Source organism: Cellvibrio sp. ATLC23 (assembly GCF_057196725.1).
Genome location: NZ_JBXUOS010000004.1, coordinates 57,672 through 288,357 on the forward strand (window position 1 = coordinate 57,672; position 230,686 = coordinate 288,357).

The following is a 230,686-nucleotide window of genomic DNA, read 5'->3' on the forward strand; positions in this document are numbered from 1 at the left end:
GCACAACCAGCATTTGCAAATTTGGAAGCGGATAGCGCAAATAATTTGTTTAAGATTAATTGGGATGCTGTTCCTGCCTATAAATATGAGCTGCAATATTCAGGATCGGAACCGACAAATACATCTGCCAGTCAATCAAGCGTCGCACCGACTCAACTTACCGCTGGTGGCACTCAGGGGTGGGGGCAATTCTTTATTCAGTCTATTACCGCCACAGGCGGAACATTAAAATTGAATAATGCTGATGGTGTAGCAGGTGCCATCGGTGTTGCAGGCCGTGGAACAACAGCGGCAATTGATGATGAAATTCAAAATGGAGAAGCTCTCACGTTAACGCTTGATGCTCCAGTAAGTGATGCCAGTTTTGGTTTCGCTAAGCTTGACTATAATGTTTCGGCAGGTCATCAGGTAGGGGTGTGGATTGCATTTTTAAACGGCGTTGAGGTTGGACGAAGTGAATTCCAACCAACGGATGCAACACGTACAGGTATAGTTCAAGTAAAAAACAGGAGTGGCAATTTTATCGCATTTGATCAGATTCGTTTTGAGGCAATTAAACCTGGTTCTGATTATGTGGTTACATCATTTTCTGCGTTACGTGGTGCAGTTAATGCTGGCTCATTGGAGGCCCATTGGTATGCCGGTCCCACGTTGTATTCGGGGGCATCGACATCAATAGCCAAAGCAAGTGTTACTGATTTTGATATTTACCGGTGGCGGGTGCGTGCGTGTAATAGTGGCAATGCTTGTTCTGCTTGGACCGAGACGACAGCGAGGTCCTTTGGCTCGTCTAATACTATCAGTCCCCCAATTCCGATCTTAACTGTTATCGATGCTGATCAAGATTGCTTCTACATCATTAATTTTAATGCACCGTTAGATGTTCCTGCTAACTACATCTACGAGCTGTATGAAAGAAAATTACCCTCTACTGCATGGCAGCAAATTGTTGCTCGCAGCCGTTCGAGGGGAAATATTCCACCATTCACACTCTATTCAGACGGTGACACGTTAAACAACCGACATTTACAGGGTGGAGCATACGAGTTCCGCGCGCGCGTTTGTGAAGATGGGACTGAGAAATGCGGTGCTTATTCGACTATTTTGCCGGTCAACACCAGTACCTCATGCAGTAGTGTTGCTATGCCGATTGTTAAATTTGAGCCGTTAATTACTACAGCTGTAGTAGGCCAAGATAACGTATTGAGTGTAAGCGCAACAACACCACAAGGAACTATTACTCAAGTAAGTTTTTATGCTGGTGGGGAATTAATAGGTATAGATAGTAGCTATCCTTTTTCGATTAATTGGAGGCCAACAACCGAAGGCTCTACGCATATTGAAGCGATTGCCGAGACCAGTGTGGGTGGAACGGCTAGTACGCATTATAAATTTGTCACTATCGTTGCCACTTCCACAGTCAATATAACTGGAATGACTGCGAGTTATTCCGCAAGTCCTCACGGCTTAAAAATCTCATGGTCTCAGGTGACTAACGCTACTCGTTACGAAGTCGTACGTAGTGTTGACGGTGGTGCTACGTGGGATAACCGTTATTCCGATTCGGCTACTCATTTCGTTGATACCGAGATAGAAAATCATCCAGGCGCCATTTATTACAGAGTTCGTGCCTGCAGCAGTGCATGCTCAGCATGGTCAACATCCCCAGCCGTTCAATAAGGAGTCAGAATAATGAAATGGAACAGCCTAAAGAAAAAAAATTTCCTTGCTTTGAGTGTGGTCGCCCTTGTTTCAGTTGCTGATGTGTATGCACAAAATAATGAAAGCGATATTGCTCTCAAATCTAGCAATATCAATCAAAACTCTAGCGAAAACACTTCTGATTCAAGCGATATCACTCTCAATTTATCAGATAGCTATGACTTTAAAACCATAAACGGGGTAGCTGGAAGACTACAGGCTCACGATAACGATCTTATGGGAGATCTGATCGATAAAAAAACCGGTAGTATGACCCTTGAGCACATAGATATCTCCTTGTCTGGAAACTCCGGTTTAGAAGTAGCCCTTCGCCGTAAATTTAATCAAGGTTCTAATTCTCTTTACCAGCAAGCTTTTGGTAACTGGGTGCTTGATTTGCCAAAGGCTTATGAAAGTTTTGGTGTTAGCGATCGAACAGTGTTACCTGAGTTCAACGGTGGATGTGAGCAAAAAAGTGTTCAGCATCGCGGCGATACGGTCATTGAAGGCGCTTACTTTGCTATTAATGATCATTCTAGCGGTACTGTCCTGCATATCCCGGGAAAAGGTGTAAGTGAAGGGCAAACAGGTCTATCAGATCCTAAGACAGATTGGATTCGTGGCGCACAGGAGCTAGATTACGCTGGTCGCTGTGCAGCGGTATCTATTGCGCCCGATGGAACCAAATATAAATTTGGTCGCCAAGTGTTTCGTTATGCGCCCCCAATGTCGTTACCATATCGATTCAGCTATTCTAGTGGCGGGGTAGCAGGAGGCTCGGGCTGGCATTGGGCTAGCATGGAAAAGAAATATTCCGTCTTGCTCGTCACAGAAGTAGTGGATGTGCACGGTAACTGGGTGCGCTATGAATATACCGACGATAGTCTGCGCCCAGAGCTCAGAAAGATATACAGCAATGATGGTCGAGAAATTGCTCTGCAGTACAGTAATGACCCTGTTATTGGGGCGCGAAACTCACGAGCAGTAACTCATATTACCGCCAATAATCGAACGTGGAATTACGAGTATTCATCTTCTACTAATGCAGTATTGAGCAAGGTTACGTTGCCGGATGGTCGATACTGGGATCTTAAGATTGGAGAGCAGGGTATGAAAGCCCTCTCATTGGAGCCCTATCTTCATTGGAATTGTGTGCCTAGTGATTATTCATTTTCAATAAAACACCCGGATGGTGCTGTAGGAACCTTTACTTTGCGTGAGACGCGGCACTTGAAGAGTGCACGATCCCGTTTGACAGTTGACGGCACAGATCTAACGCCAATGAATATTGGCGAGCCGACGGTCACAGATTTTAATATCTGCATAAGTGGGTATCAAACAAATGCTCAAGAGCCTCGTGAAGGTATGCCTTTTTACCGACTCATGTCGTTGGTAGAGAAAAAAATTTCTGGGCCAAACATCCAAGATGCAATTTGGAAATTTGAATACCGTGGTTACGCCGATGGCGGTGAGAATGACGATTGGAATAATATTGATCAAACTTGGTCAAAAGTAACTGAACCAGATGGCACTTCTCGTACCTATACTTATCAGGCGATTGGGCTTGATCATGGATTATTGAAAAGTACGGATGTAGTTGCACCAGATGGAGCAACAGAAACATTTACCTATGATTATGACCTCAGCCAAAAAGCTGTAATTTGTAACAACGGTGGGTTTGAAGAGGAGATATCTGGAATATGCCTCCTGTACACTAAACGCCCGACAATAAAAACCACTCACATACGAAATGGTGTTGCATATACAACGGAGCAAGAATTCCTAAAAGCAAATGACGGAACTTTTTTTGATTATGGACGCCCTAACAAAATCACTAAATACAGCACACTCCAATCTGAGCAGCGAATTACTGACGTTGAATACTGGCACAACCCAGCGGCCAATATTATCGGCCTACCCAAGCGTGCATTAAAAAATGGTAAAGAGTTTGTTTACTACGAATACAACGACAAAGGCCAACCGGAGTATGTCAATAAGTTCGGTAAGCTTTGGAATTCCTATACCTATCATGATGATGGGGCAGATGGTAAAGATAACGGCAACCTGCATACCGTTACCGATCCTTTGCTTCATAGCGCGACTTTAACTGACTATTACCGCGGGCAACCACGGCATATTACGCGTCGTGACGGCACCACTCTTGAGCGCACCGTCGATGATAACGGTTGGGTGACCAGTGAAACCAATGCACGCGGTTTCACCACAACCTATGGTTATACCCCCGCTGGTTGGATGAACCGCATAACACCACCAAGCCCGTGGGAAGCGACCAATATCACTTACCATAATCTCGGCACAGAAAACTTTTATCGCAGCATCCGCAGTGGCACCAAAGAAATTGTGGAGTGGTATGACAGCATGTTGCGCTTGACGAGAGAAGGGCAACAGGCGCTCTCGGGTGGAGGGCTATCTACCTATACCACCACTGGGTATGACGCTATGGGCCGGCAGACATTTGTCTCGCTGCCGTCTTATTCACTTAACCCCACCGAAGGAACCACCACCACTTACGATGGCCTTGGTCGCGTAACGGGTACATCGCAAAACTTTGGCAAGATGGCCAAGACTTTCATTGAGTATTTGCCGAGCAATAAAGTACTTTCTCGCGATCCGCTAAATAATGAAACTATCACTGAACGCTCTGGTTACGGTTCACCGGACGATGGTCAGGCGATATTCATCGATCAGCCCGAAGATGTGAATACCGCGATGAGCTATGACATTTACGGCAATATCTTAACCGCACGCCAGTTCGGTAATAGTAGTGCTATTAATGCCGATAGCACCCAAACCTGGAAGTACAACGACCGCCTCCAACCTTGTATACAGCATGTGCCGGAAACAGGCTACAAAGTATTTAAGTACGATGCGGCGGATCAGGTAAAACAATATGCTGAAGGGCTTACCACCATCAATATGAATGAGTGCCCTGACTTTGATACGCAAGCCGTTCCATCGAGCGGCCGCATCACTATGGCTTACGACGAGCTAGGTCGCACTAAATCGGTCGATTACCCTGATGCAACGCCAGATGTTTATATTGATTACGATGCTAACGGCAATGTAACGCGCAACCTTCGTGGCACTACCGTATGGAATTATGTTTACGATAATCTCGACCATTTAATGCAGGAAACATTAAGTGTAGATACCCGCACTTATGCATTGGGTTATCAATACAACACTATGGGTAATCTGCAGCGCCGTACCTTGCCTTCAGGTCGCGTGATTGATTTTAACTACAACGGTTTAGGGCAGATGACCCAAGTAGCGAGCAACAACAAAATCTACGCGAGTGATTTTACGTACCATGTAAATGGCCTGATTGCCAATATGCGCTACGGTAATGGCCATGCATTCGCCCAAACATTAAATGCGAACCAACAACCAAAGCATTTAACTTCGCAATTTGGACTAGTGAAAGCATTGGATTTGGATTACGACTACGACGTACGTGGCCAAGTTACTAGCATCATCGATGGTACCTTTATTAATGGTAGCCGTAATCGCAGCATGACTTATGATGATCTCGGTCGCTTAAAAACAGCAAACGGGGCTTGGGGCACAGGTTCCTTCACCTATGATTCGTTGGGTAATTTACACACCAAACGGTTGGGGAGTCGTTTAGTTACGGTTAACTATGACACGACGAGTAACCGCGCAACCCAGAGCACCGATACCGCCGGTACACTTCGCACAATAGATTATGACACCCGTGGAAACGTCACCCAATTAGGCGCCCTAAACTTCGTTTACGACAAAGCCAATCAACCCACCACAGTTACCGGCAGCTCCGGTGGCACTTACACCTACGACGGAAATTTCAAGCGGGTAAAAGTGAATGTGGATGGCAAAGTCATTTATAACGTCTTCGACGCAGCTGGCTCTTTAGTGCATGTGGATGAAGTGGTAGGCGGTACCGCCGATGTTCAGGTATGTTTTACAGATTGCGCAAAAGTGGCGGTCTTAGGGCCACAAACTACCGACTATATTAACGCGGGCAACGTATCCGTACGTTTGGAAAATAATCAGCCCACCTATATGCACAATGACCTGCTCGGTTCACCGGTAGCCGCTACCGATGCCTTTGGTATGGTCATCTGGCAAGAGCATTACACGCCCTATGGCGAGAAGTGGCAGCGCGCTGCCGCTAATGATGACCAGGGTAGTTTTACGGGACATATTGCGGATAGTGCGACTGGCTTAACCTATATGCAGGCTAGATATTATGATCCGGTGATAGGAAGGTTTTTGTCGAATGATCCGGTGGGGTTTGCACCGAGTAGACCGGAGTATTTTAATCGGTATGCTTATGTGGGAAATGATCCGGTGAATTATGTAGACCCTGCTGGCACCAACAGAATGAGGCCACCACTGCCCGGTGAAATCAGAAGGGATAATAAATTTGCTGAAATTGTTGGGGAAAAAATAGCAAAAGCTTTACCTGATGGGGCGACAAAGGATTTTGTTCAGCGAGGTGTAGATGGTTTAAAGGCTATCAACAAGACCGCTGATAGAGCTGCAGCACAGACGAATAGTCTAAAAATTTCAGATCAGAAGCAAAACGCGCATGTGGCTGGCACAAAAGAAAATGCTCGAAGAAATGAGAGTGGAACGCCAACATCAACATTCGATGATAGAAAAACAGCGGACCGATTGACCACTGATACGGTCGCGACAGGCACAGCAACTACTGATGCTAACGGTACTACAACGTATAGAAAAGATTATGGTGAACGAGTTGGAACAGGTCCGAACGGTGGAGACCAGACTCAAGTCAAAGTTCATCAGGACAGTAAAGGGGTTTGTCATGGGCATCCGTGCGGGCCCGAATCTTAGGAGGTTAAATGTCTGATTTTGATGAGCAGTTGTGTCACAAGTTACCGTTGAATCGAAAAGCTTTGTGCTCAGAAATAGAGAACGGTTGTAACCCAAAATTGCTACGGTATTTAGTAGCAAGATTTTGGGTTAATGAGGAAACTGATTCAAACGATGATTTGGGTTTTGTCTTTGCGTTAACACCAACAGATCTACCTTTAGGAAAGGCAGATTATTTTTATAAATTATACATATCATGCGTACTTCCATACGCAACGATGAGGTACTACACATTAGATTCAGCGGGAAACAGTATATGTTCCTCTACAGCAGTTAAGCTTTCTTTCTGGGAGCAATCGGCGCAGTTAAAAAAATTAAGAGACGTGCTGTTCGACTTGGGTTTCGAGCTTCTCTCGGATGAGCAGTTATCAGCAGATGTTTCAGTGAAAATATTGAGCAAGCTAGGTCTGGCAAACGGCAACTACTTTAATATGTTATTTTCGCAGTATTCATAGAGCAAAAATATAGCAACATGAAATAGAAATCGAGTTCAAAGTAATAATCAAAATTTATTTGATCTCTTAATTTATTGTATTGGATCTTGTATTGGATCAAGGGGTCGGATCAAGGGGTCAGACTCCTTGATTCACTTGATTCTAAAGTAATAGAGTAAAAAATATTTTGAAGATCAATTTCAAGGAGATGTATATGGCAAGGTTGCCGAGGTTATATGTGCCGGGGTGTTCGCATCACCTTATTCAGAGAGGAAATAACCGTGATGCGTGTTTTTTTGATGAGAAAGATTACGCCTTTTATTTACAACAATTGAAAATTTCTGCAGAGCAATCTGGCGTCGCGATTCATGCTTTTGTATTGATGACCAACCATGTGCATCTGCTGGTACCACCTTCTACTGCGAATGCATGTGCAAAAATGATGCAGTCGCTAGGTAGGAAATACGTCCAGTACATCAACTTAACGTATCGCCGAACCGGAACCCTTTGGGAGGGGCGTTATAAATCCACGTTGGTTGATAGCGACTCCTACTTTCTAACCGTCAGCCGTTACATCGAACTTAATCCAGTGCGCGCCAAAATGGTTGAAAGCCCAAGCGAATATGTTTGGTCGAGTTTCAGAGCAAACGCGATGGGTAAGGATATTGGTTTGTTAACGCCTCATTCCATTTACTTGGCGTTAGGAGAAACGACGGCGCAAAGAATAATTCGATACCGTAAATTATTTGCCGATGTTATTCCAGCGGATGCGCTTGATCAAATAAGGGCACGTACGAGTAAATCTTGGGTATTAGGCAGCTCCAAATTTAAAGCAGAAATAGAGTCTGCCGCTAATCGAGTCTTTCGGGCGAGGTGGTGATCGGAAATCGAAGCGCGCAATGGATCAAGGAGTCTGCCCCTTGATCCATTGATCTTCACATTAGAGTTTTGCATCATCCAAGGTTTTGTCGAGATTTTTCAACAAGTCATCAAGTGCACGCTGATAAGCCAGTGCCCAGTTTGCATCGCTGGCAACTTGGCCTTTATTCAATCCGTATCCCTTCACATTAAATGTTTGGCTGCCGTTAGTATCAACATAGTTGATTTTACAGGCGAGTTCAGCTTCAAAGCTCACGGCAAACATGCCTGGCGAGAACCAAGCCCAGAACTTTTCAATATCTACTTTTAATTTGATGGGGGCATTTGGATTGTCAGAAACAGTATAGCCGCGGCTTTCAAACCCTTCTTTAAGTGCTGCTTTCATTTCTGTTTGAACTGTTTCTGGTTTCGGCAGGGCAACGTCACCCATCGCTTTACCATAACCGTTGCGTTGACGGCCAATAAGTGTTGCTAGAGTATCTTTAGGAGTTTTTGCAAGATCACCTGCGACCGATGGGGTTGCAGGGCTGGCAGGTTTTGCTTCAAAGACACGATTGTCATTAATAACAGCGATGTAGACCTGACCTGATGCGGTTTTATCATTAGTATATTTTGATGCTGAAATATCAACGTTACGCGTTCCAGTTACACAACCTGTCAGTAATGCAGATGCCAACAAAGCCCCAAATGCAAAATGTAATTTCATAAACTATCCTATTTTAATTGTAGATTTTTTAAGTACATGCTTTTTGTCCATCATGTTGCATTGATGAGTTTCACTTTATCAATGCAGACGCTAAATTATAGGAAGATTGTTGCAATGGAAAGAGGAATTAACGTATCGCTGCAGTTTAGGTTTTAGAGTAAGAGCGCCAAGCAGATCAAAAATCACTTGCCGTCTATTAAGGTATGAATAAACTTCCATTCATCTTTCATCACCGGCTGCGTCGATAATCGGCTTTGTTTCACCAATACCATATTTTCCAATTCAGGTTTGGCTTTAATTTCAGCTAGCGGAATTAAACGTGGGAATACTTTGGTAAGTTGAATATCCACCGAAACCCAGCGGGAATTTTCCAGTGTGGATTTCGGGTCGTAATAATCGCTTTCGGGATTAAATTGGGTAGGGTCGGGGTAGGCGGTTTTTACCACTGTGGCGGTGCCGACTATACCAACATTTTTGCAGCTGCTGTGATAAATCAATACTTCGTCATTTAATGCAACTTGATCGCGCAAAAAATTACGGGCTTGGTAATTGCGGATGCCGTCCCAGCGGCCGGTTTTATTTGGCTCAGCCGCGAGATGATCGATGCCGTAAATGTGCGGTTCCGCTTTGAATAGCCAGTAATTTTTTGCCATCACTCATGCCTTAATGAATTGCGGTTTCTTACGCTTACAGCCAGGCACTCAATCGTTGTGCCGTTTCTTCGCTGATTAATTCCAAACTAATTTTGCGTTTATCTACGTCGACATCTTTAACTAAGACAAACACTTTTTCATCGAGTTTGTAGGTGTTGCCTTCAATGGTGAGACTCAAGCGGCGCGAATCAAATTGCGCTTTGATGTCACTCTCTTTCGGCGCAAGCAGGGCGTAGCCTTCCAGACCCCAATCATCCATTTTTACCCCAATACCAAATGAATTAACCAAACCGATGCTGGCAGGGTGAACGCTACCTATATGCTGTTTGGCGTATTGGCAACCGAGCCAGGATTCTGCATAGCGGCACGCTTGGCGACCGTTGTTCAATTGGTTTTGCAATTGCTCGGCAAATTGTTTTTTGTCGCCCACATCTTCTGCGGGCAAACCGCGCAAAATTCGTTTAATGGCGAGATGATTAAACAAATCGTTATAGCGACGAATCGGTGAGGTCACCATCGCGTAGGCTTTGAAACCTAAACCAAAATGCGGGATAGGATCGAAGGTGAGTGAGCCAGCTTGCAACATGCGCTGTAAGAGCGACTGCAAACTGGCGTTGACGGGATTGCCGCTAGGGTTGTTACGCAGTTCGCTAAACAGCCGTTGAAAATTTTCCAGCTGAGTTAAATCGCCGATAGTTAAATCTGGGCGATCCTCTTGAATTAATGCTACTGCATCATTGACGCGCTCTGGGCGGAAACCAACATGGCTGGAAAAAATACCGTAACTTGGGTGTTGTAAAAATAATTCACCCGCGCAGAGGTTAGTGACCAACATGGCTTCTTCAATCATGCGATGGGCAATATTGCGCTCGCGTTTTTCAATGTGATCAATTTTGCGTTGGTCGTTGAGAATAAATGAATAGTCTGGGCGCTCTTCCATCACCAATGCATGGGTTTGGCGATGCTGCGCGCGCGCTTGGGCGAAGTCTTTTAATTCGACCAGCATGTCGTGGATGTGAGCCGGTGCAGTCAAGGGCGAATCACCGGTGCTCATCAGCGCATCAAATACACCTTGATAGCTCAGTTTGAAATGCGAGCGAATTTGCGCTTCGACAAACTCAAATGCGCTGATAGTGCCATCGCGCAAGATTTGCATTTTGCACACTAATGCCGGACGCTTTTGTTCTGGCACTAGTGAATAGGTGTCGTGGGACAAATCTACCGGCAACATAGTGACCGTTTGGCCGAGTAAATAAATGGTGCTCGCCCGTGCGCGTGCTGACTGTTCGAGCGGGCTATCAAAACTGATATGTTTGCTTGGGTCGGCAATGGCGGTGATTAATTCCCAGCCCTTGTCATTGGGTGCGATATAAATGGCATCATCCATATCGCGGGTATTTTCAGAGTCGATGGTTACAAAGGGCAGGTGGGTTAGATCCAGCTCGCCATTGTCGAAGGTGAGTGGCGACCAATTAATCCCACCCGCTTGATTTTGCGCTGCGGGTTGCCATTCAAAGGGGATTTGAAACTTGGCAATGCTGTAGCGGCTTTCAACACCTGGCTCATCTAATGTGCCAATGCGGTTGAGAATATGAATTTGGGTTTTGCCTTCACTATTGAACGGATGACGCGACACTTCGCAGTGAATTAAATCGCCGACTTTGTAGCCTTTGCGCTCTTGCGGTGGGATAAATAACCAGCGATTGAAATTGTTTACATCCGGTTCCACAAAATCGGTGGTGCCTTTATTGACATAGCGGCCGACAAATTCTTTTAAACCGGGTTGAATCAATTTGATCAGCTTTGCTTCAAACTGGCCTTTACTGTTAGTGGTGATTTCCGCTTCGACACGATCGTCAGGCAATACACGCATCATTTGGTCGGGGTCGATAAACGCTTCGCGGCCATCGTCGAGAATGAGAAAACCAAAGCGTTTTGTGGTGGCGCGCACCAGACCTTGTGCGACATCTTTGGTTACCGCGATAGCGGACTTTAATTGAGCGAGCTGCTGCAGGGCATCTTTATTGAGCATGTAATACAACTTTTAGGTAAGGATTATGGGGCGATTATAGCCGGATTTATCCTGCTATTGCGCAAATAAGGGGCGGCTACTTTTTTTCACGGAATAGGCTTTACTGATTGATGAACAGGGTGTTTTTGACTGCGACTAGCGTCGGCAGGTTACAATCACCAACTGCTTAGCGTTTGTTTTTATTGGGATTCTTAATAAGGGTTATTTTTTGGACACAGTCACTATTAACCATATTTTGCTTGTAGGGGCGTTGCTGGTCGCGGCGAGCATCTTGCTGAGCTCTATTTCGACCCGTGTCGGTGTGCCTATTCTGGTTATTTTCCTTGCAGTGGGCATGGTCGCCGGTGTCGATGGCCCCGGTGGCATTGTATTTAACGATTACTCAACCGCGTATTTGGTAAGTAACTTGGCACTGGCCATTATTTTGCTCGATGGTGGTATGCGCACCCGCGTGGCGACCTTTAGGGTGGCGCTTTGGCCTGCACTATCACTGGCAACCCTAGGGGTGATGATTACGGCAGGGCTTACCGGAATTGCCGCGGCTTGGCTGTTTAATTTATCGCTACTGGAAGGATTGTTAATCGGCGCCATTGTCGGTTCTACCGATGCCGCCGTGGTGTTTAATCTACTCAATGGCAAAGGGTTGAATGACCGTGTGGGCTCAACTCTAGAGATTGAGTCGGGCAGCAATGACCCCATGGCGATGTTTTTGACTGTCACCTTGATTGCCATGTTGGTGGCAGGTGAAACCAGTTTTGGTTGGGGAGTGCTCGGTAGTTTTGTTCAGCAATTCGGCATAGGTATTGCGCTGGGGCTCGGCGGCGGTTGGTTACTGTTACAACTGATTAATCATCTGTCGATTGCCGGTGGTTTGTATCCACTGCTGGCGGTCAGCGGCGGAATTATGCTCTACGCACTGTCCAGCGCAATTGGCGGCAGCGGTATTCTGACGGTCTATGTATGCGGGTTATTAATCGGCAATCGCCCGATCCGCAACCGTCACGGCATTTTGCATATGTTTGACGGCCTTGCCTGGTTAAGTCAGATAGGTATGTTCTTGGTGCTCGGATTATTACTGACTCCCAGTGAGCTGTTACCGATTGCGGTGCCAGCACTATTGCTATCGCTATGGATGATTTTGTTTGCGCGTCCTCTGTCTGTTTTTATCGGTTTATTGCCCTTTCCCAGTTTTAACTGGAAGGAGCGCACGTTTATTTCCTGGGTGGGGTTGCGAGGCGCCGTGCCGGTCATTCTCGCTGTATTTCCCTTGATGGCAGGGCTAGATAATGCACAATTATTTTTTAATGTCGCCTTCTTTATAGTATTGGTTTCGCTGCTGGTGCAGGGTACTACTTTAAGTTGGGCCGCCAAAAAAGCCAGGGTGGTGGTGCCTGCGGTGCCTTCGCCCTTTTCCCGTGCCGGCCTTGAAATTCATGTCACCAGTCAGTGGGAACTGTTTATTTATAAATTGGGGGCGGAAAAGTGGTGCATAGGTGCAGCGCTGCGTGAATTGCATATGCCGGAAAATACCCGTATTGCCGCTTTATTTCGGAATAAAGAATTGTTTCACCCATCGGGCAGCACCCGCCTTATGGCAGGCGATATTCTCTGTGTGATCGGGCACGAGCAGGATTTGCCTTCGCTCGGAAAATTATTTAGTGAAGCGCCCAAGCGCACCCTCGATTTAAGTTTCTTTGGCGATTTTATTATTCAAGGCGATGCAGAGCTGCGCGATTTGGCAATGCTCTACGCGCTAGACATGAAAGGTTACGAAGAGCATAAAACCCTTGGCGAGCTAATTACGCAAATGGTAGGTGGCAAGCCGGTGGTAGGCGACCAAAGCGAATGGAGCGGAATGCTCTGGACAATTGCTGAGGTAGAAGGCAACCGCGTGCGCAAAATTGGGGTGAAACCATCCACTAAAAAGAGCACACCTACCAGTGAGACCTGAGTCTTATGATTAATCTATCGCAGCCGTCTTTATGGCGAACACAAGCGTTTATCAACGGCGTATGGTGCGATGCTCGCGCGCAAAAAACCTTTGCGATAAAAAATCCCGCAACCGGTGAAATTATTGCGCAGGTTGCTGATGTGGGTGTGGCTGAAACGCGCGAAGCAATTACTGCGGCCGCACAAGCACAGCTTGACTGGGCACAAAAAACAGCCGCTGAGCGCAGTCAACTTTTGCGTAGCTGGTTTAATTTGGTGATGCAGCACCAAGAGGATCTTGCGCGAATTCTTACGCTTGAGCAGGGCAAACCGCTGGCGGAAGCGCGCGGCGAGATTGCCTATGGTGCAAGTTACATCGAGTGGTTTGCCGAGGAAGCCAAGCGCATTTACGGTGATGTGATTGCTCCGCCCAGTGCGGATCAGCGCATTTTGGTGATCAAACAACCCGTTGGTGTGGTTGCAGCGATAACACCTTGGAATTTCCCCTGTGCCATGCTCGCGCGCAAAATTGCGCCTGCGTTAGCAGCAGGTTGCACTATTGTGGCTAAACCCGCTGCTGAAACCCCTTTGTCCGCATTGGCTTTGGCGTTTCTCGCCCAACAAGCGGGAATTCCGGCTGGTGTGATTAATGTTGTTACTGGAACGGATTCCACCGCAATTGGCACTGAGTTAACCGAAAATGCGTTGGTGCGTAAGTTATCGTTTACGGGTTCAACTGCGGTAGGCAAACAATTAATTCAACAATGTGCAGACGATGTAAAACGTATCACCTTGGAATTGGGCGGCAACGCGCCGTTTATTGTATTTGACGATGCAGATTTGGATGCGGCTGTAGCGGGTGCCATGGCCTCAAAATTTCGCAATGCGGGGCAGACCTGTGTCTGCGCTAATCGTTTTTATATTCATCGCTCGGTTTATACTTTGTTCAGCGAAAAGCTTACCTTGGCCATGCAGTCTCTGTCGGTGGGAAATGGAGCTGAGGCAAACACAACGATCGGCCCACTTATTTCCGCAAAAGCTATCAAAAAGGTTCAAACACTGGTCGATGATGCAATCGCACAGGGCGCGCGTATCGCTTATCAAACAGCGCTTGAAGCAACTACACAGCAAGGATATTTTTATCGACCTACCTTATTACTGGATGTCGCTGCCGATTCAGCATTAACTCAGCAGGAAATCTTTGGCCCGGTCGCTGCATTAATTCCATTTGATAGCGATGATGAAGCTGTTCAGCTGGCGAATAATACCGAAGTTGGTTTGGCTGCCTATTGTTATACCCGCGATGCCAAGCGGATAAAAAATCTCTCGGAAAAGTTAGAAACAGGCATGGTGGGGATTAATACCGGCCTTATCTCTAATGCGATGGCACCGTTTGGCGGTATTAAACAATCGGGTTGGGGCAGGGAAGGTTCGCTTTATGGTATTGATGATTATGTGAACATAAAATATTTATGTGAGCGTTTTTAAATCGCCCCTTGTTGTTACTTCAGTGCCCATCAAATCCATTCTTACTGTTTACCGCTTCAAAGTCTACCTTTAGCAAATTTCTAAATCGTTACTAGACTGGTTGTATCAGTTTATACATCTGATATGCCTAGAAAAAATTAACTATGAGGTTTGCCATGTTTGGCTGGTATCAAAGTTTGAGTCTGCGCTGGAAGCTTATGCTCCCACTGCTTCTGTTGGTGGCCTTGGTGTTGTATATGGGCTTGCATGCTATAGGCACAAGTAAAGTGCTGGGTGGCAATGCCGCCATTATTGCCAAGGTGAATTTACCCGAAATCCAACTACTTATTCAGGCGGATAGGGATTTGTATCAATCCATGCTTGCGGAGCGTGCGCTGCTGCAACTCGATAGCGCTACACATCAGGATTTGTTTACTGAGCAAAGTGATAACGCCAAGCAAGCGCAGGACCGTGTTTATCAATCGCTCGACCTTTCTAAAACTTCCACGCCAGCCGAACGTGAAGAATTTACCCGACGCTATAACGTCTGGAAAGCCCAGTCTACCGAAGTCATAAACGCAATACGTTTGTCTGATGACGCGAGTCGCGCAAAGGCTCAGCAACAATCTTATGGTAGCGCTGCGGAAGCGTTTATATCGATGAGCTACAAGAGAAGCGCTTGGTAGAGGTGGATCAGTTCACTGTTGAGATTGATAAAAATCAAGAGAGCAGCTCAGCGCAATTACTTGCTTTGGTGGTAATTGGCACTTTAGTGAGCTTATTGGCAGCTTGGTTTTTACCTATGTTGGTTGCCAATCAAGTGCATGAAATCAGTAACAGAATTCAAAACATCGCCGAAGGTGATGGTGATCTCACGGTTCGTTTGCCAGTGAATTCCAATGATGAGTTGGGCGAGCTCGCGTCTCACGTCAATCATTTTATCGAAAAGTTGCAGCGCATTATTGGCGGCGTTTTAGTTAACGCGGCAGAAGTGTCCAAGGCGGCAGAATCTTTGTTGGTTGTGTCGAAAAATAGCCAGCGTGCAGCTGACGATCAATGTCATGCGATAACCATGGTGGTTACTGCGGTGAACGAGTTGACTATGGCGATTCAAGAAGTAGCCCGCAATACCAGCGACACTGCGCAAAATACCAAAGAAGCCACTTTGATTACCGATCGGGGGCAGGAGCGGATATACCTTGCAGTGGAAGGAGTGCAAAAGCTCGCTGTGCGTATCAGTGAAACGGCTGAATTTATGTCGCGTTTGGAGAGCGAAGCAAAAAATGTAACCTCGGTCATTGATGTTATTCGCAGTGTTGCTGAACAAACAAATTTATTGGCGCTAAATGCTGCAATTGAAGCTGCACGTGCTGGGGAGCAGGGTCGTGGATTTGCAGTGGTTGCTGATGAAGTGAGGACTCTAGCCAGTCGTACCCAGCAATCCACAACAGATATTCATGGAATGTTGAGTCAGTTGCAGCAGGGGGTACAGCATGCAGTAGATGCGATGGGGAGCAGTGCCACTATGACATCTGAGGCGGTGACTTCGGCGGCGGAAGCCGGTCATTCCTTAACGGGGATTGGCTCCGCAGTTAAACAAATATCTGATATGACCGTGCAAATCGCCACCGCTGCTGAGGAGCAAAGTTCAGTCACATCGGAAATTGATAAAAATTTAGTCCAGATTAATTCACTTGCAATGAACACAGCAGAAGGCGCTTCGAAAACAGCCGTTGAAAGCCAGCGTTTAAGTGAGTTGTCAACTCAACTGCGGCAGTTGTTAATGCAATTTAAGGTGTGATAGGTAACCTAAAAAACCGGATAAAACATCCGGTTTTTTTTGTGTCTAAATCAAGGCTAACTGAATTAAAGGGGAAGTTGCGTTGTGAATTTCACTTGTTTTAAGGCAAAGGCTGAGTTGATCGAACCAATATTTGGCAAGTGAATCAACGTTTCTTTCATTAGTCGTTCGTAGTGCTCAACACTTTCTACTACAACTCGCAATACATAATCTTTTTCGCCGCTGGTTGAGTAGCATTCAACCACCTCAGGAATTGCCTGTACCATCCCTTCAAACGCTTCGAGTGAGCTGGCGTCATGATTTTTTATGGTGATGTAAGCGTGAACTGTCACCCCTAAGTTAAGTAGTTTAGGGTCAAGTAAGGTGACTTTGCCGCGAATTACCCCTTCCACTTCTAATCGTTTAAGTCTACGCCAGCAAGGCGTATGCGAAAGGCCGATCATATTGCCCAAATCTGCCATAGAGTAATCGGCATTTTCCTGGAGAGCACGCAAGATCTTGCGATCATATTCATCGAGTTCGACTGACTTGGCCATAAGGGTAGTAATCCTGAATAGCTTGATTGATATTCAGGCATTCTAGGATGAAAATATTAATATGACAATAAATTGAGGATGTATTTAACAGTAATCACCCATTTGGTTGGGGTATATATTAAAAAAAGTCATCTCATGGGGCTTTTATAGGAAGAAGCTCAACCGGCATATTGTGATTGAGGTCATGGGCGTGTATCGTAACGCCTCTTTTGTTGGGCATTTTGTGCCGTGTTCGAGGACAAGGGTTTAACTACTTGACCCGATAAAAATAATGCTGAGGAGCAATCCGAGATGAGAGTGATATTGTTGGGCGCGCCCGGCGCAGGTAAGGGTACTCAGGCGCAACTGATCATGGAGAAGTTTGGTATTCCGCAGATCTCCACTGGCGATATGTTACGTGCTGCGGTAAAAGCGGGAACTTCTTTGGGCTTGCAAGCAAAAGATATTATGGCTGCAGGTGGTTTGGTGCCGGATGATCTGATCATTTCTCTGGTAAAAGAGCGCATCGCCTCCAGTGATTGCACGAATGGTTTTTTGTTTGACGGTTTTCCGCGCACTATTCCGCAGGCGCAAGCAATGTTAGATGCTGGTGTCGACATTGATCATGTAATTGAAATTCATGTGCCGGACGAAGAAATTGTGGCTCGCTTGAGCGGTCGCCGTGTTCACGAAGCTTCTGGACGTGTGTATCACGTGATTCACAATGCGCCAAAGGTTGCCGGCCATGATGACCTGACCGGTGAGCCATTAATCCAGCGTCCTGACGATACCGAAGAAACTGTTCGTAAGCGCTTAGGCGTATATCATGACCAGACTGAGCCTCTGGTTGGTTTTTATCAGACGCTGGCGGCTTCGGGCAATACCAAGGTACCTGTATATACCCGTATTAGCGGCATTGGCAGTGTTGATTCCATCCGCCAGCAATTGCTGACTGTTTTGGGTTAAGCTGTTTTGGTTAAGCAAACACTCCAGCAAAAATAGGCTCTACGGAGCCTATTTTTTTGCCCGGTGATTTTCATCCACCCACTCAATTTTTTTAGTTTTATGAGCCTGATTTTCGCCCTCGATTCCTCAACTGATGCCTGTTCAGTTGCACTCAATGCAGATGGCAAGTTGGATGCCCGTTTCGAACTGGCCGCAAAGAGCCATACCCAGCGGTTACTGCCCATGGTGGATGAGCTGTTACAACACAACAAACTCATATTATCTAGCCTTGATGCAATAGCCTTTGGGCGTGGCCCGGGTTCCTTTACTGGTTTGCGTATCTGCATGGGAATAGTGCAGGGCTTGGCATTTGGTGCACAGCTACCTGTAATTCCGGTATCAACTCTTGAAGCTATGGCGCTGGGTTATTATCGCGCTAATCCTGAAGCGAATTTGCCGGTACTGGTAGCCTTGGATGCGCGTATGGATGAAGTCTACTGGGGCTTATATATCCGTTCAGGTGACTTGGTGTCCGCACTCAGTGATGAGTTCGTGATGCAACCCGAGTTCCTCTCCGAGCAAGACGTTATTCAGTCGTTAGCCGGGAAATTCATTGCTGTTGGCCCAGGCTGGCATTACCCTGCCATGCAGCAGTTGGCTGCTTCTACCATAGTGGTCGATGCCCAGCCGCGGGCGGAAGACATGGCCTTGATCGCTGCGCAAATCTGGTCCTCCGGTGGCGCAGTCAACGTGCTTGACGCTGAACCTGTTTATTTGCGCGATACTATCTCTTGGCAGAAGCGCCAGCGCATTCGTAACCCCAACTAGATCTTGTGAGTTTATTATGTCCGCCTCTTGCTCCATGGTTGATTTCAACGCCGGTTTACTCGATTTTTTACGTGCGTCACCAACGCCATTTCATGCGACTCAGAATATCGCGGCACAATTATTAGCTGCTGGTTTTATTCCTTTGCAAGAAGGCGAGTTGTGGCAGCTTGAGCCAGGCAATCGCTATCTGGTTACCCGTAATGATTCATCGATCATCGCGTTTGTGTACGGCAAAATGCCGCTGTTGGAAACGGGTATTCGGATGCTGGGCGCCCACACTGATAGCCCTTGCCTCAAAGTGAAACCGCGCGCTGAGCTTAATCGCCGTGGATATTTTCAGTTAGGGGTAGAGGTTTATGGCGGTGTTTTACTGGCGCCTTGGTATGACCGGGATTTATCAATGGCGGGGCGGGTTAGCTATCGCGATCAGCATGATCAAGTGGTTAGCGCGCTAGTGGATTTTGAAACACCGGTCGCTGTGGTGCCGAGCCTTGCCATACATTTGGATCGCGATGCTAATAAGGCGCGCTCTATCAACGCGCAAAAAGATATAGCGCCATTGCTTCTACAGTTACCTGCTGAAGATGCAGTAATGCCGGATTTTCGTGAACTGCTGCAAGCTGAGCTTTTGCGCAAGCAGCCGCAGCTGGCGGTTAAACAAGTGCTTGACTATGAAATCAGCCTTTACGATACCCAGCCACCGGCGATGATTGGTTTGGGGCAAGACTTCATCGCCAGTGCACGATTAGATAATTTATTGAGCTGTTTCATTGGCTTACAAGCATTACTTGAAGCAGATGATCAAGTAACAAGTCTGTTGATTTGCACCGATCACGAAGAAGTTGGCAGCGCCTCATGTTGTGGTGCCAAAGGTCCTATGCTGCAACAGTTTCTTGAGCGGCTGCTGCCAGATGTTGAGTCGCGCGTGCGCGTGATTGATCGCTCTATGATGATCTCGGCTGACAATGCCCACGGCATACATCCTAACTTTATGGATAGGCACGATGAAAACCATGGTCCGCTGCTGAATCGCGGTCCGGTTATCAAAGTAAATGCCAATCAACGTTATGCCACAACCAGTGAAACCAGTGCTTTCTTTCGTTTGTTGTGCGAAAAAGCAGATGTTCCTGTGCAAACGTTTGTGGCGCGTACCGATATGGGCTGTGGTAGCACGATCGGCCCGGTAGTCGCTTCAGAGGTAGGCGTTAAAACTATTGACGTAGGCGCGCCTACATTTGGCATGCATTCTATCCGCGAACTGGCTGGCGCCAGCGACGGCTGGTATCTCTACAAAGCAGTGGTAGAGTTTTTTACCTATGCAAAACCTCCAATCGCATTGGTCGCTAGAACCTAAAAATCGGTTGAAGCAACTCGAGCAAGCATTTTTGGCTAAGCGGTAATATTCGGCTGACGAAAGTGTATTTGCTCGCAGTTAGCTTGTGACTTAGTGCTAATACTGACGACAAGGTCGCCCCTCGATGGCGCAGGCTGTTTATACTCTCCCTCTATTTCTCTAATAAAAATCCTTTTATTATTTTTCCGATAGTCGAATTAAATCATTGTGATTAGCAATAATTACCCTGATGAGAGTGTAGTGGAGTTAAAAATGGCGATTAGCCTTGATGTATTAGCGTCTTTCGCGCCTTTTAATACCCTTAATCATGAGTATTTGGTGCAAGTGGCCGAAAAGGCCTCACTGCGGGAGATTGCCAAAGGCGCTATTATTTTCAAGCGCGGGCGTCCTTTTCCCGAGAAGGTGTATCTTGTCAGCGGCACAGTTGATCTTATTGATTCCGGGTTTCAGGTAAATACCATTAATCCCGCCAGCGAATCGCGCCGTTCGCCACTCAATATTACCCAGCCTACGCAAGTATCTGCCGTCGCCAAGTCCGACGTAACCCTGTTGTCAGTTGATAGTGATTTTCTCGATCTGGTGCTTGCCTGGAGTGAGTCCAGCGACGAAGAAGCCGACACCTCTGGGGTGAGCCTGCACGATGATAGCGATTGGATGTCTTCACTGTTGCAATCCCCTCTATTTAGTCGTTTGCCTCCGGCAAATATTCGTCAGTTGTTTATTCGCTTTAAAGCGCAAAAAGTACAGGCTGATGAGGTGGTCATCAAACAGGGGGAGCGTGGCGATTTCTTTTATGTACTGGAATCTGGCAGTGCCATGGTGATGGATCCGGCCGGTAAGATTTTGGCGGCGCTGCGTCCCGGGCATTATTTTGGTGAGGAGGCGCTAGTAGGCGATACCACGCGCAATGCCACGGTGAAAATGATCACCCCCGGTAAAGTGATGCGGCTCGACAAAGAAGATTTTCGCGAGCTGCTGCAAGAGCCTGTACTTAAATTTGTCAGTGCAGAGGACTTAAAGGCGCGCGGGGCGGATTTGCCGCCCTACCAAATTCTCGACGTGCGTTTACCGCTTGAGCGTCGCTCCCAGGCAGTACCTAATAGCCGTAATATTCCGCTCAACCAACTGCGTAATAACCTTAAAAAGCTCGATGATGCAGTCACCTATGTCATTACTGACGACTCTGGTCGCCGCTGCGATGTGGCCTCCCATCTCTTGACCCAAGCCGGATTTGATAGCTGCATTCTGCGTGATTCCGCCCAATATTATTCTGGTTTATAGTTTTTACTCGTCAATTTAGTCGCTCGAACTCATCTGCTTAATCAGCAAGCTGCATTTTTTTGCGGCTTGCCTGTATCATGGCCGCCTGATTTTTAGGGCAACCAAAAGCGATAGGCCACTATGAGCAAACAACGTGTTTTAACTGGTATCACCACCACAGGTACTCCGCATCTTGGCAATTACGTGGGCGCTATTCGCCCGGCAATTCAGGCGAGCCAACGCGAAAATGTGCAATCTTTTTATTTTTTAGCCGATTTTCATGCGCTGATTAAATGTCAGGATCCAGATCTAGTACACCAATCCACGCGGGAAATTGCCGCCACCTGGTTAGCTTTGGGGTTGGATACGGACAACGCAATTTTCTATCGTCAATCCGATGTGCCAGAAATTCCAGAATTGTGCTGGACGCTCACTTGCATGGCAGCGAAGGGCTTGATGAACCGTGCGCACGCCTACAAAGCTTCAGTTGATGCCAACCTTGAAGCGGGCGACGACCCGGATTTTGGCATTACTATGGGGCTTTATTCCTACCCGATTTTAATGGCCGCCGATATTTTAATGTTTAACGCCAACAAGGTGCCGGTAGGGCGCGACCAGATTCAACATATTGAAATGGCGCGCGACATAGCGGCGCGTTTTAACCATCACTATGGTGAGCACTTTGTATTGCCGGAAGCGCAGGTGGATGACAATGTAAATGCCGTACTGCAAGGCTTGGATGGTCGCAAGATGAGCAAAAGTTACGGCAATACCATTCCGTTATTTTTGCCGGAAAAACAACTGAAGAAATCAATCAACAAAATCCTCACCAATTTGCTGGAACCAGGTCAGGCAAAAGACCCAGATACTTCTCCGGTGTTCCAAATTTGGCAAGCATTTGCAACACCTGAACAATCAACGCAGATGCGTCAACAATTTGCTGATGGGATTGCCTGGGGCGAAGCCAAGCGTCAGTTGTTTGAATTGATTAATGGTCAGTTGAGTGAGGCACGTGATAAATACGAAGCCCTACTAGCAAACCCTGTGCATATTGAAGAAGTGCTGCAGCAGGGCGCCGCAAAAGCACGTGCCTACAGCCAGCCAATGCTGGAAAAGGTGCGCGAAGCGGTGGGTATCCGCAAAATAAAATAACGTTATGGGTGAATGGTACCCCCCCCCCACAGCTTTGATTGCTATGAATAACCACTTAACAAACTGTCTTGTAGCACGTTGTTAAGTGGTTATCAGTATGTCGTCGCTGTTGACTATGCAATTACGGCCAGACTTTTTAGCGAAATAAAGTGCTCTATCGGCGCGGTCAAATAAGTCGTCAATGTGTTCTTTTTCGTGACTGTGACGCGTCGCGATGCCGATGCTTACTGTTGTACCTATAGCATTTCCGTTGTGGTTAATTTGTGTTTCTGAAATTTGTTGGCGAATTCGTTCAGCAATAATTTTGGCCCCGTCGGAGTCTGTCTTGCCAAGCACGACCACAAATTCTTCACCGCCATAGCGAAAGGTAATGTCAGAGCCACGGCAAGCCGATTGAATTTCTTTGGCAATCTCACACAACACCAAATCACCGCGGTGATGGCCATATTCATCGTTAATTTTTTTGAAGAAATCTACATCAATCATCAACAGCGACAGTTCGTGCTGGTGGCGCTCAGCTAGCTGCAATTCACGGCGTAATGCGGTGTCTAATGCAGTGCGATTTCCTAGTAACGTTAACGGATCGAGCAGGGCGAGGCGCATCGCTGTTTGGTAGCGAACTGCATTGCGCAGTGGATAAACCAGTGAGCCTAGTAAAAACTCCAATGTCATCAGTTCGGTTTCAGCAAAACGTTTGCTGCGACTAAAAATAATTTCACCTAAATAGCCTTCATCGGTGGTTAGGCGATAGTCGCAGTGGTGCAAGCATTCGCGACCGATCTTCAGCTCGTTACTGGCAGTTTTAAGCAATATGCCGGAGACGCTAATCAGGGTTTGGATGTGTTTGTAAAACAGGTTTAACACTTCGCTGGGATCCAAGCTCATTTGTAGCGCTTGGGCAAGGCGAGCCCGTGTTGCAAGCTCTTGCTCTGGGGTTAGTGGGACGAGTGGGATTGTGTTTGCACCATTTGTATTATGGGCATTGGTCACCATGGTCATGTCCCGCATAATCTTTACCTGTCACATTGAAAAGTTAGTCGTCGCCATTTGCCGCTTTTGCGCATTAAGGCGTCTGTGATGGGTATTTAGCGAAATTCATGCCACTTGATTTAATGCGTTAAATATCGTTGTTAATCAATTGGATAGATGATTCTGTTGAGGCAGGTTGGAGGTTTTTTCGCCAGAAAAGCAGCATTATCTTTCTGTTCTGGCGGAAGGATTTTGCCGCCAGTCAAAAGATTGTCGGTAAGTTTTTCTTTCGCATTGTATTAGTAGCTGGGATGAAAAAGAGAGAAGTAATCTTTAAGAGAGAGGAGCTAGCCTTTAATTTGGGGCAACAAAATATTCAGACTTAGGCCGCCTTCTGCACGGTTTTCAGCCCAAATTCGTCCTTGGTGTAAAGAGACGCTGCGCTGTGCAATTGCCAAGCCCAAACCGTAACCGCCACTTTCTCTGGCGCGGGCTTGGTCGGTGCGAAAGAAGGGTTGAAAAATATCTTCAACGGCATCTTCTGGCACACCAGGCCCCTGATCCTTTATGTCAATGCGATAGTGTTCACCATCCCCTGTGTCATTCAGCACAATACAAATTTCTGAATTTTCCGGAGTATAGAGCAAAGCGTTGCGCAGAGTGTTTTCAAAAACACCTACCAACATGTTGCCATGGGTGGCAACCAGTGCCTCTTCTAGTGAGCATTTAAGGCGAATATTGATATTTTTTTCATAGGCATCAGCTTGGTAATTAACGATCAGCGTTTGCATTAAGCTGACAAGATCCAACACGTCATCCAACACCCAGCTGTCTTGACCTTGCACGGGCAGGGTGAGGATATCGGTAATGATATCGTTCAGATAATCTGCCGCCTGTTTGATGCGATCTAATTCATGGTCAACCACCCCATTGCTGCGTTGCCTTGCCAGTGCGAGTGCGATTTGTAACCGTGCAAGTGGTGTGCGCAATTCATGCGAGACATCTTTAATCAGCCGTTTTTGTTCTTGCATCGCTTTTTCGAGGCGTTCAGTCATGTGGTCAAAGTCGCGTCCGAGCGCAGCGATTTCATCGTTGCGGCCGCGAAATTGTTCGCTGATACGGACACTCAGGTCGCCACGCGCAATTTGATGCGTGGCTTTTTGCAAGGTGTTGATGCTGCGAGTGAAATGCCGGGCGAGAAAAAAACATGCAGAGCCACTAACGAGAATGGAGACCAGTAGCAGTGGCCAAATATTATCGAGAAATAATTCCCAAATAATGTCGCGATCTTGTCCCGCGTCGGGTCCGGCAGAAATCGTAATTAATTTCACGCTATTGCCGTCGTTCAGGGTGATATAGCGACCAAACAGTTTGCGATTGCGATCTTGCACCTTATCAAACGGATGCTTGAAGGTAAGGCGCGGCGCGAGAAACATAACACCTGGGGGCAGTGGCCGATCGAGCAGGTCGCGATTTTCTTTGTCCACTACATAAACAAAACGAGTGGACCAAGCTGGCATCGCGCGCAGATCTTCAATCAATTGCCGGGTGTTGCGGTTGACTGCATTTCCTACCATTTGGAATAGCAGGCGTTTGGCGGGGTCATCGTCATTAGCGCCACTGCTGCGCTGTAGATTGCGATCCGGTGTCATGTCGAACCAGTGCACGACAAGATTAGTGCCGATAATGATGGCTACTGTAATCAACCAAAATGTAAAAAAGATCTTTAAATAAAGGCGGGTCATTAATTTATAGAATCATCATCGTTCATGGTCAGCATATAACCTGCGCCGCGCACGTTGATAATCAAATCCTTAGAAGAGCCTGCAGCGGTAATTTTTTTGCGAATATTGCTTACATGTACGTCAATACTGCGATCGTAAGGTGTGAGTTTGCGGTTGAGTGCTTGTTCGGTCATATCGTCTTTGCTGATTACCTGCCCAGCGCGGCGCACAAGAATTTCCAACACGCTGAATTCGGTTCCGGTAAGCGGCACTTCATTATTGTCCCAGGTTGTTGTGCGCGTGCCCAAGTGTAGCGATAACTTACCCGAGGTCAAACGTTCGATGCTAGTTGGCGTCACTTCTTTTTGCGTGGCGCGACGCAAAATTGCGCGAATACGTGCAACCAATTCGCGTGGGTCGCAGGGCTTGGATAAATAATCGTCAGCGCCAATTTCCAAGCCGATTACGCGATCTACCGTATCACCTTTTGCGGTGAGCATAATGACCGGGGTTTGGCTGTGCTGACGCAAGTTCTTTAGTACATCAAAACCGTTGCGAATCGGTAGCATCACGTCCAACACTATCACGGAATACGGATGCTTGAGCGCAAGCTCCAGCGCGGTTTGGCCATCGTAAGCCGTATCAATCGCAAAACCTTCAGTTTGCAGATATTCGCTCAGTAATTGACTGAGTTCTTTGTCGTCATCGATGAGAAGAACTTTAAGCATAGCGGTTTACAGTCCCGGTGGTGGAAGGCGCTGAGTGTGCACCAGCCCTAGATGAGAGTCATGATTCTTTGGTTTTCATTAACTAATCTTAACATTATAGCGACCATAATGATTTCACTGGCTCGATTGCAGAGTCTGCACCAAATCAATTTATGAGAGTTCACAACCCAGAGGAAAATGATATGAAATCAGCCAAATTAGTTGCAGCGAGTATTGTATTGCTCAGTGCCGCCAGTATAGCGATGCCGAGCATGGCGGGCGATATGGGCAAAAAATGTGATGACAAGCATCACGCTGAAGGTTGGGGTGAGCAAGGGCGGATGGGTGGGCCAGATGCTCGCCATTTAGGCAAGGCGTTAAACTTAACTGATGCACAAAAAGAAACCCTCAAAGCGCAGCGTGAAGCAGATAGACCGGCTCGCGATGCATTACATACTAAACTTAAGGCTGCACGTGAAGCACTCGCCGCAGCAGTTGATGCAGGTGCGAACGATGCAGAATTGAATGCACTGAGCGAAACTGTAGGTAAATTGCACGCTGAACAAGCATTGGCTGGTGCTAAAGCGCAAAAAGCCTTCGTCGCGGTGCTGACCGCAGAGCAAAAGCAGGCTCTAGCTGAACTAAAGGCCAAGCGTATGGAGCGTAAAATGGAGCGCAAAGAAAAACGCGAATCGGCAAAAAGCTAGTTTTAATCAATATTATTCAGTTACAACCCCGGCTTGCCGGGGTTGTTTGTTTTGGGGCAGGGAAATGCGTGCTTGCTTGCGCGCGCTAATCTTGGGAAAATCCGCGCCGTTTTCTTTATCCCATTTTCCGTATTCGAGGTTATCGTGGCTCAGATTGGTCTGTTTTTTGGCAGTGACGAAGGTAATACCGAGCGCGTTGCCTATCGTATTCAACAGCGTTTCGGGGTGGATGTCGTTGATGTGCGCGACATAGCCGATGTAACCCAGTTGGACTTTGCCAACTACGACAAGATCATTCTCGGTATTCCTACATGGGACTTCGGCCAAATCCAATCAGATTGGGAAGAGTTTTGGGATGATATAGCTGCAGTCGACTTTTCTGGCAAACAAGTTGCGCTCTTTGGGTTGGGCGATCAATTTGGTTATGGTGATTATTTTCTCGATGCGATGGGTATGCTGCACGATGTGATTATTCAGACTGGCCCGGAAATTGTTGGCCATTGGCCTACCGAAGGTTACGAGTTTGAAGCGTCAAAGGCAGAGATCCCCGGTGCGGGAATGTTTGTCGGTTTGGCACTGGATGAAGATCAACAAGAAAATTTAACTGCAGAGCGTCTGAATCGTTGGTGCACACAAGTTCACGTCGAATTTGGTTTGGACACTCCACTGGAATTGCTAACGGATTAAAACATAGCACTGTTAAAAAAATAGGCGTACTCGCGCCTATTTTTTAAGCTTTGCCGCTGCGGTATGGTTTTAAGCCTCTGCAACAAATACCGCACGAATCGGAGCTGGGTGCCCCTCCGCTGTTAATGAAGAGTCTTCAGGGTGTAAAAATTCTGGCAGCGAATGAAAGCGCATCCATTCCGTTGCACGCTGCTCTTCGGTGGTAGTCGGGCATACGTCCACCACACGCGGATTGTTAAAGCCCATTTTGCGCAACCAGGACAACATAGTGTCGCAGCTGGGCAAAAACCACACATTATTCATCTTGCCGTAGCGATCTTCAGGCACTAATACATCACCCAACTTTCCTTCAATCACCAAGGTTTCCAATACCAGTTGGCCACCGGGGCGCAGGGTATTTTTTAATTCCAGCAAGTGATCCATCGGCGAGCGGCGGTGATAGAAAACCCCCATGGAAAATACTGTATCAAACGCCTGCAGTTTTTCGGGTACATCTTCAATGCCGACTGGCAATACATCGACTGGATAAGCAGCGCCGGCAAAATGTTTAATCATGTGGAACTGCACAATAAAACGCGGTGATGGATCAATACCAATCACGCGTTTTGCGCCAGCGCCCAGCATGCGCCAACAGTGATAACCATTGCCGCAGCCGACATCGAGAATTAACCGGTCTTTTAGTGGGGCGAGATGCGGCAATACACGATCCCATTTCCAATCTGAACGCCATTCAGTATCGATATGAATATCGTGAACGAAGTAGGGGCCTTTGCGCCAGGGAATCAACTCTTGCAATACAGAGCGAATTTCCGCGCGGGTGGTTTCATCACAATCGCTAGGTTGGCCAATGCGCACTGCGTCGGTTAAGGCGACCTGCGATGTTGCAACCTCGGGCAATTTCGCGAGCGATGCTTTCCAGCCTGCCAAATCACCGTAACGTTTTTCACAGAGCCCTGCGGCGATTTGTGCGGGCAGTTGCTCTGCCCATTTGGCGAGTGGTGAATCTTTTAATGCATCCAGTAAATGATCGTAATTGATATTTGTCACGGTATTGTGTTGCTCTATTTAATCGCAATCAGCGAAGCAAAATTAAAACATTGAAACCATACATCAACACTGCTGAAGCCAGCTTGGCGTAACCGCTGGCGGTGGGCATCGAGTGTTTCAGGAATTAAATAATTTTCAATGGCAGCGCGCTTTTGTGCAATTTCCAAATCACTGTAACCATTGGCGCGTTTAAAGTTGTGATGCAACTCCGTCATTAGGTGTTGATGTTGCTCATCATCAAATGCTACTTTTTCCGAGATGATCAATACACCACCAGAATTTAATCCCTTGCCAATATTGCGCAACATATCAAGCCGCTCTTCAATGGGGATAAATTGCAGCGTGAAATTCAGTACCGCCATGGAGGCATTGTGTAATACAACATCTTGGATTTGCGCTTCCATCAGTTCAACGGGAACTTCGCCGCTGTCCGCTGCAATCACCTGTTGGCAGCGGGCGATCATGGCTGCGGAATTATCCACACCAATAATTTTGCAATTGGCCGCCTGAATACGGTGGCGCATGGCCAGTGTCGCTGCACCAAGCGAGCAGCCCAAGTCATAACACTGACTATTGGCGTGCACATAGCGCTCGGCAAGGTTGCCAATCATATTGATGATAGTGGCGTACCCCGGTACCGAGCGTTTAATCATATCGGGAAAAACATCGACTACACGCTGATCAAATGCGAAGCGGCTAACCTCTGCCAGCGGATTGGCATAAATGGTATCAGGATTTATTTCGTGCATAGGCGTGACTGGTTAATGGCGCAATAGTAGGGAGAAGGTAAGTGCGCGCATTGTAACCGTCATTGAATGTGACAACAAATTTAGAAATTCATAAAACTGTCATATTTCCGCAGGAATATTCAGTCCATTCACTTCATGTTGTTATTAAGTTGCCATCTTATGTCTTTGCAGAGTCAGGTATTTAGTCAAATTACACTGCAAAAGGAATTGCGCCGCTTGATTGAGTTCAAGCTACTAACCCCGGTTTTTCAACCCATAGTCGCGGTGGAGAATCCGCGCATTATTGGTTATGAGGCGCTGATACGCGGCCCCGAAGACAGTCCATTACATAAACCCGATGCGCTTTTTTCTGTTGCGCGGGAGTCGCGTTTGTTAGCTGCACTGGAGTTTGCGTGTAGAGAAGTGTCGTGTGAACGTTTTGCTGAATTGGCATTACCCGGCAAACTCTTTCTCAATATGAGTCCCATCAGTTTTACCGACAGCCAGTACCGCGATGGCGTAACACGGGAAATTTTACAGCGCGTTGGTTTAAGTGCTGAGCGCTTGGTGTTCGAGTTGACTGAGAGTCAACCCCTGGATGAACTGGATTTGCTGCGCGCTGCCTCTGATCATTTTCGCCGTCAGGGGTTTGCGGTTGCATTGGATGATCTGGGGGCAGGTTATGCAGGTTTGCGTGTTTGGAGTGAACTCTGCCCGGACTATGTAAAAATTGATCGCCATTTTATTTCTGGTATCGATAAAGACCCGGTTAAGCGCGAGTTTGTGCGTGCGATGTTGGATATAGCGCATCGCATGGGGCATAAGGCCATCGCTGAAGGTATAGAGACAGCGGCGGAATTCGACACGCTAGTCACCATGGGTGTTGAGTATGCGCAAGGCTATTTTATCGCACACCCGCAGGCTCTGCCGATTGTTGAGCTGCCTGCTGTGATTGCCGGATATGTCGGTAATTCAATGCGTCGCTATCAAGATCACTTTACTCGCACAGTCCGGGAAATTGTGATGGACTCGGAACAGGTGACATCGTCAACCCTTGCGGAAACAGTGGTGAAAATGTTTCGTGCCGACGTGCGCTTAAGCTGTGTTCCAGTTATCGATGGCGATACTCCATTAGGGATGGTCAGCCGTGCAGAAATTTTAAATATTTTTTCGCACCGCTTTGCCCATGAGTTATATGCCCAAAAATCAATTCGGGATTTTATTAGTCCTTTATCAATTATTGTCGATGTCAACACTGATTTAAAAATTGTGGGTCAACTGATTAGTGAAGATCCACAGCAAAATCTGAGTGTCGATTTTATTGTCGTAGATAACAATCGCTATATGGGGGTTGGTAAAGTGCGCGACCTATTGCGCGCCATTACTGAAGAAAAACTCCGCATTGCCCGTCATAGTAATCCACTTACCCAACTGCCAGGCAACGTACCTTTGTATGAGTGGGTCGATCATTTGTTGCTGCATAAAAAAGAATTTGTTGTCGCCTACTGCGACATTAATCACTTCAAGCCATTTAATGATGCATTTGGTTATAGTGCGGGTGACGAAGCCATAGTGCGGCTAAGTCAAATTATTTGTGCGTGTATTGATAAAACCAAAGATTTTGTCGGCCATGTAGGTGGTGATGATTTTATTCTTGTGCTGAGTTGTGATGATTGGCAGTTGCGCTGTGAGCGAATATTAAATCGTTTTTCCGAGATGAGTCTTCAACTGCTGCCGCAGGAATTAACAGAGTATTGGAGTGTTGATCGACAAGGGCAGCGCCAAAAATACGGCGCTTTAACCTTGGCAATTGGTTGCGTTTCACCTGATCTGGAATTTTGTATCACACATCATCAGGTGTCGCAGTTGCTGGCCGAAGCAAAACACAGTGCCAAAATGCAAGGGGGCAACCAACTTTTCTATTCGCGTCGGCGTAAGCCACAGATGACAAGTGTGGATTAAATTAGAAGCAGTGAGTGAGCTGGGAAATTACGTAGCAACCTGAAAAACCTGAGCTATTCTTAGTCTAATTTCTGGGTGGAGGTGGACTAATGGCTGATCTTGGTTACTACAAGATGCATGCGCTGATCATTGATGATTTTGAGAATTTTCGCGGCACACTCTACAAAATGCTCATGGATTTAGGGATCGGGAATGTTGACTCTACCGCCACTGGTGAAGATGCGCTACGCCTTTGCAAGGCCCGTTGTTACGACATTATTTTGTGCGATAACAATTTAGGCAAAGGTAAAAGCGGCCAACAGGTATTGGAACAACTGCGTTCTACCGATAACCCCTGTGCCGACAGTCTGTTTATTCTTGTCTCCGCTGAAAGTAGTAAAGGCAGCATTATGGCTGCATACGACTATGAGCCTGATGCCTACCTCGCCAAGCCTATTGCGCCCAAGGCATTGGATCAACGTCTCGGTCGTTTGATTGAGCAGCGTCTGGAGCTAAAAGCAATTCATGCGGCACAGAAATCGGGCGACGACCAGCTCGCAATTAACCTTTGTAAAGAATTGATTGCCTCAGGTAGTCGCTACGCCAATGCTTGTCAAAAACTGCTTGGCCAGTTACATCTCAACGAAAATGACTTGGTGGCGGCTGAAGCTGTCTATCGCGCAGTGCTCGACAATCGTGAGCTGGAATGGGCGCAATTGGGAATGGTAAAAACTAAACTGGCGCAAAACGATTTTCTGGGTGCGCAACAATGGCTGGAAAATATATTGCAGGCAAATCCACTCTGCATGAAAGCTTATGATTTACAGGCTGAGCTATGTAAGTTGCAGAACGATTCCGATGGGTTACAGAGTGTATTGCAAAAAGCCACCGATATTTCCCCTCTTTCTATTTTGCGTCAGCAAGCATTGGGCGATGTGGCTCAGCAGAATAATGATTTGGTAATCGCTGCGAATGCACTTAAGCGCGCAGTTAAGTTGGGAGAAAATTCCTGTTTTGATAAACCGTTAATTCACTCTCTTTTTGCACAAACCACAATCGATTTATATTCAATTGATAAAGAACTCGCAAAACCATTCGTTCGTGAAGCGATTGTGTGTGTTAATAATCTGGAAGAAAACTTCGGTAAAAGTAATCTGCGAAAAGTAGAATCTTTATTGCTTGAAAGCCAATTACAAGTGTGTGCTGGTGATCAGCGTCGCGCGCAGGATGCCCTGGCAAGTGCCCAGTCATCACTGGGTGATAACGAAGATGAAAATGCTTTATCGGTGCAAATTGAATTGGTGCGAACACTGCGGTTGATAGGGAAGGCTGATGAGGCGCAGCAACTTTTGGAAGATTTGTTGCATCGTTATGCGGGTAAAGAGGAACATTTACAGCGTCTGGATGTACTGCTGGATGAGCCGCGCAGTGAAAAGAATAAGCTTATGGTAGCTGAAATCAATAAAAAAGGTATTACTTTTTATAATGCAAAAGATTTCACCGCAGCTGCAGATGCATTTAAAACCGCACTACAAAAATTACCGAATCATATCGGCTTGCGATTGAATTATGTGCAGGCAATGATTGATAAACTGAGAACCCATTTTGATGCTGGAACTAGTGAAAAAGTCCAGCAAACCTTTACCAAAACCAATGCCATTATTTCCCAGCAGCATCCGCAATTTCAACGTTATCGTCAGTTAAATGACATGTATAACACTCTGGTTAGAGCCAATGAAAAAGATAAGCGAGGTTGATCTTGAATACATCATCTAAGCAAAAAAACGGCAGTGACGAATATGGACAAACATCCATTGATTTTTCATTCGTCCTGGCTTCTAGTGTGCACGATATGAAAAACTCGTTGGGGATGTTATTGAATACCTTATCCGCTATGGTTGCTAATTCGCCACCTAAAGATGCAGAGCAAGCACAATTTTTCTCGGTATTGGAGTATGAAGCTGCGCGCATTAATGGTGAGCTGGTACAGCTTTTGTCCCTTTACCGCATGGATGAAAACACCATGTCAGTAGTGATTGATGAGCATCATGTTAGCGATATTATCGACGAACAAATCGCCCGCAATGACACGCTGTTAAAATCACGAAATATTAATGTACAGATAAATTGTGACAGCAATTTAGTGTGGTATTTCGATAGTGAATTGATTGGCGGAGTGCTGAATAATTTAATTGTGAACTGCGCGCGTTACAGTCGTAATCAGTTGCTGATAACGGTAATTGAGGAGGAAAATTTTTTATGCATTTCTATTGCTGATGATGGACAGGGTTATCCTGACAATATGCTGGTGGGGGTCTTACCGCAAGCCCCTGTGTCGTTTAGTTCCGGCAATACGCGCTTGGGTTTGTTATTTACACGCAAGGTCTTGGAGTTACATAGATCCAAAAAAGAGCAAGGTTATATGACTATTGCAAATAATGGTCCTTTAGGTGGAGGCGTATTAAAACTTTTCTTACCCTAAGGGCATCGCCTGATTGAGGTGTTGAAATCACAGAACGGCTATTGCATTATCACAACCCGTTTCGGTTTTTGCTTTCAGGTTATATTTTATGCTTAAAATCCGCTTTAAAGATAATAAATACAACGCGGTATGGCTGGTGGAACCTAAAATCACCATAGGCCGCTCAGCGACTAATGCACTGGTTATCGATGACCCGCTGGCCAGTGATGTGCATATGGAAGTACTGGTTGATAACGAACATCTCACTTTACGGAATCTTATTCCTACCCAGCCGATTATGGTTAACGGGCAAACGGTTACCGGAGCCTGTGAGCTTAAACCAGACGATCAAATTCAACTGGGGCAAGTGGAGTTGGTGGTGATCGATCCTAAGCGAGAAGCCCGGGTAATTGCCGAAGAATCAGCCAATGTCACCCAATTGCGTGCGCCCAAAGCGACAGGGTGGTCATTAAAAGCAAATCACACTGCTCTGGCTAACCGTGTTTTTCCACTCAAAGAATTAAATGTCATAGGTCGTGCCAGTGAGTGTGACATTAGTTTGGCAGCGGCACATTTGTCGCGACGTCATGCGCAATTGCAAATTATCGACGGTATGCTGTTCGTTAAAGACTTGGACTCTGCTAATGGCACTTTTTTAAATGGCAAAAGAGTGGCTGAGGCCCGTGTTAAACGGGGAGATGAATTGCGTTTTGATGCATTGACCTTTGGGGTAATGGGGCCGTCTGACGACATGGCAAAAACAACGGTGCGACCAGTGCCTATAAAAGCCGAGATTGTTGAGCCCAAGCCTAAACCCAGCCCGCGCGAAAGTGCCCGCGAGAAAGCCATTGCGCCAACCAGAGCTTCATCGAGTCGCGCCGCTGCTGGTGTGCAGCCCCAATCTGCACCCCAGGAAAATGCCAAAGGGAAATATGGGCTTATTTTTCTTGGTGTGCTCGCTGTTGTGGTTATAACTACCCTGATTTTAACGCGCAAATAAGTATTGAAGCTTTACAGGAACTGGTCGATAACCTGTGATGCGACAACCAGCTATTGCTGCACACAGGTGAATTTATGAACATTTCCTCGCTTAATCATCCTTCTGTTAATAGTTCAGCGGTTGGTTCTGGTCAGCTACCTCAATTAAATAGCGCCAATTCTGCTACTCAAGGCAATTCGCACAAAACACCCGAAGTCAGCCGTACAGAAGCATCTGATTTACAAGATAAACGGCAAACTGCGCTGCAAATCGTCAATCGCACATTGACTATGGCCTATGAGAAAATTGCGTCACGTGGTCAGGCTGCCAGTGCGGAATATAAAGCCTTTGAACCGCTGACAGCGGAAAAGGTGGCTAATAATATTTTGGGTTTTATTGAGCGTCGCTTACAGTTAGATGTGGCCGATGGCGCAAGCCAAGAAGAGTTGAAAGCCCGTTTAGATGCTGGTTTAGCAGGATTCAAAAAAGGTTTTGCTGAGGCGAGTGAAAAACTGGAAGCATTAAGTTTACTTTCCCCGGAGATAAAATCTGATATTGGCAAGACTTATGAGTTAGTACTCGAGGGAGTGGATGAGCTGCGCTCCAAGTTTATCCAGTCAACAGAAGTAGAGGCAAAACAGCCGAAATCCAATTCAGCTGCAGATGTGTTGAAAACGGCGGACGCTAAAAAATCATCTGCCAAGTTGGACGTACCGGCGTTTTTACCGGCGACCAGTAGTTACCTTGGCTATGGCAATTATGAATATGGTCGTGCACGCGAATTCAGCTTTGAGTTAACCACCAAAGAAGGTGATAAGGTCACTATTAAAGCGACCTCCAGTGAAGGTTTGGCCGTTGAAGCTGGGCGCGCTGGGCGAGGCAATAATTCAGTGGGCGCGCTCAATGCCAGTTACAGCTCCAGCCAATCTTTTTCACTCTCAATTGAAGGCGAGTTGAGCGAAGAAGAACTTGGGGCTATTAATGATTTGTTAGGGCGTGTAAACGGTCTGGCCCGCGAATTTTTTGACGGTGATCTGGATGTGGCATTCGAGCAAGCCATGAATATGGGCTATGACGCTGCGCAAATCGCCAGTTTCTCACTGAATTTAGCGCAGGCCGAAATTCAGCAGGTAACACAAGCCTATCAAACTTTTGAACCGGGTGATGCTGAAAGCGGCATCAACAAGCCCCAATTGTTAGCCGATCAATTATTACCGTTGGGGAACTTCATTAAGGACCTGCTTGCAAGCTTGGATCGAGCGTCAGAATTCGGTGAGCCACGGTTACTCTTATCCAACATGGCTGAAAAAGTGACCGGCGAGACAGAGGTCGATCAGCAGCAAGGCCAGCGTTTCCGCGATTTTATGGAGCAAATTATGGCATTGGACTTGGGTTAATTTTTTCGTGAAACGCCCGCTGTTGAGCTGATACACTGCGGTTTTGTCTGATGCGGTGTGTTTATGCAATCGATTTATCTTTATTCGACTCCTGGATGCCATTTGTGCGAGCTTGCCCGAGAGGTAATCTCGCCACTGCTGAGCCACCACTCCCTGTATCTGGAAGAGATTGATATCGCAGAATCCGATGAGCTGATCGAAAAGTATGGCGTTAGAATTCCCGTCTTAAAATCTCCCCTTCATATTGACGAATTAGGGTGGCCTTTTGACTCGGCGCAAGCTGATAGTTTTCTGAGGCGAATAAACCTCTGATCTATTACTGATTATTTTTTGTTGGGTGCCAAGCCAAGACTGTTCATTGTCTCCGCAACCCAGTGCAGTGAATCCACATAGATTTCTGCGATGAGGTTTGGGGTTAAACCCAGTGCTGCTAATTGCGGCCAATCTATATCTTGCCAGTGCCCTTGCTCGTGCGCTTGCACAATCTGCAATACCATCCCCTCTGGGCCTGCATGAGTGAGCATTGCATTATTCAGTGATTCGCTGAGCGAAAGGCTTCGCAATAACTCTTCCAGAGGAGAGTCGAGAAAGGCATCCAGTGTTGATAGCAAACCAACTGTAAAATAAGCATCTGGACTGTTGCGCTGATTCATTTTGGTGGCAATCATTTCGCACATGCGCGCTCGTGTTAATGCCGCCACGCTCAACTCATGGGGTTTACCACTCAAGTTGGAAAGTGCTAACAAATTAACCCAATTTCTCAGTTTATTTAAACCGAGTAGCATAATTGCTTGGCGTAATGATTCAATATTTCGCGATAGTCCAAACGCTGCGGAGTTAACCAGGCGCAATAATTTAAAACTTAAAAGTGTGTCGCGCGCAATCATGCGTTCAATTTTTTCGATGGGAGCATCTTGATCGTGCAGGGCAGCTAACAACTGTAATACAGACTGTTTATTTTCTGAAATTTTTCTTCCAGTAATAACTCGGGGTTTGGCAAGAAAATATCCTTGAAATAAATCAAAGCCTAAAGCTTTGCATTGTTCGAACATCTCATAAGTTTCAACTTTTTCGGCAATTAAAATAACGTTGAAGGGCTTGAGGTAATCAATATGGTAGCGAAGTTTTTCTGGCGATAAGCTCAATACATCAAGTTTGATAATGTCTGCATAGGCTATTAGGTTTTTGCTGTTTTCATCTAATTCAAAATCATCTAATGCAATGGTGTAACCCTGTTCGCGCAATTGCTTCAGCGAATGCAGCATGGCTGCATCCACTTGTTGGCCTTCCAGTACTTCGATGACTAATTTTTGGCGATTAAATGGAGGGGGTGAGTCAAGTAGCGTGCGTGTAAAGTTTACAAAGGCTTTATGACTGCCCACTACCTGTTCAATCGATAGCTCGGTAAATGCGTTAAGCAAAACTTGCGAACTGGCGGCATCGCCATCGGTCGATGCAATAAATTTTAAGTCGCTATTGCGACAAAGAAGTTCGTAGGCCACAACTTGCATATTGCCATCAAATATAGGCTGCCGGGCGAGAAGAGGGATGGCTTCGGTCATAGAGTAAACGGATTGATTGTTGTTGTGTTTCGAAAGATCCGATTCCTAAGATCTGCGCAGTCGTTAGAAGTGTAGCTTGCAACAGCCAGCTTACAACCAGAGTTTCAATAATCGACACTCAACTAGGCGAAATTTTAGCCCATAGTCGATTTTTGCCTATACTGATACTACTTTAGTACTGGTTTTCCTGGCGAGGCCGCAAAAAAACGAATGGTAGCAGTATGTCCAAATTATTAGATTCTATTGATCAGCGCACCCGCTTGGTGGGGGAAAATCGTCTCGAATTACTTATGTTTCGTTTAGGTGGGCGGCAGCTATTTGCAATCAATGTATTTAAAGTGCAAGAGGTTGTTAAGGTTCCGGTCTTGCGCCACGTACCGCATAGCCATCCTCATGTTCGCGGTGTGGCGCATTTGCGCGGTCAAACCGTACCTGTTATTGATCTGCGTGCTGCTATTGGTATGAGTGAATTAAAACAGCTGGAGGACGCCAACCTCATCGTTGCTGAATATAATCGTTCTGTTCAGGCATTTTTAATTGGGGCCGTCGATCGCATTGTGAATCTTAACTGGGAGCTTATTTTACCTCCACCCAAAGGAGCGGGGCGGAGCCATTTCCTTACGGCTATTACCAAGCTCGATGACCAGTTGGTGGAAATTCTGGATGTTGAACGTGTGCTTGCTGATATTATTCCGTACAACACAAGTGTTTCACATGATGTTCTGGACTCTGATCTGGTAGCAGAGGCGAAAAAACGCAAACTAAAAGTGTTGCTCGCCGAAGATTCGCCTACTGCAGTGAAGCAAGTAAAAGAAACTTTGGCCAATATTGGTATTGAGGTCCTGTCGGTACAGGATGGTCTGCAAGCATTAACCATGTTGCAACAGTGGGTGGCTGCCGGGCATAAGGTCACCGATGAAATTCTGATGCTCGTAACGGATGCAGAAATGCCCGAGATGGATGGTTATCGTTTGACAGCTGAGGTTCGCAAAAACCCCGCGTTGGCTGATTTATATGTGGTATTGCATACGTCACTTAGCGGTAGTTTTAATAAAGCGATGGTAGAGAAGGTGGGTTGCAATGATTTCTTATCCAAGTTCCAGCCCGACGAATTAGCAGAAGTTGTGCAAAAGCGCTTACGTGAATACTTGAAAAAATAATTTCATGACTCAACAATAAAAAACCACGCGTGAAGATTCATGCGCGGTTTTTTATTAATTGTGAATTGCTTGATTACAATTGACGATTCATTTCTGCTGGCGTTACAAAATTAGTTTCTTGCCCTAAACGATATGCGTAAATGACCGAAAAAGAGAGCACATTTTGTACATAGCCTCGGGTTTCTTTGTAGGGAATTGTTTCGATCCATACATCATAGGGAAGCTGCGTACCTTTATCTTTATTTAACCATTTTTTTACTCGGGTCGGGCCAGCATTGTAAGCCGCCGCCGCCAGTATGCGATTGCCCTCAAATACACCAAGTAAATGGTTTAAATAGCGGCTCCCCAGCGCAATGTTTTTCTCGGGTGTTATTAAATCTTGAAGGGTGAAACTCAGGCCATTTTTTTGCGCTGTCTGTTTGGCGGTCGCTGGCATTAATTGCATTAACCCTAGCGCCCCGGCAGTTGATTTTGCATCATGTACAAATGCACTTTCCTGGCGAGTGACGGCAAAAATAAACAGCGGATTTACTGAGGTTTGTTGCGCTGCTTTGGTTACATGTTCTTTGTAGGCTATAGGAAAGCGAACTTCAAGATCATCCCAATATTGCGCCTCTGCCATCACTTGAATGCCGTTGCGATACCAGCCCAACTTTTCAGCCAAGCGCCCCGCGATGATCATTTGCTCCAATGGCATGCGGCGAGTAGTGTGAAAAAATTCCCGGTTGGCCGCCCCCAATTCCCCGCGAGCAAAAAATTCGCGCGCGCGTAAAATGCCTTGTGCATTTTCTACCGCGGCAATTTGCTCGTTGGTAAATGACATGGGGCGATCTAGCAAATGGTAATTTACTTTGGTTTTATCGGCGGCTAAAAAACCATAAAAACTTCGAGCAGGTGCCACACTGTTATAAATACTTGTAGGTGTCTCGCCATTTATTTCTTTGATGGATAATTCCTCCATCGTGCGTGCTTGCCAATAGCGCCAGCGTTCACTGGCACGTGCATCTTCAGGCAAGCGGGCAAGCCATTCATTAACTCGCTCCCAATCTTGCTTGCGCAAAGACTCGCGCAGCAGCCATTCAAGTAAATCAACGCGCGTTAAGTTAGGTGTTGAGGCAACCAATTTTTCAGCGTCAACTTCATGATTCTGATAGAGCAAGCGCAGAGCAATATGGTATTTGATTTCAACTCTATTGGTATCATCAAATAGTTGCTGCGCATCATAACCGTGCCAAAGTGCGAGGGCTTCTTTGGCATTGATTCGTGCTAATTTTTCCAAACCATGCAAAATAACCGTTTTCATTTTTGGGGATTGTTTGGAGAATTTTGCTGTTTGTTTTAATAAGCGTGGATTGGCATCTACTTGCTGCAGCAAGGCCGCCAGAGGGTGATCGGCAGCAGGCAGTAGGTTGCTCAAATAGCTTGCCATACCTTTATTGCCCGCTTTTAAAGCTTTTAAATGGCGTTCCCAAATCAAATCGGGTGTCATGAGTCCCGCTTTTTTCCATTGATCAAACACGGGATCGCAAGCTTTGGATTGTGTTTTGTCAATGTTCCAGAGTGGCGCAACGTCGTTGAGTGCGCTTTTATCTCCTGTCGCCAAGCGTGCGCGCAAATTCAAACAGGCCAATTCTGGGTCAGTGAGACGTTTATCATAAAAATGCAAATAATCAGCCCAACGCTCGCGCTGAGCCAGCGTCCGTAACCACCGGTGAGTTAAGCGCTCGGATAAAAATGAATCGGGGTAATTCGCAAAAAAAGCCTGCACATCTTGTTTGGGCAAGCTAAATAAACGATTGGTTAATTCTTGATATTCAAGATAAGGCAGCAGAGGGTAGTTTTTGAGCTGTTTTAATAAACGATGGTATTCAGGCATGTTTTTGGCGTTGAGGGCCTTTTGTGCCTGAACGTATTGTTGTCGCTCTATTTGACGAGCATCCGTCTTGGTCGATGCTGTTTTTGTTGTGGGTGGCGTTGTCGCAGCCTGCGCGTAAGTCAGGGTTATGCTACCAACGAATACGCTGGCACTCAGGGCTGCTGGCCAAAGTATTTTTGAAAACCTCATGGATACCTCAATTGTTATCAAACCCAAGCGGGTTGGTTATGCCTTTCTGGTGGGATATGATGCGGCACTTCTTAATGCGGTACTTGCGCGGCAGTGCAAGATGAGTGCTGGGGCCGCATTAATTTTGTTGCCTCTACTAAAGACTTTAGCAGACGGCCAAGCATTCACTTGAGAATATCAGCCCGCTGGTGCTTGTGCCAGTATCATTTTCGTTGAAACACTACCTGAATTATTCCCTCTATGTCTTTGATTAAAATTGAAAAAGCCGGACTCAGTTACGGCCTGCAAGTACTCTTGGATGGGGTTGACCTGACCATTGAACGCGGTCAGCGCCTCTGTTTGATTGGGCGTAATGGTACCGGCAAGTCAAGCTTGTTAAAGGTGCTAGATGGTGAGGTCGATCTGGATAAAGGCGAAGTTATTCGTCAAACCGGAATTCGCATTGCCCGTTTAGAGCAGGATCTTCCAGAGGCTGATGATCGTCTCGTATTTGATGCTGTCGCAGCAGGCGCAAAGGGAGTAGGGGAGCTGCTTGCTGAGTACCGAGTTTTATCTCATGCACAGCACATAGATGATAACCAATTGGCGCGCATGGCCGACTTGCAACACCAGATTGAAGCCAATGATGGCTGGGCATTGCAGCAGAAGGTGGATGAAATCATTTCCCGTCTGGATTTGCCCGCTGAGCGTTACATGCGCGAGCTTTCGGGGGGCTGGCGTCGCCGTGTTGCGCTTGCACGCGCACTGGTGATTGAACCTGATGTGTTGTTGCTCGATGAGCCAACTAACCATTTGGATATTGCTGCGATTGAGTGGTTGGAAAAACAATTGCTGAGTTACAACGGCGCGTTGGTGTTTATCACCCATGACCGTTCATTATTGCAGGCCTTGGCGACCCATATTGCTGAGTTGGATCGCGGCCATTTGCGTTGTTGGGAAGGCGACTACGCCAGCTTTTTGGTGTATCGCGAGCAGGCGCTTGCGGAAGAGGCCCGCCACAACGAGTTATTTGATAAGCGTCTCGCACAAGAAGAGGTGTGGATTCGCCAGGGTATCAAAGCGCGCCGTACCCGTAATGAGGGGCGCGTGCGTGCATTAAAAGCCTTACGTGAAACCCGCTCACAGCGGCGCGAGGTTGTCGGTAAGGCCAACTTTTCCTTGGCTGCAGGTGGCGACTCAGGCAAGTTGGTCGCCGATTTGGTCGACGTGAGCTACTCATTTGGCGAGAAAAAAATCGTCAACCAGTTTTCTACCCGCATTATGCGCGGCGATAGAATTGGTTTAGTCGGCGCTAATGGAGCAGGTAAAAGCACGCTGCTGAAATTAATTCTCGGCGAATTGCAGCCGCAATCTGGCAGCGTGAAACTGGGCACTAATCTGGAAGTGGCTTATTTTGATCAGCTGCGCGACCAATTAGATCTTGATAAAAATGCCGTTGATAACATCGCTGGTGGGCGCGAATTTATTGAAGTTGATGGAAAATCAAAACATATTTTTTCTTATCTTAGCGATTTTTTATTTAGCGGCGAGCGAGCGCGCACACCACTACGCGCCTTGTCAGGTGGCGAGCGCAATCGTGTACTACTTGCCAAATTATTCAGTAAGTCGGCAAATTTATTGGTATTGGATGAGCCGACGAATGATCTGGATGTCGAAACGCTTGAGTTGCTGGAGGATATTCTCACCGAATATACCGGCACGCTTTTATTGGTAAGCCATGACCGGGCATTTTTGAATAATATTGTGTCCAGTGTTATTGCATTTGAAGGGCGCGGCAATGTGCTTGAGTATGTGGGTGGTTACGACGATTGGCTGCGTCAAGGTGGCAAATGGACCCAAGCTGATGAGCTGCCAGAGGTGAGTGTCAGCAATCCTATCGAGGAGCCGAAAAAAGCCACCCACCCAGAAACAGAAAGTGCTAAAGCGCCGACCAAACTTAAAAAATTGAGCTACAAATTCCAAAAAGAATTTGATGAGTTGCCACAGAAAATTGAATTGCTGGAAAAACAGTTAAATGCACTACAGCTAGTGACCAGCGCCAGTGATTTTTATAATCAAGCGCCTGCCACAGTAGAGCAGAAGCTGCAGGAGCTTGCCAGAGTGCAGCAACAGCTCGATGATTCGTTTGAGCGTTGGGCTGAATTGGAAGATATGCAGCAAGAGTAAATGTCAAAAAATAAGACCGGTGAGGCGTTACGCTTCACCGGTTTGTTTTTTTACCAATACCGCTAACACATCGCAGGTAGCGCCGTGTAAAACACTATTGGGGGTCGAGCCGAGTAGTAATGCAAAACCCTTGCGACCATGGCTGCCAACCACGATTAAATCTGCAGATTCTTGCTCGGCCAGATAATGCAATTCAGCCGCTGGTTGCCCCACAAGTACATGTTGCTGCATGATCGGGTAACTGGTTGATTTGGCAAGTTGTGCCAGATCAGCTTCTGCTTTCTGCACTTGTTGCTCTTGCACGCCACTCAAATCTACCGGCATATCACCACCATATGCAAACGCAAGAGGCTCCAGTACATGCGCCAAGGTGAGTTTGGCATTGCAAGCTTGTGCAATAGCGGCTGCACGTTGGATAACCGGCGGGCAATCTTCAGATAGATCCAAGCCGACAATAATATGGGTGTAGTTAATAATTTCTGTCATGATTCTTATCCTCGGCATTGTTGTTGGTGCTTACTAAAGAATAGTTGCTCTCGCATAAAGTTTTAAGGATTTACATGAATATCTGGTTTTTTATTATTTTGATCGTGACGATTGCACTGGTGATGGGCCCTATCTCCATGCTCAGACCAAGCCCCGCGCAAAAAAGAAAGGAACAACTGCGTACATATGCTACTGCGCAGGGAGTGCGTTTTAGTTTGCGCCGATTGCCGGCCTTAAAAACTGATGTTGATCAGCCTGTAACCATGCCTGTTTACTATTTGTCGCCACCACCTAAAACACGGGAGCTACCAGAATGGATACTGATGCGCACCGGCTATGCACACGAAGGCAACTTTAGTTCCGAGTGGGATTGGCAAACTAATGTGCGCCCAAGTGATGCCACTTGCGAGCTGCTTAAGGGTTGTCTGCCACAATTGCCTGAATCGGTCCGGGCCGTTAGTGGTGGCAATATGGGTATTTGCGTTTTTTGGCAAGAAAAAGAAAGCGTGGAAATTCTGGATGTGTTAATCAGCGTGTTGACCCGGCTTTACCAAACTGAATATCTGTCAGCCGATCTACACGCTTAGGCGACTGGCGCCATTTCGCGTAGAGCGCTGCTAAGCCCTACGCGCTCACCGTCTATCATTTCACTTAACTCTTTAATCATTTGTAGGCGGCGAGGGTCTTGATGCATCGACTCCATCAATAGATGTTGGGCCTTGCGATAAAAAGCAAGGCGGTCACTTATGGCGACAGACTTATCCCCCTGACCGATGTATGACATCACCGATACCATTAAATAAGCCCAGCGCAGCTCTGTTTGATAGGCGCCTAATTCGACTTCATTAATAGTGCCTTGAGCAGCAAGCTGTACGATAAGATTCATTGCCTCATTGATGTGCAGCTGCGTTTTAGCAATTTGTGCATCACTGTCCCTTTGATAGCTAATTCCTTGGCGATTTTTTGGATTGAGCAACTCTTCCGAATAATGTTCACTTTTCAGTATCGCTGCCTCTAGGTGCTCTCGGTTATTATCTTCCAGCGCCAGCATTTGATGCTGCAGCGTAATGATCATGTCATTGATATGCTTGGTAATGACCCTGTTTGGTAGTGTTTGCTCCAAACAGTTCACAACATCAGTTAACTCTTCTACTTGAATACGCAAACGGCGTTGCTCCAAGCGGCGCTGACGTTGGCGCTGCTGTATGCGATGAAGTACGCTCACGGCAAAAAGTGTCATCAGCATCAAAAAAACAAGAATCACAATCAAGGTCATGCGGAAATCTACTAGGGCAAGGTAGTTGGGTTTCAGGTTTTTATGGGTTTCTTGTCCTTAAGTGTGCGGCAAATAACAAAATCATATATAACAATAAGATATGTTCGACCTTTAAAGTAAATAAACATCCTGTTTGAGGCAGAGTTTTGCGTATCTGTTCAGGCTCGACTATAAGACATGCTGGAAATTATAGCTTGACCCCTCGGGATTCAAGACTTATATATGCGCACCTTCACTGCTAGTTTAACCCGTCTTCGGGGCAATGAAGTAATTGTTTGGCGCATTTGCCGGCCCTTTTCACTGCCTTCTTTTTATAGAGATATTTCTAACTGCCATGGGTAAATCCTTAGTTATCGTTGAGTCGCCTGCCAAGGCAAAAACTATCAATAAATATCTGGGTGACGATTTTATCGTTAAGTCCAGTATTGGCCATATTCGCGATTTACCAACCAGTGGTGGAGCTAAGCCAGTTGATGCCAAAGAGCGAGCTAAACAAGCGGCTGCAACACGCAAAATGTCACCTGAAGACAAAGCAATTTATCAAGCCAACAAGAGTAAAAGTCAGCTTATTAACCGCATGGGCATTGATCCGGAAAACGGTTGGGCAGCCCAATACGAAATTCTTCCAGGTAAAGAAAAAGTTGTGGATGAGCTGAAGAAGCTTGCCGAGAAGGCCGATATGGTCTATCTCGCAACCGACTTGGATAGAGAGGGGGAAGCAATTGCTTGGCACTTACGCGAGGCAATTGGTGGCGATGAATCCCGCTATCGCCGCGTTGTGTTTAATGAAATCACTAAAACGGCGATTCAAAATGCATTTAAAACGCCGGGGCCAATCGATCAGAATCGTGTTGATGCTCAGCAAGCGCGTCGCTTTTTGGATCGCGTTGTGGGTTACATGGTGTCGCCATTATTGTGGGAAAAGGTCGCTCGGGGGCTGTCAGCGGGGCGCGTACAGTCTGTAGCTGTACGTCTGGTGGTTGAACGAGAGCGCGAAATTCGCGCCTTCATCCCGGAAGAGTACTGGACTCTTTTTGCTGATCTGCAGGCGGATAAAAGCCAAGTTGCCAGCTTTGAAGTGAAAAAGCAGGGTGATGAGGCTTTTAAGCCAATCAATGAAGCTCAGACGATGGCGGCGGTTAATGCATTGCAAGGTGCAGCTTATAAGGTAATTAATCGCGAAGATAAGCCCACACAATCTAAACCTTCAGCCCCTTTTATTACCTCGACCTTACAGCAAGCCGCGAGCACTCGTTTAGGTTTTGGGGTTAAGAAAACCATGATGATGGCTCAGCGCTTATATGAGGCGGGTTACATTACCTACATGCGTACGGACTCGACGAACTTGAGCAAAGAGGCTGTCGAAGCTTGTCGTGAACATATTTTAGAAAACTTCGGCAAACGCTACCTGCCTGAGTCGCCCATCCTTTATTCCAGTAAGGACGGTGCGCAGGAAGCGCATGAGGCGATTCGCCCCTCAAATGTTGATGCATTACCTAATCAATTAAGTGGTATGGAGCGTGATGCGGAGCGTCTTTATGGTCTGATCTGGCAACAATTTGTTGCCTGCCAAATGACGCCGGCAGAATACACTAGCACCAGTGTGGTGGTGGCGGCTGGCGATTATGAGCTGCGTACTCGCGGCCGTGTAATCCGTTTTGATGGTTATACCAAGGTCAGTCCGCAGGTCGCCAAAAAAGACGAAGATGTGGTGCTGCCAGATATGAAAGTTGGCCAAGTGTTGCCGCTGGTGAAACTTAATCCGCAGCAACATTTCACCAAGCCTTCAGCACGTTACACCGAAGCCAGTTTGGTAAAGGAGCTCGAAAAGCGTGCTATTGGTCGCCCATCGACTTATGCATCGATTATTTCTACCATCCAAGAGCGCGGTTATGTGCGCCAGGAAAATCGTCGGTTTTATGCCGAAAAAATGGGCGATATAGTGACTGAACGCCTGGTTGAAAGCTTTGATGACCTTATGAGTTATGGCTTTACCGCCAATATGGAAGAGTCATTGGATGTGGTTGCTCAGGGTGGAAAAAACTGGCGTTCATTGCTTGATGAGTTTTACGCTGGGTTTAGTAAAAAGCTGACCTTGGCGTCGAGCAGCGCTAAAGGCATGCGAGCGAATGATCCCACCGATACGGATATCGCCTGCAGTCTGTGTGGTCGCCACATGCAAATCCGTACCGGCAGTACAGGTGTCTTTTTAGGTTGCTCAGGTTATGGGTTGCCACCAAAAGAGCGCTGCAAAAACACTATGAATCTGGTTTCTGGTGATGAGGCTATCGAGGCTGATGCGGATGAAGAAGCGGAATCGCGCCAGCTGCGCGCCAAGCATCGCTGCAAGCTTTGCAACTCCGCGATGGACTCCTATCTGGTGGATGAAAGTCGCAAGTTACATATTTGCGGTAATAATCCTGATTGCCCCGGTTACGAGGTGGAGCAGGGCACCTATCGCCTTAAAGGTTACGAAGGCCCAACTATTGAGTGCGATAAGTGCGGCAGCGAAATGCAGCTTAAAACAGGTCGTTTTGGCAAGTATTTTGGCTGCACTAATAGTGAATGTAAAAACACGCGTAAGCTACTGAAGAGCGGTGAGGCTGCCCCACCAAAGGTTGACCCAATCGTAATGCCAGAGTTGCGCTGTGAAAAAGTGGATGATCACTATGTGTTGCGAGATGGTGCTGCCGGCTTGTTCCTTGCCGCAAGCCAGTTCCCTAAAAATCGTGAAACTCGTGCGCCATTGGTGGAGGAGTTGTTGCCCCATAAGGATCAAATAGATCCGAAGTATCACTTTTTGTTGTCTGCACCGGTAAAGGATCCTGAAGGCAACAAGGCTATTATTCGCTTTAGTCGTAAAACCAAAGAGCAGTATGTTCAAACCGAAGTAAACGGTAAGGCTACGGGCTGGAAGGCGTTTTACGATGGCGGAAAATGGAAAGTGCAAAAATAAGTTCTGCAGTAGTCATCTTTGCTGATGGCTACTGCCCCTACCTTGTTCTGAAACCTGTCGCGCATTATGTCAATTAGTCACCTCTCACTTGTAAATCAAAAGTTGGCGTTTGCTGGGGCCACCATCGGCCTATTAAACAACTCTCTTGGTGAGCCAAAAGGCATGCGCAAACTTGAATCGCAGGCCTTGGCCGATGCGGTTGTGTTCCATCTGATAGTGGCGCTGCATTTTTATCTGCGCGAGCTTGCCGAGCATCATCAAATAAAAAAGCCATCCGTTATTCGCTCCATTCAGGATCTAATCTCTTCACTGCAGCAGGTCGATAAGGTTTCTTCGGAGTCTTCTGAATTGCTAGCGCTTAGCCAGTTAAGTGATTCATGGTTAAGTCAACTGACTCAGTATCACGATCATATTTTTAAATCTCCCGAAAAACCCAGGGAGAAAAAAGCATTTGGACAGGAAAATTTAATTGCCTTAGTGGAGTTGACGGAAGCTCAGGGGCAAGAATTGCCTGACTTAACTGTGGAGTTGTTAACTTCTTGGTTGGAAAGCTTCGGTACATTGGTAACGCGTCAGCGCGAAACGATCGCAGAGTATTGATAAAAAGTTGAACCTGCAGAATGACTGTGGCACAATCAGCACCCTTCGCGCGCTAGGGCTGCTGATTTTTATAAAAAACATTAAAAATCAATTGGTTGGAGCGCGAAACATTAAGTCAGTGCTTTCATTTGTTTATGTAATGAAGGCGACCCAAGCGGACGTGGTGAAATTGGTAGACACACCAGGTTTAGGTTCTGGCGCCGCAAGGTGTGAGAGTTCGAGTCTCTCCGTCCGCACCATATTCCCCCAGCATTCTGTATTTCAGAGTGCTTGATCAACTGCAACAGATTTTCAGTTATTTCACGAGGCATATATGCAGGTTTCACTCGAAACGACTTCTGGATTGGAGCGCCGCTTAACCGTTGGCGTGCCCGCAGAGCAAGTAGAAAACGAAGTTGAAAATCGCTTGAAGCAAGCGGCACGCAACGTAAGCATCAAAGGTTTCCGCAAGGGCAAGGTGCCAATGTCTGTTGTCAAACAGCGTTTTGGTGCGGGCATTCGTCAAGAAGTTGTGGGTGATGTAATTAGCCGTTCTTTTTATGCTGCAGTACAAAAAGAAAATGTAAAGCCTGCTGGCCAGCCATCCATTCAGCCAAAGCAGTTGGCTGTAGGTAAAGATCTTGAATACATTGCAACCTTCGAAGTTTATCCAAGTGTTGCATTGAGCGATCTTACAGCATTCGAGCTCACCAGCTTCAAAGCAGAAGTGACCGATACTGATGTCGATAATATGATTGAAGTATTGCGCAAGCATCAGGCCACGTGGTCTGTTGTAGAGCGTGCAGCTGCTGATGGCGATCAGGTTAATATCAATTTTGTTGGCACCAAAGATGGTGTCGAGTTTGCCGGCGGTAAAGCGGACAATCACAATTTAGTGCTCGGCTCGAAATCAATGATTCCTGGTTTCGAGGAAGGTATTGTTGGTCTGAAAGCAGGTGAGAACAAGGTTGTTTCAGTTACATTCCCTGAAGATTATCAGGCAGAAGAACTGAAAGGGGCTGCGGTAGATTTTGCAATCACCGTCAATAGCGTGTCAGAAGCTCAACTACCAGAATTAAAGAAAGAGTTTTTCCAGAAGTTTGGCGTAGAAAAAGGCGGTGAGAAGCAATTCCGCAAAGAAGTAAAAGCAAACATGGATCGCGAGTTGGCCAATGCGCTGAAAGCAAAAGTAAAAGGCCAAGTAATGGATGCTCTTATTGCCTCTCACACCACTGATGTGCCCAAAGCGTTGGTTGCCAATGAAATTCAGGTGCTGCGTAATCAAATGATGCAGCGTTTTGGCGGACAACAACAAAATTTTGACGTTAAATCCTTGCTTCCCGATACCATGTTCCAAGATGAGGCTGCTCGTCGTGTAACCTTGGGTTTAATTGTTGGCGAGATTGTAAAGTCTGCCAAGCTTAAGCCTGAAGCGAAACGCGTAAAAGCTATGATCGAAGAGATTGCCTCAACTTATCAAGAGCCAAAAGAAGTGGTTGAGTACTACAATGGCAATCAGGAGTTGATGGCTGGGGTGGAGTCGGCAGTGCTGGAAGATCAGGTCGTGGACTATATCCTATCGCAAGCCAAAGTCGCTGAAGTACAGACTAGCTACGATGAAATCATCAAGGCTAACGCTCAGCGCTAATCGTTTAAAAAAGCCGCAAAACGCCTGTTTTGCGGCTTCCCTCTCTCTGAATACCTTCCAAATTACCTCATTTGACTGGCATATAATCCCATCACGGGTTAAGCTCTGTAGTGTCAAAAAATCATAGTTTTCAACATTGGCGACGCTATTAGCCCGCTTAAGGACAAAAACGCACGATGTCATACCAACACATGAACTCCCTGTTATCTCCTATCAATAGTGGCCTTGTACCGATTGTTATCGAGCAAACGGCACGAGGCGAAAGATCATTTGATATATATTCACGCTTGCTTAAAGAGCGTGTGATATTCCTTGTTGGTCCCGTTGAGGACTACATGGCAAATTTAGTCGTAGCTCAACTTTTATTTTTGGAAGCCGAAAACCCGGATAAAGATATCCATCTGTACATTAACTCACCAGGCGGATCAGTTACTGCAGGTATGTCCATTTATGACACTATGCAGTTTATAAAACCAAATGTGAGCACCATGTGCATAGGTCAAGCATGTAGCATGGGGGCATTTTTGTTAAATGCGGGCGCTAAAGGCAAGCGCTTTTGCCTGCCCAACTCTCGCGTGATGATTCACCAGCCAAGCGGCGGAGCACAGGGGCAGGCATCTGACATACACATTCAAGCGCAAGAAATATTGAAGATCCGCTCGCGCCTCAATGAGCTAATGGCCTTTCATTCAGGTCAGCCTATTGAAAAAATAGAGGTGGACACTGAGCGCGATAACTTTATGTCTGCTCAACAGGCGAAAGATTATGGCTTGATTGATGCTGTAATCGATAAACGTATACAGCCAGCTCAATAATTGTTTGTTTGTCAGAGTAAAACCGAACTCAGATCAGCATCGCAAGCTTGACCCAGTGACAATTCACTTTTGAGCAGCTTGAATTTGATCTTTTAAACTGACAATTGATATAGAAATTTAGATGGAGTGGGTTCAATGACCGATCACACCAGTGACGCAGGCGATAAAAACGGAAAGTTGCTGTATTGCTCTTTCTGCGGTAAAAGTCAGCATGAAGTCCGCAAGTTAATTGCGGGTCCATCGGTTTTTATTTGCGATGAGTGCGTTGACCTTTGCAACGATATTATTCGTGAAGAAATTCAGGAAAGCGCTGCTGAAGGTGCTTCCGAAAAACTTCCAAAGCCGCATGAGATATCGGCAATTCTTGACCAGTATGTCATTGGTCAAAAACGAGCGAAAAAAGTATTGGCTGTGGCTGTGTACAACCATTACAAACGTCTTCGTTTTGCCGGGAAAGCAGGTAAAGATAAAGAAACGATTGAGCTAGGTAAAAGTAACATTTTGTTAGTTGGCCCAACAGGTAGTGGTAAGACATTGCTGGCAGAGACCTTGGCTCGATTGCTTGATGTGCCTTTCACAATTGCAGATGCAACTACGCTTACTGAAGCGGGTTATGTTGGTGAGGATGTTGAGAATATCATCCAAAAATTACTGCAAAAATGTGATTACGATGTAGAAAAAGCACAGCAAGGCATTGTCTACATTGACGAAATTGACAAAATTTCTCGCAAATCAGACAACCCTTCAATTACTCGTGATGTTTCAGGCGAAGGTGTGCAGCAAGCGCTGCTGAAGCTTATAGAAGGTACTGTTGCCTCTGTACCGCCTCAGGGTGGGCGCAAGCATCCGCAACAAGAGTTTTTGCAGGTAGATACTTCAAATATTTTGTTCATTTGCGGTGGAGCTTTTGCTGGCCTGGACAAAGTTATCCGCGACCGATCCGAAAAAGGCGGTATTGGATTTAGTGCAGAAGTAAAAAGTAAAGATGAGAAGCGGAACTTTGGCCAGACACTGCAAGATTTAGAGCCAGAAGATCTTGTTCGTTATGGGCTTATTCCAGAGTTCGTAGGTCGCTTACCTGTAATAGCGACATTGGATGAGCTGGATAAAGCGGCTCTAATACAAATTCTGACCGAGCCGCGTAATGCGCTGACCAAACAGTATGGTCGGTTATTTGAGATGGAAGGCGTACAAATTGATTTTCGTAGTGATGCATTGGATGCTGTTGCGGAGCGTGCGTTGGAACGTAAAACGGGTGCTCGTGGCTTGAGATCTATTATGGAGTCGGTCCTTCTTGACACCATGTATAAGATTCCATCCGAAGAAAATGTAGTTAAGGTCGTTGTTGATGAGTCTGTTATTAAAGGTGAAGCCGAGCCTTTATTGGTTTATGAAAACAACGATAAACCTGCAAAGGCAGCTGCAGAAGATTAATTGTGCGGTCAACTATTAATCATCATGAGCAAAAAGGGCGCACATAGGCGCTCTTTTTGGTTTTTGTGCTTCAATAACTTGTAATTCCCGGTTTTAGACCCCAATCTTGTTTTTATGGCAAGGTGTTTGTTGCCTTTTTGAAATAGAGAGGAACCAATGGTCGCTGAAACTCTACACGAATCCCATATAACTGAAATCCCCTTGCTTCCATTGCGTGATGTGGTCGTTTATCCGCATATGGTTACTCCATTATTTGTTGGTCGTGGCAAGTCGATTGAGGCGCTCGAGCGCGCCATGGCTAGCGATAAACAAGTTCTATTGGTGGCTCAAAAAAATCCACAGCAAGACGAGCCCCAGGCTGAGGATCTATACAGCATAGGTACAATCGCTTCTATTCTGCAATTGCTGAAACTTCCTGATGGCACTGTTAAGGTGTTAATCGAAGGGCGCGAAAGGGCCAGCATCGAGTCTATCGAAGAGGCAGATGGATTCTTCAGGGCAACGGTGGATGTCATACCTTGTAGTCCGATTGAGGGGGCTGAGGCGCGCGCACTGATTGCATCTGCAATTGGTCAGTTTGAGCAGTATGTAAATCTCAGCAAAAAAGTGCCGGTTGAAGTTATTACTTCACTCTCTGGTATCGATGAGCCCGGACGCTTGGCTGACACTATAGCTGCGCACATGTCGCTTGATCTGCCCAAAAAACAATCCATCTTGGAGATGGCGGATATTCATGCCCGCATAGAGCATCTTTTAGATCTTATGGACGCGGAAGTTGATTTATTTCATGTTGAAAAGAAAATTCGCGGCCGCGTTAAAAAACAAATGGAAAAAAGTCAGCGCGAGTATTATTTGAATGAGCAAATCAAAGCGATTCAAAAAGAGCTGGGCGAATTAGGTGAAGAAGTTAGTGAAGCTGACGAGCTGGAAAAGAAAATTGCCGCCGCGTCAATGCCAAAAGATGCAGCAGAAAAAACAAGAGCAGAATTAAATAAATTAAAAATGATGTCGCCAATGTCGGCCGAGGCATCTGTTCTGCGCGCGTATATCGACTGGATGATTAAAGTACCTTGGAGCAAAAAAAGTAAGGTGCGTCACGATCTTGCTCGTGCTGAAGAAGTACTGAATAAAGATCACTTCGGGCTTGAGGAAGTGAAAGAGCGGATTCTTGAATATTTGGCTGTGCAACAACGCGTTAAAAAAGTAAAAGGTCCTATTTTATGCTTGGTGGGGCCTCCTGGTGTGGGTAAAACATCGCTTGGCGAATCCATCGCCCGTGCAACTAATCGTGAGTTTGTTCGCATGGCTCTGGGCGGTGTGCGCGATGAAGCTGAAATACGCGGCCATAGAAGAACTTATATCGGCTCTTTGCCCGGAAAACTTATCCAAAAAATGGCGAAAGTAGGTGTAAGGAATCCTCTCTTTTTGTTAGATGAAATTGACAAGATGGGTATGGATAATCGCGGTGATCCGGCATCGGCGCTGCTAGAAGTGTTGGATCCAGAACAAAATAGTCACTTCAGTGATCATTATCTCGAAGTTGACTATGATTTGTCAGATGTAATGTTTGTTTGTACATCAAACTCAATGAATATTCCTGGTCCGTTACTGGATCGCATGGAAGTTATTCGTATTCCAGGTTATACCGAAGACGAAAAATTAAATATTGCTTTGCGTTATTTAATACCAAAGCAAATGAAAGCGAACGGACTGAAGGATTCGGAAATCAATATAGGTCCCGATGCTATTCGCGATATTATTCGTTATTACACGCGGGAGGCCGGGGTAAGAGGGCTTGAGCGAGAAATTGCAAAAATTTGTCGCAAAGTAGTGACTCGTCATGTTAAAGGCAAAAAGGCTAGTGCCGATTTAATTGATGCTACCGTGTTAGAAAGTTTGCTGGGTGTTCGCAAATTCGATTTTGGTAAAGCGGAAAGTAAAGACCAGATTGGTCAAGTAACCGGGCTTGCTTGGACTCAGGTCGGCGGCGAATTGCTGACCATTGAGGCTACTGCTGTTGTAGGCAAGGGGCGAATTATAAAAACTGGTTCATTGGGTGATGTAATGCAGGAGTCTATCCAAGCTGCTTTGACTGTAGTTCGCTCTCGCAGTCAGGCGTTGGGCATAGCTCCTGATCATCATGAAAAAGTGGATATCCATATTCATGTTCCTGAAGGAGCTACACCTAAAGACGGTCCGAGTGCCGGGATTGCTATGTGCACTGCATTGGTATCTGTACAGACAAACATACCGGTGCGAGCAGATGTTGCCATGACTGGGGAGATCACTCTGCGCGGTGAAGTTTTACGTATTGGCGGGTTGAAAGAAAAGCTTTTGGCTGCTCACCGGGGTGGGATTAAAACTGTGATTATTCCTGCGGAAAATGAACGAGACTTAAAAGAGATTCCCGATAACATTAAGGCTGATCTCATAGTTAAGCCTGTTAAATGGATCGATGAGGTTTTGGCAATTGCATTGCAATCCAGTCCTAAGCCACTGAGTGATGAAGAATACCGGGCGTTGGAGAAAGCCGCACAAAAGACCACTGAAAGTGATAATCGCCTGAGTACCCACTAAAGGTGCGCGAGTGTGATCTTGTTCAATGTATGGGTTTTGCTGCTTGTTTTATGAGCAGATTCTGCGGGGTTTTGTGTAAAGCTGTAAGCTTTCCTTGACCCCCTGTTGCTCTGTTGGTATAAATCGCAATTCATTTGCTGCACAGATAATGCAGATTAATAGCGACATTAATTTGCGCTGTGCTTTTAGAAACAAATAATCAAAAGGGGTTAAGTGTGAACAAAACTGAACTGATTGAAGCCATTGCCGCATCTGCGGATATTCCTAAAGCTGCAGCCGGACGTGCCTTAGATGCAGTCGTTGAAAGTATCACTGGTGCCCTTAAAAATGGTGACTCTGTGGTTCTTGTGGGTTTTGGTACATTTGCAGTTAAAGAAAGAGCTGCTCGTACTGGTCGCAATCCTCAGACTGGTGCAGAGATTAAAATTGCTGCCGCTAAAGTTCCTGGATTCAAGCCAGGCAAAGCATTGAAAGATGCTGTTAATTAATAGGTGCTTATTCAGATATACATCTGAAATTGTGAAGCATTAAAGGCGCATCTAGGTGCGCTTTTTTTTTAATACTGCGTGTCTTTTATAAACTAGGCCAAGCGCCTTATTCAAACATCGAATAATTAAGTATCTAGTTGTCCGTTTGTGTGGTCTATCTGCGCAAGGCATCTTTATCCTGCTAGGAGTTAAAAATGTTACAACACCTCAGAGACAATTCCAGAGGCGTGATCTCTTTTATATTGATTGGCTTTTTGGTGATCATTTTTGCCCTTACGGGCGTTGAGGCGCTATTTAACTGGGATGCCTCGGCGAATCAAGCCGCCAAAGTAAATGGAGAGACAGTTACAGAGATGGAAGTGGCTAGGACTATTAGTTTGCAAAAACAGCAAATGCTGAATACTTATGGTGATCAGATTCCTGCAGAGTTTCTATCTGATGAATATTTGCGTAAGCCAGCGATTGAGAATCTGATACAGCGCATGGTCTTATCACAAGCGGCAAAAAATTCAGGTATGGCAGTTGGTAATGCCTATTTGAGTGAGCAAATTGCCGGTGCGCCTCAGTTTAAAAATGAAGTGGGTGCTTTTGATAATAATCGCTATCAGCAAGCTTTACGCAATATGGGTTATACACATAGCACCTATACCAAAATTTTATCCGACGAGATTGTAATTAATCAGCTACAAGCCGGTATAAGTGCGTCAGCTTTCACTACGCCAGCTCAATTAGATGATGTGATTGCGTTGAGCTTTCAATCACGTGATCTCAAGTATGCTATTTTGCCGATAACAAAAGTGCGCGAATCCATTCAGCTTGATGAGTCTGAGCTAAAGGGCTATTACGATGCTAATCAGCAGATGTTTACCAGTGAAGAGCAGGTTGCTGTGGATTACATCAACCTTAGTGTTAACGATTTAATGAAAAATATTTCCGTTACTGAAGAGCAGGTGCGGAAACAGTTTGAACAAAATCAAGCGTCTTTTGTAGCTGCGCCTGAACGCCAAGCGGCCCATATTCTGATAGAGGGTGATAATCAGGATAAAGTTAAAACCATTTCAGATAAGCTTGCTGCTGGCGAAGATTTTGCCGCGGTAGCCAGGGAGCTCTCTGATGACTTAGGTAGTAAAGAGCAGGGCGGTGATCTTGGTTTCACAAAAGGTGATGCGTTTCCTGTTGAGTTTGAAGCTGCGCTTGCTGCATTAAAAGTGGGTGAGGTGTCTGGAGTAGTTAAAACCGACGCGGGTACACATTTCATTAAGCTGCTTGCTGAGAAGGGAGCGGAGCCGCCATCATTTGAAGAGCAAAAAGCTAGTATAGAAGATCAATTAAAACGCGCTGAGGCGGAGAATATATTTGTCGCCAAATTAGAAAACTTGCGTGACGAATCTTATAATGCTGAAAGTTTGCAAGATGTCGCGCAGGCTTTGGAGCTTAATGCGGTAAATTCAGGTCTTTTCGAGCGCAGTAAAGGTGTTGGCTTGATGGCTAATGCCAAGGTGGTTGAAGCGGCTTTTTCTGCCGAAGTACTTAAAGAAGGTAATAGCAGTGACGTTATCGAGATCGACTCAAGCAACGTGATTGTGCTCAAGAAAACTGATTATAAACCTAGTCAAGTTAAGTCTTTTGAAAATGTTCAAGAGCAAATTACTAATGTGTTAAAGGACCAAAAGGCCAAAAAGTTGCTTGAGGAACAGGCAAATAAATTAATTGCTGACTTGAAATCAGGTGTTAGTTTTTCCGAATTAACTGACGCAGCAGGGGTTGAGCTTAAACAAATTACTGCAGCGACTCGCAACAGCTCTGACGTTGATTCAGAGGTGCTGCGTCATGCATTCGCTATGAATAAACCTACGGCTACTTCGCCATCGTTGAGTAGTGTTGCAACTGCAGCAGGAGACTTAGCTGTTATTGTGGTGGAGGACGTTAATCTCGGGGGGGAGGACAAAATAACCCCAGAGCAAAAAACAGCAATTACCAGTCAATTGAGTAGCATCTATGGGAGGAATGATTTTTCCAGCTATCAGAAATTCTTAAAAGATGCAGCAGACATAGTTCAAGAATAATAGAAAGCAAAAAGGCTCCGTAAAGGAGCCTTTTTATTATGGTGCGGATCTTAATTAAAGAAGCATTGTGCACTGATTTCTGCCACCTTCTTTGGACTTATAAAGTGCTTGGTCTGCTTTTTCAATCCAATTTCGGTGGTCATGAATTTTATCGGTTAACTCTGCTATGCCTAGGCTAACAGTAAAATTGATTTCATGTCCTTCTGTGTAGATTGTTAATTTTTCAATTGCGTTACGTAAACGCTCTGCGAAAACACAGGCTCCATCACCGTTGGTATTGGTGAGTACAATTCCAAATTCTTCGCCACCATAGCGACCGGCAATGTCCAAATCCCGCACCTGCTCTTTGATTGCTCGACTGACTCCTCTTATTGCCTCATCCCCAATGGTGTGACCATACTTGTCGTTAATTTTTTTGAAGTGATCTATATCGAGCATGATTAGGCTTGATGGCTGCTCATAGCGGTCATAGCGCTTGAACTCTTGAATTAAGCGAAGTTCCCAATAGCCGCGGTTAAAAAGTCCGGTCAGGTGATCGGTGCGACTAAGGTTTTGCAATTGTTTGTTGGCTTGTTGTTGTGCAATTTTATGAACAGCGGAATCGGTCACATCGTAAATAACCAAACAGATATGCCCCACATCTCCCTTGGTATCAACCAAAGGAATGATTGTGCTGTTCTGATACATGTGTTCGGCAGTGCCCGTAATGGGGCGATAATGGGGAAAACGAAATAGATAAGGGCGCTGCTCCCAAGTGGTAAAAGCAGTATTCTGCAAAATAAAAACAGATTGGGATTTGTGTCTAAACCATTGTTCTGATAATTCAGGGAAAACGGTGAATATACTTTTGTTAAGTACATCTTCCGGAGCCTTGCCGCTGTGGTTTTGCATAAAGCTATTCCAGACTTCAATTGTGTAGTCTGGGCTCATTACCACAAGGCCGACATCAATATGCTGTAGTATGTCCATTTGCCAGTGGACATCGCTAAAAATTTTACTGAGATCTTCGCTAATTGCCATCGCTATGGTTCAACTTAATCGAGTAGGTAGTTAAGTTTTTCAGTCAGACCGAAAATTGAATGTTCTGCTACTACTAATAATAGATCACAGTTAATTTTGTGGTTCTCAATAGAGTAGTTGATCTCAACGACCAGCGCCTGTTTCCACTTCATATTATTGTTTTGTAGTAGGTCGGTGATGTTGCAGTGTTGGCCCAGTAGCATGGGCGGGCCGAAGCTGAAATGCGTATCTAGCTGCTCAGCCAGCCCTCTCAAACATGCGCCATTCAAGACATTTGCGGTATCCATCAATAGTTCATACTGAGCCTGTTCATCGGTTACTCGCTCATATTTGAGTAGCTTGGCAAGGTCGTCAAAATCCGTCTCATGAAAAATCAACATCGCTTCTCCGGCAATACCTCCGCCAATGAACCCTTGGCATACTCCGTGCACAATGTCATTACGGCTTTCACGGTTCAGTGACTGTAGTGCCATGGCAATGTCGGTTGGATTAAGCACACTTACATGTGGGATAGATAAAACCACAAAAACATCTAGCAGGCGAGCCAGATGGGAGCCGGCTTGCCCCATAGCAACATTGGTGATTTCCTGAAGGCAATCGCGTTGATCTTCGGTGAGCAAATAATCTCGCATAGTTCAGATCTTGTTATGGTCAGTTCGAGGTGTATTTAACTCAAGCTTAGCAGCAATCTATGATTTTGTAGGGAAAGATCATCTATCCTGGAGCAGTTAATGGTAAGAGCTGGCTTTGGATCTGAATATGGAGACAGTCTAGATTACTTAAGTATTTAAAAAATAAAGGCTTTTAGGCTTTTGTAGATATATCAATCTATACTACTGCATGCTGTAGTATGACCTTTAATGCGGTCTCCGATTTCCCCTGGCAATCGGAACAATTAGTATTATTTTTTCATCATTCATCTGGTGTTCTTGTTATGAAAAAAAGTGTTCGGCTTTTTATTGTTGCGGTTTGCTTGCTTGCATTTTGGGGATGCAATGAGCGCAAGCGGCTGGTAGACCTTGGCACTGAACAGCAAATAATGCACATAAGCAACGCTGCTGAAATTTCGGGTATTGATCCTCACACAACAACAGGAATGCCAGAGTCCCGGGTACAGATGGCACTATTTGAAGGGTTAGTGACGAAGCACCCAAAAACGCTGGAGGTTATGCCGGGTGTGGCTGATCACTGGGCAATATCCGATGATGGATTAATCTATACCTTTCATATTCGAGAGAATGCCAAATGGTCCAATGGGGATAAGTTAACAGCTAATGATTTTGTGCAGTCGTGGCATAGGGCATTAATGCCTGGATTGGCGAATGAATATGTGGAGTCGCTTTTCGTTTTAAAGAATGCTGAGAAATTTTTTAAGCATGAATTAGAATTTTCCGAGGTTGGCGTTAAAGCGTTGAACGATAGTACTTTGCAGGTTGAACTGGAAAATCCTACCCCGTATTTTCTTCAGTTGCTCGATCATCACAGTATGTTTCCTGTTCATATCAATACGATCAAAAAATTTGCTTCTATTGATGAGCGAGATTCAACATGGACAAAGCCCGAAAACTTTGTCGGCAATGGCCCTTTTGTTATTCGTGAGTGGACACCTGGTAAATATTTTTCGGTAATTCCAAACCCATATTATTGGGATGCAAAAACGGTCAAGCTAAAGGAGATGCGCTTCTATCCCGTAGAACAATTACTGGCTGAAGAGCGTATGTTTAAAGCAGGACAGTTGCACAAAACAGAGTGGATGCCTATTGCAAAAATTGAGAAATATAAAAATGCGAATGATCCTGAATACGTTACCTTTCCTTACTTGGCCACTTATTTTTATATATTCAATGTCACTAAGCCTCCTATGAATGATGTACGTGTACGCAAAGCATTGGCCTATTCTGTTGATCGTGAGTCAATCGCAAAAAACATTACTAAAGGACAGCAGCTGCCAGCCTATGCGCTTACTCCTCCAGATGTATTAGGTTACACGTCAAAAGCCAGAATGACATACGATATAGACATGGCGCGCAAGCTGTTGGCGGATGCTGGTTATCCAAATGGAGAGGGAATGCCAGCGATAGAGCTTATATACAACACATCAGAGGATCATCAAAAAATTGCTCAAGCCGTACAGCAAATGTGGAAAAAAAATCTCAATATCAATGTCGCGCTGCAAAATCAAGAATGGAAAGTATTTTTAGATAACCAAAAGCTGCTTAATTATCAAATTGCACGCATGGCCTGGGTCGGTGATTATGTTGACCCCAATACCTTTCTGGAAATATTTATAACAAATGGCGGCAATAATAGAACTGGATGGTCAAATGTACATTATGACCAACTAATTCGTGCTGCTGCATCAGCCAAAAGCAGAGATAAGCGTTATGACCTCTTACAAAAGGCGGAGCAAATACTGGTAGATGAAGCACCGTTTGTTCCTATCTACAATTATTCTACTAACAATCTTTTATCTACCGACGTTAAAGGTTATTACATGAATATTATGGATTACCATCCGTATAAATATATCTATTTAGAATCTAATAAAAAATGAGGTCGGCATGCTGATTTTTATTATTAAGCGCTTGCTGCAGGCGATTCCAGTTTTATTGATAGTGATTACCGCAACATTTTTTATGGTGCATGCAGCACCTGGTGGGCCGTTTGATAAAGATCGAGCCGTATCTGCCGAGGTGATGAAAAAACTGAATGAGCAATATCATCTAGATGATCCCTTATGGAAACAGTATGTCAATTATTTGGGTAATCTGCTGCAAGGAGATTTCGGCCCTTCCTTTAAGTATCCGGCTCATAGTGTCAATGACTTGCTCCTTGCGGGGCTGCCCGCAACACTAGAGCTTTCTTTTTACGCTATTGTGTTTGCGCTAGTTGTGGGGCTTTTGGCTGGAATTTTAGCTTCGTTAAAACCCAATACGGTGCAAGACTATGTGCCCATGTCGGCAGCAATGATTGGGATTTGTATGCCGACTTTTGTTTTGGGCCCTATTTTATTATTGGTTTTTGGTATTTGGTTGGAGTGGTTTCCCGTTGCAGGTTGGGGGCAGATTCCTGGCGATAAAGTTCTTCCATCCATTACCTTAGGGTTTGCTTATGCTGCTTATATTGCACGCATCAGCAGGGGCGGCATGCTAGAGATTATGTCGCAAGATTACATTCGCACTGCGCGTGCAAAAGGTCTATCGACTCTGCGTATTGTTTTTGTGCATGCATTCCGTGGTGGAATCACCCCGGTGATTTCATTTCTTGGTCCTGCACTTGCCGGGTTGTTGGCAGGTTCTTTTGTTGTGGAATCTATTTTTCAAATACCCGGATTGGGGCGATTTTATGTTACCGCAGCATTTAATCGTGATTACACCATGATTTTGGGTTTTACTATCTTTTTTGCTGCGCTCATTATTATTTTTAACCTGCTAGCCGACATAATTCTGGTGTGGTTAAACCCTAAACTGCGACAAGAACTTCAGGGTGGAAATTAATAATGTTGAATAATGAATTATCTGCTCAATCACAACCATTGGAAAAAGGCACTTCGTTAACTCAAGATGCATTCGCGCGGTTGCGTAAAAATAAAATGGCAATGGCAAGCCTCTTAGTATTACTGATTATTATTGTTGTTTCCTTATTAACCCCTTGGATTGCCCCTTATTCTTACGAAGAGCAAAACCTGGATTTAGGTGCTTCAGCGCCTTCTGCTGCGCACTGGCTCGGCACAGATGTTCTTGGTCGCGACCAACTGACACGTATCATGTATGGCAGCCGCATATCATTGATGGTGGGATTTATTGCAACTGCAGTTGCACTGACGATTGGTGTTTTATGGGGCTCTGTTGCAGGCTTTGTTGGCGGCCGGGTAGATGCCATTATGATGCGAATTGTTGATGCGCTCTACGCTTTACCTTTTACCATTTTTATTATTCTACTCAGTGTGATTTTCGGCAGTAGTTTGTTGCTACTATTTTTAGCTATTGGCGCGGTAGAGTGGTTGACTATGGCGCGCATCGTTCGCGGGCAAGTATTAACTATTAAGCGACAAGAGTTTGTGGAGGCCGCAATATCGATGGGCTTATCGCCTTGGCGAATTATTTCCCGGCATTTAATTCCTAATGTGCTCGGCCCTGTCATCGTTTACACAACGCTCACTATCCCGAGCGTTATTTTATTGGAATCCTTCTTAAGCTTTTTAGGCTTGGGAGTTCAGCCGCCGGCAAGTTCCTGGGGTTCGCTAATTTCTGGTGGTGTGGAAACCATGGAAGAATACCCGTGGCTTCTGATATTCCCTGGCTTGGTGTTAACCATTACCTTGTTTTCTCTTAATTTTCTTGGTGATGGTTTGCGCGATGCACTTGATCCACGAGCGTCCAAGGATTAAATCATGGTGAACGAAAAATTACTCGCGGTAGAAAATTTGCGCGTCTTGTTTAACACGCGTAACGGCCAAACCGTTGCAGTGGAAAACTTAAGTTTTTCGCTTACGCCCGGAAAAGTATTGGGCATTGTGGGAGAGTCAGGTTCAGGCAAGTCGGTTGCCTGTTACGCGCTGATGGGATTAATTCCTTCACCACCTGGAAAAGTAGAATCAGGTCGCGCGCTGTTTTACGGTAATGATCTATTGCAAATGTCTGAGGCTGAGTTGCGTCACGTGCGCGGCCATAAGATAGCAATGATATTTCAAGACCCAATGACTTGTTTGAATCCTTATATGCGTATTGCCGATCAATTAATTGAGGCATTATTGCAACATAAAAAGATTAGTAAAAAAGAAGCGAGAGAAAAATCGATTGCTGCACTAGTTGAGGTTGGCATTCTTGATGCTGCTATGCGTGTTGATGAATATCCCCATCAATTTTCTGGCGGTATGCGTCAGCGCGTTATGATTGCAATGGCGTTGCTGGCTGAGCCAGAGATACTGATTGCCGATGAGCCAACAACGGCATTGGATGTTACTGTTCAAGCACAAATTCTCGCACTGATTAAAGGCTTGCAACAAAGCCATAATTTGGCAGTAATTTTTATTACTCATGATTTAGGCGTTGCAGCGCAAATGGCCGATGACATATTGGTTATGGAAAAAGGTAAATTGGTAGAGCAGGGATCCACCGAGGCTATATTTAAATACCCAACGCAGGAATATACAAAAAAACTACTCGGTGCAGTTCTTACTACAGCCAAGCCGGTTGCAAGTGAAGCTAAAGCGAATGAGTCACCATTGCTCGACGTGAAAAATCTGCAGGTGGGCTATGCATCTTATACTGGTTCTGTGTTTAGTCGTAAGAAGCAGTTTTCACGAGGAGTGGATGATGTCAGCGTTACCATTCGAAGAGGTGAAATTTTAGGATTGGTGGGTGAGTCGGGTTCGGGTAAATCAACGCTGGGAAGAAGCATTGTTCGATTGGTGGATGCGCAATCCGGGCAGATTTTGTTCAACGAAAAAAACTTACTGGATTTATCCGCAGCTAATCTCAATCTTATGCGCCGCGATATTCAGATGATTTTTCAAGATCCCTACGCGTCATTAAATCCGCGCATGACGGTATTCGATACTCTGGCTGAGCCACTTTTAGTACATGGGCTTGCCGATAAATCCTCAGTTTTGGATAAGGTCAACGAGCTAATGGATGATGTTGGATTGGACCGACGTTTTATTCGCAAATATCCACATGAGTTTTCTGGTGGGCAACGTCAGCGTGTTGCAATCGCGCGTGCAATTGCGTTAAAGCCCAAACTTATTGTGGCCGATGAGCCGGTGTCGGCCTTAGATGTAACCATCCGTGCGCAAATTCTAAGCTTACTCTTGGAGTTAACCCGGAAACATAATTTGACCATGTTATTTATTTCACACGATATGTCTGTTGTGCGTTATTTGTGTGATCGCGTGGTTGTTATGCAACACGGGAAGGTGGTTGAAGAAGGGGAGACCGAGCAATTATTTTCCTCGCCACAACAGGAGTATACGCGACAGCTGTTGGCGGCAATTCCCAGTTTATAAAGCGAGAAGGTATAAGAACGGGTTCCGGCTCCCATTCTTATACCTGTTTGACTTATTGTGATGTGATTTTTGTATATATTGCTTGATATTCTTTAGCGCTTGAATCCCATGAGAAATCTTTGCTCATTGCGTTTAATTGCAATTTTTTCCATTGGTCTTTTTGTTGGAATAAGGTGATCGCGCGTTGAATCGCAGAAAACAAGCTTTCGGCAGTAGCTTCATCAAATACAAATCCATTACTTTTTGCTAAATCCGTCTCATCTGTATTTTCAAAAACCGTATCGCGCAACCCTCCAACTGCATGCACAACAGGCAATGTGCCATAACGTAAACTGTACATTTGATTTAGACCGCAAGGCTCAAAAATCGAGGGCATCAGAAAGATATCGCTACTCGCCTCAATACGGTGTGCAAAAGATTCGTCGTAGCCCAAAGTCACTGCAACTTTTAATGGGTATTGCATAGCAATTTGTTTTAAAGCTTGCTCATAGTGCGGAAATCCACTGCCTAAAATGACCAATTGGCAGTTTTGGTTCAGCAAATCTTTCATTTGCGACAGAATTAAATCTACCCCTTTTTGGTCTACCAGACGCCCAATAAAACCCAGTAGTGGAATGTCGGCATTGATGGTAAGGCCAAGCTCTTCTTGTAGCGCCTGTTTGTTTTTTGCTTTATTGGCTAGTGTGCGGCGGTTGTAATTACAGCTAAGGTGGGCGTCTTTTCCAGGGTTCCATTCGTCTGTGTCAATGCCATTTAAGATGCCTGCTAGCGAATCGCTTCGGTAGCGCATTAACCCATCCAAACCACAACCAAACTCAGGTTGTTGAATTTCCTTCGCATAACTTGGGCTAACTGTGGTGATGAAATCAGCAAATGCCAATCCGCCCTTCATAAAGGACAACTTCCCATAAAACTCCAGACGTTCATGATGCCAAAATGCAGCAGGTAAATTCAGCTCCGCAAAAGCCTGGTAGGAAAATAGACCGCGATATGCAAGATTATGAATGGTGAACACGGTTGCAGGATGATGAGGGTGCAATGAAAGAAGCGCTGGAATTAATCCTGTTTGCCAGTCGTTGCAGTGCACTATGTCAGGCTTCCACTGCAAGCCTACTTGATCCAAAGCAATGAGTTCTGCAACTTTCGCAAACACATAATAACGTTTGTGATTATCGGGCCAGTCATTACCATCTGGGCCGCAGTAGGGATTGCCGGCGCGATCAAAAAATTCCGGTGCATCAACTAACCATACTGTGAGTTTGGTACCCGGTAAGCGTGTTTGTTTTAACGATACGGTGTGGCCGTCAACAACTAATTGGGCAATTTCTTTAATGCCAGTATTTTTAGCGTTTTCTAGTACACTGGTATATGCAGGAAGTAATATTTTTACTTCTTGTCCCAGTTTTAATAAAGCGCGCGGGAGACTTGCCGCAACATCGGCAAGTCCTCCGGTTTTAATCAGTGGATAGACCTCACTGGTTGCAAATAAAATCTTCTGCATAAGTGATCCTTCTGGAGAGAAATTTAAGTAAGTTTAATAATTAGTGCGCCCAATGGCGGCAAATTTATTTCAAGCGATTGTTGGTGGTTCATCCAAGGGATGGGCTGTGAGTAAATTGGGTTGGCGTTGCCCCAGTTACTGCCGCCATAAAAACTGGAATCGGAATTTAATACCTCATGATAAGTGCCGGCCACTGGTACTCCTATCCGATAATTGGATCGAGTGACCGGGGTGAAATTTAGTATGACGATACTAAAATCTTGATCACTTTTGCGGATATAGCTCACAATTGACTGTGTGCTGTCGTGACAGTCAATCCATTCAAATCCATCGCCGCGAAAATTGCGCTGATAAAGTGATGGCATGCTGGTGTAGCAGTGATTCAAATCTTTCACCAATGTATGCATGCCTTGATGCGGGGCGTAGTCTAATAAGTTCCAATCGAGTGTGCGGGCTTGTGCCCATTCACTCCACTGAGCGAATTCACTCCCCATAAATAATAATTTAGTGCCGGGGTAGGTAAATAGATAAGTATAGAGTAAGCGCAAGTTGGCGAATTTTTGCCAATCGTCACCGGGCATTTTATTAATCATACTGCCTTTGCCGTGTACCACCTCATCGTGCGAAAACGGCAGCATAAAATTTTCGGTAAAGGCGTACATCATGCCAAAGGTTAATTGGTTGTGATGATACTGGCGATGGATTGGGTCTTTGCTAATGTAGTCGAGGGTGTCGTGCATCCAGCCCATATTCCACTTCATTGAAAACCCCAAGCCGCCGACCCAGGTTGGGCGAGTGACTTGCGGCCAGGCAGTTGACTCTTCTGCAATTACCAAAGCGCCGGGATGTTGCCCGTGGCAAACCTCGTTGAGTTTTTGCAAAAACGTCATAGCTTCAAGATTTTCATTGCCACCATGAATATTGGGTATCCATTCGCCCGGTTCACGCGAATAATCCAAGTGCAACATGGAGGCAACCGCATCAACACGTAGACCATCGAGGTGATATTCCTTTAACCAAAAGAGTGCGTTAGCCAACAAAAAATTGCGTACTTCATTGCGGCCATAGTTGTATATCAAGGTGCCCCAGTCGCGATGCTCACCCAGACGCGGATCTTCATGTTCATAGAGTGCAGAGCCATCAAAACGCGCGAGGGCGTGTGCGTCTTTGGGAAAGTGTGCGGGAACCCAATCGAGGATAATCCCAATATTGTGGCGATGGAGGTAATCTACAAAATAGCGGAAATCGTCTGGTGTGCCAAAACGGCTTGTCGGGGCATAGTAACCGGTCGTTTGATAACCCCATGAGTCATCAAGGGGGTGTTCGCTGACGGGCATAATTTCGATATGAGTAAATCCAAGAGGTTTTACGTAATCGACGAGCTGGTGCGCGAGCTCGCGATAATTCATAAATTCACCCTCCCAGCCGCGCCGCCAAGAGCCGAGATGCATTTCGTAAACCGATAGTGGTGATGATTGCCAATCCCATTCTGCACGTTTACTTATCCAGTCGCTGTCCTGCCATTCATAATCCGATGGGGCTTTGACAATCGACCCGGTCAACGGACGCAATTCAAACGCCTGACCATAGGGGTCTGATTTAAGGAATACTGCGCCGGTCGCGCGATTACGAATTTCAAATTTGTATAAGGCCCCAGCATTAATGCCGGGGATAAATACCTCCCACAATCCGCTGCCGCCACGGACGCGCAAAGGGTGGTGGCGTCCATCCCAATCATTAAAGTCACCCACAACACTAATGCGTTCAGCATTGGGTGCCCAAGTGGCAAATAACACACCATCAATACCGTTAACTGTGCGAGGGTGCGCCCCCAAGTGTTGGTAGATGTTCCAATGTTGACCTTCCGCGAACAGGTGTATATCGATATCGCCCAATTGTGGTGCAAAAGAATAAGGGTCGAATTCGGTCCGCGTTTGATTGTGGCGATCAGTCCATTGCAGTTGGTAATGCATTGGAAGAATTTTTCCCAGCCCATACCATTCAAAAAAATCAGTGCCCTCTACCCGATTTAGAGATAGCTGTTCTGCATTGGTCAAGAGAGCTGCTGTGCGCGCGCCAGGAAGATATGCCCGCACTAGCGTATCGGCCGTGGCTGTCGCTTGAGCGCCAAGCGAGTGGCGCCCAAGTACTTCGAAAGGATCGTGATGGGTTGCAGTTATGATGCGCAACATCTCGTGAGATAAGGGGCTGTCCTGTTTCACAGTTAACATTCAATCGATTCCTAAATGATTATTTTGGCGCGTGAATTTTCACTTTTTTGTTCATGCACACTTTTGGGCTACATAAAAACGTAATATCGCTAAGCTCTACTAGCTTAACGAGTATCTGTTATTTTTGTTGCACCATTTTTTTACAAAAAAACTTTTCAATTAAAAATATTTGCAGGTTCAATGCCAAACTTGAGGCTACACTTTGTTTTGCATTTAAAACGAGCATAAATAGTATTATCAATGAACAAAAAAATGCTCGCATGCATCGAGTTAGATCTCAATTAATTTATTGGCACTGATATTGCTCTTATCTAAGCATAGCATTCACAGAAAATTCATCATTCAGACACAATCGCTATAAGGAATACGTAGTAATGAGTAAACCAACATCTGGGCGTTTTGTTAGCCGTCTTACAAGAGAAACATTAGCCATTATTCTTGCCGGTGGGCGAGGCTCTCGGCTACATCAACTAACTGATTGGCGCGCAAAGCCTGCTGTGCATTTTGGTGGTAAATTTCGGATCATCGATTTTCCACTCTCTAATTGTGTTAATTCTGGTATTCGTCGCATCAGCGTATTGACGCAATACAAGTCGCACTCTTTAGATAGGCATGTACAGCGCGGCTGGGGTTTTCTGGGGGGCGAGTTGGGCGAGTTCGTTGAATTGCTGCCTGCGCAACAACGGTTGAGTGAGTCTTGGTATGCGGGTACCGCGGATGCAGTTTTACAGAATATTGATATCATTCGCCGCCATAATCCTGAGTATGTCTTAATTCTTGCTGGTGATCATGTATATAAAATGGACTACGGCACCATGATTGCGGCGCATGTTGAGCGCGGTGCAGATATTACCGTTGGATGTATTGAGGTGCCCTTGGAAATTGCACATGCTTTTGGTGTGATGGACATGGATAAGGATTATAAAATTGTAAAATTTACAGAAAAACCTGCGAATCCAGAGCCTATGCCAGGCAAGCCCGATAAAGCACTGGCGTCCATGGGCATTTATGTGTTTAGCACCAAAGTGTTGTTCCGCGAGTTATTAAAGGATCGCGATAACCCCAACTCTTCGCACGATTTTGGCAAAGATATTATCCCTTCAATGATTAAATCTCATCGTGTTACGGCGTTTCCTTTTCGCGATCCAGTCTCCGGTGGCGATGCTTATTGGCGCGATGTCGGCACAGTCGACTCACTTTGGGAGGCTAATCTTGAATTGACCGGAATCACCCCTGAATTGGATTTATACGATGCCGAATGGCCAATTTGGACTTATCAAGAACAAGTTGCGCCAGCAAAATTTGTTTTTAATGATGATGGCCGTCGCGGTTATGCGGTTGATTCATTAATCGCGGGCGGCTGTATTATTTCCGGCTCTGCTATTAAGCATTCATTACTGTTCCCGCGTGTGCGCGTACACTCCTATTGCGAAATTGAAGACTCAGTTTTGTTCCCGACCGTTGAAGTAGGGCGCCGCTGCAAAATTCGCAAGGCACTGATTGATCGGCGCTGTAAGATCCCCGAGGGCACCATCATTGGTTATGATTTGGAAGAGGATAAAAAACGTTTCCACGTGTCTCCGAAAGGTGTAGTGCTAGTAACCCCCGACATGTTAGGACAGGATGAAATCAATGGTTAATAATGGCAAAACGAAGGTCGTTTTTCTCTGGCATATGCATCAGCCTGACTATCGCGACATTATGACGGGAGAGTATTATTTTCCTTGGACTTATCTTCACGCTATTAAAGACTACGTTGATATGGCTGCGCACATCGAAGCGCAGCCAGCTGCTAAGGCGGTAGTGAATTTCGCTCCGATTTTATTGGAGCAGTTGGATGATTATGCGCAGCAAATTGCTGCGCATTTAAGCGATCAAAGTAAAAAAATTAAAGATGCTGTACTCGCCTCATTAGTTGAACCGGTGTTACCAGCACCGGGGACTATGGCATTTTCTGATCTTGCAAAAAAATATCTACGCGCAAATCGTGAGCGCATGATTGAACGTTTTCCCGCTTATAGTGAGCTTGCGAATGTCGTTGGTGCCTTTGATGAAAAGCCGTTTATCAGTCGTTATTTGAATGAACAATTTTTAATTGATTTGGGGGTCTGGTATCACATCAGTTGGTTAGCGGAAATTCCACGTCGTAGTGATGAGCGAATTCAGCGTTTGCAAAAAAAAGAGCGTAACTTCTCTTTAGAAGATCGCCGGGAACTACTTGGCATTATTGGTGAGCTGATTGCTTCAATTGGGCCGCGTTACCGCAAGCTTGCAGAAACGGGTCAAATTGAGCTCTGTATGAGCCCCTATGCACATCCAATTATTCCATTGTTAATCGATTTAAATAGCGCGAAAGAAGCAATGCCAGAGGTCAGCCTGCCAAATGCTGCTTTTTATCCAGATGGACGCAATCGCGCCAAATGGCATCTACATGAAGGATTTAAAACTTTTGAACAATATTTTGGCATGCGCCCACGCGGGTGTTGGGCATCAGAAGGTTCATTGAGTGATGAAACCTTAAAACTGCTGCATGAAGCAAAATTTGATTGGGCTGCAACCGGAGACTCTGTGTTACACAACAGTTTGCGCGCACCAGAAAATAAAGGCGTTGCGGAGCAGATCCATAAAGATAATCAATCACTGCATCGTGCTTATGAATTTGCCAAGGTGAAAATCAATACATTTTTTCGCGACGATGGATTGTCTGATTTGATCGGATTTAAATACGCCACATGGCATTCCGATGATGCCGTCGGTGATTTACTTAATCACATGGTGCATATTGCCAATGCCAGTAAAGATACAAAAAACACTGTAATTTCTGTGATCATGGACGGCGAAAATGCTTGGGAATATTTCCCTGAAAATGCTTATCATTTTCTCCACACTCTTTACGAGCGTTTAACGACTCATCCACAACTTGAACTTGCCACCTACAGTGAAGTACTTGATCAACAACAGCCAACGCCTGTCGCTATGCCGCACCTGGTAGCGGGCAGCTGGGTCTATGGCAGCTTTTCTACCTGGATTGGTGACAAAGATAAAAATCGTGGATGGGACATGCTTTGCGATGCTAAACAGCAGGTAGATCTTGTTCTTACTAAACGTAGTTTTTCTGCAGTACAGTTAGCACAAATTGAAAAACAATTGGCCCTTTGCGAGGGGTCTGATTGGTTTTGGTGGTTTGGTGATTACAATCCAGCCCAAAGTGTTGGTGATTTTGAATACCTATTTCGTCGTCACTTAATGAATTTATACTCACTTATTGAACAGCCCACACCTGCCTATTTGCACGAAGTGATCAGTATTGGTGGAGGTGATCCAGCGACGGGTGGTGTAATGCGACAAGGTCACTCAAATTAAAGTCTCCAGTGGTCTTGTTAAGATAAAACATTTTTCCGAAATAATAGAAAGGGAAGGGCGTTAATGGCAGATAAATCACCACTTTTTCAACGACGTACAGCTGGTGTTTTGCTGCATCCTACCTCGCTGCCTTGTTCAGAAACTTGCTGGAAAAAAAATGGCAAAAAAGCATTCGGCACTTTAGGAAAAGACGCCTATCATTTTATAGATCTTATTGCCCGTGCGGGGCTGACGATCTGGCAAATGCTGCCTACTGGGCCGACACAGGCAGATATGTCACCTTATCAATCTATTTCAGCACATGCTGGAAATCCTGACTTGATTAGTCTTGACTTACTATTGGAAAAAGGCTGGATAACATCAGCAGATGTGCAGCTAGTTAGTGAAAATTCTTTGCCTTATGCACGCCAACAGTGCGCAGTTTCTTTTTTTCAATATCTGAAAAGCGTTGAGGGCGCTGCTACTCGGCAACAATTTCAGAATTTTTGTTCACAACAACATTATTGGTTAGATGATTTTGCATTGTTCAGTGCATTGCGTGTTGAATTTAAAGGTTCATCATGGACAACATGGCCAGTTGAACTGCGTAAGCGAAATGAAGATGCATTGGCGGAAATTCGCATCCAGCTTCAATCGATAATTGATACTGTATTGTTTGAGCAATTTGCTTTTTTTAGCCAGTGGCAAGCATTAAAGACTTATGCAAATCAACAGGGCGTTAGTTTGTTTGGCGATATGCCAATCTTTGTTGGTCATGATAGTGCGGATGTGTGGGCAGAGCAGCATTACTTTCAATTAGACGAAGATGGTAATCCCCTTACGGTAGCGGGTGTTCCGCCAGATTATTTTTCTGAAACGGGACAACATTGGGGTAATCCACATTATGCCTGGGATGTAATGGCTGCAGATGGTTTCCAGTGGTGGTTGTCGAGGTTACGTACGCAGTTGCAATTGTTTGATTTGATTCGCATTGATCACTTTCGTGGCTTTGAAGCCTATTGGGAAATTCCGGGCAATAGCCATGATGCCCGCTTGGGCAAATGGGTCAAAGCGCCAGGCGAGGCTTTTTTGAGGGCCTGTTTTGCTGCTTATCCAGGGTTGCCTTTAGTAGCAGAAAATCTCGGCGTGATTACTGATGAAGTCGAGGCGCTGCGCAATCAGTTTGAATTGCCCGGCATGCTGGTATTGCAATTCGCGTTTGATGGCAACACCAACAATCCACACCTACCGCACAACCATATCCGCAGTGATGTGATCTATACCGGCACTCATGATAACGATACAACCGTTGGCTGGTACGAAAGTTTATCGGACGAGAATCGGCAACAAGTAAAACAATATTGTTTCAATTCTGCCGATGAAATGCCTTGGCTGCTAATTGAAACGGCGTTGGCATCGGTAGGGCGCATGGCCATTATCCCCATGCAAGATTTTTTGGAATTGGATGGAGGGCACAGGATGAATATGCCCGGTACAACGGATAAAAATTGGGTGTGGACGTTTTCGTGGGATCAAGTTGAACCCACACTTGCCGAGCGTATTCGGCATTTGTTAGCAGCCTATAACCGTTTGAGCTAGCTGCGCTGTAAGCCAAACGTTATAGAACAATATCACTCAACTTTATGTAGGAACCGCTATGGAACATAGATGCAGCGCGCGCTATACAGCCGATATTAAAATTTTGATTTATCGTTACGAAGTCCCTGTAGCCATAGGTCGTATTAAAGATGGTACTCGCTATGGTTTATATATCGAGTCAGATTTGGTAGATGTGAAGCCGTTGCAACAACTAGGTATCGAAATCCTGGTGTATCGCAGCGCACAAAAATTGCAACGTTATCGATTTGATTCAATAGTTATCCACACCACAGATCATGGATTTGGTGTTGAGCTAGATACGCTGGATGAAGATGCGGGCAATCAATTAACGGAATTGCTACGCGCATCACCAGAAACCCCACAGGAAAGTGAATTGTTTGGTATGGTTGCCAGCGCTTGAGTCATTATGACAAGAGTATGTATTAACGGATTGGTTGAATTCCAGGGAGGAGATTTACTGAGGAAGCCCCTAAGGATAATTGCGCATAATGTATATTATGTTAAATTGCCTATCCTATAATTATCAATGGCTTACCTCAGTTCATAATTTCCTCTTTTGTTTCTCAAACAAGCTAATGGTTCAATTCTATTGGTGGCAATTGCTCTATGAAGCACAAACAACTGTTAGAGCGTTTATACGCTGAAGTCGAAACAGTCATCCTCAGCAAACAGCACCCGGTTACCGGGTTGCTTCCAGCCAGCACAGCGATTAACAATCACGGTGATTACACCGACGCATGGGTACGCGATAACGTCTATTCCATTGTGAGCGTGTGGACCTTGGGCATGGCACTTGAGCACCAAGGTGAAGACCACAAGAGCGATAAATTAAAACAGGCCACTATCAAACTGATGCGTGGTCTTTTGCAATCCATGATGCGTCAGGCGCATAAAGTGGAAAAGTTTAAGCACTCGCTAAAAAACGGTGATGCCCTGCACGCCAAATATGACACGGCTACCGGTTTGCCGGTGGTGGCTGATGACGCCTGGGGGCACCTCCAAATAGATGCAACCTCTGTGTTTCTACTGATGTTGGCTCAGATGAGCGCATCTGGCTTACGCATCGTGTGCACTCATGATGAAGTCGATTTTGTCCAAAACCTGGTTTATTACATCGCCAGTGCCTACAGAACACCGGACTATGGTATTTGGGAGCGCGGCAATAAGGTCAACAATGGTAAAACTGAAATTAACGCCAGCTCAGTGGGTATGGCCAAGGCCGCACTGCAAGCCTTGGACGGCTTTAATCTATTTGGCAAGCATGGCGACAAAAGGGCGGTGATCCACGTAATCGCCGATGCTATATCTTTGGCTAGAACCACCCTCGCCTCGCTCCTGCCGCGTGAATCCCTTTCTAAAGAAACAGACAGTGCGTTGCTCAGCATTATTGGTTTCCCTGCCTTTGCAGTAGGCAAAGAAACTCTCGCAACCCAAACGCGCGATACAGTGCTAACCAAGCTCGGCGGAAATTATGGCTGTAAACGATTTTTATGGGATGGTCACCAAACCGTTCTGGAGGAAAGTTCACGTATTTATTACGAGCATGACGAATTAGGTAATTTTGAAAATGTGGAGTCCGAATGGCCGTTATTTTTTACCTATCTCTATATCACAGCATTATTTGATGGAAGCGACGCCACGGCAAAACATTACCGCAAAAAGCTAGAATCTTTAATGGTACATGTCGATGGCATAGGTTTATTGCCAGAGCTGTATTATTTGCCGTTAGAAAATGTTGAAGCGGAAAAGAAAAATCCTCGTTCTCAAGCTCGGGTACCGAATGAAAATGTGCCTTTGGTTTGGGCGCAAAGTTTATATTTGACAGGGCTAATGCTGGATGAAGGATTAGTGCGCGCGGATGACTTGGACCCATTGAAAATGCGTCGTCGCTCTACCCGCTTTATAAAATCCAATATAGCGCTTGTTGTCTTGGCGGAAAATGAGGCGATTAAGCAACATTTAGCCAAGCATGGTGTGATTGCCGAAAGCTTGCAAGATATTAAACCCATGAGCGTGCTATCGGCTTCTAGTTTGATGGAAACTTATGCACATGTGGGTGAAAATAAATCTTTAGGATTAACTGGGCGCCCGCGCCGCCGCGTCCAAAGTTTGGCGACATCCCAGACTTATGAAATCAACAACAAAGTGTATTTAAGCCTGTCATGGCTGCAGAGCGAGCGCGAAGATTATCGCCGTTATGACGCGCAGTGGGTAATCGAAAGTTTAACGCAAGAAATTCAATTTATTTATAAAAACTGGCTCAGCTCGGAAGTGGCTGTGTTCACATTAATGATGGATCATCGTTTATATAAAGTGCCCAATGCAGAGCTGTTGTTTGCCGCCTTACGCGCTTACCAGTTACGCACAGAGCAGGAATATGTCGGTTATGCTTCCGCTAATCTTGCTTATCGAGCGTCACGGGTAAATAGTTTAACTATCCCCTACTTTCATGTTCCTTCGATGAACCAACAGATGCTTTCTGTGGTGTCAGATGAGGGTGCCCTGCAACCGGATCAGTTAGAGCCAATAGCTGCCGCCATGTTGGAAAATTTTTATACTGAAAGCGATATCATTACTTACCGAAAATTTTCCCTCTATGTTAAAGGGCGTAAGCTTTCTGACAACATCGGTGTCAACGGAGCGGAGGTTACGGTAAAGGATTTAATTCGCGATTTTTTCTTGCGCTCGCAAAAAGTAAATTATTGGCTGTTATCACGTTTTTGTTTTTCGCAGTTAAATTACACCTTAACGGATCTTGCCGACAGTTTGACTCTGCTTGCTGCACGCAACTTGACCATTACTGTAGGTGACAACAATCACACAGAAATCAAAGTTGACCAGTCCTTTTCAAATGTCACTTATTTTGAAAGCGTGCGGCAACTTTTCCCTGATTTACTTGAACGCACATTGGTGCAGGAACTAATCTCTGCAATCGGTTCATTAATTCGTGCCGAACCCAGTTTATTTAATGGCTTGCATTCAGTGCAATTGCGTAACTTTATGTTGTTGTGCTCAATGGATAAAGGTGAGGCTGAGGATGTCAGCATGCTTGAGTGGTTGGGCCTGCAATCTCCGGCAAAACTATACAAAAAAATCCGTTCTATTTTGACCTCGCGAAAAAAAGTTTTTTCGCAGGGTATTAACCATGTTACGCCTTATAAAATTCATCATAATGACAATTCTGAGGATGAAAATCCTGTATTGTCCGATGCTATGGATACCGACTGGTTGGAGTGGCGTACCGCGCGAGGACTGATTACTCATTTCGATGCAAACTTCCTCAAAGATATTTGGCATAGCTTGATGTTTTCCCAGTCGCTGGTGTTTGGCAATACCAGCGGTGGAAGCTTTCATTTAGATTGCAAAACTATTCGTCAATCAATGACGCCTGGTGAAGAAAGCTTTGCCCATCTTGTCGATCAGCTAACTCATCAGCTCTACCCCGCTTATTATAAAAGTGCTGTGGTAGAAGCTCTCTATGCCTATACTCAATTCTGTATTAATAACCCGCAAGTCCGGTTCCAGAAGCCGGTTGTTTTTCGTGAAATACTTGAGTGTGCAGCGAAACGTTATATGAGTGAGCGTAGGGCGCAGATGAGTTTTGTAGGTATAGAGACCGATCTAACCGTTTTTATGCAGCAATCCCCCCATATTGTGAATCTCTATGTAACGCTTATTTATGCCGATATCACCCAACCCTATTGATCTGGTGCTAGGTAGACGCCCTTAGGGGGGCGTCTTTAGGTGTTTTACGAAATATATACCACTCACCCATAGGCTCCTGCTAACGTAGCGTTTAGAATGCGGGCAATTCCTTTTTTGACGCCTCTTTCGCATAAGTTGAGTACTATGAAACTATTAGGGCCTACGCTGCTGATTCTGGGCGCAATCCTGAACATCCTCGCTTTATTTATGTTGGTGCCATTGGCACTTTCCATTACGTACAACAGTGATAACCAACTCGCTTTTTTTTCCTCTGCAACCATCACCAGCTTGAGTGGCATAGGCTTTTTGCTGATCGGCAAAAAATCCCGTCTGGATTTTATGCAGCCCCGGCAGGTATTTTTGATTACAACCTGTGCCTGGACGGGAGTATCTCTTTTTAGCGCCCTCCCCTTTATCCTCATTGATCAACCGCTCACGCTTGCTGATGCAGTATTTGAAGCAGTCTCTGGCGTTACCTCTACCGGCTCGTCAGTCATGGCGGGGCTGGATTCACTCCCGAAAGATATTTTGCTATGGCGTTCGATACTGAATTGGATTGGTGGTGTCGGCATCATTGGGATGGCTATTGCGATATTGCCATTTTTGCGCGTGGGCGGTATGCGCCTGTTTAAAACCGAATCGTCCGACTGGTCTGACAAAGCGATGCCACGCGCACAGAGCCTGATGGCGATGATTATCTATTGTTATCTCGCCCTATCGGTTCTTTGCTGTTTCTGCTATTGGCTCGCCGGCATGGATTTTTTTAATGCAGTCAATCATGCAATGACGACTGTCGCGACCGGCGGGTTTTCAACATCAGATAGTTCATTTGGCCAATTCGACAGCCTGTTAATACATTGGATTGCGATTGTGTTTATGCTTGCAGGAGCATTTCCTTTTGTATTGTTTGTGCGCCTATTGATCAATAGGCGTTTTATTGTATTTAAAGATACCCAAGTGCGAGGATTATTGTGGGCTGTTGCTATGACTACAGCTGCATTAACGGCACAACTGATTATTAGTGGGCAAATGGACCCGTTTAGAGCCTTAACAATGGCGTGTTTTAATCTTGTGTCCATTATAACCACCACTGGGTTTTCATCGGGTGATTATCAGTTGTGGGGTTCGTTTGCATTGATTATTTTTTTCTTTGTAACTTTTATTGGCGGCTGTTCCGGATCAACTACTGGTGGCATTAAAGTATTCCGTTTACAAATATTCGGTGGTCTGGTGAAAGAGCAAGTTATGACCGCGATTCACCCGCGGGCAATTATTAGTCGTCGCTATAATAATCGTCTCATTAGTTCTGAAATTATTGCATCGTCAATTTCGTATATGTTTTTAATGGCCGCGTGCCTGATTGTTATTGCGGTTATCTTGGCATTAACAGGTTTAGATTTACTCACCAGTTTTACCGGCGCCACCACTGCAGTAATGAATGTAGGGCCCGGCCTAGGCCCGGTTATCGGTCCTGCGGGGAATTTTTCCAGTCTTGATGATGTCGCCAAATGGGCTCTTTCTGCTGGTATGTTACTTGGGCGCTTGGAGTTTTTAACTATTCTTGTGCTGTTCACTCCCGCATTTTGGCGCGCTTAATGAACACTGAAAAAGTCTTACGCAAGTTTGCCTACCCTTTTGGAATTTTATTTCCCTGGCTGCTAACACCGCTTGCGTTTTTAATTACTGATTATTTGCCCAAAGCCAATGTGCCATTGTTGTATATAGTGATGGTCGTTTTTATTGCGATCAATGTCACCGTAGAATTGGCGATTATTAACGCACTCTCCAGTTTTTTCGCTTTTAGTTTCTTTTTTGCAGAACCCTATGGGTCAATTATGATTCATAGCGATGAAGACCTGCTCACTGTTCTATTATTTTTGCTCACCTCAATATTGGTTGGCTATATGGCCACCAAACATAAACGCAATATACAAAAAATTCGTATGCGCGAATTTATGACAGATATTGAGTTGGAGTTGTTAGAGCGATTGCCCAAGGCCATCGATACGCAAGATGTGATCGCCGCAATGCGCGACGCGCTCAAACCCTGGCATGAAAACTGTGTATTGATTACCCATGGCGATAGTTGGGCCACACACCCTATGATTCGTCGTTTGAGCAATTTGCGCAAAACTTATTTGGAGGAGTTGCTGGAGCTTCGTTTAACGCCGGAAGTGATTACTGAAATTCCCCAGCTCGAAGAGGAACACAATGTCTATTTTCTCTATAATTCCAAACAAGTAATAGGTTTGCTCCGGATTACAACTGAGAATATTCAGGACTTGCCGGAGGATATTTTTCTACTGCTCTTACATCAGGTGAATATATCGTTAGAGCGTACGCGCTTGGCGGCAGACCTGGAGAAAGAAAAAATCGCCAAAGAAAATGAATTACTGCGCTCCGCACTGCTCTCTTCAGTCTCGCACGACTTTCGCACACCCCTGACAACTATGATAGGCGCAACCTCAACGGTTATTGAGCTTGGCGAACATCTGGATAAACAACAGACGCGGGAATTGTTGAGTACAGTTCTCGAGGAGGCTGAACGCCTCAATCGATATACTCAAAATTTGCTGGATATGACTAAGCTCGGATTTGGCCAGTTGCACCTTGAGTGCGATTGGGTCAGCTTGGAAGAAATCATGAGCGTAGTGAAAAAGCGTTTAAAGCCCCTGCTTCTTAACCATTATTTAACGGAAGATATAGATTCAAACTTGCCTTCACTTTATGTTCACGCCGCATTATTGGAGCAGGCCATTTTCAATGTGATCGATAACGCCATTAAGTTTTCTCCAATTAATGCCAGCATTGATATCGAGTGCAAAAAAGAAAATGACTTCGTGGTAATCAATATCTTCGACAAAGGTACCGGCATTCCTGAAGCGGAGCGGGAAAAAGTATTTGAGCGTTTTCACACTGCGGAAAAAGGTGATCGGCGAAAATCAGGTAGCGGTCTCGGCTTGACGATCTGCCAGGGGATGATTATGGCTCACGGTGGAAAAGTCAGTATTCATGCAAATCCCAAGCGGCTTGGCGATAGAAGTAATCCTGGGTGTTGTGTGCGTATAGAGTTACCCATTAATCAACAGCAGGAACAACAAGAACTCCCACAATCAGAAGAATAGAGATTTAACAGGGATATAACACAGGCACAAACTGTTGCTGTTTATACTCCTCCCAAAAATGGAGTCACTATGAGTAAGATTTTAATTATTGATGATGAACCGCAAATTCGCCGCTTCTTACAGATCGGGTTAACTGCGCAAGGTTATACCATTCTGGAGGCGGATACAGGTAGACAAGGTTTAGTGTTGGCGGCAGAGGAAACCCCTGAGCTGATTATTCTGGATATGGGGTTGCCTGATCTGGATGGACAGGTGGTGCTGAAAAAATTGCGTGACTTTTTTCATCAGCCGATCATCGTGTTATCAGTACGGAATCGCGAAAGTGAAATCGTACAGGCTCTGGATTCGGGCGCTAATGATTATGTCGTTAAACCTTTTGGGATCCAGGAATTGCTGGCGCGTATTCGTGGCTTGATTAAAGCATTTGGCCCAAGTGTTGAGAGCGTGCAGACATTTCAGGATGAGCGCGTACTTATCGATCTCCAAGAGCGAAAACTCACGGTAGACGGCGAGGTGGCCAAGCTGTCCCGCAAAGAATTTGAATTGTTAAAACGTCTGATTAATAACGCTGGCCGTTTAGTTACCCAGCAACAATTATTGCGCGAAATTTGGGGCGGTACTCATGTAGAGGACACTCATTACTTGCGCATTTTTATCGCGCGCCTACGTACAAAATTAGGTGATGACCCCTCTAATCCACGTTATATAGAAACGGAACCTGGTGTTGGTTATCGCTTTTTGCCGGATGTTGAAGGCTGATTGCAATAAAAAAACTCGCGATCAAAAAGATCGCGAGCCATCCAAACGTACATCCTGTACACACACATCTGAATAAGTATAAATCTCAAACCGTTTTATCAACGGCAAATTGTACCGACGTTTTCTATCAGCCCGGCTGTGGCCTCACTAATGCAACCATGTTTGTTGTCAATAAATTGCGCGCCGACCATCATGTTATTTATGCAGGATGCATCGTTCGCCAGAAAGCCCATGCCGCCAGACCGGGCAATAACGACACTGGTAAATGTATTGCCAGTTGCGGCAGTAGTCGGGTCGGAATTAACCTGGGCGAGAAAAATACCGTGCTGAACACTGTCGCGAATGTGCAAATTCGTAAATGAATTATCCAGTGAGTCGCGCATAAAAATACCGACGGATCTATTGTTGCTAATGGTGACATCGTAAAATTTATTGTTGTTAAACTTGATGTCTGTTGAAATTCCCGCAGCTTTGTTGCCATATAAGTGTATGCCGGAAAAAGTGCTGTCTTCAGTTTCATAACCGGCCAGGCCATCAAACTCATTGTCGTAAGAGGTGTAGTCGCGAATCATTAAGCGGCGGCAGCCTAATTCAGTTACTAAACCACCAGACATTGCGCCGTATACCGTGACTGACTGTACCGTACAATCGATACAGCGACGAACACTAATGCCGTTATTGCGCAATGGAAATGCATCGCTACAGGGGCCGCCCATGCACTCGGATACTTGATTGGCGCGATTGCCGTCAATCATTAAATCGATCACTCGTACGTGACGTGTAGCCCGGCTGGGCACTCCTTCTGCCAAGCCCATAATAATTACCGGTGCATTGGCATTGTCCGCAAGGCGCAAGAGTGTTGCTGAACCTGTACCGCGCAGGGTGACATTATTTTTGTCGATAACAATGGGGTGGGTGCAGGTATAAGTGCCCGGTAGAAGGGTTAGTTCACCACCTTCAGCGGGTAATTGTTGGATGGATTTTTGAATTGCATCGCACGTTTTTGTTTTCACTGCTTCTGCTGCGTTTACACCACTCGCTAGAAGCATTGTAAGCAACGTCCAGACAACATGTGCGCTATGATTCTTTTTCATAGTTAGCCCTCTCTCGAACGTAGGAGTTTCTGTTCCTCTTATGTTAAGCCTAGTCGTTCGTCATGCAGTAACAATGAAAAATGCGCCGTTAGCGAAAAAAAGTCTAATTTTCGGTGCTAACCAAATGCGCCGCCATATAGAGTGTGTATTCCAGAAACAACAAAGGGACCCTAAGTCCCTTTGTTAGTTGGTAGCAATTTTAACTGAGCATGTTTGCTATTCTGTTTTCGGCATTAGCGGATTGCAATTTTTGATCTTAACTCTGCCTTCCAATAAATTACCTTTAGAGTATTCACTGAATATGCAGGTATTGGTTTTAGGGTCGTAATTCTCAATCCACAAATTGTCATCTTTCCAAGTGGCTTGCATATGCAATTGACCTTCAGGAACAGCGATCGACATTACGCCACCAAAGTTTTTTACAAAAACTTGTTCATAATGAAAATAGTACATTCCCCAGCCAATAATTAAGATGATGGCCGCACCGATTAAACCGGCTTTAATACGCAAATAGCGGCCCACACCCCAAAATACAAATAGCGCAACGCCGATAACCGCGGCCCAATACAGATAAGTAATCACAAGCTATCCCTCTGGAAGTAAATGTTACTTCCTATTCAATAGACTTTTGCGCCCTAACGCAAGCAGGCCAAGCGTGAACAAGCTAATCAGCCCCATACTACCACCGCCATCTTTTTTTTCTGGTTCATTAATCAATGTGTTTTTAGTGGGATTAAGATTGGCGGCAGTGTCCGGATCTGCATTCAGCACCACAATATTTTGGATCAGCATAAAGTGATCACCAGTGACGGGAACTTTGTTGGTATTGTCTGCAGCGGTGTAATTGCGTAGGGGGATGCTGTCGAAAGGGCTGCCCATATTGAATCGATTCAGCGCAGCCATTGCATCCACGATTGCCATGCCATTGCCGGTTACCTGACCAAATACGGTAAAACCCCCGTTTTGTTTATCCAGATTTCCTGAGTTGTCGACGAGGTTAAAAAACCACTGATTGGTTGCACTGTTGGCATCGCTGCCCAGCTTGGCCATGGCGATGGTGCCACGGACGTTAGAATAAACGGGTTCGTTGGTGACCTTAGCATTTTGGGTAATCGCAACTAATGGTAATTCACCGGCGTATTTAAAACCGCCACCTTGCACCACAAAACCAGAAACCGAACGATGAATAATAGTATTCATGTAGGCATTAGCCTTCACATAAGCGAGAAAGTTTTCCACGGTTTTTGGGGTGGTTTTATCAAACAGGTTGACTTCAAAGTCACCCAGAGGCGTTTGGAATTGCACTGTAGTTGCAGATGCTGCCTGAGTGATCAATAAACCTGCACTCAAGCAGATCGCCGATGCAGTGTGTCTAAGCCATTTGGTAGAAGAAAACTGGGTGGATAAATGCATGAACGATAAACCTCTCGTTATATATTTAAAATATTTTTGCCAACCGAGCGTAGCGTGCCAAGTCAGGGTTACCGCATCTTAGCCTGACTAACCCCCGCTAAACACCTGAAATTTGTTGGATTTTGTAATATCGGGAGCTCAACCCTGATTAATCCTCATCATCAGTGAGTTTTTTCCAGTGACCATTTGGTTGTTGTTTAACCTCGTAGCGCGCCCATTGGCGGAATTCCGTGCGCAAGCAAATGCCGGTGGCGTAACCACCCTCGCCTGCCACTATTTTATAAATCACCTGATCTTTACTGGCATTTCGATTATCGGCGGCGTCTACGACCTGACGCACGCTCCACAAGTTCCCCAACTTGCCATTGCTGTAATAGTGACCGGCGACAATCTGCTCAGGGTGAGTCGTGTTTTTCTCCGCATGCTGTTTGGCTAATTCCAACAGTTGGGTTAGATTTTCGGCGGTGATGTCCACATAGGAGTTGAGCTGTTCCATCGCTGCTGAAAAATCTTCCTGGGTTAATTCGAACTGTCGCTCCGCAGCAGCGGCTGGTTTGACGAGTTTGCGGCGCGTGAGATGGGCGGGGTAACGGCGCCAAGGAAAAAACGCATTAAACGTAATCGCCAATAACGTTATGCAAATTACATTCACCAAAATGGGCGCGACCAAATAAAAATACCCGAGTTTGAAGATTTCCGCCCCGCCAATAACCGCGGCCAATGCTGTCGCACCGCCGGGAGGATGCATACAGCGCAGATAGTGCATTACCGCAACCGCCAATCCCACTGCCAATGCGGGGGTCCAGGTTTGATCGGGAAATAACTGTTGCACACTGACGCCAACAAAGGCCGATAACAGATGCCCGCCAATTACCGCCCAGGGCTGGGATAAAGCCCCCTGCGGCACCGCAAACAATAAGACTGCGGTGGCGCCCATAGAGGTCACCATAATCAAGGTGCCAGCGGTGTGCATAAAGCCATCCGGGAAGCACCAGCGCGTACCCCAATAAACCGCCAATATGCCGAGGAAAGCTCCGATGCCAGAGATGATTTTTTCGCCGTGGCGAGTGGTGTTGCGTTCGATGCCCAATAGTAAACGCACTTCGTGAAGCAGATGTTTGAATGTCATGACCAGCCTTTCGCACCAAGAAAGTGCAGAATACTAGTGGCTCATGATACAGACCGCAATAATGCAACTAAGAGATAATCCACTATAAATGCTTGACCTTCCCACGATGGCAAGCCTTAGTCTGGCTTAAACATCAACAAAGTAGGAACTCATCATGCATCAATTTATTGTTCAGAGTATGACTTGTCAGGGCTGTGCTGCAGCTATCACTCGCGCAATTAAGGGAGTAGATAATGCCGCTCAGATAAAAGCGTTTCCGGCAATTCGTAAAGTGGAGGTGGTGTCTGAGTTATCCAGTGAGCAATTGCTCTCACTGTTTAATGATGCAGGTTATCCAGCTCAACTTCAGAAAAACCATTCTTAAAGGAGAAGATGATGAGCACAGCGCCCCAAGAACTGGATTTGGCTGTTGAGGGAATGACCTGCGCATCCTGTGCCGCTCATGTTGAGCGAGCACTAGCGAAAGTTGATGGCGTGAGCAGTGTCAGCGTGAACTTGGCAACCGAACGCGCACATTTAACGCTTTCACACCGGGTTCCATTGGCCAATTTAGTTCAGCAAGTAGAACAGGCCGGCTATCAAGCGCGCGCAGCCAAGTCTGCTGATCAAGCAGAAAGCGCCGCGCGACGCGATCAGGAACGAGTTGCGCTAAAGAAAAAGTTTCTCTTTAGCCTGATCGCCACCCTGCCCGTGTTTGTGATGGAAATGGGCAGCCATCTAATTCCTGCCCTGCATCACTGGTTAATGGCGAATCTGGGCACTTGGAATTGGATTATTCAGGCCGCGCTAACCACGCTGGTCATGTTTGGCCCAGGTTGGATTTTTTATCAAAAAGGTTTGCCTTCCTTGGCGCGCTTGCAGCCAGATATGAATTCACTGGTTGCTTTAGGCAGTTTGGCGGCTTGGGGATACTCTTTAATCGCCACCTTCATGCCCAGTGTTTTGCCCGCTGGCACCATCAATGTTTATTTTGAAGCTGCAGCTGTAATCGTCACGTTGATTTTATTGGGGCGATTGATGGAGGCAAATGCCCGCGGTCGCACCAGCGATGCCATCGCCCGCTTGGTGAAACTTCAGCCCCAGCAAGCCACTCGCATACGCGACGGGCAGCAAGAAACTGTAACGCTTGCGTTAATTCAACCAGGCGATCATTTGCTGGTTCGACCCGGCGAGCGTATTGCATTGGATGGCGAAATAATTGAAGGTAGCTCGTTTATCGATGAATCCATGATGACCGGCGAACCGGTCCCGGTGAGTAAATCTGTCGGCGCAGAAGTGATCGGTGGAACACTCAATACCACGGGCGCGTTTTCCTATCGCGTAACCAAAATCGGGCGGGATACGCTGCTCGCTCAAATTATCGCCCTTGTAGAAACAGCTCAAGGTTCCAAATTACCTATTCAAGCGTTGGTCGATAAAATCACGCGCTGGTTTGTACCGGCGGTCATGTTAATTGCAGCACTGACGTTTTTAATTTGGCTGATATTTGGCCCCGAGCCGGCACTGGGTTTTGCACTCGTCAACGCAGTTGCCGTATTAATTATCGCCTGCCCTTGCGCCATGGGATTAGCGACGCCGACATCGATAATGGTGGGCACTGGTCGCGCAGCAAGTTTAGGTTTGTTATTTCGCAGTGGTACCGCGTTGCAAACGCTTGACGAAGTAAACACTATTGCGTTTGATAAAACCGGCACGCTCACTCTCGGCAAACCCAAGCTGAGGGATTTTATTGTTGCCGCAGGATTTGAAAAAAATACTGTGTTGGCTCTGGCCGCAGCAGCGGAACAACATTCGGAGCATCCGATTGCCAACGCGCTGGTAGAAGCCGCTGGCGCTAAAGATATCTCACTTGGAACGCTGGAATCCTTTGAAACCATCACCGGTTATGGATTAAAAGCCAAGGTTGCGGGCGAAGAAATCCATATAGGTGCGGATCGTTTATTTAACAAACTCGGCATTAATCTCGATGCCTTCAGCGCACCAGCGCAGCAATTGGCAAGCGAAGGCAAAACTCCTATTTATGTTGCCATCAACCAACGTATTGCGGCGGTGATGGCCTTGGCTGACACCATTAAACCCGGCACAGTTGCCGCACTAAAAACACTGCATCAATTGGATTTTAAAATCGCTATGATTACTGGCGATAACCAGCGCACAGCAGAAGTGATCGCCAAACAACTCGGCATTGATCTGGTAATTGCCGAAGTATTGCCCGAACAAAAAGTTGCAGCGGTAAAAAAATTGCGCGAACAATATGGCGCGATAGCCTATGTGGGCGATGGCATTAACGACGCGCCCGCCCTCGCCGAAGCCGATTTAGGTTTGGCGATTGGCACCGGGACTGATATCGCCATTGAAAGTGCAGATCTGGTATTAGTCAGCGGTGATATTCAAGGCGTACCCAATAGTATTGCGCTAGCGCGTGCCACTATGCGCAATATCAAACAAAATTTATTTTGGGCATTTGCCTATAACGTCGCATTAATTCCACTCGCTGCCGGAATTGCGTATCCATTTTTTGGAATACTGCTATCGCCCATACTGGCCGCTAGCGCTATGGCACTTTCCAGTGTCTTTGTGGTGACCAATGCGCTGCGCTTACGCAACTGGAAAAACGCTACAGAGGAATAACGATGACTCGATTCCCCCATAAACCAACACTTGAGTTAGCAGATGCGCATTCACAGGGATTGCATAGCATTGGCGAAGCCGCAAAAATTACCGGCATTAGCGCCAAAATGATTCGTTATTACGAAAGCCTCGGGCTAGTGAAGCCGACAGATCGTACCTACGCCAATTATCGTGTTTACCAAGCACGCGATATTCATTTGCTGCGTTTTATAAAAAGCGGGCGTGATTTAGGTTTTTCGATGAAACAAATAGCAATGCTGTCCAGTCTTTGGCAAGATTCTCAACGCAGTAGTGCAGAAGTAAAAAAGCTGGCACTGGAACATATCAATGAAATGGATGAACGTATAAAATCACTGCAGCAAATGCGTCAGGCGCTAAGCGATCTTGCAGAACAATGTCACGGCGATAGCCGCCCTGATTGTCCGATATTAGATGGGCTAGCCTGTGCCAATAAACACTAGTGGAACATTTATGATTGCGCGTAAACGCATACATGTCATTGTTATCGCTCTTTGCCTGTGGCTGCCGCTGCAGGCAATCGCGGGGCAGTGGCTGCATTGCGCACTACTGGATGCCAGTTTAATGCAATTGGATAAACCCGCCGAAGCTGCGCCTCACTTTTCTTGTCATGATATATCTATCGATAAGCAACAACCTCTGTCTGATACGCAAGTAGCTTCAACAAGCGATATTTCATCGTGTAAGCACTGTCAGTTTTCATGTAGTTGGCACTCGGCATTATTGTTGCGAGAATTTATCCAGCCCAGCATTAACCTTGTTTTTACTTACACGCAATTCAATTCCCTCTCCCCTGATCAACCCTTGTTGGCAATGCCACAGCGGCCGCCGCGATTGAGTGCTTAACGCTGATCTACTCAATGGTGATTTAACCTCCTCAGTTAAATGAATCTTGGTTAATCGCACAGATTAAAAATTTCTGCAATTAACGTTTTATGCGGCTACCGCCTGCAGTTAAGCGTTAAGGATTTTAAACAATGAATACCATAAACCTGCTGTTTCGCGGCGGCCTATTGCTTTGCGCAAGTCTATTGCTCAGCGCTTGCGTCACTACGCCGTCACAAAATTCAATTGCATTGGCCACCCAGCAACTTACTCAAACACATCCCGGTGTTGATTTATCAGCAACGCCTGCAGCCACAGATAACAAACTAATTGATTTGCATTCGGCAATCCAAATTCTGCTCAGTCAATCGCCACAGGTGCGCATTGAGCTGGCGCAGTTGGGCATTGCCGATGCGCAGCGTCTGCAAGCGGAATTAATCAGCAATCCGCATTTATCGATTGGTGCCTTGAAACCAGAAGACGGAGGGCGCTGGCAATTGGATGTGGGTTTAAGCCAACCGCTGTTGGAATTATTTACCCGCCCGCTGCGCCGCCAATTGGCGGAGGATAATCTGCTTAGCGTGCAATTGCGGTTACAGGCACGGTTACAAAAATTGATCGCCCAAACAGCTGATCGCTATTACGCAGCGATTGCCGCGCGGCAACATTTGCAGGTACAGCAGCAAATGCTGGATGCCACCCTCGCGCGCCAGCAACTTGCCATTAGCCTCTACCGCGCTGGAAATATGTCGGAAAATAGCTTTTTGTATTACGACAATGAATTGCGCCGCGTGCAGCAACAAGTAAATAAGCGAGAATTAAGCGCGCAAGAAAAATACTTTGATCTGCTTAATCTGTTGGGTTTGAATTCAACGTGGAAACTTCATTTGCCGGATCAGTTGCCCATAATTTCTACCGAAACATTTTCTCACACTACCTTGTTTGCGCAGGCGCGCGATCGCCGTTTGGATGTGAAAATTGCCAAGCAGCAGTTTGTACAACTTGAGAATCGTCGCGCCTTACTGGGTAGTGAACATGGTTGGCGCGATATGAGTGTCGGCATCAATGCCGAAAGAGAGTTTGATGGAGCAAAAAATATCGGCCCCGAGATTGAATTTGCGCTGCCGATTTTTAATCGAAACCAAGGCAAACTTGCGGTGATAGATGCAAAAGTAGCTAAAGCCAATGCGCAGTTCGACCAAGTGATAATCAATGCGGATACTGAAATTGCACTGGCGCTCAATAAAATGCAGTCGGCGCAGGAACAGCTTGCATTAATTCGCACCAGCTTACAGGTTGCTGAAAAGCGTGTAACGCTTTCAACTCGCGAAGTAAATTTTATGCTTGGCAGCCCATTTGAGTTGCTCAGCATCAAACGTCAGGAAATTCAGTTAGCTCATGAATATACGCGCGAACTGGAAAATTACTGGCGTGCACGTACGCAATTGGAATTGGCGATTGGTTATGCTCTGCATGTAGAGGAAGAATCGACCGAGCAACTTAGAATGAATCACTCTGGCATGGATCACTCGACAATGAATCATACCAAAATGGATCACAGCAAAATGAACCATGGTGAACACACAAATAAAAATTCCAGCGAACACGAGGAGCACCATCATGATTAATCGCCGCACTCTGTTATTAGGCAGTGCTGCCGGTTTAGTCGCCGCCAGTATTCCATCGCGCGCGCAGCATGATCATTCCATGCATCAACAGCACAACATGGTTGATCACGCGCAGCATCAGGTCACGCAAAAAATGGCCAGAGCATCAACCAATAAAATTCCTGCCGTTAGCACGACCAAACCGGAGATAAGCGCGCAGGGCTATCGCCCGGTGATCACACCCAATGGCCGCACCCTGGCCTATCGCATGAATGAAGGCGTAAAAGAATTTCATTTAATTGCCGAAGAAATCGAACACGAATTTGCACCGGGAACGAAAATAAAAGCCTGGGGTTACAACGGCACCACCCCCGGTCCGACAATTGAAGCGGTTGAGGGAGATCGCGTGCGTATTTATGTCACCAATAAATTACCCGAGCACACCAGCATTCATTGGCATGGGTTTTTATTGCCTTGGGGTATGGATGGCATTAGTGGTTTAACGCAAGAACCCATCCAACCTGGTGAAACTTTTGTGTATGAATTTACGCTCATTCAACACGGCACTCACATGTATCACCCGCATGCCGATGAAATGGTGCAAATGGCGATGGGTATGATGGGCATGTTTATTATTCATCCGAAAGAGCCTACTACGCCCACTGTTGATCGCGATTACGCAGTACTCTTGCACAACTGGGCTGTTCATCCGGGAACCTACAAACCCGACCCGAGTGTAATGACTGAATTTGATTTGTGGACGATGAATAGCAAAGTATTCCCCGCGATTGAATCTATGGTGGCGCAAACTGGCGAGCGTGTGCGTATTCGTGTGGGCAATTTATCCATGTGGAATCATCCGATTCATTTACATGGAGTGCAATTTGAGGTGACCGGCTCCGACGGTGGCCGCTGGCCGCAATCGCAATGGCGCAAAGAGGTGACCGAAATTGTTGGTGTAGGTCAGGTTCGCGATCTGGAATTTATTGGCGTGCCGGGCGATTGGGCATTTCATTGCCATATGAGCCATCACACCATGAATGCGATGGGGCACGGTGTGCCGAATATGATTGGTGTAAAACAACCGGAAAGCCAAATTAATAAAGTATTGCCGGGTTATATGGCGATGGGTGAGCACGGTATGGCCGAACATCAACTGCATACTGATATGGGTCATATGCGCGGCCCGGAAAACACCCTGCCGATGATGATGGGCGAAGGTCGTCATGGCAAATTGGAAATGGGCGGCATGTTTTCTATGGTGCGCGTGCGCGATAAGTTGGGTGCAGTTGCAGATATGTATGTAGCACCGGAGGGAACCCAAGCGAAAAAAGTCTCTGCTGTGCCCACGGGAATACCTATATAAAAAATGCGCAGAATTGTCATTCCCGCATGCGGGGGTGACGATTCACAACGCCAATGTTTGCATTGTAATTTCACTATTTCTGTCAGATTAATGTTAATTAATGTTCACAGGCGTCAATTAGCGCACTGACTCACCTATAATTCCTTTCAATTATCTCCATGTCTTCTGTGACCAATAACCATAAATAGCTGTGAGTAGACCATGAAACTATCTATGCGGAAACAATGCCCGCTTGGCATCCCATTATCCACTTGCTTGATTGCACCACTTGTTGGCTCGCTGTTGGTGTTTAGCGGTTGCGCAAAAGAATCGCCGACTAAAACAGATGCAGCTCAGTCACAAACCAGTTCTGCAGCAAACAGTGTTGCACTTGGTATTACCCGCATCACGCCCGATGAGGCCAAACAAACGGCACAGACAATTGAGCAGCAAGTTCCCATGACGTTGGCTGATGGCCTTACCCGTGAACTATGGGCCTCGGAAAAATTATTGGGCGATACAGTGGCTATCCATGTGGATGACAGAGGTCGCATTTGGGCTGGCATCACCCAGCGCAGCAACAATTCTGAATTTGATATTCGCGGCTATCCCGAGTGGGAGCATCCTTCTGTTGCATTTGCATCGGTTGAGGATCGCCGCGCATTTTTACACAGTGAACTCGCACCGGAAAAAAGCGCACAAAACGAACGAATCCCCGACCGAAATAAAGATGGCAGTCACGATTGGCGTGATCTCGCGGTAGTAAAAGAAAAAGTAATTCGCCTGGAAGATACGCAAGGCACTGGCAAAGCAGATTTTGCGCAAACCGTAGTAGAAGATTTTAATAGCGAAGTGACTGATGTTATCGGCGGCATGTTTTATAGCGAACAAAGCGATGAATTGTTTGTTAATGTCGCGCCGGATTTCTGGAGTTTAAAAGATACTGATGGCGATGGCGTATTAGATAGTAAAACGTCGCTCGCCAATGGCTTTGCAGTGCATATAGGTTTTAGTGGTCACGGCATGTCAGGCGCTATGCTCGGCCCGGATGGAAAAATTTATTACAGCATGGGCGATATAGGCACCAGCGTGACCGACAGCACCGGCAAAAAATGGCACTACCCCAATCAGGGTGTGATTGTGCGCAGTGAACTCGATGGCAGTAACTTTGAAGTCTTTGCTGCAGGTCTGCGCAATATTTATGAATTCTCGTTTGATAAATACGGCAATTTTATCAGTGTGGATAACGACGGCGATCACGTTGGCGAATACGAGCGCGTGGTGCATTTAATTGAAGGTTCCGACACCGGCTGGCGAATCAATTGGCAGTTGGGAAAATACAAAGACCCCAAAAATAATAACTACAAAGTCTGGATGGATGAGGAATATTACAAACCGCAATTTAAAGGTCAGGCTGCCCATGTATTGCCGCCCGTGGCACCCTATCACGCAGGTCCGGCGGGCATGACTTACAACCCCGGCACTGCATTTAATGAGCAATGGTTAGATCACTTTTTTGTAGTGGAATTTGTCGGCTCGGCCACGCGCGCAGGCGTCAACGCTTTTACGCTAAAACCCAAAGGCGCAAGCTTTGAATTGGCGAGCGATAAAAATGTATTTCGTGGCGTATTAGCAACTGGTTTGGATTTTGGCCCAGACGGCGCGCTCTACATGAGTGACTGGATTGAAGGCTGGGGTTTAAAACAAAAAGGCCGCGTGTGGAAATTGGATACACCAGACACAGCAGGCAACGCGATCCGCAGCGAAACCAAAACACTACTCGCCATGGATTTGCGTCAGGGAACTACGGAAAAGTTAATCACATTACTAAGCCATGCCGATATGCGTGTGCGCCAAAAAGCGCAATTTGCGTTGGTCGCCAATCAACAACTGGAACCGCTGCAAAATGCGGCCATCTCATCCGGCAATCAATTCGCACGTATTCACGCGATCTGGGGTTTGGGGCAAATCTTGCGCAAAAATCCTGACATCTATGTGATCTTAATAAATTTACTGCAAGACGCCGATGATGAAATCCGCGCGCAGGCGGCAAAAGTTTTAGGTGACGCCAATGCTAAAGAAGCCACCGAAAAATTGCTGCCATTGCTTGTCGATAGTAATCCGCGCGTACAACTTTATGCGGCGCAGGCATTAGGCCGCATTGGTGCAGAATCTGCCATAACACCTCTGGTGAATATGCTCGAAAAAAATAATGAGCAAGATGTCTATTTACGTCATGCCGGTGCGATTGCGCTTGCACGTATTGGCAATCAGGATGCACTGGGTAATCTTGCAACACATCCATCTGAAGCGGTACGCATTGCTGCAGTAGTTGCGTTAAAACAATTGGAAAGCCCTGCCCTCGCGTTATTTTTGCAGGATAAAAGTGAATTTGTTGTCACCAACGCCGCCCGTGCCATTAACGACGATGCGCTAGTGAAGGATGCTTTGCCCGCGCTTGCCAAATTGATTGAGCAACCTCGCTTTACCAATGAACCTTTGTTGCGCCGTGCCATCAACGCCAATGTGTACGCCGACGATAACAGTGCGGCGAATGCCAAACGTTTAATTCAATTTGCGCAGCAAAAACCCATTTCGGGCACATTGCGTGCAGAGGCCATTGAAGCGGTCGCTGTTTGGGCTGAGCCATCCAATTATGACCGAGTAACAGGCATGTACCGCGGTCAGGTTGCACACCCGCAAGCTGAGTCTATCGCCGCGTTTTCAGGTGGTTACAAACAATTACTCAATGATGAGGAAAAGGAGGTTCGCACAGCCACAGTAAATGCGTTGGGCGAATTAAATATCACCGCGGCTAACGATAAATTAGTGAGCATGCTAAGCAAAGACGCCTCTGCTGCGGTGCGTATTGCGGTACTCCACACCCTTAATAAGTTTAATCCCAAAAATATGGGTGATTTGGTGTTTGTCGCGCTCAACGATAGAAATCAATCTGTGCGTATGGCGGCCCTGGCGCTAGTGCCAGAGTTAAACTTGCCGGTCGCGCAAGTAGTAGAAATGCACAGCATTCTGCTCAAAAATGGCACTACCGGTGAGCAGCAAGCGGCACTGCTGTCGCTCGCCAATGTAAAAGCACCGGAAGCTGAAAAAGTATTCAGCGAGCAAATGGCATTATTAATTGCAGGAAAAATTGCCCCGGAAGTGCAATTGGAATTAATTACCGCCGTTGAAAAAATTGCCACGCCGGAATTTAAGCAACTGCTCGCAAACTATGAGAGCGGTAAAGATAAAAATAATCCACTCGATGTATATCGTGAATCGATTTACGGTGGCGACCCCAAAGCCGGTGTTGCCCTATTCCGCTACAGCAATACAACGCAATGTGTTCGCTGTCATATGGTCGGCACACGCGGCAATAAAGTCGGGCCGGATCTCACCACTATCGCCACTCGCATCACACCTGAGCAAATGTTAGAAGCTCTGGTGGCACCGGCTGCACGTATTGCCCCTGGCTTTGGTCGCGTCACTGCAGTATTAAAAACCGGTGAGCGCATAGAGGGGGCATTTGATGCAGAAACAAAAACAGATGTCACCATCACTACTAATAACACTGCAAAAACAATTCCGCGCTCTGAAATTGAAAAACTTGAATTCGGCGGCATCTCACCCATGCCTCCGATGGGCTTGGGTTTAACCAAAGCGGAGCTGCGTGATTTGGTCGCGTATTTAGCAACGCTTACCAAAGAAGAGCATGAGGGGCATTGACTTTCTATCAAGATAATATCGCGTGCAGGCCGAGAGAGTCGGTTATCTATTTGCTCGCGATATGCTAGTTCAACACTGGCTGCAATTAAGCGAGGTGACGTCACCAATTAATCGCGAAGCATCGAATCCAAATATGACGAATATGCGTCTAATGATTGTGGTTCTAAATCAGATCTGCAGACACTCAAAAGAATTGTCGAGGTTGATCAAAAGATTGTGTAACTAATTCAATATCAATGGAGCGTATATGTCAGTATCGAAAGACGTGATTTTTGTTATTTTGTTATTATTTTCTACGTGTGCACTATCCAGTGAAAAATCGCTGTCGAGCCAAATACTGGAACAAGATAGATTGTTATTTGACGCATTTAATGCAAAAAATATAACCCTTATGGAAATGATTTTTGATCGGGATCTGGAGTTTTATCACGATAAATCAGGGGTCACTGATTATGCTAAAACCATAATAAATACCCGGAATTTATTTGCCAGTGGCGGCGATCTACGACGGGAATTATTAACTGATACTGTTGAAATCTATCCGCTCAACAATTTTGGGGCTATTCAAACGGGGCAACACGAGTTTTGCCACACTGAAAAGGGCAAACCAGATTGTGGTGTTTTTAAATTTCTCCATATTTGGAAGAATACCGAAAATGGATGGAAGTTGGTGCGGGTTGTGAGCTATGCGCATTAATGTGTAACAGTAAGACCGCGTGAATATGCGGCCTTACTGTTGTTGGACATATCTGCAGAAAAACTACTTCGCCATTTTATCAATTAATTTCTGGAATTCTTCGTCGCTGCAGTCCATACAGGCACCTTTGGGCGGCATTGCATTAAAGCCTTCTTTTACATGCTTCAACAACACTTCATTGCCCTTTTCCAGACGCGGAGCCCAGGCCTCAATATCGCCGGTTTTGGGTGCGCCCATTAAGCCAGCATCGTGGCACAGTTTGCAGGACTTGTCGTACTTGGCATTAATTGTTGCGTCATCAGCAACCGATACGCCTGATATCATCATTAGGGTTAATATGGCAGTAGAAGTTAATTTCATCATTTTTGGGTTTTCCTCTTGGTTGCACGGTTTCCCCATAGGGAGATAGATTTATAAATGACACAAGTCAGTATAGGCAAGCTTTTGGAGTCGCTTTTATAAAATAACTTTTATAGTTTTTCGCTTTTTTGTCCATGCAGCCCGCTAAATTTAACAGGCGAACCTTGCGAAAATCAGTTGGATGGCTCTCAGCCTGCAGGGCAATAAAACCACTGCTATTCGGCGTGCGGTCGTCCCACTGCAAATCGGTGTACTCCAATACTTTTTTTCCGTTAATAAAGTGTTCGGCTTTTTCGCTGCCCTGTACGACTAATTCAGCAGTAACCCACTGATCGCCGTGAAATGTGTCGCTGGTGGAATTAATAATGTGATCTTCAGTAAATTTTCCATTAAATACTACGTGCGTGCCGGGAGTGCACAAATTGCCGGTTGAGCGCGGTTCTGTGCCATTTCCACCCAGCAGTTGGTATTCCATACTACCGGGAAAATCCTGTTCCACTGCCATGGTTTTAGGATCTTGCGTGTGATACATGATGCCGTTATTGCGAAACGCCCAGGCCGGCCCGCCTTTTACTTGCTCACCAACAAAGCGATACTCAACGTGAATTTTGTAATGAGAAAATTCGCCCGCGTTAGAAAAAATATGACCAAAACGTTTGTCAAAATCTGTGTATTGGTCATAGCGCACTTGCATCATGCCATCGGCAACACGGAAAGTATTAAACGCATTCTCGCCTAAAGGAAAGCCGCGTATTTTGATCGACCAGTTACTTAGGTCTTTACCATTAAACAGATCGATCCACTCCTCCTGATCAGGATCATTCGCTGCACAAGCTGTTTGGGCTAATAAGATCACGGCTGCCAGCGCAGCCCCGGTAAACCGCTTAATCATTTTTTATCCCCTTATCTGTTTTATTGGAGTTCATCGGTCTGAGTGAGTTCGAGCCAAGCCTAAATCTACCTCAATTATCAGATAAATGACAAAGGATTTACAAAACCAAACCTGTGATCCCTCCTCACCTACTAATTCAATGTTGGACATCGTACAGATTCAACGAAATGGGCATCTTAATCTTTAAGTAATTTCAATGACATTTACTACACCTAAAGTGAATGTCTCCTAAATGAACCCGCATGTTGTATAGCTGCAACAAAGGAGTCGCGCATGTTTTTTCAAAGAGTCAAAACCCCGGGGCTTGGCCACAATGCATATGTTTTGGGTTGCGGGGAAGGGCTTGCTATTGTCGTAGATCCCCGTCGCGATGTGACCGAATATCTTCAAATTGCTCAGGACCAAAATCTTCAAATTGCCTTTTGTCTCGAAACTCATCGTCAAGAAGATTTTGAATTTGGTTCTGCTAATTTAGCGGAAATAACCAATGCCAAAATTCTTGCAGGTAACCATCCTCTATTCGGGCGTGTGGATGTTGCACTAGAAGATGGAGAGGAATTCCATATTGGTTCTACTCGCTTCGTCGCGTTTACCACGCCAGGCCATACACCCGAAAGTATGTGTTATGCAGTTTACCCTAAAGATTCTGGTGAAAAATGTTGGGGAATATTTACGGGCGACACGATTTTCGTAGGAGACTCTGGGCGTACTGATTTAACTGATCCCGCAAAAACGACCGAAAACGCCGGCCTTTTATATGATTCTGTTCACGCGAAATTGGCTCCCCTAGGCGATCAATCATTGATACTGCCTGCACACGGCGCAGGTTCTGCTTGCGGTGGAAATATTTCCGACCGCGACGACTCAACACTCGGCATAGAGCGAGCCACCAATCCAATATTTACCAAAAGCCGAAAAGAGTTCATTGATCTAAAAGTGAAAGAAAAGTTACCTCGCCCTCCTTATTTTTCTCACATGGAAGAGGTAAATCTTAAGGCCGGACGTGTGATGCCCACGTCAACTGAAGGATTGTTGTTATCCCCCAAAGTATTCCATCAACATGTTAAAGAGGGAATAGTGATCGATACCCGATCACCCGATGCCTTCGCTGGTGCGCACATTCAGGGTTCCTATAATGTTTGGTTGCAAGGGGTATCCTCTTTCGGCGGTTGGGTCAGTAACGAAAAGAGCAATATTTTTTTAGTAGTGGATAGCCCCGATCAAGCTACTTCTGCTGTTACCGCGCTCGCTCGCATCGGCATTGACAGTGTACGAGGAGTACTCGCGAAAGGTGTGGAGGCTTGGCGTGAAGCGGGATTCCCGATAGAAAATTCGCACACAATTGGCGCTCAGGACGCGGGACGCTGGGCGGAAGAGAAAGAGGTTTATGTTCTGGATGTTCGCGATGAGATGGAATGGAATGAAAAACATATTCCGGGGGCTCATCATACTTTTGTGGGCTACTTGGAAGATAATTTACCTGCCGTTGAAAAAAATAAAATGATTATTGTTCATTGTAGTGTGGGGCATAGATCGGGCTTGGCTACCAGTATTCTGTTACGTCACGGCTATGTGAATGTTCATAATATGCTGGGCGGACTAACGGCGTGGGAGGCTCTAGGGTTACCGCTGGAAAAACCAAATCAAAGTGACGACCTATAAACGGAGAAAATATTATGAACTCAGGCGGAGGCGCATGGGATCCTTATTTAGTGGGCGCACTTATTGGTCTGCTTACTATGGCAACGTTTTATTTTTCAAATAAACCTTTAGGTATATCCACTGCTTACGCACGTCTGGCGGGTTTGGTGGGTTACCTAATATCAAAGCCCCACACTGATTCGCTAAAATTTTACCAAGATAAAAAACCGAAAATTGAATGGGAAGCGATGCTGTTGTTCGGCACAATTATAGGCGCGTTTATCGCTGCATTTACCGGCGACGAGTTTAATATGACTGTGCTTCCTTCTTTATGGCAAACGGAATTTGGCGATTCAATATCATTACGGTTATTGGTGGCATTTGTCGGTGGAATCATTATGGCATTTGGTGCCCGGCTCGCCGGGGGATGCACCAGTGGACATGGTATTAGCGGTGCCTTGCAGTTATCGGTAGGCTCCTGGATTGCATTGGCTGGTTTTTTTATTGGCGGCGTTTTTACAGCGGCGGTGATGTATGGCTAATTCTTCACATGAGACATTATTGAAAACGGCAGTGAACCCAAAAGAAACGGGAGCTGAAAAATCCACTTCGGGCAACCAACTAATGTTGGGATTTTTTTTCGGCATCACTTTTGGTTTCCTGTTGCAAAAGGGAGGTGTCGCTAAATACGAGGTTTTACTTGGGGCGCTGTTGCTAACAGACTTCACGGTTATGAAGATCATACTGACTGCGATATTAGTAGGCATGATTGGAATTTTTATTATGCATGCGCGTGGCTTAGTCCAATTACACGTAAAACCCACACGTTACGTCGCTAATATTATCGGCGGACTCATTTTTGGTGTGGGTTTTGGATTAATGGGATATTGCCCTGGAACAGGAGCCGCTGCGTTAGGTCAGGGTAATTTGGACGCTATCGCGGGCATTATAGGCTTGTTGGTCGGCAGCTATTTGTACGCGGAATGTTCGCGGACGTTCAGCAACTCCATACTCATGTGGGGAAATAGGGGTGGTGTCATGTTGCCTGACTTAATCCGGGCGCCTTTGGTACCTTTTTTATTTGCATTTGGTACGTTCCTTATTGGTATTTTAATTTTGTTTCGCTGGCTTCCCTTTTAGAAAATTTTTATCTTAATTTTTTAACTCAAGTCACTATAAAGGTGGTCATAGGTAGGTTCTTTTAAAATCTCACAACCCACACTTTTTAAAAAAATCATCTGCCCTTGGGATATATCCCGCCCTGCGTAAACGTAGTAGGCTTTTTTGGCGCGTTTGGGAAAGTGTTTAAAATACTTGGCGCGCTCGATCAGCAGCCAGCGCAAAAATATTTCAGAGGTATCCAGCCCTAAACCTAAAAATACTAAATTATTATTAAAAATGCAGTGCAGCCAAGTCTGCTCGCCGTTCCAGCGAGTAGCCGCGTCATCGGTATATAAACGCTGCTCTCCTTTGTGGATAAGCGCCCTTGCCCGCTCGACTGAGCCCATATAATGGCTTAAACCCAGGCGGATGCTACGCGAATAGCGCTGAATTCCGTTTATGTGCCAGATGCCAAATTCACGCGCTGGGTTGCGAATTTCACTTTCAGAAAAACAACTTCCCCAGGGGTAAAAGTCTGTAAAGCGCTGACCATCGGCATGGTGCAAATTCAGCGCTAAACAGTTAGATAATGTCTCGTCGAAATTAGTGGTTAATATAGGTGTTTTATTATGTTTAGCCCAATTTACAATCCGCTTGTGATGCTCTTTTGCCGTCCAGCCGGTTAAAAAATCGCAGAATTCTTTTTGCAAATTTTTTTCTTTTAATTGGCTGCTTAGATCCAATGCGTCATAGAATTCAGTGAGCGAAATCCCGAGGGGGATGATTTGTGCATCTTCTTTAGTGTGACGCTGCCACAATTCAAGCAACATAGCATCCCATGAATTTAAACCCGCATCGCTGTTATAGCGATTAATGCCATTGCCAATCACCAAGGCGAGTTGATCTGGTTGGGTGCTGAGCAGAGTTTTTAAATTCATTATGAGCGCTCTATGGTGTGTTCTCGGGTCTTATTGTTTATTCGGGGCAAGCATTCCACGCAAAATTGCCATTGTGTTGTTGTACGAGAATTTGTTTGGCATTAGCAACGCCAGCGCACTCATGGGTTAATATCACGCTGCCTTTTGGCAAGTTTAATCGCCATTCCAAACCCTGCACACCTAAGGCCGCAAACTGATGTTCATTGGCCACACTGACTAATAAAGGCGAGTCAATCGGTTCTTGCTGTAAAAAATCTATCTGTCGCTCAGCCCAAAATGCGCGTTCAATCACTGCAGGATAATCAGCAGAGCGAGTGCCTTGCACAGCAATCAGCGACGAAACTCCCACCAGTAACAAACCGATTTTGAATTGATTCCCCAATACCAGCGCACGCGCGACCAACAGCAAGGGCAATATAATCGCTACTGCAGCGTAGTATTCATAAGACTGATGAGCCAGTAAAAAATAAGGGCCGTAAGCGATGATTAAAAAAGCCAATGCGGCCAACCATTGCTTAGGCGTCAGCGTGTTTTTTAAGGTGCGGAGGCTTATCCAGTACACTAGCGCCATAGGAACAAAACAAGCAGCGGCCCAGATCGCACCCAAAACATATCGCTCCATCGCCAACATGCGCAAGGCTTCACGCGGCACATTCAAAATCCACCCGACAAAGCTAAGTGAATTAATCACCAGGTTTTTGCCCAGAGTTAAACCGTAGGCTGAATGGCGGCTAGGCGTGAATTCTTTATAGAAATACAGCCATACTAAACAAATAACCACGCACAACAACCACACAATAAAATCGCCAGTTTTATAGGTTAGTTTGCCGTGCAAAAAGAATGCGAGTACCACGACCAATGCGGGAATCAAAATCGCTAATTCTTTGCTAAATAACGCTAGTAATTGCAATAGCGGCAAGATTACTAAAGCCAACCAGCGCACACCGCCCTGCAAACGCGGCAACGCCACCCATAACGCAAGCGTAGTGCTAATAAAAAGCACCAGTGTTGGGCTGTTCATCGCCGCAACCCAATGCAACGGCAAGTAGGTCACTACATGCACGGCATGCAGCGCTGCCGTGATTAACGCAATCAGTTTTGGCTGTGGCCACTGCATTGCCCGCGAAAATTCATAAGCGAACCAACTAATGGCCATTAGCGATAAAAATGTTAAGCACCATAAATAAATATGCGCATACAACACATTGCCTTGCAGCACCTGCTCTACAAACCGCCAACCCGTATCCATACTCAATGGTCGCCAAAACCCCGTTTCTGATGCAGTCACAAACGGCAACCACCAAGAGTTTTCATTCAGGCGTGAATCGCGCGCTTGCGTCAGAAAAAAATAATCATCACCCCAGAAAGGAGTAAAGAGCGAGGGAAACCAGAGGCCTATTGCAAACAAAATAAATAGGCATAGGTAAAAATAGTTGGAGTTTTTAACAATCAATCAAGGCTCACTTAATTTTTTTACGTTGTAAGCAGAATGTTGGGGTTCGTAAACTCACCCCAACCGACAAACGCACCTAACCCGCACGGGTTGCCAAAATGGCGGGAATATCCAAGGGTTCGCGGTAAAGCGCAAAATCGGTTTCGCGGGATTGAATGGCGAGAATGGACATGCGGTCGGCGAGTTCATTGCCTTGTACACCTACGTGGCCATTTACGTGGAAGACGTGTACTTTGTCTTGCAAGGTTTGGTGCAAGGCATAAATTTCTTTAATCAGTTCGAGGTTTTTAATCTCGCCGGTTTTCTTTTTCCATCCGGCTTTTTCCCAGCCTTTTGCCCATTGAACAATACATTGAATGGCATATTGGGAGTCAGAAAAAACCGCTGCGGTTTTGCCTTTGGCAATTTCCTCTTTTGCCAATAACAAGCCTTGGTGCAAGGCATTTAATTCCGCCGTATTGTTAGTGCCCATTGGGTTGTACAAACCATACCAAAGCTCGGTGACTTTGTTATCTACATACACCGCCACACCCGATCCAGCTTCACCGGGGTTTGGTTCGCAGCCGCCGTCGGTAAATATTTTTACCTGTTCAGGTAACGCATTAACTTCAGCGGCATTATAGGTTTTGATTTTGGCTCCAGTCGCTGCGCGACCACCGGTGCCAGCGGAAGGTTTAGCATTACCAAACGCGGCTTCGGCTTCTTCGCGGGTTAAAAACGATTTATAACGCGCACCATTAAACCCATCGACATTTTTTTTGCAAGTCGCCCAATCGGTAAAAATCCCCGTCTCCCGCCCTGCCCATACCACATAAAATTTTGAAGCCATTACACTCTCTTTAATTTATTTAACAACAAATAGTCGCGAACACTTAATTTATTTAGCGAACGTAGGTTGGTGCTGAGGAACGAAGCCCAACATGACCACTTCAGCGCTAACAAATCACTTTATACGATTCATTGGAAAGAAATGTCTCTATCTCTCCAATAAGAGTATCGGTGGCAACGTTTACTGCATTTATATATTTTTCAATATTGTTAATATCTGGAATGACCGAGTTTTCGCCATGAGCAATGGAATTTCTAATGTTCACAAGCCTATCTATATCACGAAGGCATAACTCAAATTTGTTAAAATCAAACTCAAACACCTCGCAAATCTCTTGAAAGACATCTTTTTTGAGATTGGATCTTGTATTAATCCGATGTGGAAATTTTATGGGTTCGCTAAAGAGGGCCTTAAATTTATCAGTGAATGCAACTTTCTGATCAAATCTCTGCTTTCCAGCCAGTGACTGATATGCTCCTCCCAATCCGTGAACTGTAAGAGCTGTTTTCGTTTCTTGGGGGCTCAAGTTCAGGCTATTGAGATGAGCAACTAAAACTTTAATTGCACTAACAACAAACCCTTCCCAGTGAGCATAAATCATAGGGATGCACATTCTAAACCAAAGCGACGATTCAACATTACCGGAATTAATTTTAAATTTAGCAAACTCCCCGTTTCGCCATTTATTTTCCTCCAGTATTTCCTCTAATACCCTATGCACTTTGAAAAACCTCTATAGCTCTCTGCATTCTGTTTCGAATGCGCAAATTTGAGTAAGTGCTTGTTCCTATTGAGTTATAATCCTTATCAATAAGTAAATTATTTATCGCCGTAGTAATCTTATCCTCATTACCTTTAATTTCAGAAAATGTTTTCGGCAACGCATAAGAGATTGAGTCATAGATATACAAGGCAAAATTGCCATTGGGTCTAAACACTCCCTTTCCATAGCGCGAATTAAGAAATTCAATCAGATCGATAAAAAACGTTTTTTCTGACTCAAGATTAAAACTGATATCACCTTTGGAAACAGATTTCATAAACTCACTTAAAAATTGAGGAATGGTAGTTTTGAATTCATCATTTAAATGCTTAAAGGCAAAAAATCGAAGCACAAGCTCTTCCAAGAACATTTGCTCTTTCTTAGTTTCACTAGGGGAAATTAAGCTTTCAAAAGCAACATGTTTAGAAATATCTCTTAAGATACTATTAAAATCTATTGGGTATGATCTGAATATGCAATTACGTATTTCTTGATCAGAAAGGGGGCTTGACCCTGTATTAAGTCTATTAAATAATTCGTATCTAATATCTTCGAGACTATCCCACTTCACAATTTCAACTCTACATACAGATCGTTTTATGGTTGTTTTTAATTTTATTGGAAGAGTATCTATATTTAAACCTTCCAAAAGTTCAACGATTTCACCTTTGGTTAAGGTAAAGTTATTTTTTGAAGGCAAATCCTGAAGTATCCCAAAAAAAGCAAATATCGTTGAAATTCGTTGCAGCCCATCAACAACCTCCCACCTTCCTTGATCATCTTCAGCAACAAAAATTGGCGGAATTGGAATTCCCAACAATACGGATTCAATAAATCGTGTTTGTTGAAACTCAGACCAGCGAAACGCTCTTTGGTACTCAGGAGTTATGAAAAGCTCTCCATCTTCATATAAGCTCATTAGTTCACCAAAAGACATGTCAAGTCGATCAGTTTTTAGTGTATTCCGTTTTTCACCGATTACCTCTTCGATACTTTGCATTTATTAAACTCCATTAAAATTAAAGAAATACAATTGTGGAAATCATTTTGAAAGCCTCATCTGCCCCATCAACCGAACCGCAACCCCCACCAACACCAAAACTGCGCCAATCATAATTCCCCAAAACAATAAGGTCTTCCAACCGAATTGTGAGGCGTGGCGGGCGAAATAGTTGATGTTGGGATTTAGTTCGGTGAAGTTGGCTTGCGCCCACTGTAATTCTTTGCCGTTCACCAATTGCGAAAAAATTTGGCTGCTGGTGTATTGGTTGTCGGGGGTGGCTTGGGTGTCTATGGCGATATTAAAGGGGGCGTTGTTGTTGGCAATGAACTGTAATAACTCGGGTTGGCGAGTGAATACCAGTTGTGGGCTGGCGTGAGTGCGGAGTAATTCGTTGAGCTCAACACGCCATTGGGTATCGCTGTTTTGATGGATGTGGAGTGCGTCACTCTGCTGCCATGTGCTGCCGACTTGGGCGTTAAACCAAATACCTTGATGGATAAGTTGCCAGGGTTGTTTTTCGCTGCGGCGAGAAAATACTTTGATTTGATCGCCATACACTACTTCACCGAGGTTGATACTTAAACGGCTGATGGGTGCAATATCATCGCGTTCAAATTCCCAGGCGGCGACGGCGGTTTTTTTGCCGCTATTAATGGCGTGCAATGCGGATTGCTGTTTTTCAGCCAAAGTGCCGGATACTTGCCAGCTATCGGGTGCGGGCGCGTTGGCGATTTTATCGGTATTTTCAATGGCGACTTGGGTGAGCTGTAAATTTTCACCACCGCGCATAAATTTCAATTGCAAATAAGCGTATTCAAATTCCTTGAGATTAAGCGCGATTTTATTGCGGGTTAATTGCTCACCGTCTTTATGCAATTGCACCAGTGTTGTTTTGGTGATGGGTGTCCAGTTGGTCATATCGTTGGTGCCGTTGACTTGCACTTCCAGATACTGATGCTGCTCACTCACTGGCCACAATAGCATTAACGCATCCGCACGGGTGCGCAAATCACTTAAATCCACGACATAAAAATCCGTAGGCGCGGTTTGGTCGAGCAATTCTTCTTTATCACTCTTTACCACACTCACAGAAATTTCATTGGCATCTAACCGAATGGACGCACTGCTTAACGCCAACAATGTTTCCGGCGGCGCACCGACAGCTACCGGAAAAAAACGCACCGGCATTTGTTGCGACTGCTCAGTATTTTTTGCACTGGGCGCAACAAGGCGATACGGCAACTTATTGCCCTGCTGATCAGTCACTACCAGATCATTTAAGCGCGCATCCGCACTGTAGCGATAGATATCGTGAGTGAGCGTAGTTTGCACATAGGTGTCCGGCGCTTTATCGATTTGGTAAACGGGGATGACTTCGGCATTGGCCACAGTGCCCAGCAGGCAATAAAGAAAAACAAATCGCTTTTTAATCTGGTGCATAACTGACTCCACAATCAAACCTTCTCTTCATCTGTTAATTTCGCTTTCGCCGGAATCGGCGATAAATAGCCGATCAACAACATCAAACCGCCGACAACCATAAATGAAACGATGCGAGCGAGTGTGCCGGTGCCGGTTAGGTCTTTGGTGAAGAGTTTTAATAAGACTAAACCTAATAAACCGGCGCCCAGCATCCACAGCTTTCGCTCTTGCAAACGGCGCGACAAATTCATAATGCCCAGCGCACAGACTGCCCACAAAATGGAGAGCGACATTTGTACTACTACTGAATCCCACATCACGGGGGCGTTGTAGTCGATCGCGGCGTATTGGTGGATCGCGCGCAGCAATACAACATTGATCCACGCAAACGCCAATACTCCCATCGCACCGTAACGCAATTCTGTGGGTGTATTAGCAAGGCCGATAAAACCGCGTTTAACTGCATAGACGAAAATAACCAATACAGCCGCTTGCGCCAGATCGAGCGGATTTAACACGGGTAAATAAAATTGATCCGTCATGCCCGAGTAGTGGCAGGCAGCGATAAACCAGAACAACAAACCGAGCATGAGCGGTGCGGGAATCAGGTTTTTATAATCGGCGGGATATTGCGCAAAAGGCCAAATGGATTTGTTGGTAGCATACAGCAGCGCCAGCGTCGGAATAACCAGACAGGCAAACCACAACACCGCTGCACTGGTGCCGTACCAATTCATTTCGTTTTGCCAATAACTCGCTTCCCAACCCACCAGGCTAAACAAAAACCATGCAGTGAGCACATGATAAACGCTTAACAAGCCGCAACTGCTGCGCCCGGTTTGCTGCCATAAAAAACGGTATTGCACTGCGACAAAAAAACCGAGCGCCAATAAACCCCAATGTTGCGATGGATACACAGCGTAACCAATAAAAATACCTTCGCCAAAATTGTGCATTGATAACAACATACACAGCGGCAACAACCAGAACCCGATGCGGGTTAATTCCGGCCAATGGATTTTTTTACTCAAGGCGACTAATGCCGCAACAGACGCGGCAAAAAATACGATCAATGCTGGAAACTGATACTCGCCAGCGATATGCACCTTGAGTTCTTCTGTGCCCGCCAACAACCACCAGAGCCAGCCAATAATCATCGTTAGGGACGCGAGTGGTTTTTCAGCGCGCTTGCTGTGCTCGGCGAATCGCGTCAGCAAATACGAAATACACAACGCCGATGCAGCCAATATCAATAGACTAATAAAATCACCATCGATGATAGGCCGTGCGCCCGCGTTCAAACCGTGAATAATTAATGAAAACGCGGCGGCCATATGCAGCAAATAACCGGCGCAGCGCGGCAATAACCGCTGCTGACGCAAACCTACCCAAATTAAACCGGTGGCTTCCAGCGCCCAAGTGGCCGATGTCCATTGCGCATCTAACGCGAGCGGAATAGTTAAAGTCGCAAAGGTAACGCCGAGCGCAATGAAGGATTCGATCAAAACGCGATGAGTGGTTTGGTATTTCGCCCAGAGCAAACGCGCCAGTGCGATATAAATCGCTGCGAGAATTAAAGCACTAATCGCCAAACCGTATTCTGTGTGTTTGAGCAATGCGGTTTGCAAGCCAAAGGCAACAATGGGTAAACCAAATACCAAACTGCCATCCACCAAACCTTTTAAATTGGGCGGCTGTTTGAGCGAGAATAAAACTGAGACGGTTAAATACAATGCAAAAAACGCGAGTAAAAACGGCTGGGTACTCGCATATAAATGGGGTTGATAATCGAGCACGCCCCACACCGAGGCGATCACAAAGGTAAATACAAAACCGACCCAATTGAGCAGGCGCCAGGTTTTAAACCAGGCGATAGCGAGAATGCCGATATTGAGCAGCAGATAAAAACTGAATAGACCGACGTGATTGCCGGAGCCGTCGGAGGTGAGAATCGGCGCAAGAAAACCACCGGCAGTGGCCATCAGCGCTAATACCTGTGCGTTTTGTAAAATCGCCAGCAATGCACCCAGCATCACAATAATAAACATCAGCGCAAACGCGCCACCGGTCGGCATTAACGAATACATTTTTGCTGCGGCAAATACGGTGAGGTAAAGCGCTGCTATACCACCACCCTGCAATACCAAACCATAACCCCCTGCCCGTTCGCGGGTTTTCCAACCTAAAACAATCAGTGTTATCGCCACCGCAGCGACTGCCGCCATGCGCAATTCGATCGGCAACAGGCCCTGGTTGGAGGCGTATTTGACTAAAAAACTCAAACCAAAAAACATCACCACCATACCGATGCGCACAATAGGATTGCCTTCGGTAAAAAAGCGATTCACATAAGCGATGCCTTTTTCAAACAGATTGGGTTCTGCCGGTACGCGCGCTTGCGGTGGGTATTGCACGGTTGCAGCAGCGGGCTTGATCGATTCAGCGGCGGGTTGTGAACTCGCCATGGCAAGGATTTCTAATTCGGCGTCGCTAATGGGAGATTCTGCATCCGGGGCAGGAGTTTCTACTTCCGATGCTTCCGGTGGCAGTTCAATGCCGTGGGCTTTTAAGCGCTCAGCCAGCGGAGTTCTTTCGGTGGCAGGTTCAGGTGCAGATTGTGTAGTGGGCGCAGTTTGCATAACTGGCGCCTGTTGTTTTTGCGCCGTTTGTTCGGTTTGCAGCAGTTTTAGCGCGCGCTCCAGCTGTTTAAGGTTGCTGCTCAGCTGGAACGTTTTAGTGACTAAAAAACCCAGCGCGCCACCGATGATCCAACCGTTGTTGTAAAACACTGCTTCGCCCAACCCCATACCGACGAGCGTAAAAATAATCAGTAAAGCCATTTGATTTCCTTGTTTTTGATCATTGCATAACTATTCGGTGGGTATCGCTTAGGCTCCACCTACCCTACTGGTACATTGGTATGCGTAGGATGGGTGGAGTGCAACGATACCCATCCCCGGTTTATTTTTTATCGTCTGTAATGAATTGAACGGTTTTGAGTGGCTCTAATACTTTTTCCTGCTCCAATTGCCATCCGGCGGAAGCGCAGAGTTGTTGCATCATGATTTGTACTTGTTGGTGGGCAATTTCTGGCAATTCGCTCTCTTGCGCTTTTTCCTGCATTAGTTTTTTAGCTTCGGCGAGGATTGCGGTGTAATCCTCGTTATCGAATTTATTGAGAATGCCTTGGTTGATGTCGTAGAACTTGTAGTCGGTATCGATAGAGATAATTTCCGGATCGGCAAAGTGTTCGATCACCAGAGTGCGGGTATTGTGATCGCGGCGAAATTTCATTTTGGCGAAATCGTAACCAACGGACACTTTTGCCTTGGCCACCACCAGCGCTTTGCTATTGGTTTTGAAAATGCGGAAGAACGCTTTTTTGGTGTTGTGATCGTAAATTTCAGTGAAATACCCCTCGGCGAGTACCACCTTAAATACCTTTTCAATACGTTCTAGCAAGATGTGCGATTCAACCGCGACATCCTGTTTGGGGGATTTGGATTTTTTGGCGTAGTACCAAGAGAAGATTTGCCATGCCGCAACACCGCCAATCACCATGGCCAAAATAAAAATTAGTACATCCATCGAGCGATCCCTTAAGCGGAAAAGTAAGAAGAGGCGAACCAAAACGATGCAGCTTAAACGGGCTTGGCGCCAAAGTCTATTTGCCGCAGGCCGCCAGTCATGGGGTAGAATAACGCCCCCGCAACGGTGCTGCCCGACGAGATTCCATGCCCGAATTTATTGCTGCAAAACCCTGTGCTGAAAAGCTTCGTATTACCCCGCTAGATTATCGGCCAGATTCTGCGCACTGGTTTAGTCTGGTGCGCCATTTGCCGAATGCGCTTTGGTTGGATTCCGGCAGACCGGCAAGCAGCTATGGCCGCTTCGATATTATCGCTGCCGCGCCGCAACAATTATTGACCACCCAGAGCGCGGTGACGCGCATCACCGAGCAACATGGCCTCAGTCGTGATTCCACCGAAGACCCGTTTGCTCTGCTTGCTCAAGCCTTATCGCCATCTCAAGAGCCACAACAAGAACGACCACAAACCCATTCTGCCCTGCCATTTATCGGCGGCGCTTTGGGCTATTTTGGCTACGACCTTGGCCGCCGTTTGGAAAAACTACCCACTCTGGCGCAGGCCGATATCAATCTGCCGGATATGTGTGTCGGGATTTACCCTTGGGCGATTGTGCAAGATCATGCACTGCAAGCTGCCTGTTTGGTCATCAATGAGAGCCTGAGTCAAACCCTTGGCGGTGCTTATAACTTTTTGGAAATCGAACAGCTGTGCCTGACTGCCGCCCCAAATCCACTGTTTCACGAACTTAAAAACAACCTTAAGAGTGGCAACAAATCATTTAAAATCAATGACTTTGAAAGCAATCTTAATGTGCGGGACTACCGCTCAGCGCTGGAAAAGATTCAGGCTTATATCCGCGCAGGTGATTGTTACCAAGTGAATTTTGCCCAGCGTTTCAGCGCGGAATTTAGCGGCGACCCCTTTGCCGCCTACCTCGCCTTGCGCGATGTACTGCCCTCGCCGTTCTCGGGATTTATGCAATTGGAGAATGGTGCGGTGCTGAGTTTATCGCCCGAGCGCTTTATTCAAGTGCGCGGCACACAGGTGGAAACCAAGCCGATTAAAGGCACCATCAAACGCGGCGCCACCCCGGAACAGGATGCGCAAAATGCCCAATGGCTGCAAAACAGCCAGAAGAATCGCGCCGAAAATGTGATGATTGTTGACCTGCTACGCAACGATTTAAGTAAACACTGTGGGCAGGTAAAAGTGCCCGCGCTGTGTGAACTGCAGACCTTTGCCAATGTCCATCACTTGGTCAGTACGGTCACAGGGGAATTAAAAGACGGCGCCAATGCGATTGAGGTACTGCGCGATGCATTCCCTGGCGGCAGCATTACCGGCGCACCAAAAATCCGCGCGATGGAAATTATCGAAGAATTGGAACCGACGCGCCGCTCACTTTATTGCGGCAGTTTGGGCTATGTAAGTGCAGACGGCCAAATGGATACCAGCATCGCCATTCGCACGCTGGTGTGCGACGGCAATAAAATTCACTGCTGGGGCGGCGGCGGGATTGTGGCTGACTCAGAAACTGAACAGGAATATCGCGAATCCATCGCCAAGGTACAGGTGTTGATGGAAACGCTTGAGCAGAAATTTAATTAACGCCGTTGTGTCGTTCAGGCATCACTTAAGCGATTGGCGCCTTGAACCATGGATTTAATTTCATGCTCTTCCAGCTCGACCAGATTGGTCAGCAGCTCCGTCATAGATGGGATCGCAGCGCGTGCCAATAAATTTTTGAACAGCTCAATGATCTGTGAGTGCTTGAACACGACAAAGTCCAAAATCTGATCCTGATCCAGCTCGGACAAGGGTTTATCGCTGTACTTGTGCTCAGCGATTGGCTTTTCATTTAAATACTCAACGCACCAGGTATTGAGAGAATTTAGATCGCCCTCGCGCTCAAATGCGGCGATGATTTTTGCCAAGCGATCCTCGTGGTTGGCTAAATAATCCAGCAACAAGGCTAAACGCTCGTCAGAGGCTGTTTGGCTACAATGCCGAAGCCGATCACGTATGCGATTATGAAATTCAGCTGCCCAGGTTAATGCATCGTGCAAGGGTTCATTTTCCAATCTCATTATTACGTCCTCCGATCATTCATATTGAGAGGGTATTAATAGGGTTAAACAACTTATAGTCTGTGCGCAACACAACATTGAACCGGTCAGGTTTGTAACACACCAATACCACAGCAATACCAAACATTATTGCCAAATGAAAAAATGAGGAAAAAAATGCTAATTCAAAACCATCAAGTTGATCTGAATACCGCAACCGGCATCATGCGCTGTTATGTTTACCACCCCAAAGATTCCACCGAAATTGCCGATAAAAAATACCCCGCGATTATCCTCTACTCCGAAATTTTTCAACAAACCTCACCGATTCGTCGCAGCGCGCAAATTATGGCTGGGCACGGTTTTATCGTGATTGTTCCGGAAGTATTCCACGAGCTGAATCCCATCGGCACCGTATTGGGTTATGACGATGCCGGGCGCGATAAAGGCAATGCCGACAAGGTCGCCAAAACCTTAGAAGCGCACGATACCGATACCCAAGCGATGATTGATTACGCACAAACCCTGCCTTATTACTCCGGCAAAATCGGCGCTATGGGTTTTTGTTTGGGCGGCGGTTTGGCCTATCGCGCGGCGATTCATCCGGCCATTAGCGCCACCAGCTGTTTTTACGCAACCGATATCCACTCAGGCTTAACGCCATCCAACCCCGGCAATGAAAGCCTGACGCGCACCGGCGAGATTAAAGGTGAGCTGCAAATGATTTGGGGCAAACAAGATCCACACATTCCGCCCGAAGGCCGCGCAAAAGTCTATGCCAATTTGGTTGCCAACAAGGTGAACTTCACTTGGCACGAAGTGAACGGTGTACACGCATTTATGCGCGATGAAGGCGACCGCTATGATGCCGAGTTGCAATTGTGGGGTTATCAAACCGCGTTGGGCATGTTTAAGCGTGCGCTTTATTAATTTCCCTTTTGCCGCAAACAATTCAAGGAAATCGCCATGAAAAAATTGATCACCACTGCATTGTCCGCACCGCTTGCGCTGAGCTTGACACTGGCCATCACTGGCTGCGGTAATAACACGACAAACAAATCCCCAATGGATATGACGCAATCCGGGCTACCACTGGGTTCCGGTATTGATAAAAACAATATGGATCTCAGTGTTGCGCCGCAAGACGATTTTTTTCGCTACGTAAACGGTAAATGGGTGGATAACACGCAAATTCCAGCCGACAAATCGCGCTGGGGTAGTTTTGATGCATTAGCGGAAAATGCCCGCGAGCAAGTACTGGAACTGATTCAAGACCTTGCGACTACACAGCACCCGACCGATTCTGATGAGCAAAAAATTGCCGACTTGTACCAATCTTTTCTTAATCAAGAACAGATTGAAGCGCAAGGTCTCAAACCACTGGCACCGTTTTTTACCCGCATCGACAATTTAAAAACCTATCAGGATCTCACCCGCTTATGGGGTGAATGGCAGGTGTATGGCGTGGGTGTACCGGTGGAATTTTATATCGATCAGGATGACAAAAATTCCGATCAATACATTACCGGTGCATGGCAATCCGGTCTTGGTTTGCCCGACCGCGAATTTTATTTAAAAACCGACGCACGCTCCCTTGAGCTGCTTAAGCAATATCAAACGTACATCGCAAAACTATTGGCGCTTGCCAGCATTCCTAATACCGAACAAGCCGCTGCCAATATTGTCGCGCTGGAGAAAAAAATCGCGGCGCTGCACTGGAGCCGAATCCAAAATCGCGATCGCAATGCGCTTTACAACAAGATGACAATTGCCCAATTAGATGACCTCGCTCCGGGCGTTAACTGGCAGGTGGTGACGAGTGCTGCGGGCTTGGCAAATATCAATGAACTGGTAGTCAATCAGCCCACCTATGTTACGGCACTGGCCAAACTGCAAACCCAGGTTTCTTTGGCGCATTGGCAGCAGTATTTACGGTTTCATCTGCTCAACAGTAATGCCAGCAATTTGAGCCGCGTATTTGACGAAGCGAACTTTGAATTTTACGGCAAGACTCTCAATGGCACCGAGCAACAACGTACACGAGAAAAACGCGCGGCGAGCCTGACTGAATCCAATTTGGGTTTTGTGGTGGGCAAGATGTATGTTGCACGTTATTTCAAGCCAGACGCCAAAGTGCGTATGGATAAAATGATTGAAAATTTGCGCGTTGCTTACAGCCAATCCATTAATGAATTGGAGTGGATGAGCCCCGCCACGAAACAACAAGCCCAAGCAAAACTGGCTAAATTCAACACCAAAATCGGTTACCCAGACAAGTGGCGCGATTACACCTGTGTAAAAATTGTTGCGAATGATTTAATCGGCAATTTACAGCGCAGTGCGGAGTGCGAACATCAGCGCGCGATTGCAAAATTAGGCAAACCCGTCGACCGCAGCGAATGGGGCATGACACCGCAAACGGTTAACGCCTATTACAATTCCAGCATGAATGAAATTGTATTTCCCGCCGCCATCTTGCAGCCGCCCTTTTTCAATGTAGAAGCTGACGATGCGGTCAATTACGGCGGTATAGGTGCGGTGATCGGTCACGAATTCACCCACGGATTTGATGACCAAGGTCGCCACTCAGATGGCGATGGCAATTTGCGCGATTGGTGGACAGAGCAAGATGCCACCCAGTTTAAAAATCGCGCGCAACTTATGGTCGAGCAATTTAACGCTTACAACCCTATTGATGATTTGCATCTGCAAGGCGCATTAGGTTTGGGTGAAAATATTGCTGACCTCGGCGGCGTAACGCTCGCACACAGAGCCTATATGAATTCGCAGGCTGGAAAAAAGGGCAAAACCATTGATGGCTTTACCCCGGAGCAGCGCTTTTTTATGGGCTGGGCACAGGTGTGGCGAATCAAATACCGTGACGAAGCCCTGCGTGTACAAGTCATCAACGGCCCACATTCTCCTGGCAAGTATCGCGTACTCGGCCCACTGTCCAATATGCCGGAATTTTACGAGGTGTATAACGTGAAGCCAGGTGATGGCATGTATCGCGATGAAAACGTGCGGGTAAAAATTTGGTAGCTCGCACGCAATAACTAGGCACTTTTTTGCGCGTCGTGCTGACCGTCGCGCAAAAAAGTGGCCTAATCAACTGCTCACTCAGCAATCAGTCTTGGATGAATTTTTATGAAAAATGTATTTATTAAAATCTGTTGGCCGCTGTTGCGACTCTTCGAAACTGAAGCGCAACCGGCAAATTACAAAGAGTCGCACCGATTTGCGCTGAATTTTATTGGGTTCGTATTTCTATTGTTATCGTTTGTGTCGGCATTAGTCGGCTACTCTAGTGGCGAATTGGGCGCAATTATTCCGGCGGTGGTTTTTTTGGGTGCTGGTTTATCTGCAGTCATTGTGGGCTTGCTAGGTTCAAATGGCGCCGTTGCAAAAGTGTGGGGCTCTAAATAATCCCTGCTGATGAAATCGTAATGGTTTCGTGATAATTCCGTGATGATTGCAATCGCACCTGCGCGCATTCTGCCTGTGTCAAAAACACCACAGGAGCAACATCATGAAAAAGAACCTTTTCGCTGGCTTAATCGCTTTAACGTTTATCCCTTCTACGTTTGCCGCTGACTACAGCGTCAAAATTGAAAACCTGACCCAAGGCACATACTTCACCCCATTACTCGTTTCCGCTCACCCTGCTGGTACCACTTTGTTTACTAGCGGTATGCCGGCTTCTGCAAATCTGCAGGCAATGGCTGAGGGCGGCGATATTAGTGGCCTTGATGCTGACTTGAAGGCTCTTGGCGCAGTGAATATTGCCAACCCGGCAAGCGGCTTATTAATGCCCGGCAAATACACCATGGCGGATTTAGGTAACCCGGGTGCTGCAAATACTCAGCTGTCGATTACGGCGATGCTGTTGCCCACTAATGATGGTTTTGTCGCGCTCAACAACCTCACATTGCCGACCATGCCCGGTACCTATACCTATCTTCTCAATGCTTATGATGCGGGCACCGAAGCCAACGATGAAATTCGCGGCAGCGGCGCAAGCGGTATGGCGGGAATGCCGGTTCCTCCGCCGTTGGAAGCATTGGTTGGCACTGGCGGCACAGGTGTCACCACCACTGCAGAAGGTTTTGTGCATATTCATCGCGGGGTATTGGGGGATCACAACGCCACTGGCGGCGCGAGCGATATAGACGCATCCAGCCAACGCTGGTTAAACCCGGTTGCCCGCGTGACCCTCACAGTTAAATAAGGAGCACTACCATGAACTATCAATGGTTTGGTTTTATCGGTATGGCTCTGGTATTGAGTGGTTGCGGTGGCAGTGATTCAAAACCCAAAAACACGGCGTCTTCCAGCTCCATGGCGATGAGCAGCATGATGGCCGCTAGCCCAGCTCCCAGTAGCAGCGCAATGGCCAGCTCTAGTATGGCCGCCATGACAACACTGAGTTATTCAGTGAAGGTGACCAATCTCACCGCGGCGCAGCCTTTATCGCCATTGGCCTACACGCTACACAAAGCGGCGTTTAAGCCATTTACCATCGGCATGCCCGCCAGTTTGGGGGTTGAGATGATTGCTGAGTCTGGCGCGACAACAGATTACATTGCCGAAGCCAGTGCGAATACTGCCGTGATCATGGCCAATACCGCGAGTGGCATGACTATGCCAGGTGAATATAAAGAGTTCACACTCAATGCTATGGTGGCTATGGGCGAAGAAGACCAACTCTATTTCAGTGTGTTGAGTATGTTGGTGAATACCAATGATGCTTTAACCGGTTTAAATAGCATCGCGCTCAAACAACTGACCATAGGCCAAAGCTGGACCTTTGATGCGCTTAGTTATGATGCAGGCACTGAAAAAAATACCGAACTGCAAGCCAGTATTCCCGGCCCAGCAGCCGGGGGTGAGGGATTTAATGCCCAGCGCGATGACCTCGCCAATCAAGTCACCATGCACCCAGGTGTAATCACCCAAGACGATGGCAAAACAGATTCTGTTTTGACGCAAATTCACCGCTGGGATAACCCGGTTGCACGTATCACCATTACTCGTTTAGCACCTTAATGTGGCTGCACCTGAAGTTATTCATCATAACTTCAGGTGCTTTTGTCGTCACAGAACACTCTTTTTATCCTTCGCTGAAACAAACGCTGGCTTCGCGCATCTGTACCCGACACTTTCAGAGGATTGATTATGTTCGCGTCCAAGGTTACTGCACTGCACCCTACTCTGCTGCGCCGATTTTTAGTGGTAGAAGATGAAGCTGATTTGGGAAACTTGATCAAACTTTACTTGCAGGATTTTCATGCTGAGATTGTAGTGGTCGAGCGCGGTGATATAGGCCTGCACAAAGCATTAAATGAAAACTGGGATTTAATGATTCTGGATTTGCGTTTGCCCGGTATGGATGGTTTGGAAGTCTGCCGCGAGATGCGCAGCAAAGGTGTAGAACTGCCGCTGATTATGTTAACCGCGCGCTCAACCGAGTTGGATCGTGTACTGGGTTTGGAATTAGGTGCCGATGATTATTTAACAAAACCTTTCAGCTCCTTGGAGTTAGCTGCGCGCGTGCGCGCCTTGTTGCGCCGCAGTAGCCGCGCACAACAACCGGACACACAAGAGCCCAACTCGCTTCAAATCAATCAATTATTGCTGGATAAATTGCAGCGTCGCGTTTTACTCAGCGAAGTCGATATTGAATTAACCGCACGCGAGTTTGATTTGCTGTGGTTTTTTGCCAGCCATCCCGGCCGAGTATTTAATCGCAGCGAATTATTGGACAAGGTGTGGGGTTATGGCCACGAAGGCTATGAACACACAGTCAACAGCCACATTAATCGCCTGCGCGCTAAAATCGAACTCAATCCATCTGCACCAGAATATTTGCTCACCGTTTGGGGTGTGGGCTACAAATTTTGTGAGCATTGTTAATTATGAATCGTTTGGTTCCCAGTATGTTTTCTAATTTATGCGCGCGCTTGGCATTGTCGTTTGTTGCATTGTTTTTAGTGTTAGGCGTTGCATTTTTAGCGCTCACGAATTGGAGCAATAACCGCTACTATCAAGAAGTTACGCAAAATTTGAATCAAAGTTTGGCGATGTATATTGTGCAACGCGCGCCCTTAATTCAGGGCGGCACTGTCAATACAAACGCGATGACGGAGTTAGCCACATTGGTGATGACCGTCAACCCTATAGTGGAGGTGTATTTGCTCGATCCATCAGGCAAAGTGCTCACCCACACGCTGCCACCCGACACATCTATTCGCCCAGAAATTTCCGTTCAGCCGCTGCAACATTGGCTCAATAAATCCCAGCCATTTCCTATTTTGGGTGACAACCCCCGCGCCAATCAGGGTGAGCGGGTATTTTCCGTTTGGCCAGTAATGGATAACGAGCAGTTAGCTGGATATTTATATGTCATTCTCGGTGGACAAAACGTGCAGAGCTTGAGTGATTCATTGCGTGGCAGCTATATTTTGAAACAAAGCCTCACTGGGCTGGCTGTGATTTTGTTGTTTGCCATTATTAGTGCTCTGTTGATTTTTGCAGTGCTCACTAGTCCGTTGCGAAAACTCGCCCAGCAAATGAATGACTTTCAACAGCAGGAATTAAATTTACACCCATCTTCCACGCCAGAACCCGTTGCGGGTACGCGCGATGAAATTGTCTATTTAAGTTCGGCTTTTGCCGCCATGCGCACGCGCATTCGTGAACAAATGGAAAAGCTGCAAGAGACAGATCGCTTGCGGCGCGAACTTATCTCCAACGTCTCCCATGATCTGCGCACACCGCTCTCTTCTATGCAGGGTTATTTGGAAATGCTCACTCGTCCTTCTATTACTGTAGAAGAGCGCCAAACCTATATGGATATTGCTTTTAAACACTGCCGCCGCTTAACACAACTGGTAAAAGAGTTATTTGAATTGAGTAAGTTAGACGCTGGGCGCATAACGCCGCAGTTAGAAAATTTTTCTCTTGCCGAGCTCCTGCAAGATGTAACACAGAAGTATTCTCTGCCTGCACAACAAAAAAATATTTCGCTGACTACCCCCCAGACGAGCCAGCTCTACATGGTTCATGCAGATATTGCATTGATCGAGCGTGTATTGGAAAACTTGATAGATAACGCGTTGCGCTATACTCCAGAAAACGGTAGCGTAGAGCTAACCCTGACTCACAAATCCAGTAGCGTAGAAATAGGTATACAAGACACCGGTATTGGTTTGGCGGATGAAGACATTCCACATATTTTTGAACGCTATTACTGCGCACAGAAACCCACTGAGTTTCATCAACAAAGTACCGGTTTAGGTTTGGCGATAGTGAAACGAATTTTAGAGCTGCACGGCAGTGTTATTTGCGTAGATTCGAAACGGCGCCAAGGAACACTTTTTAAGTTCCCCTTGCCACTCGCGCGCCCAAACAAATTACAATCTGAACAGGCAGCTTGATAACTTAATCGCATCTATACATTTCACTGAAGACTTAAGGAGGCTATATGAAAATGTCACTTCAAACTTCAAATGAGCTACTTTACTACTTGGCTGTTGGGGCGCTTATTGTTATCGCCATGAAAGGTTTTTTTGGCTAATACTCGGTTATCCAAACCCAGTGGATTAAACCGTCACTAGTACCTTATCAAGTTCTGAAATAAAAAAAGGCAGATGGTTAGTCTGCCTTTTAGAATTTTTTGCGCTTAAACCTTACAAACTCAATTCGCGATTACTCGCCTTAATAAATTCCTTCTTCAAATCTTCGTAAGTGTGAACCGCCGGAAATTGTGGAAATTGTTCGATCACATTTTGCGGTGCGTGGAACAGGATGCCCTGATCTGCTTCGCCCAGCATGGTGGTGTCGTTGTAAGAATCACCTGCGGCGATTACACGGTAATACAGAGTTTTCAACGCCAATACTGATTGACGTTTTGGATCGCGCTGACGCAAGGTGTAACCCGCAACCATACCGCGCTCGTCGATATTCAAACGGTGACACAACAGGGTTGGGAAACCCAGTTGACGCATTAGCGGTTGCGAGAATTCATAAAAAGTGTCTGACAGAATGATCACTTGAAAACGCTCGCGCAGCCAATCTACAAATTCAACCGCGCCGTCGAGTGGCTTGAGGGTGGCGATCACATCCTGAATTTCTTTCAAGCCCAGTTTGTGCTCTTCCAAAATACGCAGACGCTGCTTCATTAATACATCGTAATCGGGGATGTCGCGGGTGGTGGCTTTAAGTTCTTCAATACCCGTTGCCTTGGCAAATTCAATCCAAATCTCGGGGACCAATACACCTTCCAAATCAAGACATGCTAATTCCACAACAACCTCCAAAGCGGTTAATAAATAGGCTAAAAAGCCGAAAAGAGTGGCGGCAATCTACCCGTTTTGACCTGCTAAAGCAAACCCAAGCAGGGCGTATTACTTGGGCTGAAGCGCCCTGCTCTGGTATCCTGCGCGCCAAACAAAAAAAGTACCTATTACAGAATCGCCGTGAGTAGCTGCCATGACTGAAAATCAGATTAATCTTGTTGACCTTGAAGCAAAGCTGCAACAAGAAAGCCCGCAAAAAATTATCAAATATGCGCTGAGCCAATTCGACAATATCGCCATTTCATTTAGTGGCGCAGAAGATGTGGCACTAATCGAGATGGCCCATAACTATCGCCCGGATGTACCCGTATTTTGTTTAGACACTGGCCGCCTGCACGCGGAGACTTATCGTTTTATCGAAAAAGTACGCAAGCATTACGGCATTAAGATCGATGTAGTTTCACCGGATGGCGATGCCGTGCGCGCACTAGTGCAGGAAAAAGGCCTGTTCAGTTTTTATGAAGATGACCACAAAGAGTGCTGCGGTATTCGCAAAATTGAACCACTGCGTAAAAAGTTGCTCACAGTAGATGCCTGGATTACCGGCCAGCGCAAAGACCAAAGCCCTACTCGCGCGGAAATCCCCGTAATTCAGGACGATAAATTATTTGCTCGCCCCGGTGATAAGCTCACCAAGTTTAATCCGCTGGCGAACTGGTCATCTAAAGAAGTGTGGGATTACATCCGCATGTGCGAAGTACCCTACAACGAATTGCACGAACGCGGTTTTGTCTCCATCGGCTGCGAGCCCTGCACCCGACCAATTGCACCAGGGCAACACGAGCGCGAAGGCCGCTGGTGGTGGGAAGAAGCCACTAAAAAAGAGTGTGGTTTACACGCAGGTAATGTAGATTAAGTTTTAATCAAACGAAAAAAGACAGCCATGCCTATGCACCGTCACTGCCTTTTCATTTTATTGCTGAGTTGGATCATACCGCTGCAAGCTGTTGCAGGCGTGCTGCTCAATGCGCCCTGCCCAGACAGCAGTGCGATGAACCATACAGCGATGCAAATGAATGAAATGGTGATGACGGGCAACACGGCAGCAATGGACAAGATGCCCTGCTGCCCCGATAAGACCCCCAAGCAAGCCCCCTCGTGCAAAAACATGAATAGCTGCCACCTGTGCAAAACACCGGGGCAGATTTATCGTGTTGATGCATTAAGCTTTGCGACAAACCTCTCGTTAGCAGATGCCGTTATTCCACCGGCAGCCATGTTTAGCATGTTTAACCCTGCCAGTATTTGGCGCCCGCCCAGCACTACCTGAGTTCACACGATTCAACCTCGCCCGGTTCGATAGGGAGCTTCTGCGCTCTATTTACGCAGGCGAGAAAATATTGATCGTCGCTCAGGAGTTATTTTTGTGACTATTTTTTCTCTTCGCCAACTCACGCTTATTGCGCTGGGGATGCTGGCACTTGGCACACTTATCGGCGTTTTGCTCGGCACACATCAAGCGCCATCGCCCACCAGTATCGACACAACATCTTCAGATAAAACCGAACGCCAGATTCTGTATTGGTACGACCCTATGGTGCCCAATCAGCATTTTGATAAACCGGGAAAATCCCCGTTTATGGATATGGACTTGGTGCCCAAATATGCGGCGGCCAAGGCCGAGGGAGCGCACCAAGCGGCGGTTAGGATTAACCCGGCCCTGGTACAAAACCTGGGTATGCGCACGGCATTGGTGAAGCCTATTGCTGCCCAGCGCGAGTGGGATGTTACCGGCAAGCTGGCGTTCAACGAGCGCAATCAGGCGGTGATTCAACTGCGCGCTGGAGGCTTTGTGGCAAAAGTCTGGCCACTGGCGACGGGCGACACGGTAAGCGAAGGGCAACCCATTGCCACGCTTGAAGTGCCCGAATGGCTGGACGCGCAAAATGAACTGCTTGCGCAACCCCGTGAAAATCGCCGTTTATTACACACACTGCGCGAGCGCTTGCGCCTGTTGGGCATGCCCGATTCCTTGATCGCGCAGGCTGAAAAAACTCGCCTGCCAATCACACAAGTCACCATCAATGCGCCCATTAGCGGTGTGATCACCGAGTTATCGATAAAAACTGGAATGGCGTTAGCAAGCGGTGCCACTTTGGCGCGCATCAATAATATTGATAGTCTCTGGTTGGATGCCGCTGTTCCCGAAACACAAGTTGAAGGTTTGCTCGCCGGCGCCAGAGCTTGCTTTTTTGCCACCAACCCAGGGGCGCCCGTTCTGCACGGCAAGTTGGATTACCTGTTACCCACGGTCGATCAGATGTCTGGCACAGTAACCGCGAGGATTCTGCTGGACAATCCCTTAAACCAGCTCAGCCCTTCCAACCAGCTAAAGCCCGGCACCACCGGGCGCGTTTGGCTGCAAAGCCAAAACGAAGAGCAGGCACTGGCAGTACCCACCGAAGCGGTGATTCGCACCGGCAAAACCACCTTGGTCATGCTAGCCGAGTCGGACGGCGGATTTCGGCCAGTGCTGGTTCAAGCTGGCTATGAAGTAGGCAATCAAACGCTGATTCGCAGCGGCTTAAACGAGGGTGATAAGGTTGTCGCTAGCGGCCAGTTTTTGTTGGATTCAGAGGCATCGCTCTTGGGCATAACCGCCGAGAATCAGGAGATGAGCCCGGAGATGAGCCATGATTAAACAACTCATCTACTGGTCGGTGAACCATCGCATTCTGGTGTTATTTGCCTCCCTATTGCTGACCGGCTGGGGAATCTGGGCGATAAAAACCACACCGATTGATGCCCTGCCCGATTTGTCGGACACCCAAGTCATCATTCGCACAGCCTTTGCGGGGCAAGCGCCACAGCAGGTGGAAGATCAGGTGACCTACCCCATCGCCAGCAAAATGCTGTCGGTGCCCGGCGCCAAAACCGTGCGCGGTTATTCCATGTTTGGCGATAGTTTTGTGTACATCCTATTTGCCGATGGCACCGATGTTTACTGGGCGCGTTCGCGGGTACTGGAATACTTGAGCCAGATTCAAGCGCAGCTACCGGCCACCGCCAAACCCGCATTGGGGCCGGATGCCACTGGCGTGGGCTGGATCTTTCAATATGCACTGATCGATAAAACCGGCCAACATGACCTTGCCCAATTGCGCACTCTGCAAGATTGGTTTCTGCGTTTTGAGCTAGCCCCACTGCCAGATGTGGCCGAAGTTGCCACCCTTGGCGGTATGGTCAAGCAATACCAAATTCTGCTCGACCCCATTCGCTTGGCGGCACTTAAACTCAGCCACACCGATGTAATCACGGCGCTAGAACAAGCCAATCAAGCTACCGGCGGCGGTTTGCTGAGCGTTGGTGAGGCGGAGTTGATGGTGCGTTCGACGGGTTACTTGAAAACCCTGGAAGATTTTAAATCCATCCCGCTCAGCGTTATGGGCGGTATTCCCATCACCTTGGCCGATGTCGCACACATTCAGTTAGGGCCGGAACTGCGCCGTGGTTTGGCCGAGCTGGATGGCGAAGGTGAAGTGACCGGCGGCATAGTGATTATGCGTTCTGGCGGCAATGCACGCGCCACGATTAGTGCAGTTAAAACCAAACTGGAACAGCTCAAAAGCAGCCTGCCCGCTGGTGTCGAGTTGGTAACAACCTATGACCGAAGCCTCTTGATCGACCGCGCCGTCACTAACCTTAGCCATAAACTGATCGAAGAGTTTCTGGTAGTCGCACTGGTCTGCGCCCTATTTCTCTGGCACTTGCGCTCGTCGATGGTAGCGATCGTATCGCTGCCGCTGGGCGTTTTGATTGCGTTTGCGCTAATGCGCCAGCAAGGTATCACGGCCAATATTATGTCGCTGGGCGGGATCGCTATTGCTATAGGTGCGATGGTCGATGCCGCGATTGTGATGATCGAAAATGCCCATAAACATATCGAACGCTGGCAAGAGCAGCATCCGGACACCTTGCTTGCCGGTGAAAAACGCTGGCAAGTCATTACCCAAGCGGCAGCCGAAGTGGGGCCTGCGCTGTTTTTCTCGCTATTGATTGTCACCCTCTCGTTTATTCCGGTGTTTACGCTGGAGGCGCAAGAAGGCCGCTTATTTGGCCCGTTGGCGTTCACCAAAACCTACGCCATGGCCGCCGCTGCAGGGCTCTCAGTCACACTTATCCCGGTGTTAATGGGGTATTGGATTCGCGGCAAAATCCCCGCTGAACGGCAAAACCCACTTAATCGTTTACTGGTTAAAGTCTATCGCCCGGTACTGATTGGGGTGCTGCACAAGCCAAAAATCACCATGGCAATTGCGCTCGCGGTATTGCTCAGCACCGCTTGGCCGCTGTGGCATTTGGGTGGAGAATTTTTACCGCCACTGGATGAAGGCGACCTACTCTATATGCCCAGCGCCCTGCCGGGTTTAAGCACCCAACAGGCCAGCCAACTGCTGCAACAGACAGATCGTTTGATAAAAACCGTGCCGGAAGTCGCGCGAGTATTTGGCAAATCCGGCCGCAGCGATAGCGCAACCGACCCTGCCCCGCTGGAGATGTTTGAAACCACGATTCAATTTAAACCGCGCGACCAATGGCGGCCGGGCATGACCCCCAAGAAGCTGATGGCCGAATTGGATGAGCGGGTCAAAGTGCCCGGCTTGGCCAATATTTGGATACCGCCGATCCGCAACCGTATCGATATGCTCGCCACCGGCATTAAAAGCCCGATTGGGGTAAAGATCTCCGGCAATTCCCTCGCCGATATTGATGAGGCAGCACTGCAAATTGAGCAAATCGCCAAAACCGTACCCGGTGTTAGCTCGGCAGTAGCGGAACGTATTGCTGGCGGACGTTTTCTGGATATCGACTTTAACCGCGCTGAACTGGCGCGTTACGGGCTGAGCATGAGTCAGGCGCAATCGGTGGTGAGCAACTTGATTGGCGGCGAAAATGTGGGCGAGGTAATCGAAGGCCGCGCGCGTTTTCCCATCAACCTGCGCTACCCGCGGGATTGGCGCGCCAGTATCGGCGAGCTGCACAAGCTCCCCATCATCACACCCAATGGCCAGCAAATCAGCTTGAGTACAATCGCTAAGATTTCGGTAAGCGATGGCCCCAGCATGCTTAAAAGCGAAAATGCCCGGCTCACTGGGGTGGTGTATATCGATGTGCGCGAGCGTGACCTAAGCTCAACCGTCGCCGATTTACAGCGTGCGCTAGCGGAGCAAATCACGTTAAAACCCGGTGTCAGTATCAGCTATGCCGGTCAGTTTGAATTTATGCAGCGCGCTCAAGCACGGCTGCAGTGGATAGTTCCAGCAACACTCGCCATCTTACTGGCGTTGTTGTTTATGACCTTTTCGCGGATGGATGAAGCCTTGCTGATCATGGGCAGCCTGCCCTTTGCATTAACTGGCGGCGTGTGGATGCTGTATTTCCTGGATTTTCCGCTCTCGGTAGCAACCGCCGTGGGGTTTATCGCACTGGCCGGTGTTGCCGCTGAGTTCGGGGTGATTATGTTGCTTTACCTCAAGCAGGCGTGGCAGCAGCGTGTCGTTCAGGGCACTACCCAAAACGCGGATTTATTGGATGCAATTGAGGAGGGAGCCGTTTTGCGTATTCGCCCCAAGATGATGACGGTGACTGTAATTATTGCCGGCCTGTTACCCATCTTATTAGGCGAAGGCACAGGTTCAGAGATCATGAGCCGCATTGCCGCGCCGATGGTGGGCGGCATGATCACAGCGCCGTTGATGTCGCTATTGCTGCTGCCGGTGGGTTATCGCATGTTGAGAACGCGCACAGTAAATCGGCAGATTAATAGCACTAATAGCGTCGGTTAGGGATCAACTCCAGCTTGCCCGAATGACCTTCGGGCAACTGGCGAACTCGCTTGAAATTGGTAGACAATTTTTGATGGAAGCCGGATAAATACGCCAAGGTAGCATTGAGCACCACAATGAAATGCTCCAAATCGCTGACTTTTACCGGCACCATTTCCAGGCTATTAGAGTCAGATGTACGCATCAAACGCATAACCATACCCGCCTCGTTATCCACCTCTGGCACCCAATAAGAACGCACCCATTCGTTGCGTTGCTGTTCGCAGTTCAAACAGCGCTCCACCAGCGCGTCCAGCGTATGGTTTAAAGCGCCCAGCTCCACATCATGGTGCAACTCGCGAATCAACTCATACAGCGTGGAGACTTTTTGCTGAAAAGTCATGGGGCTCACCATGATTTCGCTTTGTGCTTCAGACGAATCCAAACTACACAGCACCAAGCTATCAACCCCCCGCTCCAAAGCGGTGAAGGAAACAACGATTTGCCCCAGGGCTTCATACAAACGGGTTTTATTAGACATGCATGTCATCCATCAATACCTCAGGTTCTCCAAGCCCAAAGCATTCATAGGATGCCAAGAGCCGAACACATTGGCATCTAAACACACGCGAACAAAACAAGGTATAACACGATATTACAGCGCGCCTGACACCCTCCGCTGAGCTTTCATTAAATCAGTGTTGTATGGATTGGTTTGGATTGTTGATGTCTGGTCTATTTCCCGCTAGCATATTTATTAAACTGATTATTTGTGCTGCATATATTTGGTAAACAGATATGAGATACACGCTACGCCAACTGGAAATTTTTGTCGCCATTGCTCGTACCGGCAATGTATCGCGCGCTGCCGACGAGGTTGCCCTGTCACAGTCCGCGGCCAGTACGGCTTTAGCGGAACTGGAGCGTCAATTCGACTGCCAATTGTTTGATCGCAACGGCAAGTTACTCAAACTCAATGCGCTGGGTAAAACCCTTTTACCGGTCGCGAGCAGCCTGCTCACCCAAGCACATGAAATTGAACAATTGTTGGCAGGAAAATCGGTTCTAGGTGATTTACGGGTGGGCGCCACCCTGACCATTGGCAATTATTTGGCGATCATGATTATCAGCGAATTTATGCAAAATCATTTGGATTGCCATATCGCGCTGCAAGTCAAAAATACCCAAGCCATTTTGCAGCAAGTCGCCGGTTATGATTTAGATGTCGGTTTAATTGAAGGCAGTTGCCATCACCCTGAATTACATGCCGAAACCTGGATTGAAGATGAGCTGGCAATTTTTTGCGCACCCAATCACCCACTCGCACAATCTGCCTCTATCACGCTGCCAGAATTATTAACGGCAAATTGGATTTTGCGTGAGCAAGGTTCAGGCACGCGCGAAACCTTTGATCAAGCATTGCGCCATCATTTACCGGAACTCAATATTCGCTTGGAACTGGAACACACCGAGGCAATTAAACACGCGGTAGAATCCGGTTTAGGCATTGGTTGCATTTCGCGTTTAGCGCTGCGCGATGCATTTAAACGCGGCAGTTTAGTGGAGATAAAAATGCCACAGCTGGATTTGCGTCGCCCATTTATGTTTGTGTGGCATAAAAACCGCTACCAAACGCCGGCGATGATTAGCTTTCTCGATTATTGCCGCACACTCACCGCCAATTTGCAGCGCAGCGATCAAATCCAGTTAACTTCTACTTTTACCGGCTGATGAGTTTGTTATGACCCAACGCGATCAAATGCAGTATGACGTAGTGATTGTTGGCGCTGGCCCAGCGGGACTTGCCGCAGCGATTCGCTTAAAACAATTAGCGCAAACAAACGCGCGCGAACTCAGCGTGTGCATATTGGAAAAAGGCGCCGAGGTAGGCGCACAGATTTTATCTGGCGCGGTAATTGACCCTATCGCGATGAATGAATTAATTCCTGACTGGAAAGCCAAAGGCGCACCGCTCACCACCGAAGTAAAACAAGATCAATTTTTATGGCTGACTGAATCCAACCATTACAAAATTCCTGCCCTATTCTTGCCGCCATTGATCAACAATCACGGCAACTATATCGTGAGTTTGGGACAAGTATGCCGTTGGTTAGCAACGCAAGCGGAAGAGTTAGGGGTAGATATATTTCCCGGCTTTAGCGGCAACGAAATTCTTTATGGCGATGACGGCAGCGTTAAAGGCATTATCACCGGCGATATGGGTATCGCGCGCGATGGCAGCCACAAAAATACTTTTTCTGCCGGCATTGAATTGCATGCGCGTTACACCTTAATCGCTGAAGGCACCCGCGGGTCACTGGCTAAATCGCTGGAGCAAAAATTTAATCTACGCACCAATGCCGAGCCGCAAAAATACGGTTTAGGCTTTAAAGAAATGTGGAGTATTGATCCAGTTTTACACAATGAAGGGGCGGTGCTGCATACACAAGGCTGGCCGCTAGATAATCACACCGGCGGCGGTGGATTTGTATATCACTTGGCCGATAACAAAATCGCCGTGGGTTTTGTAGTGCATTTGAATTATCGCAATCCTTATTTAAGTCCATTTGAAGAATTTCAGCGTTTTAAAACCCATCCTGCCATTAAACCGTTACTGCAAAATGCCAAACGGCTTTCTTATGGTGCACGCACCATTAACGAAGGCGGCGTACAGTCTCTGCCAGAATTAGTGTTCCCTGGTGGCGCGCTGATTGGCTGCTCGGCGGGTTTTGTAAATGTACCGAAAATTAAAGGCTCACATAACGCGATGAAATCCGGCATGCTCGCGGCAGAAACTGTTTTTGAAGCGCTAACTAACGGCAATAGTCCTGCACTGCTAACGCCTTATCCTGAAAAAATACGCAACTCCTGGTTGTGGAAAGATTTACACGCAGTGCGCAATATCAAACCTGCACTGTCTGCCTTTGGGAATATAGGAGGGACCTTGTATGGCGGATTGGATATGTGGCTGCATTCACTCGGCATCACCCTGCCCTGGACGCTAAACCATAAACACGCGGATCATGAAAGCTTGATTCCTGCCAAAGTAGCACAACCGATTCACTACCCTGCCCCCGACGGGAGAATCACCTTTGATCGTTTGGCATCCATTTATTTAGCCAATATCCAGCATGAAGAAGACCAGCCAGTTCATTTGCGGTTAACAGACAACGCTGTGCCAATTGCGACGAATCTCGCTGTTTATGCCGCACCGGAGCAACGCTATTGCCCAGCGGGTGTTTATGAAATTATCAAAACAGAAACTGCTGCGCGTTTGCAAATTAACGCCGCCAATTGCATTCACTGCAAAGCCTGCGACGTTAAAGATCCCACACAAAATATAACCTGGGTGCCACCACAAGGCGGTAGCGGCCCCTATTACGAATCTATGTAAGTGTTTATCGCGCGAGCGATTAAAATTCGCCCGCGTAACAGACCCCTGTGCCGCCCAGACCACAATAACCACCGGGGTTTTTGTGCAGATATTGTTGGTGATAGATCTCTGCGTAATAAAATTCACTGGCCGGTAAAATTTCTGTGGTTATTTCACCCAGATTGTTTTCATTCAGCGCCAACTGATAGGCCGCTTTTGTCTGCTCGGCCAGCGCACGTTGCGTTTCATTAAAATAATAAATACCTGAGCGATACTGTGTTCCCCGATCATTGCCTTGGCGCATTCCCTGTGTTGGATTATGGGATTCCCAAAATACTTTTAATAAAGTACCGAGTGAAATCTTACTAGGGTCGAAGACCACCAACACCACCTCATTGTGACCTGTTAATCCCGAGCACACTTCTTCATAGGTCGGATTGGGGGTATAACCTGCCGAGTAACCAACCGCTGTGGTGTACACACCCGGCTGCTGCCAAAATTTTCGCTCAGCACCCCAAAAACACCCCAAGCCAAATACAATCGATTCAAATCCTTCGGGAAATGGCGGTTTGATCGGTGCATTGTAAATTGCATGCTGATTTTCCACTCGCATTGCATCGCTGCGCCCTCTTAGCGCCTGCTCGCGGGTGGGCATTTGCAGTTTTGTTGATGAAAAAATCATACACAACTCCTGTGAAAATACTGTACGCAATAATGAAGATAATAAGCTCACAAACAAAAACGGTGCCCTTAGGCACCGTGTGTTTATAGCTGTTTAAAACCAGCGGCTTATATTGAGCCGCTCCCACCAGGTCATCAGCAATCTATCAACTGCCGCCTGTGCCGCGAAGCCCAATTTTTCGGGCAGGGTTTTCTTGTGGGTAAATTCTACTTCGTAAATATCGGCGTGCTCTGCTTGCGCAAAAAGATATTCATCGCTGGTTTGCAACTCATCAATCAAATTCACATCTTTTGCGCGCAAACCAAACCAGACCTCACCGGTAGCAACTTTCACTACATCGACTTGTGGGCGGTGCGAGCTAACAAATTCCTTGAACAGTACGTGGGTATCTTCCAGCTCTTCAACAAACTTGGCGCGGCCTTTTTCGGTATTTTCGCCAAACATAGTCACCGTGCGCTTGTACTCACCGGCGGTAAACATTTCATAATCAATATCGTTTTTCTTGAGTATTTTATGAAAGTTAGGCAGCTGGGCCACTACACCTATTGAACCGAGAATCGCAAACGGAGCTGCTACAATTTTGTTCGCTACACAGGCCATCATATAGCCGCCGCTAGCTGCGACTTTATCGACACACACTGTCAGCGGGATGTTTTTGCTGGTGATGCGCGCCAGTTGGCTCGATGCCAAACCATAACTATGTACCATGCCACCGCCACTTTCTACTTTCACTACGACCTCATCGGTCGGTTTGGCCAGTGTTAACACGGTGCTGATTTCTTCGCGTAAATTTTCAACTTCAGACGCTTTGATATCGCCATAAAAATCCAATACAAAAACCCGCTTTTTAACAGAGGTTTCTGCTTCGGCAGACTCATCAGTTTTGACTTTGGCGGATTCTTTTGCGGCTTTTTTCTTTTGTGCTTTTTCTTCTTTTAAACGTTTCTTTTCAGCTTTTTCAAATTCTTTGTATTCATCGTCGTCGAGCATGGCGTCGCGCAGAGAATCGCGAAGGTGCTCAAACTTTTCGTTAAGCTTGGTCACCTCAATGTGGCCCTTATCCGACTTTTTATTGCGCCCGCCCATAGACACCGCAAGCGTAATAATGACCCCAACAGCCACCACAAAGGTAACTGTTTTGGCGAGAAATAAACCGTAATCTGTTAAAAATTCCAATGGGTAAACTCCGAACTACTTTTAAATGAAATTAAATAAATTGAATATCGATGAGATTAAAAAAACTCGGCCACAGCTTCTCTCGCAACTTGGTTGATGGGGCGCGCAACCAAACCGGTATTAGACAAGCTGATTTCAAACAAGGCGCCATCCTTCATCGGTAAATAGGTGGCTGAGCCGTAAACAGCGTCCACTACCGGCACCCATTGCGGATTTGAGTGAAAAATTCTCCAGACATCTACGCCATATAAACTGTTATGCACTGTATAAGCCGTGCGCTTGGCAGTGGTTTCTTGTTCAATGTCGTAATACCGACCACTCAGACGCTCCAAGCGGAACGCAGGTTTAAGACCGAAGCTGGCGAGATAACCTTGCCACTTCACTATGCGAGCATCTAATTGCCATTGATCGCCGCGCAGCTCTACTCGCTGCTCTTTGCCATCTTTATCGGAGAGCACCGCAAAATAGTGCTGATCTTCAATCTTGTCAAAATTAATCGTGGCGACCACTTGTTCCTGCAGTACCTGTTTGTAGCTATAAACATCGTAAGCGGTGAGTGCCACCAATGCGGCAGCGGCGAATAGAGCCAAGCCAAAAATACCGCGACAAAAACCAGCAAACCAAGAGCTCTTCCAGAGCACAGTCACCGATTTATACGCAATATAGGCCGCAATAAGGCCAATAAAAATCGTCAGTAAGGTAAAAATCATACATGTCCTACCTGGGTTATCAGCTTGTTATTGTCGATGGTGAAGATGAATCTGACGCAAGTGTTCGATGTGATGCGCAATCAATTGCCCCGCTACACTAGCCGGTGCTGGCGTCTGAGGCAACTGATCGTAACGGAACCATTTCGCATCCACAATTTCCATTGGGTCGATTTGAATCTCGCCAGATTCGTATTCTGCAAAAAAGCCCAGCATTAACTGCCCGGGAAACGGCCAAGGCTGACTGCGGAAGTACTCCAACTTACCCACTTTAATCCCTACCTCTTCAATAACTTCGCGCCGCACGCAGTCCTCCACACTTTCACCCGCCTCCACAAATCCAGCCAGAGTTGAGTACATCACCCGTGTTGCACGTTGATGATGAGCGAGCAAAATTTCTTCGCCACGCCTGACAAGCACAATCATACAGGGCGATATACGCGGATAAAAACGCAGCTCACAGTGGGTACAGATTTTAGCCCGGTCGATATGGTCCTGATGGGTTTCCTGCCCGCAGCGGCCGCAAAAGCGATGATCGTAAAACCATTGCGCGACTTGCAGTGCCCGCCCAGCTAACTGAAATACATCAACCGAAACGATTTCTAACTGTGAACGCAGTCCGAGCCATTGGTATTGAATGGGCACCGCACCGCACTTCACTACCCGAACCCATAGATCCTCACCATTAAGCACACCTAAGTAATGCTCGCTGGTGATAGGCAAACCAAGCTCTAACGGATGGAATTCTGTAGCGAGCAATACATGCCCGTCGCTATCACACAACAATTGATCACAGCGATAGCTAGGCGATGCGGCAACTATAATAAAACGCCGGTTGCGAGAGGCAACCGGCGCTACAGAGGAGGAATGAAACTCAAATGAAGCAAGATCAAAGCGAAAAGACATAATTAGACGTTGTAGCCCAGAGCCTGCAAACTTTCTTCTGCAATTTGCAGCACACTGGTATCAGCATTTTTATCGAGTTTGATCGCATCAAGATAATACTCAAGGCTAATCACAGCGTCGGCAAAAGTTTCCAACAAATGCTGAACTGCTGGATGTTGATCAGTCGCCAGCAAGTCTTCATCGACAAAACGCATACATCCCGCCAACACTTTTGCCGCTCGCGGCAAGCCCAACAGAAACATTCCTCCGCGCACCGAATCTAAAATTCCGGTGATATTGCGAATATGACCTTTGTCGTAATTCGATTCAGCAAATGCAGAAAGCGCCCGTTTGACCATCGATAACCCGGCCTCTGCTTCATCGATAACAATTTTTTCCGCTTCCGCAATTTGGTTGTTGGCCATAGCTGCATCGCGGGAAAGCGCATTAATTTGCGCAACTTTTTCATCGGAAAGGTTGGCGTTATTTAAGCCGGCGATTGTGCTTTCCACATACAAAAGTGTGTCAGCGACGACTAAGAGCTCATCGGGTGTAACCGGGCTGTGATTTGCTTGCCATACAGCAATTTTTTCAATTTCTTGTTTAAGGCTGTTGCTGGGCGATACCAAACCGACAATCGATAGAATATCGGCTACTTTTTTTAGCGTCTCTAACAACTCGGGCGATTCACTTAACAGCTCAGCGCCGCCCTGTGCGGCGCGCTCAAGAATATTTTTAGTGCTATGCAACTCATCGGTTAACACTGCCACCATCGAGCTGATGGTATTGGCGCTAGGGCCATTGAGGAATTCCATTTCGCGCGCGAGTTCTGCCTCGGTATAACTTAAAGGCGATACGCCATAAGCAGCCAAAACAGTTTTGGGTAGTTCTTGATCTGAGTGGGAGAGCGCCAATAAATAAATCAATTCTTTTTGCAGTGCCGGATCTACCTCGCGCCCTAAAACAGCATTGCCCTCAAATTGAAAGCGTTTTATTTCGCGTTCAACTGCACTAAACAACATTTTGCGGCTTTTAGTCATGCGCATATTTTTTTCTGCTAGGGCACCGACTGTAGCGCTACTTAGCCACCAAAAATTACTGAGCACACTGCCTGCAGCGGCAGATTCCAACCGCTGCAATGCGCGAGTCATCATGCCTAACGAGGCCTTGACCTGTACACCTTTAAGCACATTTAATAAACCGGTTTGGTACATGTGGCGTAAGCGGCGAACCAATACACTTAAATCTTCCGGCAGTTGTTGTGCTGCAACCAATTCGCGGTTCGCTTTTACTGATGGCAGCGGATAAAAATAACTTTCAGGCAAAGGTGCTGCCTTGCGCGCAAGCCGCAACTCGTTGACATGAGGAATTAATAGCATTGCCATACTGCGTGCTGTTTGGGTGCAGTATTCAAGGTAACGCGGCAGGATGAAAAAACTGGAGGTGAGTAATTCTAATTTTGCATCGGTTTTATCGTCTTCACCTAGGGTGATATCGGTGATGTGAATCACCAGTTCTTCGGCCAATAAATCCACACCGCGCAATTGAATTAAGCTCAGAATGCCGCGTATTTGTTTGATTCCATCGATACAGTTTTGCAGTAGTTCGCCATTATTGCGATCTTGTGAAAACTGTTCCAACCGGATAGCCGATTGCTCAATAGTCGCAACAAGTTCGTCCTGAACCATTTTGAGGGAAGCAAGGTTTAAGGTTTCTGTTGTGCTCACAATAACATCCTGGCGTTTGTCACTTTACGGGTAAGGCATGGCTATAGCACACAGCTTAGCCATGCAATTTATATAAATCACATTGACTCTATACCATGTTTGGCGTTATTTCACCGCTGCCGTGTAAATTAGCGCGGTCGAGGCTGGCAGTTTGCCAAACATCTCTCAGTTACCTATTGCGTCCAGTTCGTTTTTTCCACTGAATGCCCAAACGGCAGCCAAACACTTCAGCTACTCACGCAGCCAGACACAGTTATCGCCACTACTCTTGGCAATCACCGCTAATTTCTGGTTATGCAATTCCAGCTCTTCTTCAGTAGCCATTATAACTGGCAGGGGTTTACGACCAGTAGCTAGACGGCGTAGTGCATTTTGGTCTTCGCCGTCTTCATTTTTAGATTGATTGCCGCCGAGTGATAGCGCAGTCTGCCCACCGGTCATTAGCAAATAAACATCTGCCAAAATTTCGGCATCGAGCAATGCGCCATGCAACTCGCGCTGGGAGTTATCTACACCGTAACGCTTACAGAGTGCATCCAAATTATTTTTTTGGCCGGGATGCTTGGCGCGCGCCATTAGCAAGGTATCGATGACGTGACAGCGATCGCTGATACTGCCAAAACCTGGCCGCAGCATATTCATTTCATAGTTGAGGAAGCCGATATCAAACGCTGCATTGTGGATGATCAGCTCAGCATCACCGATAAACTGCAAAAACTCATCGGCGATACGGGCAAATACGGGTTTATCTTCCAGCATTGCGTTACTGATACCGTGCACAGCTTGCGCGCCCGCATCGATTTCGCGTTCAGGTTTTATATATTGGTGGTAGTGGCGGCCAGTAAGGCGGCGGTTAAATAACTCCACACAGCCTATTTCGATAATCCGGTGCCCTTGAGAGGTTTCAAGGCCGGTAGTTTCAGTATCCAGTACGATTTGACGCATCTGTCCAAGCCTTCATTTAAAACGGTAGTTAAACCCTGTTGTCGTCATTGCAGGTATAGGGCGATAGAGCGCGAATGCGCAAACCTAAACCCGGTGCAGGGCCAAGAATTCGGGTGACGGCCAAGCCGCGCAATGGGCGATAGCGCTGCCAGGCAGGTTTTATAGGTGTGAGCGGGATATGATCCTTGCGCGCCACCACCATATAGAATCCCCCCCAAGGCAGGCGCAGCTTTTTACCCCAGCGCTCCATCCAATGCAAATGTTTAATTGCTCGCTCTTGCGGTAACGGTGGCCGGAAAAAACCTTGGTAAACTGAAATCGGTTCCATATCCAACAATGTCAACCAATCAATCAATCGCCCCAGACGCAAATACTGGAAACGCCAGCGCGGCTGGGATTTTACGATACGTGCAAGACTGGCGCACAAACCCCAGAGGCTCCAGGGATTAAACCCCACCACAATAAGGTGCCCCTTGGGAATCACAATGCGGGTCGCTTCCCGCAAGAGATGATGCGGGCTTTGGCTAAAATCGAGACTGTGATGCAGCAGAACTGCATCGATTGATTCGGCCGCCAGTGGTAAGTGATTGAAATCGACCAATGCACCAATCGGTGCTTGTGTTGTAGTCTGGTGATCGTCTAGTTGGGGATGCAGTATAAAACGGTGAGTAATGCGGCTCTCTGTGGTTAAGTCCAAGCGGCCACTGATGCTGAGCTGTAATAAGTGATAACCAAACACACACTGCAAGCCATCAGCAATTGCCTCTTGTTCTTCTGTCAGCAGCGCTTGGCCTAGTGGTGATTCAAGCCAACCTGTCACATCATTAATTGACTCTTTTATCGGCAAGACACCAAAGCGCTTTTTCCAGATTGCAGAAAAGCGGATCAGTAATCGATGCGGTGTTTTTATCAACTTACGATGCATTTTTTACCTTTTCTCCCCGCGCCCAGAGGTTCTCTGCCAGACACACATATATAAAGATCACCACAATCTAGCACAAGCACCAAGGGTAAATTAGCTTTATAAAGAACTGACTTGGCAGGCGTAGAATAGGCACCTGATTCTTGTGAGACACGATTATGTTAACGATTACCCCCATTCCCGCACTCGACAGTAATTATTTTTGGGTGATTCGCCCTGATATAAGCAGCCCATCGGTCTATGTTGTTGACCCGGGGGATGCCGCGCCAGTAATGGATTTTCTCATTCGCAACCAGCTAGAACTCCGCGCTATTTTGGTCACCCATCGCCATCGTGACCATACCCAAGGAATTACAACCTTGCTTGCGCATTGGCAAGTCCCCGTGTACGGACCAGACTCAGAATTAATCCCGCAAATAACCCACACACTTGGCGACAATGATGCACTGCAATTGGACGGTATCACATTCAGGATTATTGCGGTGCCCGGCCATACTTGGGAGCATATTGCCTATTTTTGCGATAGTGCCAATAATCTTTCCCCGCTCCTGTTTTGTGGCGACGCGCTCTTTGCCGGTGGCTGTGGGCGGCGTTTTGATGGCACAGCAGAAATCATGTGGGCCTCGCTGCAAAAGCTCGCCGCTCTACCTGACCACACACAAATCTATTGCGCCCATGAATATACCCAAGCCAACCTGGCCTTTGCTGTTGCAGTAGAGCCTGACAACGCTGAACTATGCGCTCGATTTGAACAGGTCAAGCGCGCCCGTGCGAAAGGCCAGATCACCCTGCCCTCGAATATTTTGCTGGAAAAAAGAACAAATCCTTTTTTGCGCTGTCAACAAGCTGGCATCAAAATCTTCACTGAGCAAAAGACAAATCAAGTACTTTCCACTCCGGCTGACGTATTTGGTGCATTGCGCTTAATCAAGGATACCTGGCCAAACTAATTCAGCTAAGACGCAAATCTAAAGTCCCGACCAGCTCTCAAGCGAGTTGTGACAGGTTGCCCTTATTCCGAATTAAGCGTTGACCCATGCGACGCCTGCACCTAGAATCCGAGATCCACAGCCCCAATAAGGGCAGAGGCAATCACTACGCAGCCGTTATTTGACGAAATAATAGGATAAAAATCCTAAAGCGAAAAATAAGAAGGCAAATATCAACCGGATTTTTCACCCTCAATAAGGCTGGAACATCCCCGTGACAAGTGACCCTATTGACCTATGAAGCATTCCATTCGCTCTGCGCTGCTACCCGTTATTTGCCTTGCATGGTTTCTCATTCTTGCTGGATGTAGCACTCTTAAAAAGGCTGATGATCCTGTCGCCGACATTTCCATTACCGAGCCCATCACCCCATCTGAAAAATCCAAATTGGGCGCAAAACCACGGGAACATACCGACGATTATGGCAACCTGTGGGATGAGATTATTGACGGTTATGACTTTCCGGAAATCAGCGATGCCAAGGTCGATAAAAATCTTCGCTGGCTAGCCAACAATCAGCGGTACCTCGACCGGGTAACTGAACAGAGCAAACCCTATCTGTATTATGTAGCCAATGAATTGCGCGAAAATGATATGCCGATGGAGCTAGCACTCTTACCTATTGTTGAAAGTGCTTACAACCCGTTTGCGTCCTCCCCAAGCAAAGCGCTGGGCATTTGGCAGTTTATGCCGCGCACTGGGCGTACTTTCGGATTGAAACAAAACCACTGGTATGATGGGCGCCGCGATATCATCGCCTCTACCGATGCTGCCGTGCGTTACCTAAAACGGTTGAACACTATGTTCGATGGCGACTGGTTGCTGACCATTGCCGCCTACAATGCAGGCGAAGGAACCATTCGTCGTGCAATTGATAAAAACCGCAAACTAGGTAAAGGAACCGATTTTTGGTCGCTCTCGCTCTCGCAGCAAACCCAATCTTATGTTCCGCAGTTACTCGCCCTTTCCAAAGTCATCGCCGAACCAGAAAAATACGATCTGGAATTAGAAGAAATTGAAAATAATCCCTATTTCACCACTGTGAATGTCAGCTCGCCCATCGACCTTGCCCAAGCGGCACGCATGGCGGAAATAGATCCTAAAGAATTACGCAACCTCAATGCTGGCTATAACAAATGGATTACCGATCCCACTGGCCCGCATCAATTGTTAGTTCCTGTTGCCGATGCCGCACAATTTACCCTGAGCCTCGACAAACTTCCCAAAATTACACCCATTCAGATTGCGGGAGATTACAAAGTAAAGTCTGGCGATACCTTGGGCGCGATTGCAAAACGTTTTGGAACAAGTGTTGCGGCGATTCAATCGGCTAACAAGCTAAAATCCACTCAGTTGAAAATCGGTCAAAGTCTAAGTATTCCCGGTCAAGCACCATTGAATTCACCCTATGCAATTCAAGCCGAACAAGAGATTGCCCAGCGCAATCAAAAAAACACCGGCACTTTCTACACAATCCAGTCTGGCGACAGCTTCTGGACTATCGCTAAAAAACACGGCACAAGTGTGAGCAATTTGCTGAAATGGAACGACATGTCAGCCAAATCTCATTTAAAACCGGGGCAGAAATTATTGGTGATGAATACTACCGCCGCCCAGAAAGACAATAAAATCACCTATCAAATTAAGGGAGGTGACACGCTGTACAAAATCGCCAACAAATTTGATGTATCTAAAAAGGATATTTTGAGTTGGAACAAAGTAAAAGATGAAAGTTACATTCACCCTGGTCAGGAATTAACGATTTATCTCACCGCCAAAAAATAATATCTTTATGCTTAGCGCATCAGCGCACACAAAAAGGCCAGCAATTACGCTGGCCTTTTTAGTTTGAGGGTAATAGAGGGTTCTAATTAAACGTATCGCATGCCTCTATTTTGGTTAACTTTAAACAAAACTGCATTTTAATCCGTTGATGTCCGAGTATTCCCTTATAAAACAATGTGTTAATTCGCTTTCTAATTCCCAAAATTTGGCGAATATGAGCGCCAAATTTTGGGAAACAGGCTTTTCACTGAATTAACGGTATTATTCCTCATCAATTCCCTTTATCAATCTTGGATTTTCCATTCCTTTAAAATCAAATTTTTGGGAGTCCTGTAGCTTCGCATCAGAGAAGTCAAACTCACCGTGGAAGATAAAATGCTCCCACGCCAACAATGATGAGGTTTTGACTTTCTTCAAAATTGCAGTGCGTTCAACGTCCGTCTTGGCACGCATAAGCAACTGCGAGACGTACATAAAGTTCCAGCAGACAACAACATTTTTCAAAATGCGCTTGCAGCACTCTGCCAGTTCCTGATCTTCTTTCAGTGTTTGGCTGTACTCCAGGCGACCTATGGCGAGTGCCTTATTGAGGCGATTACCTGATTCCCCTTTATTTAATTGTTTATGGACTGCGGCACGGAGATCTACATCATCGACATACCGCAATATGTACAGTGATTTGGGGATTCTTCCGAATTCTTTTAGCGCACAATAAAGCGAGTTTTCATCCGCCGAATACGAATTTAGCCGCTTAAAAATTTGTGATGCTGAAACCTCACCCAGCTTGATTGACGCTACAAGGCGAAGAATATCCTCCCAGTGCTTTTCGAGAAGTTTACGATTAATCCGTTTTTCTGGAAGAATCAGGTATTCCTTTTGCTTGTAAACTGATGGATATTTACCGGAATAAAGGTGCTGCTTATGTACATTTTTAATCCTCGGTGCAAACGAGATTTTAAGCAGATATGTCATCCCAAATACCGCTTCAGTATAACCATGCGTATCCGTTGAGTGCATATCTGACTTTACTGTTTCATTCCGCAATACCCCATCAACCATATAGTGCGCCTCTCGCTCGGCACCACTAATTACCATCGAGTGCGGAAAAAGGCCGCGAGCATCCGTATATCCGTATTCAGATAAAACCAAGTCCTTACCACCATATTTGAATGAGTGATTTGCATTGAAGGAGTCTTTGCTGACGGTCCATTTTTGACCATCACTGGAGGTCTGTAGTCCATATTCTGATCGGTACAATTGTGATAGCGGTAGTTTGTTGACAAAACGGATGATGGCGTCACTGGCTCGCCGTGCATTATCCAGACTGAAATAGGCAGTGGATGTTGATTCAAGCGTTGAGTTTTTTATAGAACGTGAATGTTTGGCAAGTTTCTTTGTGCCAATATGAGCACCAAGACCGATAATACAGGCATAAAAATTTCGATCCTCAGGTCGATATTTTAAATATCGATGATCAATATGCTCAAACTCATCAAGAAACTTTGTTGCTTGATTGACTGTATGCATAGCTTCGACAATAGATATCTGCACATCCTCAGGTAACAGCTCTATATCCAGCTTCTCGTCCAGTGCAAAAGTTGCAGCACTGGTGTTACGTTCCGATGTGAGTCGGTAGCCTCCCATTCCATCTGCTTCTACATACTCGTTTTTATTTTCCTTTAAATGCTCATTGGTTTCCTTGTATTGAGCATCAAGCTGTAGTTCAAGCTTGTCAAGCACCTTTTGCGCATCACTAAAATCCTGCATGTTGGCTTGGCTTAACAAATATGCGCGATCTGCCGCCCAACGCTCTGGAGAGATAAGATACTTATCCAGTTTTCTGTAGCGATAAGAGTCAACCACCGACAGTGAGTCTCGTTTGAGGGCGTCGGCGATGTACATAAACAACAGAACCTTATACAAAGGTTTATTAATAACGTTGTCGTTTTTGACAAATTCCTGTTCAGATTTGGTCATAAAATCGATAGGAAATTTATTGTCAATTTGTCCTTTGGTTTGTTTAAATCGCTGTATGGCTTTATAGATCACTTCACCGCTGGTATCACAACCAAATTCCAACCGCAGTAAAATGTCATTACATTTTCGTTGTAGCTTTAACGATGCTTCTTCATAGTGTTTCATCGTTAATGCGTGGCCGCTGACCTTATTAAGGTCTTCCTGAACATCATCAACGTGAATAATGATTTCACCCTCTGAGAACGATTCAGCACCAATGATTCTTTTGCTCTGCGTTACCTTTTCGCTGTCATCAAGCATGGGGTTTTCCAGAGTCTCGCGAAGATCAGTAACAACCTTCACCAAGTTTTGCGCATCCTTGACTAATAATTGAGTATGTTCCGTCTGGGTATTACGCTGCAAAAAATACTCTTCCTTGGCTTTGCGGTCTGCTTCATTCCGCACGGATGTGGTGGCTGCCAGAAAAGTTTCAGAGAGAGTGTCTTCTAGTTGTCGAAATTGATGAACAATAAACGCTGACATCAATAAATACCGCTGTGGATCTTTTAGCCTTTTAACCTGAAAAATTTGCTTTTTCTGCACCTGAGATGCAAAACGTTTAAGTCCATCCTGGGTGAAATCAAGTTGATCAATGACAGGCTTTGTGAAGTTGTAAAGTGGTTGCAAAAGGTCGAAGGATTCGATGTTCTCCTTGACCTTCATTGCGCGAATGGACTGATTGAATTTTTTAAGCAGAGTAACTCGATGTGGTTGCCATTGGTCATTGGCATCTTCTGGCTTTTCTAGTAACTGATCGAGTGCCTGTTTGTCGTCTTGGCGAAGAAGACGCGTTACCTTTTTGATTTGATCATCGAGGTGATTGCTGTAGAGATCATCAATGGTTTTGGTAAGGGTCGCAAAATTAGGCGTTTCGATTTTGTGACCGAATAACCATCGATTCACATCCTCAAAACAGCGTGCAGGGCTTTTTTGGCTGCGAGAAGAGTTTCTGATGAGCGTTTGCAGTCCATCAAGTTTAGCGATATCAAATAACGAATAGCCCAACAGTTCGCGAATCGACTGCCGGTGGCGATCTCTTGTATTAGGTCGGTACTCTGACCAAGAGAACGAACCCGCATATCTAAATTTTGCCGCAACGTAATCAATATCTGCTTGGACAGCCGTGTCGAAAAACTGTCCTGTGGCGCGAAAATATCCGTAGGCGACGGTTAGAAAAACTTTATTGTCATCTCCCCGTACTTTTGCCAACAAGGTATGCCCGAATTTTTCATCGACGTAAAAGTAGCGCTTTCGATCAGGGGCTTTAAAGGTGGGAGGATTATCGTGAAATGACTGGTTGTCGAATTTGTCGTACATAGAACACTCCTTTCGTTAATGGACACAGCAGGAGTTTTAAATGTACATTTTATGAGCAGAATTTAACGTGGACTAGATCTCTCCTTGCATACACTGCTTGCAGTCCGCGCAGTCAATATTGAGCCCAGGTTTACCCCACACCTGAATATGGCAGCTTTTGCAGCAATATTTTATCCGGCCTGACTTGGCGCGAGGTTTTGAGGTTAAGATCTCCTGTAATAAATTTTGTTCTGCCTCATCGCTCATATCATGTTCACAGAAACTTTCCCGCTGTGCGGGCTGAAGCCGGAAAGTTTCTTCTTGATCATCGTGTGCTATGAGTACTTCGCTTGTCACTGAAGCGATTGCTTGTGAGGATTTTGCAGCCAGCATTTTGCTGTTGTTTTTAGCATTGAGCTTGCTGTCCAGTTCGATAGCTCGCCCTTTGTCGTCATAGGCTAATACGGGTATTTCCAGGCGGAAGACTGGGTAGCGATCCACCCAAGGTAAGATAAAGCCTTTGGCCAGTAATACCTGACAGCTACGATGGAACGCGCCTTCGTACATGACATAATCCATCATCCACTCACCGGTCTTTTCTCCACCAGGAAGCCCGTTAGATGATGGCATCAACCCAATGCGGGTCATTTGCTTGGCCCACTCGATATTGTGATATCCACGCCGTCCAGGTTTGCCAAAGTGGGCCTGCCAGATATGGGCCATCTCGTGGCAAAGGGTTTGGCATATTTCGATGAGGGGATATTTAGCGAAGTATTCAGGGTTGACTGCTAGTTCATCCACGTACTGGCGTTGAGCATTTACCCAGCGCCCGATTGAAGCGTAGCCCATGACTTTACGTTGACGGTGATAGGTAATGATGACTTCCGGCAGTTGCCCGCCGAACAGCGCTGTATTAAAGTAATCGTACGCACTCAATATCGTCTCGTAAGTATCGAAAGTCGCTCTTACTGTCATTTCTCCCGTCTTCTCCCTCCAATCCCAAGTATTTTCGTGTGTACAATCCAAAAAATGCACCATATTTGTGCATTTTTAATGCTTTTATCTGGCTCTTTTCATTTCCAGCTAATCAATGATCAAATTGGCTCATACAATCTACCAAAGGATGGAGAGCAATACACGAATCAATTTCATACATATATCCAATATTCATACAATTTTCCAAAAACCGAAAAAGATCATGTGTGAACCACATGGAGGAAGATTGAAAAAGCAAGAAGTTAAGTCAGGTGATAACTGAGGTTTGGGAGAGTCTTATGACGGCAATGCGAGGGAGGTGGTGGCAAACGGATCTGTATCGATATAGCGCATAGCAGACCGGACATCCTTCCAGCCAATATATTCCATGGTAGTTTTCAAATCCCAGCCGTTGGCTGTAGCCCAGGTAGCGAATCCCCGGCGCAGTGAATGACTGGAGAACTCATCGGCATTCGCAATTCCGGCCATCTTAATCAGATTACGCAGCAATGCAATGAAACTTGTTGGATGCATGGAGTCGGTGCCCATTTGACCCCACCGATTAATGGCCGGAAATAACGGACCTTGCGTCAGGCCAGCGGCTAGAAGCCATGACTGGCAGGCTGCGACTGGACATAATCGTTGCAAGGCCGGTGCTTTAAATGTCGCCCCCGAGTGTTCCGTTTTGGTGTGTGGTAGATAAAGCGCCATGCCTTCACCTGGGTGCAACTCCACGTGTTCAACACAGACCCGGCTTAGCTCATCACTACGAAAACCTCGCCAGAATCCTAGTAGAAGTATTGCCCGATCACGCAGAATTCTGAGCTGTTTCTCCCGATTCGCACTGTCTTCAAATTGTTGCGTGAGCCATCCATCAATGCATTCCAATTGGCTAACTGACAGGGGCTTGGCTTGTTGAGGGCGGGACGGATGCAAGGCTTGGATACCTTTCATCACCTTTTTAACTATCGGGCTTTTGGTTGGATCGGGGAAGCCTTGATCCAAATGCCATTGGGCAATCGCTGCCAATCGCAGTTTTAATGTACTGATTGCCAGTGCATCCGCGTAATGAGCGAGGTACCGCGCTATTGAATCTGCCGTCGCGGGCAAAAAGCCACCCCATTGAACTTCATAATGCTCAATCGCAGCTTGGTAGCTCTTCCGCGTGTTGTCACGCGTAGCGGCATTAATGTACTGATCTACGGTTGCCATAATGGATTTGTTGTTTGCCCTGTCATTGGCAAATAGTGCACTGGAGTGCCAAATGAAGCAATACTGTTATCTATATACTCATCAATATCGTGCCGCCTATACAGACGTTAAGAACTAATGATTGCGACCATAAAGCCAATGGGCGGGCTGATAAGCCTCAATGATATTTTCGCAGTCTGACTGAAAATGATTTATGTGGGGCTGCTGGATTCTCGTGCATAAAGCCGATTCAATTGCAGCAACTCTTGCCGAAACCGGCCAAATACATCGATGGTAGTTTCATAGGATTGTGCCAGCACGGAAATATGAATGGGTTTCTGGTCGTCTGTATTATTTTGTGCTTCACCTACAGGCATATTTTCAAAAATAATTTCCGTGATTTCTTCGGTATGTGATGGTTCTTGTAGCCTAATGGCAAGCGGCTGCTCATCGTCACTATTCGGCATAGTGTCGCGTCGAATAGTTGCAGATTCCGGTATTTCTTCTGCGACACGATTTGCGTATTCCACTAGATTAGGTTCAGCCGGTAGATACAAATAACTTTCACCGGGAATGTCTCCCATACGTAAAACACGGCCCAATACCTGCCGGAAATGCAATTCTGTTTTAACCCGGGTCAGGTGGCAGCAGACACGCAGCCGTGGAATGTTAGTGCCCTCGCTTACCATTCCTACAGAGATAATCCAGGGCTGGGTGCTGTTTCTAAAGGAATTAATCGTGCCGTGGGCATTTTCGTCCAAATAGGTGGCGACGCAAGCTCGCTGCCCCAAATGACGTTCCAGTAGCATTGCAATCTTATAGGCATGTTCTACCGATGCCGCGACGATAAGACCGCCCGCATTTTGGTGTTGCTTGCGAATTTGCATCAACTTCTTGGAGGATTGTTTTAACAAATACACAATCAGAGCATCGTTATCAATCAGTTGCTGATAGGAACAATCTGATAACGTAAGTAGCTCTGCAAAAGATGAATATCTCTCCGTGGTATCGCTGCGTTTTACGATGATGCGATCATTGTCCACCAGCGTGATGCTGGGGGCTCGACACACATTTTCCTGAATAGCCTGCGTCATTCCATAAATAAAATCACAGCGGATTTTGTTTTGCTGACAGTAACTGGATAACGCAATTGGGATTCGGTCAGAGCGCCAAGGTGTGCCGGTCAAGGCAATGGTATAAGCCGCGCGCCCCTGAATATGTTGGATGATGGTTTGCCCCCAGGCATTGGCATTTTCAAGGTTATCACCCGCACAGTGATGGATCTCATCAAAGATCACCAAAACACGATGCGTTTGGAACAATGCCCAAAAAGCATCTTCCAGGCTCAACATTGATTGATAGGTCAATGATTGCCCCCTCGACCCGAGACGGCCATCCATTCGGGAATGAGTATGGGTTTCCAGCGCTTGCTGGAAATCGGAAGATACAATGATTGAGGGAGAGAAACACAGTACCAAATCAACCATGCCTAGTTGTAACAACTGCTGCGCCAAGGTTGCCGCCATGACTGTCTTGCCCGCACCTGGGGTGGCAAGGCACAGGAAGTGGTTATCTTCGTTTCTGAATTTCACCAGAGCCTGCTCTACACACCTGGATTGCCAGCGCCTTAACCTCATTGCGCTAAACCTGTTTCCCTTGCCAATAAGCTTTCCAGCGCTTTCACACGGCCCAGCAGCTTGGAACATTTGTCCCGGGATTGGTTGTAGAGGGGCTGCACATCGTCTCTTAGTTCGGGCATCTCACTACATATCGAGTCATATTCTTCCGTTTCGCCCATTGCGGAGAGCATTTCCAATTTATGCCGATTAAGTCGTTCTTGAAGGCTTTGGCGAGGGTTATCTTTTGGGGCTGTCGCTCTATCATGAGTCGCTAGTGGTGCGACAGCTACTAGGGGGGGTTCCCCTAAGGTTCTAAATTGAGGGGTTAATCGATACAACGGCCAGCCACTTTCCACAACGACACGGGTCAGCTCTCCATTATCGATAAGGCGGAGCATATTGCGATAGACAAACTGTCGAGCCGCTTTTTTGGAGCCATGAAGACATGTCGGATCGTTCAAATAAGCTGTTGTGAGATCGTGTACGGTGAACTCGCGATTTACCAACGTTGTTAATGCCGAGAGCAGCCCGGACTTAACGGTGAGAGATTTCATGATAGAAATTGACGCCTTCTGTCTCGAATTTCGCGCCATTCTATCCTGTCTCTATCATCGAGACAATGAAATCATCTCCTTACTCACCTCACTACGAAAAGTTACGACTCTGGCTAAAAAAACAGCGGGAGGCCAGTGGTTTGACACTCCGTGAAGCCTCTCTCGCTATGGGGCGGCATCATTCTGTGCTGGGCAAGATGGAGCAGGATCGACGAAAAATTGAAGTGCTTGAGTTTGTGAGGTATTGCCAAGTTTTAGGTGTCGATCCTCATGAGGGTTTGGATATTCTTATTTACTCCCTGCAAGATGAGAACAATACACCACAATAAAGTAGAAGCATTTATATCCACGTCAAATGAATTACACTGCCCATCCTAACTAACTTCCTTTTATCTCGCCGCATGGAATTGCTACAACCGATTGTCCTGTTTCGAAAAGCAATACTGAAAGCAAAAGTAGATGGATTCCAATTTGATTCATTGGATCTTTTTCCGCTTAATTGTTGCGAGTTTTCTTCGAATTTATTAGCAAAATTTCTGATTGAAAAAATTGGCTTATCATCCCTGGAAATAGTCACCGGCGAAAATCGCTATAAAAAATCCCAGCGGCATGTTTGGTTAAGGCTTGATGAAACTGACATAGACATTACCGCCAACCAATTCTCATCGACAGATAAAACGGTCTTTGTTGAAGTGCGTAGTCAGTGGCATCAGCGTTTTAAAATAATTAATGTTGAAAAGCCACATCCTCAGTTGATGCAACTTAATAAAGAAGCAAGATCCGCATTACTACATGATTATAAAAAAATCCTTAACTGCCTCGCCCACCTATAACAATGATTGAGATAGAACGATTTAAAAATAATTGCGCAATGGAGAAAATATGATTTCTGATATGACCAAAGCAAATGTTCTGATTGCGGTGGCAGGCGGCCAATCAGTCGCTGAAGCAGCAAAGTCTTATGGGCTTAGCGCTGCCCAAGCGAGAGGTGCGTTACCCCGATTTTGTCAGCACTTGAAATTACGCTGGGATCTTGAAGACATTCGAGCTAATCCACAAAAATATATTGATGCAGCTACAGTTGTATTATCTTCACAAAAAAATTCTCTTCGAAGGGTGCTGCGGAATAATTTGGTGGGTAAGTTGAAATTACGCTCCACTGATGAGCTTACGCCGCAGTATGTCTCTAACATTAGCGCAGAAACTCTGCTATCAAATGGCCTCACTGAAACCGGACTTGTTGAAATACAAGAGTGGTTGCTTGCCAATGGATTGTCGTGCAAGCGAAAGTTTCCAGAAAAAAGTGAATACTTGCGAATGGTTCAAAAAGCTATCATTTTACTGGATGCCTTTGGCTTGGATGCCTCTCACCCCAAGGCACAGTTGGAAAGTATTGATGAACAATAGAAACTTGGAAATAGCTCATGGCAAATTAATGCTTAAGTTAATGTGGGTTGGGCGACCACTGATGTTGGTCGCCCGAGATTAAAAACAGTATCAATTTGTTTTCGATTTTTTGACCATTTTATTTCGAACGCTAAGCCAGCTATAACCGCCTATTATGACTAAAGCAACTACCGCCTGAGCTGTAAATGTTTCCAGCGTTGGATAGAGGCCTAGCCATTCCACGCTCGGAATATCAAATATGTTTATACTCATCCATCCAGCCTCTTGTAAAGCAGATACACCTTTGCCAATCAAAATTATCGCAAGGATCATTACAAGGAAAGAGGTAAAAGAGAAAAATGTTCCTAATGGCATGCGAGCACTAGTGCGTAACAATACCCATGCAATCACCACCAATACTAATACTGCCGAGAAAAAACCGGCTATAAGCGCGACGTTATTTCCATCTGCCGCCAATGCCGAATAGAACAGGACTGTTTCAAACACTTCTCGGTACACTGCGATAAATGCCAAAATATATATTGCCCATGCCGAGCTGCTTGAAATTGCGCTTGATAGCTTTCTATCAAGATAATCCTGCCATTTGCCAGCGCTGCTTTTTTGGTGCATCCAAAGCCCAACACCCAGTAAAACGACAGCAGCGAATATCGAACCAACCCCCTCGGTTATTTCACGGCTAGCACCACTGATTCCTATCAAGTAAGTTGCTATCACCCAAGTAAGCACTCCAGCGAACAACGCGCTTACCCATCCTCTATGAACATGGCGCAATGCATTAGATCTATCAGTTTTTTTCAAAAAGGTGATCATGCCGATAATAATCAACAAAGCCTCAACACCTTCGCGTAATAGAATTGTAAAAGCACCTATGAACGTAGTGCTTGGATCGGCATTAGTATTTTCGATAACCTTTTCGACGTGCAAAAAAAGTTGCTCGATTTGAGCTGCTGCTGTTTCAGCATCAGCAACTGTTCCTTTAGAAACAGCTGAACGATAGTTAAGCATGCCTTTTTCAATAGCAATCATTAGCGAGGCATCACGTGTAGCGACTATAGGTTCAAGCGGTTCGAAGCCATCCAGGTACGCCGATAAGCTCAATCGAGTAGCAAGATTTCGATCTCCGGCTCTCACTGCCGTCAGACTTTCTGCAAGCTGTAAACGCGCTAATCTCAAGCCAACAGGTTTGTTCGCTTCAACTACAGCGGGATCGGATCTTAAATATGCAGTTATAGTGCGAGCTATATTTTCTGGCGTTGTCTCGGACAACTGTGCTTCAGTGATCGTTGTAAGAGCCGGTAAATCGGGGAAGTGTCTCTTTAGTTCATTATCGTTTTTATTCCACAGCTGCTTGCCTTGTTCTCGCGCGGATTGACTGTGGGACAATGTTCCAACGTAAAAGGCGAGCGCCCATCGATCATCTTCGGGCAGTGAGTTGAAGCTCACCATTGACGTTCCTGCAACCCCTTGAGATATTACCTGATAAAGAGCCATGATACTTCGGGTGCGAGCACGCGCTACATCTGTAAATGCAATTGGCTTAGGATCTAAACTATTTGCAAGTAGACCATCACCTCGACCCTCAATCCCATGGCATGAAGCACATTGCGCCGCATACAGAGATTGGCCGCGTGCGAGATCAGGAATCGTTCGTGGCGCCACAGGAAAAGGATATGCAACAATTAATAATGCATTTGCTTGTTGCGCAAGATGAGCGACATCTTTACTTTCCTCTTTTCGCAAAACAGCTGCTTGAAGTTGACCAATCATTTTGGCGATATTTGGTTTGAGTCCGTGTTCGGGTAAGGCTTGCAATAGAGATTTCGCACTCTCTGTGAAATCCAGCATTTCGGCATATTCAGCCTCACTAGTCACAACGCCGTCGGTGACGGCTCCGCTGTAGTCAACCGCTACGTAATCGAGCAGCTGCCACAATTGCTTTGAATCGTCAGCGTTGGCAACTTGTGCCAATGTAGATCCTGCATTCAAAATACAGCTGATAATACTTAAAGTGATCCAATATTGGATTTTTTTGACATTCGTCACTTCTGAATTTTCCTTCTATTTAATTTTTTTGATGGATAAATTTTATCTCGCTGGAGACATATTTTAATGATGAAACCACCTGTAATTCTGGCTATATGAAGGAAAATTAAAATTTCATTCTTTGAATTCGCACAGCATTCAGAATGGCTAGCAATGCCACACCCACATCGGCAAAAACCGCTTCCCACATGGTTGCTAAACCACCTGCACCCAATATCAATACGACTGCCTTTACACCAAAGGCGAGGGAAATGTTCTGCCAAACAATGCGTTTAGTTTGTTTGCCAATAGTAATTGCAGTAGGAATCTTGCTGGGCTTATCATCCTGAATGACCACATCGGCCGTTTCGATAGTTGCATCGCTGCCTAAGCCGCCCATTGCTATACCAACATCACTTAGTGCAACTACCGGTGCGTCGTTCACGCCATCGCCTACGAAAGCAACGGTTTCATGTTTAGCTTTGATTTCCTTTACTTTATTCACTTTATCTTCTGGCAGTAAGTCACCAAAGGCATTAGTGATACCTAATTTTTGTGCGACAAATTGAACCACAGAACTTTTGTCACCGCTGAGCATGGTAATGTTGACACCGAGTTTTTTTAGTGTGTCTACCGTTAATTGTGCATCCTCCTTAATGCTGTCGGCGATAGTAATGTAGCCTGCGAATTTATGATCGTAGGCAATAGCGATGACGGTATACACAATGGTGGCAGGATCAATATCGTAGGTGACGGCGTATTTATCGAGCAATCTAAAATTACCTACCAATAACTCTTTTCCATTCACGTCCGCTTTCAATCCATGAGCCGATATTTCTTCAACATTATTTAATTTAATGGCACTATCAATATCGCCTACAAATTGATGAATGGCTGTTGCTACAGGATGCGTACTCTGGCTTTCCAGTGCATTGACAATTTTCAGAATTTCAACCCGATTGACCTCAGGTTTGAGGTTGACCTCTTGCACTTTGAATACACCTTCAGTCATTGTGCCGGTTTTATCCACCACTACATTTTGAATTGTAGAAATGGTGTCTAAAAAATTACTGCCTTTGAACAAAATACCATTTTTGCTCGCTGCGCCTATGCCGCCGAAATATCCCAGTGGGATACTGATCACCAGCGCGCACGGGCATGAGATCACGAGAAAGATTAGCGCGCGATATAACCATTCACTGAACACATAAGCTTCGAGAAAAAAGTAAGGCAACACACAAATGGCGACGGCTAAAACAACCACAATTGGGGTGTATATCTTGGCGAATTTTCGAATGAACAATTCAGTGGGAGCTTTTTGCGCAGCAGCGTTTTGTACTAACTCCAAAATCCTCGACAGTTTACTATCGGTATAAGCGGTGGTAACTTTGACTTGTGATACGGTGTTGAGATTGATCATCCCCGCCAAAACTGCATCGCCTTTATTTTTCGTGTCAGGTTTACTTTCACCCGTCAGAGCGGCGGTGTTGAATGAGGCGCTTTGGGATAGAAGTTCACCATCCAGCCCTAATTTTTCACCTGCTTTAAGCTGGATAATATCGCCAATGTTGACTGTCTCTGCCTTAAGCGTAATGGCTTGATTATTGTGTATTACTGTCACTTCGTCGGGACGTTGATCGAGCAGTGTTTTGATATTGGTTTTGGCTCTTTTTACTGCCAAGGTCTGGAACACTTCACCAACAGAATAAAACAACATTACGGCAACACCTTCTGGGTATTCGCCGATCGCGAAGGCCCCGATTGTTGCAATACTCATCAATAGAAATTCTGAAAATACGTCACCCTTGATGATGCTCTCAACCGCCTCTCTCAAAACCGGCAGACCAACGGGTAGATAGGCACCCACGTACCAGCCAATACGCAACCAGCCAGTAAACCAGGGTTGCGGAAAATAATTATCCAGTATTAGCGCAATCAACAATGCTATTAAACTAATCGCGGCGGGCAGAAACAGTTTGACGTTACTGTCGCTACTGCTGGCATGATCGTGTCCGTCATCATTGGTGAGCTGACTGTGGTCGTCAGTCGCACAACAACAGTCTTTAACGGATTTGTTTTTTATTAGTGCATCAGCTTGAGCGTTTATTTTTTTTTCTGTACAGCACAGTTGTTTTCCCTGCGCATCGTAGCTGTGTGTATGTTTCATGGTGTTCCCTCTTGAGAAGTGGCGATTAAATTTGGGGGCATCATTGATGAATACTCAACATGGGCAAGCTCACAGTAAACCTCGTCAATATCACCGGGGTCAGTGAATTTCATGTGGTTTTTTTTGATAGCTCGTTTTAATGATCAATGTCTGCCGTTGTATGTCATTGATCACTACCGAAAAATATCCTTTGCGCCGAGTATTAGGGCGGTAATGCAGGTGACAAGGTGCGTAATCTGCATTGAGAGTTTTTAACAAAACGCCTTGGGAATCGAATATCTGAAGCTGCAACTGTCCGCACGCGACATGCGGTCTTTTTTGTGTTGGCCAGACCCCACTGCTTATCGTTAGCGCGCCGTCGTTAAATTTGGCGGTCGCGTTGCTCAACTCAAGATTGAACTGACGCAACGCGTCGTCCTCGAACACAATATCAGCGACATTGGGATCTGTTGTTTGGCAAGCATTCAAGAACACGCTAATTGATAGCAGAATGAGTAGTCTTGTCAGAGTAGTCATGATTTATGCTCCTGCGAGGAAACCGGTCGATGACCGGGCAATGTGCCCAGGTCATCGGTTTTCATTTGATCTGCGCAATCAGCGTCAAACACTAAGCCTTCGTAGAAAGTTAAGTCTTTGATGGAGTCGAGCTAAACTTGCTATGAAGCCAGTGATATAAAACCGGTAACACCAACAGCGTCAGTAGCGTCGAGGAAATGATCCCGCCGATAACAACTGTGGCCAAGGGGCGCTGTACTTCCGCGCCCGTTCCCGTATTGAGTGCCATTGGCACAAAACCAAGGCTTGCCACTAATGCGGTCATGAGGACAGGACGTAAGCGAACAAGCGCTCCTTCCGTCACAGCCAACATCAAATCGCCTTTTTCATGCCAGAGATCGCGAATAAAAGCGAGCATGACTAAACCGTTGAGTACTGCCACACCAGAAAGTGCAATGAAGCCTATGCCCGCCGATATGGACATAGGCATATCTCGAATGGCTAACGCCAGCACTCCACCGGTGAGCGCCAACGGCACTCCACTAAAAATAATTAACGCATCTTTTAGTGAGCCAAAAGCCATGACGAGAATGCCGATGATAAGTAGCAGTGTCAGTGGCACCACAAGAGAAAGGCGCTTACTTGCCGATTCGAGTTGCTCAAACGTGCCACCATAATCCAGCCAATACCCTGGAGGCATATCCACCTTGGCGGCAATTTGCGCTTTAACATCTTGCACAAATCCGCCCAGGTCTCGACCCCGGACATTTGCCGTCACAACGACCCGACGCTTACCATTTTCCCGGCTAATTTGTGCAGGCGCGGGAGAAATGTCGATGGTTGCTACTTCAGCGAGTGGAACATAATCACCGTTAGGCAATTGCACAGGTAAAAACTGAAGTTTCTCGACATCGCGCCGCACAGCCTCGGGTAATCGCACAATGAGTTCAAAGCGTCTATCGCCCTCATACAAGATGCCTGCACTTTCACCACCAACGGCAGAGGCAACCCAATTTTGAAGTGCTGAGACATTCAAGCCATAGCGTCCCAACGCACTTCGATTTGGAATGATCGAGAGTGTTGGCAGTCCTGTTACTTGCTCGACACGCGCGTCGGCCACACCTTCTACCTTACTGAGTGCTTCGAGTATGTCATTAGCCGTCAGTACCAACTGATCAAGGTCATCACCAAACACTTTTATGCCAAGATCGGCTCTGACCCCTGAAATAAGTTCGTTGAACCGCATTTGTATGGGTTGGGTGAACTCATAATTATTGCCCGGTAATTCTTCTAACGATTTTTCCATTTCCTCAACCAGTTGCTCTTTGGTTTTATCGGGATTGGGCCATTCGGAACGCGGTTTTAAAATAACAAAATTATCGGCGACATTTGGAGGCATCGGATCGGTTGCAACTTCGGCAGTACCTATGCGAGCAAAAACTTTATCCACTTCGGGAAAAGATTTGATACGCTTTTCTAGAACTTCCTGCATCTCCACCGCTTGTTCGAGGCCGGTACCAGGGATTCGCATGGCATGTAAGGCCATATCGCCCTCGTTGAGTTGAGGAATAAATTCAGACCCCAGTGTCATGGCCAGCCATGCGCAGAAAATGACAAGTCCGGTCGCGCCGCCAATCACAAACCAACGGAATTTAAATGCCAGTAACAATAAAGGCTTATACATTTGCTTCGTACTGCGAATGACAACGCCTTCTTGTTCACTGATTTTTCCACTTAAAAAAACCGCGACAGCCGCCGGAACAACTGTGAGGGATAGAACCATTGCGGCGACAAGTGCCATCACGACTGTTGCTGCCATGGGGTGGAACATTTTGCCTTCCACTCCAGTGAGGGAGAAAATCGGGATATAAACCACCGTGATGATGGCGACACCAAACAGGCTGGGTCGAATCACTTCCGAGGTTGCCTCGAAAACCACTTCCAGGCGTTCACGCAGACTAAGAGTTCCTTCGCGCTGGGCATGGGATAAACGTCGTATAGCGTTTTCCACAATGATCACGGTGCCGTCTACGATGATCCCGAAATCCAGTGCCCCTAGGCTCATTAAGTTTGCTGACACCCCGGTTTTTACCATGCCGGTTATCGTCGCCAGCATGGCCAATGGAATCACTGCCGCCGTGATCAGTGCCGCACGCAAATTCCCGAGCAAAAGGAAAAGCACCACAATCACCAATAACGCGCCTTCCAAAAGATTTTTGCTGACCGTCGCAATGGCTTTATCGACCAATGCTGTACGATCATAAACCGGCGTGGCAACTATGCCTTCGGGGAGAGAGGCTTGAATTTCAATCAGCCTTGCTGCTACGTCTCGCGCCACTGTGCGTGAGTTTTCCCCGATGAGCATCATTGCTGTACCTAGGACAGTTTCGACACCGTCCTGGGTTGCGGCACCGGTTCGAAGCTCTTTTCCGATGGCAATCTCGGCAACATCACTGATTTTGATGGGGACGGAATCGTGCTGTGCAACAATGACATTAGCAATGTCGTCCAGCGTTTCCAGTTGACCCGGCGAACGCACCAGTAACTGTTGCCCATTGCGTTCAATGTATCCCGCCCCACGGTTGTCGTTATTGGATTCAAGTGCGCCAACTAAATCGTCCATCGACACACCGAAGTGCAGGAGTTTCTGTACGTCTGGCGTAATGTGATATTGCTTGTTATAGCCACCAATACTGTTTACTTCTACCACACCCTTAACTTGCGCTAACTGGGGTTTGATTATCCAATCTTGAATTTCACGCAAGGCGGTGGAATCGTAAGGTTTGCCATCTTCCGTTTGTGCATCGGGAGCCGCTTGAACGGTATACATAAATATCTCACCCAAACCCGTCGAGATTGGTCCCATTTCAGGTTCCATGCCGGGAGGCAGCACACTTTTCATCGACCCCAGTTTTGTGTTGATAAGGTTCCGTGCAAAGTAGATATCGGTACCTTCGTCGAACACCACGGTAACCTGCGATAAACCATAGCGGGATAATGACCGGGTATAGGACAAGTTAGGTAAGCCAGCCAATGCGGTTTCTATAGGATATGTAATCCGCTGTTCGGCCTCTAAGGGCGAATAACCTGGTGCAGCGGTATTAATTTGCACCTGTACATTGGTGATGTCGGGTACGGCATCAATAGGGAGTTTTTGATAACTCCAATATCCGATGCCGACGATCAAAAAAACAAAACTTAAAAACAGATAACGCCGCTCGATTGCTAAGCGTAGTAGTGAATCAATCATGCTACACCCCTTAGTGTTCGTGCTCGGCTTCAGATTTTTCGATATCAGCTTTAATGAGATAGCTATTTCGGGTTACGTACTCGATGCCTGGTTTCAGGCCAGATATCACCTCGGCATAGCTGTCATCTTTTCGCCCCACCACTAGAGGGATAAATTCGTATTTATTATCGTGTTTGACAAAAACCCCGGTACGCCCCCCTAGGATCTGAAGCGCGTCTATTTTTACGGCTACACCCACGCTGAATTCATCGATAACAATACGTCCTTCCGTCATAGAACCTGGAGAGAACATTGACGTATCGTTGTTTAGTTTTGCGCGTGCAATAAGATACGGCTGCTCGTTATCTGCTGGGAGAAGGTGTTCAATCTTAGTTTTAACCTTTTGCCCGCTAATTCCCAAGAAAACCTCTTGCCCGGTTGTGACAGAGGAACGATGGGAAGGGAAAATACGCAACTCGGCCCACAAACTGTCGAAGCTCGAAATAGAGAACAATGTCTCCTCTCCTGTGACTTCGCCAGGATTGGCATGACGTTGCACAATCATCCCGGCAATGGGCGCGCGGATAGCGTATTTTCGCAAGCTCTCGTTTGATTCGACCTCAGCGAGAAGATCACCGGCTGCAACTGTCTCTCCAATGGTTACCTGGACCGAGGATATAACGCCTGAAAATCGTGCTCGCACATGACTGGTTTTCTCAGGGGCTGTGGTTAATCGTCCATAAGTGACGATTGTTTGATGAAGTGTTTGTTCACCGGAGCGTTCCGTCACAATACCCACAGTTTGTGCCATGGTGTCTTCGATTTGACTGGTTCCCTCCTCATCCTCGTGACCATGTCCACCACTTTCCTCATGGCCATGCTCATCTTCATCTTCGTGTTTCTTTTTGTCCCCGTGCTTATCTTCGTCTTCATGCTTCTCACCGTCCGCATGGTCGTGTCCAGATAAGCTGGGCTCCTCAGTGTGTTCATCTTCCTTATGTTGGTGATCATCGCTCTCCGCTGCTGCACTGGCCATGTAAATATCGGCAACAAAAAACACCAGTAATAATGCAAAAATAAAAACCACTCCCGGAGCGGATTTCAACGGATTTTTGGATGCAGGTTTCGTTAGGCGTTTATTCGTTGTTTTCATGGGTTAACCTCAACATTCTGTTCGTTCAGGGAGGAGCCAATCATTCGCTCCAGCTCAATTCGGGTTTCTTGCATGCGGGCAGCGGCTTCCACAAGCGCTTGCTGGGCTTCCAGCAATTGGCTTTGTGCAAGGTTTAATTCCAGATAGCTGTAGCGCCCCCGGTCAAATGCATTTGCGGTGCTGCGCATAGCTTTCTTCAAAGACGGAAGGATCTGGTCGCGCAACACCGTCACTTCATCAACGGCTAACTGATGAGTTTCGTAAGCGGCGATCAGTTGGGCTTCCAGTTGGATTCGTGTTGCGTCTTTGTCCCATTCCGCTTGTTGTTGGTTGGCGGTAGCAGTGGCGATTGCGCCACGAGCTCTCCCACTGCTACCCAAGGGCATACTCAGTCCAACCACCACAGCAGAGTCATCGCTTTCCTGAAGGCGGCGAACTCCCGCACTCCATTCCAGCGCTGGGCGACGCTCGCTTTGTGCTCGGCGCACTTCTGCCGAGCGGACATCGATCTCAGCTGAGAGAAATGCCAGATCAGGATTATTTGATAGTTTTTCCAGCAGAACAGGCAAGGATGTGGGTGACGGAACACCGTAGAGATCTGCTTTTACGGCGGTAAAGTCTGGAGAGGTATCAGCCCAAAATGCACTTAGCTTGATTCCTTCCGTCCTGACTCGCTGACTAGCTTGTCGCAACGCCAGCGTGGCGCGGGTTAGTGCGGCGTTGCCGCGCAAAAGCTCACTTTCGGCAGTGCCACCCGCTTGTACCTGCCGGGTAAGTGAAGTCAGGGTCTGTTGAAGTAACTGATGGGACTCCTCCTGAAGCGTGAGTTCTTCCTGCGCAACCAACAGGCGTATGAATTGCTGTGTAACAGCAGTCACCACATCCAATGTAATCACACGCTGGGATGACGCTAATTGTTGCTGGCGAGCAGTGACCAGATCGATCCTGGCATCACGTTGCCCGCCCAGCTCAATGGCAGAAGACAAGGAAATGGTTAACTCACTGGCTTTAGTCCCGCTAAAGGCGCCGGAGCCAGCCACATTTTCAAGATCGGTGTTAACCCGCAGCTCAGGTCTAAGTGCGGCTGTTTGTTTTTCCCCTGCGAGGGCATTGGCTTTGAAGCTATAGCCTACGAGCTGAGGGTTGTGCTGTAACGTGGCGCGAACGGCCTCGCTTAGCGATAATGTTGACTCCGCAGCCGCTACTGAAAACGCGCTACAGGACACAGCAATAGCCGAAATAGCCATTGCCCGATGGAAAAGTTGCATAGAAAACTCCAGCCTAATTGGCAGTTTCCGACGCCACTACAGGAACCCTGAGCGTGACTCGGAAAATGCAAAAACGCCCGTTATTACAGGGCTGTTAATAACAATCAGAAGGAAGTTACAGGAGGGGCGCGCAGTGGGGGGCGAATCCCGGTACGACGACGGGGATGATGAACATTTTGATAAGAGAATAATAACGGTGTGGACTTTACTGCCAGCAATACAAAAATCGCCGCCAGCAGTATCGGTAATGATGGATCAAATTTCAGGATCTTTGCCAGAACCGATTTGGATACTTCTACATCAATATCCTGATGCAATTCATCCGGTGTATGGTGGGTTTGATGTCCATCCATAACATCCATATGAAGAGAAATTGGCGGTTCCTGTCCATCAAAACAAAAGTGCCCATGCACACCGACCCAGCTGGTCATCAGCCAAAGTAGCAGTGTCATAAGCACAAATATTTTATTAATGGAACGAATTCTCATCTGTGGATGGGTACCTGATAGTGAAGCTTATTGAGGATACCGTAATCTGGCCGTTATAGCCACCGCCGAACTCGTTGATGGTAAGAACATAACCTGACCCAAATGTGGTGAGGAATGCGCATTCCTCTGGCAAGATTTGTAAGCGGTCAAGATAGCAGCATGGGAGGGTGACTCAATGAAAAATATGGTTTAAATTATTTTGATTTAGTGTCCGGAAGCCATTTGTTCAATCCAATATGCTATTGAGTTATCTAAGTTTTTCGGTAAAGAGACCCTTCAGGAGTCAGTTTATAAAACGCTATAGCTCTCGATATTATGCTCATAACCCAACAATACTTGATCCCCCCCTTAACTTGTTCTGGATGAAGATCGCTCAATTGTTTTTTAATTGTTGTTGGAGACGGCGAGTTTATTATTTCCTCCACTGGCGTCATGCAGGATGCCCATGCCTCCTTTGATCGCTATGGCGGCTACGGCAATACCAACTACCAAATCCGGCCAAGCTTGTCCTGTCCAAAGAACTAACGCCCCACCCACCAGAATACCAGCATTGGCAATAAAGTCGTTCGTACTGAACGTACGTGCTGCCCGAATATTGACATCAGCGCTTTGGATGCCTCGAAGTAACCACACGCACAGAGCATTCACAGCGGCGGCGGCGATGGCCATGACAATCATTGTCACACCCAATGGTTCTGACTCCATTAAAAAGCGGCGTCCGGTATCGACCAACACGCCAATCGCGAAAGCAATCAACAACCATCCTGATACCTTGGCTGCTACACCTTTCCAATGCGGCGGACGAGTGAGTGCGAGCAGACTAATGACATAAACAAGACTATCGGATGCGTTGTCGAGAGCATTTGCAATCAGCGCGCTCGAATCAGCAAATAGCCCCGTCGCGGCAAACGATGTCGCAAGGGCAACATTTAACGCAAGGACAATCCACAGCATTTTGCGTTGTCCGCCTGTTTTCAAATGCATCTTGTCTTCGCTCATCGTGCCACCTATATAAATTCTATGACGATTGACTTTAGGATGTGAGGGTCTCCAAATTATTGCGACTCGCACTGAGTTGCCATTGCTGCAAATTGCTGGTGATCAAGAGACGACCTTTGCCTTCGCAAAAGTTACAATTCAGAACGGCGTTTAGGAGTTCGCTGTAGAACAAAATTTAATCTGTAATGGTTGACCAAATAGTTTCGCGTGCTAGTACAGTTGCCGGGTTAATACTGCGCGAGGAGAGAGTCGCCCCAGACGCGGGGCGAAAGCTGTTTACGCAGCCATTTTCCGGCATTGTTCTGCACAAGCGCGACACGCTTCAGCGCACCGTTGACAATGATCGTGATCATGTTTTGCGCAGATCTCGGCACAGGCTTCGCAAATATCTGCGCAAAGACGACAGATCTGTGCGGTGAAATCGCTACCACGTGCCATTACAGCAGCGGCAAAGCGACAGGCTTCAGCGCAATCCAGATCAGCACGAATGCAATCCGCCATCATCGTCGGATCTGGCTCAAGTAAACACGCTGTTGAGCAATGATCACAGGCTGCTGCACAGTCGTAGCATGCATCGATACAAGTAGAGTGTTGTAAATGAGACATAGGTAATTCCTCTTTTGATTCACAGAAAGATAATTCTTTACTGAGCAAAGGGATTAGCAGGTTCTATGCCGGATTGAGATGTCTCGCAACAATGGAGCTGTATTTTTGCGTGCAATAAGCTGTTACCCGCAAGCATGGAGGCGAAAAATATCTCACTAAAAAATGTACTTTCGCGAGATCACCTCCAGCTTCAGAGCAAACGATTTGAGAAAAACTCAAAATAGAATATTTATGACGACAGTCATTTGAAAAAAATACAATTAGATTGGTTTATTTTACCCGGTATCTTCTACGTATTTTGGTAAGAGGATAGTTGAAGCTACGATTTTACACATTGTGAGGCCCTTGCCGCGCAACTTGCAGCCCAAGTTCGGCATGCAGAAACACATTCTTCAATTCTACCAACTTCTTCACAGCTATCAGCGCAGGCGGTGCATGTTTCTGCGCACAATTTGCAAATATCAGCGCTGTATTTCGAACCACTCAATTGGAAGCAAACCGAGTTTTCGCAGATTTTGGCGCTGTCCTCTATTGAGCGGAAATGCTCCGGCTCCAGATGTTTTCCGCCCATATTCAAACAGTGGGTCATGGCAGTTTGTAAGCAGATTTTATGGCAGTTCGAACACTTATCAATGCACATTGAATCCGTCGTCATATGGTTCATTCCCTTGCTCCTATTTAGTGGTTTGGAAGAAGTTGTTTTTACATCAACAGAGCAATACCGCTGAACAACGCATTAAACAGTGCACTAGGACACATAGACCGTATCCATGGTGATTGGTAAACCACGTCAATGACGCACATATGTCATTAAGCTTCCCTGCCTACCCATCACCAATCTGAATCGATCAAACAGTCAAAATATTATCCACAATTCCGTTTGCGCAATAACTTAAAAGCTACTGGTAACACGAACAATGACAATAGCGGTGCCGTTATCATTCCTCCCACCATAGGGGCTGCAATTCGGCTCATGATTTCCGAACCTGTGCCGCTACCTAAAAATATCGGCATCAGTCCCGCAACAATCACGGTTACGGTCATCATTTTTGGGCGAATGCGTAAAACGGCACCTTCCTGAATAGCGTCGAATAAATCCTGATGTGTTGTGGTTCCAGCTTCAATCCGTTCCTGCCATGCCTGTTTCAGGTAGAGCAACATAATCACCCCGAATTCGGCGGACACGCCAGCCAGTGCGATGAAACCTACCGCCGTTGCGACAGATAAGTGATAGTCCATCAGGTACAGCAACCAAACGCCACCGGTCAGTGCAAATGGTAGTGTGCCCATAATTAGCAGCGCTTCGTCCCAGCGCGAAAAGGTTAAAAAGAGCAACACCAAAACAATTGCAAGTGTCGCGGGTACTATCCATTGCATACGTGCATTGGCGCGCTCCATAAATTCAAATTGGCCTGCATAGCTAACACTGGTTCCTGGTATTAATCTCACCTGATCAGCAATGGTCTGTTGTAAGTCTTTAACCGTGGATGCAAGATCACGATCACGCACATCAATGTAGACAATGCTCATTGGTCGGGCATTTTCGCTCTTCAGCATGCTGGGGCCTTCGCTTACTGAAATAGTGGCAATAGTTCCTAAAGTAATCTGACTACCGAGCGGTGTGATGAGTGGCAAATTGTGAAGCTTGCCGATACTGTCGCGCCAATCGCGCGGATAACGCAGGTTGATGGGGAAGCGTGCGCGACCTTCGATCACCTCACCCAGATTTTCACCGCCAATCAATCCGCTCACGACAGATTGTGCCTGGGTCATACTTAATCCGTAACGCGCCAATGCTTCGCGATTGAAATCGATATCGAGAAAGCGCCCACCAGTAATGCGTTCAGCGACTGCTGATGAAACACCATCCACGGTTTTTGCAACTTGTTCAATTTGCTGCGCAACCTGGTCGATATCGGCGAGCGAATTTCCTGCGATTTTTACGCCTATAGGACTTTTGATTCCGGTGGCCAGCATGTCTAACCGATTGCGAATGGGCGGTATCCAGATATTGGAGAGCCCCGGTATTTTTACCCGCGCATCCAGCTCGGCAATGAGTTTTTCCGGTGTCATTCCGTCGCGCCATTGGTCACGCGGCTTGAACTGAATGGTGGTTTCAAACATTTCCACGGGAGCCGGATCGGTCGCGCTGTTGCTGCGGCCAGCTTTACCAAATACCTGCGCCACTTCCGGCACCGTTTTGATCAACCGATCGGTTTGTTGCAGTAATTGACTGGCCTGTTGAACCGTTAAGCCTGGTAAGGCACTGGGCATGTATAAAACATCGCCTTCATCAAGAGGAGGTAGAAATTCACCGCCCAATTGGCTGAGTGGCCAGGCAGTGGTCAGCAATATTGCCAAGGCAAAACCAAGCGCCGTTTTAGGATGCTGTAACACTCCTGCCAGCGCTGGGCGATAAAGGGCAATCAGCCAGCGATTGAGTGGATTTTTGTGCTCATTGGGAATCTTGCCGCGAATCCAATAACCCATTAGTACGGGAATAAGCGTAACTGAAAGCCCCGCAGCAGCCGCCATGGCGTAGGTCTTGGTAAATGCGAGCGGGCCGAATAATCGGCCTTCTTGCGCCTCCAAGGTAAACACGGGAATGAACGAGAGCGTGATAATCAGCAGCGAGAAAAATAGCGCAGGTCCGACTTCTGTAGCTGCTTGAGTAATGACCTGCCAGCGTGGCTCGCCGCTGAGTGTTTGATTGGGGTGCTGCTGTTGCCAGCGCTCCAAATGCTTATGCGCGTTTTCGATCATGACAATGGCTGCATCCACCATGGCGCCGATAGCAATAGCTATCCCGCCCAGTGACATAATGTTGGCATTGATTCCTTGCTGGCGCATCAGGGCAAATGCAATCAGTACCCCAAGCGGCAAGGAAACTATGGCCACCATAGATGAGCGCCAATGCCAGAGAAACAGACCGCATACCAATGCAACCGCCAAAAACTCTTCGATAAGTTTGCTGGTTAAATTAGTCACTGCACGATCAATCAGCTGGCTGCGGTCGTAGGTAGTCACTATCTCAACGCCAGCGGGCAAACTGCTGTTTAACTGCTTCAGTTTTTCCTTAATAGCCGTGATAGTGGCGCGCGCGTTACCGCCAGAGCGCATGATCACGATGCCACCGGTGACTTCACCTTCACCATTCAGCTCAGCAATCCCCCGGCGCAATTCTGGCCCCAATTGAATGCTCGCAACCTGCGCCAGTGTGATCGGAACGCCTTCCACCAGCTTCAGCGGGATGCGTTTGAAATCCTCCAGTGTTTTCAAATAACCGCTTGCGCGAATCATCAACTCCGCTTCTCCCACAGTCAGTACGCCTCCGCCGGTTTCCTGATTGGCTTGCTGGAGCGCGTTAATCACATCCTCGTGGGATAAATTGAAAGAGGTCAAGCGGATTGGATCGAGTACCACTTGATATTGCTTGACCATGCCTCCAATCGCAGCCACTTCGGCCACGTTGGGTAGTGGTGCTAATTCAAACCGTAAAAACCAATCCTGTAGCGCTCGCAATTGAGACAGATCGTGCTTGCCGGTTTTATCGATCAGCGCATATTGAAAAATCCAACCAACGCCAGTCGCATCTGGCCCAAGTGCAGGTTGTGCCAGTGCAGGTAACTGGGTTTGAATTTGGCTCAAATATTCCAAGACACGGGAACGCGCCCAGTACATATCAGTTCCATCTTCAAACAAGACGTAGACAAAACTATCGCCAAACATCGAATAACCGCGCACGGTTTTCGCACCCGGTACGGACAACATTTTACTGGCTATCGGATAGGTGACCTGATCCTCAACCGTCTGTGGTACTTGCCCGGCGAAGCTAGTGCGGATAATCACTTGCACATCGGATAAGTCAGGCAGCGCATCTATCGGCGTTGTCTTTATTGCCCAAGTGCCCCACACAGCGAGTAACAGCGATGCCATCAATACCAACATCCGATGGCTAACAGACCAATGAATAACACGGCTAATCATGGTGCATCTCCATAGTGTCGGAAGGTAACTTCACTACGGGAATGCCCGAAAGAGACGCCTCGGAATCCAGCAAAAATTGGCCGCTGGTCACTACCTCCTGTCCCTCCTTTAAACCTTTTTGAATGCGTGTGTGATTGCCGATTTCCTGGCTGGCGATTACCTCTACTGGGCGGAATTTACCGCCGGATTCCACCACCATCACTAACGCCCGTTTGCCGGTGCGAATAATGGCTTCGGTGGGGACAAACAAACCTGTTTTGTTCGAATTACTATGCAGATGTATACGCCCACTGGTACCGGGTTTGAGGCGTCCATCTGGATTGTCGAGTTCCACTCGCGCAGTCAAGGTACGGGAATTATTATCCACCGTGGGTAAGAGGTATTTCAGTGTGCCGGAGAGAAAGGGATCATCAGGATTGGCGGAGTGGAAAGTGGCTTTATCGCCTGGCACTAATTGCGAGGCTTGCGCTTCGGGGATGGCTGCGTCAAGCCACACGCTATCGAGGCCGTTTATGCGCACCAAGGTGTCACCGTTGGCCAACGCCATACCGGCTTTGATCCCCAGCATTGTCACAACCCCGCTAATGGGGGCAGTGATGGTTACCTGTGTTTCCGGTTGCCGGGTTTTCTCCACCTGCGCAATCAGATCATTTGGCATGCCGAGTAGCTGTAAACGGGTGCGCAAGGTTTTCAGCAAACGGGGGTTATCCGTCACTGGCTGTGACAGCAATTCGTTTTGTACATCAAGCCATTCGGGTATTTGGAATTCAGCTATCGGCTGACCTGCGATAACGCGATCACCCACGGCCAAAGGCCAGACTTTTTCTGCAAAGCCATTCGCGCGCAGTTGGACAACTGCTTGGTCGCGCTCGTTAAATTGTAGCCTTCCGGTAACTTCCAACTCTGACTGTGCCGCCATACGCTGGACTTTTGCTGTTCGCATGCCGAGGTTTTGAACGAGATCGGCATTTATCATGAGGCCCGGTTCTTGCGATGCTTGCGTGGCGTACTTGGGTACCAGTTCCATATCCATAAATGGTGATGGTCCCGGTTTATCAAAATGCTGATCAGGCACCATAGGGTCATACCAATAGAGTACCTTGGGCTCCTGTTCCATTTCGTCAGCGCCATCTTTAGGTGATGGACTTGTAACGGAAGGTTTAGACAAATGTGGCCAACCAACACCTATAGCAACGCCAAGTGCCAAGGTGCACAGCGCCGTAATAATGAGCGCGCGCGCAGATATATTGTTCATGTCATTAATTCCTGGAAAAACTGCGAAAAACGTCCCGCCTAATGACCGGTACATTTACCAGAGGCGGAGTTGAATCGTGGTTTACTCAGGAAATATTAGGCGGTCGCCAGATACTGGCCGGATTAAAAACAGTAAGAGTTACCGAGGGAGTTTTAAGGTGAAGTGAAGAGATTAATAAAGACGAAAAAGGCGCAGGGCTATAAATAAAAACCTGTACTGGTGTTTTACAGAGGTGACAGGATTGAGCTGTTTTACATTGATTTACTTTGTCAGTGTCATCCTCTTCGGGGCAGCATGGCATAGTTTCGCCCGCACCAGATTCATCCATCTGCATTGTCGTTTCTTCAGGGCACTGCGTAGCGGACAGCAGAATTTCTGCCGCCACTTGCAGGGGCATCATGAAGCTGAGCAATAAAATAAATAGCAATGGGTAACGACGCATAGGGTCAGCTTAACTCAATACCGTTGATAGAAAAATAACACTTTCCAATTTCATGTTGCCCAGTACCTACCAAATCAAACATCTACCGATCATGTTTTCCTTTTGATCTTGACGGGTCATCGTCGTGATCAGTGGAAATTTTTGCGCGCGCAAAAATACTTCTTCCGTTCAAGTTGATTAAATGCCTGCATCCAAAGAGGCCACAGTTGAGCCATTCAGTGGGGATGTCGTGATGAAATAATTTCAATTAACCGGTGCTCCAATGTTTTGGAAACTCTCGCTGGGAGGCTATTTTCAACGTTATATGCTGGGCAAATAGTTCCACTACCAGTGAACAGAGGTTAACCCGCCATGAGCCGCAAACCGCTTACCGAACTACAACTTGAATATTATAAGGCACGGTCAGCCCATGAAATTGCTATGCATAAATCTAGGACGGAAAGATATAAAATTTACCTCTACTCATTAATTCTTATAACCACACTCCTAAGTGGTCAATTGGTGAAAGCTTTTGGCGGGATCAACAAATTTTGGCGGACACACACCGCAATAGTGCCGATAGCATCTCCATTATCGGTAGCATCGAATCATCCATTAAATACGTTAAACCAAACCGTTCGGCCTACACCAAATAAATTCAACGACAGTGAAACCAGAAACAAACGAAGCCTACGCCGTGATTAGCGGTTTTGGGCAGGAATTTACTTTCGCCTCAACCGCAAAGCATTCCCAATCACGGATGCAGAGCTAAGACTCATCGCTATTGCAGCGATCATTGGGGAGAGCAACCAGCCCGTCCAGGGATATAACACCCCTGCGGCAATAGGAATACCCAGCCCGTTATACAAAAATGCAAACATCAGGTTCTGTTTCATGTTGCCTACTGTCGCCTCTGACAAAAAGCGCGCCTCCGCGATCCCACGCAAATCACCTTTTACCAAGGTAACTTGCGCACTGTTCATCGCCACATCGGTTCCCGTTCCCATGGCAATACCTACATCAGCTTTAGCCAGTGCGGGAGCATCGTTGATACCATCACCAGCCATTGCGACCACTTTGCCCTCACCTTGAAGTTGCTCAACCAAGCGTAACTTGTCTTCGGGCTTTACTTCACCATGGACTTCATCAATTCCCAATTGCGCCGCCACAGCTTTGGCCGTCGTTATGCCATCCCCCGTTGCCATAATGATGCGTAAACCCGCTTCTTTCAGCGTAGCTAATGCGCCAGAGGTGCTTGGTTTTATGGGGTCAGACACAGCCAGTAAACCGGCAAGCTTTCCATCTATTGCCAAGTACATAACACTCGCTCCCTTGCCGCGCAATGCCTCGGCCTCAGTCACTAACAATGTGACAGCTATACCCAGTTGCTCCATCAGCGCTGTGTTTCCTAGCGCTAATTTGCGCCCTGCAACAATTCCATATACGCCAATACCTGAACTTGATTCAAATTGTTCAACGCTATCCAATAACAGATTTTGTTCGCGTGCGGCGTTAACGATTGCATCTGCAAGTGGATGTTCACTGCCTTGATCTAGACTTGCAGCAAGACGTAAAACCTCTTCTTTGTGAAACCCATGTGCAGGCACCACGCATTCAAATGTGGGCCGCCCTTCGGTGAGGGTACCGGTTTTATCTATAATCAGCGTGTCTATTTTCCTGAAGTTTTCAATCGCGCCCGCGTCCCGAAACAGCACACCCTGGGTAGCGCCACGCCCAGTGGCCACCATGATAGACATCGGAGTTGCTAACCCGAGCGCACAAGGGCAAGCGATAATAAGTACTGCCACGGCGTTTATTAACCCAAATATCCAACGTGGCTCAGGTCCGAACAGACCCCAGGCAAAAAAGGTCAAAACAGATATCGCGACAACAGCTACGACAAAATAACCGGCAACAGAATCGGCCATGCGCTGTAAGGGTGCTTTGGACCGCTGCGCATTCGCCACCATTTGAACGATCTGCGCCAACATTGTGGACGATCCGACTCGTTCGGACTGAATGGTGAGAGCACCATTACTGTTGAGTGTAGCGCCTATAACTTTGTCGCCTTTGCGTTTGGTTACTGGGACGGGTTCACCTGTAAGCATGGACTCGTCCACTGAACTGCTACCTTCTACCACCACCCCATCGACAGGTACTTTTTCACCGGGACGAACACGCAGTTTGTCCCCTACGTGGACATGAGTTAGGGGCACATCTTCTTCACTGCCATCCTCACGAATACGGCGTGCTGTTTTTGGGGCAAGACCAAGTAAAGACTTAATCGCTGCGGAGGTTTGGGAACGCGCCTTTAACTCCAGGAGCTGCCCAAGCAATGTCAGGGAAATTATCACCACTGCCGCCTCAAAATAAACTGACACTCGCCCCATCGAGATAAAAGAATTAGGAAACAGGTTCGGCATTACCGTGGCGATAACACTGTAGATAAAGGCTGAGCCCGTACCTAAACTGATTAAAGTCCACATATTGGGGCTACGATGAATGACGGACTGCCATCCACGCACAAAAAATGGTGCACCTGCCCAAAGTACAACTGGCAGCGTCAAGATGAATTCAATCCATGATTGCGTACTAGCATTAAACAAATTCAGTTGATGACCAAACATTGCCAACACAAAAACAATCACCGTGAACGGGAGAGCCCACCAAAAACGACGAGTGAAATCGCGTAGTTCTGGATTGTCATCCTCATCAAGATCCGGTAACAAAGGCTCTAAAGCCATACCACATTTTGGGCAAACACCCGGTTGGTCCTGACGAATTTCCGGATGCATAGGACAGGTATAAACTGCACCAGCTGTTGTTTCGTGGGCGGTGTCTTGTTTAGCGTTATTGTTTGAGTGGGCATGCTTTGTGCCGCTTGGCATTGACGTTTTTGATAGATATTGCACTGGTGCGCTTTTAAACTTTATTTTGCAACCTTCACTGCAAAAATAATAAGTGGTTCCCTCATGTTTGTGCTGATGAGTGGAGTGCTCAGTAACCATCATTCCGCAGACGGGGTCTTTAAGTTCATTTGACGCTGGCCGATCCGACGAATGAGTATGAGGATGTTCCATGTTTTCTGCCTCGTTATATGTTGCTTGTGGTGCCGATTTAACCAACCCTTTTTAATTCGATTCCAGACAGCGAATCAGCAACGCCCAACACCGTCAGGCAAATACTTTTGGCCGTCCATGGCGATGTTGTTGCTGATTTTAAGTATATATTGGCTTCTAGTGCTAACGAGATTCCAAATCCTGTATCAGATTTTTCATTTCACCAATCTCACGTTTTTGCGCTGCGATAATTTCGTCCGCTAATTTTCGAACACGAGGGTCAGTGATCTTTGATCGCTCGCTGGTCAAAATGGCGATGGAATGATGGGGGATCATAGCTTTCATGTAGGAAACATCGCCAACCGTAACCTGACTTCTCACCAAATACAGTGAGCTCGAAAACACCAGGACACTGCCAGCAATCACACACATATTCAACAATTTATTTTTATACATGTGGAGCATAAATAATAACATCACGACCGCCATAATAGAGCCCATCACCAAGGACATATAAAATCGAGTTTCGCTCCAAAATATATGATCTGTCGAGTAACTGTTTAAATAAGTAGCTCCATACATGAATGCGGTAGACGTTAAAATCATCACAATAAATTTTAGATACATTTTCATAATTTTCTCCATTTACGTTAATAATAGAATCAAGCTTTTATTTAACCCACATCCACACTGCCGCTAAAATCATAAATATATTTTCTGTTAATGATACAAAACCCAGTGGGACTTGACTGTTGCCTCCGACACAAGCGCATTTTAATTCTCGCTTGTCGATGTATACGGCTTTGACAACAGACGCCGCGCCAACAGTGCCAATAAAAAGCGCAATAGGTGATACCGCCCATGCGGCCAACCCGCTTAACATCCCGATACCTGCATAGGCTTCTGCAAACGGGTAGATGTAGGCGTAGGGTATATAACGCATTCCTAATAAATCGTACGTGATGAATTGGTTTGAGAATGAATACAAGTCACGCAGTTTTTGGATTGCCAATACCGTCATACTTAATGCGACAAAAAATTCAAGGGTGGTCATGACGTTAAAATTGTCGAACATGCGCCACGAAATAGCAGTGGCGAGCAGAAAACATGTGGCAAAAATGGCGATTACCGGTTTGTAGGTTTTTTCTTGTGTGTCGATAACTTTCAACCCAAAATATTTTCTAACGTCTTGATAGCCACCTATGCGCTCATTTTCAATAAAAGTTTGTGGTGTGGTATCTACGCCCTCCTGTCGTTTAAATGCATCCGCTTCTGCACGTGAAGTTAATTGTTTATCTACGACCACGTAGCCTTGTTTGCGCAGTAAATATTTAGTTTTTAAACCAAAGGGGCAGATATGCTCAGGTGTTACCATGCGATAAAGGGTTGCGATTTTCGACATTCACATTCTCCTTCTCATGTTGAGTATCAAAGCGAAAAGTTCAATTTTGTGACCTTAAAATTTCGATTTGGTGCACGAAAAAAACTAACAAAAAAATCGTAAAAAAGTTATTTCTGGATACTTTCAATCAATGCGAATCATTTTTTCCATCTGACCTGGACGTTAATATCTGGTATTGGTCAGGTGTAAGAGTTGGCAGTTTTTGAATAAACGCCACCATCGCCCAAATGCGCTGGTCATCATGAGTCGGCCCCCATGCAGGCATACCACTGGCTTTGATGCCATGTTTGATAATCCAAAATTGACGCTGTGCGCTCCCTGCTTCTTTTACATTGTGAGCATGGTCATGATCGCTTGATGCCAGTGATAAGTTGGGCGGGCTGGGATAAAGCCCAATACTCATATCACTTTGCGTGCGCCCCGGTTTTAAATGGCATTGGGAGCACATATCGTTGTAATCCGGCCCACCAGTGAGGAGTAGATTGGAATTATTTAAATCAGGCACTAGGATATCGCTCGCGGCACGTGCAATAGAGCGCTCCCGCATGGTCTCCAGCAGCCAATAAGTCACCTTGTTGTGCGGTACATCAGCGCCGATTGGATACAGCCCTGCGTTGATATAAAGATATGCAGCAGCCAGTGTGGCAACGCCAAGTAGAATTATCCATTTAATGGTCTTCATAAAATCGAGCTCCTAATTCAAGAATGGATGTACTGCATGCGCCGTCATCTGTTGCAATATCGCGGGTTGCTCATGACATGCAATGAGCAACCGCGCATAACCGATTAATGATTGCCATGCCCCTCATGACTTGTGCTGGAGGTAGATTTATCCATGTCCATACCTTCGTGATTCATGCCTTCCATCTTCTCGTGATCCATGCTTTCCATATCTTTGTGTGAATCTATATCAGCCGATTTGGTGCTGCACTTTTTCATTAACGCCTGCATTACCGGATCATTCATATCCATCTTGGAGTGATCCATATTTTTCATTGCGTCACAATCCGGCGCTTCTGCCGTCTTGGCGTGTTCTGCTGGATCATGAGCAAAAACCGGTGCAATGATTAATAAACCAGAGAGCGCCAAAGCGCAGCCTAATAGTGATTTTTTCATTGTGAATTCCTCATTGTTTGTTGATAAAAACTAAGTAGAACAGCGTGATTTAAAACCACGCACGAATGCCCGCAACCCATTGGGTATCGCTGGAGGCTTCCCCATGTTCGCGTACAAAATCGGCGGTATTGCCGAAACTTTTTGTCCAATTAACGCCGATGTAAGGCGCAAACTCCCGGCGGATTTCATAACGCAATCGCAATCCAGCTTGGCCATCGGCAAGCCCCGAACCCGTCATCCGATCCATATCATTCTGGCCATAAAAATTGAGGGTAATTTCAGGGGATAACACCAACTTTTGCGTGAACATCCATTCATATTCCGCCGACAAACGCGCGGCGGTATCACCCGAGTCACCAATAAAAAGTGCTGCATCAACTTCGAAAAAATATGGTGCTAAACCTTGAATGCCAATGACGCCCCATTCACGATCCGGTTCTGGTTTTAAGTCTTGGCGAAAACCGACTTGAAGATCCCAAAAAGGAGCAACAGCGCGGCTGTATAGCGCCTGGATTTCTGCCTCTTCGATGACGCCATCCACTTGCTCTACATCGGTTTTAATCCATAACTTATTGAGGTCTTTCCCAATCCAGCCTTGCGCCTCAAGCACGTAGGGTTCAGCATTCTCGGCGTTGCGCCATTCCAATTGGTCGATCATCACTCGTGCCAGGAGCGGATCATCGCCTTCGTGGGCAAGCGTGGGGGTACTGTGAAGCAAGGCCACGGTGAATAAGCTCAGGGCGAATTTTCCAGATAATGGTTTCATTGTTATCTCCTAAATGACCCGCACTTCACGCATCATGCCGGGCATGTGGTAAAGCAAGTGGCAGTGGTAAGCCCATCGACCTTTAGCATCAGCCGTGACGAGGTAACTGATGCGCGCTCCGGGTTGAACGATGATGGTGTGTTTGCGTGGAATGTATTCCGGATCCCCAGTTTCCAATTCACTCCACATGCCATGCAGATGAATGGGGTGGGTCATCATGGTGTCGTTAATGAGGATGATGCGTACACGTTCCCCATAACTCAGTTCGAGCGGTTTGGCATCGGCGAAATTGAGGCCGTTGATCGACCACATATAGCGACGCATATTGCCGGTCAAATGCAACTCAATTTCCCGTGAGGGTTCTCGCTTGTCATGGGTGGGATGAAGACCGCGAAGATCCGCATAGGTTAAGACCCGGCGACCGTATAACTTCATGTGATCGCGCAGACCAATACCGGGATCAGTCAGTCCACTTTGGGGGGCTTCGGCATGACTGTCTACATGAGGACCAAATTCCGACTCTGCGTGGTTAATGTTGGCGAGAGGGTCAAAATTGCTGCCAAAACCCGCTTTGGCCCGCCGCGCCTTGCCCTTGTGTTGGCTGTGATCCATTTTCATCGCAGACATGTCGTGGCCACTATGATCCATTGCCTTCATGTCGTGAGCCGAATGATCCATTCCTTCCATTGCAGGCATTGAATGTTGGCTGTGATCCATCCCCGCCATGCCTCCCGCCATATCATGACCACTGTGATCCATCGCCTTCATGTCATGGCTCGAATGATCCATGCCTTTCATTGCCGACATATCCTGGCTCATGCCACCCATATCGTGCCCACTGTGATCCATGCCGGACATATCCATCCCCATTTCACGGTGACCTAAAGTGGGGGCTGGATCCATCGCGGGTATTTCGGCACGCAAGGCGATATCGGTAGTCAGGGTGCCACGCGCATAGCCGGTGCGGTCATTACTTTGGGCAAATATCGTGTAGGCACTATCAGCGGCTGGTTCAACGATGACATCGTAGGTTTCAGCCACACCTATGCGAAATTCATCAACCGTTACTGGCTGGATATTCTGGCCATCGGCTGCCACCACCGTCATCTTCAAACCGGGAATTCGAACATCGAAGATACTCATGGCCGCGCCGTTGATAAAACGCAAACGCACTTTTTCACCGGGTTTGCAGATCCCTAACCAACCATGATCCGGAGTAACACCGTTCATCAAATAGGTGTAGGTATATCCGGTCACATCCGAAATATCGGTTTCGCTCATGCGCATTTGGTTCCACATAGCGCGCTCTTTCCATGTGGCAGACAAGCCCTTGGTTTTCAGATCGCGCACCAAATCACCCACCGTACGCTCACGGAAATTGTAGTAATGGCTCATCTTTTTCAGGGTGCCATAGACTTTTTCCGGGGCGGTGTCGGTCCAGTCCGACAGTAGCACTACCATGTCCCGGTCATACGCCACGGGGTCGGGATCTTTGGGGTCTATAACGATGGCGCCCATCAAGCCAGTCTGCTCTTGGAATCCCGAATGGCTGTGATACCAATAGGTGCCGTTTTGCTGGACATCAAACTCGTACACAAACGTTTCGCCCGGTTTAATGCCGTTAAAGCTCATTCCCGGCACCCCATCCATTTCAGAGGGTAAAATCATCCCATGCCAATGAATGGAGCTGTCGTGATCAAGCGTGTTAGTGACTCGCAAGGTCACCCGTTCACCTTCTTTCCAGCGTAATACCGGAGCTGGCAGGCTTCGATTGACTGTCGTAGCAATGCGCTGCTTGCCGGTAAAGTTGACCTTTTGGTAACCGATGGTCAGGTCAAATTGATTGCCTGGTAGCGTTTCAGGGCCATTCACTACCGCAGGCGATTCTGCCCAAAGGCGTCCGGATATCGGTAATGTACTGAGAGCTAACAACGATGAAGCCCCGAGTACAAAGCGACGCCGGGATTGCCCCCGCTGATCTATTAGCGCAGATGAATCCGTGTTTAGCGTGGCCGGAAGATTGTGATTAGCAGTTGCTAATTCCGGCAGTTGGTCAATCCCGCTAATGCAGGTGGGGGGAATTTTCATGCCCAATTCTCCTTAGTGAGACTGTTGTAGAGTGGTGATACGGGTATAAACCGCGCTGCCGCCATTGGCTTTGAGTAACAGCACGTTATAAGGCGTGAATCGTTGGCCCATTTCCATGCCGGGGCTGCCAACCGGCATACCAGGTACCGCGAGCCCGAGAGCGTCTTTGGGTTTTTCAGCCAGAAAGCGGGTAATTACCCACACAGGGATATGCCCCTCAAAAACATACCCATCAGCCGATACAGCGGTGTGGCATGACTGAAATTGAGGGACAATTAGATGGCGGTTTTTGATGGCATTGAGGTCATCAGGATGGTGAATTTTGGATTGGTAGCCATTGGATTGCAGATGGGCTATCCATTCCTCGCAACAGCCGCAGGTCGGGCTTTTGTACACCTCCAGTACTGGCTGCGATGAGGCCGAGGTTACTGATGAATCCAACGAATTGGCGTGAGCAAAACTGGCGCTGAATAACGCCAACATGACTACCCGGAATGCAAAAAGCAATCGGGGAAAACGCAGGTTAAACATAGATGCTCCTAAACAACCTGAGGTTGTAAAACATCAATTTAGGATTAGGAGCAGTAGAGGCTCCCGTTAATAAGTCGGTGGACTTGTGCGCCAAAATTCAGGCGTAGCTGTCCTGTATTAACGGAAAATGGGTGGGCAATAGAGCGAAAATACAGGGGATTTAGGCGTTTGATTGTTATAGGAATCAGTAACCAAACTGTTTTCGATTAAGGCGTTTACGGACAAGCTATAGGCGAGCGCTGGTAACGAACAACTGCTGGACGAACAGTGACTCATTGTTTTGCAGCAGTCATGGGTTTGATTGAAGTCGGAATTAGTGTCAGAGGATCCCATCTGACTCATATCGTGAGGCATTCCCATCATCGAGTGATCAATTGCCGTCATATCATGATCGTTGGCGGAGCTAGTCTCCATCAACTGACATGGCATAGCCACTACCGCCAACGACTGACCTAAGAAGATCAGAATTAGCAGTGCGATTATCCAGTGCTGATGACGGCGCGCAGTAATCATAAGATAAACATATAGGAAGAATTACCTAAAGCATATTCAATTGTAAGTAGACAGTCCAGTGGCCGGGCTGATTAATAGTCAAAGTTCACACTCTTTGCATTTTTAGGCTGGTCTCATATGTCGGGAATACCTGATTGGAGTAACCATTTAATTCCACCGTAATGTGCACCAACTCTTCATGAATACCCAATTGTTGTTTGAAATAATCCGGACGGACATCACCATCTGTCACAAGTGAAAGAATACAGGCATATTTACCTTTCGCCACGCGCCAAACGTGTAAGTCTGTAATATCAGCTTTGACTGGACTTGCGGCAATAACGTCACGAATTTCAGCCACTACTGGCGCATCCATTTCAGCATCCAGCAAAACACGCCCCGTATCACGCAATAGACCATAAGCCCACACTGTTACCAGCACAGCCCCAACAATACCCATTAAGGGATCGAGCCAATCCGCTCCCCACAGCTTGCCGCCTATCAGCGCCACAATCGCCAGAACTGAGGTCGCGGCATCCGTCAGCACATGTAGATAAGCCGAGCGCAAATTCAAGTCGTGATGGTGGTGGCCATCTGCTGCATGATGATCATGGTGGTCGTGATGGTGCGCATGGTTATCCTTGAGCAACCAGGCACAGACGAGGTTAACCAGCAGGCCAATACCCGCAATTGCAATGGCTTGATCATAGTGAATAGGGGTTGGTGATAACAGGCGTTCAACTGACTGATACATCATGAGACCGGCAACGCCTAAAAGGAAAATTGCGCTGGTATATCCGCCTAGAACCTCGATTTTCCAAGTCCCAAAGGAGAATCGTGCATCCTGAGCAAGGCGTCGAGCCGCCGCATAAGCAAATACGGATAACCCAAGCGCCAGTGCATGGGAACTCATATGCCATCCGTCTGCCAGCAATGCCATCGAATTGTAAATCCATCCACCGCCAATTTCTGCGACCATCATTACCGCAGTCAATAGTACAGCCCAACGGATGTTCCGCTCCGCCAATGGGTTGCCCTCATTAAAGACGTGCGAATGTCGAAGAGCTTTTATATCGATATCGGGAGATTGCATTTGGAAGTATCCTTGGGACAGTTTCATATTAATATACTCCCCCCTAGTATATGCATAATGCGGTGATATTGTCCTATGGCTCATACGAACAAATCCAAAAAGCAACTGTTAAGCCGTGTGCGACGAATCAAAGGACAGGCCGAAGCACTAGAAAAAGCGCTGAACGAAGGTACTGAGTGTTCTGCAATTCTCCAGCAGATATCAGCTATTCGCGGTGCGGTTAATGGATTAATGACGGAAGTTCTGGAAGGCCACATTCGTGAACATCTTGGTACGAGTGACGCCTCCGCAAAACAACGGCTGGAGGATTTGGATCAGGTAATAGACGTAGTGCGACGGTATCTGAAGTGATGCTTGTTGCGAGAAGATGAGTTCGGTTTACCTCTATTGATTTACCTTCTTGATAGGCTATCTGTACTCATTTTTTTGCTTTTGGCAGATTTTATAGGCCTAACATTAGATAAGTCATGATTATCTAATGTTAGGAAAGCTCGTTTATTGATCTTTAGTCCTGTTAAAATTAGTATGTAATTACATAGTATGTACCACAGTACGAAATAAACAGGGCGGGCAAGCAATGGCAAATAGCGGCGTTAACAAACACCAGGTCAAAAAGGCACGGGACGCTCTGATTGCCAAGGGACAAAACCCCTCCATCGATGCAGTACGCGTTGAGCTGGGGAATACGGGTTCCAAGGCCACTATCCACCGCTATTTGAGGGAACTGGCGGAAGAAAACCCACTAAATCCCGGCAATAAGCCCGCCATCAGCGAAACTCTGGGTTCGCTGGTCGAGCAGCTCGCTGCCCAACTGCACCAGGAAGCCCAAGACCTTATTGCTGCACGGGAAGCCAGCCTGCAAGCAACTACGGATAGCTTGAAAAGCCAGTTGGAAGCCGAGCGACAGACACTGGCCAGCACGGCCGATGAAAACCAACGACTGAAGGCCCAGTTAGCCAAATATGAGCAAGACCATAACACTTTGACGGCTGAAGCAGAGACACAGAAAATTTTGGCGGGACGCTTAGAGCAGCAACTGGCAGACAAAGGTGTATTGATAGCGGAGAAGGATAACCACATCCGCTCCCTGGACGAAAAACACCAGCACGCCCGAGAAGCCCTGGAGCACTACCGTCAGTCTGTCAAAGACCAGCGCGACCAGGATCAGCGACGTCACGAACACCAGCTACAACAGCTGCAAGCCGAGATCCGCCAGTTGAACCAGACTTTATCGATCAAACAAACTGACTTGACTCACCTCAATACCGCCAATGCCGAGTTAACCGCCGAAGTGCGCCAGCTTCGCAAGGCTTTCAATGATGCAGGACAGGAGCTACAGACAGCAGAATCGAAATTGTTGGCCGTCAACGAGCAATACCAAACAACAACTCATCAAGTCGTCGAACTCACCGTCGTGCGCGATCAACTGTTTAGCGATAAGAACGACCTTAGTGAACGACTGGGACTGATGGAAAAATCATTCAAGGCTATCGAGATTGAGTTGGTGACAGTCAAAACCGAGCTGGCCGTGAAAAACCAATTGCTGGAGTCACTAGGCAACCAATTCACTCTCGCCAACCAAAACACGTAACGGAAAACAAGGATCAGATGACATGGCGAATTCAACAATCTCAGAAGCAACTCGGCGAGACATTTCTGACCTTATTCTCATCGAAAATATTGCCTGGAGCGGCAGGCTTGAGGAACCGGAGTTCCTTTCACGCTTGTACAATTTAAAAGAAATGCCATCCACGGATCACCGTTACGAAAATGCGTATGGCGATATTTGGCAGCACCGTGTGAATAATGATGACTGGAGTGATGACTGGGTATTTACCGACTCCCGATTCGATCTGATGCATACAGAAGCTGATATATTTCTGCGGTTCTTATGCGAAACACTGCATCCCGTAGTGAGAACATCCCAGGAAGACATCGAAAAATTAAAACAGGCATACAATTTATTATTAGCAAATGACGGTTACGAAATTGTGCCCAAAACAAAGGTCGAAAATCGGGAGTTGTATGCCGCACGCCAAATTGCATTATCCGCTGAACTCAATATCGCCTCCTTGAAAAAAGAATTTCTGGCAGCTGATGCCAGTTATGTGAATGCGCAAATTACGCGCATGGAAAGCGCTGTTGATAATGACCCCGGACTTGCGATAGGGACAGCGAAAGAGCTTGTTGAAACCGTGTGTAAAACCATATTAGAGGAACGAGGTATAACACTCGATGGCAACCTTGAACTACCCAAACTGGTAAAACAAACAGCGGCGGAATTAAAGCTAACACCTTCTGATATTCCTGATGAAGTGAAAGCGAGTGACAGTATAAAACGGCTGTTAAAAAATCTTGCCGATATCACCTACGGTGTTGCTGAATTAAGAAATAGCTATGGTACTGGCCATGGCAAAAATGCAAAATCCCGGGGGCTCAGCTCGCGGCATGCCAAACTGGCTGTTGGTGCGGCATCTACCCTGGCAATTTTCCTGGTTGAAACCCATGGCGAACGATAAAGCAGCTAAAGGAGACTGTATGGTCATACAATCGATTAAAACACAGTATAAAGGTTGCCAGTTTCGCTCTCGCCTGGAAGCTCGATGGGCAGTATTTTTCGATGCACTAAACATTATTTGGGAGTATGAAAAAGAAGGTTTTCGGCTCTCCGACGGAACCTTGTATTTACCCGATTTTTGGCTGCCCGAATTGGATTGTTTTTTTGAAGTAAAGGGTGCGGAACCAACGGATCGAGAAAAAAATATTGCAAAGCAGCTTAGCAGTGAAGCGCACAAACTGGTCATCATTGCGTCTGGCACCATGAACGTTGAAGAGTTAAGGGTCGGAGATATATCCTACGGTGATTGGCCGGCGAAAGGTTTTGTGATGACCGCCTACGGTGGCGCCGCACAACATATGTGGAAACCCAAGGCTTTTTCTTTTGGTTTATGGGATTGGCTAGTCGGCACCGATCTTCCTCCCTTTATTGCATCCGAATTCCCATCCATCTCAATTCCGAACGAAGATTCTGAGTCAACGCGCGAGTTAATCATACGATTGGATCAGGAATACTATTTCAAAAAATATGGCAAAGATCATCCTCGATACCAGTGGGGGCGCAGCGAGAAAAACATTTCGTGGTGCCATGAAGATTCTTGTTATCAATTTGGCTTGGAGCCAGATCGAGAAAACTTAAACATACGCGCTGCATATGCAAGCGCACGAGGCGCGCAGTTTGAATTTAAGAAATAAAGTGATGTTTTATTAATCCACCTACTCATTGTGCACAGGTTTAGGATGCGTCCCAATTTGGTAATTTTTGATTTGTACGGAACCCTCATCCAGTTTGGAGTGAAGCATCATCCATTTCGTAAAGTGTTGCAGTGGGCGCGACAACAAGGCCGGTCTCCAGAACCTGATGACGCTCGAACCTTGATGACGTGCCCAGAAGATCCCGTTGAGCTATTCGCAGCGATGGGGATCTTTCCACCCGCACACATGATTGCACAGCTTCAGAAAGAGATCGAGCAAGAACTTGCCAGCCTGGCATTATTTGACGATGTGATCCCCACACTACGCCAGTTATCGGATTGGCGCATTCCCATAGCAATATGCTCCAACCTCGCAAAACCCTACGGTGCAGTGCTCGAACAATTATTGCCTGATGTTCCACTTCTCAAATGCTTGAGTTATGACGTGGGTTACATAAAGCCCGAGCAAGAAATTTACCAATGGATTGTGGATAGAGCGAAAGTGGATCCGGCACACTGTCTTTTCGTGGGCGACACCTTGTTGGCCGATTATGAAGGTCCAACGCAATTTGGTTTTCGCGCAAGGCATTTGATAAGAGGAACAAAACGTTCCACCGAAACGATTGGTACCCTTACCGACATTTTAGCGCTCAAGGAGATTGCATGTTAGTACCCGTTTATAAAGGAAGAAGTGCTGAGGAAATATTGAGCGACCACGTCTATTTTGATTCAGCGGGCTATTTCTATAGAGCGATGTCCTGGATCGATTATTACCATCGGAATAGAACATTTACTTCAATAGTTTACGCGTGTGCTGATGCAAGGCTCGGAATTGAGCACCTGATGTTTGAGGAATTGGTCCTGCTTACAGATGCAAAGTTGTCAGAGGAAGCTTATAAAAAGTGTACTAGGGAAACCAATAAATTTCTAAAAATGATTAAGACACTAAACCCTGATCATGAAAAGCTCAACCTATTTACAAAAGCGCTGATTGAACTGGAGCCAGATGCACCGAAATTGATTTTTTGGGATCTATCCGAAATGTCAAAATATTGGGGTAAGTATTCGCATTACTTACATTGGTTTGGTTCGCAAGACCGAACTACGGGTGAAAAAGTTTGGGTCGAAGACGCAGTAGGTGAGGTATCAGAAATTACCCAAAAAATCTGGGTAAAAATGACATCCGGTAGTAGAGGCGTTATGCCAATATCCGACATGACACAAGAAACACAGGCGATTTGGGAAGACTTTAAAAATGAAAAAATCAATTACAGCGATATTAAAATCCGGTTGCAATATTGATTTGCGGGTCTTGGTGAAACGGAAATCGTGGATAACAAGGTAAAAGGAAAAAAATGGATTACGTGGCTTTCAAGTTTCCAGACTATACCATGCTTATTATTGACCAACTGAGGCAAGCTGATTGGTTCGCCCATTGCCTGCAAGTGGACACCGACGATGATATCTATAATCCGGCGCTGTATCTTTATCATAATCAGATAAACGGTGTCGCGTATCATTTAATTTTCGATCTCAATATCTATCAGTATGTACTGAGCGCCTATAAAAAGGCTGGCAAGAAGCAGATCCACAGGGATGCAATTGCGTTAATGGTATTTTGTAAGTTCACCGATATCCTGGTGGATCCAACTTTCGCCATCTATGAAAAAATTAATTATCAAAATGATTTTTCTGATGAGATTCTTGACGATTTGATCCTTTTTAGGCAGCTCGATAATGCCGACATGGATCAACTTTCCCAGTTCGCCCTTGGCCATACAGATCTAATCGCATTACCGGCTCCGCCAGAAACCGATAAGGGGCAACTTCGACACGAATTGACTAAATACCATCGTTTAAAAAAATGGGACACGTTGTACCTGATAGTGTTAAAAATTACCTACCTTTGCCATTGCGATTCTGCGCCAACACATCAAAAAGTGCAGAAACTGCTTGATTGGTGTCATGAGTATTTTCTATTTAGCCTGGCTGCCACGAGCTTTGCGATAAGCCTGTTTGCTGCCTCATCGAGTTTAATGAAATATAAACCCGCCGCATCTCAGCAGGATAGGAAAAAAGCATTGTTGAATATGACGTGGGATTTATTCTACGTGGATAAATTTTTTGAAAAATGGGTCGCAAAAGATGGTTCGGTGGAATCTATCTACGCCACCAATGATGGACCGCTGAAAGACGTTCTTCACAGAGCAATCTCCCTACAGCTACAGCCTGATGCATTGCAGTTTGTGGAGGAGTTGCCAGACACTCTGATAACAGTCATCGCAGCGATTCCAGAACGGATGGCTGATGAAAAAGGACGCAAACTGCGGAAAGGTATGGACTTCAAAACGTATCGAGACGCATTAATTTCGGAGCTTGAATTATCATTGCACGTCCGATGATCTCATTCTAAATATGGCGGCCAAACTTGGGGGGGGGGGGTAAAAGACGACAGTCATCGGGATTGATTGCTTATACAGAGTGGCCATATCATAATTGACCTGCGGGGCGACTGACCGGATGAGATTGAGCGCCCCCCAGCGGGGAAACCCGTAACCGCGCAAGGCGGTTCGAGGCGAAAGCCGAAGTGATTCTGGATACGTACGATGAAAAGGCACCTTTGGGTGCCTTTTTTTATGAATCTCATAAATTAGATGTACTCAAAGCAATCCCGAATTTATTGGATTTCCCACCTATTTTTACGAAGTTCCACGCTTAGGTAGGAAACCTTATTCCTAGTCATCCAAGGATGTGCTCAGATACGTCTCGTTACGGATGACCATACGTCAACTCTGGGGCAGACAGATCGCGCTTAATGAGAATCATTTGCTATGGATAAAATTGGGGTTTTGTTTAAAGTTAACCTATTTTTCCCTGCTCAAAACCGCGTTTAAACCACTCCACACGCTGTTTTGAGCTGCCGTGCGTAAAGCTTTCAGGACGCACCGCCCCACCTGCTTGTTGCTGCAATTTATCATCGCCAATTGCCGCGGCTGCATTGAGCGCCTCTTCAATATCACCCTGTTCCAGCATCTTTCGCTCAGTATCGGCGTAGTAGCCCCAGATTCCCGCATAACAATCTGCTTGCAGCTCCTGCTTTACCGATAGCTGATTTGCCTGCGTTTTTGATGTTTGTTGTTGCGCTTGCCTCACTTTTGCCGAGGTGCCTAGCAAGGTTTGCACATGGTGCCCAACTTCATGTGCGATCACATAAGCTTGAGCAAAATCACCCGGTGCACCCAGTTTGTTTTTCATATCCTCATAAAATGCTAAGTCGATATAGAGTTTTTGATCGCCCGGACAATAAAAAGGCCCCATCGCTGCTTGCGCATAACCGCAGGCAGAATTGACGGCATTACGAAACAGCACCAACTTGGGTTCTTGATAGGTCAGTCCTAATTTTTTAAATTCGAGATGCCAAGTGGATTCTGTATCCGCCAATACCACCGATACAAAGTCGGCCAACTCCTGATCTTTAGGAGATAGCTGTTGGGAGCCTGAACGACTAGCAGAAGGCGTGGCCAACTGTAATAAATCCACACCTAGAAGTTTTGCACCAAAGTACCCCACCACACCGATCAGCAATAAAATGCGCCCCCCTTTTGTACGCAGCAAAAACGGCACAATGCGGAATAAAATACCCGCACCACCCATCGCCATTGATGGGCCACCAGAACGGCGTAAATCCTCAACATTGTTACTACGACGACCTTGTTTCCAGCGCATAATGGTTACCTTAAATAAATCAAAGCGCGCTACTATAACGCCCTATTCTCAGTAAAACCGAATCGCAAAGGAGTTTTTATGACTACAAGCCCTCTGGCTGGTCAACTTTTACCCGCAGATCTGCTGGTGGATCTCCCGAAATTGATCGATGCCTATTACAACAATAAACCCGATGTGGGAATTCCTGAACAGCGCGTCAGTTTTGGCACTTCTGGTCATCGCGGTTCATCGTTCAATACCAGCTTCAATGAAAATCACGTGTTGGCGATTAGTCAGGCAATTTGCGATTACCGCGCACAGGCAGGTATCACCGGGCCACTTTATCTCGGCATAGATACCCACGCGCTCTCGGAGCCAGCGCAAATCAGTGCCGTTGAAGTATTGGCAGCCAACGGCGTGGAATTAATGCTCGCCAAAGGTGGCGAATACACACCTACACCGGCGATCTCCCACGCCATTCTCACTTACAACCGTGGGCGCAGTGCTGGTTTAGCCGATGGCATAGTGATCACGCCATCGCACAACCCACCCGATAACGGCGGCTTTAAATACAACCCGCCCAATGGCGGTCCAGCTGACAGCGACATCACTAACTGGATGCAAGCGCGCGCCAATGAGCTGCTGGAAAATAATTTGCGTGACGTGAAACGCATGGATTATCGCCAAGCGATTAAAGCAACCAGCACCCATCATCACGATTACGTAACACACTATGTGAGAGATTTAATTAACGTAATTGATATGGATGCAATTCGCGGGGCAAATATTCACATGGGTGCCGATCCGCTCGGCGGTGCCGGGGTAAATTACTGGAGTGCAATTGCCGATTACTATCAGCTCAATTTAAAAGTCCTCAATACAGCGGTTGATAAAACGTTTTCGTTTATGACTGCTGACTGGGATGGAAAGATTCGCATGGATCCATCGTCCGCCTACACCATGCAAGGTATGGTTGATCGCCGTAATTTATTTGATGTGGCCTTTGCTTGCGATGCGGATCATGACCGTCACGGAATAGTGGCGCCCAGTTGTGGTTTGATGCCGCCCAATCATTATCTCGCGGTTGCGATTGAATACTTATTTCAAAACCGCCCGCAATGGCGCGCCGACACCGCGATTGGTAAAACTGTGGTCAGCAGCGCAATGATCGATAAGGTTGCACAAAAAATTGGCCGCCGTTTATACGAAGTCCCAGTCGGTTTTAAATGGTTTGCACCGGGTTTATTTGATGGCTCACTCGGTTTTGGTGGTGAAGAGAGTGCGGGTGCTTCGTTCTTGCGCATTGATGGCAGCGTCTGGACTACCGACAAAGACGGCATCATCCCGTCACTGCTTGCCGCTGAAATCAAAGCCAAAACCGGCCGCGACCCTGGCGAATGTTACAAGCTGCTTGCCAATGAATTCGGTCATGCTGCTGAAGCTCGCGTAGAAGCTCCGGCTAATGCAGCGCAGAAAAAAGCGCTCTCAAAAATTTCACCGGAACAGATTACTTCAACCGAATTGGCGGGCGATAAAATTGAAAATATTTTGACCCAAGCACCCGGCAATAATGCTGGTTTTGGCGGCATTAAAGTGATGAGTAAAAATGGCTGGTTTGCAGCGCGCCCATCGGGCACTGAAGAGATTTATAAAATATACGCAGAAAGCTTTAAAGGAAAAGAACATCTTCAGCAATTAATTGCTGAAGCGCAAGTGATTGTAGATAAAGCTATTTCGTAACACTACTTTCTTCATTAAAAACGCCCGAGCTAGTCGGGCGTTTTTAATTTACCAGTGGCTAACTTAACGTTATGTTGGCAACGGAATCCAGTCTGTTTCACCCGGCACCATCGCAAAGCCGCCACTCGTCCAACGCTCACCAGCAGCTTTTAGTTTATCGCGCGACGATGAAACAAAATTCCAGTGAATAAATCGCTCGCCTGTCAAAGGCTCTCCGCCAAGCAATAAAATACGCGCACCACTGACAGTTTCGATGACATCATTCTCGTTCAACACTGCCAAATGGAACTCCGGTACCTCTTCAGCATTGACAGTGACACTGCCAAACGCCACATAGATTGCTAACTCTTGTCGCGGAAAATCTGGCGTATATTGCGCACCTGCCCCTAAGGATAAATCAATGTAAGTGGTAACACTTGCAGTTTTTACCGGTGACACAATGCCAAATGCACTTCCAATCAACACATGGGCACTCATCGTTGGCAAATTTACCGATGGAATCTGATCAGCTCCAAAATGTACGAACGATGATTCGCAATCTTCTACCTCTGCTGGTAATGCCAGCCAAGTTTGAATCCCTTCAACATCTATTTTTTTGTCACGTACATCATCTGGTATGCGCTCGGAATGTACAATTCCACTGCCCGCTGTCATTAAGTTAATCGCACCCGGTTCAATGCGTTGATGAACACCTAAGCTATCTTTATGCATCATCGCGCCAGAAAATAAATAAGTCACCGTTGCTAAACCTATATGCGGATGCTGGCGAACATCGCCTGCGGTAGTGCCAGATTCAAACTGCGCCGGCCCCATATGATCGACAAAAATAAATGGACCAACACGTTGCTGCAAACGTGAAGGCAGTAATCGTTTTACTGTAAAACCTATATCCTGAACGCGTGGAGATATTAACAATGCCATGATCTCGCCCTCTGATTTAAGTAAATATATTCACACACTCTTAACGATAGGCGCTGCCTATTTTTACAATAGGAACCTAATTCAAGACAGTCGTTTTTCTAGATAAGTTAATAAAGCGGTTAAGCGAAATGGTTGATACTTCTTTTCCTTATAGACCGCGTAAAGCGGCGTAGATTGCCCCTCATATTGCCCATTCAATAAAGTAACCAAGCGACCCGCAGCAATATCATCGCGAATATCCAGTGCAGATTTGTACACAATTCCATGCCCTGCCACCCCCCAGCGACGAACGACTTCACCATCATTAGTATTGCGATTGCCTTGAATAGCTATTTCAACCCTTGCGTCATCGCGATAGAAAATCCAGTTGTTGTAAGGGCGATCATTGCGATAAAAATATAAACAATTATGCTCGGTTAAATCTTCTAAACAATGTAACGGCGGCATGGTGGCAATATACGCAGGGGCAGCAGCAAGCAGGCGGCGATTATCACAAAGTTTACGTGCAATCAGCGCTGAATCGCGAAGCTCACCGTAACGAATCACCAGATCCAGACCTTCTCTATATAAGTCCTGCATCATGTCTGAAAAGTTCAACCGCAAGGTCACACGCGGATATTGCTGCTGAAAATCATCCAAAATATTTAATAATCCATGGCGCCCAAAATCCGATGGCAGCCCGATACTAATCTCTCCTGCCACTGCGGTCTGCAAATTACGTAGCTCTGATTCCGCATCACCCAATGCTGCCAACGCATGGTGTACATAGGGTATCAAGCTCTCCCCCGCCGCACTCAAGTGCAGACTACGGGTGGTCCGCTCTAGCAAACTTACACCCAACGCGAGTTCCAGCCGTTTAATAGCTGCGGATACCGCCGCATTGGTAATGTTCAATTGGCGCGCCGCCTCGCTCATATTGCCGACTTCAGCCACGCGCAGAAATAACTCCAAGTCCTGCAATGAGTAGGCTCTGCTCATTTAACACCTTATTGTCAAAATTAAATTGATAGTGATTTAAGCAATATAGCGATTATCAAACAAATCACCAAGAACTAGACTAGCTTCACGTGATAAATAATTCCTACTAGAACAACCTTTGGAGCAAATATATGAAAGCAGTCGCACTAAAAGCCTATTTACCAATTCAAGATCCTGAATCGCTGCTGGATGTAAATCTGGAAAAGCCAACTCCCGCAGGCCGTGAGCTGCTCATCGCGGTGGATGCCGTTTCGGTTAACCCAGTCGATACCAAAATACGTGCGCCCAAAAGCAATATTGAAAAAGATTTTCGAGTGCTGGGATGGGATGCAGTAGGTACAGTTGTCGCAACAGGGCCAGATGTGAGCTTATTCAAAACCGGTGATAGTGTTTTTTATGCAGGCAGTATCGTCCGCCCTGGTAGCAATAGTGAATTCCAGAAAGTAGATGAGCGCATTGTCGGTCATAAACCCAAATCACTCAGCAATGCCGAAGCTGCAGCCTTGCCTTTAACAGCGATTACCGCATGGGAAGGTTTATTTGATCGCCTGCAAATTTCGCGCGATAAAAACAGCAAACCGAAAACACTATTAATTATCGGTGGTGCCGGGGGCGTAGGTTCAATTGCAATCCAGTTAGCGAAGGCATTAACCAATCTGAACATCATAGCGACTGCATCGCGCAGCGAATCAGTTGAGTGGTGCAAATCACTGGGGGCAAATCTTGTGGTTGATCACAGCGCATCGTTAGTCGACCAAGTTCGTGCAGAAAACATTCATTTTGTTGACTATATTTTCTGCCTGAACAATACCGATCAGCACTGGCAAGCAATAGCTGAATTGATCAAACCTCAGGGGCACATTTGTTCGATTGTCGAATTAACTGGCCAGGTAGATTTAAACTTATTAAAAAGTAAATCAGTTTCATTCACTTGGGAGTTGATGTTTACCCGCTCGCTGTTCGAAACAGAGGATATGATTGAGCAACACCACTTATTAAATTGTATTGCAGAGTTGATCGATTGTGGCGCAATAAAAACTACACTCACTCAAGTACTAAGCCCGATTAATGCAGAAAATTTACGCAGTGCTCATGCACAACTTGAATCCGGTAGAACAGTTGGAAAAATTGTACTCGAACATTGGTCGGCCTAATCCGCTCAATCCTATTATCACTACAGTTTCAGTAGTCTTTCCATACTGCGCGGGTCATACCCGCGCAGCACTTCGCCACGGATAACAATTAAAGGAATACCACTCCCGCGCAGTTGATCATACTGCGCCTTGCCTTCGATTGATTTTTCAATATCGTATTCAACATAGGCGATATTATTTTGTTTAAAAAACTCACGTGCTTTTTTACAGTAACCACACCACTCCGTGGCATATAGTACAACGCCTTCAGGATGCTGCGCAGAAAAATCGGGCGGCGGGCTAAATTCGTCGCGCAAGGTATTCCAATTTAGAAAAATTCCCAACGCAAGGGCTATTAACATAAATTTTTTCATACAATCAAATCCGGCACGTCAGTGGTAAATCTTTAAGTTCCAAGTCCGTTTTATTTTCACCTGCGGCTTGCATTCCTTCAGGCACTGCTGCTTTACCGCAAATCCAGGAAATGGGGCTTTCGGGCGACCCTTTGACCATTATGGGTTGAATACTCAGGGTTTTATTTTTAATGTTGCCATGGGCCTTATTGCCAAAATGGAGATGAAAAGCGCCGTCTTTTAAATCGATACGGTCTACATAATTGCCCAATAATTTATCTGCAGCGGGCATACCGGCTTCTTTATTATCCTTTAGTAAAACCTGTGTACTCTTGTGATAAAAAGCAACTAATTTTTTGTAATCCTCAACCAACTCCATAGATTCAACCACTTGCTTGCGCGCTATGGCAGGGTCTGGCGATGGTAAAGCCATTAATGCCAGAATTGCGATGATGGCAACCACCACCATGATTTCGATTAGGGTAAAACCGTGTGTTCTTTTCATTCAAACTCCTTGTGCTGATTTACCATTTTCATTTGCGAATAAATTTTGCTGCATACCAGCAGCTAGCATGCAACTCATATCCTTGCTCCTGTGCCCACTGAATACCGGCACGCACTAATTTTTCAGCAAAGCCTTTACCGCGAAATTCAGGCGGAACAAAAGTGCTATTAAAATCAATCGCAGACTTTTCGCCATTGTTAAATAAACGGTAGGCTAACACTGCTTCATCGCCTTCATGCGCAATAATAAACCGTTGCTCATTAGGTAAATGCTGCACTTCACTCATTTAATATCTCCGTTCGGTTTGGTCAATGTAGAGTAGACCATAAAAAAATCCCCCAGTGCTTGCGCAAATGGGGGATTTTACCAATCAGGGGCTTAAATTATTAAACCTTGGTGCCCCAAAGATCATATTCATCGGAGTGCTCAATCAATACATCGATCAAATCACCTGGTTTTACATTTTCTTCGCCGTTCAGGTAGACGCAGCCATCGATCTCCGGCGCGTCTGCAAAACTGCGACCAATCGCGCCTTCATCGTCCACTTCATCGATCAATACCTGCAAGGTCTGCCCTATTTTTTGCTTCAGGCGCTCAGTGGAGATGGCTTGTTGCAACTGCATAAAGCGGTCGTAACGCTCTTGTTTGATGTCATCGGGCACATGATCCGGCAGATCATTCGCCTTGGCACCTTCAACGGGCGAATACTGGAAGCAGCCGACACGATCCAATTGCGCTTCTTTGAGGAAATCGAGCAATTGCTGGAAATCCTCTTCAGTTTCACCGGGGAAGCCGACAATAAAGGTCGAGCGAATGGTCAGGTTAGGCACTTGCTCACGCCAACTCTTAATGCGCTCCAAGGTTCTTTCAACTTGGCCCGGGCGACGCATTTTGCGCAGCAGCGTTGGGCTGGCGTGCTGAAATGGGATATCCAAATACGGCAGCACCTTACCGGCGGCCATCAAAGGCATTACGTTATCGACATGCAGATACGGGTATACATAGTGCAGGCGCACCCAAACGCCCAACTCGCCCAGAGCAGCCGCAAGTTGGTACATATCGGTTTTAAGCGGGCGACCATCCCAAAAGTCGGTGCGGTGTTTGATATCAACTCCATAAGCGGAGGTGTCTTGCGAGATCACCAGCAGCTCTTTTACCCCAGCTTTCACCAAGCGCTCCGCTTCACCCATCACCTGCCCAATGGGGCGGCTGACCAGCTTGCCGCGCATGTCGGGGATGATGCAGAAGCTACAGGAGTGGTTACAACCTTCAGAAATCTTGAGATAGGCGTAGTGGCGCGGCGTCAGTTTAATGCCCTGAGGCGGTACCAGATCGGTAAAGGGGTTGTGCGTTGGGCTCGGCGGCAAATGCTCATGCACCTGCGATAACACCTCTTCATAGGCGTGCGCGCCAGTGACACCGAGTACATTCGGGTGAATCTGGATAATTTCATCTTTCTTGGCTCCCAAACAACCGGTCACCAATACTTTGCCGTTTTCGGCCAGCGCTTCACCAATCGCACCCAATGACTCCTGCACGGCAGAATCAATAAAACCGCAGGTATTTACGATCACCATATCGGCATCGTTATAGGTGGGCACAATGTTGTAGCCTTCCATGCGCAGCTGAGTGAGGATTCGCTCGGAATCCACCAGATTTTTAGGGCAACCGAGCGACACAAACCCAATGGTATTGCCCTTACTGCTGGCGATCAGCGATTGGCTGGCAAGCGATTTGGCAGGTGCATCCAAGGTAGTGGTTTGTGACGGGTCGAAGGTATTTACAGTCATAGTGGCTCGTGAAAGTGCTGGAACAAAGGGAGGGGCTTAAAAAAGTGGGCGGATTGTACCTGAAGTCAGCAAAACTTCCATCCAAAACTGACCAAAAAACGACCAAAACCTAGGCCTTAAGGTAATCAGCTCCTGAAAACTGGCCATTCCCTATTAGGTTAGACCCGCCACACCTTGTTTGATGGCCGCTAATGCCGACGCAATGCTGGCTTTGGTTGTGCCTATATTCATCCGCATAAAACCGCTACCACCCTCACCAAACACACTGCCGGGGTTCATCCCCAGTTTGCATTGGCGGACAAAAAAATCGCGTAGCTGGGCATCATTCATGCCTAGCGCGCGGCAATCTAACCACAATAAATAAGTGGCTTCCGGTTTTATCAGTTTTAGTTGTGGAATTTCTCGCGCGATAAAATCCTGCGCAAAATCCCGCGTCGCTTCCAGATACTGCATCAATGCATCCAACCACTCATCGCCTTCACGATAAGCCGCTTCAAATGCAGTGATGCTAAGCGGGTTGTGATTGCCCATATGTAGCGATTCAAATATTTTTTTCATCGCCGCGCGTTGCTGCTCATCGGGAATCACTAATGCCGATAACCCCAAACCGGGAATATTGAAGGTTTTATTAGGCGCAATTGCGGTAATGATCTTATCGCCCGGTTGTGCCAAGCGGCCAAGCATAGTGTGTTTAACGCCGGAGTAAATTAAATCGCAGTGAATATCGTCAGAGAGAATCGTTAAATCATAGCGGCGGCTAATATCTAACACTTGCTGTAATTCAGCTTCGCTCCAAACCCGACCTACGGGATTGTGCGGTGTGCATAACAGTAATAAACGCGCACCCTGTTTTGCGTATGTCTCTAAATGTTCAAAGTCTATTTCATAGCGGCCATTCACTTCGCGCAGTGGATTGTTAATCAATTGGCGATGATTTGTGGTAACTGCAGAAAAGAATGGAAAATACACAGGGGATTGAACAATAACGCCCTCACCTTCTTTAGCAAATGCCTGCACCGCAGCAAATAATGACGGTACTATTCCGGGCGCCATCAATATCCAATCGCGCTCAATATTCCACTGATGCCGACGCTGGAACCAAGCAATAATCGATTCGTAAATACTCTCGGGGTACAGCGTATAACCAAAAACAGGATGGCTAATGCGTTTTTGCAGCGCACGCGTCACACAATCAGGCACCGCAAAATCCATATCAGCTACCCATAAAGGGCTAACCTCGGTAGTGCCAAAATATTGCTGCCGCCCATCAAATTTTACCGAGGCGGTATTGTCCCGCGAAATTTCCTGATCAAAATTAAATATCATCTTATATCCACACGTTTAAATACCGTCAGGTTTGCGATAAAGCAACCAAAAACCCCAAAGATAACCAACCGCGAGCAACAAACAAAGCGCAGAGGTTACCAACATAAAAATCATTTTATCTTTAAGCTCAGCCATATAAGGTGAATCAGCCATAAACAGCAAAGGCACTGCAACCAGTCCACGCAATAAAAAAACAATGCCGATTAATAACAAAGCAGTTTTTAACAATGGTAGCGGCCGAATTATTCCTGCACCAGAAAAAGCATAACCAGACCAAACAAAAAGTACTACCGCAATACCAGCAGTAACAATGGCGGGATACCACAACCCCTGTTCACTCATAGTAGCCATTGCTTCTCCAGCGCCAAAAAAACGATACCAATCAGGCCCTCCAACAATAATTCCAAGATGCAGTAGCGCCGCCACAAAAACAAAACAGCCGGCAATTTTTAACAGTGTCACTTTATAGTCTCCTTACATATCCCAATAAAATGAAGTGCGTAATTCATTAAGTAATTATTTCAATGATTAAGGCCGCTTGAACTTCTTCCGCGCCAACTCTGCTTTGGTTCGTATCACACAATCCTGATGATGGTCATTAATTAACCCCATAGCCTGCATAAATGCATATACCGTTGTCGGTCCGACAAATTTCCAACCTTGTTTTTTCAATTCTTTCGATAAAGCTACCGACACACTGGAGGTAGATGCTGTTTGAGGCTCCGCTAATTGATCGATTTTTGGCTCATAACGCCAGATAAAGGTGGCAAAAGAACCTTCGCGTTTAATCAGCTCTTGCAAACACTTGGCGTTATTAATCACTGCTTCAATTTTTCCGCGATGACGAACTATACCTTCGTTTTGCAGTAATCGGCCAATATCTCGCTCAGTAAATTTGGCCACTTTATTAAAATCGAATTGGGAAAACGCCGCACGGAAATTTTCCCGCTTGGCAAGAATAGTGCGCCAACTTAAACCAGACTGAAAACCTTCAAGACAAAGCTTTTCAAATAAACGCACATCATCCACTACGGGAAAGCCCCACTCTTTATCGTGATAATCCAAAAATTCCGGCGCCGCCGCACACCATTTGCAACGAGGCTTGCCGTCCAAACCAAGAACTGTATCGCTCATGTCAAACTTCTCCGTGTTAGTAATAAGGGTATGAACAAATAATTGATATTTATTAGCTAGATTAAGGTTATGCCAGCATGGTTTCAACTTAGCGTTGATAGATATCAGGAACCCACTTTTCCATAAAATTATCGGGATGAGAAATAGCACCGAATCCGAATTGCTCGTACAAGCCATGCGCATCTTTGGTGACTAATACAAAACGCCGCAGATTTTGCAGATCCGGGTGCGCAACAATTTCCTCCATTAACCACTTACTCAAACCCTTATCTCGATGGGCATCCAGAATAAACACATCTGAAAGATAGGCAAAGGTTGCGGTATCGGTAATCACCCGAGCAAAGCCAACTTGCTCGTTTTGGTCAGTGAATACGCCGAAGCACATCGCATGATCAATCGCTTTTTGCATGGTTTCAGCGGGCATTCCTTTTGCCCAGTAGGTGTTTGAAATAAAAGAGTGGATAACATTGAAATCCAGGTCTGATTTATTGGTGCTTATTCTATAGCCCGCCACCATTTATTAGATTCCTCTAAGAATTATTCGCTGGATGAACAGAATACCGCAACTCCACCATCCCCTCACCCATCTGCTGCACGGATTGTAATTTAAACGCGGGGCTTAATACTTGACGGGGAAACACGGGTCTACCGCTGCCAAGTGTAACCGAGCCGATTTGGATAATCATTTCATCTAGCAAACCGGCATCATAAAACTGCGCGGCAAGTTCTCCCCCACCAGTGATCCAAATATTTTTGCCTGCTGCAGCAGCACACATTTGCACATGGTGTTCGCGCACATCGCCTTGTACATAATGAATATCGGCGCCCGCAATTGTAGGCAATGTCCGATGGCTAAACACCCAAACTGGCTGGGCGTAAGGCCAAGGCGATCCCATCTCGGCAATTACTGCATCGGTATTGCGTAGCAGCCATTCATAGGTTCCTGAACCCATGGCTATAGCGCCGATTTGTTCGATAAATTTCGGGAACCTGGATTGGTTTATATCCGCCAGTGGAAATAACCAATCGATGGAATGATCTTCGGTGGCGATAAAACCATCGAGACTTGATGCGGTGTAATATTGGGTTTTCATTATTGCTCCTTAGCTAATTTACATCAGCTAAGGATAGCAATAGTTGCGTCAGAACTTGTCAGGTAGGTTGACCGTGTGGGCTTACGCAATCCGCTCCCAAACCGTAACCTCAGACAGGGTATGTTGAAACTTCCGTTTGGTTTCCCTAATCACAAATGGGACTTCATGGGGGCCGCTGACCATGCGAAAATGTTTGCCTAACAGAGCTTGCAAACCATCCAGCGTGGTAAAGCTTTCGCCATCTTGTTTAAAGGCGCCGATCCATTCTTCGCGTGGTGTATGTTCTGTTAGCCAAGTATAAGGCGATGCAAGCATGAGTACTCCACCGACATTTAAACGCTCGTGAATAGCGGTTAGGAATTTCGCAGGGCTGTAAAGGCGGTCAATTAAATTAGCGGCGAGAATAAAATCGTAACCGGTAAATTGCGATTTCAAATTGCAGGCATCGCCTTGGGAAAATTCGACTTTATCTTTAACATCCTCCAAGTTTAAATCTGCCAGTGAACGGGATTTATAGGCAACCAATTCGCCTTCGTCGATCAGTGTATAACGCAAGGTTTCACCGCTGGCGAGTTGTACGCCCTGGGTAATAAAACGTGCAGAAAAATCCACGCCGGTGACTTGCTCAAAATGTTTTGCCAACTCAAATGTGGCGCGACCCGATGCGCAGCCCAAATCCAACGCTTTACGGGTAGGTTTATCGGCCAAATAAGACGTCGCCAAATCCACCAGCGCTTTGGAAAAATTACTCACACCAAAATATTCATCACCGTAATGAAACTCAGCGTATTCAGACATTAATTTATCGGTTTCGTAATGAGAACTTGGCACAGGTTTTATTTCTCCAGAGACAACATAGCGGAAACCCGCGTGTTGGAAAAAGTGGCGACGGAAAGCGTAGCGCGATGAGCGTAGTGTTTCATTGCCGCAGGAAATCCATGAGCCGCCTTTGATTAAATTGTGGCGCTCGTCGAAGGTAGGTGTGGTGAAGTCATCGTAAATGGCGTGAACTTCAAATCCATCAAAAGGATAAATGGGTGTTTCAGTCCATTGCCATACATTGCCGACCACATCATAAAAATCACCTTGCGCAAATTTATTGACCGGGCAAGACGAGGCAAAGTGATCAAGATGAATATTCGCCGCCGCTTTATCTTTGCCGACTTCATTTGCACCGGACACATCATAAATACGATACCACTCATCTTCAGTGGGCAGGCGCACCGGCAAGCTGGTTTCAGATTTTTTCCAATTACAAAAAGCTTTGGCTTCGTGGTAATTAACTTCTACCGGCCAGTCCCAAGGCATGGAAATTTCTTCAGTCATTAAACGCAAATGCCAGCCATTGGTTTTTTTTACCCAGAATGTTGGATGCTGTGCTTTGGTAAATGCGAGCCAGCCTTTACCTTCTTCTTCCCAATTATGAGAATTTAAATAGCCACCCGCCTCTACAAATTGCAAAAACTCTTGATTACTTACTAAAAAAGTCGCTGCTTCAAATGCGGGCACTTCGGCTTTATGTACACCGTATTCGTTATCCCAGCCGTAAAACGCATCGTTTTTATCTTTTGCTAAACGCACCTGTCCTGCCGCTACTTTTACCAAACTGTTTTGTGGTGCAGTGCTCGTAGTACGGCAGGGCTTCCAATTGGGTGAATTTTTTACGTATTCAAGTTTATGTTGACGAATTAATACCGAAGATGTTTCCAGATGAATCCGCTCGTGCTCAATCCCCATGATGATCGCCCACCAAGGGTTATTCCAATCGACGGGCATTTGCAGCGGCGCATGATCAATAATATCTAGCACCCGTGCGCGCACTTGATCGCGATACGTTTTTACTTCCGCAGGTGTGGGCCATTGGTAGTTGCCATCATTGAGGTCATCCCAACTCATTTCATCTACACCCACAGCAAACATGGATTCGAAGCGATGATTAATTCGTTCGCTGATCATACGAGTGAGCAATAATTTATTCACAAAAAAAGTAGCGGTGTGGCCGTAATAAAAAATTAATGGATGGCGCAGATTAATCGGCTTGGTATAAAAAGCTTGGTCATCGACCAAACATTCAAAGAGAGATTCATAAGTCGTGAAGGTATCCAGGAAATAATTGCGCAGTACAAAGCGCAGACTGGCTTCATCAACATCGCGCAAATTAGGCGTACGAGTGATTAAGGAATGCAGATGTTTTAGATCGCCCTGCGGCTTTGCTATTGCAGTTGAACTTGAATTAGATTCAGCGGTTTTGCGCAGTGTGGAATGTCCCGTATGCATCATGAACTCCTGATCAATATGTACTGCTCGAAAAATAGTCGGCGGGAGAGTTTAAATGACACCATTGCCATATAGTGTCAGTGGAACTCATGCCCTGCATTTAGGTGATGCTTCAGCATTGATGTACATAGACGCATCACTGCCGCATTAGTTACAACTATTACCAGTTATAACCAAGAGTGCAATAAACGTGAGCAACACCCAAATCGATCAATCGCGCCCCACAAAATCCCGCGCGAACTGCCATGCAACACGCCCGCTGCGTGCACCGCGAGTTCTGTGCCAGAGTAAAGCCGCTGTTTCAGCTTGATTATCCCACTGCCCGCCTAATTGCATAACCCAGTAATTCGCTGCTGCGAGATATTCATCCTGTGAGAATGAATAAAAGCTCAACCAGAGACCAAAGCGCTCAGAGAGCGACACTTTCTCTTCAATGCTGTCATTGGGGCGCACCTCGCCGTCTTCGTTGCTCACATCCAGATTGTCGCGCATTTTCTGCGGGATCAAATGGCGGCGATTGCTAGTCGCATAAAAGAGCATATTGGCAGTAGGGGCAGAAATGGAGCCATCCAATACGGACTTCAGTGCTTTATAACTGATCTCACCTTCTTCAAACGACAAATCATCGCAAAAAATAATAAATTTTTCGGGGCGCTCACCCACCAAATCAACGATAGATGCAAGATGCAGTAAATCCGTTTTATCTACCTCGATAATTTTCAGCCCCTGCTCTGAATACGCATTCCAGGCGGCTTTGATCAGGGTCGATTTTCCTGTACCGCGCGCGCCAGTAAGTAAAACGTTATTGGCTGATTTACCGGCGATAAACTGACGTGTATTGCGCAATATGGCGTTTTTTTGGGTATCGATATTCTTTAACGCATCCAAGTCGACCCGATGTGGCTGTTTGACTGGCTGCAGATAACCATTGCCATTCGTAAGGCAGCGCCAGCGAAATGCACTCGCTGACCAGTCTGGTTCAGGTAATGTAGCCGGTAAAACGGCTTCTACGCGGGTGATAAGTTGTTCAAGACGGGTAATAAATCGCTCTAAATCAGACACACTAAGTTCCTGCGGCTATTAAAAAGTACGGCCTACTTGGGTAAAAGGTTTTTTACGAAAGCTAGCGAAGAAAACAGACTAGGCTATATTGTAAGAAGTTTTTATCTCTACACAAGTTAAGGCCACTTATGTTTACCAAGCAGGAATTACAGATTATTGGACAAACGTTGACACAAAAGCGTGCTTGGATCGCCAAAAACATTCCAACTGCTGATGTTAACGCCAAATCAGAGCTAGAGCAGAACCTGAAGACCCTAGACGCAGTTTTACAAAAAATCACCTTTGAACTTGTAGGCGGCAACGGCGAGAAAAGCACCGTCAATCATTACATATCTGAAAAAACTGTTTCCCCGATTCGCCAGGCAGCCTTTGGTCGCCGCCAAGAACTAACACCTATGCAGATAAAGGTCCTGCTAGTCGACGACGATCAACTGATTTGCGATCTGGTGACAGCCTATTTGGAGGCGGCAGGTATCTATCAGGTTGACTACGCTAATGACGGCCAGCAGGGCATTAACATGATGTACGAGGCCAATCCCATCTATGACTTGGTCTTGTGCGATTGGAATATGCCCAGTAAATCTGGCTTGGAAGTGCACAGCGCTATGCGCGCTGCGGAGCGCTATTTGGGTACAGTATTTATGCTGGTAACTGCAGTAAGCGAAGCTAAACAAATTCGTTCGGCGATTGAGGACGGTGTGGATGACTACGTAGTGAAGCCGATTGAGCAGGATAAATTGATCAAGAAAATTGCACGCTTTTTCCCGCATGTAAACGGAAGCCCGAGTGATTGAGTGGAGTGCTGATCCGCCAATACTCCACTTGCATCACACCAGTTATGCCTCCACTTCTGACATGAAATCCAACGCCGCTTGCTGGCGAATTGCGCGGCGATGATTTGCCATCAACTTTTTAATTTTTTCCTGATCACAGACTTGGCGATCTAACATCACCCGGGTTTTTAGTTCACCCACCGGTTCAGCCGTTGGGCATTTGCTGAACACAAATTGGTTGGAGATCAAATCCATAAACGGGCCAGATTTACTGCTCGGCATAATAAAATTCAACTGTAAACCGAGGCTCTCGGTCAAATAGTTAATCACCTCGCGTGAGCGATGCTCATCCATTTTAGAGAAAGCCTCATCCACCAATACCATACGCAAATGACTGTTGCCTTCATTAAAGCGAAAGGCCGAAGTGATGGCGGCACTGCGTATAATATAAGCCGGTGTTTCCAACTGACCGCCAGAGCCGGTACCGTATTGGCTCAATGCAATCGGCGCTTTGCCTTCGGGCTCTTTGTAAATTTCATAACAGCGATAATTGCGATAATCGGCAATGCGCGTTAATTCCCGCAGGGCTTTTTGTTCATCCTCATCCAACAACATGGTCATCAAGCGCTCGCGCACTTTTTGATGTTTTTCATCGAGCTTCATGTTGAACAGGGTTTCGCCCTCATCCAAACTGGGGCTATCAATTACTGCTTTAAAAAATTGCCAATATTCTTTAAATTCCGGCACCCACTCCCAATCAAAGCGGAAACGTTCGCGGTCAGCACCAAAACGATGATGCTCCAGCTCTTTGTTTAATTCTTCGAGTGTTTTTTTACCGTCATTGATTGCTTGATAAATCGAGTGGCAGAGATTGGTCACAAACGCGTTATTGAAACTTTCACGCAGCGATTCAATTTCTTGATGGCGCTGCGCCAGAATATGATTTTTATCACGATTATAAAGCGCATCAAACTGACGACGCATATCGCAAATTGCGCGGAAATTTGCGTTACCCAAGTCATCGTTGTAGTCAATATCAAATAAAATCGCATCGCTGGTGGAGCAAAACTGGTTGTGCACCATCGCCGCTTGCTGCAAGCGGTGCAAAATGGTTTTTAACTCAGCATTCACACCCGCCAATTGCGCCTCAAAATACTGCACATTGTGTTGCGTCACCGCTTCATCGGCAGCTTGTAAATGAGCATCTGCATTAAATTCCGGCCAGAAGGCAGTAATGCCTTGTACATTCGCCTCGCATGTATCGGCTTGGGCAAGGGTTTTATCTTGCTCTGCATCCAGTTTATGGCAAAGATTATCAGCCAGTTTTAAATCGGCGCGGCAATCTACTTGCGCACTATTTAAACGTGTATAGAGCTGATTCTGTTCTTGTAAGCGATTCTGCAATTCTTGCAGCTCTGCTTCCAAGGCGTTGGTATCACTTAAATCCAACTGCTGTAATTTCGATTCAATCGCCTGAATTTTGTTTTGCGCCGCAAGCATGGTTTGCAAGGTTTCAGCGTAGCCAAGAAGCTTGAGCTTATCTATCGCCAATAACAAATCTTGCGTTTCTTCGGCGTAAGCAGTTGCGGTTTGCCACTCACTAACCAATGCATGAAATTCGTTGCGCTTGGCGTCCAATGCCCGCTCGCGCGCCCCCTGACCAAATACCAGTTCCGAGTCAGCCATGTCGCAGCGGAACATGGCGTAGTTGCCGGACCCCATGGCTTCTTTGGTAATACCACGACGGGTATTTTTTAATTCTTTGGCACTTTCTACGCGCTGCACATTGCCGTAACTGGCTTTGATATAGGCTTCTGCAGTGGCGTGCGAGAAAGTCATCACCTGTGTAATAGAGTTGGTTGGCACATCACTGGATTTATCCAAATCCTTGCGCGCTTTTTCGCCCTGAATAATACGCGCGCGATTACCCTGCCCCGCCATATTGCGCACAATCGCAATTGCTTCGGCTTCATATTCTGACTCGACAATAATGCCAAACCGCGCCGCGCCAATATAACCTTCGATAGCCGCTTGCCATTCGCGATCAGTGACATCGACATAATCGCAAAGTACACGGGCATCGGCTTGCGGACATTGCGCAGCAATCGCATCCAGCGCTGCTCGCACAAAACCTGGGTAGCTCACCTGCCGTGATTCCAAGGTTTGAATTTCACGGCGTTTAACTTCTGTTTGTTTTTGCAAACGCTCGGTTTGCGCTTTGCGCTTGTCGCGCTCTTGCGCTAATTGATCGCGTAAATTAGTACGCAATACCGCCGCATTGGTATCCACATCAAACAAACTGGCCACAAAAGCATTGTGCGTTTTTTGCAGCTCAAGCACTTTTGCCAGCTGTGGTTCCAGCGGGCTAACTTCAATCAAATCGCGATTAAGTAACTGGTGAATATCCAACCCATCAGTATCGGTGCAGAGGCTTTTAACTAGATTGGCAAGGCTGGCGTCTTTTAACGCAGGCAACTCATGGGCAATAGAAGTCTGGCGCAACGCTTGGGCAAACTGCTGCGCCGCATCTAAATTAATTTGCATTTGCTGGTGTTGTTTGCGCAGCTCAGGTACTTGCGTTTGGATCAGCTTTTCTTGTGCGAGTTTTTCTTGTTCCAATTGATCTTTGTCACGCAACGCAGGCACACCCAAACGGCGTGCAGTGGCAGCAAGAATTAACTGATTAATTTCATCGCGCTGGGCTTCGCAGCTTGCCAAAGTTTGCTGATGGCTTGCCGAGGTTTCGCGCAACAATTGTTGTTTATGTTTTGCTTCTAAATAAAGAGATTGCGAATCGGTATAGCGACGTTTGGCCACTGAATACTGCAACACTTGCTGCTCCAGCCAGTTTGCAATAAAGTTGTCCGACCACTTCCGCCCCTGCGCCATGCGCTCAATACCCTGCCGCAGCGTGCGCGCGTCTGCCTCCATGGTATGAATGCGTTTCAACATAGTCGATACAGTGCGAATCGCCTCACCTAAATCGCGATATTCCAGAATTTCATTGGCGACAAATTCATCGATACCTTTAATCGGCTTGTAAGCCATGAACCGGGAGAATGCGCGCGCGGCATTCATCGCTTCACGTTCAGAGATTGCATCTTTTTTGCCACGCAAAACGCCGTACAAACGACAGAGGTAAGATTTTTTCTTATCGTATTTTTCGACTTGCTGCTGCCCATATTGGCGACGCAAACTGGCGTAGAGCTTATCGAGCGGCACTACATATTTATGGGTTTTCTCTTCTTTTAATACGTCTTTTAAGCTGAGTTCTACATCATTCAAAATATAAAATTGGGTATCATCCAAACGCGCCACTTTTTGCAGTGAGGTGCCCTGCCCGGTGGTTTCTAAAAATGCGCGCATACCAATCAACGCGGTAAATGGCTCGCTATTTTCACCCTGAGTAGGATAAAACACCGCCGCCAAATAGCCGTCACAACCCTGCGGGCGCGAATAGGCGCCGTCATCGCAACCCAGCACATAGGACGCAAGCGTGCGGACTAACTTGCCACCGCGACCGCGCTGGCTGGATTCATCTTGCCCCGGATTGAAGTGAAACAAATTATCGTGCGCGGCGGTCATGATAGTTTGAATCGCATCTGCGGCTGTGGTTTTGCCGGAACCATTTCCGCCCGAAAATAAATTAATCGGCCCAAATTCAAATTCGGTATTGGGCACATTGCCCCAGTTCACATAAATAAATTTTTTGAGATACATAACTATTCTTCAGCCGCAAAAAGCGAACGATTTAAATGCGGAGCGGTTGTACGCGTTTTTGGTTCAGTCGATTCAGGTTGATCTTGACAATCAGTTTCTTCATCGGCCAGCAATAGATTTTCTGCAAGATGATTGCGAATTTGCTCTAGCCATTCGTTGTTGACCAGATTAATAATCAGTGGGCGAATCTTGATCCAGCTTTCGGTTGAATCAATATCGGATTCAGCAAAAAAGTTAATCAAACGCAACTGGCGCAAACGTTTAAATGCTTGCCGGCGCTCACCAAGATTTTCCGGCAGGCTGCGGCGCAATAGGCTTTTCATCGCCATGGCAATTGCCTCTAGCGATAACGTAGCGCAACCCTGTTCATCAATACTGCCTTCACGCAGCGCCTTATCGTATTCGGCGCGTAATACCAATACTAAGGCTACTTCATGTTGATTCAAACGGTTGCGTAAACCGGCGTTAAATGGCTCATCACTTTCATCATCCATACCCGGCAACCGTGCACCGGGCGGTAAAATTCGCACAAAACGAAAATGACTATCGTGCTGGAAGCGAACCCCCATCAAGCTGAGGTAATCATTGACTAACTCATGAATGCGCACAAAGCGGTCATAAAGCTCTGCTTCTACCTGACTGTCATCGCGGCAGAGCACACCATAATCCAATAACCGTTGCACCAGTTCACGCCAGTTATCCAAGCTGAGATTGTGTTTTTCTAATTGCTCTTGTAGCAACGAACTTAATTGATCACTCATTTTCTACACCATCGTCGATCAAGCTAATCACAAACTCGTCGCGCTGTTTAAAGTATTTATCGCTATTAACCAGCGGTTGTGCGTGTAACCAGTCAGCGTTTTGGGTAATGGCAAAACGATAGCGGGATGACAAATTCGCCGCTGCACCCACTTCAATCGCATGGGACAGGTTCAGTAATTCCTGCATATTTTTGGCTTGTAACTCGCTGCTTTTAATTTCACCTTTTTGCACTAAGGATGCATGCACATAATCGCGCAAACTACTGGATTGCAAAATAAACGCTTTATCAAGCGCCTGCTGCACAAACAGCGCTTTTTGCGCTTCTGCATCAAGGGCTTTATCTTCATCGAGCGTAGAGCGGACAATTTGAATATTGCGCGGCGCGCGCAATTGAATCTGTGCCGGATCAACAAACCCCATATGAATACTGGCGATCGCCTCGCCCTGCTCTAGCAATACTTGATCTTGTTGTTCAAGCGTTAAGTTGCCAAGTGAGCGATAGATATCCATTAAATCATCTTGCCCGCGACTATTAATGTAGCTGAGCTGGCGAATGATAATATCGGCGCGCTGGGTAAAGGTATTTAACGCACGGCGCAGTGCAGGCAACATAATGTCACAGGCATTTTTTAAACGTGAATCAATGGTCTGCAACAGAGTTTCCAGCAGTGAAATACCGGGCACTACTTTTTGCGGCAAGGCTTTACGCAGACGGATTTCCATCACTGCGCGCCAATCTTTTGCGGCAGTTTCGGCATCACCCAAGCCATATTTACGTTTGCGGCGGATTTTGGTGATAATGTCAGAAATTTGGTCGCGGTATTTTTCCACGCTGTCGGCAGACAGACGAACTTCCAAATCCGGTTTAAACACTGTCTCCATAAAATCAAAAAACTCATCACTCGCCTGCTGAATTAATTGGCGCGATTCAACCTCGCGCACCAATTGACGCTTGCGCTCTTCCAGCTCGGCGATTACATCGGTGAAGTCACTAATGATCCGCTCTGAGTATTCATAGGCATCCAGCAAATCATTAATTTCGCCTTGATCGTAAAAGGCTTGCAGGCTATTGCGAGTATTGCGGGTGTTGCGGTTGCGAGTGCGGAATTGATTTGCATCGTTATCAGCAAACGGCTGGGTAAACAAACGCCCCATACGGCTGAAACCATAACTACTTTGCAGGCTGGTTTCATCCACTTGTTTTTCTAGCCAGCCATTTTCAATCAGGCGATTGATAATAAAACTGGCGAGATCACGCTGGGTTTTAAAACGGCCTTCGTTGGCATCATCGCCATCTGCTGCATCCGCATCCAAAATGGGCGCACGGGCAATGGCTTCTTTAAAAATATCCACTAATTGCTCGCGGTTCATGGCGTGACCGTAATCGCGCAAATCGGTATAAAGGCGTTGATACAACAGGCGCAGGCACTCAGCCACTAGCTCGCGGTATTTACCGGTGAGTGGATTAAAAAAATGCGGGCGGGAATCGCTAAAAAACATCAAGTGTTACTTCATAGGAAAATCAGCATGCGCTGATTAGATACAATGCTGGGCAAATAGTGCTTGTTCTTCTTTTGTCCATTCATTCGATTTTTTGACCATCATCACTTCACACCAATCATTGCTGCCCACATCCGGCACTACACCATTAAGTGCAGCAACATGATCGATAGAGGATTGCGGAATATTATCCCCTACCGCAGGTTGGGTAGCCGGTGCTTGCGAATCCTGCAATTGTTGCTCAGCGATATTCGCAATCGCAGCCATGGTATCTACAACGGCCTGCGCTTCTTGCTCTTGCGCAACCACCTCACTGGATTGGGCATTATTTTCTGTAAGTTGAATCATGATGACACCAGCGATGATAACCAGAATACTCAGCAGCAATAACGCAGCAAGCAATTTTTGTTCACGGAAAAATTGAATCATGTGTAGTTAGTTCCAGCCTATCTTAAGCAAGCCACTCAGCCATTTTTTCGGCGTAATAAGTAATAATTAAATCCGCACCGGCGCGTTTAAATGCGGTCATGGTTTCGAGCACGATCGCTTGCTCATCGATCACACCCGCCGCTGCACCTGCTTTAATCATGGCGTATTCACCACTCACGTGATACACCGCCAATGGGCGCGCTGAATTCGCACGAATATGTGCAAGCACATCCAAATATGCGATGCCCGGTTTGACCATTAAAATATCGGCGCCTTCGGCTTCATCTTGCATAGATTCCGCGAGTGCTTCGCGAGCATTGGCCGGATCCATTTGGTAGCTATTGCGCGTACCTTTAAAGCTGCTATCAACCGCATCTCTAAACGGGCCATAAAATGCTGAGGCAAACTTGGTCGAGTAAGACATCACCGGAATATGAGTAAAACCTGCAGTGTCCAGCGCTTCGCGAATCGCGCTGATCATGCCATCCATCATTCCCGATGGTGCGATCATATCCACACCTGCCTGCGCAGCTAGCACAACTTGTTTTTGCAAGTTAATGAGTGTTGCATCGTTGGCAACATCGTCATGGGTAACTACGCCGCAGTGACCGTGATCGGTATACTCACAGAAACAATTATCGCTAATCACCAGCATGTCTGGCTGTGCTTGTTTTGCAGTGCGGATCATGCGCGCGAGCAAACCATGTTCACACCAGGTATCCGAGCCTTCGCTGTCTTTATGCGTAGACACACCAAATAAAATGACCGCCCTAATGCCTTTATTCCAGGCGCGCGTTACGATTTCCGTCAGTTGATTTTCTGGGTAACGATACACATCGGGCATGGATTTAATTGCTACCGGTGCGGTGATTCCCTCTTCGATAAAAATGGGCAGGATAAAATCGCTCATGCGCACGTGGGTTTCGCGTACCAATTCACGCAGTGCAGATGTTTTACGCAGGCGACGAAATCGAAAATCCGGTGTTGTTAATGGTATTTGCATAAATAAATGCCTAATCGTAAAAGTTAAATGCGTAATGAGCCTTCGTGGCTCCATTCACAGCGCACCCGCATATCACCGGAGCCAGGCTTGTGATAGTTGCCGTTTGCTTCCCAAGTGAACGTATGCGTGCCAGACAACTCGGTCTCCAAATGCACCGTCGCAGAAACCCAATACATACGGCTCAGCAGAGATTCAAATTGTGCAATCCATTGATCCCATTCGTATTCAACAGCCTTATAAGATGCTCCAAAGTGCATTACTTCGGTTTGATAATTGAAAAAAGGCGAATCAATACTGGGTATTGCAAACATCTCTTGGCTCAAAAAAGGCCATTCATCTGCATGAGGCAATGACAACATTGCTTCACGGTTAGTACGAATTCGCTCCGACTCGACCATGGCTGACGATACATCCTTAATACAACCGTAGACAATTGACTCTTGATCCATACCGACTCCGATATTAGTTATCGAATAAAAACAATTTGATATTTCAGGTCAGATTAAAACGGCCACCACCAACTGCCTTTAAAGCGTTCTTCACAGCTGCGCAATTGATTCTCGTATTGCTGCGCGCGGTCTTCCACTTTGCGAGCAGTATTCAATAGCCAATTTTTTTGGCGATAAGTCGCGCGATTATAACCACCGTGGCCTTCATGATAAGCGAGATATAGATTGTAACTGTCTTGTAATGCTATACGGCTGCGCTTTTGACTTTGCTTGTTATACCAACCGATAAAATCGATTGCATCGCCAAAATTATCGCGTCGCGACCAACCATTACCGCTCTGATCCTGATATTCATTCCACACATCATCTTTGGCTTGCGGATAACCATAGGCATCACTCGGCCTTGGCCCCGGAAATATCCACAAAATTTTTGTGCGTGCAGGTCGTGCATTGTGCTTGAATTGGGATTCCTGATACATGATCGACATCATAACTGGCACCGAAGATCCCCAGCGTTTCTCCGCCTTTTTCGAATGCTTATACCAAGACGGTTTATCGTCGAAAATATCGCAAAGATTATTGGGATTTGCGGGGGGCACACTGGAGCAGCCCGCCAATACCAAGAGCAGGCCCAACATAAAAATTTTGCACATTGAATAGAACATTTATATCTGCCGCCCATGTTCGCGCAATAACTCAAGTAGCCCAGCCTCATCTATTACTTTCAAGCCCAGTTCTTCTGCTTTTGCGAGTTTTGAGCCAGCGCCGGGCCCTGCGACCACATAATCAGTTTTTGCTGAAACACTGCCAGCCACTTTTGCCCCTAGGGCAAGTAAATGCGCTTTTGCATCATCGCGCGACAATGCCTCCAAGGTGCCGGTCAAGACATAGGTTAAACCTTTTAACGGCAGCGCTTCCGGTGCTGCGACTTCAATATTATCCCAGTGCACACCGGCATCTCGCAGTGCTGCAACTGCAGCGCGATTGGATTCTTGCGCAAAAAACTCGGCAACAAAATGCGCGACTACAGGCCCCACATCAGGTACTTGCTGGAGCGCGTCTTGGTCTGCGGCGGCCAAGGCTTCAAAACTGCCAAAATGATTCGCAAAATTGCGCGCAGTTGATTCACCAACTTCGCGAATCCCCAAAGCATAAATAAATTTTGCCAAACTGGTTTTTTTGGAGTTTTCCAGCGCGGCCAAAATATTATCGGCCGATTTTTCACCCATGCGCTCCATGGCCGCCAATTGATCACGGGTTAGCGCATAGATATCCGCAAGGTGTTTGACTAGCCCCATATCAACTAATTGCTCGACCAGCTTATCGCCCAATCCCTCTACATTCATCGCCTTGCGCGATGCAAAATGTTTAATTGCTTCTTTTCGTTGCGCCGCGCAGACCAAACCGCCAGAGCAACGTGCAACGGCTTCATCCGCAACAGTTTCAACGGGAGAATTACAAACAGGGCAATGCTCTGGAAAAACTATCGCGCGCGCATCTGTAGGGCGTTTTGTTTCTACAACTTGTACGATTTGCGGAATCACATCACCAGCGCGACGAATAATGACCGTATCGCCGATTTTAATTCCAAGGCGGTTAATTTCATCGCGATTGTGCAAAGTTGCATTAGAGACAGTAACACCACCGACAAATACCGGCTGCAATCGTGCAACAGGCGTAACCGCACCGGTTCTGCCTACTTGAAATTCCACATCGAGCAGGATTGTCGATTCCTCTTGCGCTGGAAATTTATAGGCAATAGCCCAGCGTGGTGCACGTGAGATAAAACCTAAAGACTCTTGCAGGTGGCGCGAATTGACTTTAAATACTATACCGTCAATATCGTAAGCGAGCCCATTGCGCTTTTCACCAATTTGACGGTAAAACGCCATTGCTTCCTGAATATTTTTTGCCACTTGTGTTTCGCGATTGGTTAAAAAACCCCAAGTTTTTAACGCTGCCAAAACGCCACTATGGGTTTCAGGCAATGTGCCACCATCAACCCAACCCACACTGTATGCACACATTTCCAACGGGCGACTTGCGGTAATGCGCGAATCTAATTGGCGCAACGAACCTGCAGCGGCATTACGCGGATTTACAAATAATTTTTCGTCTGCGGCGCGGGCTTTTTCATTCAATGCATTAAAACCAGCTTTCGGCATATAAATTTCGCCGCGAACCTCAAGCACAGCGGGATAACCAGTTCCCGCTAATCGCAATGGAATGGATTTAATGGTGCGCACATTCTGCGTAATATCTTCGCCATTCGTGCCATCACCACGAGTTGCGCCGCGCACCAGAAGACCATCGCGGTACAACAAACTTACCGCAATGCCATCAAGTTTTAATTCGCATGCATACTCAATGTCATCTGTGCTTTTTAAGCGATCTTGTACCCGCTGGTTAAACGCGAGTAAATCTTCATCACTAAAAGCGTTATCCAAGGAGAGCATGGGTAGTTCATGCACAACCGTTGTAAATGCGGCCAGTGGAGTCGCACCCACACGCTGGGTTGGTGAGTCGGGTGTAATTGACGCTGGATATTGAGTTTCGAGTTCACGCAATCGCTGCATTAAACGATCGTAATCTGCATCGGTAATCTGCGGGTCATCCAAGGCGTAGTAGCGATAATTATGGTGATGAATTTCCTGACGCAGCTGTTCAATTTCTGGCGGAAAACTATCAAACAAAGAGAGAGTAGACATGAATTTAAGTACCTGATGATTCGAGCTTGGGGCGATGCGCGATTCATGCCTTAGCGAGCGGCTTTCTGACACATCCTTGTGCGGGAATAAAAACAAACATCAATAATTAACGCGGTGGCGGGCGACGGAACAAACGCATGCGCTCAAAATTGCGGATGCGCTCACGGCAGTGTTCTAACGTCTGCCGCGTCATTACACTGCGCTGTTCATCTTTTAATTCGCCACCGAGAGTCTCTGCAATAGCGCGCGCTGTGTCAGCCATTAAATCAAACGATTGCATGGAATCCGCATTAATTGGCAAGGTCATAAATAAACTCACGCCGGGCGTTTCAAACTCATCCATTGCATCCAAATCAAACGTGCCGGGTTTGACCATATTGGCCATACTAAACAGCAATGCACCTTCGCCTTTGGTATCGCTATGGCGATGAAAAATATCCATGCTGCCGTAACGCATGCCGCATTTCAAAATAATATCGAGCAAATCACCACCGTTAAACATTTCACCCTTGTGCGCCATAACGTTGATAATTAATACTTCTTCTGGCTCAGCAGGTTGTTTCTCGGCAATATTATTATGTGCTGCGGTTGCAGAGTGTGGTTCATCTTCTTCGTAATCATCTTCAGAATCATACTCGTCATAATCTTCTTCATGACTGTACTCATCATCTTCAAGCTCTTCGGGCTCTTCTGCATTCAAATCCTGCTCGTCTTCAAACTCAGATTCTTCATCAATCAATGGGTCACGCGCAGCATCATCTGCCAACTCGCGCGTGTAGGGGTGATCGTCACGCTCATAATCTTCACCTTCGTATTCATCGTCTTCGCGATCATCATAATCATTTTCAATGTCACTATTATCCAACGCGGAAAAGCTTGGCTCAATACGATCTTCCAGAGGCAAGGGTTGGTTTTTACTGTCGCTTACCGACTCCATCAACATTGGCACTGCTTGCCCCAAATTTAAACTGGTCTGCTGCGGCTCACGCTGTGTGCGGGAATGAGATGTGGACGAAATTGGCTCTTGTTGACGCTGATGTTTTTCCAAATAAGATTTAGCTTGTGCTTTTTTTTCTATACTTGGCACAGGCGTAGATGATTCCCGCTTACCCACCACCCGTGCGCCACCATTAGGCAGCTCGCTAATATAACTAGGCGCCTCAACTGGCGGCTCATCCTCATCTTCAATAGGCTGTTTCAAACTTTTCTTTAATGACCGAGAAACTTTAATATTGCCATTGCGCTCATTGCGCTTGCGTCTGATCCCATCCGCTAACACCAGGATAATCAATAAAAAACCAATGATGATGACCCAATCTTTCCACATAAGGTTATCCGTATTAATTAGTTCAATGTTTAAACCGCAGCTAATTCTGCGGCTTCGTCTACATCTACTGTCACTAAGCGTGAAACACCTGGCTCATGCATAGTAACGCCTAACAATTGGTGTGCCATTTCCATCGCGTTTTTATTGTGTGTGATGTAAATAAACTGCACCTGCGCCGACATTTCTTCAACCATACGCGCATAGCGACCTACGTTGGCGTCATCGAGCGGCGCATCAACTTCGTCGAGCATACAGAAAGGTGCCGGATTCAAACGGAAAATCGAAAACACTAGTGCAATCGCAGTCAGTGCTTTTTCACCACCCGATAACAAATGAATGGTGCTGTTACGCTTGCCCGGTGGGCGCGCCATAATGGTGATACCTGTATCAAGCAGCTCTTCGCCAGTTAATTCCAGATAAGCATGGCCGCCACCAAATACTTTAGGGAACAACTCCTGCAAACTTTTGTTGACCTGATCAAACGTTTCTTTAAAGCGTGTACGGGTTTCGCGGTCAATGCGCTTAATCGCATTTTCCAGTGTTTCGAGCGCCTCCATTAGATCGGCATTTTGTGCATCAAGGTAATTTTTACGCTCGGACTCTGTTTTATATTCATCAATGGCCGCAAGGTTAATCGGCCCGAGGCGAGAGATTTTACCGGCAAGAGTTTCCAGCTCTTCTTCGAGTGGTTTAACTTCAGTGCCTTCTGGCATTTCCGCCAGAATAATATCCAGATTTAGGTCTTCTTCCTCCAACTGCTCAACAATGCCAGCACGCTGCACTTCAAACATTTGCGCCGCTAAACGCTCTTGTTCTAAATGCGCACGTACGGCTTGTACTTCTTGCTCGGCACGATTGCGCGCCTGCTCGGAATTACGCAACTCATGCTCCACCGTTTCCAGTGCGCGGCGAGCTTCTGTTAGCGAGGCCTCAACTGAAAGGCGTTTGGATAAACTTGCCTCCAGCTCTAATTTGTATTCTTCAACTGGATCGCGGTTATCCGCAATACTGGCCATTAATTGCTCGCGGCGCTCTTGCAAACGCGCAGCCTGTTCACGCAAACGGCCAATTCCCAAACGAATCGAATCCAATTGGGTTTTTACCGATTGGTAACGCATAGCAATTTCGTGGGCTTTATCTTTATCGTGACGGGCGCGCTGACGTGCAGTATCAAGACCAGTGCGAATATCATCGCGCTGTTGCAGTAAGGATTCACGCAAATCAGTGTCTTGCTCCATCATTTCGATGGCTTCGCTCAAAATCATGCGCGCCTCAGACAAATGCTCGGCTTCTTGTTCCATTTGCTCGCGCGCTTCGCGAATTTCGTTATCTGCTCGCTCGCGGCGCATATTCATTTGTTCAATACGAACTTGTTTGGCACTTAGCTGCGAACGCAATTCGCCGTACTTGCGACTTTCATCATCGACTTGGCGACGCAGGCTTTCACGATCCTGCTCCAGGCGCTTAATAGCTGCACGCCCTTCATCCAACTGAGCATTCAGTACTTCAATATTTTCTTCTGCACTAGCAATTGCTGCAGACAATTCTTCCAACTCTTGTCGCCGGGCAATCACACCCGAACTGGCATCGGTATCGCGAGTTACACGTACCCAGTGCGGGCTCAACCAAATGCCATCTCGAGTGATAACAGATTCATGTGCACCAAGCTGTTTGCGCAATGCCAAGGCCACCGGTAAATCATCGGCGATATAAATTCCGGCTAGTAGCCCTTGGGCATCCCATGGGGCAGTGACTTTTTCACTTAATAACGCGGCTTTTGTCGATAGATTTGCAGGCAGTTTGGCATTGGTATCAAACAGTACCAATTCGCCTTGTGTGAGACTTTCAAGTAGACCTGTTACTGCATCGACCTGCTCAACACAGACAGCTTGTAATGCATTGCCTAGCACAGTTTCCAGTGCTTTATCCCAGCCATCGGTAACACTAATGGCGTCGGCGAGACGCGCTTTATTAGTTAATTCATTTTGCGCCAGCCATTGGGTAACGGCTTTGTTTTTTTCACCCATTGCCGCCTGTTGCAGTGCTTCAAGCGATGCGTGACGGCCGCGCATTTTCTGTAGCTGACTGCGCGCCTGATCCAATTCATTCACAATGCGGTTGTTATCGGTGCGAGTACCATCTAACTGCTCAACAAATGCATCCAACTGCATACGTTTTTCATCGGCAACCAAATCCAATTCGGCGAGTTGCTCGGTCAGCTCATGGATCGAGTCATCTTCCGAGCTGTCTTGCAGATTGGTTTTTTCTTCACGCAACTTTTCAATGCGCTGTAATAAACGCTGCTGCACTTGTTCAAGATGCTGAATACGCGACTGCTGTACTTCGGCACGCTGGCGGGGTTCTGCTGCGCGCTGGTTAAAGCTATCCCAATCGTTTTGCCAACGCTGCATAGCCTCTTCAGCATCGATTAACGACTCACCGGATGTTTCTTCAGCCGCTTTTACCATTTCCAGCTCGGGTTCAAGCTCTAATAACTCTGCTTCCCAAGCTTCGGTTTTTTGAGTATCGATTAATAAATTTTCTTCCGCTTCTTTGCTATCGCGACTGGTTTGATCCAAGTCTGCTTGCAATTGACGCGCGCGCTCACCGGCGTGCTGAATACTTTGCTCAAGGCGTGCGATTTCTGCACCGATTGCGTAATAGCGGCCTTGAATCTCATTGAATTTATCGCCCAACTCAGTGTATTGGCTGCGGTACTTTTCGATTTGCGTATCTTTATTTACCTGATCGGTAACAAAGGATTCCATGCGCAATTCGAGATCGCGAATACCTGCTTGTTTCGCTTTCGCCTGCATATCCAATTGCTGGAATTTAAGTGCTTGCAATTGCGCTTTCAGCAATCGCTCTTCTTTTTTGTATTCGGCATATTTTTCTGCCGCTTGTGCCTGCCGCTGCAAGCGCGACAATTGACGCTCTAGCTCATCACGAATATCGGTGAGTCGTTCAAGGTTTTCTTTGGTGCGGCGCATACGGCTTTCGGTATCGCGGCGGCGCTCTTTGTATTTGGAAATACCTGCAGCCTCTTCGATATAAACACGGAGATCTTCCGGTTTTGCCTCGATAAGCTTGGAGATCATGCCCTGCTCTATAATTGCGTAGCTACGCGGACCAAGACCGGTGCCGAGGAAAATATCGGTGATGTCGCGACGACGGCATTTGGTGCCATTGAGGTAATAGCTATTGTCGCTATCGCGGGTAACTTTGCGCTTGATACTGATTTCAGTGAACGCGGCGTATTCGCCTAGGAGAGTGCCATCGGAGTTGTCGAACACCAGCTCGATTGAGGCCTGACCGACCGGTTTACGACCACTGGAGCCGTTAAAGATTACGTCGGTCATGTTTTCGCCGCGCAGGTTTTTGGCGGAAGACTCACCCATCACCCAGCGCACAGCGTCAATAATATTGGATTTACCACAGCCATTGGGGCCAACAACAGCGCATAGGTTGCTGGGAAAGTTGACCGTAGTAGGGTCAACAAACGATTTAAAGCCAGCCAGCTTGATGCACTTTAGCCGCATAGATCCATACACTCTGTTTCATCAGGCTTATATGGTTTGAGCGCCCTACTCCAACCCGCCTGTTCAATAAATAAATCGCCGGCAACCACACATTGCCTAGCTGTTTGATTTTGTTAATTTTTTTAGCTGTTATTAAAAATCAGAAAACGGCCAAAAAAACCTGTAAGGGCGGGATTCTACACATTTGTGGGTCGCATTACACCCGCCTCTGCGAGCAAAAATGTCCAGATCAAGCCAGCTGTATAATTTTCACCCGAAAACAGCGGGACTCAGCTAATTTCTGGATTATTGCGCCACCTTTTGATCAATTGTGACACTAAGGCCTGAAGGGATCGAGTTCATATCCACCGGACCAAAACTACCCTGCCAATCGCCTACTTTAGCGGTTGCCGTACCATCTTGCGAAATTCGAGCAATCACCTCAATGCTATCGACGGAGCCCAAACTCATCGCTGGCGTCATCGCCATAGCTTCAGTTAACACCACTTGCTTAGGCAATTCAGACACAGTCACCCGCGTAATGGCCAGCGGCATTTTCGCCCCTTGCCAAGTGCGCGCGTAAATAAACACGATTTGATCAGGGTTAACCTCAACACCTTCGGCCAAACTAACATTAACACTCAACTGACGGCCTGCACGCGCGGCAGCAAGTGAGGCTTCTGTACCACCCTCGGCAAAATACAAGGTGGCTGCGCGTTCGATACCAGAGATTAATGCCTGGCTGCCGGGCGAATCCTGTCCTGTTAATTTAACTGTATGCTCCCAATACTTAATCGCACTGACGTAATCCTTTTTGCCGAAAGCATCTATACCAGCAAGGCCTAGTGCCATGGTGTTATCCGGCTCAACTTTAAGTACTTTTTCAACCAAATCGCTTATCGGTGGGCTCATTGTATTGCTATCGCGCAAAAACATAGCTTGCGCCAACTCAGCCATGATCATCGCAGAGCTACTGTCGCGCTGTAATACTTGCTGATAGGCGTTAACAGCCTGAGGGAAATCATTTAAATCCATGTGCATCCGCGCCAGAAAAAACCAGTATTGCAATTGCTCAGGTTCATCAGCCAGTCGCGCCTGAATCAAGCGCACCATCTCACGTGCACGCACCGGATCCGGATTGCGACCGGCTTGATAGTCAGCATTATCAAGTTCTTGCTTAAGCTCTTGCGCCAAACGGATTTCTACATCGGCGCTACTGCCCAGCTGTTGATAAAGCCCCCAACTGACAGCAACAATCAATACCGCAATCGCACTCAATGTTTTGATTCCCGCACCCATAGTGCGATTTTGCTGTGCTGCGCGAATGTCGACCTCGTCATCTAATAACGCACGCTCCTGCTCCAACTTTAATTGCGCAAACTGTTCTTGATCTATACGTCCTGCAGATAGCTGCACTTCCAGCTCAGCAATATGTTCGTGAAAAAGCCGTACATTCTCAGCAAGGCGCTCTGCAACCACCTCGCTTGATTGACCATTTTGTTGTTTGCCGTAGCGTACCAGCGGCCAAAAAACAAAACCCAACGCCAACACACTCAGGAGCGCTACACCGACCCACAAGGACATCATTATTGTTTCTCCTGATTGGATTTTTGATTTGTTTCGTTAGCAGTGTTTTGCATGGGTGTTGATTTCAACAAACTCGCCAATCGCGCCTGCTCGGATGAGGTAAGACCCGAATCGACTACTACATCAAGGCGACGGCGCTTGCGAACTATAAGTAACAGCATGATGACACCAAACACCAATAAAAATATCGGCGCCCCCCAGAGCAACAAGGTCGCAGGCGATAATCGCGGGCGATACAAGATAAACTCACCGTAACGCTCAACCATAAAATCGACAATTTCTTTATCAGACCTGCCATCTTTGATCATGAATACCAATTCACGCCGAAGGTCTTCAGCGATAGGGGAATTGGTGCCGGCAAGATTTTGATTCTGGCACTTGGGGCAGCGCATCTCATCGATAAACGTTTGATAGCGTTTGCGATCGACATCATTATCGAACTCATGCACCTCAATGGCCGCGAAAGAAGAAAGGGAAAGAAACAACAACCCGATACAGGTGCATAGTCTTATTAGAGTTGCGCACATAAATAGGCTTCCAGACATTAAATGAAAAATTTGCGCGAGTATAACAATTCATAAGGATGATCGGTAAATTTTGCCCGCACGACCAAAAAACGATCACAAGTGTTTGTTTCATATCCATTTTTTGTATTTTTCATAAATTTTTCAGGAATCTGTAAAAAAAAGGTTGACCCAAATTTTTACATGATTAGAATACGCGCCACCAACAAGGTGAGCGCTGAAAAGCGTGAAATCTTGGGCGGTTAGCTCAGTTGGTAGAGCAATGCCCTTACAAGGCATGGGTCACAAGTTCGAGTCTTGTACCGCCCACCACTCTTACTCATAAGGTAGCTGTGGTTTTTGTGACGATGCGGACCGGTAGTTCAGTCGGTTAGAATGCCGGCCTGTCACGCCGGAGGTCGCGGGTTCGAGTCCCGTCCGGTCCGCCAACATTTGAAATGAAAAAAGCCCCACATCTGGGGCTTTTTTTATGGCTGTAAAATCATAACCACCGAATATTAATAATAAAAAAGCCCCACGCAGGAGCTTTAGAAAAACCTCAGAACAAAGATTCAGACTATACAGCTTTGTTGTTAATCACTTGATCCGCTTTCGCTGAATCCTCTTTAATATGTTTGTACGCGTAAACGCCCACATAAGTAATCATTATGCATGCCAATGCAACTATCACTAAACCATAAAGAACGATTGAATCAATATACATAAATACCTCCGCGTTTTTCTTAATAAATTCAGTTTACGCGGGAGGAAAAAACTGGATTTGATCTCGATCAAACCCAGTTACATTGAAGGGAGGATGGTTAGATGTACACTCAGTTCAGGCTATCAAATATGGGTTTGATAGTCTGCTCCCATACTTGACTATTCACATCACCAATATGCTTATAGCGAATCACACCTTGCTTATCGATCACATAGGTTTCTGGTGCGCCGAAAACACCTAGGTTTAAGCCTAGGCGACCATCTTCATCAAGCACACTGTAAACATACGGGTTGTGTAACTCTGCTAACCACCGTTGAGCATCTTCAGTATTGTCTTTGTAATTAATACCGTAGATAAGAACACCCTGCGCCTTAAGCGAATTGAGAAATTCATGTTCTTGTTTACAAGTCGTGCACCAGGTGGCCCATACATTTAACAGGCTGACTTTGCCTTTAAGCATTTCATGATTTGCGCTTACCAACCCTTGCGGGTTTTCCGGAGCAGGTAAGACCGGCAATTCAAATACAGGCACAGGTTTGTTTAACAATGCAGATGGCATCTCATTGGGATTCAACGAAAGACCACGCCAAAACAATACAGCCAATAGTGCAAAAATAATCAAAGGGATAAATAGAAATAACCGCTGTTTATTCATTGACTAACTTTCCTACCGGATTATTGACCGCTGGTAATTCTTGCTTCACGGCTTTGCGATAACGCTTATCGGCAACTGCAAGCACAGCACCAAAGCCCATCATTAATGCGCCCAGCCAAATCCAACGCACAAACGGCTTGAGATGTACCCGCATCGCCCAAGCAGTTTCGGTTAAGGGTTCACCCATAGCGACGTAAAGATCGCGAAACAAGCCAACATCCAATGCCACCTCTGTCATGGTGCTTCCGCTGGCGAGATACCGGCGCTTTTGCGGTTTCATTTCGCGCAAAAACTTACCGTCTTTCATCACCGTAATAAGCGCTTCTTCGGCAGAGTAATTGGGGCCGTCAATGTGTGTCAGCTTATTGAGAATAAAATCATATTCCACAACAGTGACTTTCTGCCCTACTTCCATACGAATATCGCGCTGCTCCGTATAGATGCTCGTTAACCCAACACCTACAGTTGTTACCGCTATACCGGCATGGGCAATCACCATTGCAAAGTAACTCAAACTCAACTTTTTCAGGCCAACCAACAAAGACTCGCTGTTGCGCAAGCGATAAAACAAATCCGCGATAAGCGCCGCACCAATCCAGCTGGCAATAAACACCGTTAGTGCGGCGAGAATTTCATATTGATCGCGATAAACAAGCGGAAAAACCAACGCGATTGCCAAACTAATCGCCCAGGGCTTCCACAGGAGTTTCACAAACTGCATACCAGACGTGCGCTTCCAGTTAGAGAGCGGACCAAATGCCATCAGCAAGCACAGCAACCCCATTAGCGGCAAAAAGAATAAATTGAAATACGGTGGCCCGACAGAAATTTTTCCGAGACTAAGTGCATCTGCAACCAGCGGATAAAGAGTGCCGATTAACACCATAATCATCAGGATGGTTAACAGAATATTATTACCAAGCAAAAACGTTTCGCGCGATAACAAAGTAAACCCGGCTGAACCCCTTACCACGGGGGCACGCAATGCAAACAGCGTTAGAGAGCCACCAACCACCACTAGAAAGAAACCAAGAATAAAAATGCCGCGCTCGGGATCATTAGCAAATGCGTGCACCGAAGTCAGCACACCGGAGCGAACCAAGAAGGTTCCCAGCAAACTCAATGAAAAAGTGAAAATAGCGAGCAGCAATGTCCAGCTTTTAAACAAGCTGCGCTTTTCAGTTACTGCGAGCGAATGAATCAATGCTGTGCCAATTAGCCAAGGCAAAAAAGATGCGTTCTCTACCGGATCCCAAAACCACCAGCCACCCCAACCCAACTCGTAATAAGCCCACCAACTACCGAGGGCAATACCAACGGATAAAAAACCCCAAGCCATAGTCGCCCAAGGGCGCGACCAGCGTGCCCAAGCGCTATCCAAACGGCCGGTCAGAAGTGCTGCAATAGCGAAGGCAAAAACGACACTAAATCCTACATAGCCCATGTACAGCACAGGTGGATGAATAATCAAGCCTATATCTTGTAGGAGTGGATTTAAGTCGCTGCCGTCCTGTGGTGGAATAGGAAGAATTCGATCAAAAGGATTGGAGGTAAATATAATAAAAGATAGGAAGCCAACCGCGACAAAACCCATCACAGCCAATACACGCGCTTGCATATCGAGCGGTAGTGAGCGACTAAAAATAGCAACCGCCAGCGTCCAGCCGGCTAACATTAGAATCCACAAGAGCAGTGAACCTTCATGTCCACCCCAAACCGCACTGATTTTGTAGTAGTAAGGCAGTAGTGAATTGGAATTGGACGCAACATATTTAACTGAGAAATCGTCGTGAAGAAATGAATACACAAGACAACAAAAAGCGAAGGCAACAAAGATGAAAAAACCGGTAGCCAGTGAGCGGCCTGACTGCATTAAAACGTTGCTACCGTAATGTGCGCCCACTAATGGCAGCACAAATAATGCAGCACTTAAACATAAGGATAATATTAGGGCAAATTGCCCCAATTCCGGTGCGAGCTGAACAAAATCAAGCGCCATATTTTAAGCCCTCACATGTTGCCTGATGCTCGCCTTTATCTTTCATTGCCTCGGCAACTTCCGGCGGAGTGTAATTTTCATCGTGTTTGGCAAGCACTTCACTGGCATTTATCTCGCCGGTTTCGGTCACTATGCCATTGATCACCGCTGCCTCTCCCTCTGCGAACAAGTCTGGCAAGATCCCATTGAAATTGACTTTCACATCTGCCACACCGTCGGTAATCAAAAACCGAATTTCAAGCGAATCGCTGGCGCGCTCAATGCTGCCGGGTTTGACGCAACCACCGGCACGGATGCGGGTATTGTGCGGCACCTCCCCAGCTGCAATTTTGCTGGGCGGATAAAATAAATTAATATTTTCACGCAACGCATAAGCCATAAGGCCAACCGCAACAGTTGAAAACACTACAATAAAAATCACAATCATTAAGCGTTGCTTGCGAACCGGATGCATTTTTTACATTCCCTAACGACTAATACGGATTAATTTATTCAACAGATTGATCTGCTGCTGGATTAGCTTGCGCTAATTTTTGCAATTTTTGTTGCTGTTTGAGAAAAGCTTTTTTCTGCAACAGTGGGCTGATCAACAAAAAAATCAGCACCGCAAAAGTAATTGCATAAGAAGCCCAAACGTAAGGGCCGTGGCCGTTCATAGCGATAAAATCAGCAATTGTTTCAAACTGGAATTTCATTATCACGTCCTCTTATTGGTTGCACTCACGAGATCACTAACCCATTGGGTGCGACTTTCGCGGCGCAGCACTTCAAGCCGAGTATTGAGCAACAATACCAAGGCATAAAACAGGTAAAAACCAATCACCATGATTAACAGCGGGTAAAGCATAGAGGGGTCAATACTGGATTTACTGGTGAATTTAATCGTTGCAGGCTGATGCAGCGTGTTCCACCAATCGACCGATTTGTAAATGATTGGAATATTCACCATGCCTACCAAGGCCAAGACTGCACTGGCTTTATCGGCGGTATCGCGATGGGTAAATGCTTGCTGTAAAGCAATCATGCCTAGATAGAGAAAAAATAAAATTAACATGGAGGTGATACGTGCATCCCACTCCCACCAGGTACCCCAGGTAGGTTTGCCCCAAATTGAACCCGTCACCAGCGACACAAACGTCAGTAAAGCACCAATAGGTGCTGCGGATTTCATCACCATAAAGGGCAATTTCATTTTCCAGATAAGGCCGACGGCACCGGAAATAGCCATAATGTAATAACCCGCCAAGGCCAAGAATGCTGCCGGAACGTGAATATAAATGATGCGGTAACTATTGCCTTGCTTATAGTCAGCGGGAGCAAATGCCAATCCCCACACAGCACCAGTCAGCAAAAGCGCAATGCTGAGTGTGGCCAACCAAGGCAACCAAACGGTTGTTTTTTCGTAAAACCAACGGGGAGAGCCTAATCGATGAAACCATTGCCATGCCATAGTAAGAGACCTTATCGCTGTTTAGCTGATCGTTATTATTAGTTAACCATTTGTACTTATTCGCAACGCGCCCAGCGCTGCTATGGGGGCAAGTACTATTGCCAGCGCCAAAAATGCACCAAGCACAGCCAGTTGCATACCCATTGTGCCGCCCTGTACTGCAGATTGCACCGCACTTGCACCAAAAATCAGTACCGGAATATACAGCGGCATGACAATCAAGGACAACAACAAACCGCCCTTACGCAGCGAAACTGTCAAAGCAGCACCCACAGCACCGATCAAACTCATCGATGCCGTACCCAATGCCAATGATGCCAGCAATGGAAGATAACCTTCTCCTGGCAAACTCAACATCAAACCCAGTAGAGGCGCGAGCAAGGTAACTGGCAAACCCGAGACCAGCCAATGCACCGACACCTTGGCCATCACCGTAAAGTACAGTGATTGCGGGCTAATCAACATTTGCTCCAGGGAGCCGTCGTCGTAGTCGCTGCGAAACAATCCATCGAGCGATAACAAAGTTGCCAGCAGCGCCATTACCCAAACAATTCCCGGTGCCAGTAATGCCAGAACTGATTTTTCCGGACTTACCCCTAATGGAATCAAGGTTACGGCGATGAGGAAAAACACCAGGGGATTGGTGAGCTCGGCCTTATGACGCGCCGCGATTAACATATCGCGGCGGAAACTGGCGATAAATCCCCCCCACAAACTTACTGCCGGATACTGATCAGCCATGATACGCCCCGTCGCTCGTCAGACCACCAAGATTATGGTTGGTTTTATCCCCTGCACGAGCGGGCTGATAATCTTGCAAATTCACCATACGCAACTGCGGCAGGGTTAGATCCTGATGCGAGGTCAGAATCACCACTCCGCCCTTGGCTGACTGCTGGGCGATTAGCGTCTCCAACTGGCTTACGCCCAACTTGTCGATCGCGGTGAAGGGCTCGTCCAGAATCCAGATGCGGGCGCGGCTCAGATGCAACCTTGCCAATGCAACCCGGCGCAACTGCCCTGCGGATAGTTGGTAGCATGGGGTGTCTTCGTAGCCATAGAGGCCAACAGCCGCTAATGCGTCATTAACGGCAATTGCCGCACCGCTCTGGGCTCGATACCACGCCAGGTTTTCCGCCGGTGTTAAGGCTTTTTTGATACCAGGTAAATGTCCTAAGTAAAGGCTGTCGCCGGCAAACTCCCAAGCTGCCTCAGGCAAACCTCGATTAGCGTAAAGGATTTGACCGAGATAATCCGTGCTGATACCCGCAAGAGCGCGTAATAAAGTTGTTTTACCTGCGCCGTTAGGGCCGCCGATTTGCACCACATCACCTGGGTAGAGCTGTAAATCCAACTCTGCAAATAGCAAGCGCTCGTCCCGCTCGCAGCCAAGTTTACGCAGTTCAAGTAGTGGAGTTTTCACCTTGGTTACCGAATCGGTCATGCTTATTATTTGCCTTGGCGTGTATGGTATCTACAGGAAACATCTTTTCAGCCGCTATACTCTGCACAGCGGCTGTTCACTGTAGGCGATTATAACGACCTGCACATCGCCAAAGCACCCCAATTTACATTTTTGATCAGATTAAAATCCATTTGGGATATGTCATGGAGCTAGGTTCCATCACCGACAAGCTGGTACAAAATCACCAGCGCGCGCAGATCGAAAAAATAATGGCGATCACAAAAGCGCTCGGCCTAAAAGTTGGCAGTCATTTTTTAGCAGATGTGCAAAAAGTAACCCAAGCAACGCCGGAAGAGCGCGCGCAATTGATTAAATCGATTGAAACTCATTTAGCGCAGCTCAATAAAAATTCAGCGGCGCCTGCCATCAAAGCATTAATTAGTGAATTAGAGACGCAAAAGAAACTCGCACAAACACCCGGCATTAAGCTAGTCGCTCTTTCCGTCAACACTCCCGCTGCTGCTGCCGTCACACCAAACGCAATGACATCGCCCAGTGCGGCAACAACAAATCTGCTTACTTACACCACTCAACCCATACAAGCTGGCCAAACATTATTGATGCAATTAGGTGAAGGACAGCGGCTGCAATTATTGCAAGTATTAACAAAAGCAGAAATCGCAGTATTCAATACGTTAATGCAAACGAATAACTCACAAACCTCAGCAACAGCTAACATCCCTCCCGCCATACAAGCTATTAACATCAATAACACAACAACTACACAGTTAACCAGCAGCGCACTACTAAACAGGGAGTTCACCAGTAAAACCTTGCAGCCCAATCTTGAACCACAAAAATTAGCGACTATCAAAACCACCGAGGCGATTGGTGAAACCTTGCGCCGCTTATTGCCGCAAAAAGATAAGGGGCAGGATTTGCTGGCAAGCCTGCCGAAAATCACTCAATTTATACAACAGCTACCTATTGCCGAGCGAAAAGAATGGCTTTCGAGCCAAGTGCAACAGTCACTGAAAACTCTGGCTAACCATATTCGTTTATCTGATCAGCTTACTAATCCCAAATTAGTAGAGATGACACTCAAAAATAACGGGCAAAGTTTCGAACAAAAATTAGCGCAGCTAGTCACGGGTCAGCAAACTGCCGATGCATCATCAACTTCAACCAGCGGCACACTATTGCCCGAAAAAAAATCCGCCGCTATAAATCCATTGAGTACCTCATCCAATCTCAAAGCAGCACTATTAAACCCAAACAACCCAGCTGCCGCGACACAAAAAACCAGCCTAACTCACCAACACCCTGTAGAAAAAATAGCAGCGCAAGATCTAAAAGGCGCGCTCTTAGGGCTCCTACGCCAACTCGATACCGAACTGGGGGCAACCAAACCAACACAACCAGGCTCACCGCTAACAACCGAGTTCAATAAAAATCTATTAGCAATCGCCCTGCCCCAATTTTTAGGTATGCTCAGCAACAAACAACACGGTGAACTCAGCCAAAAACAATTGCGCACGCAATTGGTGATGCTAATGCATCAACACACGCTGGGCAGCATCGCTAAAATTCAATTGCAGCAAGTGCACACACTGAATCACCAATTAGCGCAGGCAGATCAGGCACAACCTACACAATCATGGCAATTTGAAATTCCCGTACGCCAAGGACAGGACGTTCACCCACTCCACATTCAATTGGAGCAGCAATGGATTGAAGAGCAAGATGAGGATGCGGAAAAAGGCAGCGCACGGGTGCGCCAATGGAATGTCATGCTTAGCTTTGATTTGCCATTAGTGGGACAATTTTATGCGCAGCTTTCGTTAGTGGGTGAAAGCCTATCGGCAAAATTTTGGGCAGAAAATGAAAACACCTTAATCGAAGCAAAAAATAAAACAGACTTGCTGAAAACACAATTAGAGCGCGAAGGTATTCAGGTTACGCAAATGCAATGTATGCCCGGCCTACCCCCCAAGCCGAAAATGTCATTTAGTTATTCACTGGTCGACATTAAAACCTGAGGAAGCGCAATGACATCACACTACTCCACACAACAATTACAAAAAGCCGTTGCACTTTATTACGATGGCAAGAGCGCCCCACACGTAAGCGCCAAAGGTACCGGCGCAGTTGCTGAACAAATTATTGCGATTGCACAAGAGCACGATGTTCCACTGTGCGATAACGCAGCATTGGTTGATCTGCTCGTGACCCTGGAATTAGGCGATGAAATCCCTGAGGCACTCTATATTGCGGTAGCTTATATTATTGCTTTCGCCTATCAACTCGAAGGTAAAATCCCCGAGCCTTGGCAAAATCTTTAACGCATGGCGCACGCACATTACAAAAAACACACAAAGCGCTCAGATATCACCCTTCCCAAGGTCCCCAGATGATGCGATTATGGCGCCACTCTTTTGACATTCACGTTTCATAAGCGCACATCACTCCCATGAATCACTTTATCACCAGCGAACAACTCAAAAAGCAACTGGGCAAGGTTGTGATTTTTGATTGCCGTTTTAACTTGATGAACAAAACTCAAGGTCAGGAGCAGTACCGAACCGGGCATATTCCAGGAGCCTATTTTCTGGATTTGGAAAAAGATCTCTCCAGTGCGGTTGCCACTCATGGTGGCCGTCACCCGTTACCCGATACAGAAACACTCAGTAAAAAATTGCGTACCACAGGTGTTAATCAGCAATCCACGATAGTGGTTTACGATGATTCACGTATGGGTTACGCCGCGCATGCATGGTGGTTACTTCGCTTTTTGGGGCTTCAACAGGTACTCATCCTCGATGGTGGTTTCGCTGGCTGGATTGCAAGTGGCGGCGGCTTAGATAGACGTGAACCTGCAATAAAAAGCGGAAATTTTAAAGCCACACTACAAAAGGATTGGATTGTAAATCGCGAAGACATTTTACAGGCAGGCTCACACTTTACCCTGATCGATTCCCGCGAAGCCAAACGCTATCGCGGCGAAGAAGAACCTATAGACCCGATTGCTGGCCACATTCCCGGTGCACTGAATTATTTTTGGCAAGAAGCGACTGATGAAAAGGGGTTTATTAAATCCACTGAAGCACAGCTACAAAGATGGAATGATTTAACTGAGCGAGATAATCTGGTGGTGTATTGCGGTTCAGGTGTCACAGCCTGTGTGAATATCTTGTCATTAGAAATGAGTGGCATAAAAGCCAAGCTCTATCCCGGAAGCTGGAGCGATTGGTGCTCTTATTTATCAAGCACATCCCCAAGCGCATAACAATATACATTTAGGAAAGAATCGCGCAAGCAATAGGGGTATTGCTCGCGCACATTGCCTTAATTTACATATTCATACTCGATACGCACATCCTGTGGACCACCGCGATCATCATCGATATTCGAGCGGCCATGAAAACGCATCAAGTATTTACCATTAGGATCATAAGCAAGATTGATAGGATCGGCAAAAAGTGAAATGAATGCCTTAGCGGGTGCGATTCGAAAATAAATCCAATCGCGGCCAAAATTTGCATCGTATATTGGCGATTCAGTACCCTTAATTTTGCGCACTTCCAGTTGCAGACTGCTTAACCGAGTCGGCATAGCAAAATCAAATTTCAACCGTTTACCTGCAACCAACTTATTCCAATTCAGCTGAATGTACGCATCAAAGCCCGCATCAATAACCATACGTGCATTATCGTAAATCACTTTTTCATTTTGGCTGCTACCCATGCCATGGGTAAGCACTAAACGGGCACCTTGAAAGTGGGCCGATGTGAATTCGTTATCCCGTGTATCTTCAAAATTAAAACTGGGCTGAAAAGGTTCTCCTTGGTAAACCAAGGTTTTGGATGCAAAAGTGCTTCCTGCAGGGGTCACGTAATCTACCCGAACCGATTTATTTTCATCCAGTGCAGTGTAGAGCTCGCGATAGATCAGCTGGTTATTTTCAAGATTGTATGCGCTACCCGCTACAACATAGTTATCTTCAGCAATCACTGCGCTACTGTACATGCCGGTAAGAACACTGCACAGCCCAAGACTAGCAATCAGAATTTGGCGCAGGCAATTTTGCGGTTTTGTGCTGGACATAGGTTAAAACCCTCAAGCTAATCAAACGATGCAGTGGCAATATCACTAACCACAGAGCCGCTATTATAGGAACAACTTCAAGTATCGGGCTAGACCATTCTGCTGAAGATAGTTTTACACCTGCCAGATAACTCAGTGGTGCTGCTATTGCTCCCAATAAGCCAGACCACAGAGGCCGCGAATAAATCCATGACAGGGAATGATTAAGAGTAAGCCCCAGCAGCACCCATAGACACATCAACCACAACGGCGGCAAATAAACAGATTCTACAAACAAAATCGAACCTGTATGTAGGAGTAGCAGATCATGAACAAGACCTATAACCACTGCAAGTAGCACGGCAACCGTATCCTTCAGGCGCTGGGTATAAAAAACAAAATGCAAAACCAGCGCGCACAATGTAAACGCAGCGGCCCATAAACTGCCGAACAAAATACAAACAAGCCAACCGGCTTGAAACACTAGAACATTGGCGATAGTTAAGAGCAAAGCTCTATGCTTCATTGGAAATAGCCATTGCGATACTGTGGCTTCGCCAATAAAACTTGTGCTGTACCAATACTGCGTTCAATAAAGCCGCCTTCGCAATAGCAGAGATAAAACTCCCACATACGAATAAAACGTTCATCAAACCCCTGCGCCCTTACCGCCTCCAATTTTTTATGAAACGCATCTCGCCAATGTTTTAACGTCTGCGCATAGTGTTCGCCTATATCTTCTATGTGCACAATATTCATATCTGTTTTGCGTTTGGCAACATCGCTAATCACCGCAATAGAAGGAAGCGAACCACCGGGGAAAATGTACCGCTGAATAAAATCGACCGTCTTGCGTGACATGTCATAGCGCTGATCAGCAATGGTGATAGCCTGCAACAACATTAAGCCATTGGGCGCCAACAAGCGGGAGCAAGTAGAAAAGTATTGGTCGTAATGTTCGTGCCCTACGGCCTCAATCATTTCAATCGATACCAATTTACTGAATTGACCACGCAAATCACGGTAATCATCAAACAGCACCGTAACACGGTCACTCAACCCGGCTTCAGCCACTTTTTCAACCGCGTAATCATGCTGCTCGCGAGAAATAGTGGTTGTAGTGACACGGCAACCATAGTGCTGAGCGGCATAAATAGCCATACCGCCCCAACCTGTACCTATTTCAAGCAAGTGATCATTAGGATTCAATTGTAATTTTTCGCATACACGTTGCAATTTATAAACTGACGCTTCTGCCAATGTCGCTTGCGGCGTTGGATAAATGGCCGCTGAGTACATCATAGTGCTGTCGAGGAACAACCGAAAAAAATCGTTGCCCAAATCGTAGTGGGCTGAAATATTTTTCCGCGATCCTTCTTTGGTATTGCGATTAAACCAATGAAACACTTTTAACAAGTATTGGCCAACCAAAGATTGTTTTGAATCCATTGCATCAAGCGCATCTATATTGCGCACAAATAGCCGCGTCACCTGCGTGAGATTGGGTGTACTCCAATAACCGCTCATGTAAGCCTCACCTGCGCCCACTGAACCACCGAATATAACATCCGAATAGAGTTGTGCATCGTGCACATAAATATCGGCCACCAAATCGGTGTGATCAGCAAGCTGACCAAACCGATACAGTTCGCCTTGTTCGTGAATGCGCAAGCAACCTTGTTTCAGGCCGCGCAACAATTTAAATAGCATTGAGCGCGCAATGCTTTGGTTACGGCTTAACGACGACACTCGATGTTTTGGCAGCAGCCTGATACTGGTAGTTTTCACGATGATTCCCCTGTCGTTTTGAGTTCAGTGCTGGTAGCAGCGGGCAAAGGGTTTATGGTTTGGTGGGTGTAAACAGGTACGCCTTTAACAAACAGACGCAGCGCTTGCCAATAAATAGCAACAGGTACTTTTATTGCCATCCAAGGTTGCAATAAAAGTATTTTTTGCAATGTAGACTTTGACCAGGGTTGACGCTTGAGCGTGAGAGTTGCATCCATATGGCAAATTGATTGCTGTTCAGTGCAAGCAGATTGATCAGATACACTCACATGGTTTTCCATGTGCACAAGAACATGCTCTGCCGGTACCGAACTAATCCAGTGATAAACCATATCAAGTGGATTAAATGGCGACACATGAAATTGTTTATCAAATTGCGAATTTGCCTTACCGGTTTTCTCATTGCAATGAATAAGATAAGTATGCCGTTCATTCCAGGGCGTATTATTCACTTGAGCAAGAATCATTGCAGGCTGTTCGGAATTTTTATTAAACAAGTAATACAGGGTTACCGGATTAAAACAAAAACCGAAGATGCATAAATTAGTCAGCATACGCACGGCACCATCGGGGCAGCTAATATTGCCAAAACTGCTCAGCGCCAATAGTTTATTGACCTCAGAAATAACGGAATCCTTTAAGGGTGCTAGCGGATCACCCAGAAAATCGGTGCGACGAAAACTACCCAGGTTTGCACGATTCAATGACCAGCCTGTCACCCCCTTGAACAAATCCGGCAACTCATCCAGATCGATATAAAACAAAGTTGATGCGTAGGTAAACTCGTGACGCTTTGGAAAAAAGCGCCGGTGTCGCAAATTGCCCTGATAAATTGCACTATGCATACGAGTACCTGATATTCAATATTGCCCCATCCTCTACCAGATTTCCCCGAGCATTTCTGCCACACGAATCGCGGAGACTACGCCATCTTCGTGGAAACCATTGCGCCAATAAGCACCACAAAAATGTGTGTGATTCATCCCACTTATTTCTGCCCAGCGCGCTTGCGCTGCAACAGACTCAGGGGTGAACATAGGGTGACTATACTGATATTCGCCATAAATTTTTTCCGGATCAATTGCATCCCCTGCATTGACCGAAACACAGAATGTGGTTGCCGAATTTAACTTTTGCAAAATATTCATGTTGTAAGTTAAGGCAGCATTTTCATTGACATGCCCTACGTCAGTCGCAGCTAAAAACATATAGTTCCAGCTTGCCCAACAGCGGCGAAACTGTGGCAGTAGGCGAATATCGCTATGCAATACCACTTGATTGGATTGATAGGGAATGGAGGAAAGAATGTCATATTCTGCGGGGGTGGGATCAACCAGCAGCTTTAACGCCTGATCGCTATGGCACGCAAAAATGACTTCATCGAATATCTGTTCACCAAAACGAGCGGTAGTGACGACTACAGCATCTGGATCGCGTTTGACATTAAGCACCGGGCAATTGGTATAAATTGTATTTTTATAGTTTTCGGTCAAGGGTTGCAGATACTGATGTGAACCACCTTTAATGGTGTACCACTGGGGTTGCTGTGTAACAGTCAGCAAGCCGTGGTTATGAAAGAAGCGAATAAAAAACACCAACGGCATATTTGCCGCTGTATCCATGGGAGATGACCAAATCGCGGACACCATCGGCAAGATATAAAAGCGGATAAATTTTTCGCTATAGCCCTGTAGCTCTAAATATTCTCCAAGTGTTTGCGCTTCAGGAATTGCATTATCTTTATAGAGTTGCGTGCAATCCGTATTAAATCGCACAATTTCTTTTAACATGCGCCAATGTTTTCTATCGAAGATGTTTTTCCGCTGCGAAAAAATTCCATTCAGCGATGTGCCGCTGTATTCAAAGCCGGTTTGCTGGCAGGCAACACTAAAGCCCATTTCTGTTGGCTGATAAGCAACGCCCAACTGGGCAAGTAGCTTTAAAAAGTTGGGATATGTGCGGTCATTAAACACAATAAAACCGGTATCGACTGCCAAAGCACCTTCAGGCGCGGCAACAATTTTAGTTGCCGTATGGCCACCAATCTCATTGCCCGCCTCAAACACTGTCACGTCATGACTGCGCGACAACAAGTACCCGCTCAGCAACCCGCTGATTCCTGAACCTATAATGGCAATTTTTTTTCGGGCAACTACTGTCATGCATCAGCTCTTGATTAAATAAATTAAATGATAAGGTACAGCAAATTAAACCTTGGAATTGCGCGATATTTTTTGTAATAACCACACCTGTGCACGCAATGGCAAGCACGCGATAGTATTCATTAGCCACACGAGAGGCCAAGGAAATTGCACTAACCAATGACGTTTATTAATGCCGCGCATAATACGGATCGCAGCTTCTGCTGTTGTCTGTGCAAACGGCATGGGGAAATCGTTGCGCTCGGTTAGAGGAGTCTTAACAAAACCTGGGCGCACCAAGGTGATATCAATCTGCTCATTAGCCAAATCGACTCGCAGAGAATTAAATAAGTACTCCACAGCCACCTTGGAAGCACCGTAAGCTTGTGAGCGCGGCATAGGTAAAATACTGGCCATGCTGGATATGCCGACCAGTTGCGCAGGCTGCGCCGATGAATTTTTATCATGCAGGATTTTTTTGCGCAGCAAGGGCAAACAAAACAACAGGCTGTTAACTGTGCCCTGCCAATTAATGGCCATTACTTTCTCAAACGGTCCGCGCGTCAGATGGTTCACATCTACATATTCACAAGTACCTGCATTTAAAATCGCAAGATCTAAAAATGGCACCTGCTGACTGATCCACTCGCCTGCGCGTTGGCTGTCATCCGCATCGGAAAGATCAACCCTCACCGCCACACAGCGCTCTGGAAATTGTTGCGTCAATTGCGCTAGAGGCTTTTCGGAACGCGCCAGCACAAACACTCTTGCCCCCTGCTCTAAATAGCGCAGCGCCAACTCATATCCAATCCCGCTGGAAGCGCCGGTAATCAATACTGTGTAACGCGCGGA

General features: G+C 46.6%; 196 protein-coding genes and 3 tRNA genes (2 of these 199 only partly in view). 91 read left to right on the forward strand and 108 right to left on the reverse strand.

Translation table 11 applies throughout. From position 1 onward, the window contains the following. From AC2CG4_RS08015 to AC2CG4_RS08030, 4 genes are all read left to right on the forward strand, one after another. Window positions 1-1,680: the 3' portion of an Ig-like domain-containing protein gene (locus AC2CG4_RS08015; protein WP_484485759.1), read on the forward strand. 492 nt of this gene lie to the left of the window's left edge; only the last 1,680 of its 2,172 coding nucleotides appear in the window; its start codon lies off the left edge, out of view; it ends in the stop codon at window positions 1,678-1,680. A gap of 12 nt (window positions 1,681-1,692) precedes the next feature. Continuing rightward, the gene (locus AC2CG4_RS08020; RefSeq protein ID WP_484485760.1) at window positions 1,693-6,561 is read left to right on the forward strand and encodes an RHS repeat domain-containing protein; all 4,869 of its coding nucleotides are present in this window, start codon (window positions 1,693-1,695) and stop codon (window positions 6,559-6,561) included. An 8-nt stretch (window positions 6,562-6,569) separates the two neighbouring features. After that, window positions 6,570-7,055, forward strand: a complete 486-nt coding sequence (locus AC2CG4_RS08025; protein WP_484485761.1) for a hypothetical protein — start codon at window positions 6,570-6,572, stop codon at window positions 7,053-7,055. A 193-nt stretch (window positions 7,056-7,248) separates the two neighbouring features. Continuing rightward, the gene (locus tag AC2CG4_RS08030) at window positions 7,249-7,914 is read left to right on the forward strand and encodes a transposase (RefSeq protein ID WP_484485762.1); all 666 of its coding nucleotides are present in this window, start codon (window positions 7,249-7,251) and stop codon (window positions 7,912-7,914) included. 60 nt (window positions 7,915-7,974) lie between these two features. On the opposite strand, the gene AC2CG4_RS08035 is transcribed toward AC2CG4_RS08030, so the two are convergent. From AC2CG4_RS08035 to AC2CG4_RS08045, 3 genes are all read right to left on the reverse strand, one after another. Then, window positions 7,975-8,619 carry a YajG family lipoprotein gene (locus AC2CG4_RS08035; RefSeq protein ID WP_484485763.1) on the reverse strand — a complete coding sequence of 215 codons (645 nt, stop codon included), beginning with the start codon at window positions 8,617-8,619 and terminating at the stop codon, window positions 7,975-7,977. A gap of 182 nt (window positions 8,620-8,801) precedes the next feature. Further along, entirely contained in the window at window positions 8,802-9,272 is a 471-nt protein-coding gene (locus tag AC2CG4_RS08040; RefSeq protein WP_484485764.1) for an EVE domain-containing protein, read from the reverse strand. A gap of 34 nt (window positions 9,273-9,306) precedes the next feature. Beyond that, entirely contained in the window at window positions 9,307-11,304 is a 1,998-nt protein-coding gene (locus AC2CG4_RS08045) for a VacB/RNase II family 3'-5' exoribonuclease (RefSeq protein WP_484485765.1), read from the reverse strand. 208 nt (window positions 11,305-11,512) lie between these two features. Between AC2CG4_RS08045 and AC2CG4_RS08050 the strand changes: the two genes are divergently transcribed. The 4 genes from AC2CG4_RS08050 (at window position 11,513) to AC2CG4_RS08065 (ending at window position 16,501) form a co-directional block, all read left to right on the forward strand. Beyond that, window positions 11,513-13,255 (forward strand): potassium/proton antiporter, encoded by a 1,743-nt coding sequence (locus AC2CG4_RS08050; RefSeq protein WP_484485766.1) that lies wholly within the window; start codon window positions 11,513-11,515, stop codon window positions 13,253-13,255. 5 nt (window positions 13,256-13,260) lie between these two features. Beyond that, complete coding sequence (locus AC2CG4_RS08055; protein ID WP_484485767.1) at window positions 13,261-14,721, forward strand: NAD-dependent succinate-semialdehyde dehydrogenase; 1,461 nt, start codon at window positions 13,261-13,263, stop codon at window positions 14,719-14,721. A 197-nt stretch (window positions 14,722-14,918) separates the two neighbouring features. After that, window positions 14,919-15,386 (forward strand): hypothetical protein, encoded by a 468-nt coding sequence (locus AC2CG4_RS08060; RefSeq protein WP_484485768.1) that lies wholly within the window; start codon window positions 14,919-14,921, stop codon window positions 15,384-15,386. 2 nt (window positions 15,387-15,388) lie between these two features. Next, window positions 15,389-16,501 (forward strand): methyl-accepting chemotaxis protein, encoded by a 1,113-nt coding sequence (locus AC2CG4_RS08065; protein ID WP_484485769.1) that lies wholly within the window; start codon window positions 15,389-15,391, stop codon window positions 16,499-16,501. Window positions 16,502-16,566: 65 nt separating this feature from the next. On the opposite strand, the gene AC2CG4_RS08070 is transcribed toward AC2CG4_RS08065, so the two are convergent. After that, the gene (locus AC2CG4_RS08070; RefSeq protein WP_062061957.1) at window positions 16,567-17,037 is read right to left on the reverse strand and encodes an Lrp/AsnC family transcriptional regulator; all 471 of its coding nucleotides are present in this window, start codon (window positions 17,035-17,037) and stop codon (window positions 16,567-16,569) included. Window positions 17,038-17,328: 291 nt separating this feature from the next. Between AC2CG4_RS08070 and adk the strand changes: the two genes are divergently transcribed. The 5 genes from adk (at window position 17,329) to AC2CG4_RS08095 (ending at window position 22,555) form a co-directional block, all read left to right on the forward strand. After that, entirely contained in the window at window positions 17,329-17,982 is a 654-nt protein-coding gene (adk, locus tag AC2CG4_RS08075; RefSeq protein ID WP_062061954.1) for an adenylate kinase, read from the forward strand. Between the two features lie 99 nt (window positions 17,983-18,081). Then, on the forward strand, window positions 18,082-18,789 hold the full coding sequence (tsaB, locus tag AC2CG4_RS08080) for a tRNA (adenosine(37)-N6)-threonylcarbamoyltransferase complex dimerization subunit type 1 TsaB (RefSeq protein ID WP_484485770.1): 708 nt from the start codon (window positions 18,082-18,084) through the stop codon (window positions 18,787-18,789). 16 nt (window positions 18,790-18,805) lie between these two features. Then, the gene (locus tag AC2CG4_RS08085; RefSeq protein ID WP_484485771.1) at window positions 18,806-20,143 is read left to right on the forward strand and encodes a M18 family aminopeptidase; all 1,338 of its coding nucleotides are present in this window, start codon (window positions 18,806-18,808) and stop codon (window positions 20,141-20,143) included. A 252-nt stretch (window positions 20,144-20,395) separates the two neighbouring features. Next, a complete protein-coding gene (locus AC2CG4_RS08090) occupies window positions 20,396-21,424 on the forward strand; it encodes a cyclic nucleotide-binding domain-containing protein (RefSeq protein ID WP_484485772.1) in 1,029 nt (342 codons plus the stop codon). A 120-nt stretch (window positions 21,425-21,544) separates the two neighbouring features. Beyond that, complete coding sequence (locus AC2CG4_RS08095) at window positions 21,545-22,555, forward strand: tryptophan--tRNA ligase (protein WP_484485773.1); 1,011 nt, start codon at window positions 21,545-21,547, stop codon at window positions 22,553-22,555. An 81-nt stretch (window positions 22,556-22,636) separates the two neighbouring features. Here AC2CG4_RS08095 and AC2CG4_RS08100 read toward each other — a convergent pair whose 3' ends face one another. The 3 genes from AC2CG4_RS08100 to AC2CG4_RS08110 all read right to left on the reverse strand — a co-directional run bounded on the left by AC2CG4_RS08100 (window position 22,637) and on the right by AC2CG4_RS08110 (window position 25,976). Further along, the gene (locus AC2CG4_RS08100) at window positions 22,637-23,563 is read right to left on the reverse strand and encodes a GGDEF domain-containing protein (protein ID WP_484485774.1); all 927 of its coding nucleotides are present in this window, start codon (window positions 23,561-23,563) and stop codon (window positions 22,637-22,639) included. A gap of 308 nt (window positions 23,564-23,871) precedes the next feature. Beyond that, the gene (locus tag AC2CG4_RS08105) at window positions 23,872-25,269 is read right to left on the reverse strand and encodes an ATP-binding protein (RefSeq protein ID WP_484485775.1); all 1,398 of its coding nucleotides are present in this window, start codon (window positions 25,267-25,269) and stop codon (window positions 23,872-23,874) included. Beyond that, a complete protein-coding gene (locus tag AC2CG4_RS08110; RefSeq protein WP_484485776.1) occupies window positions 25,269-25,976 on the reverse strand; it encodes a response regulator in 708 nt (235 codons plus the stop codon). The genes AC2CG4_RS08105 and AC2CG4_RS08110 overlap by 1 nt, the downstream gene beginning before the upstream one ends. A 182-nt stretch (window positions 25,977-26,158) precedes the next feature. Here AC2CG4_RS08110 and AC2CG4_RS08115 point away from each other — a divergent pair, with 182 nt between their 5' ends. Then, window positions 26,159-26,662: a Spy/CpxP family protein refolding chaperone gene (locus AC2CG4_RS08115; RefSeq protein WP_484485777.1), complete on the forward strand. Its 504-nt coding sequence runs from the start codon at window positions 26,159-26,161 to the stop codon at window positions 26,660-26,662. A 144-nt stretch (window positions 26,663-26,806) separates the two neighbouring features. Beyond that, complete coding sequence (locus AC2CG4_RS08120) at window positions 26,807-27,349, forward strand: flavodoxin (protein ID WP_062062171.1); 543 nt, start codon at window positions 26,807-26,809, stop codon at window positions 27,347-27,349. A 69-nt stretch (window positions 27,350-27,418) separates the two neighbouring features. Here AC2CG4_RS08120 and cmoB read toward each other — a convergent pair whose 3' ends face one another. Together cmoB and cmoA are read right to left on the reverse strand one after the other, a co-directional pair. Beyond that, window positions 27,419-28,387 carry a tRNA 5-methoxyuridine(34)/uridine 5-oxyacetic acid(34) synthase CmoB gene (gene cmoB / locus AC2CG4_RS08125; RefSeq protein ID WP_484486051.1) on the reverse strand — a complete coding sequence of 323 codons (969 nt, stop codon included), beginning with the start codon at window positions 28,385-28,387 and terminating at the stop codon, window positions 27,419-27,421. 23 nt (window positions 28,388-28,410) lie between these two features. Next, a complete protein-coding gene (gene cmoA / locus AC2CG4_RS08130; RefSeq protein WP_484485778.1) occupies window positions 28,411-29,145 on the reverse strand; it encodes a carboxy-S-adenosyl-L-methionine synthase CmoA in 735 nt (244 codons plus the stop codon). A 159-nt stretch (window positions 29,146-29,304) separates the two neighbouring features. Between cmoA and AC2CG4_RS08135 the strand changes: the two genes are divergently transcribed. The 6 genes from AC2CG4_RS08135 (at window position 29,305) to AC2CG4_RS08160 (ending at window position 36,214) form a co-directional block, all read left to right on the forward strand. Further along, window positions 29,305-31,086 (forward strand): EAL domain-containing protein, encoded by a 1,782-nt coding sequence (locus tag AC2CG4_RS08135; protein WP_484485779.1) that lies wholly within the window; start codon window positions 29,305-29,307, stop codon window positions 31,084-31,086. Between the two features lie 89 nt (window positions 31,087-31,175). Beyond that, the gene (locus tag AC2CG4_RS08140; RefSeq protein ID WP_484485780.1) at window positions 31,176-32,822 is read left to right on the forward strand and encodes a response regulator; all 1,647 of its coding nucleotides are present in this window, start codon (window positions 31,176-31,178) and stop codon (window positions 32,820-32,822) included. 2 nt (window positions 32,823-32,824) lie between these two features. Further along, window positions 32,825-33,547, forward strand: coding sequence for a sensor histidine kinase (locus tag AC2CG4_RS08145; RefSeq protein ID WP_484485781.1), 723 nt, complete (start codon window positions 32,825-32,827; stop codon window positions 33,545-33,547). Between the two features lie 88 nt (window positions 33,548-33,635). Beyond that, window positions 33,636-34,526: an FHA domain-containing protein gene (locus AC2CG4_RS08150; protein ID WP_484485782.1), complete on the forward strand. Its 891-nt coding sequence runs from the start codon at window positions 33,636-33,638 to the stop codon at window positions 34,524-34,526. Window positions 34,527-34,600: 74 nt separating this feature from the next. Then, on the forward strand, window positions 34,601-35,902 hold the full coding sequence (locus AC2CG4_RS08155) for a DUF5610 domain-containing protein (RefSeq protein WP_484485783.1): 1,302 nt from the start codon (window positions 34,601-34,603) through the stop codon (window positions 35,900-35,902). 63 nt (window positions 35,903-35,965) lie between these two features. Next, window positions 35,966-36,214 carry a glutaredoxin family protein gene (locus AC2CG4_RS08160; RefSeq protein ID WP_484485784.1) on the forward strand — a complete coding sequence of 83 codons (249 nt, stop codon included), beginning with the start codon at window positions 35,966-35,968 and terminating at the stop codon, window positions 36,212-36,214. Between the two features lie 11 nt (window positions 36,215-36,225). Here AC2CG4_RS08160 and AC2CG4_RS08165 read toward each other — a convergent pair whose 3' ends face one another. Then, window positions 36,226-37,464 carry an EAL and HDOD domain-containing protein gene (locus tag AC2CG4_RS08165; protein WP_484485785.1) on the reverse strand — a complete coding sequence of 413 codons (1,239 nt, stop codon included), beginning with the start codon at window positions 37,462-37,464 and terminating at the stop codon, window positions 36,226-36,228. Between the two features lie 221 nt (window positions 37,465-37,685). Here AC2CG4_RS08165 and AC2CG4_RS08170 point away from each other — a divergent pair, with 221 nt between their 5' ends. Then, window positions 37,686-38,624 carry a chemotaxis protein CheV gene (locus tag AC2CG4_RS08170; RefSeq protein ID WP_484485786.1) on the forward strand — a complete coding sequence of 313 codons (939 nt, stop codon included), beginning with the start codon at window positions 37,686-37,688 and terminating at the stop codon, window positions 38,622-38,624. 73 nt (window positions 38,625-38,697) lie between these two features. Here AC2CG4_RS08170 and AC2CG4_RS08175 read toward each other — a convergent pair whose 3' ends face one another. Continuing rightward, on the reverse strand, window positions 38,698-40,689 hold the full coding sequence (locus AC2CG4_RS08175) for a transglycosylase SLT domain-containing protein (RefSeq protein WP_484485787.1): 1,992 nt from the start codon (window positions 40,687-40,689) through the stop codon (window positions 38,698-38,700). On the opposite strand from AC2CG4_RS08175, the gene AC2CG4_RS08180 reads away from it, so the two are divergent. Beyond that, window positions 40,688-40,861 carry a hypothetical protein gene (locus AC2CG4_RS08180; protein ID WP_484485788.1) on the forward strand — a complete coding sequence of 58 codons (174 nt, stop codon included), beginning with the start codon at window positions 40,688-40,690 and terminating at the stop codon, window positions 40,859-40,861. The genes AC2CG4_RS08175 and AC2CG4_RS08180 overlap by 2 nt on opposite strands. A gap of 68 nt (window positions 40,862-40,929) precedes the next feature. Continuing rightward, on the forward strand, window positions 40,930-42,855 hold the full coding sequence (locus tag AC2CG4_RS08185; RefSeq protein ID WP_484485789.1) for an ATP-binding cassette domain-containing protein: 1,926 nt from the start codon (window positions 40,930-40,932) through the stop codon (window positions 42,853-42,855). Between the two features lie 27 nt (window positions 42,856-42,882). Here AC2CG4_RS08185 and AC2CG4_RS08190 read toward each other — a convergent pair whose 3' ends face one another. Next, window positions 42,883-43,341 carry a universal stress protein gene (locus AC2CG4_RS08190; RefSeq protein ID WP_484485790.1) on the reverse strand — a complete coding sequence of 153 codons (459 nt, stop codon included), beginning with the start codon at window positions 43,339-43,341 and terminating at the stop codon, window positions 42,883-42,885. Between the two features lie 74 nt (window positions 43,342-43,415). On the opposite strand from AC2CG4_RS08190, the gene AC2CG4_RS08195 reads away from it, so the two are divergent. Further along, on the forward strand, window positions 43,416-43,928 hold the full coding sequence (locus AC2CG4_RS08195; protein ID WP_484485791.1) for a hypothetical protein: 513 nt from the start codon (window positions 43,416-43,418) through the stop codon (window positions 43,926-43,928). On the opposite strand, the gene AC2CG4_RS08200 is transcribed toward AC2CG4_RS08195, so the two are convergent. Then, window positions 43,925-44,617 (reverse strand): hypothetical protein, encoded by a 693-nt coding sequence (locus AC2CG4_RS08200; RefSeq protein WP_484485792.1) that lies wholly within the window; start codon window positions 44,615-44,617, stop codon window positions 43,925-43,927. The two genes, AC2CG4_RS08195 and AC2CG4_RS08200, sit on opposite strands and share 4 nt — an antisense overlap. A gap of 334 nt (window positions 44,618-44,951) precedes the next feature. Between AC2CG4_RS08200 and topA the strand changes: the two genes are divergently transcribed. From topA to AC2CG4_RS08245, 9 genes are all read left to right on the forward strand, one after another. Next, the gene (topA, locus tag AC2CG4_RS08205; protein WP_484485793.1) at window positions 44,952-47,573 is read left to right on the forward strand and encodes a type I DNA topoisomerase; all 2,622 of its coding nucleotides are present in this window, start codon (window positions 44,952-44,954) and stop codon (window positions 47,571-47,573) included. Window positions 47,574-47,639: 66 nt separating this feature from the next. Next, window positions 47,640-48,173 carry a DUF6586 family protein gene (locus AC2CG4_RS08210; protein ID WP_484485794.1) on the forward strand — a complete coding sequence of 178 codons (534 nt, stop codon included), beginning with the start codon at window positions 47,640-47,642 and terminating at the stop codon, window positions 48,171-48,173. A gap of 154 nt (window positions 48,174-48,327) precedes the next feature. Further along, a tRNA-Leu gene (locus tag AC2CG4_RS08215) sits at window positions 48,328-48,412 on the forward strand. Window positions 48,413-48,486: 74 nt separating this feature from the next. Then, a complete protein-coding gene (gene tig / locus AC2CG4_RS08220) occupies window positions 48,487-49,800 on the forward strand; it encodes a trigger factor (RefSeq protein WP_484485795.1) in 1,314 nt (437 codons plus the stop codon). A gap of 191 nt (window positions 49,801-49,991) precedes the next feature. Continuing rightward, window positions 49,992-50,615, forward strand: coding sequence for an ATP-dependent Clp endopeptidase proteolytic subunit ClpP (gene clpP, locus AC2CG4_RS08225; protein WP_484485796.1), 624 nt, complete (start codon window positions 49,992-49,994; stop codon window positions 50,613-50,615). A gap of 135 nt (window positions 50,616-50,750) precedes the next feature. Further along, complete coding sequence (gene clpX, locus AC2CG4_RS08230; protein WP_062061884.1) at window positions 50,751-52,049, forward strand: ATP-dependent Clp protease ATP-binding subunit ClpX; 1,299 nt, start codon at window positions 50,751-50,753, stop codon at window positions 52,047-52,049. 156 nt (window positions 52,050-52,205) lie between these two features. Then, a complete protein-coding gene (gene lon, locus AC2CG4_RS08235; RefSeq protein WP_484485797.1) occupies window positions 52,206-54,626 on the forward strand; it encodes an endopeptidase La in 2,421 nt (806 codons plus the stop codon). A gap of 215 nt (window positions 54,627-54,841) precedes the next feature. Further along, the gene (locus AC2CG4_RS08240) at window positions 54,842-55,114 is read left to right on the forward strand and encodes an HU family DNA-binding protein (RefSeq protein ID WP_039914522.1); all 273 of its coding nucleotides are present in this window, start codon (window positions 54,842-54,844) and stop codon (window positions 55,112-55,114) included. A gap of 194 nt (window positions 55,115-55,308) precedes the next feature. After that, window positions 55,309-57,180: a SurA N-terminal domain-containing protein gene (locus AC2CG4_RS08245; protein ID WP_484485798.1), complete on the forward strand. Its 1,872-nt coding sequence runs from the start codon at window positions 55,309-55,311 to the stop codon at window positions 57,178-57,180. A 54-nt stretch (window positions 57,181-57,234) separates the two neighbouring features. Here AC2CG4_RS08245 and AC2CG4_RS08250 read toward each other — a convergent pair whose 3' ends face one another. Together AC2CG4_RS08250 and AC2CG4_RS08255 are read right to left on the reverse strand one after the other, a co-directional pair. Then, the gene (locus AC2CG4_RS08250) at window positions 57,235-58,200 is read right to left on the reverse strand and encodes a GGDEF domain-containing protein (protein WP_484485799.1); all 966 of its coding nucleotides are present in this window, start codon (window positions 58,198-58,200) and stop codon (window positions 57,235-57,237) included. Window positions 58,201-58,214: 14 nt separating this feature from the next. Further along, on the reverse strand, window positions 58,215-58,832 hold the full coding sequence (locus AC2CG4_RS08255) for a hypothetical protein (protein WP_062061873.1): 618 nt from the start codon (window positions 58,830-58,832) through the stop codon (window positions 58,215-58,217). Window positions 58,833-59,134: 302 nt separating this feature from the next. Between AC2CG4_RS08255 and AC2CG4_RS08260 the strand changes: the two genes are divergently transcribed. The 4 genes from AC2CG4_RS08260 to AC2CG4_RS08275 are packed head-to-tail and all read left to right on the forward strand — an operon-like array spanning window position 59,135 to window position 64,207. Continuing rightward, window positions 59,135-60,754 carry a peptide ABC transporter substrate-binding protein gene (locus tag AC2CG4_RS08260; RefSeq protein WP_484485800.1) on the forward strand — a complete coding sequence of 540 codons (1,620 nt, stop codon included), beginning with the start codon at window positions 59,135-59,137 and terminating at the stop codon, window positions 60,752-60,754. A gap of 7 nt (window positions 60,755-60,761) precedes the next feature. Beyond that, a complete protein-coding gene (locus AC2CG4_RS08265) occupies window positions 60,762-61,697 on the forward strand; it encodes an ABC transporter permease (RefSeq protein ID WP_484485801.1) in 936 nt (311 codons plus the stop codon). Window positions 61,698-61,699: 2 nt separating this feature from the next. Continuing rightward, on the forward strand, window positions 61,700-62,590 hold the full coding sequence (locus tag AC2CG4_RS08270; protein ID WP_484485802.1) for an ABC transporter permease: 891 nt from the start codon (window positions 61,700-61,702) through the stop codon (window positions 62,588-62,590). A gap of 3 nt (window positions 62,591-62,593) precedes the next feature. Then, on the forward strand, window positions 62,594-64,207 hold the full coding sequence (locus AC2CG4_RS08275; RefSeq protein WP_484485803.1) for an ABC transporter ATP-binding protein: 1,614 nt from the start codon (window positions 62,594-62,596) through the stop codon (window positions 64,205-64,207). A gap of 52 nt (window positions 64,208-64,259) precedes the next feature. On the opposite strand, the gene glgA is transcribed toward AC2CG4_RS08275, so the two are convergent. Next, window positions 64,260-65,708, reverse strand: a complete 1,449-nt coding sequence (gene glgA / locus AC2CG4_RS08280) for a glycogen synthase GlgA (RefSeq protein WP_484485804.1) — start codon at window positions 65,706-65,708, stop codon at window positions 64,260-64,262. A gap of 23 nt (window positions 65,709-65,731) precedes the next feature. Further along, window positions 65,732-67,939, reverse strand: a complete 2,208-nt coding sequence (gene glgB / locus AC2CG4_RS08285; protein ID WP_484485805.1) for a 1,4-alpha-glucan branching protein GlgB — start codon at window positions 67,937-67,939, stop codon at window positions 65,732-65,734. A 374-nt stretch (window positions 67,940-68,313) separates the two neighbouring features. On the opposite strand from glgB, the gene glgC reads away from it, so the two are divergent. From glgC to AC2CG4_RS08325, 8 genes are all read left to right on the forward strand, one after another. Continuing rightward, window positions 68,314-69,579 (forward strand): glucose-1-phosphate adenylyltransferase, encoded by a 1,266-nt coding sequence (glgC, locus tag AC2CG4_RS08290; protein WP_484485806.1) that lies wholly within the window; start codon window positions 68,314-68,316, stop codon window positions 69,577-69,579. Then, window positions 69,572-71,302 carry a glycoside hydrolase family 57 protein gene (locus tag AC2CG4_RS08295; RefSeq protein ID WP_484485807.1) on the forward strand — a complete coding sequence of 577 codons (1,731 nt, stop codon included), beginning with the start codon at window positions 69,572-69,574 and terminating at the stop codon, window positions 71,300-71,302. Before glgC ends, AC2CG4_RS08295 begins: the two co-directional genes overlap by 8 nt. A 63-nt stretch (window positions 71,303-71,365) precedes the next feature. Next, entirely contained in the window at window positions 71,366-72,880 is a 1,515-nt protein-coding gene (gene malQ / locus AC2CG4_RS08300) for a 4-alpha-glucanotransferase (protein WP_484485808.1), read from the forward strand. A 58-nt stretch (window positions 72,881-72,938) separates the two neighbouring features. Then, a complete protein-coding gene (locus AC2CG4_RS08305; protein WP_484485809.1) occupies window positions 72,939-73,301 on the forward strand; it encodes a hypothetical protein in 363 nt (120 codons plus the stop codon). Between the two features lie 206 nt (window positions 73,302-73,507). After that, window positions 73,508-76,606 carry a phosphorylase b kinase regulatory subunit alpha/beta gene (locus AC2CG4_RS08310; protein ID WP_484485810.1) on the forward strand — a complete coding sequence of 1,033 codons (3,099 nt, stop codon included), beginning with the start codon at window positions 73,508-73,510 and terminating at the stop codon, window positions 76,604-76,606. 144 nt (window positions 76,607-76,750) lie between these two features. Next, on the forward strand, window positions 76,751-78,202 hold the full coding sequence (locus tag AC2CG4_RS08315) for a TrkH family potassium uptake protein (protein ID WP_484485811.1): 1,452 nt from the start codon (window positions 76,751-76,753) through the stop codon (window positions 78,200-78,202). Continuing rightward, window positions 78,202-79,731 carry a sensor histidine kinase gene (locus AC2CG4_RS08320; RefSeq protein WP_484485812.1) on the forward strand — a complete coding sequence of 510 codons (1,530 nt, stop codon included), beginning with the start codon at window positions 78,202-78,204 and terminating at the stop codon, window positions 79,729-79,731. The genes AC2CG4_RS08315 and AC2CG4_RS08320 overlap by 1 nt, the downstream gene beginning before the upstream one ends. A 69-nt stretch (window positions 79,732-79,800) precedes the next feature. After that, window positions 79,801-80,490 (forward strand): response regulator, encoded by a 690-nt coding sequence (locus tag AC2CG4_RS08325; protein WP_484485813.1) that lies wholly within the window; start codon window positions 79,801-79,803, stop codon window positions 80,488-80,490. Window positions 80,491-80,588: 98 nt separating this feature from the next. Here AC2CG4_RS08325 and AC2CG4_RS08330 read toward each other — a convergent pair whose 3' ends face one another. The 4 genes from AC2CG4_RS08330 to AC2CG4_RS08345 form a co-directional block, all read right to left on the reverse strand. Then, window positions 80,589-81,584, reverse strand: a complete 996-nt coding sequence (locus AC2CG4_RS08330) for a right-handed parallel beta-helix repeat-containing protein (RefSeq protein WP_484485814.1) — start codon at window positions 81,582-81,584, stop codon at window positions 80,589-80,591. A 216-nt stretch (window positions 81,585-81,800) separates the two neighbouring features. After that, window positions 81,801-82,166, reverse strand: coding sequence for a hypothetical protein (locus tag AC2CG4_RS08335; protein WP_484485815.1), 366 nt, complete (start codon window positions 82,164-82,166; stop codon window positions 81,801-81,803). Window positions 82,167-82,190: 24 nt separating this feature from the next. Next, window positions 82,191-82,997 (reverse strand): peptidylprolyl isomerase, encoded by an 807-nt coding sequence (locus AC2CG4_RS08340; RefSeq protein ID WP_484485816.1) that lies wholly within the window; start codon window positions 82,995-82,997, stop codon window positions 82,191-82,193. Between the two features lie 148 nt (window positions 82,998-83,145). Next, on the reverse strand, window positions 83,146-84,126 hold the full coding sequence (locus AC2CG4_RS08345) for an HPP family protein (RefSeq protein WP_484485817.1): 981 nt from the start codon (window positions 84,124-84,126) through the stop codon (window positions 83,146-83,148). A gap of 154 nt (window positions 84,127-84,280) precedes the next feature. On the opposite strand from AC2CG4_RS08345, the gene AC2CG4_RS08350 reads away from it, so the two are divergent. The 8 genes from AC2CG4_RS08350 (at window position 84,281) to AC2CG4_RS08385 (ending at window position 94,975) form a co-directional block, all read left to right on the forward strand. Next, a complete protein-coding gene (locus AC2CG4_RS08350; RefSeq protein ID WP_484485818.1) occupies window positions 84,281-84,490 on the forward strand; it encodes a heavy-metal-associated domain-containing protein in 210 nt (69 codons plus the stop codon). An 11-nt stretch (window positions 84,491-84,501) separates the two neighbouring features. Continuing rightward, window positions 84,502-86,757, forward strand: coding sequence for a heavy metal translocating P-type ATPase (locus tag AC2CG4_RS08355; protein ID WP_484485819.1), 2,256 nt, complete (start codon window positions 84,502-84,504; stop codon window positions 86,755-86,757). A 2-nt stretch (window positions 86,758-86,759) separates the two neighbouring features. Continuing rightward, window positions 86,760-87,218 carry a Cu(I)-responsive transcriptional regulator gene (cueR, locus tag AC2CG4_RS08360; protein ID WP_484485820.1) on the forward strand — a complete coding sequence of 153 codons (459 nt, stop codon included), beginning with the start codon at window positions 86,760-86,762 and terminating at the stop codon, window positions 87,216-87,218. 10 nt (window positions 87,219-87,228) lie between these two features. Then, a complete protein-coding gene (locus AC2CG4_RS08365) occupies window positions 87,229-87,621 on the forward strand; it encodes a hypothetical protein (protein ID WP_484485821.1) in 393 nt (130 codons plus the stop codon). A 131-nt stretch (window positions 87,622-87,752) separates the two neighbouring features. Then, on the forward strand, window positions 87,753-89,228 hold the full coding sequence (locus AC2CG4_RS08370) for a TolC family protein (RefSeq protein WP_484485822.1): 1,476 nt from the start codon (window positions 87,753-87,755) through the stop codon (window positions 89,226-89,228). Next, window positions 89,221-90,573 (forward strand): multicopper oxidase family protein, encoded by a 1,353-nt coding sequence (locus AC2CG4_RS08375; RefSeq protein WP_484485823.1) that lies wholly within the window; start codon window positions 89,221-89,223, stop codon window positions 90,571-90,573. Before AC2CG4_RS08370 ends, AC2CG4_RS08375 begins: the two co-directional genes overlap by 8 nt. A 213-nt stretch (window positions 90,574-90,786) precedes the next feature. Continuing rightward, window positions 90,787-94,278, forward strand: a complete 3,492-nt coding sequence (locus tag AC2CG4_RS08380) for a HEAT repeat domain-containing protein (RefSeq protein ID WP_484485824.1) — start codon at window positions 90,787-90,789, stop codon at window positions 94,276-94,278. A gap of 247 nt (window positions 94,279-94,525) precedes the next feature. After that, window positions 94,526-94,975 (forward strand): nuclear transport factor 2 family protein, encoded by a 450-nt coding sequence (locus AC2CG4_RS08385; RefSeq protein ID WP_484485825.1) that lies wholly within the window; start codon window positions 94,526-94,528, stop codon window positions 94,973-94,975. A 63-nt stretch (window positions 94,976-95,038) separates the two neighbouring features. On the opposite strand, the gene AC2CG4_RS08390 is transcribed toward AC2CG4_RS08385, so the two are convergent. Beyond that, the gene (locus tag AC2CG4_RS08390; protein WP_484485826.1) at window positions 95,039-95,338 is read right to left on the reverse strand and encodes a c-type cytochrome; all 300 of its coding nucleotides are present in this window, start codon (window positions 95,336-95,338) and stop codon (window positions 95,039-95,041) included. Between the two features lie 64 nt (window positions 95,339-95,402). Beyond that, window positions 95,403-96,227, reverse strand: coding sequence for a 3-keto-disaccharide hydrolase (locus AC2CG4_RS08395; protein WP_484485827.1), 825 nt, complete (start codon window positions 96,225-96,227; stop codon window positions 95,403-95,405). Between the two features lie 273 nt (window positions 96,228-96,500). Between AC2CG4_RS08395 and AC2CG4_RS08400 the strand changes: the two genes are divergently transcribed. The 3 genes from AC2CG4_RS08400 to AC2CG4_RS08410 are packed head-to-tail and all read left to right on the forward strand — an operon-like array spanning window position 96,501 to window position 99,008. Beyond that, the gene (locus AC2CG4_RS08400; RefSeq protein ID WP_484485828.1) at window positions 96,501-97,889 is read left to right on the forward strand and encodes an MBL fold metallo-hydrolase; all 1,389 of its coding nucleotides are present in this window, start codon (window positions 96,501-96,503) and stop codon (window positions 97,887-97,889) included. A 14-nt stretch (window positions 97,890-97,903) separates the two neighbouring features. Next, entirely contained in the window at window positions 97,904-98,410 is a 507-nt protein-coding gene (locus tag AC2CG4_RS08405) for a YeeE/YedE thiosulfate transporter family protein (protein WP_484485829.1), read from the forward strand. After that, window positions 98,403-99,008, forward strand: a complete 606-nt coding sequence (locus AC2CG4_RS08410; RefSeq protein ID WP_484485830.1) for a YeeE/YedE thiosulfate transporter family protein — start codon at window positions 98,403-98,405, stop codon at window positions 99,006-99,008. Before AC2CG4_RS08405 ends, AC2CG4_RS08410 begins: the two co-directional genes overlap by 8 nt. 20 nt (window positions 99,009-99,028) lie before the next feature. On the opposite strand, the gene AC2CG4_RS08415 is transcribed toward AC2CG4_RS08410, so the two are convergent. The 8 genes from AC2CG4_RS08415 to AC2CG4_RS08450 all read right to left on the reverse strand — a co-directional run bounded on the left by AC2CG4_RS08415 (window position 99,029) and on the right by AC2CG4_RS08450 (window position 108,965). After that, on the reverse strand, window positions 99,029-99,907 hold the full coding sequence (locus tag AC2CG4_RS08415) for a hypothetical protein (RefSeq protein ID WP_484485831.1): 879 nt from the start codon (window positions 99,905-99,907) through the stop codon (window positions 99,029-99,031). Between the two features lie 37 nt (window positions 99,908-99,944). Then, window positions 99,945-101,360, reverse strand: a complete 1,416-nt coding sequence (locus AC2CG4_RS08420; RefSeq protein WP_484485832.1) for a hypothetical protein — start codon at window positions 101,358-101,360, stop codon at window positions 99,945-99,947. A gap of 76 nt (window positions 101,361-101,436) precedes the next feature. Then, a complete protein-coding gene (locus AC2CG4_RS08425; protein ID WP_484485833.1) occupies window positions 101,437-102,189 on the reverse strand; it encodes a ribonuclease H1 domain-containing protein in 753 nt (250 codons plus the stop codon). Between the two features lie 106 nt (window positions 102,190-102,295). Then, complete coding sequence (locus tag AC2CG4_RS08430; protein WP_484485834.1) at window positions 102,296-102,910, reverse strand: MAE_28990/MAE_18760 family HEPN-like nuclease; 615 nt, start codon at window positions 102,908-102,910, stop codon at window positions 102,296-102,298. Beyond that, on the reverse strand, window positions 102,903-103,952 hold the full coding sequence (locus AC2CG4_RS08435) for a GmrSD restriction endonuclease domain-containing protein (RefSeq protein ID WP_484485835.1): 1,050 nt from the start codon (window positions 103,950-103,952) through the stop codon (window positions 102,903-102,905). The genes AC2CG4_RS08430 and AC2CG4_RS08435 overlap by 8 nt, the downstream gene beginning before the upstream one ends. A gap of 42 nt (window positions 103,953-103,994) precedes the next feature. Continuing rightward, a complete protein-coding gene (locus AC2CG4_RS08440; RefSeq protein WP_484485836.1) occupies window positions 103,995-105,395 on the reverse strand; it encodes a DUF3999 family protein in 1,401 nt (466 codons plus the stop codon). Between the two features lie 14 nt (window positions 105,396-105,409). Next, window positions 105,410-108,217 (reverse strand): DUF2339 domain-containing protein, encoded by a 2,808-nt coding sequence (locus AC2CG4_RS08445; RefSeq protein WP_484485837.1) that lies wholly within the window; start codon window positions 108,215-108,217, stop codon window positions 105,410-105,412. 121 nt (window positions 108,218-108,338) lie between these two features. Next, complete coding sequence (locus tag AC2CG4_RS08450; RefSeq protein WP_484485838.1) at window positions 108,339-108,965, reverse strand: DUF4230 domain-containing protein; 627 nt, start codon at window positions 108,963-108,965, stop codon at window positions 108,339-108,341. 146 nt (window positions 108,966-109,111) lie between these two features. Here AC2CG4_RS08450 and pabB point away from each other — a divergent pair, with 146 nt between their 5' ends. Beyond that, a complete protein-coding gene (pabB, locus tag AC2CG4_RS08455) occupies window positions 109,112-110,575 on the forward strand; it encodes an aminodeoxychorismate synthase component I (RefSeq protein ID WP_484485839.1) in 1,464 nt (487 codons plus the stop codon). A gap of 14 nt (window positions 110,576-110,589) precedes the next feature. On the opposite strand, the gene AC2CG4_RS08460 is transcribed toward pabB, so the two are convergent. Continuing rightward, window positions 110,590-111,054, reverse strand: coding sequence for an ATPase (locus AC2CG4_RS08460; RefSeq protein WP_484485840.1), 465 nt, complete (start codon window positions 111,052-111,054; stop codon window positions 110,590-110,592). A 156-nt stretch (window positions 111,055-111,210) separates the two neighbouring features. Between AC2CG4_RS08460 and AC2CG4_RS08465 the strand changes: the two genes are divergently transcribed. From AC2CG4_RS08465 to AC2CG4_RS08495, 7 genes are all read left to right on the forward strand, one after another. Continuing rightward, entirely contained in the window at window positions 111,211-111,963 is a 753-nt protein-coding gene (locus AC2CG4_RS08465) for a dienelactone hydrolase family protein (RefSeq protein ID WP_484485841.1), read from the forward strand. A gap of 36 nt (window positions 111,964-111,999) precedes the next feature. Beyond that, window positions 112,000-114,075, forward strand: a complete 2,076-nt coding sequence (locus AC2CG4_RS08470; protein WP_484485842.1) for a M13 family metallopeptidase — start codon at window positions 112,000-112,002, stop codon at window positions 114,073-114,075. Between the two features lie 105 nt (window positions 114,076-114,180). Continuing rightward, the gene (locus tag AC2CG4_RS08475) at window positions 114,181-114,459 is read left to right on the forward strand and encodes a hypothetical protein (RefSeq protein ID WP_484485843.1); all 279 of its coding nucleotides are present in this window, start codon (window positions 114,181-114,183) and stop codon (window positions 114,457-114,459) included. A gap of 103 nt (window positions 114,460-114,562) precedes the next feature. Further along, on the forward strand, window positions 114,563-115,261 hold the full coding sequence (locus AC2CG4_RS08480; RefSeq protein WP_484485844.1) for a spondin domain-containing protein: 699 nt from the start codon (window positions 114,563-114,565) through the stop codon (window positions 115,259-115,261). Between the two features lie 11 nt (window positions 115,262-115,272). After that, window positions 115,273-116,079, forward strand: coding sequence for a spondin domain-containing protein (locus AC2CG4_RS08485; protein WP_484485845.1), 807 nt, complete (start codon window positions 115,273-115,275; stop codon window positions 116,077-116,079). Window positions 116,080-116,208: 129 nt separating this feature from the next. Then, window positions 116,209-116,946, forward strand: coding sequence for a response regulator transcription factor (locus tag AC2CG4_RS08490; protein WP_484485846.1), 738 nt, complete (start codon window positions 116,209-116,211; stop codon window positions 116,944-116,946). Between the two features lie 2 nt (window positions 116,947-116,948). Continuing rightward, window positions 116,949-118,469 (forward strand): sensor histidine kinase, encoded by a 1,521-nt coding sequence (locus tag AC2CG4_RS08495; protein WP_484485847.1) that lies wholly within the window; start codon window positions 116,949-116,951, stop codon window positions 118,467-118,469. 252 nt (window positions 118,470-118,721) lie between these two features. Here AC2CG4_RS08495 and thrH read toward each other — a convergent pair whose 3' ends face one another. Next, the gene (gene thrH, locus AC2CG4_RS08500) at window positions 118,722-119,339 is read right to left on the reverse strand and encodes a bifunctional phosphoserine phosphatase/homoserine phosphotransferase ThrH (RefSeq protein ID WP_062065707.1); all 618 of its coding nucleotides are present in this window, start codon (window positions 119,337-119,339) and stop codon (window positions 118,722-118,724) included. A gap of 184 nt (window positions 119,340-119,523) precedes the next feature. Between thrH and AC2CG4_RS08505 the strand changes: the two genes are divergently transcribed. From AC2CG4_RS08505 to AC2CG4_RS08520, 4 genes are all read left to right on the forward strand, one after another. Beyond that, complete coding sequence (locus AC2CG4_RS08505) at window positions 119,524-120,246, forward strand: phosphoadenylyl-sulfate reductase (RefSeq protein ID WP_062065705.1); 723 nt, start codon at window positions 119,524-119,526, stop codon at window positions 120,244-120,246. 27 nt (window positions 120,247-120,273) lie between these two features. Further along, window positions 120,274-120,660 carry a hypothetical protein gene (locus AC2CG4_RS08510; protein ID WP_484485848.1) on the forward strand — a complete coding sequence of 129 codons (387 nt, stop codon included), beginning with the start codon at window positions 120,274-120,276 and terminating at the stop codon, window positions 120,658-120,660. 96 nt (window positions 120,661-120,756) lie between these two features. After that, window positions 120,757-122,031 (forward strand): efflux RND transporter periplasmic adaptor subunit, encoded by a 1,275-nt coding sequence (locus tag AC2CG4_RS08515; protein WP_484485849.1) that lies wholly within the window; start codon window positions 120,757-120,759, stop codon window positions 122,029-122,031. Then, entirely contained in the window at window positions 122,024-125,176 is a 3,153-nt protein-coding gene (locus tag AC2CG4_RS08520) for an efflux RND transporter permease subunit (protein WP_484485850.1), read from the forward strand. The genes AC2CG4_RS08515 and AC2CG4_RS08520 overlap by 8 nt, the downstream gene beginning before the upstream one ends. Here the strand turns inward: AC2CG4_RS08520 and AC2CG4_RS08525 are convergent. Beyond that, window positions 125,160-125,696, reverse strand: coding sequence for a hypothetical protein (locus tag AC2CG4_RS08525; protein WP_484485851.1), 537 nt, complete (start codon window positions 125,694-125,696; stop codon window positions 125,160-125,162). The genes AC2CG4_RS08520 and AC2CG4_RS08525 overlap by 17 nt on opposite strands. A gap of 257 nt (window positions 125,697-125,953) precedes the next feature. Between AC2CG4_RS08525 and AC2CG4_RS08530 the strand changes: the two genes are divergently transcribed. Together AC2CG4_RS08530 and AC2CG4_RS08535 are read left to right on the forward strand one after the other, a co-directional pair. Further along, on the forward strand, window positions 125,954-126,886 hold the full coding sequence (locus tag AC2CG4_RS08530) for a LysR family transcriptional regulator (RefSeq protein ID WP_484485852.1): 933 nt from the start codon (window positions 125,954-125,956) through the stop codon (window positions 126,884-126,886). Between the two features lie 10 nt (window positions 126,887-126,896). Then, the gene (locus AC2CG4_RS08535; protein WP_484485853.1) at window positions 126,897-128,549 is read left to right on the forward strand and encodes an electron transfer flavoprotein-ubiquinone oxidoreductase; all 1,653 of its coding nucleotides are present in this window, start codon (window positions 126,897-126,899) and stop codon (window positions 128,547-128,549) included. Window positions 128,550-128,568: 19 nt separating this feature from the next. On the opposite strand, the gene msrA is transcribed toward AC2CG4_RS08535, so the two are convergent. The 7 genes from msrA to AC2CG4_RS08570 all read right to left on the reverse strand — a co-directional run bounded on the left by msrA (window position 128,569) and on the right by AC2CG4_RS08570 (window position 135,575). Then, window positions 128,569-129,210, reverse strand: a complete 642-nt coding sequence (gene msrA / locus AC2CG4_RS08540; RefSeq protein WP_484485854.1) for a peptide-methionine (S)-S-oxide reductase MsrA — start codon at window positions 129,208-129,210, stop codon at window positions 128,569-128,571. Between the two features lie 93 nt (window positions 129,211-129,303). Continuing rightward, the gene (gene sohB / locus AC2CG4_RS08545) at window positions 129,304-130,386 is read right to left on the reverse strand and encodes a protease SohB (protein ID WP_484485855.1); all 1,083 of its coding nucleotides are present in this window, start codon (window positions 130,384-130,386) and stop codon (window positions 129,304-129,306) included. Window positions 130,387-130,442: 56 nt separating this feature from the next. Further along, a complete protein-coding gene (locus AC2CG4_RS08550; RefSeq protein ID WP_484485856.1) occupies window positions 130,443-131,096 on the reverse strand; it encodes a cation/multidrug efflux pump in 654 nt (217 codons plus the stop codon). A 27-nt stretch (window positions 131,097-131,123) separates the two neighbouring features. Beyond that, complete coding sequence (nudC, locus tag AC2CG4_RS08555; protein ID WP_484485857.1) at window positions 131,124-131,999, reverse strand: NAD(+) diphosphatase; 876 nt, start codon at window positions 131,997-131,999, stop codon at window positions 131,124-131,126. Between the two features lie 2 nt (window positions 132,000-132,001). Then, window positions 132,002-133,705 (reverse strand): FimL-related protein, encoded by a 1,704-nt coding sequence (locus tag AC2CG4_RS08560; protein ID WP_484485858.1) that lies wholly within the window; start codon window positions 133,703-133,705, stop codon window positions 132,002-132,004. A 231-nt stretch (window positions 133,706-133,936) separates the two neighbouring features. Further along, window positions 133,937-134,650: a DNA polymerase III subunit epsilon gene (gene dnaQ / locus AC2CG4_RS08565; protein ID WP_062065668.1), complete on the reverse strand. Its 714-nt coding sequence runs from the start codon at window positions 134,648-134,650 to the stop codon at window positions 133,937-133,939. Window positions 134,651-134,678: 28 nt separating this feature from the next. Further along, a complete protein-coding gene (locus tag AC2CG4_RS08570) occupies window positions 134,679-135,575 on the reverse strand; it encodes a methyltransferase domain-containing protein (protein WP_484485859.1) in 897 nt (298 codons plus the stop codon). A gap of 155 nt (window positions 135,576-135,730) precedes the next feature. On the opposite strand from AC2CG4_RS08570, the gene gloB reads away from it, so the two are divergent. After that, window positions 135,731-136,522 (forward strand): hydroxyacylglutathione hydrolase, encoded by a 792-nt coding sequence (gene gloB / locus AC2CG4_RS08575; protein ID WP_484485860.1) that lies wholly within the window; start codon window positions 135,731-135,733, stop codon window positions 136,520-136,522. Between the two features lie 276 nt (window positions 136,523-136,798). After that, complete coding sequence (locus tag AC2CG4_RS08580; RefSeq protein WP_484485861.1) at window positions 136,799-138,346, forward strand: LysM peptidoglycan-binding domain-containing protein; 1,548 nt, start codon at window positions 136,799-136,801, stop codon at window positions 138,344-138,346. A 261-nt stretch (window positions 138,347-138,607) separates the two neighbouring features. On the opposite strand, the gene AC2CG4_RS08585 is transcribed toward AC2CG4_RS08580, so the two are convergent. The 5 genes from AC2CG4_RS08585 to AC2CG4_RS08605 form a co-directional block, all read right to left on the reverse strand. After that, complete coding sequence (locus AC2CG4_RS08585) at window positions 138,608-141,679, reverse strand: Tn3 family transposase (RefSeq protein ID WP_484485862.1); 3,072 nt, start codon at window positions 141,677-141,679, stop codon at window positions 138,608-138,610. Between the two features lie 72 nt (window positions 141,680-141,751). Beyond that, window positions 141,752-142,633 carry a SprT-like domain-containing protein gene (locus AC2CG4_RS08590; protein ID WP_484485863.1) on the reverse strand — a complete coding sequence of 294 codons (882 nt, stop codon included), beginning with the start codon at window positions 142,631-142,633 and terminating at the stop codon, window positions 141,752-141,754. A gap of 297 nt (window positions 142,634-142,930) precedes the next feature. Then, window positions 142,931-143,845 (reverse strand): site-specific integrase, encoded by a 915-nt coding sequence (locus AC2CG4_RS08595; RefSeq protein ID WP_484485864.1) that lies wholly within the window; start codon window positions 143,843-143,845, stop codon window positions 142,931-142,933. A gap of 191 nt (window positions 143,846-144,036) precedes the next feature. Further along, window positions 144,037-145,461, reverse strand: coding sequence for a DEAD/DEAH box helicase (locus AC2CG4_RS08600; protein WP_484485865.1), 1,425 nt, complete (start codon window positions 145,459-145,461; stop codon window positions 144,037-144,039). Next, window positions 145,458-145,997 carry a hypothetical protein gene (locus AC2CG4_RS08605; RefSeq protein ID WP_484485866.1) on the reverse strand — a complete coding sequence of 180 codons (540 nt, stop codon included), beginning with the start codon at window positions 145,995-145,997 and terminating at the stop codon, window positions 145,458-145,460. Before AC2CG4_RS08605 ends, AC2CG4_RS08600 begins: the two co-directional genes overlap by 4 nt. 65 nt (window positions 145,998-146,062) lie before the next feature. Between AC2CG4_RS08605 and AC2CG4_RS08610 the strand changes: the two genes are divergently transcribed. The 3 genes from AC2CG4_RS08610 (at window position 146,063) to AC2CG4_RS08620 (ending at window position 147,404) form a co-directional block, all read left to right on the forward strand. Beyond that, on the forward strand, window positions 146,063-146,326 hold the full coding sequence (locus AC2CG4_RS08610; RefSeq protein WP_062065859.1) for a helix-turn-helix domain-containing protein: 264 nt from the start codon (window positions 146,063-146,065) through the stop codon (window positions 146,324-146,326). A gap of 72 nt (window positions 146,327-146,398) precedes the next feature. Further along, window positions 146,399-146,830 carry a hypothetical protein gene (locus AC2CG4_RS08615; RefSeq protein ID WP_062065856.1) on the forward strand — a complete coding sequence of 144 codons (432 nt, stop codon included), beginning with the start codon at window positions 146,399-146,401 and terminating at the stop codon, window positions 146,828-146,830. A gap of 49 nt (window positions 146,831-146,879) precedes the next feature. Then, complete coding sequence (locus tag AC2CG4_RS08620) at window positions 146,880-147,404, forward strand: hypothetical protein (protein ID WP_484485867.1); 525 nt, start codon at window positions 146,880-146,882, stop codon at window positions 147,402-147,404. A gap of 90 nt (window positions 147,405-147,494) precedes the next feature. Here AC2CG4_RS08620 and AC2CG4_RS08625 read toward each other — a convergent pair whose 3' ends face one another. The 23 genes from AC2CG4_RS08625 to dmeF all read right to left on the reverse strand — a co-directional run bounded on the left by AC2CG4_RS08625 (window position 147,495) and on the right by dmeF (window position 176,068). Beyond that, window positions 147,495-149,447, reverse strand: a complete 1,953-nt coding sequence (locus AC2CG4_RS08625) for a cytochrome c/FTR1 family iron permease (protein WP_484485868.1) — start codon at window positions 149,445-149,447, stop codon at window positions 147,495-147,497. Between the two features lie 106 nt (window positions 149,448-149,553). Beyond that, the gene (locus AC2CG4_RS08630) at window positions 149,554-151,593 is read right to left on the reverse strand and encodes a heavy metal translocating P-type ATPase (protein WP_484485869.1); all 2,040 of its coding nucleotides are present in this window, start codon (window positions 151,591-151,593) and stop codon (window positions 149,554-149,556) included. A gap of 99 nt (window positions 151,594-151,692) precedes the next feature. Next, complete coding sequence (locus tag AC2CG4_RS08635; protein ID WP_484485870.1) at window positions 151,693-152,109, reverse strand: hypothetical protein; 417 nt, start codon at window positions 152,107-152,109, stop codon at window positions 151,693-151,695. A 109-nt stretch (window positions 152,110-152,218) separates the two neighbouring features. Beyond that, a complete protein-coding gene (locus tag AC2CG4_RS08640) occupies window positions 152,219-155,338 on the reverse strand; it encodes an efflux RND transporter permease subunit (RefSeq protein WP_484485871.1) in 3,120 nt (1,039 codons plus the stop codon). 10 nt (window positions 155,339-155,348) lie between these two features. After that, window positions 155,349-156,470, reverse strand: coding sequence for an efflux RND transporter periplasmic adaptor subunit (locus AC2CG4_RS08645; RefSeq protein WP_484485872.1), 1,122 nt, complete (start codon window positions 156,468-156,470; stop codon window positions 155,349-155,351). Continuing rightward, entirely contained in the window at window positions 156,467-157,738 is a 1,272-nt protein-coding gene (locus AC2CG4_RS08650; protein WP_484485873.1) for a TolC family protein, read from the reverse strand. The genes AC2CG4_RS08645 and AC2CG4_RS08650 overlap by 4 nt, the downstream gene beginning before the upstream one ends. A 104-nt stretch (window positions 157,739-157,842) precedes the next feature. Next, window positions 157,843-158,226 (reverse strand): hypothetical protein, encoded by a 384-nt coding sequence (locus AC2CG4_RS08655; protein ID WP_484485874.1) that lies wholly within the window; start codon window positions 158,224-158,226, stop codon window positions 157,843-157,845. 384 nt (window positions 158,227-158,610) lie between these two features. Continuing rightward, complete coding sequence (locus AC2CG4_RS08660) at window positions 158,611-159,225, reverse strand: cation efflux transmembrane domain-containing protein (RefSeq protein WP_484485875.1); 615 nt, start codon at window positions 159,223-159,225, stop codon at window positions 158,611-158,613. Window positions 159,226-159,501: 276 nt separating this feature from the next. Continuing rightward, window positions 159,502-159,831 (reverse strand): four-helix bundle copper-binding protein, encoded by a 330-nt coding sequence (locus AC2CG4_RS08665; RefSeq protein WP_484485876.1) that lies wholly within the window; start codon window positions 159,829-159,831, stop codon window positions 159,502-159,504. A 319-nt stretch (window positions 159,832-160,150) separates the two neighbouring features. After that, entirely contained in the window at window positions 160,151-160,495 is a 345-nt protein-coding gene (locus tag AC2CG4_RS08670) for a four-helix bundle copper-binding protein (RefSeq protein WP_484485877.1), read from the reverse strand. A 200-nt stretch (window positions 160,496-160,695) separates the two neighbouring features. Further along, entirely contained in the window at window positions 160,696-163,818 is a 3,123-nt protein-coding gene (locus AC2CG4_RS08675) for an efflux RND transporter permease subunit (RefSeq protein WP_484485878.1), read from the reverse strand. After that, a complete protein-coding gene (locus AC2CG4_RS08680) occupies window positions 163,811-165,073 on the reverse strand; it encodes an efflux RND transporter periplasmic adaptor subunit (protein WP_484485879.1) in 1,263 nt (420 codons plus the stop codon). The genes AC2CG4_RS08675 and AC2CG4_RS08680 overlap by 8 nt, the downstream gene beginning before the upstream one ends. 85 nt (window positions 165,074-165,158) lie before the next feature. Continuing rightward, window positions 165,159-165,515 carry a hypothetical protein gene (locus AC2CG4_RS08685; protein WP_484485880.1) on the reverse strand — a complete coding sequence of 119 codons (357 nt, stop codon included), beginning with the start codon at window positions 165,513-165,515 and terminating at the stop codon, window positions 165,159-165,161. A 701-nt stretch (window positions 165,516-166,216) separates the two neighbouring features. Then, window positions 166,217-168,619 carry a heavy metal translocating P-type ATPase gene (locus AC2CG4_RS08690; RefSeq protein ID WP_484485881.1) on the reverse strand — a complete coding sequence of 801 codons (2,403 nt, stop codon included), beginning with the start codon at window positions 168,617-168,619 and terminating at the stop codon, window positions 166,217-166,219. Window positions 168,620-168,736: 117 nt separating this feature from the next. Then, window positions 168,737-169,186: a DUF305 domain-containing protein gene (locus AC2CG4_RS08695; protein WP_484485882.1), complete on the reverse strand. Its 450-nt coding sequence runs from the start codon at window positions 169,184-169,186 to the stop codon at window positions 168,737-168,739. Between the two features lie 37 nt (window positions 169,187-169,223). Next, window positions 169,224-169,955 (reverse strand): MauE/DoxX family redox-associated membrane protein, encoded by a 732-nt coding sequence (locus AC2CG4_RS08700; protein ID WP_484485883.1) that lies wholly within the window; start codon window positions 169,953-169,955, stop codon window positions 169,224-169,226. A 127-nt stretch (window positions 169,956-170,082) separates the two neighbouring features. Beyond that, window positions 170,083-170,637: a c-type cytochrome gene (locus AC2CG4_RS08705; protein ID WP_484485884.1), complete on the reverse strand. Its 555-nt coding sequence runs from the start codon at window positions 170,635-170,637 to the stop codon at window positions 170,083-170,085. 104 nt (window positions 170,638-170,741) lie between these two features. After that, window positions 170,742-171,071 (reverse strand): hypothetical protein, encoded by a 330-nt coding sequence (locus tag AC2CG4_RS08710; protein ID WP_484485885.1) that lies wholly within the window; start codon window positions 171,069-171,071, stop codon window positions 170,742-170,744. A gap of 49 nt (window positions 171,072-171,120) precedes the next feature. Continuing rightward, window positions 171,121-171,837 carry a copper resistance protein B gene (locus AC2CG4_RS08715; RefSeq protein ID WP_484485886.1) on the reverse strand — a complete coding sequence of 239 codons (717 nt, stop codon included), beginning with the start codon at window positions 171,835-171,837 and terminating at the stop codon, window positions 171,121-171,123. Window positions 171,838-171,846: 9 nt separating this feature from the next. Then, window positions 171,847-173,925, reverse strand: a complete 2,079-nt coding sequence (locus AC2CG4_RS08720; protein WP_484485887.1) for a copper resistance system multicopper oxidase — start codon at window positions 173,923-173,925, stop codon at window positions 171,847-171,849. 12 nt (window positions 173,926-173,937) lie between these two features. Continuing rightward, window positions 173,938-174,456, reverse strand: coding sequence for a DUF411 domain-containing protein (locus AC2CG4_RS08725; protein ID WP_484485888.1), 519 nt, complete (start codon window positions 174,454-174,456; stop codon window positions 173,938-173,940). Window positions 174,457-174,573: 117 nt separating this feature from the next. Then, window positions 174,574-174,969: a hypothetical protein gene (locus tag AC2CG4_RS08730; protein ID WP_484485889.1), complete on the reverse strand. Its 396-nt coding sequence runs from the start codon at window positions 174,967-174,969 to the stop codon at window positions 174,574-174,576. An 85-nt stretch (window positions 174,970-175,054) separates the two neighbouring features. Continuing rightward, complete coding sequence (gene dmeF, locus AC2CG4_RS08735) at window positions 175,055-176,068, reverse strand: CDF family Co(II)/Ni(II) efflux transporter DmeF (RefSeq protein WP_484485890.1); 1,014 nt, start codon at window positions 176,066-176,068, stop codon at window positions 175,055-175,057. Between the two features lie 48 nt (window positions 176,069-176,116). Between dmeF and AC2CG4_RS08740 the strand changes: the two genes are divergently transcribed. The 7 genes from AC2CG4_RS08740 (at window position 176,117) to AC2CG4_RS08770 (ending at window position 181,694) form a co-directional block, all read left to right on the forward strand. Continuing rightward, window positions 176,117-176,392: a metal/formaldehyde-sensitive transcriptional repressor gene (locus AC2CG4_RS08740; protein WP_484485891.1), complete on the forward strand. Its 276-nt coding sequence runs from the start codon at window positions 176,117-176,119 to the stop codon at window positions 176,390-176,392. A gap of 226 nt (window positions 176,393-176,618) precedes the next feature. After that, window positions 176,619-177,632 carry a DNA-binding protein gene (locus AC2CG4_RS08745; RefSeq protein ID WP_484485892.1) on the forward strand — a complete coding sequence of 338 codons (1,014 nt, stop codon included), beginning with the start codon at window positions 176,619-176,621 and terminating at the stop codon, window positions 177,630-177,632. Between the two features lie 22 nt (window positions 177,633-177,654). After that, window positions 177,655-178,560 (forward strand): abortive infection family protein, encoded by a 906-nt coding sequence (locus AC2CG4_RS08750; RefSeq protein WP_484485893.1) that lies wholly within the window; start codon window positions 177,655-177,657, stop codon window positions 178,558-178,560. Further along, window positions 178,547-179,293 (forward strand): PDDEXK family nuclease, encoded by a 747-nt coding sequence (locus tag AC2CG4_RS08755; RefSeq protein WP_484485894.1) that lies wholly within the window; start codon window positions 178,547-178,549, stop codon window positions 179,291-179,293. Before AC2CG4_RS08750 ends, AC2CG4_RS08755 begins: the two co-directional genes overlap by 14 nt. Before the next feature lie 45 nt (window positions 179,294-179,338). Continuing rightward, window positions 179,339-179,962, forward strand: a complete 624-nt coding sequence (locus tag AC2CG4_RS08760; RefSeq protein WP_062065783.1) for an HAD family hydrolase — start codon at window positions 179,339-179,341, stop codon at window positions 179,960-179,962. After that, window positions 179,956-180,594, forward strand: coding sequence for a hypothetical protein (locus AC2CG4_RS08765; protein ID WP_484485895.1), 639 nt, complete (start codon window positions 179,956-179,958; stop codon window positions 180,592-180,594). The genes AC2CG4_RS08760 and AC2CG4_RS08765 overlap by 7 nt, the downstream gene beginning before the upstream one ends. 53 nt (window positions 180,595-180,647) lie before the next feature. Then, a complete protein-coding gene (locus tag AC2CG4_RS08770; protein ID WP_484485896.1) occupies window positions 180,648-181,694 on the forward strand; it encodes a hypothetical protein in 1,047 nt (348 codons plus the stop codon). Between the two features lie 457 nt (window positions 181,695-182,151). On the opposite strand, the gene ypfJ is transcribed toward AC2CG4_RS08770, so the two are convergent. After that, window positions 182,152-183,018 (reverse strand): KPN_02809 family neutral zinc metallopeptidase, encoded by an 867-nt coding sequence (ypfJ, locus tag AC2CG4_RS08775; RefSeq protein ID WP_484485897.1) that lies wholly within the window; start codon window positions 183,016-183,018, stop codon window positions 182,152-182,154. Window positions 183,019-183,096: 78 nt separating this feature from the next. Between ypfJ and pgm the strand changes: the two genes are divergently transcribed. After that, a complete protein-coding gene (gene pgm / locus AC2CG4_RS08780; RefSeq protein ID WP_484485898.1) occupies window positions 183,097-184,737 on the forward strand; it encodes a phosphoglucomutase (alpha-D-glucose-1,6-bisphosphate-dependent) in 1,641 nt (546 codons plus the stop codon). Window positions 184,738-184,806: 69 nt separating this feature from the next. Here the strand turns inward: pgm and AC2CG4_RS08785 are convergent, their stop codons facing one another. Both AC2CG4_RS08785 and AC2CG4_RS08790 read right to left on the reverse strand, forming a co-directional pair. Beyond that, window positions 184,807-185,658, reverse strand: a complete 852-nt coding sequence (locus AC2CG4_RS08785; protein ID WP_484485899.1) for a pirin family protein — start codon at window positions 185,656-185,658, stop codon at window positions 184,807-184,809. Between the two features lie 81 nt (window positions 185,659-185,739). After that, entirely contained in the window at window positions 185,740-186,636 is an 897-nt protein-coding gene (locus tag AC2CG4_RS08790) for a LysR family transcriptional regulator (RefSeq protein WP_484485900.1), read from the reverse strand. 131 nt (window positions 186,637-186,767) lie between these two features. Here AC2CG4_RS08790 and AC2CG4_RS08795 point away from each other — a divergent pair, with 131 nt between their 5' ends. Continuing rightward, window positions 186,768-187,790 (forward strand): zinc-binding alcohol dehydrogenase family protein, encoded by a 1,023-nt coding sequence (locus tag AC2CG4_RS08795; protein WP_484485901.1) that lies wholly within the window; start codon window positions 186,768-186,770, stop codon window positions 187,788-187,790. A 20-nt stretch (window positions 187,791-187,810) separates the two neighbouring features. Here the strand turns inward: AC2CG4_RS08795 and AC2CG4_RS08800 are convergent, their stop codons facing one another. The 11 genes from AC2CG4_RS08800 to AC2CG4_RS08850 all read right to left on the reverse strand — a co-directional run bounded on the left by AC2CG4_RS08800 (window position 187,811) and on the right by AC2CG4_RS08850 (window position 197,310). After that, window positions 187,811-188,143 (reverse strand): glutaredoxin domain-containing protein, encoded by a 333-nt coding sequence (locus AC2CG4_RS08800; protein WP_484485902.1) that lies wholly within the window; start codon window positions 188,141-188,143, stop codon window positions 187,811-187,813. A gap of 4 nt (window positions 188,144-188,147) precedes the next feature. Next, entirely contained in the window at window positions 188,148-188,627 is a 480-nt protein-coding gene (locus AC2CG4_RS08805; protein ID WP_484485903.1) for a pilin, read from the reverse strand. Between the two features lie 28 nt (window positions 188,628-188,655). Beyond that, complete coding sequence (locus tag AC2CG4_RS08810) at window positions 188,656-188,913, reverse strand: GNAT family N-acetyltransferase (protein ID WP_484485904.1); 258 nt, start codon at window positions 188,911-188,913, stop codon at window positions 188,656-188,658. Between the two features lie 100 nt (window positions 188,914-189,013). Further along, a complete protein-coding gene (gene rimO / locus AC2CG4_RS08815; RefSeq protein ID WP_484485905.1) occupies window positions 189,014-190,417 on the reverse strand; it encodes a 30S ribosomal protein S12 methylthiotransferase RimO in 1,404 nt (467 codons plus the stop codon). 153 nt (window positions 190,418-190,570) lie between these two features. Then, the gene (locus AC2CG4_RS08820) at window positions 190,571-191,743 is read right to left on the reverse strand and encodes a MalY/PatB family protein (RefSeq protein ID WP_484485906.1); all 1,173 of its coding nucleotides are present in this window, start codon (window positions 191,741-191,743) and stop codon (window positions 190,571-190,573) included. Window positions 191,744-191,758: 15 nt separating this feature from the next. Next, entirely contained in the window at window positions 191,759-192,205 is a 447-nt protein-coding gene (locus AC2CG4_RS08825; RefSeq protein ID WP_484485907.1) for a hypothetical protein, read from the reverse strand. 66 nt (window positions 192,206-192,271) lie between these two features. Beyond that, entirely contained in the window at window positions 192,272-192,877 is a 606-nt protein-coding gene (locus AC2CG4_RS08830; RefSeq protein WP_484485908.1) for a DNA-3-methyladenine glycosylase I, read from the reverse strand. 88 nt (window positions 192,878-192,965) lie between these two features. Continuing rightward, window positions 192,966-193,301 (reverse strand): GNAT family N-acetyltransferase, encoded by a 336-nt coding sequence (locus AC2CG4_RS08835; protein WP_238582360.1) that lies wholly within the window; start codon window positions 193,299-193,301, stop codon window positions 192,966-192,968. A gap of 106 nt (window positions 193,302-193,407) precedes the next feature. Continuing rightward, the gene (locus tag AC2CG4_RS08840; RefSeq protein WP_484485909.1) at window positions 193,408-193,971 is read right to left on the reverse strand and encodes a dihydrofolate reductase family protein; all 564 of its coding nucleotides are present in this window, start codon (window positions 193,969-193,971) and stop codon (window positions 193,408-193,410) included. 81 nt (window positions 193,972-194,052) lie between these two features. Further along, window positions 194,053-196,248 (reverse strand): 5-histidylcysteine sulfoxide synthase, encoded by a 2,196-nt coding sequence (ovoA, locus tag AC2CG4_RS08845; protein ID WP_484485910.1) that lies wholly within the window; start codon window positions 196,246-196,248, stop codon window positions 194,053-194,055. 210 nt (window positions 196,249-196,458) lie between these two features. Further along, the gene (locus AC2CG4_RS08850) at window positions 196,459-197,310 is read right to left on the reverse strand and encodes an ATP-binding protein (protein WP_484485911.1); all 852 of its coding nucleotides are present in this window, start codon (window positions 197,308-197,310) and stop codon (window positions 196,459-196,461) included. A 128-nt stretch (window positions 197,311-197,438) separates the two neighbouring features. Between AC2CG4_RS08850 and AC2CG4_RS08855 the strand changes: the two genes are divergently transcribed. Next, window positions 197,439-198,104: a response regulator gene (locus AC2CG4_RS08855; protein ID WP_484485912.1), complete on the forward strand. Its 666-nt coding sequence runs from the start codon at window positions 197,439-197,441 to the stop codon at window positions 198,102-198,104. A 42-nt stretch (window positions 198,105-198,146) separates the two neighbouring features. On the opposite strand, the gene AC2CG4_RS08860 is transcribed toward AC2CG4_RS08855, so the two are convergent. The 12 genes from AC2CG4_RS08860 to AC2CG4_RS08915 all read right to left on the reverse strand — a co-directional run bounded on the left by AC2CG4_RS08860 (window position 198,147) and on the right by AC2CG4_RS08915 (window position 215,631). Next, window positions 198,147-201,803: an ATP-binding protein gene (locus AC2CG4_RS08860; RefSeq protein WP_484485913.1), complete on the reverse strand. Its 3,657-nt coding sequence runs from the start codon at window positions 201,801-201,803 to the stop codon at window positions 198,147-198,149. A gap of 2 nt (window positions 201,804-201,805) precedes the next feature. Next, a complete protein-coding gene (locus AC2CG4_RS08865) occupies window positions 201,806-202,564 on the reverse strand; it encodes a DUF4194 domain-containing protein (protein WP_484485914.1) in 759 nt (252 codons plus the stop codon). Continuing rightward, window positions 202,557-204,065 carry a Wadjet anti-phage system protein JetA family protein gene (locus tag AC2CG4_RS08870; protein ID WP_484485915.1) on the reverse strand — a complete coding sequence of 503 codons (1,509 nt, stop codon included), beginning with the start codon at window positions 204,063-204,065 and terminating at the stop codon, window positions 202,557-202,559. The genes AC2CG4_RS08865 and AC2CG4_RS08870 overlap by 8 nt, the downstream gene beginning before the upstream one ends. A 36-nt stretch (window positions 204,066-204,101) precedes the next feature. After that, complete coding sequence (locus AC2CG4_RS08875) at window positions 204,102-204,494, reverse strand: DUF3012 domain-containing protein (RefSeq protein WP_484485916.1); 393 nt, start codon at window positions 204,492-204,494, stop codon at window positions 204,102-204,104. A gap of 22 nt (window positions 204,495-204,516) precedes the next feature. Next, the gene (hemB, locus tag AC2CG4_RS08880; protein ID WP_484485917.1) at window positions 204,517-205,497 is read right to left on the reverse strand and encodes a porphobilinogen synthase; all 981 of its coding nucleotides are present in this window, start codon (window positions 205,495-205,497) and stop codon (window positions 204,517-204,519) included. 23 nt (window positions 205,498-205,520) lie between these two features. Further along, window positions 205,521-205,946, reverse strand: a complete 426-nt coding sequence (locus tag AC2CG4_RS08885; protein ID WP_062062033.1) for a hypothetical protein — start codon at window positions 205,944-205,946, stop codon at window positions 205,521-205,523. A 53-nt stretch (window positions 205,947-205,999) separates the two neighbouring features. Further along, window positions 206,000-206,584 (reverse strand): transglycosylase SLT domain-containing protein, encoded by a 585-nt coding sequence (locus AC2CG4_RS08890; RefSeq protein WP_484485918.1) that lies wholly within the window; start codon window positions 206,582-206,584, stop codon window positions 206,000-206,002. Window positions 206,585-206,611: 27 nt separating this feature from the next. Continuing rightward, window positions 206,612-208,654, reverse strand: coding sequence for an NAD-dependent DNA ligase LigA (gene ligA / locus AC2CG4_RS08895; RefSeq protein ID WP_484485919.1), 2,043 nt, complete (start codon window positions 208,652-208,654; stop codon window positions 206,612-206,614). 106 nt (window positions 208,655-208,760) lie between these two features. Beyond that, complete coding sequence (gene zipA, locus AC2CG4_RS08900) at window positions 208,761-209,981, reverse strand: cell division protein ZipA (protein ID WP_484485920.1); 1,221 nt, start codon at window positions 209,979-209,981, stop codon at window positions 208,761-208,763. 29 nt (window positions 209,982-210,010) lie between these two features. Beyond that, a complete protein-coding gene (gene smc / locus AC2CG4_RS08905; RefSeq protein WP_484485921.1) occupies window positions 210,011-213,520 on the reverse strand; it encodes a chromosome segregation protein SMC in 3,510 nt (1,169 codons plus the stop codon). A gap of 285 nt (window positions 213,521-213,805) precedes the next feature. Next, the gene (gene ccmI / locus AC2CG4_RS08910) at window positions 213,806-215,086 is read right to left on the reverse strand and encodes a c-type cytochrome biogenesis protein CcmI (protein ID WP_484485922.1); all 1,281 of its coding nucleotides are present in this window, start codon (window positions 215,084-215,086) and stop codon (window positions 213,806-213,808) included. After that, window positions 215,086-215,631, reverse strand: coding sequence for a cytochrome c-type biogenesis protein (locus AC2CG4_RS08915; protein WP_484485923.1), 546 nt, complete (start codon window positions 215,629-215,631; stop codon window positions 215,086-215,088). The genes ccmI and AC2CG4_RS08915 overlap by 1 nt, the downstream gene beginning before the upstream one ends. A gap of 215 nt (window positions 215,632-215,846) precedes the next feature. Here AC2CG4_RS08915 and AC2CG4_RS08920 point away from each other — a divergent pair. Beyond that, a tRNA-Val gene (locus tag AC2CG4_RS08920) sits at window positions 215,847-215,922 on the forward strand. 39 nt (window positions 215,923-215,961) lie between these two features. Further along, a tRNA-Asp gene (locus AC2CG4_RS08925) sits at window positions 215,962-216,038 on the forward strand. A 384-nt stretch (window positions 216,039-216,422) separates the two neighbouring features. On the opposite strand, the gene AC2CG4_RS08930 is transcribed toward AC2CG4_RS08925, so the two are convergent. The 7 genes from AC2CG4_RS08930 to ccmA are packed head-to-tail and all read right to left on the reverse strand — an operon-like array spanning window position 216,423 to window position 221,861. Next, window positions 216,423-216,968, reverse strand: a complete 546-nt coding sequence (locus AC2CG4_RS08930) for a DsbE family thiol:disulfide interchange protein (protein ID WP_484485924.1) — start codon at window positions 216,966-216,968, stop codon at window positions 216,423-216,425. After that, complete coding sequence (locus AC2CG4_RS08935) at window positions 216,961-218,967, reverse strand: heme lyase CcmF/NrfE family subunit (RefSeq protein ID WP_484485925.1); 2,007 nt, start codon at window positions 218,965-218,967, stop codon at window positions 216,961-216,963. The genes AC2CG4_RS08930 and AC2CG4_RS08935 overlap by 8 nt, the downstream gene beginning before the upstream one ends. Further along, complete coding sequence (gene ccmE, locus AC2CG4_RS08940) at window positions 218,957-219,421, reverse strand: cytochrome c maturation protein CcmE (RefSeq protein WP_484485926.1); 465 nt, start codon at window positions 219,419-219,421, stop codon at window positions 218,957-218,959. The genes AC2CG4_RS08935 and ccmE overlap by 11 nt, the downstream gene beginning before the upstream one ends. Before the next feature lie 34 nt (window positions 219,422-219,455). After that, window positions 219,456-219,662: a heme exporter protein CcmD gene (gene ccmD / locus AC2CG4_RS08945; protein ID WP_484485927.1), complete on the reverse strand. Its 207-nt coding sequence runs from the start codon at window positions 219,660-219,662 to the stop codon at window positions 219,456-219,458. A 2-nt stretch (window positions 219,663-219,664) separates the two neighbouring features. After that, window positions 219,665-220,417, reverse strand: coding sequence for a heme ABC transporter permease (locus AC2CG4_RS08950; protein WP_484485928.1), 753 nt, complete (start codon window positions 220,415-220,417; stop codon window positions 219,665-219,667). A gap of 42 nt (window positions 220,418-220,459) precedes the next feature. Then, a complete protein-coding gene (ccmB, locus tag AC2CG4_RS08955) occupies window positions 220,460-221,158 on the reverse strand; it encodes a heme exporter protein CcmB (protein WP_484485929.1) in 699 nt (232 codons plus the stop codon). Further along, window positions 221,151-221,861, reverse strand: a complete 711-nt coding sequence (gene ccmA / locus AC2CG4_RS08960; protein WP_484485930.1) for a cytochrome c biogenesis heme-transporting ATPase CcmA — start codon at window positions 221,859-221,861, stop codon at window positions 221,151-221,153. The genes ccmB and ccmA overlap by 8 nt, the downstream gene beginning before the upstream one ends. A gap of 164 nt (window positions 221,862-222,025) precedes the next feature. On the opposite strand from ccmA, the gene AC2CG4_RS08965 reads away from it, so the two are divergent. From AC2CG4_RS08965 to AC2CG4_RS08975, 3 genes are all read left to right on the forward strand, one after another. After that, entirely contained in the window at window positions 222,026-223,861 is a 1,836-nt protein-coding gene (locus tag AC2CG4_RS08965; protein WP_484485931.1) for a flagellar hook-length control protein FliK, read from the forward strand. A gap of 9 nt (window positions 223,862-223,870) precedes the next feature. Next, window positions 223,871-224,164 carry an EscU/YscU/HrcU family type III secretion system export apparatus switch protein gene (locus AC2CG4_RS08970; RefSeq protein WP_484485932.1) on the forward strand — a complete coding sequence of 98 codons (294 nt, stop codon included), beginning with the start codon at window positions 223,871-223,873 and terminating at the stop codon, window positions 224,162-224,164. A 128-nt stretch (window positions 224,165-224,292) separates the two neighbouring features. Beyond that, complete coding sequence (locus AC2CG4_RS08975; RefSeq protein ID WP_484485933.1) at window positions 224,293-225,108, forward strand: sulfurtransferase; 816 nt, start codon at window positions 224,293-224,295, stop codon at window positions 225,106-225,108. Window positions 225,109-225,167: 59 nt separating this feature from the next. Here the strand turns inward: AC2CG4_RS08975 and AC2CG4_RS08980 are convergent, their stop codons facing one another. The 6 genes in view from AC2CG4_RS08980 to AC2CG4_RS09005 are tightly spaced (at most 45 nt apart) and all read right to left on the reverse strand, a layout consistent with a single transcriptional unit that may run on beyond the window. After that, window positions 225,168-225,926 carry a hypothetical protein gene (locus tag AC2CG4_RS08980; protein WP_484485934.1) on the reverse strand — a complete coding sequence of 253 codons (759 nt, stop codon included), beginning with the start codon at window positions 225,924-225,926 and terminating at the stop codon, window positions 225,168-225,170. After that, window positions 225,877-226,416: a DUF2878 domain-containing protein gene (locus AC2CG4_RS08985; RefSeq protein ID WP_484485935.1), complete on the reverse strand. Its 540-nt coding sequence runs from the start codon at window positions 226,414-226,416 to the stop codon at window positions 225,877-225,879. Before AC2CG4_RS08985 ends, AC2CG4_RS08980 begins: the two co-directional genes overlap by 50 nt. Window positions 226,417-226,427: 11 nt before the next feature. Further along, window positions 226,428-227,693, reverse strand: coding sequence for a class I SAM-dependent methyltransferase (locus AC2CG4_RS08990; protein ID WP_484485936.1), 1,266 nt, complete (start codon window positions 227,691-227,693; stop codon window positions 226,428-226,430). Beyond that, the gene (locus tag AC2CG4_RS08995; protein WP_484485937.1) at window positions 227,690-228,538 is read right to left on the reverse strand and encodes a DUF1365 domain-containing protein; all 849 of its coding nucleotides are present in this window, start codon (window positions 228,536-228,538) and stop codon (window positions 227,690-227,692) included. Before AC2CG4_RS08995 ends, AC2CG4_RS08990 begins: the two co-directional genes overlap by 4 nt. Before the next feature lie 33 nt (window positions 228,539-228,571). Then, window positions 228,572-229,855, reverse strand: coding sequence for an NAD(P)/FAD-dependent oxidoreductase (locus AC2CG4_RS09000; RefSeq protein WP_484485938.1), 1,284 nt, complete (start codon window positions 229,853-229,855; stop codon window positions 228,572-228,574). Window positions 229,856-229,900: 45 nt separating this feature from the next. Then, window positions 229,901-230,686: the 3' portion of an SDR family NAD(P)-dependent oxidoreductase gene (locus tag AC2CG4_RS09005; RefSeq protein ID WP_484485939.1), read on the reverse strand. It continues 12 nt past the right edge of the window; 786 of the gene's 798 nt are visible here — the last part of the coding sequence; its start codon lies beyond the right edge, outside the window; the stop codon is at window positions 229,901-229,903.

Coding starts and splice junctions, on each gene's coding strand:
- AC2CG4_RS08020 (WP_484485760.1), top strand. CDS start 1,693: ATGAAATGGAACAGCCTAAAGAAAAAAAATTTCCTTGCTTTGAGTGTG.
- AC2CG4_RS08025 (WP_484485761.1), top strand. CDS start 6,570: ATGTCTGATTTTGATGAGCAGTTGTGTCACAAGTTACCGTTGAATCGA.
- AC2CG4_RS08030 (WP_484485762.1), top strand. CDS start 7,249: ATGGCAAGGTTGCCGAGGTTATATGTGCCGGGGTGTTCGCATCACCTT.
- AC2CG4_RS08035 (WP_484485763.1), bottom strand. CDS start 8,619: ATGAAATTACATTTTGCATTTGGGGCTTTGTTGGCATCTGCATTACTG.
- AC2CG4_RS08040 (WP_484485764.1), bottom strand. CDS start 9,272: ATGGCAAAAAATTACTGGCTATTCAAAGCGGAACCGCACATTTACGGC.
- AC2CG4_RS08045 (WP_484485765.1), bottom strand. CDS start 11,304: ATGCTCAATAAAGATGCCCTGCAGCAGCTCGCTCAATTAAAGTCCGCT.
- AC2CG4_RS08055 (WP_484485767.1), top strand. CDS start 13,261: ATGATTAATCTATCGCAGCCGTCTTTATGGCGAACACAAGCGTTTATC.
- AC2CG4_RS08060 (WP_484485768.1), top strand. CDS start 14,919: ATGCTCCCACTGCTTCTGTTGGTGGCCTTGGTGTTGTATATGGGCTTG.
- AC2CG4_RS08070 (WP_062061957.1), bottom strand. CDS start 17,037: ATGGCCAAGTCAGTCGAACTCGATGAATATGATCGCAAGATCTTGCGT.
- adk (WP_062061954.1), top strand. CDS start 17,329: ATGAGAGTGATATTGTTGGGCGCGCCCGGCGCAGGTAAGGGTACTCAG.
- tsaB (WP_484485770.1), top strand. CDS start 18,082: ATGAGCCTGATTTTCGCCCTCGATTCCTCAACTGATGCCTGTTCAGTT.
- AC2CG4_RS08085 (WP_484485771.1), top strand. CDS start 18,806: ATGTCCGCCTCTTGCTCCATGGTTGATTTCAACGCCGGTTTACTCGAT.
- AC2CG4_RS08090 (WP_484485772.1), top strand. CDS start 20,396: ATGGCGATTAGCCTTGATGTATTAGCGTCTTTCGCGCCTTTTAATACC.
- AC2CG4_RS08095 (WP_484485773.1), top strand. CDS start 21,545: ATGAGCAAACAACGTGTTTTAACTGGTATCACCACCACAGGTACTCCG.
- AC2CG4_RS08100 (WP_484485774.1), bottom strand. CDS start 23,563: ATGCGGGACATGACCATGGTGACCAATGCCCATAATACAAATGGTGCA.
- AC2CG4_RS08105 (WP_484485775.1), bottom strand. CDS start 25,269: ATGACCCGCCTTTATTTAAAGATCTTTTTTACATTTTGGTTGATTACA.
- AC2CG4_RS08110 (WP_484485776.1), bottom strand. CDS start 25,976: ATGCTTAAAGTTCTTCTCATCGATGACGACAAAGAACTCAGTCAATTA.
- AC2CG4_RS08115 (WP_484485777.1), top strand. CDS start 26,159: ATGAAATCAGCCAAATTAGTTGCAGCGAGTATTGTATTGCTCAGTGCC.
- cmoA (WP_484485778.1), bottom strand. CDS start 29,145: ATGCACGAAATAAATCCTGATACCATTTATGCCAATCCGCTGGCAGAG.
- AC2CG4_RS08135 (WP_484485779.1), top strand. CDS start 29,305: ATGTCTTTGCAGAGTCAGGTATTTAGTCAAATTACACTGCAAAAGGAA.
- AC2CG4_RS08140 (WP_484485780.1), top strand. CDS start 31,176: ATGGCTGATCTTGGTTACTACAAGATGCATGCGCTGATCATTGATGAT.
- AC2CG4_RS08150 (WP_484485782.1), top strand. CDS start 33,636: ATGCTTAAAATCCGCTTTAAAGATAATAAATACAACGCGGTATGGCTG.
- AC2CG4_RS08155 (WP_484485783.1), top strand. CDS start 34,601: ATGAACATTTCCTCGCTTAATCATCCTTCTGTTAATAGTTCAGCGGTT.
- AC2CG4_RS08160 (WP_484485784.1), top strand. CDS start 35,966: ATGCAATCGATTTATCTTTATTCGACTCCTGGATGCCATTTGTGCGAG.
- AC2CG4_RS08165 (WP_484485785.1), bottom strand. CDS start 37,464: ATGACCGAAGCCATCCCTCTTCTCGCCCGGCAGCCTATATTTGATGGC.
- AC2CG4_RS08170 (WP_484485786.1), top strand. CDS start 37,686: ATGTCCAAATTATTAGATTCTATTGATCAGCGCACCCGCTTGGTGGGG.
- AC2CG4_RS08180 (WP_484485788.1), top strand. CDS start 40,688: ATGGATACCTCAATTGTTATCAAACCCAAGCGGGTTGGTTATGCCTTT.
- AC2CG4_RS08175 (WP_484485787.1), bottom strand. CDS start 40,689: ATGAGGTTTTCAAAAATACTTTGGCCAGCAGCCCTGAGTGCCAGCGTA.
- AC2CG4_RS08185 (WP_484485789.1), top strand. CDS start 40,930: ATGTCTTTGATTAAAATTGAAAAAGCCGGACTCAGTTACGGCCTGCAA.
- AC2CG4_RS08190 (WP_484485790.1), bottom strand. CDS start 43,341: ATGACAGAAATTATTAACTACACCCATATTATTGTCGGCTTGGATCTA.
- AC2CG4_RS08195 (WP_484485791.1), top strand. CDS start 43,416: ATGAATATCTGGTTTTTTATTATTTTGATCGTGACGATTGCACTGGTG.
- AC2CG4_RS08200 (WP_484485792.1), bottom strand. CDS start 44,617: ATGACCTTGATTGTGATTCTTGTTTTTTTGATGCTGATGACACTTTTT.
- topA (WP_484485793.1), top strand. CDS start 44,952: ATGGGTAAATCCTTAGTTATCGTTGAGTCGCCTGCCAAGGCAAAAACT.
- AC2CG4_RS08210 (WP_484485794.1), top strand. CDS start 47,640: ATGTCAATTAGTCACCTCTCACTTGTAAATCAAAAGTTGGCGTTTGCT.
- tig (WP_484485795.1), top strand. CDS start 48,487: ATGCAGGTTTCACTCGAAACGACTTCTGGATTGGAGCGCCGCTTAACC.
- clpP (WP_484485796.1), top strand. CDS start 49,992: ATGAACTCCCTGTTATCTCCTATCAATAGTGGCCTTGTACCGATTGTT.
- clpX (WP_062061884.1), top strand. CDS start 50,751: ATGACCGATCACACCAGTGACGCAGGCGATAAAAACGGAAAGTTGCTG.
- lon (WP_484485797.1), top strand. CDS start 52,206: ATGGTCGCTGAAACTCTACACGAATCCCATATAACTGAAATCCCCTTG.
- AC2CG4_RS08245 (WP_484485798.1), top strand. CDS start 55,309: ATGTTACAACACCTCAGAGACAATTCCAGAGGCGTGATCTCTTTTATA.
- AC2CG4_RS08250 (WP_484485799.1), bottom strand. CDS start 58,200: ATGGCAATTAGCGAAGATCTCAGTAAAATTTTTAGCGATGTCCACTGG.
- AC2CG4_RS08255 (WP_062061873.1), bottom strand. CDS start 58,832: ATGCGAGATTATTTGCTCACCGAAGATCAACGCGATTGCCTTCAGGAA.
- AC2CG4_RS08260 (WP_484485800.1), top strand. CDS start 59,135: ATGAAAAAAAGTGTTCGGCTTTTTATTGTTGCGGTTTGCTTGCTTGCA.
- AC2CG4_RS08265 (WP_484485801.1), top strand. CDS start 60,762: ATGCTGATTTTTATTATTAAGCGCTTGCTGCAGGCGATTCCAGTTTTA.
- AC2CG4_RS08270 (WP_484485802.1), top strand. CDS start 61,700: ATGTTGAATAATGAATTATCTGCTCAATCACAACCATTGGAAAAAGGC.
- AC2CG4_RS08275 (WP_484485803.1), top strand. CDS start 62,594: ATGGTGAACGAAAAATTACTCGCGGTAGAAAATTTGCGCGTCTTGTTT.
- glgA (WP_484485804.1), bottom strand. CDS start 65,708: ATGCAGAAGATTTTATTTGCAACCAGTGAGGTCTATCCACTGATTAAA.
- glgB (WP_484485805.1), bottom strand. CDS start 67,939: ATGTTAACTGTGAAACAGGACAGCCCCTTATCTCACGAGATGTTGCGC.
- glgC (WP_484485806.1), top strand. CDS start 68,314: ATGAGTAAACCAACATCTGGGCGTTTTGTTAGCCGTCTTACAAGAGAA.
- AC2CG4_RS08295 (WP_484485807.1), top strand. CDS start 69,572: ATGGTTAATAATGGCAAAACGAAGGTCGTTTTTCTCTGGCATATGCAT.
- malQ (WP_484485808.1), top strand. CDS start 71,366: ATGGCAGATAAATCACCACTTTTTCAACGACGTACAGCTGGTGTTTTG.
- AC2CG4_RS08305 (WP_484485809.1), top strand. CDS start 72,939: ATGGAACATAGATGCAGCGCGCGCTATACAGCCGATATTAAAATTTTG.
- AC2CG4_RS08310 (WP_484485810.1), top strand. CDS start 73,508: ATGAAGCACAAACAACTGTTAGAGCGTTTATACGCTGAAGTCGAAACA.
- AC2CG4_RS08315 (WP_484485811.1), top strand. CDS start 76,751: ATGAAACTATTAGGGCCTACGCTGCTGATTCTGGGCGCAATCCTGAAC.
- AC2CG4_RS08320 (WP_484485812.1), top strand. CDS start 78,202: ATGAACACTGAAAAAGTCTTACGCAAGTTTGCCTACCCTTTTGGAATT.
- AC2CG4_RS08325 (WP_484485813.1), top strand. CDS start 79,801: ATGAGTAAGATTTTAATTATTGATGATGAACCGCAAATTCGCCGCTTC.
- AC2CG4_RS08330 (WP_484485814.1), bottom strand. CDS start 81,584: ATGAAAAAGAATCATAGCGCACATGTTGTCTGGACGTTGCTTACAATG.
- AC2CG4_RS08340 (WP_484485816.1), bottom strand. CDS start 82,997: ATGCATTTATCCACCCAGTTTTCTTCTACCAAATGGCTTAGACACACT.
- AC2CG4_RS08345 (WP_484485817.1), bottom strand. CDS start 84,126: ATGACATTCAAACATCTGCTTCACGAAGTGCGTTTACTATTGGGCATC.
- AC2CG4_RS08350 (WP_484485818.1), top strand. CDS start 84,281: ATGCATCAATTTATTGTTCAGAGTATGACTTGTCAGGGCTGTGCTGCA.
- AC2CG4_RS08355 (WP_484485819.1), top strand. CDS start 84,502: ATGAGCACAGCGCCCCAAGAACTGGATTTGGCTGTTGAGGGAATGACC.
- cueR (WP_484485820.1), top strand. CDS start 86,760: ATGACTCGATTCCCCCATAAACCAACACTTGAGTTAGCAGATGCGCAT.
- AC2CG4_RS08365 (WP_484485821.1), top strand. CDS start 87,229: ATGATTGCGCGTAAACGCATACATGTCATTGTTATCGCTCTTTGCCTG.
- AC2CG4_RS08370 (WP_484485822.1), top strand. CDS start 87,753: ATGAATACCATAAACCTGCTGTTTCGCGGCGGCCTATTGCTTTGCGCA.
- AC2CG4_RS08375 (WP_484485823.1), top strand. CDS start 89,221: ATGATTAATCGCCGCACTCTGTTATTAGGCAGTGCTGCCGGTTTAGTC.
- AC2CG4_RS08380 (WP_484485824.1), top strand. CDS start 90,787: ATGCGGAAACAATGCCCGCTTGGCATCCCATTATCCACTTGCTTGATT.
- AC2CG4_RS08385 (WP_484485825.1), top strand. CDS start 94,526: ATGTCAGTATCGAAAGACGTGATTTTTGTTATTTTGTTATTATTTTCT.
- AC2CG4_RS08390 (WP_484485826.1), bottom strand. CDS start 95,338: ATGATGAAATTAACTTCTACTGCCATATTAACCCTAATGATGATATCA.
- AC2CG4_RS08395 (WP_484485827.1), bottom strand. CDS start 96,227: ATGATTAAGCGGTTTACCGGGGCTGCGCTGGCAGCCGTGATCTTATTA.
- AC2CG4_RS08400 (WP_484485828.1), top strand. CDS start 96,501: ATGTTTTTTCAAAGAGTCAAAACCCCGGGGCTTGGCCACAATGCATAT.
- AC2CG4_RS08405 (WP_484485829.1), top strand. CDS start 97,904: ATGAACTCAGGCGGAGGCGCATGGGATCCTTATTTAGTGGGCGCACTT.
- AC2CG4_RS08410 (WP_484485830.1), top strand. CDS start 98,403: ATGGCTAATTCTTCACATGAGACATTATTGAAAACGGCAGTGAACCCA.
- AC2CG4_RS08415 (WP_484485831.1), bottom strand. CDS start 99,907: ATGAATTTAAAAACTCTGCTCAGCACCCAACCAGATCAACTCGCCTTG.
- AC2CG4_RS08425 (WP_484485833.1), bottom strand. CDS start 102,189: ATGGCTTCAAAATTTTATGTGGTATGGGCAGGGCGGGAGACGGGGATT.
- AC2CG4_RS08435 (WP_484485835.1), bottom strand. CDS start 103,952: ATGCAAAGTATCGAAGAGGTAATCGGTGAAAAACGGAATACACTAAAA.
- AC2CG4_RS08440 (WP_484485836.1), bottom strand. CDS start 105,395: ATGCACCAGATTAAAAAGCGATTTGTTTTTCTTTATTGCCTGCTGGGC.
- AC2CG4_RS08445 (WP_484485837.1), bottom strand. CDS start 108,217: ATGGCTTTACTGATTATTTTTACGCTCGTCGGTATGGGGTTGGGCGAA.
- AC2CG4_RS08450 (WP_484485838.1), bottom strand. CDS start 108,965: ATGGATGTACTAATTTTTATTTTGGCCATGGTGATTGGCGGTGTTGCG.
- pabB (WP_484485839.1), top strand. CDS start 109,112: ATGCCCGAATTTATTGCTGCAAAACCCTGTGCTGAAAAGCTTCGTATT.
- AC2CG4_RS08460 (WP_484485840.1), bottom strand. CDS start 111,054: ATGAGATTGGAAAATGAACCCTTGCACGATGCATTAACCTGGGCAGCT.
- AC2CG4_RS08465 (WP_484485841.1), top strand. CDS start 111,211: ATGCTAATTCAAAACCATCAAGTTGATCTGAATACCGCAACCGGCATC.
- AC2CG4_RS08470 (WP_484485842.1), top strand. CDS start 112,000: ATGAAAAAATTGATCACCACTGCATTGTCCGCACCGCTTGCGCTGAGC.
- AC2CG4_RS08475 (WP_484485843.1), top strand. CDS start 114,181: ATGAAAAATGTATTTATTAAAATCTGTTGGCCGCTGTTGCGACTCTTC.
- AC2CG4_RS08480 (WP_484485844.1), top strand. CDS start 114,563: ATGAAAAAGAACCTTTTCGCTGGCTTAATCGCTTTAACGTTTATCCCT.
- AC2CG4_RS08485 (WP_484485845.1), top strand. CDS start 115,273: ATGAACTATCAATGGTTTGGTTTTATCGGTATGGCTCTGGTATTGAGT.
- AC2CG4_RS08490 (WP_484485846.1), top strand. CDS start 116,209: ATGTTCGCGTCCAAGGTTACTGCACTGCACCCTACTCTGCTGCGCCGA.
- AC2CG4_RS08495 (WP_484485847.1), top strand. CDS start 116,949: ATGAATCGTTTGGTTCCCAGTATGTTTTCTAATTTATGCGCGCGCTTG.
- AC2CG4_RS08505 (WP_062065705.1), top strand. CDS start 119,524: ATGACTGAAAATCAGATTAATCTTGTTGACCTTGAAGCAAAGCTGCAA.
- AC2CG4_RS08510 (WP_484485848.1), top strand. CDS start 120,274: ATGCCTATGCACCGTCACTGCCTTTTCATTTTATTGCTGAGTTGGATC.
- AC2CG4_RS08520 (WP_484485850.1), top strand. CDS start 122,024: ATGATTAAACAACTCATCTACTGGTCGGTGAACCATCGCATTCTGGTG.
- AC2CG4_RS08525 (WP_484485851.1), bottom strand. CDS start 125,696: ATGTCTAATAAAACCCGTTTGTATGAAGCCCTGGGGCAAATCGTTGTT.
- AC2CG4_RS08530 (WP_484485852.1), top strand. CDS start 125,954: ATGAGATACACGCTACGCCAACTGGAAATTTTTGTCGCCATTGCTCGT.
- AC2CG4_RS08535 (WP_484485853.1), top strand. CDS start 126,897: ATGACCCAACGCGATCAAATGCAGTATGACGTAGTGATTGTTGGCGCT.
- msrA (WP_484485854.1), bottom strand. CDS start 129,210: ATGATTTTTTCATCAACAAAACTGCAAATGCCCACCCGCGAGCAGGCG.
- AC2CG4_RS08550 (WP_484485856.1), bottom strand. CDS start 131,096: ATGATTTTTACCTTACTGACGATTTTTATTGGCCTTATTGCGGCCTAT.
- nudC (WP_484485857.1), bottom strand. CDS start 131,999: ATGTCTTTTCGCTTTGATCTTGCTTCATTTGAGTTTCATTCCTCCTCT.
- dnaQ (WP_062065668.1), bottom strand. CDS start 134,650: ATGCGTCAAATCGTACTGGATACTGAAACTACCGGCCTTGAAACCTCT.
- AC2CG4_RS08570 (WP_484485859.1), bottom strand. CDS start 135,575: ATGCATCGTAAGTTGATAAAAACACCGCATCGATTACTGATCCGCTTT.
- gloB (WP_484485860.1), top strand. CDS start 135,731: ATGTTAACGATTACCCCCATTCCCGCACTCGACAGTAATTATTTTTGG.
- AC2CG4_RS08580 (WP_484485861.1), top strand. CDS start 136,799: ATGAAGCATTCCATTCGCTCTGCGCTGCTACCCGTTATTTGCCTTGCA.
- AC2CG4_RS08585 (WP_484485862.1), bottom strand. CDS start 141,679: ATGTACGACAAATTCGACAACCAGTCATTTCACGATAATCCTCCCACC.
- AC2CG4_RS08590 (WP_484485863.1), bottom strand. CDS start 142,633: ATGACAGTAAGAGCGACTTTCGATACTTACGAGACGATATTGAGTGCG.
- AC2CG4_RS08595 (WP_484485864.1), bottom strand. CDS start 143,845: ATGGCAACCGTAGATCAGTACATTAATGCCGCTACGCGTGACAACACG.
- AC2CG4_RS08600 (WP_484485865.1), bottom strand. CDS start 145,461: ATGAGGTTAAGGCGCTGGCAATCCAGGTGTGTAGAGCAGGCTCTGGTG.
- AC2CG4_RS08605 (WP_484485866.1), bottom strand. CDS start 145,997: ATGAAATCTCTCACCGTTAAGTCCGGGCTGCTCTCGGCATTAACAACG.
- AC2CG4_RS08610 (WP_062065859.1), top strand. CDS start 146,063: ATGAAATCATCTCCTTACTCACCTCACTACGAAAAGTTACGACTCTGG.
- AC2CG4_RS08615 (WP_062065856.1), top strand. CDS start 146,399: ATGGAATTGCTACAACCGATTGTCCTGTTTCGAAAAGCAATACTGAAA.
- AC2CG4_RS08620 (WP_484485867.1), top strand. CDS start 146,880: ATGATTTCTGATATGACCAAAGCAAATGTTCTGATTGCGGTGGCAGGC.
- AC2CG4_RS08630 (WP_484485869.1), bottom strand. CDS start 151,593: ATGAAACATACACACAGCTACGATGCGCAGGGAAAACAACTGTGCTGT.
- AC2CG4_RS08635 (WP_484485870.1), bottom strand. CDS start 152,109: ATGACTACTCTGACAAGACTACTCATTCTGCTATCAATTAGCGTGTTC.
- AC2CG4_RS08640 (WP_484485871.1), bottom strand. CDS start 155,338: ATGATTGATTCACTACTACGCTTAGCAATCGAGCGGCGTTATCTGTTT.
- AC2CG4_RS08645 (WP_484485872.1), bottom strand. CDS start 156,470: ATGAAAACAACGAATAAACGCCTAACGAAACCTGCATCCAAAAATCCG.
- AC2CG4_RS08650 (WP_484485873.1), bottom strand. CDS start 157,738: ATGCAACTTTTCCATCGGGCAATGGCTATTTCGGCTATTGCTGTGTCC.
- AC2CG4_RS08655 (WP_484485874.1), bottom strand. CDS start 158,226: ATGAGAATTCGTTCCATTAATAAAATATTTGTGCTTATGACACTGCTA.
- AC2CG4_RS08660 (WP_484485875.1), bottom strand. CDS start 159,225: ATGAGCGAAGACAAGATGCATTTGAAAACAGGCGGACAACGCAAAATG.
- AC2CG4_RS08665 (WP_484485876.1), bottom strand. CDS start 159,831: ATGTCTCATTTACAACACTCTACTTGTATCGATGCATGCTACGACTGT.
- AC2CG4_RS08670 (WP_484485877.1), bottom strand. CDS start 160,495: ATGAACCATATGACGACGGATTCAATGTGCATTGATAAGTGTTCGAAC.
- AC2CG4_RS08675 (WP_484485878.1), bottom strand. CDS start 163,818: ATGATTAGCCGTGTTATTCATTGGTCTGTTAGCCATCGGATGTTGGTA.
- AC2CG4_RS08680 (WP_484485879.1), bottom strand. CDS start 165,073: ATGAACAATATATCTGCGCGCGCGCTCATTATTACGGCGCTGTGCACC.
- AC2CG4_RS08685 (WP_484485880.1), bottom strand. CDS start 165,515: ATGCGTCGTTACCCATTGCTATTTATTTTATTGCTCAGCTTCATGATG.
- AC2CG4_RS08695 (WP_484485882.1), bottom strand. CDS start 169,186: ATGAAAATGTATCTAAAATTTATTGTGATGATTTTAACGTCTACCGCA.
- AC2CG4_RS08700 (WP_484485883.1), bottom strand. CDS start 169,955: ATGTCGAAAATCGCAACCCTTTATCGCATGGTAACACCTGAGCATATC.
- AC2CG4_RS08705 (WP_484485884.1), bottom strand. CDS start 170,637: ATGAAGACCATTAAATGGATAATTCTACTTGGCGTTGCCACACTGGCT.
- AC2CG4_RS08710 (WP_484485885.1), bottom strand. CDS start 171,071: ATGAAAAAATCACTATTAGGCTGCGCTTTGGCGCTCTCTGGTTTATTA.
- AC2CG4_RS08715 (WP_484485886.1), bottom strand. CDS start 171,837: ATGAAACCATTATCTGGAAAATTCGCCCTGAGCTTATTCACCGTGGCC.
- AC2CG4_RS08720 (WP_484485887.1), bottom strand. CDS start 173,925: ATGAAAATTCCCCCCACCTGCATTAGCGGGATTGACCAACTGCCGGAA.
- AC2CG4_RS08725 (WP_484485888.1), bottom strand. CDS start 174,456: ATGTTTAACCTGCGTTTTCCCCGATTGCTTTTTGCATTCCGGGTAGTC.
- AC2CG4_RS08730 (WP_484485889.1), bottom strand. CDS start 174,969: ATGATTACTGCGCGCCGTCATCAGCACTGGATAATCGCACTGCTAATT.
- dmeF (WP_484485890.1), bottom strand. CDS start 176,068: ATGAAACTGTCCCAAGGATACTTCCAAATGCAATCTCCCGATATCGAT.
- AC2CG4_RS08740 (WP_484485891.1), top strand. CDS start 176,117: ATGGCTCATACGAACAAATCCAAAAAGCAACTGTTAAGCCGTGTGCGA.
- AC2CG4_RS08745 (WP_484485892.1), top strand. CDS start 176,619: ATGGCAAATAGCGGCGTTAACAAACACCAGGTCAAAAAGGCACGGGAC.
- AC2CG4_RS08750 (WP_484485893.1), top strand. CDS start 177,655: ATGGCGAATTCAACAATCTCAGAAGCAACTCGGCGAGACATTTCTGAC.
- AC2CG4_RS08755 (WP_484485894.1), top strand. CDS start 178,547: ATGGCGAACGATAAAGCAGCTAAAGGAGACTGTATGGTCATACAATCG.
- AC2CG4_RS08760 (WP_062065783.1), top strand. CDS start 179,339: ATGCGTCCCAATTTGGTAATTTTTGATTTGTACGGAACCCTCATCCAG.
- AC2CG4_RS08765 (WP_484485895.1), top strand. CDS start 179,956: ATGTTAGTACCCGTTTATAAAGGAAGAAGTGCTGAGGAAATATTGAGC.
- AC2CG4_RS08770 (WP_484485896.1), top strand. CDS start 180,648: ATGGATTACGTGGCTTTCAAGTTTCCAGACTATACCATGCTTATTATT.
- ypfJ (WP_484485897.1), bottom strand. CDS start 183,018: ATGCGCTGGAAACAAGGTCGTCGTAGTAACAATGTTGAGGATTTACGC.
- pgm (WP_484485898.1), top strand. CDS start 183,097: ATGACTACAAGCCCTCTGGCTGGTCAACTTTTACCCGCAGATCTGCTG.
- AC2CG4_RS08785 (WP_484485899.1), bottom strand. CDS start 185,658: ATGGCATTGTTAATATCTCCACGCGTTCAGGATATAGGTTTTACAGTA.
- AC2CG4_RS08790 (WP_484485900.1), bottom strand. CDS start 186,636: ATGAGCAGAGCCTACTCATTGCAGGACTTGGAGTTATTTCTGCGCGTG.
- AC2CG4_RS08795 (WP_484485901.1), top strand. CDS start 186,768: ATGAAAGCAGTCGCACTAAAAGCCTATTTACCAATTCAAGATCCTGAA.
- AC2CG4_RS08800 (WP_484485902.1), bottom strand. CDS start 188,143: ATGAAAAAATTTATGTTAATAGCCCTTGCGTTGGGAATTTTTCTAAAT.
- AC2CG4_RS08805 (WP_484485903.1), bottom strand. CDS start 188,627: ATGAAAAGAACACACGGTTTTACCCTAATCGAAATCATGGTGGTGGTT.
- AC2CG4_RS08810 (WP_484485904.1), bottom strand. CDS start 188,913: ATGAGTGAAGTGCAGCATTTACCTAATGAGCAACGGTTTATTATTGCG.
- rimO (WP_484485905.1), bottom strand. CDS start 190,417: ATGACTGTAAATACCTTCGACCCGTCACAAACCACTACCTTGGATGCA.
- AC2CG4_RS08820 (WP_484485906.1), bottom strand. CDS start 191,743: ATGATATTTAATTTTGATCAGGAAATTTCGCGGGACAATACCGCCTCG.
- AC2CG4_RS08830 (WP_484485908.1), bottom strand. CDS start 192,877: ATGAGCGATACAGTTCTTGGTTTGGACGGCAAGCCTCGTTGCAAATGG.
- AC2CG4_RS08835 (WP_238582360.1), bottom strand. CDS start 193,301: ATGCCCGCTGAAACCATGCAAAAAGCGATTGATCATGCGATGTGCTTC.
- AC2CG4_RS08840 (WP_484485909.1), bottom strand. CDS start 193,971: ATGAAAACCCAATATTACACCGCATCAAGTCTCGATGGTTTTATCGCC.
- ovoA (WP_484485910.1), bottom strand. CDS start 196,248: ATGCATACGGGACATTCCACACTGCGCAAAACCGCTGAATCTAATTCA.
- AC2CG4_RS08855 (WP_484485912.1), top strand. CDS start 197,439: ATGTTTACCAAGCAGGAATTACAGATTATTGGACAAACGTTGACACAA.
- AC2CG4_RS08860 (WP_484485913.1), bottom strand. CDS start 201,803: ATGTATCTCAAAAAATTTATTTATGTGAACTGGGGCAATGTGCCCAAT.
- AC2CG4_RS08865 (WP_484485914.1), bottom strand. CDS start 202,564: ATGAGTGATCAATTAAGTTCGTTGCTACAAGAGCAATTAGAAAAACAC.
- AC2CG4_RS08870 (WP_484485915.1), bottom strand. CDS start 204,065: ATGTTTTTTAGCGATTCCCGCCCGCATTTTTTTAATCCACTCACCGGT.
- AC2CG4_RS08875 (WP_484485916.1), bottom strand. CDS start 204,494: ATGATTCAATTTTTCCGTGAACAAAAATTGCTTGCTGCGTTATTGCTG.
- hemB (WP_484485917.1), bottom strand. CDS start 205,497: ATGCAAATACCATTAACAACACCGGATTTTCGATTTCGTCGCCTGCGT.
- AC2CG4_RS08885 (WP_062062033.1), bottom strand. CDS start 205,946: ATGGATCAAGAGTCAATTGTCTACGGTTGTATTAAGGATGTATCGTCA.
- AC2CG4_RS08890 (WP_484485918.1), bottom strand. CDS start 206,584: ATGTTGGGCCTGCTCTTGGTATTGGCGGGCTGCTCCAGTGTGCCCCCC.
- ligA (WP_484485919.1), bottom strand. CDS start 208,654: ATGTCTACTCTCTCTTTGTTTGATAGTTTTCCGCCAGAAATTGAACAG.
- zipA (WP_484485920.1), bottom strand. CDS start 209,981: ATGTGGAAAGATTGGGTCATCATCATTGGTTTTTTATTGATTATCCTG.
- smc (WP_484485921.1), bottom strand. CDS start 213,520: ATGCGGCTAAAGTGCATCAAGCTGGCTGGCTTTAAATCGTTTGTTGAC.
- ccmI (WP_484485922.1), bottom strand. CDS start 215,086: ATGATGTCCTTGTGGGTCGGTGTAGCGCTCCTGAGTGTGTTGGCGTTG.
- AC2CG4_RS08915 (WP_484485923.1), bottom strand. CDS start 215,631: ATGTCTGGAAGCCTATTTATGTGCGCAACTCTAATAAGACTATGCACC.
- AC2CG4_RS08930 (WP_484485924.1), bottom strand. CDS start 216,968: ATGAATAAACAGCGGTTATTTCTATTTATCCCTTTGATTATTTTTGCA.
- AC2CG4_RS08935 (WP_484485925.1), bottom strand. CDS start 218,967: ATGGCGCTTGATTTTGTTCAGCTCGCACCGGAATTGGGGCAATTTGCC.
- ccmE (WP_484485926.1), bottom strand. CDS start 219,421: ATGCATCCGGTTCGCAAGCAACGCTTAATGATTGTGATTTTTATTGTA.
- ccmD (WP_484485927.1), bottom strand. CDS start 219,662: ATGAAATTCCAGTTTGAAACAATTGCTGATTTTATCGCTATGAACGGC.
- AC2CG4_RS08950 (WP_484485928.1), bottom strand. CDS start 220,417: ATGGCATGGCAATGGTTTCATCGATTAGGCTCTCCCCGTTGGTTTTAC.
- ccmB (WP_484485929.1), bottom strand. CDS start 221,158: ATGGCTGATCAGTATCCGGCAGTAAGTTTGTGGGGGGGATTTATCGCC.
- ccmA (WP_484485930.1), bottom strand. CDS start 221,861: ATGACCGATTCGGTAACCAAGGTGAAAACTCCACTACTTGAACTGCGT.
- AC2CG4_RS08965 (WP_484485931.1), top strand. CDS start 222,026: ATGGAGCTAGGTTCCATCACCGACAAGCTGGTACAAAATCACCAGCGC.
- AC2CG4_RS08970 (WP_484485932.1), top strand. CDS start 223,871: ATGACATCACACTACTCCACACAACAATTACAAAAAGCCGTTGCACTT.
- AC2CG4_RS08975 (WP_484485933.1), top strand. CDS start 224,293: ATGAATCACTTTATCACCAGCGAACAACTCAAAAAGCAACTGGGCAAG.
- AC2CG4_RS08980 (WP_484485934.1), bottom strand. CDS start 225,926: ATGTCCAGCACAAAACCGCAAAATTGCCTGCGCCAAATTCTGATTGCT.
- AC2CG4_RS08995 (WP_484485937.1), bottom strand. CDS start 228,538: ATGCATAGTGCAATTTATCAGGGCAATTTGCGACACCGGCGCTTTTTT.
- AC2CG4_RS09000 (WP_484485938.1), bottom strand. CDS start 229,855: ATGACAGTAGTTGCCCGAAAAAAAATTGCCATTATAGGTTCAGGAATC.